The organism is Evansella sp. AB-rgal1 (genome assembly GCF_041820985.1).
GTDB lineage: Bacteria > Bacillota > Bacilli > Bacillales > Salisediminibacteriaceae > Evansella.
The window spans coordinates 1-211,094 of record NZ_JBGUAU010000006.1; the positions used below are offsets into that span (position 1 = coordinate 1).

The window sequence follows — 211,094 nt, forward strand, 5'->3', positions numbered from 1 at the left end:
TAACAATACCAGGTACAGGAACGTCAGCACCATCAACGACACAGCTAACACAGAATTCAACATATATTGTAGTGTCAGGAGATACCCTATCCGGAATTGCTTCAAGGAATGGAACAACGGTTAACGCAATAAGACAAGCAAACAATTTAACAAGTGATTTTTTACGTGTTGGACAAGTATTAACGATACCTTCTTCATCAGATAGTGTTTCAACAAACAATAATCAGACAGAAAATGTACAGCAAGAGGAATTATTATGGCTTGCCAAAATCATTCATAGTGAAGCAAGAGGGGAGACCTTATTAGGTCAAATTGCAGTAGGGGCAGTTATCATGAATAGAGTGGAAAGTAATTTATTCCCTAATACTGTGCAAGAGGTCATATTTCAAAATACAAATGGACTATTTCAGTTCACTCCTGCTTCCAATGGTACATTAAACTCAGCTACGCCAAATGAAACAAATTTTGATGCCGCAAGAAGGGCACTTCAGGGAGAAGATCCAACAAATGGTGCACTTTATTTTTATAACCCAAGTAAAACCAATGATCAGTGGGTGAGAAGTAGAACAGTATCAACTACAATTGAAAATCATGTCTTTGCATATTAAGAAGGAGTGTTTAAAGGTGAACGACCTTTAAACACTCCTTAAATCTTTCAAACAACATTAGGTAAAATTTTTGGTTGAATTGTATTATACAAACTATGCGATTCCTCTTGTGTAAGTGGAATTAGTGGTAATCGAACAGAACCTACATTCAGTCCTATCATTTCTAATGCCGCTTTTACAGGAGTTGGATTTGGTGCACTAAATAGAGCTTTCATCATAGGTAATAGTTCTCGATGTATTGAAGCTGCATATTTGTTATCACCATTTTCAAACGCAGTGATCATTTTTTTCATATCACTACCAATGATATGAGATGCTACAGAAACAACTCCGTGTCCACCAATGGATAAAAGAGGTAATGTTAAGCTATCATCTCCACTGTATACTAAGAAATCCTCTGGTGTGTTTTCAATAATAGTAGCGATTGATTCTAAATCACCACTAGCTTCTTTAATACATATAATATTTTCTATTTTAGATAAACGAATAACTGTTTCTTCATTAAGGTTTACAACACTTCGTCCAGGAATATTATATAACATAATAGGTAGATCAGTAGAGGTAGCAATTGCTTTAAAATGCTGATACATACCTTCTTGACAAGGTTTGTTGTAATAAGGAGTAACAAGCATTACGCCATCAACACCTGATTTTTGTGCAATTTCTGTCAACTGAATTGATTCTCTTGTATTATTAGAACCAGTACCAGCGATAACAGGTACACGACCATCCACAACCTTCACAACATATTGATATAATGCTGTTTTCTCCTCTTTTGTAAGTGTTGGAGATTCTCCTGTCGTACCACCAACAACAAGTCCGTCTGTTCCATTTGCTAGTAAGTAGTTTATTAGAGATTTCGTAGCTTGAAAATCAATTTCCCCATCCTGACCAAATGGTGTTACCATTGCAGTGATTAATTTACCAAAATTCATTATAAAAACCCCTCTATTCAACAGATTTTGTTCGTCATAAAGACGGCTCAAGTTCCTGAATAGAGCTAAATCCCGGAACCGTGTATAAAATAAAAAAGCAACAACGAAGGGTCTCGTTGTTGCTTGGAAATAACACGGTTATTCCAGCGTGAGATAGCCCTCCATATAGTCGTAAAAACTATATGACAGTTCTGCATCTATTTAATGACAGAACCAGCAACAAGCTCATGAGTAAGATTGCTGCTTCGGCAAAAACCCCTTTCCACATCTATCCACGGGTCTCACTCCCTAAAGATTGTGTACTGATGGTGTTTGCACCTCTACCCTCACTTCAAAGTAAATATTGAAGTAAAGAATTTGAACTTTTTTTAACCTTAACAAATATTATTTTTAATTGCAATACTTTCCCTAAAATCTGTGGGAAAAAATATGTATATTTCTATTCAGGTGTAACATTATTCATATCATTTTATTTTATGTCAATAATAAAAAGAGTGGATTAGTTAATCGAATGTATTTATTATGTCGAAAAGCAAGATAATTCTTTTATATAGATGTTTATATTAGACATTAACTCGTTCGATATGTTATATGTAGTCATTGTTATAATATTTGTGTTGAAGGGGGATTATTTCTTTGAATGTTAACTGGTTAGAATGGTTAGGGTATTTAGCATCTTTAATTGTATTAATATCATTATTAATGAGCTCGATTATTAAGCTTAGGTGGATAAACTTACTAGGTTCTAGCATTTTTGCAATATACGGATTTTTAATTGGTGCCTTACCAGTAGGTTTGATGAATTTAGGAATTGCTTTGATAAATGTTTATTATCTATCGAAAATTTATCAATCGAAAGAGTACTTTAAAATGTTACCTATCGATGATAATTCTCAATATTTTAATTACTTTTTGCAATTTTATAAAAATGAAATTGAAAAAGTAGCAGATAAAGAGCCTTCCAATAGTTATAATTATGAGATTAGTTTTTACATATTGCGTAATATGGTTCCAGCAGGAGTATTTTTAGCTACCAAATATGATGAAGATACACTTGAAGTGGAATTGGACTTTGTTATTCCAGAATATAGAGATTTTAAAATAGGCGCTTATATATTTGAGGATTGTAAATCGTTTTTTTTAACGAAAGGATATTCGAAGTGTATTAGTTTTTCTACTAAAGAAAAACATATAAAGTATTTGCAGAAAATAGGGTTTGAAGAGGTGACCCTAGAAGATGGTCAAAAAGGATATATAAAAAATGTAGATTAAAAAAATACGAGGGAAGAGGACTCTATTTAAACTTCCTCTTTCCTCGTTTAAAATTACGATTATTTCTTAATTAGAAAATTATTGGTCTTTATAAAGAAGTGAAAAAATGAATACATCATAATATTGATCATCTAATAGTTGATGTTCTCGGAGTCTACCTTCTTGACAGAATCCGTACTTTTTCATTAATTTGAGGGCACTTATATTTTGACAATTTGTACTTGCATAAATTTTATTCAGGTTCATTTTTACAAATCCATAATCTAATAATGCTTTTAATCCTTCTGTTGCTAACCCTTTACCCCAAAATTCACTAGCTAGATTTCCACCTATTTCAGCATGATTAGAAACTCTGTTCCAATTTTTATAGCCGCATGTACCAACAATCCGATTTGTTTCTTTTAATTCCACACCCCAATGAATAGAATGAGGATCCGTTGAAGAGTCACTTGCTTTTCTTATCAATTCTTCTGCAGCTTCTAAACTATTTATAGGATCACTTACATCTAGTTTTACAACATTAGGGTCTGAATACAAATAGTAAATATCAAATTTGTCTTCTAGTTTCAGTGAACGAAAAATGAGGTTCTTTGTTTGGAAATGGGGTAATCGAACGTTATTTTTCATTAGAAGGTAGCTCCTTAGATTTTCTAATAATATCTTCTACGTCGAAAACCAGCAATACCAATAAGAGGAATAGCTATTAATGCTCCCGCTGCTAATGGAAAGAAGAATAATCCAGGACCTTGACCTTGAGCAGAAGGTGCTGAAGCTTGACGAAGATATACATTTTCATGGTCTACCTTTTCAATTTTTCCTGCGTATTTCTTTCCGTGATGATCTGTTATTTCAACATCTTGACCCATGCACTCATTACATAAGTTGTAATAATATTGAACAGACATTTTCCCTCACCCTTTTAGTTTTAGATTACGAAACAATTCATTAAGATACTGTTCCTTATTTTTAGAGTATGTGAGAAATAGGGATTTGGAATAGTTAAGTAGCCTGATTTGAAGGAAGGATGCAGGAAAGGTAAAAGGAAAAAATAAGATTCTATGTATAAAAAATAGCCACAGAATTTCTTTAATGTGGCTTACTTTCTATTGGAGAAGTGTTTTGTTGTTGTAATTTCACTTGCTTTTTTGCACGGAACCGATTGCGTTTTCTTTTGTTTTCTAAGAGCTTTAATTCCTTATTTGTAACGGTATTCTTATGAAACTTTACTTTATCTTTATATTTTATAAGGAGTCTAGCTGTATTAATTGTATCATCAATACCACGATGAGCTTGACCGTGAGCATCTAATTCAGCTAATTGTAGTGCATTTTTTAACCCAAGCTGTCCCTTTGTATCATGTTCCAACGCTTTTCCAATTTGTGGTTGAATATCATTATAATTTTGAAACCAGTCCAAAGCTAATTTATTTCGAGAACACTGATCAAGGATATGTACTTTGTCGTCCTTTCCCCACGAACATAAGTAATACCCTTCTCCTAACCAATCCGCAAATTTCTTTATTCCAGAGTTAAAGGGTATCGCTTTCTTAACATCTTCTTCGGTCATCTTTATAAATTTTTTTGTACTTTTCGGGATATGCCCACTTTTTGGCAGCATATATATTTGTAATTCTTCAATAATAGTACCTTCATTTAAATCCACTTTGCATGCTCCAATTTCCACAATTTCAGCAAGTTGTCCTTTTTTAAATCTTTTAACTAATTCTAAATCATATACTACAGCTATCAAGAAAATCATTCCTTTCTAATCTCTATTGTAACCAATCTTTGATTACTAATAAACCATGAGATTGACCACCAACACTCATATAGAAGTAAATCTGTTACTACATTCAACATACTTTTTTCGATTAATAAGACGGGGAGACTAAACTAATTTACAGTGATGAAGTTAATAATCGATTAGGGGAATAAAAATGAGTGTGAGTATTAAAGAGATTAATGAATCGATCTGGAAAGAATGTATCTCACTACAAGGGAGAAACATTAGCATTAAGGACTCTGTTATTATCATGACGCGCAACGAAGAGGGTCCTAAACCAAATTTGTTTGGAAAATAGCTAATTGATACTATTCGTTTATAAAGTTTTCGGAATATTAACTATATTTTACATGGATACGTGTGCTATTATTTTACTAGTTTCATATATTACGGAGGTGTAAAATGTTACGAATGAAAATATCAAAAAAGTGGATTTCTCTGCTCCTTATCACCATTTTAGTTTTATCAACGTTTGGTTTTGGACAAGCAACCTATGCTAATCCTCATTTAGTTCCAGGACCAGCTAATCGAGTGGTTGATGTGACTATATCACCTAATGATATTGGACTATCTATAGGTGAAGAATTGCAACTAGATGCAACTGTAACGTATTCGAACAATCTGAAAAATTCTAAAGTTGTATGGTCTTCTGATGATACATCTGTTGTTACAGTTTCTAGGGATGGAGTATTACAGGCAATAAGACCTGGTGTTACTACCGTTTCTGCTACTGGATCTCGAGGAAGAACGCAACTAACAGAAAGGGTTCAAGTATTTGTATACGATGCTGAAAACAGTATTGAAAATGCACGAAATAAGATAGGTGAAACAGTAACAGTAAGAGGAATAGTCAATGTAGATAATTATCAACTTCAAGCAGGTAGATTAAATGTGTATATACAGGACCCCTCAGGAGGGATCCAGTTATTTAACTTTAGTCCGCAACAGTTTCCTGAGCTAAGTGAAGGAGATTATATAGAAGTATCAGGCGATGTTGGAATATATAATGGAGTTACACAAATAACAGTTTCTCATATTCAAGTTTTAGGTACTGATAAATCAATACTTGCGAAAGCAGTTAATATTGCGGATATAATGGATACGGAATTGGCAGAGTCACTACAGGGGCAATTAATTACTTTTGAGGGTTTTTTCCAAACTGTTCCTACTTACTACTTTGGTGGTGCTAACGTTTCCGCCGTTGATGAAGATTTTCAAACCATGGTTTTACGTGTTTGGGAATCAACAGGGATTTTTCTTGAAGATATTGAACCTAATAACTGGTTTGAAATAACTGGTGTAATGAGTAAATATAATAATGCGTTCCAAGTTTTACCTAGGAAGCAAGATGATATTGTCCTCTCTGAAGTTCAAAAGGACAGACCCACAACAAAGGATCGAGAGTTTGAAGTGACTGTTGATCGAGTGGTAGACGGAGATACAATTCGAATTCTAGAACCTGTTTTTGGTGCTACAAATGTTCGTTTCTTAAACATGGATACAGCAGAGACATATCATGCAGTACGAAATGATTTAGACCAACATCAAATGGATCATGGAATTCGTGCAGGAGAATATTTACGAAATTATTTAAGTGGTGGAGACCGAGTCATTGTTCGCCTTGGAGAAGAGCCTTTAGATGCTTATGGTCGTCTTCTTGCAGAGGTTATTACTTTAGATGGAGTAAATACCAATTTGGAGATGGTTCGCCAAGGGGAAGCTGTAACTTACTTTATTTATCCGTTCGAGCATGAAACAGTAGAAGTGTATGCGGAAGCAGCAAGAGAAGCTCGGGAAAATAAACGTGGAATATGGAGTTTGGATGATCCGTTGCTTGAGGAGCCATTTGTATTCCGAGCAAGAGAGCGAGGGGACAGTAGTTTATCGAGGTTTGTAGGTAATTATGACACGAAGGAATTTGTTGAGCCTAATCAATATGCCATTATTCCAGCAGAAAACAGAGTGTTTTTTAGTGAAAGTGAAGCTATACAACTAGGATATGAGAAAAAAGAGTTAAGTGATGAAGAATTAGCCTTTGTTGACAAAAATTATGTGAAGCTTAATGTATTAGCAAATCATAATATAACACGTCTAACAGGGGATTTAGTATTACCAGGAGAAGGATTATATGGCTCTATAGTCACTTGGGAGAGCAGTAATACGGATGTTGTAGGTCATGATGGGGTTATTAATAAGTCTCTTGAAGAAGCAACAACAGTTACGTTATCTGCTACCATTATATATGGAGATACACCACAAGTGTTAGAATTAGACGTTACTGTTCTTGAACCAATTATTACGATTGTGGAGTGGGATTTTGAAGATCAATCTCTTATCTCTAATGATGGTATTCCAGCGAATACTAACCGTACTATCTCAAGAGAAAGTTCCTTGAATCCATCTTATCCACAAGGAACTGGTGGTAGTGGAACGTATGCACTAAATACGAATAACTGGCATGATGGGGCGGGTTCGAAGTATTATATGATTGATTTTGAAACAATTGGATTCAGTAATATTAAGATTTCATCAAAACAGATGGGATCTAATACCGGGCCACGTGATTACCAACTTCAATATAGTTTAGATGGGGAAAACTGGTTGGATTTTGGAAATGAAATTATTGTTGCGAATAACTGGAATTCTGCAGTTGTTGAAGAAGTTGAACTTCCATCAGAAACTTTCAACCAAGATAACGTTTATGTTCGTTGGTTAATGACATCTAACACGAGTATTAATGGTGGAACTGTAGGCTCAGGTGGAACAAGTCGAATTGATGATATTGTTATCACAGGAAATCCATCCCCTTTATCAGATGAGGTTTCAGTGGAATTGGATACTAGAAACCTAGAAATTTTTTATCAAGGAGCTGACGATAATTCCAATGTAACGCAAGATGTATTACTTCCTGACACAGGAATTTACGGATCTATTATTACTTGGACTTCAAGTAATGAAGAGGTAATAACGACAGAAGGAGTTGTTACTTCTCAAGAAGAAGATGTTGTTGTTACGTTGACGGCCACGATAAATAAAGGTGATGCTTCGAATATAAAAGAATTTGAATTAACAGTTTTAGGTGAAGACTCTGTTCCGCCAGTTATTGTGGAACCTTTGATTGGTTATTGGAACTTTAATTCTAGTGGCTTCAGTAATGATTTAACTAGCGGAGGAACCTTAGAGTCAAATCAAGGAATAGCACTACTTAGAACAAACTTTACCAGTATTTCAGAGTTTGCTGGTACTACTATAAATGTTTTGGGTGATGACCAAAGTGGAGGTTCCTTATCACTTATTGGAAATGCTAATAATGGAAACTTTGTGGAGTTAGAATTCTCTTCCCTAGGATTAGAAGATATTATGATTAGCTTTGCTACTCGTGGAACTGGAACAGGGTTTGATGAACATCAATGGAAATACTCACTAGATGGAGAAAGCTATATTGAATTTGGAGAAAATACGGCGAGAAGAGAAACAAGTTTTCAGTTAAAAACATTGTCTCTTCCTAGTGAAGTAAACGATGTCGGACCTATATTTGTCAGGGTTTACTTAAACGGTGCAACTAGCACTTCCGGTAACAACCGAATTGATAATTTACAAATTAATGGAACGATAATCGAATAACCTAAAACAACCTAAGCCATCATTGGTTTAGGTTGTTTTTTATTTTCTTTTTGTTGTGAATGAAGTAAAAGATAAGGGAAGTCAAATGTAGGAGCTATAGTACTCTGATATATTGTATATAGTAGAAAAGTGAAGAAATTTTATTGTATGATTTTCCATATCAAGAATACAATTATTTTAATACACATGAAATTTTCCACAATCGAAGGAGGACTTTCACATGGAAGAGAAGGTATTGATTGTAGAAGGAAATAAGGACTTAAAACAAATCAAAAAAATTCTTGATGAGCCAGTAGATATTATTTGTACATATGGAACGTTAAGTGAAGAGAAATTAGAGAATTTGATCTACCCTATTGAGGATTTAGATGTTTACATATTTGTGGATGCGGATAGTTCTGGAGAGAAGATAAGAAAACAATTAAAAAGAGAATTACCTAATGCAACTCATTTATATACACGTAAAGGATTTCGCCAAGTGGAAACAACGCCATTAGCTCATCTTAGTGACATATTGAAAGAGTATTTTGAAGTGAAACATACACAATTTTTTTAATTTTTGTTATTACTTTTTGATCTGCTCGCTGATTGTAAAGATATTGTAAAATTTCGTCAAAATAAAGGGGTCAGACTAATGAAAATAGTATATTAATAGTAGAAATCTATTTAACTGAGGTGACTATATTGCAAAAAACAATTATTTTTGGACACAGGGGATCTGCAGGAACATATCCTGAAAATACTATGGAGTCATTTAAGGCTGCTTATGAAGCAGGTGCAGAAGGATTAGAGTTTGATATACATTTAACAAAGGATCTTGTTCCGGTAGTAATACATGATGAAACAATTAACAGAACAACCAATGGAGAAGGATGGATCAAAGATTTAACGTTAGAACAACTGAAAACATATGATGCTGGAAACTGGTTTGATAACTCTTTTAAAGGAGCTACAATTCCTACTTTAGACGAGCTACTTCAGTGGGTTTCAACCACTTCCTTATTATTAAATTTAGAATTGAAGAGCGGACTTGTTCGATATCCTAATGTAGAAAAGATAGTGCTAGAATATTTAACTAAATATGATGTAAAAGAACGTACTATTATTTCATCATTTAACCACTATAGTCTTGTAGAAATTAACAAATTAGATCCTGAAGCAGAAACGGCAATTTTATTTATGGAGGGTATTTACGAACCGTGGAATTATGCAAGGAGTATTGGTGCTAGCGGGTTACACTGTTATTTACCAGTAGCTGCACCGGATCTATTACAAGGTGCGCAGAAAGCAGGAATGCCAGTTCGTCCGTTTACAGTAAATGAAGAAAAACATATGTATGCATTGATAAAAGGTGGTTGTTCTGCAATTATTACGGATTATCCAGAAAAGGCAATCGCGATTCGAAATGAACTTAATAGTAAGTAACTAGAGGCAGGCACTGAAGTATGTGGGGGCTTTAACTCCACTCTCAGTGTCTCATTATACTGGAGGAGTCTCTTATGAGTAAAGACAAGCCATTTTCTTACGGAAAAATATTTGCAATTGGTAGCGGTTTCTTTGCGTTAATGCTTGTATGGACGTTTTACAATGCATACATGCCTCTCATCCTAGGCGATTACATTGAGAGTCGTGCTATCCGTGGAGCGATCATGGGTTTGGATAATTTACTTGCAGTGCTACTTATTCCTATTATTGGTGCCTGGTCTGATAATGTGGATACGAAAATCGGTAATAGGCTTCCTTTTATTGTAGTAGGAATGCCCATAGCTGCAATATTTTTTATATTATTGCCTTATGGTGCAGCCGTTAGCTTATGGATTCTTCTAGTTGTAGATATTATTTTCCTGCTAGCTATGACTATTTATCGCGCTCCAGTTATTTCCTTAATGCCAGATCATACTCCATTAGAGAAACGATCAACAGCAAATGGAATCATTAATTTAATGGGGGGAATTGGTGCCATTATTGCGTTATTTGGATTATCAACTTTATATGGTATAGATCGATCATACCCGTTTATTGTTGCTGGATTATTACTGTTATTCTCCTTTTTATTTTTATATTTTACGGTTGATCGTAGACCTCCATATGTCAGTAGTTCTAAAGAAAATCTAGAAGAGGTTCAAGCTACAAAATCCTTCACCAACAGTATTCAAAGGTTGAGACAACCTCAATTTAGAGGGCATCTGTTTATTTTAATTGCTATTTTTATTTATTTTATTGGATATGCAGGTATGGAAGCTCAATTTACAACGTATGCGGTAGAATATTTACAAATGGAAGAAAGTACAGCTGGTTTAACACTAGGATTTTTCAGTTTATCTTTTGTTATTTTCGCCATACCTGCCGGGCTGCTAGGGAGTAAGTTAGGGAAATCGCCTGTTATGCTTATTGGTCTAATTATCTTACCACTTATCTTTTTGTGTATTCCTTTTTTACCACATTTAAGCTCTATCTTACCTAATATAAATCAGGTGTTATTGCTTCAACTCGTTCTTTTTACTGGAGGAATTGCTTGGGCACTAATAAATGTTCAAGCGTATCCATTAGTGGCTGACTTAGGTGGGAAAAATAAAATTGGATTTTTTACAGGACTGTATTACTTATTCTCAATGGCTTCCTCCATTGTTGCGCCGGGTTTTTTAGGACTATTAATGGATTTGTTTAGTCATCCAGCCCTGTTCTTTGGTGCATCAGCTAGTTTCCTTCTAGCTTTTTACTTTCTAAGAAAAGGAAGCAATATTATTAAAAAAAGTAATTTACTTTCAATAGAAGAAGGAAATCAATACTAGATAGTTTACTACGTATAGACCGCGCGTATTTTCAGAATTGACTACATTATATTAAGTATGATGATGTTGAAAAAAGGGCTAAGTGTTCCTCACTCATAGCCCTTTTCCATTTCACTTACTAAGTAAGCATTTTTTTACAATTTGGACATAATGATTTGTCAAAGTCATGGGGAAGTGTAGTTTTACAATTTTTACAAACGTTTTTTGGTATTTCTTCTATCTTTTTTTGTCTTTCTTTTTCTTGGTTATTCTTTACGAAGTAAACAATAACAGGAATCATTATTATTAAGACTAAGAGCACGATCCAGCCTGACATAGAAACAACTCCTTTTTCACATTGGTTATAGAAATAGTTTTTCTAGATTTAAAATAAAGAAAGGCTTGAGAGAACACCCCCTTATTCTGTATTTATGAGAATGATCAGTTTGGTATGCAAGAATAATGATTATTACATAGTTTCCTTGGCAACGTTAAAATAAGAATAATGAATGTATTTAAAAAAGAATATAATTAAAGGGGAAGGGTAATGGATAATACTATCCAAAAAAAGTTAACAAATTTATTTAATTGTATCGAAATATATTCTGAGTATTCAATTAAACCTACAAAAATCAATAAGTTTAATTGGAATGGTAGTGTGCATGATTTTAAGGTTGTATATTACTTCAGGAAGTGGGGGGTACTTAGTGAAGGGGGAGTGTGGACGTAACAATGGAGGCAGATCATGCATACCGCGAATTACGGAGGTGCCCGTTTCCACGTTTGTACTACCAGATAACTTAAAAAGAAGAAAAAAATAACAAAGAGAAAGGGAGAGAGAATTAAGTATTATAAAAGTTAACAATAATTATATTATGTAAACTAAAATAAAGTTAAAAGGAGGGAGGTTGATATAAATTCCAGTCTCACTCCTTATATTGTTATTCGTCCTTTTCCCGTTGGTCCATCTTCTTCACAGCATCTTGTAGTTCCGTATTCGTAAGATGTGTGTAAATCATCGTTGTTTGTACAGATGTATGACCAAGTTGGCGACGAAGCTTTGGTATATCATTGTTTTCCATTTGGTAACGTGTAGCAAATGAATGACGTAATTTGTGAACTGATAATGCCGGTTTACCGAAAGCTGTTGCATATTTTTCTACTAGTTTTTCCACCGAACGGGCAGTTAGTCTGCGAGTTGTTCCTTTAGGACCCATTGGTGCAGCAACAAAGAGAGCTTTAAAGTTTTTCTCAAGTTGGTAACGCTCTGTACGAATAGCGATATATTCTTTTAAATCTAACATGGCTTGCTCACTAAAATATACGAATTGCTCTTTATTTCCTTTACGAATAACTCGAACAGTGAACTTTTTGAAATCAATATCATCCACATCTAATCCGATTACTTCCGATAGTCGGAGGCCAGAACCGAGAATGAGGGAGACAATTGCAGTATCACGTTCACAATTTTTTTGATGGAAATTATAGAGTTTTTTGTTTTCCTGGTTTTGAACACCATAATCATAAGCCACAAATTGACGGAAGAGTTCATATTCGTCACCACGTAAGATTTTTCCTTCCATACGATTTGCAATGGTTTCTTGATCTTCCTTAATGTTGTTTAATTCCATTTTTGCCATCACATTACGATATAAATAGGGCTCTAATTCAGAAGTTTCTGCAATATTTTGTAAATAGTGAAAAAGAGACTTTAAAGCGGAAAGTTTCCGATTTACAGTTAAATCTGAGTTATGAAGCTTAAATTCTAGGAAAGAAAGAAAATCCTCCACTTGCTGACGAGTGAGTTTTTCTAGAACCTCTAGAGGAACATCTTTACGAGTTCCTTTTACAAAGCCTTCCGCAATCAACCAGTCAAAAAAGATGATATAATCATGACAATAATTAAGTAACGATGCTGGTGATAGAATTCGTTTTCGTTTATCTATGTATTCAACAACATACCAAGGGAGGTTTTCAGATTTTTCTTCAATTCGTTCCATAAAACGTTTTTTGTTATCTTGGTCCAAAATTAACCAACTCCTTTGATATCATTTTAACATTATCAGTTTACTTCGTCAAAATGATATTTTACGTAATAATGTATCGATTAGAATGAAGTGATGTTGAGTGCCCCCTTTGAGCAACATTCTTCGGAAAACTGCTATTTTAGTTAAAAATAAAAACAAGTCGAATATCAAATCCATGTTTGATACTCGACTTTTAAGTTAATTATGATTCCTGGACCCATTTGTTGATTATGGCATCTGAATTTGTTTGTTTCGCTTTTTCAAGGAGATAATTCATATCAATGTTTTTCTCATAATGAATATGAAACATTCGTTCGGCCCAGTCATAATCATCTATATATTCAGGATGATCCTTATTACTTGCTATTGCCGATTCTAAGCGATGAATAATGATATCTTCAATTCCTATTACATAAATGCATTGGTTATTCGGTAATTGTAGTTGCAAAATTTTATCCAAACTTCCTTCTAAATAACTACTTGGAATCTCAATAGCAATTTCTAAGTCCTCGTGATACCAGATTCTATTTATTTTTTTGAAGTCTAATTCATTCGTTAGTAAATCATTGAATTGTTCCCATCCATCAGTGATTAGGTCAATATCATGAGTGGTATAATGACCCTTTGTATAGATTTCTACGGATAATCCTCCAACTATAATTGGTTTAATCCCCTTCGGTTCGAAGTATTCAGTAAGTAATGCAGAAAATTGAAGCATTTTATTAAACTTATTTTTTGTTTTTAACGTTGCAACTTCTCGTTTTAACTGTTCAAGTGTAATCATAGTACATTACCCTGTCTGAAAGATATTTGATTTTTCCTTCTCTCTCTGCTTTTTTCCAACTTGCAATTGCTAGCTTCGTTAGAGCTTCGGATTCTTCTTTGGAACGAGTTCTACCTCGGAGTTTTCGTGGTGTATGTTTAGAATTTTCACGTATACGACTCTCTACTTCCTTTTTTCTTTCATCAATTTGAGAAGTAAGTTCATCAAAGTTCATTTTCCGCATGTTACATACTCCTAACTCAAGAAATGCTATTTTCTTTATTTTACTTTAAATTGGAAAGTTATTCTAGGTTTCTAAACTGACTTAATAAATCATTCAAATATTTCTTTGTATTTATCTTCCTTATAGCCGGAAATTTCTTTCATTATCGTTGTTAATTGTTTATTTTCTTCATGCAGTTCATCAATATAATAATCTCCACGAATCCGTCCTTCGTGAAAAATAATAGCACGGTCGATCACATGCTCAATTTCTTCCACAAAATGGGAAGATAACAATATGGTTTCATCTGTTCGCAAGTTAGTAATCATCATTTTGATAAAATCACGTCTTGTAAACATATCCTTACCTAAAAACGGTTCATCTAGTAAAATGTACTTTGCTCCCTTTGAAAATCCAGCACAAATTTCCAACTTGGACTTTTGGCCTCGAGAGAATGTTTTAATCTTATAATGAGGGTTTATGTCAAAGTACTTTAGTAGTTTCTTATATTTTTCCATATCAAATTTCGGGAAAAAATCAGCTAGAAACTCTCCATATTGCGTAGGAGTTAGATTCGGTAAATAACTCCCCTCTTCTGTAATGAATGCAATGTTGTCATATTGCTGCTCTATTGGTTGTCCGTCAACAAGTATTTTTCCACGGCGAAGTTCACCAAGGCCCATAATTGCTTTAAGAAACGTAGATTTACCAGCTCCGTTTGCTCCTAATATGCCAACAATTTCCCCTGTGTTTATTTTAACTGATTCATTTGCTAATCCGACCTTTGAAGAACCGTAAATTTTGCACACGTTAGTAAGTTCGATCATTGCTTACCCTCCCTTCTATTCCTGTTAATCAAATGAGATATTCATAAAATTTCGGTAATCTCTGAAACTATAGCTAATTCCATGTGCATAGTTTGTTAAGGTGTCAATTTGTATTAAATCATCATTATTATCTGTAACAAGCTCGCCCTTGTATAGTAACTCGGAATCTTCAAAAACATAGATATAGAAATAAATTGGTTGAGTAACCTCAGGTGGAGAATAATTTTCATCTCCCGCTTCACGAACTGTTCGGGCAACATAAAGCTTATTATTTTTATAGATCATTTTTTCCACTGAATGAAAAGAATCAAATTTTTCATTCAGAAAGTCAGTACGAACAACATCAACTACCTCGACTCCATTTGAAAGGGAAAAACTTGCTATTGTATGGTTCGTATCACCTAAATTACTATCAAAGTTTAGCGTAATGATATCATCCTCTTCATTCTCATAAGCTTTGTAAGATGGATAGTGATTTTCAGATTCTCTGTCTTCTGAGAAAAACTGTTCCACATAGGCAGTACCGAGTTCCTCCCCAGAAGTAGAAACCCCTTTTATTAGAAGTTTATCACCTTCTTGCATCACGACAACAAGGTTGTCATTTACACTCTCTAATCCTAAAACGGATAACTTTGGTAAATCAGGATTCGTGTTTTGTTCAAATGAATATGTTGTAACTTTACGAGACTCAGGTAATTGAGTTCTCGGGATGTTTTCGGTTTCTACAAGAGCTAATTCGTATATAGAATTTTTACCTTTAAAGTCACTTGTATTAGGAACCATAAAGTAAATGTTTTCCCCAGTAGACGTTAATCCGTATTCTAAATGGTTTGTTGATGTTGAGCCTGGTGTAGTAGTATTCAGAGATGTATAGCCCATCCTTTGAATGCTTGAAAAACTTACTTTATCGTAGGAAATATCAAAAGTTCCTATAAAACCAGAATTGCTAATTCGGAACTCATACTCTATGCCATCTAATTCCAAAGGAATATACAAGCCTGGCATATAACGTCTTGGCTGAGTTTCAAATATAGAATAGTCAAAAATTTCTGTATAGCTGCTCACCTCATTTTTACTAATAGCAAAATGTGTACTATGATAACCGTCTTTAAGTTCACCTTGTATTGTGATGTTATCCAACGAAGAGCGATCTCCGTAATGATCAATGAATCTAAAAGTGATATCGTCTTTAGCGGTATACACTTGGGATAGTAGTAGACTTATGAGAGAGAATGTTGTAATGCTTACGATAATGATCATATGTCGTTTAATAAAATCCATAGAGTTAATACCACCTCTCTTACTTTATATTTATATTGGCAAGTGTTCTATTTTTGTTTAGTTGACCACGGTTCGTAATACTTGTAACGTTCCGATACATAAGCAGATCATCATTTATATCTGTCACAATTTCCCCTTTATATAGCAGTTTCGTTGGCTCATAAACATAAATAAAAAAAGAAATAGGAAGTCCATAATGGAATGATTGATCGTTATTGTGCTCTCTAGTAGTTAGAATTATATAAAGTTTATTATTTTTAAAAAGCATGTGTTCTATATGGTTATGAAAGTCACGTATTCCATCATCTATCTTAGGATTTACTATATTTATAGCTTTTGGACCATCTGAAAAGTCTATATTTGCTATTTGATGTTGGATTGGATAATATTCTTTTTGAAAACTCAATGTTACTATCTCATCATCTTCGTTCACAAAGATATCATATGGATAGGAAGTTGAATCGTCCTGAGATATGGAGATGAAAAAATCATCAAAATGTGCTTCGCCAAGTTCTAACCCATTCATTGTAAAACCTCTTATAACTAAATCGTTCTCTATTTTTATAATCAAAGCGAGTTTTTCTCCTACTGACTCTAAACCAAGTACACTCATATTGTTTTGATCTAAAGGATAGGTTGTAAGGACAGATGCTTCTTCTTTTTCATGTGTAGGCATGAACGAATGACCACCCTCGACAAAATGTAGTTCATAAATCCCATTAAATCCCGAATAATCTGCAGTGGTAGGAACTGTAAAATATATTTTGTCTTCTATAGATGTTAAACCAAACTCCAAAGCATTTGAAAAGCGATTTTGTGTTTGGTTAAATTCTGTTCTTACAAAAGCTAAGCCCACCTTTTCTCTCTCACGTATATTATGATAAATAATGTCAAAGTCATTTTCTCCATATACTTCATACTCTTTTTCTCCTAAAACAAGGGGTCCCCCAGGAATAAATTTATAATTATCATACCGACCGATTGGAGTGTTATATAATTCGGTTCGTGTGTTAATTTCATTCTCTTTAATCGAAAATAACTTACGATGGAGGTCATCTGTCAATTCACCGGTTATAGAAATGTCTTCAAGTATGGATCGGTCACCTTCTATATCTTTAAGATAAAACGTTCCGCTATTCTTGGCAGAGTATACATTTGATATTAGTATAATAAAAAGGAAAATGAAGATAGAAGTAATGAAAATGGTAAAGTACTTTTTTAAAGCTTGCATATCCCCTTCTCCTTTCTAAACAATTGATCCACTCTTAAGAATCTTGACACTTTTCCAAATGAAATAACCACTTAAGATGAACAGTAAACTACCTGTAATATAGAGATTGGAATAAACATAAATAGGGTCACTTAGTCGATAATTTAATATGTAGATAATGATACCAATAGAAAGAGTTATGAAGAAAAATCCAGCAAATCTTTTACTTCTTTCGCATAGCACCCCGTAAAGTGTTCCTGTTACTAAAGCCAAAAATATACTCACAGTTGAAAAAATACCATTTACCGTCATTGGAAAGATTGTTCGAAGAAATTCAGAACGAATGAAAGCAAGGAACAGACCATTTGTCATTACTGCTTCTCCATTCGTTATGTCGTCTATCCTTGAGACATAAATGCTATACCCCCAATATACACTCACTAACTTTGCTGTAAAAAATACTAGGAGGCAGATCATAAAAGCTATAAAATAACTAAAATAGAAAGCTTCTCTTTTAATCGGCAGTGTTAAATATGTGTATATACTTTTGCTTCCCCAATAATGGGAATAAATAGTTACGACAAAATAGCCAATTAATAATAGTAATAATAAAAGAAAAACAATAATTGCTCCTGAAGCTGCGTAAATATTTTCAAATCGTTCAATGACGCTGTGTGGATGTAAGTCTTTTAAGGATAAATGAAGAAGATAGATTGGCAGCAAAATAATACCAATACAAAGGCATAATGTTACCTTTATCATCCTTGTTACTTCATAGTTCACTAACCTGTAAAACCCTCTCATGGCAATAACCTCGCTTGTATTAGTCTCGTAATACACTGTAGATAAAAAATTATTTTTCTTCCCATAGTTCACTAATTAAATCGACAACCTTCTTAAAATCTAAATTTATGTCTTTCGCAGATGAAATGAAACCTTTCACCATCTCTCGTGTGAGTTCTTCTTCAATGTTGTGAAAAATCGTGTCATCTACGTAAATGATGCTTCCTTGATTTCCACTTGTATGCACAAAGCCTTCCTCCTCCATGATTTTGAATGCTTTCTGAACTGTATTTGGGTTAATGTTTAATTGTGCTGCTATTTCTCTTCTGGAAGGTAGTTTCTCTCCATTTACCGCCACCTTCAATAAAATTTGTCGTTTCACATAATAGGATATTTGTACATAAACAGGTTCCGTATTATTGAGTTCTAACTCGTAAAACGTAAACACACAAGTCTCACCTACCTTTTCCTCTTGAGTGTATTATATGTGTAATACACGATTCACGTCAATATAAATTTGTTTTATTTTCCTGTTTTTTTACTCATACCATGCAGTCGTAGGTCTGTCGATTGGATATCCGTGCTTTTCCCTATATCGCTTTCGTTCCTCTGTAAAATCAAACCACTGTTTCTCGCTTTCCGGGTGATTCGCATAATGTATAATACACATAATTTGATCCTCGACACACGGATCCGTCCAATATCCTTCCGCTACTTCCATTTGATGAAACACATCTGGCCAGTGTTTTTCTGCTAGTTGTTCTAACTGGTGATATCCCAGCACATCGACCAGTCTTGTTGCCATAACTTCCCCTATCGATGGAATTTGCTGAAAGGTTGCTAGTCCTTTTAGTTGTTTTGCTCTTAAGATTGTTGTATTTAATACGTTCGCTAATTCTTCCGTTGATTTAGTATGTATTTCACTTAACTTAATTTTATGTTTTCTTAGCATTGCTCTATCTTCCTTAGATAAAGGCAATTTAGGGTTTTTACTATGAGTCATTTTATCACCTATCTTTTCATTATTTTATAAAAAACAGTTCAGTCTTTTTAATTATCAAGTGCTTTCTTGGCTTTCTCAATAGCTTTTTTATTTTCATTTTTTATGTCGTTTAGCATTTTAGTCATTATTTTAGATGAATCAGACATACTCATTTTCTGAAACCTCCTTCTATTACTGATAGAGTTCTCCGTTAAATTTTATTAAGCTCTGTTAAGGAGATTTCCTTCGCAATTAGCTCATACGAACGAATGCGAGATTCATGACTGTTTGTTATAGTAATAATCATTATTTCATCCGCTCCATATTGACGTTGCATATCATGAAGTTTCTGTACGACCTCTTGTGGGTCACCAATCACCATGTTATTTTTCATATCTACGAACATTTGTTCTTGTTCGAGCGTAAGTTCATAATTATCTGTCTCACTATCTTTTGCAATCTGATTTTTCCGTAGAAAACTATGATAAGCTAATTCATCTGCAGCTTCCGTTGTTTCCCCACATATTGCAGAAACAGCTAAAATCGCCTCAGGTTTTTCCTCGGGCGTTCTACCTTGAAAGTTTTCTTTATAGGTTTTTATAATTTCCATACCGTCTTTCTCACTCATGAATTGTCCAAACGCATATGCCGTTCCGTTTTCAGCAGCAAGTACTGCACTTTTCTCACTTGTACCGAGCACCCATACTTTGGGGGAGACTTCAGGAACGGGAGTTGGTTTGATTTTAGAAAACATTTCTTCCGATGAAAAATCTTGATGGAGAAACTTGATTAGCTCTTTTAAGTCCTCAGGTAATTTTCGAACCTTCTCTAAAAAGTTACCAGAAAGAGCAATTGTCGCCTCTGCAGATCCTCCAGGTGCTCTACCAATTCCTAAATCAATTCGATTTGGAAATAAGGTCGCCAGCAAATTAAACGTTTCCGCAACCCGATAAGGACGGTAATGTGGCAGCAACACAGCTCCCGCTCCAAGTTGGATCTCCTTCGTATGTGCACCAATATAGCTAATCATCACTTCCGGTGCGGGACAAGCAAGAGCATTGATATCATGATGCTCCGCAATCCAATATCGTGAAAACCCAAGATCCTCGCCTAGCTTCGCCAACTTCAAGGACTCCTGAAGTGCCTGCGCAGCAGTTTTCCCAGGGAGAATTGGGGATTGGTCTAAAATACTAAGTTTCATCGTATTGAAATCCTTTCTCTATGAATTATATCGGTTACGATTGTGCATCCATATCAGCGATACCGCTCTTCCTTATAAGGATTCGCCGTCATAGAATAGCCAAGTTCTTCCCAAAATCCCTCTTCATCTTCCTTCATGAATTGAATACCCGTTGCCCATTTCGATCCCTTCCACAAGTAAAAGGAAGCTGGAGGAATAAACCGCAATGGATAGCCATGTTTTGGAGAAATATCAGACCACTCGTTATTATCATCCTTCCAGCGATAGACGAACAACGCATCATCCCCCATTAAATCCTTCAAAGGTAGATTTGCAGAGTAACCAAAAGGATCCCCGTTATAATATCCGTATATTTTGACATAGTTTACGTGAGGATGTAGTTCCACTTTTTTTATCAATTCACGCATGGCAATGCCCTCGAACGCTGTACCAAACTTAGACCACGTTGTCACACAATGCATATCAATCGAGGAAATGGTTTTCGGTAACTTCATCACTTCCGAGTAAGTCAACGTCTTCTCCGCTTCCACTTCGCCAAACAATTTAAAGGACCAACTAGCTTCGTCAAATTCATATACTTCTCCCTGATGCAAAACTGGCCATTTTTCCGTTTCAAACTGACCAGGAGGTAATTTATTTTCCATTTCCGCTCACCCCTTCTATGTAAAAACAAAGTTTGTTTGATTGTCTTGGTGAAAATGATACCTATTTCGTGATTTTTTAGCAAGAAAGTTGAAATGCTATTAGTAAAGAGCTGTTTATAGGGGGAAAACGAAGGGCAAAACATCGATTTGTTGGAAAAGATTTTACAAATCTTACAATTGAGGCATATATACTTACAATTGGGAGCAGGAATCTTACAATTTAATCACTAATTCTTACAATTTACCCTTGGAATCTTACAATTACAAAATTCGACACGAGGAACCACCACTCACCCTAAGTCATTTCATTTTGATCGACCTTCACTTCCTGTTAAAATAAAGACGAATTGTTATATAGTAACTTTTTGTAAGCTAGATACCCACCCAAACAAGCAAATCAAAGAAAGTAGTTGATTTATAATGCATATTAATAGACCAGCAAAATCCATAACTGAAATACCATTTTCCGTTCTGGACCTTGCTCCTATTGTGCAAGGAGGAACAGCATCACAATCATTCAAAAACTCCATCGAGCTCGCTCAGCTCACGGAAAAACTAGGGTTCCACCGTTACTGGCTGGCAGAGCACCACAACATGCCAGGAATCGCGAGCTCCGCGACTTCTGTAGTGATCGGCCATATAGCAGCACATACATCATCCATCCGAGTGGGGTCCGGTGGCATCATGCTTCCAAACCATTCCCCACTTGTGATTGCAGAACAATTTGGAACACTGGAAGCAATGTTTCCTAACCGAATTGATTTAGGACTTGGGCGTGCACCGGGAACAGATCAGCGAACAGCACATGCACTAAGAGGAGCAAACTATACAAATGGTGATGACTTTCCAGAACAACTAGAACAACTACAAGCGTATTTCGAAGGCTCTGAACAACTCCCAGTTCGAGCAATTCCAGGAGAACGAGCAAACGTGCCTATTTGGTTATTAGGCTCTAGTGGATTCAGTGCTCGTCTATCAGCACAACTCGGAATGCCATTTGCTTTTGCAAGTCATTTTTCACCGGAAAACACGATTCCAGCGCTTCAATTGTATTATGATAACTTCCAGCCATCGGAAGAGTACAAAGAACCTTATGCAATGGCAGCGGTTAATGTTATCGTAGCGGACACAGATGAAGAAGCAGACTATCTTGCAACATCCATTAAACAAACGTTTCTCAACTTATTTCGAAATACGCCTTCACAGCTACAGTCTCCTGTGAAAAACATGGAAGATTTAATGAGTACCTATGAAATGACACTGTTAGAAAAACAATTAGGCTCTTCCATTATTGGTAGTCCAACAACGGTGAAGAAAAAGCTCCAGGGCTTCCTTAATGAAACGAAAGTCGATGAGATCATGGTAAGTACCATGGTATATGACCATGATGCCCGGTTACGATCTCATGAACTAGTTGCAGGAATAACCGGAATTCAAAACAGATAGACGTTGTTTTCCCAAAACAAAAAGAAAAAGCTTCGCATCCATGTAACAAAAGGTGCGAAGCTTTCTTATTTATTTAGCTGAGATCACGTGTTCGTTCCAATCTTTATCTCGCACAAAAGGGCCAATGCTCATGCCTCCATCCACATAATACGAGGAACTACCATCATCAGAGAAGATGAATCGTGGCATGGAACGGAGCAAGGAATCCTCCACCCGCTCAATAATTTCTTCTGTCAAAGGGAAATACAGCAGCAAACTATTGTTCTCCACTTCCAAAGGCAAGGACAGCTGTTCCCCTTCATCGATCACTTTGTATCTTTCGTCGGTACTGAAATCCCAATCATTTAAATAGAGGACTTCCGCCTCTAAATATTCGTCTGACATTCCTGGGAACCAGTAATGAATATCCTCCAATACTGCATGGCTCGAGTCACCTTCTAAATGGAATATATATCCCTTCATCACACTGTGGTCATCGCTCAACACGGGAGAATACCCTTGCATTTCCCACGCATTAGGCGATTCAGAGCCTATAGGAACAATCGGCAGTATTTTGTATGTGTCCTGCAGTGGGAAAACGAAGTCCTTCCCACTGATGGTGAATTGAAATTCATCTAACTCATAAGAATCTTTTAAAGAATTCGTTAATGGATAATAGCTCATAAGAGATTCTTCGGCCATAGCCTCTGCGTTCACATACAATTCTATCTCTGTAGTAATGACTCTGTCATACCAATCACCGGCAGAATAAGACAACACATAACCGCCCTCCATGGTACTAATAATATCCCCGTCGGAATCGATCAACAAAATATCGTCTAGTGTAGGCGCTTTTTCCCAAGGATGTGCTTTTACCCATTGAACAGGCAATGAAAAAGGGATCGTTTTATCAGCTTTATCTACCTCTGCTATGGCCAAACCAGCTTGCTTTTCAACATATACCCCACTTGATAAAGGAGATTGTAAACTCCACCATAAAATTGACAAGCCAATGATAATGATCAATCCAATTGCTATTCCGAACCACCACTTTTTCATCCTATGTTCTCCTCCCAACAATAAGCCAATATCTCCCATAATATCATAAAATTCAGAAAAACAAGCAGTAAAAAAACAGCTACTATCATTACGATAATAACTGTTATTTGGTTCCATCCTATTTACTCACTAAGAAAGTTTCTTCGTAATTTGTAGCCAACTTAAAAACAATTAACCGTTCCCCAGTACTTGTACTTATATCTGTATGAAAGCTAATCACTTTTTCACCTGTGATCTCTTTCATCATCTCCCGTAACGTCTCAACACCAGTCTCCACTAAATCCGTCCGAGTCTTCTTAATTTGCGACTTGCCCTCTTTTGTTTTGCTAAGGGTATATTCCGCAGGAGTCAGCACTCCCTGTAGCGAAACGATAATCATATCACGCAAAATATCCGTCTTCACAGATACAGACCCACGGCCAAGATAATCCTTTTCCCACTGCGTTAACGTCTTACTAATCTCCGCTTCGATAAAACCTTTTGATTTACTCATCTATCGTCACCTTCATCTTTTACTATGAAAAAAGTGTAGCGGTTCTAACTCAACGTGTCAACTCTTATTCGTGTACTGGATTTTCCTTATAAACTGCTGCCTTCTCTGATTTCACAGGCACCACAACAAATCGAGCCAGCACCAACGCTAGTACACAGAACAACGCGGCAACAAAAAATGCTGAAGTAAACGGAAGCATCCCTACAATAAATGGACCAGCAAACGCAGAAATACCATACGCCTGATACATCAATCCATAATTACTCCCCATGTTTCGCGTTCCATAATAATCAGCCGTAATCGAAGGATACAAAGATAAAAACCCACCGAAACAAAATCCAATTACCGACACAGTCACTAGAAACATAGGATAATTCATCACACCAAGACTCATATAAAACAACGTAACAGCGGTCAATCCGTAAACAAACATCAACGTATTTTTTCGACCAAAACGATCCGAAATATTCCCTAACACAATCCGGCCACCCGCATTAAACAACGCAATCACCATCACCGCATTCGCAGCACGCTCCACCGTCAACGCAGCAACCTCTACACCAATATCCACCGCAAAACTGATTACCATAAGCCCAGCCATACTTCCGAATAAGAACATAAACCATAACAAGTAAAACGGTGTCGTTTTCACCATCTCTTTTGGAGAAAACTGAGCGTCATTACTCCTAATCAAGTTCTGTACTGATCCAGTTGCTGGTTCTGAAGCAGGAGGATTTCGCAGCAACTGTGCCCCTGCAACCACGCAAACAAAGTAGATTAACCCAATATAGAAAAAAGACTGAGAAACTCCAACGTTTGCAATAAATAGATTGATGATTGGTTTAAAAATAAGTCCACCTAATCCAAAACCTGCTACGGCAATACCACTAATAAGTCCTCTCTTATCAGGGAACCACTTCACACATGCGGAAAGAGGACAAACATACGTGAGCCCGATACCAATTCCACCAATCACTCCATAAAAGATGTATAGCTGTGTTAATGTTGTTGCTTGACTTGCTAATAATAAACCAATTCCAAGAAATACTCCCCCTGCGGTAGCAACCCAGCGAGGACCGATTCGATCCTGAAGCCTCCCAGCAAAGATCGTCACAAATGCAAACACCGCAATAGTAATAGAGAAAGTGAACACTACCCCTTCACGATCCCAACCGAATTTTTCAATAAGTGGCGTGTTAAACAAACTCCACGCATATACCGCTCCTAAGTTAATTTGAATAATAATTGCTCCTAGTACTACAAACCATCGATTCATATTGTCTACCTCCTTGAATTTGGAAATGGCAATTATAGAAAAAAAGAGACCAACGTAGGATGAATAACTGCTATTCATCCACGTTGGTCTCTATTGTACGCACTATAAAAAGTGATTACGTTAGCAACCAAATATATTATTGTAAGTTTTCCATGCAGAAGTTTTACGGACTTCCTTTCCCCCTGTTCAAAAGAACATTGGCAAAAGCTACCCAGACTTCTATGTATGATATTTAACTTAGTATACGGCATATTTTCTCACACTGTCAATGATTTTGTTTTTCATGTGAAATCTATAAGACATATTATATAATAGAGCGATAACGATGTAGAAAGATTGGTGACAAATCATGTTTAAATCTATTTGTGTATTCTGTGGCTCTAACTTTGGTGTAACGGAAATTTATAAACAGCAGGTGATTAAATTAGGAAAGATGTTAACTGAGAAGCAAATTGGCTTAGTGTATGGCGGAGGAAATGTGGGGTTAATGGGCGAACTTGCTCGGTCTGTATTAGAAGAGCAAGGAAAAGTAATTGGGATTATACCGAAGAAAATATATGAGAACGTAGAGCATGTAGAGTTAACAGATCTAGTTGTGGTGGATACAATGCATGAGCGAAAAGCAAAAATGTATGATGCAGCGGATGGATTTATCGCTCTTCCAGGAGGCATCGGTACGATTGAGGAGTTAACAGAAGCATTAACGTGGCAACAATTAGGATATCATCATAAACCAATTGGTGTGTTGAATATAAATGGATTTTTTGATCAACTCATCTCATTTTTCCAACATCAAGTAGATCAAGGGTTTATCAAGCAGGAATTCCTAGAGGGTTTGATAGTGTCTGATGATCCAAAGGAAATACTTAGCTTGATGGAAAAATTCACGCCAAGTAAAGAAAATAAGTGGATGTAAGTGTGAAAAAACAGGGTTACGAATGTTTGTTCGTTATCCTGTTTTTTTGTCTGCATCACATTCTTTTATCCGATTTGCTCTTGGTTTTCTTCATCCAATAATTGTTTTTCCAGAAGTAAGCGGTTATTTGGTAGTTCTTGTAGATTTTTCTTTTTTAGTAAATATAAAAAATTCTGAATCGGCATTGTTCCGTATCCTCTTGGACCATTATGATCCTTCAATCTGAATTGGACAGACTTTTCATTCTGGCGAAAAATGATCATCGTTTCTGCATGAAAAAAAATATCTTTGTATTGATTGGAAATAGCATATTCCATTCCATTATGATCGGGCATATTGATACTCCTTTACCAAGATTTATATTAGTATTCCAATTTTCTCTATATACATTCATGGTAACTAAGTTATCGAAAATGTCGCCACTGCGGCCTTTTGATATCAATTTTTCAATCAGCTTCAAGATTACCTCTAGAACGTTAAGTTCAGGTGCAATAAGATCTTTATCATTTCCTACAAATCAAAAAAACGCTCTACTCTATTGTAGAAACGCTATCGTAACTAATTATATCCTGAGGGAGAACCCTACCTCTTCTCCCTCACATTCACTCTGAGGAATCTGCGTTAATATTCATGTTTGTTAGATCGTTCGGAGATTATATCTTCAATGATTCTTGAATGGACTGTAGCCCACGCACGCTCCTTGAAATGAATATATACACTTATAAAAATCGCGATCAAAAAAGCGATTGCAAATGTAATCCAGACATAATTACTTGCTGCATCAAAGTAGGAATGGAGTTGCTTACTAAAAATAAACAGTATCCAAGGAACAGTTGTGACTAATATGGGAATTAACCCAGATCCATTTTTTTCTTTGATAATACGATAATGAATATTTTCTAATGTTGTCGTCGTTAAGGATCGATAAAAAAATCTGATATCCTTTATCTCCTGTAGTTCTTTTAACTCTTGGAGGTTATTCCCTTCTGTATGGTTTCTCCTTATTTTTAAGTAAAACTTATGAGCGTCACCTCGGAAAGAAATCATGTCTTCCCTCCTTCATATCAATTGTGCAACGTATAGCAAAATGTAAGACAAGAGGGTAAACCAGCAGTACTAATTGAATCTTTTTAGTTTATCGTGGAACGTGTGTTTTCTAATTTCCTATTATTGTTTGCAATGACTGTACAGGTATACGTTCAACATAATTTGGAAGTAATACAAACAGTTGTTTAAAGTTAATTATCAAATAAGAAAAGCGCAAGGCGCATTCTCAGGACCGAAATGCAAATGTTCTGGACGATAAAAAGTGCTTTTTACTTTTTAATCGGCCAGAACATTTGACACGAGGTCCTGGCGCCTGGAGCTAGACACCTTTCTAAGTTCAAAAATTTTATTAATTCTATCCTTCAAAAAAAAGGGGGTGAATACCTCCTTTTACATTTAAGATAGTGTTTTCGGTAGACGAACTGATAATGTAGTACCTTCGTTTACTTTACTTTCTATTTGCAAACTACCTTGATGGTTTTTAATAATTCGATTACATATCATCAATCCTAAACCAGTTCCTTTTTCTTTATTACTATAAAAAGGTTCTCCAAGTTTTTTCAAACGTTCTGGTGGGATCCCAATTCCTTTATCCATTATTTTTATTACTATCGTTCCATCTTCTTGTTCTGCAGTAATATAAATTTTCCCACCATTCGGCATCGCTTCAATAGCATTTTTAATAATATTAATAAACACTAATTTTAATTTATCTTCTTCCCCTTCCATATAGGGTTCAGGAAGATCACACTCCTGCACTAACTCTATGTTGTGTAAAAGTGCTTCTGCAGAAAGTAATGATACGGTACTTTCAATAACAGTCTGTACATTTATTTTCTCAATATTTGATACTTGTGGTTTCCCCAATATTAATAAATCGCTAATGGTTTGTTCAATACGATCCATTTCATCAATCATAACATGCAAGAATTCTTGTCCATGTCCTGATTTCATTAGTTGTGTAAATCCCTTTACAGTTGTCAATGGATTGCGAATCTCATGAGCAATTCCTGCAGCTAACTGACCAATTACCGAAAGCTTTTCTGAGCGGTACATAAGTTCCTCTGTTTTTTTATGCTCTGTGATATCGCGCAATACTATCTGGAAAGTTTCTCGATTACGATATACTCTTGGCAGAACTTTTACTTCTACTTGTTTAGTATCAAAATCGCATCGCAGAACTGTCACTTCCAATGTTTTATTGTTATGATCTACGAAGTAATTTCGTATTCGTTGTTCATCATCTTTACTGATGAATTCTACAATATTTTTCCCAATAATCTCTTCTTTTCTTGTTACTCCGAAAAGCTTTACTCCAGCTTGATTAAGATAAATCCAATATCCATCAAGTGTAATAATTCCTACAGTGTCTTGGAAGTTTTCCACTAATAACTCATATTTCGTTTTGTTTTCTTGTAATTCTAACTCGGCAATAATATTATGTGTAACATCCCTTGTGATGCATAAATATTCTATTGTATCGCCATTCCTATGCTTCTTACAGGAAGTTTCAAACCAAATGTATTCTCCACCTTTTTTTCTAACGCGGTAATTCGTTCTTGTTGAAGATACATCGTATTGAAACAACCGTTTGATTTTTTCTCTATCATCAGGATGGCAGATATTATGAAGTGATTTACCTAATAGTTCTGTTGAATCATAACCCAATAATTGTTTTACTGTTGGGGAAATATAACTAATCATACCTTGATCCGTATGACACGTATATAAATCAGTACAATGCTCCATGAACTTCTGGTAACACTCTGCATCACTTTGCCCTTTTGTATACTTGGATTCATCAATAAGCCTACTGATCATTCTGATAACTCCTTCTGGGAAATCTTCCTCTTATGTGAGAATAAGTTAGTAATATACAAGCAAAATCATTTAGTATTAGAAATTATATCCCCGATTTTTATTAAATTATTTCGACTATAGTACTTTCTATGAATGAATATTCAATTCCTGCTTGTTTGGAAAAATATTGTATAAGGCTTTTGGACTAAATTAAAAACTCCTACTATGAATTTAGTAGGAGTGTCTTCATTAATTCGTTTCTTTTTCCTTTTGACCCGTGTTTTTAGCTTTGCTATTAAGTGGTTGACATAAGCGATAATACGAAAAGAAACACACAATAATGACTAACTCCATTAGTAAACCAATTGATTGAGCAAGTGCTCCAATCGCACCATTCCAATGGGAAAAATATCCTATCGTTACAAATAATACAAGAACTGTAACGGCTAAGTTCGTCATTTGTGAGACGATCATAAATCGAGTTTGGTTTTTCAGCATCAGCATTCCATTGAAAAAGTCTAAATAAGGAAAAACAAGAGATAATAGCATAAATATTTTTAGACAATCTAAGCTTGCTACAATTAACCGATCATTCAGCCCCATAATGTTTGCCATAAACCAGGGACCTATTGGTGTGTACGTAAATATACCGAGAAGAATACATGGAAATAATCCAATTATAAAACTAAACTTCACCACTTTCTTCGGATTGTTTTCGAAGAAATTTAATACAATTTGATGAGTGTAGGAAAAAAAACTGATAACGAGCTGAGTAATACTTAGTGCAATGGCATAAGAAGCAATCGCTAATTCGATCATCGATGTTTTCCCCAAAAATATATTGATACTTGGACCGATTAAAACAGTGAAGAAAGAAGAAAGTACAAGTGGAGTATAAAATGTGAAAATTTGTTTTTTCTTTTTAATCTTATGCTCTTCTAGCTCAGATGGAAGGGTCTTAATAAGTCGTTTCCCTTCCCACAAACTTATCATTGCTTCAATTGCCATTCCTGTTAAGAAAATAATAGCTCCTGACCGACCTGTAATAGTGCCTTGAGAGATAAAGTACATAGACAATGCATACATGGCGGAGAGTCGTACAACCATTCCAATCGTTAACCATTTTGTTTTTCGATTATATATAATGACTCCTTGATACAGACATCGCGTCGCAGAAAAAATGGTTACAAAAATAAGTACTTGGTATATGTGCTTAACTTGAAATGCCATTTCATCACTTATTCCAAACACAGAAGCAATGATCCATGTACCTGTAGGGGTAAAAGCAATAAAAGCTGCTAATAAAAATAAACTCGTGACAACATAGAGAAATACATGAAACATCTGTTGAAAGGAGCGTTTATCGCGCACTAACGCCGAACAAGTTTGGCGAAGAAGAACTGCAACTCTTTCTGTGAAAACAAAAATACTCATAGCGATCGCATAGCTCGCTATGATAAACTCAGCATTGTTCGCACGAGCTAGCGTACTATTAATAATAACATGCGAGACTGTAACAAGGCTTGCTGATAATCCAAGAGGAATAAAAAAGAACAATAACGTTTTTATACGAAGTTGTTCACCTTCATCATTTCCCATTTCCCATCACCTTCATGTTTGTTAATTTTATGAACTACTTGTAATATAACAACGTTGTTATTGTATTACAAGATATATTTATAGAGATTTTATGTCATTGTATAGAAGAAGAGTCCTATTAAGTCTTTTTGTGTACCCTGAAAATACACGTATCAATAGCGTTTAACTTATCTAGTATTTCTAATGTTGTTGATTATTATTCCATTCGTTTCAGCCCATTCGTATATAGTTGAAAGTACTAAATACGCCTCAGCGTATTTTTGTTCTCCATCGTGCAAGTAATTATTCACTTCCCTACCTCCACCGAATTCTCCTCATACGTAATCCAATCACTCCAGCTACCTGCATATAGCTTCGGCTTCAATCCCAACTCTGTTAACGCGATGATATTTGCACATGCAGTTACACCGGAACCGCAATACACGATTAACTGCTTCCTATCATCTCGGTACTTTCCTAAGTCCTTCTCTAAGTCTTCTTTTGATTTCCACTCACCTGTCTTTGTCAACCGATGCTGCCAATCTTCATTTACAGCTCCAGGAATGTGACCTGCTACAGGATCGATGGGTTCAATTTTTCCAGTAAATCGTTCTTCTGCACGAGAATCAATCAGAAGTACATTTGGATCATTCAACGAATCCATTACTTCTTCCTTACTTTGAAGCATGTTGTATTGTATGTTTGGTACAAAATTAGTAGGTTCGCTTTCTACGACTTCCTTAGTAGTAGGGTACCCCTTCTTTTTCCAATGTGAAAATCCTTCGTTTAAAATAGCGACGTTGTCATGCCCTACATACTTTAGCATCCACCATAACCGTGCTGCCATTGCTCCACCTTGATCGTCATAAGCAATTACCTTTTTCGACGAATCGATACCAACCCTACTCAACAATTGTACAAATTTCTCTATGTTTGGTAGCGGGTGTCTACCGCCATGCTTACTGATGGTAGCGGAAAGATCTTTTTCTAAATCAAAATAGAGTGCCCCAGTTAGATGATCCTTGTTAAATTCTTCTAGACCTTTTGTAGGCTCACCAAGCTGAAAACGACAATCTACAATTACCACTGACTTATCTTCTACTCTATCTCTTAACTCTTCTGAAGTAACGATATTTTTGTATATCATTAGCATACTCCCCTCTCTTTTCCCTACCTAGAAGTTCGCTAATAATAGACCATTTCCTCTAAAATAATAATTGTTTATATAGACTAGACCCCCAATATTAAAAACGGGATGGATAAATAAATATTTCATCTAATGGGAATAATACCCTTAGGAGGTGCAATGTTTATGACAAATCCTTATTTATGCCCAAGCTGTAAAACAAATCGATCTCGTTTTAATATTATCGAACAAGTAGCAACACCAGTAAAATTAGATCCACAGTCAGGAGAGGTTGTCCAACAATTCACGAATGATAACCTAGATCCATTTCACGTTGCTTACAAAGGACCTGCACAAAAAATTCAATGTGGATCCTGTGGCTTAGTAGAAGATGAAAAAATGTTCGTTAGTTTCGCTTCCAGTAATAAACGCTAATTTACAGGGGCATTCTCCTCTCCAACACAGAAAGAATGCCCCCTATATGAAAAATTAATTAAACGTTTATTTAAAACAACACATATAGATATAATAAAAAATATGCCTTCCATCCCTCACTATATCTGACCATTTACACAACCAACACACTCCAAAACAATTTTTTTACAAAGAAAAAACACTAAAATCTAAAAACTTGAATAGACATGTAGTAAGAACTGAGGACCCGAAAGCGAACTTTTTCTGTGTCTTCGATAGAACATTCTATTTTAGTAAATCATCTTATGAAAAGAGAGGAAAGAATAGGTGTTTATATGAGGAACCTAAGAGCTCTTAACTACTCATTTGAAAATCTGCATGAAAAAAATATGACGTTTGAACAAGTGTTCGAAAGAATTGTTAAATTTATGAATCGTGATCCAAATGGCACATACCGACTCATGTTTGGTACGGACTCTCAAGTACATCCGAAATACACAAGGTTCGTTACTGGCATCGTCATCCAACAAGAAGGAAAAGGAGCATGGGCTTGTATTCGTAAGGTGAATATACCAAGACAAGTAAATAATCTTCAAGAGAAAATCTCATTAGAAACCTCGTTAACAGAAGAAGTTGCATCCATGTTTACAGATGAAAAAAAAGATCGGCTCATCAACATAGTTCTTCCTTATGTGTACAAAGGTGCCTCCTTTACCATCGAAGGTCATATTGATATTGGTGCAAAGAGTCGCAACAAAACGCGCATTTTCGTAAGAGAAATGGTATCACGCATTGAATCTATGGGTTTAGAACCAAAAATTAAGCCCGACTCGTTTGTAGCAAGCTCGTATGCAAATAGATACACAAAATAAGAAAAATACAGATCTATTCCCGTACAGCAAGTAACGGGATACGTCCTTTATATTTTTCAACCAAAACGGAATTATGACCATCTGCACCCTCTAAATTTCCACTTAAAAAAACTGGAGGCTCAAAACCGTTGCTAGTCATAATCTTTATTGCTTCTGCAAAGATACTATTTACTATCGTCGCTCCAACAACCGTCGACGTGGGTGCAAATGGAACCTCTATTTCATCATGGAACAAAACCGCATCACCAATCTCTGAATGATTATTAATCACTAGATCGACTACATCACCTAACCGCAGCCCCAGCTTATGACGAGGAGGCTGACTTTCTGAATATGTAATCGATGTAACACCAATAACATAAGCCCCTTTTTGTTTAGAAAACAAAGCAACATCCACTGGAACCGGGTTTCTTCCTGACGTAGATAAAACGATCATACAATCGGTTTCATGAATATCCTCACTTTGTATAAAAGAAGCAGCATAGTCATTTTGCCTCTCTAATTGGGAAGATCTGACTACGCCTTCATGGAGCATTAAAGGCTCATGAAAAATAGGCTTTATAGGAGCTAATCCCCCTGCTCGATAGAACACTTCCTCGGTTAAGATATGAGAATGACCACAGCCAAACAATTGGACAATCCCACCCCCTTGAATACTTTCCGCAATCTTCTCTGCAGCAAGTTCCATCTGTTTTTGTTCGTTTAATAAGACCATTTTAAGCTTTTCTTCTATCTTTTGAAAATACGTCGTTATCATAAATTCACCTCGTTTTTCAAAACTTAGTTTATTATAGTAGTTTCTACACTAAAGAAAGGTCTTCCTTCTCGAAAGGACTAAAGATGGCACAAATTGGTTCCTGACGTCTTTTTTCACACGTATCTTCTCTAAAAAAGACGTGACAACGTCATAACAGGTTCCGTTACCTATCGCAAAACTATCATTTACGTACCAAAATGTATGTGGAAATGTATATTAAATTGCGCTGTATTTAGCAGTGCTTTTTGTTTTAAAAAAATAACCCAGTTATACATGATTGGACCCACTCGGACTAATAAGAAAATCAGCAACATGGGTTGATATAATAGGGGGAGAAACTACCCTTATTTCCCCCTATCCAAGCTATATTCTGAAGCTTAAAAGGAAAATCTCCCCTTATTTTAAGTATCTTTGGTAATTCAAAAGGAAAAAACTTCGTATGTTGCAAAAATCAATCTTCACAATCATCCCCACTAGCTTTAAGTGCTTAATTTCACAATCTCTGGTTTCTCACTACTATCATTTTAACGTAAAAAACCATACTTCCTTTTGACAACAAGGGAAAAAGATAGTTGGGGTACATTGTCCAGTGCAAGTTTACATTTCAATCTACACTTTTGTATGTTACTTGAGTGTATAGAAATATATTGTAATATGGAAATGAAAGGACAAATGGCTTTATATCACAATAAAAAAGTGACTAGAAATTACAGAACAATTCAGTAGTCATTTTACGTTACATTTTTAATGTTTGCGATAGGTAACTTAACCCGTTACACAACGTCACACTCTCTTTTTTTCAAATCAATAGGCATCTCGCACCTTGAGGAAACTAAACATATATGAAAAATCAGCTCTCCTTTATTAAATAACGAAAGAGCACGAAACATATTGTTCGTGCTCTCACGCTGTGTGTGTATACCTGAGCTAATTGTTATTGTTACTCATGTTTTTCCCATAATAAATCTCGTCCATCTCAAGCTGTAGACGTTCTGTTATCTTGTTAATTTCATCATCCTCTAACTGATCTTTTTTCTTACCAAAAAGATAATTATTTAGATCAAAATCCTTCAACTTACATTTTGTATGAAAAATGTTTTCTTGATAAATGTTCACATCGATCATGTCGAACAATTGTTTCACTTCGTCGGGAATATAGTTTTGAATGGAGCTAATATCGTGATCAATAAATAACTTATGACCATTAATATCACGTGTAAAACCACGAACACGATAGTCCATCGTCATAATATCCGTATCAAAGGAATGGATTAAATAGTTAAGCGCTTTTAACGGAGAAATTTCTCCGCAAGTGGCAACATCAATATCTGCACGGAACGTACTAATGCCTTCGCTCGGATGATATTCAGGGTATGTATGAACAGTAATATGACTCTTATCTAAGCTCATGGTCACCGCTTCCGGTAAAGGACCTGGTGATTCCTCGAAACGCTCCGAAGGAACCTCCACAACGGGTCCTTCGGAAACTAACATAGTCACACTTGCCCCTTGTGGCACATAATCCTGCTTTGCCACATTTAGGACGTGTGCCCCAATAATATCCGCCACATTTTTCAGTATGTTTGTTAAACGATCGGCATTATACTGCTCATCAATATAAGCGATATAAGCTTCTCGATCTTTTTTCGTTTCTGTATAACAAATATCATACATATTAAAGCTGAGTGACTTCGTCAGGTTATTGAATTCATGTAATTGTACACGTTGCTCCGGTGTTAATGACAATGTGAATTTCCCCTTTACAACTTTTTATGATAAGCATAGTTACAGATAGTTCTCTGTTGTCCTACTTCTATTTATGTATGATACCCAATCATTTCCGGAAAAAAACAAGAATTGATATCGAAACTGATAACCATCTGGAATTTTAATATACTATTTGGAAGGTCTGCTAAAATATGGTTTAAATCAGTTAGTTAGTTTACATAATATTAATTATGAAAACTAAATATCTGATATTAATTTAAGAATATTAAAAAAATGGTTGAAATTATTTCTGGATCATGTATACTGAAATGGAAATGAATAGCAATAACTAGGGGGGTCCAATGAGTTGGGCTGAGAAAGAAACGCTACGAGGTTTCTTGACCCTTCGGACCTGATCTGGTTCATACCAGCGTGGGGAAGTTAGAATATGTAGTGTTTTTACATACACTTCGATCATATAAGCCGGGTCCAGCCTTATTTTTAAGGTTAGTTCCGGCTTTTTCTTATGATCATTTGAATGTCATCCCCTGCTGTGTTCTAGATCTCGTCCTTTTCACTACACAAAAAAAGGAGAGATTTTTTTATGTCCACATCATCACTTAACGAAGCAAACATTTCCATCATGTCTAGTTTTACCGGAAGCAAAAAGGTTTACGTTCAAGGCTCAAGATCAGATTTACAAGTACCAATGAGAGAAATAGCACTATCCCCTACAACAGGTAATTTTGGAGAAGAAGAAAATGCACCTGTTCGTGTATATGACACAAGCGGCCCTTACACAGATCCTGCATACAACATCAATATTCATGAAGGACTTCCCCCTCTTCGTCAGCAGTGGATTGAAGAGAGAAATGATGTTGAAGCATATGATGGTCGTGAGATTATGCCGGAAGACAATGGATATAAAGATCAACAAGATCCAAGAGCGAACCACAACGTTTTTCCAGGATTAAAACGGAAACCATTACGTGCGAAATCAGGACAAAACGTCACACAGCTGTATTATGCAAAAAAAGGAATCGTCACTCCTGAAATGGAGTTTATCGCAATACGCGAAAACTTAGATGCTGAATACGTTCGTGAGGAAGTGGCTAGAGGTCGTGCGATTATCCCCGCGAACATCAATCACCCAGAAATCGAACCAATGATTATCGGACGAAACTTCCATGTGAAAATAAATGCGAATATTGGGAATTCTGCTGTCTCCTCTTCTATTGAGGAAGAAGTAGAAAAAATGACGTGGGCTACTCGCTGGGGTGCAGACACAATCATGGATCTATCAACAGGGAAAAACATACATACAACGAGAGAATGGATTATTCGCAATTCCTCTGTTCCCGTGGGTACAGTGCCCATTTATCAAGCACTAGAAAAAGTGAATGGTGTAGCGGAAGACCTAACGTGGGAAGTGTATCGTGATACGCTTATTGAACAAGCGGAGCAAGGAGTGGACTATTTCACGATTCACGCTGGCGTTCTCTTACGTTATGTTCCATTAACAGCGAAACGACTAACTGGAATAGTGTCTCGTGGTGGATCTATTATGGCGCAATGGTGTCTATTCCACCATAAAGAAAACTTCTTATATACTCACTTTGAGGAAATCTGTGAAATTATGAAGCAATACGACATCTCCTTCTCTTTAGGAGATGGGTTACGTCCAGGTTCTATTGCAGATGCCAACGATGAAGCGCAATTTGCAGAGCTTGAAACACTTGGAGAGCTAACAAAAATTGCGTGGGAGCATGATGTTCAGGTAATGGTGGAAGGACCTGGTCACGTACCGATGCACTTAATTAAGGAAAACATGGATAAACAATTAGAAATCTGTAAAGAAGCTCCTTTCTATACCCTAGGACCATTAACAACGGATATAGCGCCTGGATATGATCATATTACTTCTGCCATTGGTGCTGCGATGATCGGTTGGTACGGAACGGCGATGCTGTGCTATGTAACACCGAAAGAGCATTTAGGTTTACCAAACAGAGACGATGTTCGTGAAGGCGTAATAACCTACAAAATTGCAGCACACGTAGCGGACCTTGCAAAAGGACATCCAGGGGCTCGTAAACGTGATGACGCACTCTCAAAAGCTCGTTTTGAATTCCGCTGGAGAGATCAATTTAACTTATCGTTAGATCCTGAGCGAGCAATTGAATATCACGATGAAACTCTACCAGCAGAAGGTGCAAAAACAGCCCACTTCTGTTCTATGTGTGGACCAAAGTTTTGCAGCATGAGAATCTCTCAAGATATCCGAAACTACGCTAAGGAAAATGAGCTCGATACAGAGGAAGCAATCGAAAAAGGAATGAAGGAAAAATCAAAAGAGTTTAAGCAAACAGGAGGAAATATATATCAATAATACGAGGAGGTTCTATTCATGAAAGCACAAATGCTGGAAGTGGAAATCAAGGAAGTAAAAGAATATCTTGCTTCTTTGGAAAAACAATTACAGGAACTCCAAGAAAACTGTGATCACCACTTTCAAGAAAACACATACTACGAAACATGTTTGAAGTGTAATAAGGTGAATTCTTTGTATTATTAATTGTTTCCAAAGGGATGGAAAAGCTCATTAGCTTTCCCATCCTTAATCATTTTTAAACGATCGTTTAAATTGCGGGGGCTTGTCATGCGGTTGCTGTTGGTCCATAAATTAATCAACACTAAGAACAAACAAACCAAGTCTTATTCAAATTAAGACTTGGTTCGTACCCTTACACTATTGTTTTCCTATTAAATTACTCATCCTCGACAATGTATATATTGCCATCTTCGCTATAAGAAACATTTACGTTACTTGGAACTTTCACAAAGAGAATAGTATCCCCAAAATGTGTTGTACTTGTCTCATGGTTATCATCCATCATACTCCCACCTGTGAACTGATTTATGGTAAACTCTCGGTCGAATTTAGCAAAGCTAATTTCTACTCTGTCTGGGTCAGTGATAAGTAGGCTATTATTTGCTTGACGAACAGTTGGTGGTTGTAATAGCTCCGTATATTCTATACCGCTCTGAAATGCTCTTGTTGTGTAAAAAGAAACATCAATCGTTTCATCGCTTGTTTCTTTTTGCTGAACTCGCACCAAATGATAACTACTCGTAAATATTTCTAGTTCTTCGTCTGAATATGGAAAGGACCACTCCCCCAGTTTTACTACTTTGTCACTTTCGTCCAACTCTTTTGGATCTTGAATATTATAGAATTCGTTAACATAGTTGTTTAATTCGGAAATAATTTCTGTATTATCTTCTGAGCTTACGGTTGATAACTGGGTTTGTAATATATAAAACAAGCCAGTTGATAGAATGAGTATCGAAATGTAAACAATAATGGTACTTTTTATTCTTTGACGATAGCCATTAAAGAATGGAGTTTTTCCTTTCGTGGAAAAGAAAATTACAATGATAATGACTGCTAATAATACTATGCTTATTCCCATTTACCTCACCTCCAGTTGATCTGATACAAGGATGGAAGCAATAAATAACGCAGTTGCAGTGACAACCACTTTCCCTGAAAACATGAGTAGTGATGTTTCCCCAATATAAAATTGGAATAGCTTTGTTATCATTCCATCCTGTCCAGGACTAGTGAATAAGAGTCCAAAGAAGACAACAGGAATGACAATCTTAAATATGCTATGAAGCTGAGAAAGTGTTCCCACGAAATAGCCAACAGATGTGAGCAACAATACGTAAAGGATTGCAGCGATCAGACCAATCAGTATTTCTCCCATGGAAATGAAGCTACTTATAATCTCTTCGGTTCCATAATAGAAAACGAGAGCTACTTTAAGAACATTACTAGAAAGCATCGAGGTTAATCCGCCGATAATACTCGCAGTAATAAGAAATGCGATGTTTGATAGATTACTTGTTAACCGATTCGTAACGAATGTAAAATCCGAATTCCGGTATGCTTGTGTCGTCATAGTAATACCGATTACGAGCCCCCACATCATCGTAAAGGCAATAACAAAGTTAGAGGAGTAAGTCTTTAAAGATAAAGATAAGTTACCAGAATGGTATCCCGAAGATCCTACCCCTAACAAAGATAAAAGTAATGCCACAATTTGAACAGCAATCATAGCTGTGAACGCGTTTAGATACGCGTTAAGTTTATATTTATATTGTCTCTTTGTTACTTCAATCTTATTATCCTCTGTTATAAACATCATCGATTCCTCCCTTCGTTTTGCTAGTGAGGTAGACACATAGATCTTCTGTTGCAACGGAACTCACTTCAATGCCAGCCTTTTTCATATTTTGGAGAACGGATTGGTTTATGTTTTTTTCAATAACAACGTAAGCACTGTTTCCAATGGAGCTTTCGTGTAATACTTCTGTATGTCTCGTAAACTGGTTAATTGTTTCTCGATTTCCTTGTAATCCTATTGCAAATTCCTTAATATCACTGATGGACTTATGCAATCTTATTTCTCCTTCTTTCATAAGCATGATATCTTCTAGAATATCTTCCACCTCATTTACTAGATGGCTAGATAAAATGATCGCTCTTGGAAATTCAATATAATCTTTTAAAAGAGCTCGGTAAAAGTCTTTTCTCACAGATGAATCCATACCTGAAGTTGGTTCGTCTAAGATGGTTAATGGGCACCTTGCTGCTAAGCCGATAATCATATTAAACGTACTTCTCATTCCTTTGGAGAGTCTACTATGATACTGCTTTTTCGAAAAACCAAAGTAATCGAACAACCGTTTTGCTAAATCCTCATCCCAGTTTTCATAAAACGTTCCTGCAAATTGGAGAATTTCTGCAATACTCAATGATTCAGGGTATGTCATGTGTTCGTCTACAAAAATAGTATTAGATGAAACTTTCAAATTGTTAAATGGATTTTCGCTGAACACTTTTAGTTCACCAGATGTTTGTTTATGAAACCCTGCAATCAGTTTTAACAATGTAGTTTTCCCCGCACCGTTACGTCCGATAAGTCCTGTAATCTTCTTTCCTTCTATAGCAAAAGTCAGATTGTCTACTGCTTTCCCCGTATTGTATTTCTTTGTAAGATGCTTTGCTGTTATTACATTCATGACTGCCCCTCCCCTTCTCGTATGACTGTTGTAATCATGGAAATCAATTCTTCTTCTGCAACACTTAATCTTGTGGCTTCGGAGACTAGGTCCTCGACCATTTGCTTCAACGTTTCGTTTTTCCGCTTCGTCATAATCATTTCTTTCGCATCTGTTGTCACAAACATCCCTAACCCCCGCTTTTTATAAAGGATTTTTTCATCGGCCAATATATTGAGACCTTTTGCTGCTGTCGCCGGATTAATGTTGAATATCTCAGCTAACTGGTATTGAGAATAGATTTTTTCGTCTGGCTTGAAGCTTTCTGACAGTATTTCTGTTTCCAGCCATTCCGCGATCTGGACATAAATTGGTTTATTATTTTCTGTATTCAAAATCACAACATGGACACCTCCTTATGAGGATAAGTTGAATTACTAACATAGTGCATTAGTGATGTAATGTACTGTGTAATTAGAATATAACTCGTGAGAAAAACTTTTGCAAGCTTTTTTTGGAAAAAAATAGTGTTAGGTTTTCGACAATATCACCGTGAGGGGTGAGTTGACTGAATAAACTCCTTCGTACTTTGTGATAAGCTAAAATAATTTATTTCGTGTAACAAAAAGAATGCCATTGAAAGGTGGTAAGAGCCTTTCAATGGCATTCTTTGAAAAAGGTTTATCTACTTATTACTTCTGCAGTAGTTCTTTCTACAATGAGCTTATATATCGTGAAAAATTCCTTCTCTATGATAGTATCTAATTCAAGATCTTCATTTGTACTAAGGTGGATCACCATTGGTTCTCCATTTGATATTTTGAAGGTAGCAAAATCCACTGGTCCATTTTCGTATTGTGAATAAAAAATCGGCATGTTTTGAACTGTATCAATAATCTGCACTGTATCGGGAAACTCTTCAAAATAGATCGTAAGTTCCTCGATCCACTCTTCATAGCTATTTGACTGTTGTAGTAAGTCATACTGGATGCTTTGTGGTGGGAGCAAGGAAGCACCGATGGAAATATTCATACTTAATTCTGGTTTAATGAAAAACTCTTCTTCATTATAGTGTGCTAGTTCCCAATCCCCTGGCTTTACAGAGTGGACCGTTCCTGATTCATTTTGAATTGGTTGAAAGTCATACTTTCTTGCATCATCTTGTAGTATTGTAAAACCAAATATGCCACCAACTAGAATAGCAATTACGATAAAAGGCAGTATTTGTTTCCAGAGTTGATTCGATGATTCCTTTTGCTTTTCCGTCATATGCATCTCCTTACATAGAGTTTTTTATTATTATAATTTTATCGTGTTCAAACTTGACTAATCAACGAAAAAGGTTTGGAGAGATGATTCACAAAAATAAAAGGACCACCTAAGCGGTCCAAAAGCAAATCAACTCTATTCTTCTACTAATTCTACTCTAACAGCGCTAGCTTGCATCGGGTATGATTCCATTAACGTACCAGTATGCGATACCTTCACTTTATCTCCCTTTTTAAAGAAGTCGAAATCTACTTTTTCTCCATCACCATCTACTAAAATTGCATCTTCTTCCATTGTAAATGAAATGGCGTTATTTCCATCCCATTCCTCTTGGTCTATGTCTACCGATTCTATCCCTTCCACAACTAACATGCTTCGCTCATCTTTTGAATAAATTAATCCTACGATATGTGGTTCTTCAACAGGTTCTGTACAATCAGAACCCGTATTCAAGTCATCCCCACTCCCGCTACCTACTCCACAAGCTGCCAAAAACGTAAGACTAATGAATAACATTCGTAAGAAACATCTTTTTTCCATTTTTTTCTCCCCTTTTTTTGCTAACCTTTCTGTATCTATAAGACGTTCTTTTTAAAAAAAGAGGTTCATTATCTTTATAAAAATTTTCTTCACTAAATGGAAAATGGCATGTATGATGAAATGGTAAATAATTCATAATTGTATCCTAATACAAAGGAGTGTGTATTCATGTCTACATTGTTTAATAGAATTGATACAGTGTTTTTACAAGTTACGGATATGGAGATATCCATTAAGTGGTATACCGAAGTTCTTGGTTTTCAGTTGCGATGGTATCACAAGGAAAGTGGATACGCAGCAATAAATATAGGGGAAACACCATTAACTTTAGTACACGCTAATGAAGTTACTCCAGGAACTCATGCCCCATTTAACTTTTATACGAGCGATATAAAGAAAGCATACGAAACTCTCGTCAATCTTGGTGTTGAGGTAGAAGATATTGAAGATCATGGAGATGTGATGTCATTTCATTTCAAAGATCCAGATAATAACCTACTTGGGGTATGTTATTTCGAAGAGTAATACGATTTTTCATAAAATATTAATTTAAAGTGGAGTAAGTAGAAGAAATTTCTATTCACTCTACTCTTTTTTTGTAACAATTTTTATAATAGTATAGGTATTATATAAACAAAACATTTTTCGACAATAATGAAACTTGTTCTTATATAATGCGTCTTATGTTGTGAGGTGATATTTTGAAAAAGGTACTATTCTTGTTGTTAGCTTCAGTAATAGTCATCTTTGCTAGCTGTAATACAGATAGTAACGGTGTTAATAATGTGAACGAATCCGTTGAAAGTCTTAACTTAACCACGGAAGTAGAAGTAATAGACGGAGATTTTGTTTATCGGCTCGTTACGGAGAAAGATGAATATGAAGAACACGGTGATGTGACTATTTATGCGGAATTAGAATATATTGGTGAAAAGGATAATATTACAATAAATCATGCTGCTTCTCCATTTTATTTTGATATTCATGAAATAACTCGCAATTATACAATTCACCATGCTGTGGATACTCCGTTGTTTAGCACTATCCTTCACAAAGGAGAACCTTATCGAGAAGTATATATAAAAGCTGGAGGATATTCAGAACATGATGAGGACGACTATATACAGTTTCTCATTGAATTCTGGGATTATGGTTTTCCTACAGGTGAATATGTTGTAGAAGGAGTTGCGGACTTCTTTACAGAAGATAATGAAAATGTAAACCATTTAATAGAAGGGAAAATAAGTTTTACAGTAGTAGAGTAGAAAAAAAGGCATTGGTATGCCTTTTTTCTATTTACTACTATTTTTTTATCTACCTTTCGTTACTTCCCTACTAGAAAATAAAATGACTTTATCCATTTTTGTTAATATTGTCTTAATTTTTCCTTCGACCTTTCTTTGTTCTTATTTAGTCGATATAAGAAAGTTGTTTCTGCCATGATAAATGCAACAAAAAGAGCCGCAAAAAAAGGTTGTGGGGATTCTAAGAAGATAAATAAAAAAATTGATAATACGAAGAAAATCAAGCCGATTAAGAGTGGCAGTGTTAACTTATGTTTCTTCAAAATCTCCACCCTTCCTTTCGTTTCTTTTTAACATCTATTATTATTTTATCATAAATTTCATCTTTAGGAGGTAATTGGGAATTGTATTTGCAAAAATTAAATGATAACTCGTACTTTCTTCCTATTCAATCTAAAAAGGATAAAGAAATTCTGTATCCTAATAACTCACTCTTCTCGTGAATAATCAGCTAGTCGCACAACGATATTATCAATTATAGATATGGCGTTACCCTGGAAGTAATTATTTAATATGATAGAAAACATTAATTCTTCTCCGTCTTTAGTCGTAACATAACCAGATAACGAAGATTTAGAAGTTAAACTTCCGGTTTTGCCACGAACATTTCCTTCGGCTGGTGTTCCTACCATCCGACTTCGTAACGTACCTCCGACTAGCCGATTGGTAATGCCTGCAATGGGAAAGGAATCATAAAATACATTAAACCATTCTTCGTCTTTAACATGATGTAATAGCTTCGTCATTTCTTCTGGTGGAATGGCATTTAAGTGTGACATACCGGATCCATCTCGAAGATGAATACCATCCATATTCAATCCTGCTTTCTGCAGATACGACTCTACTACTGTTAGACCTGCATCCCAACTGCCTTCATCATGTACTACTTTTCCCATCGTTTTCGTTAAAATTTCTCCGATGGAATTATTACTGAGCTTCATATAAGGATCAAATATATCCTCCAACGGAATTGAAATCCGATTAACTAATTCATCTGCTCCTGTTGGGGTTGTTCCTAGCCGAGCATGACCTTCTACCGTTATTCCATGATCTAATAACGCGTCGTAAAATAATTGTAAAACAAGCTCTGTTGGCTCCCATACAGAAATCCACTTTCTCCAAATGTTTCCATTTTTGGCCATTGTACCATGAAAATGCATGTTATTATTTCCGTGTTCTCTATCCCAATCAATATAGCTGTTTCCACCTGTTGCGACAGTCTCTACATTATTAATGATTGTAATATAATCGGAGTCTGGATATACCGTTATGCTAGCCTCTTCTCCTACATCCGTTCCAGGTCTGACCTCTACAATGACAGAACCTGCATCAAAATCTCGATCAGGAGATACAGATAATGCAGAAACCTGTGCTCCATACACACTACGCTGGTTTGCCCATGAAAGGTCAAGAGATAGTCTTACATCATCAAAATAGGTATCATCAGCAATCACATCACCTCGAATGGTTGTTATTCCAAGATCTGCAATTTCTTCAGCCAACTTTCGATAATCTTCTGGTAGCATTGTAGGGTCACCAGTTCCTTTTAAGTATAAATCTCCTTCCAATGTGTTACCTACCTGTTCCGAAACCGTATAAACTCCTGTATAAAAGGTGAAATCTCGTCCTAACGTATCAAGTGCAGCAGCACCAACAAGAAGTTTTTGACCTGATGCTGGTACAGCGCTTTTATCACCATTAAATGAATATACTTCTTCTCCTGTTTCTGCTCGAATATGTACTGCTGCTAGTGCATTTTCAAGTCTAGAGTCTTGTAAATAGGTATCCAGTTGTTCAGTTAATGTGTAATCCGTATTTACAGGAAGTTCTACTACTTGCAAATATTCTTCATCTATAGGATCGTCGATTAGGTTCTTTTCTTCTTTTAATTCATCTTCTTCAATAGATTCCCTATTCTCCTCCAAAGAAGCAACCTCTTTACTAGTCTTTGCTGTCATATAATAGACAGAACTTACGCTTAGAATTAATAATAGAAGAGCAAACCATAGCGGCACTTTTTTTCGAAAAAAAATTGAAATCACTTCCTCTTTTGTTAGAATAATCTATTATTTCATGTGTATTAACGATAACAAAAATATATGAATTTGTATAATGAAACCTAGTAGATAATATGTCTTCCCAAAGTACTTGTATGAATATCTACCAGAATTAAAAATCGTTTTTTTCCATTAGGAAGTGAGGAGCTTATCCTGTTTAAAGGTGTCAGAAAATTTATAATTCAGTAAATGATCAATAGGTGTTTTCTAATTTCGTTGTTTCGGCAACCGAATAATCTGATTGAGAAAATATCACTACAGCTTTTGGGAAATTTGATGTAAAACAAAAAAGGAACTCCTACTAAAGTCGTAGAAGTTCTCTTCTTAATATTTTATTGTTTCTTTGCTACCAACTTTTTCACACTACTGATTTGTACACATAAGCAAAGCACATCCATCGCTTTTTCTAATTCATCAAGAGATGGGAATGTTGGTGCAATACGGATGTTTCGATCACGCGGATCCTTGCCATAAGGGAACGTTGCTCCAGCACCCGTTAATTTTACTCCTGCTTCTCCAGCCATTCTTACAACATCTTTTGCACAACCATCTAATGTATTTAAGCTAATAAAATACCCACCATTTGGTTCGTGCCAGGATGCGATGTTTTTCTCTTTAAGCTCCGTCTCAAGCTTGTTTAATACCATATCAAATTTCGGTTTAATAATTTCTGCATGCTTACGCATATGTTCATGTAAGTTCTCCATATTTTTGAAGAAACGTACGTGACGTAGCTGATTTAATTTATCTGGACCGATTGTTTGCATCGAGAGTTGTTCTTTAATAAGACCTAAGTTTTGTTCGCTTGCAGCCATTACACCAATTCCAGAGCCAGCAAACGTAATTTTCGAGGTGGAGCTGAAAATAAAGACTCTATCTGGATTTCCGACTTCCTTACAAGTTGCCATAATATCCATTAATGTATCAGGAGAATCTGTTAAATGGTGTACGTTATATGCATTATCCCAGAAGATTCGGAAGTCATTTGCCTTTGTTTCCATTTTTGCAAGTCTGTCTACAACTTCATCAGAATATGTAATTCCGTCTGGATTGCTATATTTTGGTACACACCAGATTCCTTTAATAGATTCGTCTTCTTTCACCAGTCTCTCCACTTCATCGATATCCGGACCGTTTTCTTTCATATCGATGACAATCATTTCAATGTTGAAAAGTTCACAAATAGAGAAATGTCGGTCGTACCCTGGACTAGGGCATAAGAATTTTACTGATGGAAGCTTCCCCCAAGGAGTCTCACTTCCATACACTCCAAATGTCATGGCTCTAGCTATAGCATCGTACATCATATTTAAACTGGAGTTTCCACCAATTAAAATTTCCTTTGGACTTACTTCAAGCATATCTGCAAAAAACTGTTTCGCTTCAGTGATTCCATCCAATCCACCATAATTTCGTGCATCTGTACCAGATTCATCCTTTAAAAGGTCCTGAGATGAAACAACATCTAACATCTCATTCGATAAATCAAGCTGTTTTGGACTAGGTTTCCCTCGGGACATATCCAAATTTAAGCCTTGGCTTTTGAATGTCTCCAATTTACTTTGTAGTTGGTCTTGCAATTCATTCAATTCTGCTACTGTTAATGTAGTAAAATCACTCACATGAATACCTCCTAGTTTTTCATATTACTATAATAACGTATATTGAGTAGTAAATGTTAGTATATTATGGCAATCTTTTTACGTATTCAATATTACATCCTCGTAAAAAGAGAAAAACAGACCCCGAATTTTTCGAAGTCTGCTTTATGTTTTGTATATATTATACTTTTGTTACGTTGGTAGCTTGAGGGCCACGTTGTCCATCTTCAATGTCGAAAGAAACTTCTTGACCTTCATCTAATGATTTGAACCCGTCACCTTGAATCGCTGAGAAGTGAACGAATACATCCTCTCCACCTTCTCGCTCAATGAATCCAAATCCTTTTTCGCTATTAAACCATTTTACTTTACCACGTTCCATTTTCCTTTTTCCTCCTAGCATGTAACTACATGTTGTTTTGCAAAAATTGCTTGCCTAATTAATATTACCAATATAAAACAATTCTAAACATGTGATTAGTGTATATTTAAAACTATTTTAAATATTAAATGGGTTATTCCTTTATTAAAGACTCAATTAATGACATTGGTAAGCTTAATTTTTCCTTATTATCTTGAAATTCATTAACTTCTTCTGCATTTCTAGCATCTTTAATTTCATTTATTTCTTTATGAATTCTCTCCATTTTCCTGTCCAGTTCAGCTGCTGAATCTGCCGCATCCTTTAAGTCCTTTAGCAATCTACCTGGAACGTCTTTATTATATTTATAAAAAATTTTATGTTCTAGACTTGCCCAAAAATCCATGGCAATCGTACGAATTTGTACTTCTACGCATACTCTTTCTTCTCGATCCGACATATATACAGGGATTTCAACAATGACATGTAGACTTTGATATCCGTTAGGTTTAGGTTTTGCTATATAATCTTTTACTTCTTTTATTTGAATGTCTTTCTGAAACGTCAGCATATCATATAAACGATAAATATCACTTATAAACGGACAAGAGATTCGTATACCAGCTATATCGTTAATATTTTCTTTTATAGACTGGAAAGATAACTCGTGATTTTTACGATATACTTTTTTAACGATACTTTCTGGTGTTTTAATTCGAGACGAAACATGTTCAATGGGACTATATTCATGAATAAATTCAAACTCTTTCTTTAGAATGTCAATTTTCGTATTCATTTCATCTAATGCAAACTCATATGCCATAATAAATCGTGTAATTTCGTTTTTAAATTGCTTCAACTGCTTCATGTTAACGTTTTTTGTTAATTCCATATGTAAAACTCCTTAGAAATTTATTATACTCATCTACTATTTACGTTTTTTCTAGCAAAAAGGTTCACTTATTTATAGAAAAACATAATGTTATAAGGAAATTCAATAATAATTTGGTACCAGGATTATGAAATTATTTAAATTTTTAGTGCTTTAGCGCTTATTAGGAATGAGCGATGCCTACAAGTCTCCAGTAGGAAATATAGTAGAGGGGGCAGGCAGCAGTAAATGTAATTTAAACCAACAAAAGTTAGAATTACTAGGTAGTTTGACTACAATACCACTGATTCACGTATTTTGAGCTAGAAAACTCAAATTGGTTTCATATTTTATAAACAATGGTACTTACATATATAATAATCGTTTTTTGTTTCAGTAATATGAACACAAATGAAAGATTTCATGACAATTTTAAATCTGATATTTTAGTCATAAATGGAGGTTAACATGCCCAACATCTCAAAAGGACTAATCATTATAGTAGGTATTACCCTTATCGTTATCCTGTTCATTTATATGGCATTTTATTTCTTACAAGATAGGATTCTTTTTTTTCCCCAAGGAATAACGGATGGCCGGACATCAGAAATTCAAACAGAATATTCAAATGTAGAAGAAGTCACACTTCGTGTAGATGATGAGATTTCGTTACACGGTTGGTACATTAAAAACGAAAAAGAACCCTCTTCTCCCCTACTCATTTACTTTGGAGGGAATGCAGAAGAAGTTTCTCATTTAATGGATTCCGTAACAAATATCAGTACTCATTCTGTCGTCTTGATTAATTATCGAGGGTATGGAAAAAGTACTGGATCTCCTGGGGAAGCAGCTATGTTTTCAGATGCTTTAGCTATATACGACTATATGGCTGAAAAAACAGAAATCAATAAGGAAAGGATCTCTGTTATGGGTAGAAGCATGGGTACGGGTGTTGCAGTTTATTTAGCGGCAGAGAGAGAGATAGATCACGTAATTTTAGTTTCTCCATATGATAGCTTAGTAAATGTTGCAAGAGACCGTTATCCTTTCGTTCCAGTAAGCCTTTTATTGAAGCATCGTTTTGAGAATATTGATCGTGCTCCACAAATTGAATCTCCCCTTCTAATGTACATCGCATCTGAAGATACCTTAATTCCACCTGCTCATTCTGAACGCCTTGCTGAGCATTGGAAAGGTAACAACGAAGTGATTTACTTTGAAGGATATGATCATAATAATATACAAACAAGTAATCGATATTGGGATGGAATAATGGAGTTTTTAGAATAGTAACGGTGATATGGAGGTCTTTTATGAGATATTACACGAAATTCTTTCATCACATTTAACATCTTTGTGGAAAAATAATATTATGTGGTATCTTGTCTTTTCCTGCGCTTTCCCGGAAAATAAAATATAATGGATAAGAACGATGTGATATTATACATATTCAGTTTTACACAAGAAAGGGCGAATTGCTTTTGAAATATAAAATGATTGTACTTGATATGGATGACACACTATTGCTTGGTGATAATACGATTGGCTCTCATACAAAAAATGCGTTAATGAAGGCTCAAGAAATGGGAGTGAAAGTTGTTCTTGCATCAGGAAGGCCTGTGAAAGGAATGAAAAAATATGCAGAGGAATTACAACTAGATCATTTTGGAAGTTATATCATGTCCTATAATGGAGCGAAAATTATAAATTGTCGTACGAAAGAAGAGTTATTCAGCAGCATGTTACAACCTAAAACTGTTCACCATTTATACGAGCTAAGTAAACGTGAAAACGTTTGGCTTCACACATTTATTGATGATCGAATAATTACGGAAGAAAATAATAAATATACTTCTATTGAAAGTGAACTAAATAATTTACCGATTGAAGAAGTTAATAACTTGGTGGAAACAATAACAATACCAGTTGTAAAAGTTCTTATGTGTGAACATCCGGATAAATTAGTCGTTGTGGAAGAAAAATTGAAAAAAGAATTAGGAGATGAACTCTCCATTTTCCGTTCTAAACCTTACTTTCTTGAGTTTATTGAGCATGGAGTAACAAAGGGTTCAAGCCTAGCAAAGTTGTTAAAAGAAACAGGCATGTCGCCTCAGGAAGTCATTGCAGTTGGTGACAGCTATAATGATGCTACAATGATTGAACTTGCAGGCTTAGGGGTAGCTATGGGAAATGCTCCAGATGACATCAAACAGAAAGCAGATTATGTAACAGATACATTTGAAAATGAAGGGGTTGCCACGGTGATAGAGGAATTTCTCTTGAAAAAATAGTGAACGAGACATACAGAATTGGAAATCGTTATATAACTCTAAATTTGTATAGAGTGGTGCGATAATCCCTTTCTATTTGTATTCGTTTATTTTCGGATTACTGTAAAATCCTGTATACATATAGATAAGGCTGAGACAAAAGTGTTTCCATCCCTGAGAATTCTGAACAAAATGATACTTGCGTATAGTAAGTATTCACCACGGAAATATACTTCGCGGTCCGCGGGCGGCTGGTGAGCCGCCGAGTGCTTAAGCGCTCATGGGGTCTCACCCTTGCCTTTGATCCCGCCGGAGTCTTCGTATATTTCCTCCGCTAAGGTTACCTATCGTTCGTATTTTCATATTTACACTTTCGTTATGTTCCAGCCTCAAAAAGCTCAATTTAAGTCTTATCTAATACTTCGTGACAATGGCGGCACCGTGGTTCATACGATTCAGATGATCCTACCAGTATGATTGGATCATCATAGGTAACAGGTTGCCCCTTTATCAATCTTTGAGTTCTAGTAGCTGCTGAACCACAAGAAATACAAGTTGCTTGTAGCTTGTCTACCTTCTCCGCTATTGCCATTAGTAAAGGAATACAGCCAAATGGTTCTCCTCGGAAGTCTTGGTCAAGTCCTGCTACGATAACACGAATTCCTTTGTTTGCTACATGTTGAACAACATTAATAATATCGTTATCAAAAAATTGAACTTCATCAATAGCAACAACATCGACGTCTTTCTCTATTCGAATTAACATCGAACTTGCAAATTGCACTGGTTCAGCAAGTATTTTTGTACCATTATGGGAAACAACATCTGTTTCGCTATATCGTTGATCAAGCATAGGCTTAAAAACTTGAACTTTCAGTTTCTTATCATGCGCACCTTTTACACGACGGATTAATTCTTCTGATTTACCAGAAAACATACATCCACATAAAACTTCTATCCAACCATTTTTTATGGACCCACTCATGTATTGATTCACCTATTCCTTTCCTAATAAATATTTATATTCCATACCGAACACTTACTTAGGGGAAAATATTCTTATCCTTTGTTGCATATAATTAAGAAAATCTCAAGTAAAAAAGACACCATATCCTGTAGGTGAGCGATTTCGTGCCGATATTCTTTTTTCTAGTTCCATTCCATGCAAATGTTCTGATGATTAAAAATTCCACTCTTCACTTTTAAATCCACTCCACTTTTGACACTTTCCGGTAGCACGTGAACCTATAACTCGATAATAAACTTATACTCTTTATTACTTAAAAATTAAGATTTAAAATAAGAGGTGTTTCATGAAAATCCTATATATCTCTTCAGGTTATGGTCAAATCTATCAATCTTTTGACTTATCCATTACTAAAGCATTAAAACAATCAGGTAATGAAGTAAAACCTATTTCTCCTTTTGAAACAGATAGGATAATTAAAATAATAGATTCTTTCCAACCTGACGTTGCACTCATTTTAATTGGATTTAAATTACCTATACAGATAGTGCAGTTGTTGAGAAGCAAAGGGGTAATATTGGTGGTGTGGATGACGGAGGATCCATACTTTATCGATCATAGTCTAAAGCTTATACATCATTATGACTACGTTTTTTCAATTGATCTAGCTGCGTTACACGTGTATAAAGAAGCGGGACATAACCATGCATATCATTTACCTCTTGGAACGGACACGGATATCTTTTATCCAACTCCTTGTATAAAAGATTTTGAGTCTGATCTTTGCCTTGTTGGCTATCCGTATCCAAACCGATTAAGAATGATAAAACTACTTCTAAAAGAAACTGATTATTCTATTCATCTTGTAGGCAGTCAATGGAAAAAACAATTTTTCAAGACACAACATCCAAAGTTATCAATTCATCCTCACTGGATTACTCCCCAAAACGTTAATTTTATTTATAATAGTGCTAAAATTAATCTCAACACGCACCGTCCTTTCAATTTAAAACAAAATAAAAACAAAAAGGGGATCATGCCACTCAGTATTAACAACCGAACCTTTGATATTGCTAGCTGTCGTTCATTTCAATTAATAGAATGTAAAGAAGATTTATCACAGCATTTTAATATTGGAAAGGAGATAATTTGCTTTACCTCCATGAATGATCTTGTTGATAAGATTAATTATTATATAACTCATGAAAACAAACGTGAAGATATTGCAAAGGAAGGGCAAAATAAGGTTAAGTCACAACACACTTTTTTGCACAGAATGAATGAAATGATTGATACTATTTGTTTATAAATAGACCATTCTATAGAGGGAGGGTGCCCATATTCCGCATATTATCTGTCCACGTTCTGTGGGAACGGTGTAATGGCGACCGCCTGTCTCCCATCCAAATGCAAATGTTCGGGGCTTACTACTAAATGATTATTCCGGTTGCCATCTACGAAGTAAAATGTTTATTTACTTTTAAATCAAATAGGCTAATTGTCACGAGGTGATTGGTGCCTAGAGCTAGACAACGATTAGGAAATTTATACTTGCTTTAAAAAAAGCGCTGCGATTCTTTTTCACTAAAAAAGTCCATGTGTTATAGGGTAACAAAGTAATGTCCATTCCACATGCTGTCTCAGTGCGACAATTACTTAGATTTATTTGATTTAGATATTTTTGTTTCGAAGAAGATGCGGTTGGATAAACAATTAGATGAATTGCGATAAGAATTAGTTGTTATTTTTAAACTTTCCATTTGAATATGAGAATCATAGAATTTTATTTTTAATGTAAGGTAGACATTTTTTACGGAAATTCATCCCCCACTTACTGTTGGGCTACGCCCTTTACATCATTAAGTGGAGGATGAATTGTCGAAAGTAGATGAAATGGGAAGGCTACGAAGATAGCTTAGAGTCGACTTGTGCTAATATGGCTTCTTTATACAGCGGAATCATTTCGCTACTGTTCTCATCTTCCGTAAAAATCCTATTATCATATGCAAAGCACATCAAAAGTATTGATTAAATATTTCGAAATCTTATAATATTTAGATCTCTATTGTTTGCTTGAACATTAGTAATATTGGTTGCTGTAGTTAGTACTACTCGGACTTCATATGTGGTGGTTGGCGAAGGTGCTGGTGGAACAGATACAAAAGTATCAGCAAGTGGAAATCTTTGTGTTGCTACACTTGCACCACCTTGAGCTTGCCTTGACACTATTCTGGAATGAATTTGAGTTCCATCCCTATAAAGTCTAACTTCAAATTCAATATTATAATTATTCTGTGCTTGAGCATTAACATTAATTGCTTCATCAACTTTTAATAAGTCCCCTACTATTACAGGGACTGTTACAGAATTAACTGTAACTTCAACTCCAAGTGGTAAACTAATACTACCAGGAACTTGATCAAAAAACAGGTCAGTAGTCTGCGTTACTGGTCCTTGATCCCCTTGAGGCCCTTGTTCTCCTTGAGGTCCATCGTCCCCTTGAGGCCCTTGTTCTCCTTCAGGTCCTTGATCCCCTTGAGGTCCTTCGTCTCCTTCAGGACCTTGCTCTCCTTGAGGCCCTTGATCCCCTTGAGGTCCTTCATCTCCTTGCGGCCCAACGTCACCTTGTGGGCCCTGATCTCCTATTGGTCCTTGCTCTCCTTGAGGCCCTTGCTCTCCTTGAGGCCCATCGTTCCCTTGAGGCCCTTGTTCTCCTTCAGGTCCTTGATCCCCTTGAGGTCCTTGTTCTCCTTCAGGCCCATCGTCACCTTGAGGCCCCTGATCTCCTATTGGTCCTTGCTCTCCTTGAGGCCCTTGATCCCCTTGAGGTCCTTCATCTCCTTGCGGCCCATCGTCACCTTGTGGCCCCTGATCTCCTATTGGTCCTTGCTCTCCTTGAGGCCCTTGATCCCCTTGAGGTCCTTCATCTCCTTGCGGCCCATCGTCACCTTGTGGCCCATCGTTCCCTTGAGGCCCTTGTTCTCCTTCAGGTCCTTGATCCCCTTGAGGTCCTTGTTCTCCTTCAGGCCCTTGTTCTCCTTGAGGCCCATCGTTCCCTTGAGGCCCTTGTTCTCCTTCAGGTCCTTGATCCCCTTGAGGTCCTTGTTCTCCTTGAGGCCCCTGATCCCCTTGAGGCCCTTGCTCTCCTTGAAGCCCTTGCTCGCCTTGAGGACCTTGCTCGCCTTGAGGCCCATCGTCCCCTTGAGACCCTTGCTCGCCTTGAGGCCCATCGTCCCCTTGAGGTCCTTGATCTCCTTCAGGTCCTTGATCCCCTTGAGGTCCTTGTTCTCCTTCAGGCCCTTGATCCCCTTGAGGTCCTTCATCTCCTTGCGGCCCATCGTCACCTTGTGGGCCCTGATCTCCTATTGGTCCTTGCTCTCCTTGAGGCCCATCGTTCCCTTGAGGCCCTTGTTCTCCTTCAGGTCCTTGATCCCCTTGAGGTCCTTGTTCTCCTTGAGGCCCATCGTCCCCTTGAGACCCTTGCTCTCCTTGAGGCCCTTGCTCGCCTTGAGGCCCTTGCTCTCCTTGAGGCCCTTGCTCTCCTTGAGGCCCATCGTTCCCTTGAGGCCCTTGTTCTCCTTCAGGTCCTTGATCCCCTTGAGGTCCTTGTTCTCCTTCAGGCCCTTGATCCCCTTGAGGTCCTTCGTCTCCTTCAGGACCTTGCTCTCCTTGAGGCCCTTGATCCCCTTGAGGCCCATCGTTCCCTTGAGGCCCTTGTTCTCCTTGAGGCCCTTGATCTCCTTGAGACCCTTGATCTCCTTGAGGCCCTTGATCCCCTTGAGGTCCTTCGTCTCCTTCAGGTCCTTGATCCCCTTCAGGCCCCTGATCCCCTTGAGGACCTTGATCTCCTACTGGACCTTGTTCTCCTTGAGGTCCTTGCTCACCTTCTAGACCTTCTTCATATAATTCTGAGTAAACAAGTCGATGCGGAACCGTTAAAGCACCAGATATTGATTTTCCCCATACCGAAATTTCAATTTCTTCTTGTGCAGCACCACTTATTGTAAAGTTATATTCAAAGGCATTTACATTTGAAAAGTAATCTCTTGTAATCACTTGATTAGCTGCAATAGAAAATGTTTCATTCACATATAGAACTCGAGCACCATTTAAAATATATCCCTGAATAGTTACAACTGAAGAATCTACTTCACTATCATTAGTTATCTTGATTGTAACAAGACGAGAAGGTCTAACACCGTTTACTGGATTATTTTCTATTGGACCAGTAGATAAATTTCTCACATGCTTTCTTCCTTTCTAATACTCTAATAATTGATCTTAAATAACTCATAATAGTATCTTGTTATGTTGATAACAGTAACCCTTTTTCTCTACTAATACGTGAACTGTTACTACTCCCTACGTTATTCAAAAAGAATTAAAAATAATTCTAGATCCTCCGATACATGGCCGTGTATTATAACTAGTTGACTTGCAGCATTTTTTGGCTAATCAAAAAATGAGAGTTTATATTCATCGGTTCCTTTTGTTGTATTCTCAAATGCATATGCAGTAATGTTGGCTGGGCAAGTCTCTGTTATTGGATGATTAGTACTCACTGCAACAAATTGATTAACATATAAACTCTTTAACTATTTAATATATACCAATGGATTAGTACATTAGTTGAATTGACAGAGTCTTAATTTATGGTTTTTACATTTACTTGCTGAGTTGGCATATTTCCACTAACAGGGTTGTTTTTAATTAGTCCAAAATAATAGAGAAACGCAATAGTTTTACTTCTTTCTTCTTTTTGTTAGATAGAGTGTCTTACGCTCAATATCTTTTATCTTATTCCTCAAATCATATTTTGATTGAGTGGATGCCCTATGTACTAGTCTTTTTTATTTGGAAATTGCTTTATTTTATACAAAAATAATAAAACAACCTTGATTATGAGATCGTTATTTGTGTAGGTATAGATCTTTGTTTTACAAGGAGTATAAATTGGTTGGGTTGATACAACAATATAGCCTTAGAGAAAACTATTGATGCAGTTATCGGAGGATTAATCGATTCCGTGTTCATCCTGAGTTAAAGGTGATGTTTTGTCTCTTTATTGAGGGAACAAAGATTGAAAGAATGCCAATAAGGTTGTTTTATGAGATCTTATAAAGTATATGTTTTCGAGGATTGTACAGGATGTCCATTCCGATTTCAATGTACCAAAGCGAAAAATGGAAATAATGAAAAAATACAATTTAACAACTTCAAATTTTTGAAGGCTAATTTTTGGATCACTCGTATGGAGGTGAGAGGAAAGAGATTGTAACAACTGAATTAGACTTTGGATTATGGTGTTGATCTTGTACACCGCTAGAACGTGTCAGTCAACTATAGATAATGGAACTAATCAATAAAAAAGGTTCCAAACATCCGTTTATGATGTTCGGAACCTTTTTTATTTTGGGCTATTTGTGTTCCAACTTCTTTATTTTTACCATTCTTCAGTTACACGTAACACTGCAGATACGTTAGAGGTTCCAGAGAAAGTTCCAACTACTAAAGACACACTCTCCTCATCAGGCAATTCAAAGTCCAATAAATTTGCAACTGCCAAATCTCTATTTGCAGCTCCTGGAACACCTGAAGCAACCCCTTGAAAAACAACATCTCCACCTGTAATGGTTCCAGCAGTATTGTTTACGAGTAAAGCAGTTTCATTATCTGGAATGTCTGTTGTCGGTGTTGGAAAGTTAGTAAATGCTGTATTTACGGTTCCTCCTACAATAATTTGAAAATAGATATCTGATGCTGTAACAATATCTACACCTTCTAACGTCACACTTACGGAGTTCGGTCTCGCAGAACCTGTTGGAAATATAGCCTTCCTCTGAAATGATATAACTGGTACACCAGCTTCACCTACTAAAACAGTTCGCCTTTCTGAAGTGATTCTAAATTCAGGATTAAATTTACCAAGAATACTATATTGTCTTCCTCCTACAAATAGATTTCGAAGACCTTCCGTAGTACCATTATTTTCAATCTGTGCTCGTAGTGGTAAATTTGGATCTGTTAAACTTGTTTCATCTATTGGACGGAATCGGTGCACGGTCACAACTTCTTGTGCTAGTGTAGATGGATTTTGCACGACAACGTTAAACTCAATGACACCGTACCCATACCAAGTAAAATTTATATGAAAGATGTTACCTAATGCTAAGTTTAAGGTTAATCCACTCGTTCCTGTACCATCCAATTGATCTACATTCCAAGCCGATTGAGGGATGATTGTATCTGCACCCGCTCTTCTAATTGCAACAAATATTCCATCAGCTACACTTTGACCAAAGAAGGCTCCGTTCTCGTCATCTACCATACCCCAACGGAATACTTGGTTATTTGTAGGGGGAAGCGGTATTCGAACTCCAATACCAGCTTGACCTGCATATCCTGGCATATATCTGCCTCTTTCCACACTATCTAGTGTGGCACTATCTGTATCGGCAGTCGTTGTCTCTACTTGATATTCTACTGTTGTATTCGTTACCGTTCCAGCCCCTGTTGTTTCAACTAAGTCTCGTAAATTTGATAGACCGTATACCGAAGTCAATTCAATGACGGGAGTTCTTCTTGAGACCATAAGTTCATTGAATTGAGAACTAACATTAGGTCCGACATTATTAATTGAAACCATAAAAATCCTCCTTTCGTTCAAAATAGCATCTATTCTTTACCATTCTTCATTTACTCTGAATACTGCTGATACATCTGTTGATCCGGAGATTGTTCCGATTACTAATGACACTGGTTCAAGATCTGGAAGTTCAAAGCTTAATAGACTTGCTGTCGCTAACTCTCTGTTATTCCCTTGGGCTCCTGCTCCGACACCTTGGTAGACGACTTGACCGCCTGTTATCGTTGAAGCAGTATTGTTTACAAGTAAAGCTGTTTCATTATTAGGAATGTCAGTGTTCGTAGAAGGGAATTCTGTGAATGCGGTATTTAATGTTCCTCCCACTATTACTTGGAAATAGATATCTTCACCCGCAACAATATCTAAACCTTCTAACGTCACACTTACAGAGTTCGGTCTCGCAGAACCTGTTGGAAATATAGCCTTCCTCTGAAATGATATAACTGGTAGGCCTGCCGTTCCTACTGTAGCATTTCTCCTTTCTGAAGTGATTCTAAATTCAGGGTTAAATTTTCCTAGAATACTATACTGTCTTCCTCCTACAAATAGATCTCGAGGACCTTCCGTAGTACCATTATTTTCAATTTGAGCTCTTAGTGGTAAATTAGGATCTGCTAAACTTGTTTCATCTGTTGGACGGAATCGGTGCACGGTCACAACTTCTTGTGCTAGTGTAGATGGATTTTGCACGACAACGTTAAACTCAATGACACCGTACCCATACCAAGTAAAGTTTATTTGGAAGATGTTACCTAAAGCTAAATTTAGGGTTAATCCACTCGGTCCTGTACCATCCAATTGATCTACATTCCAGGCCGATTGAGGGATGAATGTATCTACACCCGCTCTTCTAATTGCAACAAATATTCCATCAGCTACACTTTGACCAAAGAAGGCTCCGTTCTCGTCATCTACCATACCCCAACGGAATACTTGGTTATTTGTAGGGGGAAGCGGTATTCGAACTCCAATACCAGCTTGACCTGCATATCCTGGCATATATCTGCCTCTTTCCACACTATCTAGTGTGGCACTATCTGTATCGGCAGTCGTTGTCTCTACTTGATATTCTACTGTTGTATTCGTTACCGTTCCAGCCCCTGTTGTTTGAACTATGTCTCGTAAATCTGATAGACCGTATACAGAGGTTAATTCAACAATTGGTGTCCTTTCTGCGGTATTCAATTCATCGAATTGGGAGTTAACTTCTGGACCAATACTTTCAATTATAACCTCATCGTTAATTGCTCCTTGTTCTCCTTGTGGTCCTTGATCTCCTTGAGGTCCTTGGTCCCCTTCAGGTCCTTGATCCCCTTGTGGCCCTTGTTCTCCTTCGGGGCCTTGTTCACCTTCAGGCCCTTGATCTCCTTCAGGTCCTTGATCTCCTTGAGGTCCTTGATCTCCTACTGGCCCTTGGTCCCCTTGAGGTCCTTGATCTCCTTGAGGTCCTTGATCCCCTTGAGGTCCTTGATCTCCTTCAGGCCCTTGTTCTCCTTGAGTTCCTTGAGGTCCATCGTTCCCTTGAGGTCCTTGTTCTCCTTGAGGCCCTTGTTCTCCTACTGGCCCTTGGTCCCCTTGAGGCCCTTGTTCTCCTTCTGGGCCTTGCTCTCCTTGAGTCCCTTGATCTCCTACTGGCCCTTGTTCTCCTTGAGGCCCTTCGTCCCCTTGAGGTCCTTGATCTCCTACTGGTCCTTGGTTCCCATCAGGTCCTTGATCTCCTTGAGGTCCTTGATCCCCTTCAGGTCCTTGATCCCCTTCAGGTCCTTGATCTCCTTGAGGTCCTTGATCCCCTTGAGTTCCTTGATCTCCTTCAGGCCCTTGTTCTCCTTGAGTTCCTTGAGGTCCATCGTTCCCTTGAGGTCCTTGTTCTCCTTGAGTCCCTTGATCTCCTACTGGCCCTTGGTCCCCTTGAGGTCCATCGTTCCCTTCAGGTCCTTGATCTCCTACTGGTCCTTGGTCCCCTTCAGGTCCTTGATCTCCTTGAGGTCCTTGATCCCCTTCAGGTCCTTGATCCCCTTCAGGTCCTTGATCCCCTTGAGTTCCTTGAGGTCCATCGTTCCCTTGAGGTCCTTGATCCCCTTGAGGTCCTTGATCCCCTTGAGGCCCTTGTTCTCCTACTGGGCCTTGTTCTCCTTGAGTTCCTTGAGGTCCATCGTTCCCTTGAGGTCCTTGTTCTCCTTGAGGCCCGTCGTTCCCTTGAGGTCCTTGATCTCCAACGCTTGCTCCTAACAGTTCCTCTGATACAAGACGGTGAGCAGTAACTAATTTCCCTGAAGGAGTTTTTCCCCAAACAGAGACTTCCGTTACTTCCTCTGCATCTCCTCCTGTTGTAAAATCAAACTCGAATCCATTTGCATTTGCAAAATAGGTTCTTGTCGTTACCTCATTAGGTGCTAGTGAAAAAAGTTCACTTACATATTGAGTTCGTGAACCATTTAATACAAAGCCCCTAATGAAAACAGTTGAAAAATTAATTGAACTTTGATTTTCAATTTTTACTGTTACTTGGGCGCTAGCACGTACCGCACCCACTTGATTATTTTCAATGGGTCCAGTCGAAAAAAATGCCATTAAGAGTTTACCTCCTTTACACTATATTTTTTGAACTACTTCATAAAATGTTGATTATTTTCTATGAGAAATTAGATTAATTAAATTGCTAGAAAATAATATATAGGAGAATGAAAAAGTAAAAGTTGTATAGTGAATAAAATGGATTAAAATCGAAATTGTACTTAATCTTTCCAATGTTATCGTTAGTAACTAAAGTTTTTATCCTAATAAAGTAAAAAAAGTGTATTAAATGTCAAGTTCCTCTGAAACAAGTCGATGTGCAGCTATTAATTGACCTGCTGCATTTTTACCCCAAAACGAAACGATGGTATCCTCTTCAGCGTCACCACCCGTTGTAATAATGAATTCAAATCCATCTAAGTTAGCAAAATAGTTTTTTGTCATTACCTGATTTGGTCCTACAGCAAATACTTCTTGAACGTACAAACTTCTTGTACCATTTAGTGCATACCCTTGAATGAATATAGTAGATGTATTTGAGGAATCGTTATTTGAGATTTTAACAGTTACTTGTTGAGTTGGCCTAACACCGCTAACAGGATTATTTTCAATAGGTCCCGATGAATAAATGGACATTAATTACTCCCTCCCTCCTTAATTAGAAATCTTAAAAATTCACTATTACATATAGTAAATATAGTTGTATGACTATTTTAGAAAGAAATAAATTTGGTCTACAGAAATCTACTAATGTTTGAGTGTCGTTTATTTTTTGATATCGAGATAGATTACCAAACTCAGACTGATTAAATCTATTAATTTCCAATCAATTATCGATATCTTGTTCCCATCGTATTCAATCACAGAATTATTGATTGAGTATGTGCCCTGCGCAGTAGTCTTTTTCTACGGCCTGTTAATCGTCAATTGTTGCTTATGATTTGAGTGATACCTTCAAAAGAACAATATCTATTAAATATTTTTATGGATTGTGAGAAAGCTACATATTTGTCCAAACCAACAGTCTTTAAATGAATAGCATATTATTATTGTTTGTTCCTTCTTATCATGTTTTATGGATAAGTGTCTTCTGTTTTTTAACTATGATTTTTAAAAGGTGTGGATGGAAAATGAAAAAAGAGTCTTTGCATCTGAAGTATTTAGACTATCGTAATTTTTGTGAAGTAAAGGATTTTAAAGAGTATAAGAAGGGAAAATTACGTGAAAATAGCTTATATGTTGTTATACCTCCAGAAAAAAACAACTTAACTCTCCCGGTTTTTACTCCGCAAGAAAAAATACATCTGCCCAATTTCTGCTCAACGAATGAAATTTATTTAGCTAGTATAAAAGATGGCTTATGTTTAAAAAATCAGGTAATTATTTATGACAACAAATATATACTACCTGATAGTTTCAGGCATTATCAGTATATCTCTCCACATAAGGGGTTAAGGTTTAATGAAGTTTCGAATAAATTTACTACAAAAGAAAGAATCAGTGAAACGAATTACCAACCAGGGGATAGTATTTTTTTAAGTGGAGAAATTTCACAAGGATATGGCCATTTTTTATTAGAGGTAGTTTCAAGATTATGGATTACTCAATATATGGATATAAGCCGATATAAATTTATTATGAATCCTAATGATAATAAGCGGTGGCAGCTTGATATTTTAAAATCATTAGGAATCTCAAAAAAGCAAATTTTATTCTTAAACGAACCCATAAGGTGTGAAAGACTTCATATTCCTGTTCAAGCGTTTGTTTTAAGAAAGTATACATCATCGTATGCCTATAACATCTGGACAAAAATTGGTGAATATTATAATAGAAGTGTTGGTCCTAAAAAAATTTATGTATCGAGATCAAAGTTAAATAATAAAAGACGACAGTTAGTAAATGAAAAAGAAGTAGAAAAAATATTTGCTTCCTTTGGATTTCGAATTGTTCATCCGCAGGAATTGAGTGTAGGGCAGCAGATAAATCTTTTTAAGAATGCCAATATAATTGCTGGTCCTTCTGGGTCTGGTATGTACAATAGTGTATTTCAAAGAAAATCAAGAAGAAAACTAGTACTTACAACTAGGAACTTTGTAAAAATGAGTGATATTTTAATCAACACTTCTACAAGTGGCCAACTAAACTATTTTTTTGGAGAAACGATAGAGAATCATAAGTCTATCCATGAAGCAAAATGGAGAATAAATATTTATAAGTTGAGGAAATTTTTGAAGTGCTATTTGTAGTTAATCTGGTATATGAAAGGAGTGAGTGATGTGAAACAAAATATAATTATTTATGGTGCTTCCGATAAGGGAAAAGAAGCATATAAATTTCTAGTTAGGACGTATAATGTTGTTTATTTTTGTGCCTATGATGAAAGTAAGGCTGGGAGCTTTGTAAAGGGTATAAAGGTATTGTCCACAAACCAGCTCTTAAAATATAGAGACTATAAAGTGATTATTGTTTCTCCGAATTATGATGAAATAGTATATGAATTGTTTTCATCAGGTATTTACAATATCGAGGTTTTTGATAAGAAGTATTATATAGAAAATTGGAAAACTCTGAGAGAAGTAAAACAAGGACCCCAATTTTTAGGAATTGGTGCACAGAAATCTGGTACTACTTGGTTATATGAGAATCTCCGAATTCACCCTGAACTTTATTTACCAAATATCAAAGAATTACATTATTTTAATAAATCGATTTCCCGAAATATAAATTATTGGAAATTTTTTGAAGGTAACAATAGGTTAAAAGGGGAAATTACACCAGCATATGGTATTCTATCCTACGAAAGGATTAAATATATTAAAAAAATATTACCTAATCTTAAAATTATTTTACTCTTAAGAAATCCTATCGATAGGGCTTGGTCCCATACAATAATGCATTTCACTAAATTTGAAAAAAGAAGTATAAATGAAGTGAGTGAAAGAGAAATCATTAACTTCATGAGATCCTATGATTGTATCATGAGATCAAATTACCTTCATATAATTAATAATTGGAAGTCAGTATATCCTGAGTCCCAAATCTTTATAGGTATGTATGAAGATATTGAAAGAAATCCCCAAAAATTGCTAAATGATATTTTTAAATTTCTCGGTGTGAAACAACAATATGATTTTACCAATTTTCCTTACGACAAAATAATTTTCAATGGGGAGTATGCTGGAATACCTTCACAGTATAAAAAAGAATTACATGCTTTATATAGTTTATTTCTTGAACAACTTAATAATTGTGGTATTAGTTTTACGTAAAGTAATTATTCCTATTACATTTTACTACAATGGTAGCCTCACAGAGTAATAGTTGAATAGGGAATGGTGTCTTGTCGTTCTGAAAATAGATTGTAGACAATACACCGTTGCCTAAAGAGAGAGATACTTTTTCAAGAATAAATTTTATCTTAGTAAGGACAAATTACTCAAAAACTTATAAAAAACACGTAAATTACTTCCACTAAGGATACTACATACATAAGATAATTGTACGAGGTTGGAAACATTGATTTTCAATTTTTCTGTTACACAAATAGCGAACTTTTGATGAAGATAGTAGAATCAACTATTTTACTATTTATTCGTTAAATTTGGTAATTTGTCAATTGAAAGGAAGTTATGAGATGCCATTGACTAGTATTATTATCTTAACGTTAAATAATTTAGCTATAACGAGAAAATGTCTACACAGTATATACAAATATACAAAACAACCTTATGAAATTATTATAATAGATAATGGATCCGATAAAAGTATGATTAAATATTTAAAGAAATTACAAGATATAAAGCTAATATGTAACGAAGAGAATCGAGGGTTTTCTGGTGGATGTAATCAAGGTTTAAAGGTAGCTAAAGGAAAACAGATACTACTACTTAATAACGATACAGTGGTCTCACATAATTGGTTGAAAAACCTAAGTAGTGCACTATACTCAGACAAAACAGTTGGCATGGTAGGACCTGTATCCAATGCAGCACTTCCTCAACAACTATATCATGCTAATTATTCCAATTTTATTGAATATCATCGCTTTGCATCAATGCACAATATTCACAATCCAAATAGATGGAAGTCAGTGGCAGTATTAAGTGGATTCTGTCTACTGTTCAAGAAAGAAGTATTGAAAAAAATAGGAATACTTGACGAACGTTTTACTTTAGGAACATACGAGGATATAGACTTTTCTTATCGTGCTTTTCGTAGTGGGTATAAAATGATTGTTGCTGGCGACACCTATGTACATCATGATGGAAATACATCATTTAAATCCAATAATATAAATATGAAGGACATATCTCATATAAATGAAAAAAAGTTTATAAAAAAATGGGGAATTGAGAAGCCTGAGGAATTACTTTATATAAATATTTAATACAATGTGTTAAGGAGAATAACGATATGGATATAAATAGGGATAGAGCTATCTGTGTTTCTGGGATGCACAGAAGCGGAACGTCTGCTATTACAAGATCAATTAATCTTCTTGGAGTTGAAATTGGTGATACAAATACATTGATGAAACCTCATATTCATAACCCCAAAGGATATTGGGAACAGAAAAAAATAACTCAACTAAATGATCAGATTTTAGATCTTATAGGACTTGCTTGGGACTCGGAAGAATTCATTAAAGGTAGATGGTGGGAGTCTAAAAGGATCCTTCCATATAAAGACGAGTTGAAAAAGATGATAAGGAAAGACTATGGATCTTATAAACTTTGGTTATGGAAAGACCCTAGAACATGCTTGTTGATGCCATTATGGCAAGAGGTTCTGAATGAGTTAAATATTGATATAAATTATATTATTTGTATTAGGAACCCGTTAGATATATATAAATCTTTAAATAGTAGAGATGGTTTTTCTTTAGAAAAATCAATTCGCATATGGTTTGTATATACCTTGTCCATTTTATATTGGACTATCAATAGTAAAAGGTCTGTAGTACATTATGAAGATATACTGAATGCTCCACTAAGTACAATACAATCAATAGCTAAGGCATTAAACTTACCAAAAGTAGATATAAATAATGCGAGTATGTTGAATAATTTTATACAACAAAAATTGAGGCACCACCAATCAACATATGAAAATTTTATGAATCATCAAAGGGTACCAAAATCTGTAAAAGACTTATACTCTACCATTATTAGTGATAGAAACATAAATAGTAAAGAATATAATAGATACATTTCACAGCTTTATTTGTCTCAATGAAGATATATAGTTATGCTTGAATTTATTTTACTTAATAATGAAAGGCTGCGTTATTATGAAAAATAAAATATTTTGTATTGGATTTAATAAAACTGGTACAACGTCACTAAAAAAAGCCTTTGATAATTTGGGATTTAACGTTGGTAATCAACATTATGCGGAACTTTTAATGAATGAGTATTTGAGTGGAAATTTTGATGCGATAATCAAATACTGTAAATCAGCACAAGTATTTCAAGATTTCCCTTTCAGTGTACCTAATACTTACAAGTACCTTGATGATGCATATCCTGACAGTAAGTTTATTTTAACAATACGTGATAGCCCTGAACAATGGTACAATTCACTTGTAAGATATCACTCTATACTATTTGGAAATGGAAAAGTACCAACCAAAGAGAATTTAATGGATACTAGATATGTATTTCCAGGTTGGATGTGGAAATATAACAGAATTTTTTATGGGTTACCTGAGAATGATCCTTATAATAAAGGAATCTTAATGAATCATTATCAAAAGTATATAGAAGGAGTAAAACAATACTTTAAAGATCGTCCAAACGATATATTAATTATCAACCTATCTGAAAAAGAAGCATATAAAAAGTTTTGTTCTTTCCTCAATATAAGTTCCCCTTTTAATGAATTTCCTTGGGAAAATAAAACCAAAATATAAAGTTATAACGATTTCATAGGAACTTTCAAAGAACCATTGTCTACTAAAAAACTACGCTTAAGCCAAGGAATTTATGCTTTCATCCCTTTTTTTAAAAAAGAAGCCTCAACCCTTTGTACAAAAGGAATGGAGGTTTCTTTACTTGATTAATTTAACTTTAAATCAGAACAATGAACAATGAGAACTTGTAAATGTAACCGAGTAGTGTGCTCTGTAGTTGACACTCCCCCATTCATACAATTGATGTATTGGAAACTAACTTTCACTAATTTCTATTCCCCTCTTTCTAACCCGTTATTTTTTAAGGATTTTTTCACTCACTCTAGATATTGAAACTCATATTACTTATCTAGTTCTATATATGTTCCCTCTCCTCACTCATTTTGAACTTTCATTCTGCAAATACTACTTTTAACAGAGTTCTAATTCTATGATAATAAGTATGATTATTTTTTGTTATATTATATGCTTTCTTCGCAACCTGCTTCCTTTCATCCTCATGTACTAAATAGTAATCTATCTTTTCAATTAATTCTAAAGGAGATGAATATGTTTCAATTTCCTTACCTAGTTGAAAATAACGACTTAATTCTTGGCGTATATCTGTTAGTTGAAATGCACTACACGCAGATATTTCAAATGTACGAGGGTTAATTGACAGACCTGGAAGCTTATTACTGTTTTTGCTGAAAAACGTACTATCATCAAAGGAGCGATGATGGTTAATCACAATTTTAGATTGATTTATAAGGCTGGCTGATTCTTCGGGAGATAATATTGTATGACGGACCTTCTCAGAAAGTAAATGATAGTTTTTCATTCGATTCCAATGATACCCGACGATAATAACATTTTTTTTTGCAAGTGAGTGGGCAATTTCATCGAACATAGAAAGTCTATTATTCCAAGCTGCTCCCATAAAACAAACGTCTATATTTTGATTATTATTGTGTTGATAATGAAAATATTTCGTATTACTTGCGAGAGGTAAATAATGTACGTGAGGGATTCCAAGTAATTGATACTGGGAAACACAACTAATCTCTTGAGTGAACACGTATTGATAATAGGGAGCTATTTTACAGGAGACATCTGAAAAATAAGGGTCATCAGTAAACCAAACTGCTGTTTTGATACCCATTTCTCTAATAGCTTTTACTTGATCTGTAGGAAATGTATCACCCAGTAGTACCAGCACTAAGTCTGGTTTGATTTGAGCTGCTAGAATTACAATGTTCTCCTCTTGTTTTGCTATATATACTTCACGAACTTGATTTTTTAGCTGGTCCATTATCCCTTCATTAATAACTTCGTAAGTTCCTCTATATATTTTAGGAACGTATAGTACACTTTTATCATACAAATACTTTTCAACACCCGTTCTATTTACATCATCAACAAAATTTTCCATCTTCGCTTATCTCCCATCTTCCTCCTCATACAACGATGGTAATTATATTAAAAAATTAGTTATTAATAATTTTGATTCTACATATCTTTGTAATTAAAATTGTTTTTTACTCTTATGGAATCTTTCGATTAACAAAATAACTATTATCGTGACCTATTTCTTAAATGTTGTTTAATATGCTCTCAATACGTTCATTTACATCTCCAAACTTCGGATGGTTCTTAATTCTTCCACGGTATGTGAGAAGTGCAGATTTATATAAATCGTTACATTCAAGAAATCCATCTTCTCGTGCAGCAATTAAGATGTCTAACCATTCCTTGAATGAACTTGCTCCTATTTTATTGCTCGTTTGATCGGGATGTAATCGAAAATAACTTAGTGCTTCTGGAATGTATACGGCCTTTCCTTTGGATAGAAGTGATAACCAAGATGCTAAATCATTGACAAGTGAATATTGGTTTCCTTTATATATTCCGAATGGTTCAGTAAGATCTTTCTTTCTAAATAAAACAGTCGTTGGTTCACCTATCACATTAAGTCCACGGGTTAATGCCACATTCCCAAACATCGTTCCATCCATGATTCTCGTTTCCTGATAAAGTCTTGCCGTAGCCCATATTGGTGGTATAATGTCTCCTTTATTATTAATCGTTTGTCGATACGACGTAACAAGTGTAATATTATCAAATTCGTTGAAATAATAGAGCATTTTTTCAATTTTCTCTTTATGAAATACATCATCATCCATTAAGTAATTAATATATTCTCCGTTCGCGTGGTCGAAGCATTTATGCCAATTTTTTAGAAACAAATTTTGTTCGTTTTTATAATACTGAATAAAAGAATATGATTCTAAATATGGCTCTAACATTTTTTGAACTCGATCATCTGTACTATCATCACAGATAATAATTTCGATATTAGAATAAGTTTGTTCTAAAACACTTTTAATGGCTATTTCTAAAGTATCGGGACGGTTATAAGCAGGAATAACTACGCTTACTAATGGGAGTTTCACTGTGAACCCCTCCTTCTGCAAAGAATTATATTAATTTTTTTTTAAATTTTGCTGGAACACCTGCGCACATAGTGTGCTCAGGTACATCTTTATTGACAAATGCTCCCCCGCCAATGATGGACCAAGAGCCAATTGTAGTTTTTTCACGAATAGAAGAACCAATACCAATATAAGCACCTTCTTGGATTGTTACATTTCCTGCGATTTGTACACCAGGTGAAACTGTCACATAATCTTTCACTTTTATATCATGACTAATATTTGCTCCTCGATTTATAATTACAAAATTCCCTATCTCCACATTTGTTGTGATAATCGTTCCTTCGCAAATAATATTACCAATTCCTATTCGATTTCGCTTTGAAAGGAACACAGAAGGATGTACTATTGAATCAGCAAACTCAAAACCAAGATTCTCTGTTTTTTCAACAAAACGTTTTTTTAAATATGGGTCACCCACACCTGCACATACAATCTTCACATGATTTTTTAACGAGATGATATCTGGTAAATCTCCTAAAACCGGAATGCCATCCACGACTTGCCCTTTAACATTAGGGCGTTCATCTAAAAATCCGGTCACTTCCATCCCGATTATTTCACAAAGATGAAGAACTTCTCGTCCATGGCCACCACAACCCCATATTACGAGTGGTTTCAAGTTTAACCCAACCCTTCCACAATTCTCTGAACATCATCCTGCGTCATTTCTTCCCATAAAGGAAGACTGAGGATTTGTCTTGAGATTTTTTCCGTAACTGTTAAAGGAGTGTGAGGATACTTCTTAAAAATGGACTGCTGATGACAGGGTGGCGAGAAATATGTTCTAGCTTCGATGTGTTTCGTTGCTAGTGACTGAATAACAGCATCATTTTTTATATCTAACGGACAGCAAATCGGCATAAACTGATAAGGAATTTCTCCTTTCGTTTTCTGTAATTTCCATTCTTTCTCCAAAAACGCCTTTTGGTCGAGTAATTCAAAGTACCAAGTGTAGATTTGTTTTCTTGATTTTACTTTTTGTGGAAATTCATCTAGCGTGGATAAAGCAATGGCTGCCGTGTATTCCGACATTTTCCCATTTATCCCCTGTATAGTAGCTTCTTTTGTAGACGAAAAACCAAAATTCTCAGCTTGGCGAACCTGGGAAATTAAGTTCTTATTGGCGCTATAAAGTAGCCCTCCTTCACCTACACCAAATGCTTTAGTTGCATGGAAGCTAAACACAATACATCCTGGGAACCCCTTCCCAAAATAATTGTTATTCTCATTGACTCCGAAGCTAGAAGCAGCATCTACTACTACTGGTATACCAGACTCATGAATGTCTTGGTAAAAATCGAGGTTTATGTTTGTACCAAAAGTAGCATATGGAACAATTGCAGCAACTTGGTCACCGAGAGTATGTACCAACTCGCGAACTTGATTTTCATCCATACACCAGTCGTCTGGTTTGATATCTACAAAATAAGGTTGTAAACCACACCATAATGCAGCTAAAGGTGTTGCAGCAAAGGTGAAACTCGGGAGTAAAACATACTTCCCAATTGGTCTTTTGCATTGTGAAATTGCGGCTATTAATCCGATTGTCGCATTATTAACCGTTGTAACCGCCCCATCGCATTCATAATACTCTTCCAACACTCTTTGTTCGAAGCGGGAATTAAGGGGGCCGAAATTACTATATATTCTAGACTCCTCTATTTCTGTTAAATAAGGAAGCAGTGTCTCCTTTTTAACAAGGTTAGGTCGTAAAAATGGTGTTTGTTTCATAACGGACGAGATTTCAGCTCCTTTCTTCATCAAAAGAATGGAAAGAAATAATAGACAAAAACCTATTATTCATTTTCCATGATGAACGTTTTACGTTGTTACTCATACACATATCTATATGAACTAAATGGAATAATGTGATGATGAAGTGCATGAGTTATAGGAATAGTGTTCGATACCTAAATTTAGTTCGAACAATTTGAAAGGAGAATAGCCATGTCTATCGATCAAACGCCATTATTGACAATCCATCTTTTTATTTCTAAACAAAATACAACAGAAGAGTTAGAAGCACTGATAAAAAGGTTAGCTGAAAGCCACCTCATAGTAAAAATGTATGGACCTGAAGATAAATTATTAGACAGTCATCCCAAAAAACCTCGTGTCTATGTATCAGTAGGAGAAGGCTGGGAAGAATTTAAAACACTAATCGCGTTACCATTACATGAGAAAAAGCGTTGGCTACATTTTGATTCCCTTGCTAAGATAGAACCTTTCCATCTATTTTACTGTTGGCTCAAACATACCGACCCACTTCCTAATAAAAAGACGATTCCATCTACCCGTTTTAATTCCAATACACCATTAGTATCTGTGTTTACAGCTAGCTATAAGACCAAGGAGAAAATTCAACGGCCTTATCAGTCTTTACTAAAGCAAACGTATCCGAACTGGGAGTGGGTAATAGTAGATGACTCTGGCGATGACGATGAGACATATAATAAATTCCTTCGCCCATTAGATGATTCCAGAGTACGAAGATACCGCCAAGATGCCCGGAATGGTTACATAGGGGCAATTAAGAGGTATGCTGCAAGTTTATGTACTGGAGAGATATTAGTGGAGTTAGATCATGATGATGAGCTCACTCCTAGATGTTTGGAGAAAATCGTTCATGCATTTCAAGAGCACCCCGAATGTGGGTTTGTTTATGGAGATTGTACGGAGGTGTACGCAGAGAGTAATCATGCTCATTGGTACGGTTGGGACTGTGGTTTCGGATACAGCACCTACTATAGGGTTTGGCTACATGAAATGAATCGATGGCAAAATGTGCAAACACATACTACGATTAATTGGAGTACAATTCGTCATTTAGTGGGATTACCAAATCACCCTCGAGCTTGGACAAAAGAATGTTATCACCTGTTGGGTGGTCATCGTGATGAGTTGCTTGTTGCAGATGATTATGACCTACTTGTTCGTACGTTTTTATGTACGAAGTATGTGGCTATTCCAGATTTACTCTACATCCAATACCGAAATGAAGGTGGAAATAATTCTACTTTCATCAGAAATAAACAGATACAGATTCTTGTTAAGCAACTAAATAAATATTACAGCGATAGAATAGATAATAGATTGAAGGAACTGGATTTACCTAATCAGTTACCATATAGTCGTGTCTGGGAAACTCCAGAAAATAGTCCGGCTAGAAAATCAGCACATATTATTAATGAAGATAATTCAAAAGTTTCCATCTTGTTTCCTATTCCCCACTCAGATGCTACAAAAGAACATGATCAATTATTCAAGACACTTCAAAAAGGTTTTGCATCTGGATTTAAAGAAATGGAAATTGTTATTGTAGGACATATTCCAGAATCCGTTGAAGCATTTGCAGCGAAGGCTCCTATGGGTGCAATACGATGGTGGCCAATGGAGCTAACTGACTCAATAGAAACATGTATCCAATACGCTAAGTTTTGTAGCTCATGTAAGGAAAAAATTGTTGTTATACCCTGACCTTCTAATTCATATTAAAAAAGCTGGTTTCTAAAACGGAACTGGCTTTTCTCTATTTAAGAAGTTGAAACAGTTAATTTATAAAGACATTCGTCAATAAGAAACTCGCAAGGCGCCTGGAGCTAGACAACTATTAAAGTTCAAAAAAGTTATACTTTCTTGACTTTTTAATCAAAACTAAGAACAGTTCCCCAAACCAAATCATCTCCAATTACATAAGATAATTGTACGAGTTTTTATGACAAAAGCCTTTTAAAAAAGATGGTGAAAGAATGCTGAAAGTAAGTTGTATACTAACAAGCTATAATAGACCAAATGGGATACGTGAAGCTGTAGAAAGTGTACTAACGCAGACATACCCCCATTGGGAGCTAATCATAGTGGATGATAATTCCAACGAAGTTACAAAACGGGTAGTAAGAAAGCTTGTTAAGAAGGATTCTCGAATAAAACTAATTCAATCTGGAGTTAGTGATGAGGATCGGAATAAGACTGTTCGCTATGCAACCTGCATTAATCTTGCTATACCCCACATTACAGGAGATTTAGTAACATATTTAACAGATGATGATATATATTACCCTCAAAGATTTAGGAAAATGGTGGCAGTTTTTAACAAAAATCCTCACATACATGTTGTTTATGGTCGGCAACGTGTAGTACGTATGAATAATAAAAAAATTGTTAAAATATCCGTTCGACCATCTTTTGGGATCACTAAACGTCCCATGAGTAAGGTTGATCACAATTCTTTTATGCACAGACGTAGTTGCTTTGATAAAGTGAACGGATGGAACGATGACCCTCAATATTGGGGATATGCAGATGCGGTTTTCTTTAAAGAATTAGTTAATTATTGGAGCTTTCACCCTATTCATTATATAACAGATGAACACAGGATCCATCCTAAAGGAATTCAAGCTAAAATGAGGAAAAATAGAAAACCATGGGAAGAAAAAGACGCTGAATAGTTTTTAGCTGATTCTTGCTAGTATTAAAATGTAAACGTAATTTCCTAATTTAATTTTAATAACCACCTAATTTTTTTGTCTTGTGAGTTACGTATTTAGTTTTCGCAACATACACTACCAAAAGATAACTTTAAATATTAGGGGGTTATAAAATTGAAAGGGATTATTTTAGCTGGGGGTAGTGGCACTAGATTGCACCCTTTAACTCGCTTTATCTCCAAACATCTACTACCTATTTATGATAAACCAATGATATACTATCCCCTTTCTACACTAATGCTAGCTGGTATAAAAGAAATTTTAATTATTTCTACTCCACGGGACACTCCACATTACAAAGAATTATTAGGAAATGGTACAAATTTAGGTATTTCTATTAATTATGAAGTACAACCATCACCAGAGGGAATTGCACAAGCCTTCATTATTGGAGAGAAATTTATTGGTAGCGACCAAGTAGCGCTAATATTAGGTGATAACATATTTTATGGTTATCAATGTCAAAAGCTCATAGCTGAGGCGGTTAATCAAAAAAAAGGTGCTACTGTATTTGGTTATTACGTAAGTGACCCAAAACGGTTTGGAGTCGTTGACTTTTCAGAGAATGGAACTGTTACCTCCATTGAGGAAAAACCTTCTCAACCAAAATCGAATTATGCAGTAACTGGACTATATTTTTATGATAATCAAGTAGTAAATATTTCAAAGAATATCAGAAAATCTGCTAGAGGTGAGTTGGAGATTACAGATGTTAACAAAGCTTATCTTGGCAAAGGAGAACTAACAGTTAAATTACTAGATCAAGATAACTTTTGGATCGACACTGGAACACACCAGTCCTTATTTATGGCTTCCCAGTTAATAAAAAATATAGAAGAAACTCAAAATAAAAAGATTGCTTGTATTGAAGAAATAGCATTTGAAAAAGAGTATATTTCAAGTGGAAAGTTATATGATTTAGCGACGCCGTTAATGAAAAATGACTATGGAAATCATCTTATGAAGGTGTTGGAAAAAAGAAGTAAGTAAGAGGTGAAAAATGAATATAATAGCTACGAAGCTTCAAGGTGTATATATATTAGAACCTGCTGTGTATGATGACAACCGTGGTTTTTTTATGGAAAGCTATAATAAGAAAGTACTAAAAGAACAAAGTATAGATGTGAGCTTTGTTCAAGATAACCATTCCCTATCCACAGAAGCAGGAGTATTACGTGGTTTGCATTATCAGCTAAACCCTAGAGCACAGTCAAAGCTTGTTCGTGTGTGTTCGGGTGCAATTATTGATATAATTGTTGATCTTCGCCAAAACTCTGAAACTTTTGGTCAGTGGATTAGTGTTATGTTAAGTGAACAAAATAAACATCAAGTTTTCATTCCAAAGGGATTTGCACATGGATTTTGCACTATAGAGCCAAATACTCAGGTATTATATAAAGTAGATGAATACTACGAACCTAAACATGATCGAGGAATCATTTGGAACGATCCCTCCATTGGTATTCAATGGCCTACATCAACACCGATTTTATCTGAGAAGGATAGCAAACTTCCCTTATTAAAAAATGCGGAAATGAACTTTCTAATAAAGGAGTAAAAACCGATGAAATTACTTATCACAGGTGGAGCAGGATTTATCGGAAGTAATTTTATTCATTATTATCTTGAAAAGTATCCAGATACAGAAATTATAAATTTTGATAAACTGACTTATGCTGGAAATTTGGAAAACTTGGCTTCCTTACAAGGTTTTGCAAATTACTCCTTTATGAAAGGTGATATTACAAACAAGGAACTATTAGAATATGTAGTCAATATGTACAATATCGATATTATCGTAAATTTTGCTGCTGAATCACACGTTGACAGAAGTATTAATAGTTCAAAAGAATTTGTTACATCGAATATAGTTGGTACTCAAGTAATTTTAGATGTTGCTAAAGATAACGATATTCGCCTCATACAAATTTCAACGGATGAAGTTTATGGCTCTCTTGGACCAAGTGGTTATTTTACAGAAGATACCCCTTTATCTCCAAATAGTCCTTATTCGGCCAGTAAAGCAAGTGCTGATCTATTGGTCAGGTCGTATCATGAGACATTCGGCTTACATGTAAATATTACTCGCTGTTCAAACAATTATGGACCTTACCAATTTCCTGAAAAATTAATACCGCTCATGATCATTAACGCTTTAAAAGGAAAGAAGTTGCCTGTTTTTGGAGATGGTAGAAATATCCGAGATTGGCTACATGTGAGAGATCATTGCTCAGCAATTGACTCGGTTATTCATAAAGGAAAACCAGGTGAAGTATATAATATCGGTGGGTCTAATGAGCGTACGAATATTGAAATAGTAGAACATATTGTTAAATCTTTAGGAGTTTCAAATAAATTAATTACTTTTGTTAGTGATCGATTAGGGCATGATTATAGATACGCGATCGACTCTAGAAAAATAAGAGAAGAACTAGGTTGGAAGCCCCAATATTCATTTAACGAAGGAATAGTTGAAACCATTTCGTGGTACAAAACAAACGAGAATTGGTGGGGTAAATTAGTAAATTCTCAGAAAAACTTTTAATTAGATCCTTCTGTAATACCTACTATATATTGAGGTTCTTAGGTTATACTAGACCATAATACTGAGGTGAGTTAGATATTTCTACAGTACTTGTTACAGGTGCAGATGGTCAACTTGGATCAGACATTGTTTTGTTATTAAATCAATTAGGTTATAAAGTGCACGGAATGGGAAAGACCAAATTAGATGTTACTAATATGGATGAGGTTACAAAAGTGGTTTCTTTCTTACAGCCTGAGATTATTATTCATTGTGCTGCCTTTACCAATGTAGACAAAGCCGAGTCAGAACAAGACTCTGCCTTTCTTGTTAATGGAATTGCTACACGTAATATTGCCATAGCGGGAGAATTACATCACTCGAAGCTTGTTTATGTTAGTACAGATTACGTATTTGATGGATTTTCTACTGAACCGTATCATGAATTTTCACCAGTAAACCCCATCAATATCTATGGGAAATCCAAATTAGCTGGCGAAATGATGGTGAGAGATTTTCATACAAAATTTTTTATCGTCCGAACTTCGTGGGTATTTGGTAAGAATGGTAATAACTTTGTGAAAACGATGCTGAAGCTTTCTAAAGAAAGAGAGAAATTAAAAGTTGTAAATGACCAAATAGGATGCCCAACCTATACAATAGATCTTGCTAAGTATATTATCCAGCTGATGGAAACATCAAAATATGGAATTTACCATATAACAAATTCAGGAAACTGTTCTTGGTTTGAGTTTGCTGAAGAAATCTTTCGAGAAACAAACACTCCTATCAAACTTGAACCTTGCAAGACAGAAGATTTCCCAAGACCAGCTAGTCGCCCAAACTATTCTGTAATGGACAATTTGTCTCTTCGCATTCATCACTTTGACCCTATGCCACATTGGAAGAATGCTTTATCACGCTTTTTGTTAGATGCCAACTGAAATTAATCGAACATACAAGGTAATATGGAAAATTTATTAAGAATAAAAGAATTAGTGACTTTATATTCCATGCACGAATCATTGAAATCACTAATTCTTTTGACCTCTATTTCTTCTACCTTAGTAGTAAAAGAATACTGATACATAGGTACTAGTAGTGTAGGTGGATATTATATTGACTTAATAAACGACTAACAAGTATAAGAAGGTGAATCAATAGGTTTTACACAACCTTTGATACACCTGAAACATGGAAAATACTTATACTATCCAAATACTTTCTTATATAATAATAAAAGTCTTTTACGAAAATATCCGATACCATAGAAACGTTGAGATGCCTTTCGATTGGATTGAGAAACAGTACTACGAAGTATAGGGTTACATAGTAACCTCGATACTTTATGCTCAAGACCACGAATATTTCCCTTTTTAACAAGGAAGCGATTATTATTTGTTCTATTCATTTGTTCAATAATCCCACCGGAGTGGTATGCAACAACTGGCTTTCCAAAAGCTAGACTTTCTAAACAAACTAAAGAAAATCCTTCATCAACTAAACTAGGAATCACCATTATATCAATAGCTTCATAAATTAAATGAACATCCTCTACAAAAGAAAGTACATGGAACTTTTCCTTATGTCCTAAACTTTCCATTAACTTTTGACACTCCTCATAGTAAGCTGTATCTACAAGTTTCCCTACTATCAAGAAATGAACGTCGTTAACTGTATTACACAAAGAATTAGCCATTTTAATATAATGATCAAACCCTTTAAGCGGGGAAACGTAAGCAGCCATGCAACATACTAACCTATCAGAGTCTTTCAACTTTAGCCTATTTCGTAACTTATGCCTATTACCTTTTCTATAGTTAAACTTCTTCTCTTTCATATCAAATGTAGGATTTAACTTATAGAGCTTTTTTGTAGTACTTTCCTTTTTGAATGGACCCAACACTGCATTAGAAATTCCCACTATAAAGTCAGAGTAACGATTTATTAATTGAACAGCATCTGATGTAAACTCATTAACTTGCATCACCTCACACAAAAACCAAACAACAGGAACTCCCGCTTTTTTCGCAGCCATTGCTGGCATAGGATTCACAGTTGTATTTGTTATAACTAAATCTGCTTTCTTTTTCTTTATCATACCAGTAAGTTTTTGTATCGAATTATCTGAAAGGAAACTCTTTTCCTCTTTTAGTAATTTATCATTTGGATTCCAGATAGACCACAGCATAGGATATGGAATAATTTTCACTTCTACACCTAATTGTTCTATTTTTGCAGTTAACATACTCTTAAGAGGAGATATTAAAATACAATGATATTGACCTCTACTTTCTTTAATAACCGTAAATAAGTAATTTTCTGCACCTGTTATATGCGAATCTCCACCATTATGTGCGAAGAACAAAATTGTTTTCTTTGTACCATTTCTAATCTTCACTAAAATTAATCCCCTCTCTTACAATATAAGCCGTGCACTACTAGGTGAGGTCTAATCTCTAGTTTTTCTGTTTCTATAAACTATGCTCCCCGTGGAGATTTTCTTTTTTCGATTTCTCCCTTTTTTTCCCCCGCTTTTATAATAAGTCCATTGAAACGAGTTTCCTTTAGGGAAACATAAACGTTCTTCGTTTGTCATTCGAACCGCCCATTCTTCTTTTATCTTAAGTTTGTTTAGAACAACCTTATCTATCTCATGTAAATAGTTGTTCTGGCTCAGAAAATAACGCTTTGAATCAGTAAACAATATATTATTCGGAAGTATCACTCCCTCATTGTTTAATAAGTTCGATATGATAGGTCCTTCTTCAAATTGATTAAGATAATCTATTTCAAGTTCAATAACTTCTTCCATGGAAAAATGATATTTATCAAAAGCATGTTGATTAAATATCAATCTCTTTTTATGTTCCTGAATATAATAAATTTCATTATTGTTACTCGCGCTTACTAAACGACCATTTGGAAACAAAGAAGGATTATCATAAATACATTGATCAATGTTTGGCCCCATTTTATACTTATACAGGTTTGGATCGGGGATTTCAGTAATCCTGCTTTTATCAAAGCGAAGTTTCGGAAAAAATTCTTCGTCTATTTTTCTTCTCATATTATTTTCTATTAAATACACATCAGATAAGTATCCCTTAACCAATACTCCATCTGGTAACTCTTTTGGTAGATATTCATTTAAATTTTGAAATGAATATGGCGATTTATAACTAATATCTAATATTGAATTTATAGGATAAAACGATGAAAATTGATTAAGTCGAGTCCAGAAGGCAGCATCTCCGTTATGCCAATATATTGGATCATCATCCCAATAACTGTCATATCGCTTGTAGATTGAGTCTGCTATTTTTCTTGTATGCATGACAGAACAATGGTCAACTACATTTGCCGCATTAGTTAATATTCCCTTCGTATATCTAGTTTTTTCTGAAACTACATTTGCATCATGATCAAGTGTAATCACCTTTTGACTTGAATACACAACATCTAATGTAGGATTTGACTCCATTTCTTGTATCATCATTTCTAATCTATTCGAAATATACGTTGTATCATCTGTTAAATAAGAGATATATTTTCCTTTTGTTTTTGGAATAGCCTCATTAATCAATGTAGCATATCGAGTTGTCATATATCGTTTATCATCATCGATATTACTATTAATCACAGTAATTCTTTCATCGTCTACATATGTTTTAATGATTTGCAATGTTGCATCGTCTGACGCATCGTCCATGATAAATAATTCCCAATCTTTTCGTGTTTGATTTATTACACTTTCAATTGCGTTCCCTATAGTATTCGGTTTGTTGTAGCTCGTTAAAATAATTGAAACAATTGGCTGTACCATTGAATCACCACCTTAAAAAAACTCCATTTAGTTTTAAAAATAGTTTAGTTTCATGTATTCGTTAGATCACCTTATTATCATATTAAAAAAGGGAGGAAAGTTTACACTTTATCGCTTTTTTTCTAAATACTTTCTTTTATCTACAAGCTTTCATAGTTGCGCATCTCTATATCCCCTTTAATCAATTCAAGTGTTGCATTATCATAAAAATCTCAATTATTAGGTAATGTAATGGTATTATTTAATTCTTTGTATTATTTTTTCCTATTGATCACCTATTGGGACCTTTTGCTACTTATATACATATAATCTAACTATATAATTATTGGAGGGTAGCAAATGAATATATTATTCTCATATTTTATTCCAAGTGGTGGTGTGGAAACATTGAACAGGCAACGCTTTTATGCATTGCATCCCTATAATATAAATTGCCATTTTTTATATTTACAAGAAGGTAAGGGTCTACAGAATAAGATACAAGCCCCAATATTTATTAGTAATGATGACAAGGAAATAAATCATATAATAAAAAAAGGCGATTATGATGCTATCATTGTTAACACTGATATAAATCTATTAAAAAAAATTAAAGAGAGTGGTTATGAAGGGTTAGTCATATATGAAAATCAAGGATTAGGAAAAAACAAAGAATACGCTGACTACTATATTAGAAATCATGTAGCACCGATACTAAACCAATATTGCGATGCACTATTATATCCTAAGACGGCCCATCTAAAGAGTGCATTCGAAAAAAATTTCCCGAATATTCAAAAGTATTGCTTTCAAAATAGCTTTGACACAAAAGATTTTCACTACAGAAAAATACCTAAACATCCCCATCCAATTATAGGGTGGGTAGGTCGATTAGAAAAAAATAAAAATTGGCGTGAATTTCTTACTATAGGTGCTACGTTAATGAAAGAGAATCACAACATTAAGCTATGGATGTTTGAAGACAGTACATTAGCAGAAAAAGAAGAGCGAATTGCTTTTGAAAAGATGATTCTTAAACTGAAACTGAAAGAAAAGCTAAAAGTCTTTTCCAATCAACCTCATCATAAAATGTCTATGTTTTTATCCGAAATTGGAGATTCTGGAGGGTTCCTATGTTCCACATCTAAAGTGGAAGGGTTTGGATATGCAGTTCTAGAAGCGATGGCTTGTAAATGTCCAGTTCTAACAACTGATTCGGATGGAGTGAGGAGTTTAATTAAGCACAACAAAACAGGGAAATTATACCCTATTAATCATATTTCAAAAGCAAGTGTTGAGGCGAAAGAATTAATGTTTAATTATGAATTAAGAGATAAAATTAGAAAAACTGGAGTTCAACATATAAAAAGACATTTTTCTCCTGAACAGTATGCAGAGAAATTTATAAGAATGATTAATGAATTAAAACAAAGAAATAAATAAGGTACTTCCTATTGGTTAAAACGTTGTGGTAGTAAATTTAGGTATGACCTAAGATGTTTCTTATTTACAAGAAAGTGTAATATAGTAAGAGGTGACCTAAAGATATCTTTTCTTTTAGCCACCCTCTTACTTTTTTGTTGTTAAGGAAACTATATTTTTTTGACCTATGGATAACTAGTTGTGTCATGTAAAGAAGTCCAGCTCCAGAGCCTACTCGCTCGAGGTCAAATAACCTACCAGATAAAAAAGTGTAAGATCGCACTTTTAATCTGGCAGAACATTTATTGGTCGCTCCTGATCTTATAGTTCTTAAGTCGTGATCAATTTTTTCTTCTTTTTTGAGGATTGATTCCGTTCTTAAAATTAGTTCTTTTCTCCCCTTTTCTTCCAACTTTTCTTACAAATAATTTTAACTTCCGAGTATAATATAGTTTCATCGTTTTCATTTCCTTTATACTTTTTCTTAAACTATTATCATTAGTTACTTTATTTTGCGATACTTGAAGTTCCATCATCAGATTATTCAATGTTCTTACATTAGAATAATCATCTCTTTTTCCATAAACAATTGTATGAGGAGTATGGACTAACTTAATTCCCTCTCTAATTGCCATTTCTTCCGTTAAATTAGAAAATATATGATAAGTAATTCTTGGATCAATAATTTGTCTCAAAACTTTCGTTGTATTTGGATCATCACTATAGTCAATGATTAATATATTATAATTACTGTAAGTCTGTTCTAATAAGTTCTCCAATTGTTTTACTGCTCTACCAATCTTTGAATCGACCGGAAAAATTATCGTTACTTTACATGGAATTTTTCTGCGCAATCTCGCTTGTTTCTTAGCTAGGTTATAGAAATATCTCCATTTTCTTTTTTCAACGGTGGAACTATTTAATTGAGTAGAGATACTTAATGGGGAGTTATATCTATAGTCCATTAATACATCTTCTATATGAGTAATATCACATACTTCACTTAGACGTAACCAATATTCATAATCTTCCACTTGCGGAAATTGATATCCGTCAATCATTTTCGCAAAATGTTTTTTATACATAAAAGAGACTCCAATAAAGCAACATTCTAAAAGCTGATCTTTACGTTTTTTTTGAAAATCTAAAAGTGTTTCAGTAGGAATTTCTTTTAAATAGTTACCTGCTGCATCAATATAACGAAAGCAACTATAGGATAATCCAACATTGGGTGACGATTTTTTTAACGTCTCTCTATGTTTTTCTACAAAGTTTGGATAATAAATATTATCACTAGAAACCCACGTTAAGAATTTCACTTCTTCTTTTGTCATTAAATAATCAAAACCTGTGTTTAGTGCACTAGCTACTCCTTGATTTCTCTCCTTAACTATTAATCGGACTCTAGGATCACCATTTGTAACTTCTTTCATCACATTTATTGTTTCACTCGGAGCTCCATCTGAGACAATTACAAAATGAAAATTTCTATAACTTTGATCCAGAACTGTACGCAATGCCATTGTTAGATAGGATGGATCTTGCCTATATACTGGCATTACAATTCCTACATCCCACACTGTAATTCACTCCCAATTTTATTTTTTATTATTTGAATGTTCTTTTCGGAAATATTGAAATACATCGTCTATCGATGTGGAGAATGGTATGGTTGTCGTCCAACCTAAATCTCTCAATTTTCTTGGGTTTATTTGCACAGGTTTTTCCTTTACTTTTTGATGACTTTTAACTTTGAACTGAACCTTTGATATACTTTTCATCGTTTCAATTACATCCATTAATAAATAACTTTGCCCAGAGGCAATTTCATATGTTTCTCCTGAAACTCCTTTTTGGAAGAGAGTATTATATCCTTTAATTACGTCTCTAACATCAATAAAATCTCGTTGTATATATGGATTATTAATCGCAATTTCTCTTGATATTTCTTCATTGTGTTCCATTCGCACTATTTGTCTAGCTATGATAGAGCAAACTCCATTTGAAGGACCTGGTCCAATGATGTTAGAAGGCTTTGCGATAACAACATCTACTCCATATAACTTATTCCAAGACTTTGCAACTAGCACTTGTAAAGATTTACTTAGACTATAGGGGTGAGTAAGAGTAGTTACATCATCTAGATCGAATTGAAGCGCTGATCCTACAACAATGATTTTGCTTGTTATACGTTCTTTACGCATTGCCTCAATTAAATAACTAGTTGTTAACATATTCGCTTGTATAGATTCTATTGGTTTTTCCCAGGAATCCGCTACATGATTTTGTCCCGCTAAATGTAGAACATACCTTGGCTTCGTTTTGTTAATAAGTTTTTCTACTTCAAATTGATCTGTCAAATCACAATACTCTGTTACAATATTATCATTAACAGAAAGCTTATTTCTTTTGACTGCAATTACTTCATAGCCTGCTTCTTCAAAATATTCGCAGGCATGATGACCTGTAAATCCACCTGCACCTGTTATGAGTATTCTCATTTGTAATCCAACCAGTCTTTTAACTCTACTAACATATCCTCATAACTTGGAACATGATATTGAAAGTCTGTTCTTGTGTTTCTTAACGTACGATTAATAACTACACTTTCATCAGGAATTATTTCAATATCCTCTTTTTCAAACACATCTTTCATTAACATTAATAAGTCATACTTTGATATTTTCTTCGGGGAGCATAAGTGATATAGTCCACTCGGATCCTCTTTAATTATTTCATCCATTGCCTTAGCAAGTTCTAGTGTTGTCACACCGTTCCATAAAGCTTTCTTATACCCTTTCACTTTTCCATTCTGCTTCATAAACCATTGAAATAACCCAATCCCATCCTCTTTTAGCTCTGGTCCTATGATGGAAGTTCGAATGGTTACATGTTTATCATTTATTATTTCTCCTTGTTGCTTTGATTTGGAATAAACCGAAACTCCATCGGTTATGTCCGTTTCTACGTAGTCTCCCTTATCTCCTAGAAATACACAGTCGGTGCTAATTTGAATCAGTTTCCCCCGATGTTGCTCCATTATTTCCTTTAATTGCTGAGGTAGTAAACTATTAACATGGAAGGCTAAAGTAGGATTGTTAGCAGCATGGTGATTTAATATTCCAGTACAATTTATGATTATTGTGGGTTTCAAGAATTTAACTAGTTCCTCTAGTTCTTGACGATTAGTCACATCTAAAAAGAATCCATTTTTATCATTAATATCTCTACAAGTATAAAATATTTCATACTCTTTTTTTCTCTGCAAATAGTTAGTAATGAAATGACCTGCCATCCCTTTGCCACCAAGAATTAGTATCCTCATTATATAAAACTTCCTTTTTCTAGCATCTTTTTAATTTCTCCCCTTGAAAGTAAATCGTTACTAGAATTATAATTTATTAGTTTTGCAGGCTTATAGGTAGAATAATGTTCTAGCAATCCATCAATATGAATGGTAGGTAATATAACAAAATACTCATCATCATAGGAAATAGTATGGTCACATTCGTATGATGAGAGAAGTAATTCATGAATTTTTTCTCCTGGACGAACTCCTAAAATGTCTATTTCTAAATTGGATACCCCTGCTGCTTCTGCAAGAACGTAAGCAAGATCAACAATTTTAAACGCAGGCATTTTCATAACAAATGTTTCTCCTCCCCTACTATCAGCGATGGCTTTAAACACAAGCTTCACAGCTTCTTCAATAGTGAGGAAAAACCTGGTCATATTGATATCGGTAATTCCGATTTTCTTTTTTTCCTTTATTTGTCTCTTGAATACGTGAATAACACTGCCGTTAGTTCCAAGTACATTCCCTCCGCGAATACAGACAAACTTAGTCTTTGCTTTCAACGTATTAGCGTGAATGATTAACTTTTCTCCCATGGCTTTAGTTAAGCCATAAAAGTTCGATGGATTTGATGCTTTATCTGTGGATATATAAATGACTTTTTTCACATCTGCTTTTATTGCGACATCGATTATATTCTGTGTTCCAATTACATTTGTTTTTAAGGCTTCAATTGGTTGGTCTTCACATACGGGAACATGTTTTAAAGCCGCTAGATGAAAGATAAAGTCAATATCAATACATGCATCTAATAATGATTCTTTCTCCTTAATATCACCAATAATAAATGAAAGGGTTGCATTGTTATAGAATTCTTGCTTCATTAAAAATTGATTTGATTCATTTCTCGAAAAGATCCGAATTTCTTTCGGCTTATAAGTCAACAGCTGTCTCACCAATTCATTCCCCCATGAGCCAGTACCTCCTGTAATTAGAATTACTTTATCCTTAAACACCATGAAAACCTCCCAAAATAATCTTAGCAACTTTGTCAGAAACGTCCTTTTCCTCATATCCATTTGGTAACAACCAGTTTTTTGGTTGATTGACCATTATCTGAACGGCACTTACAATCTGACTAGCATTAATGCCTGAAAGCATGTTACTACCACACTCAATCGTTTCTGGACGTTCAGTTGTTTTTCTGATAGTAACTGTTGGAATCCGAAAAATACAGCATTCTTCTTGAACTGTCCCGCTATCAGTTATTACACAATAGGCGTTCTTCTCCAGTTTAATAAAATCAAAAAATCCAAATGGCTCATGAAATTCAACCAATGGGTGTATGTTTATTGAATGCATTTCCTCGATGCGAGATTTCGTACGCGGATGTATGCTACAAATAATCCTTTTGTTGAATGAATCAGCTACAAAATTCATCCCTTTTATTATTTCTGCTAAACTATTTTTATTATCTACGTTCTCCGCCCTATGAACTGTTAGAAGAAAATAATCTTCATTATTAAGGTGTAATTTAGATGCTATTCTACTTTGTTCTATCTCTTTTTCATAATACTTAATAACTTCATAGATTGGATTTCCAGATATAAAGATTCTGTTTATGGGGACGCCTTCTCTTAATAAATTTTCTTTACTTCGTTGTGTATAAGGTAAGTTAAATGTGGAAATTGTATCAATTACACGGCGATTTAGCTCTTCTGGAACTTCTAAATCAAAGCATCTATTCCCAGCTTCCATATGAACGACTCGTATCCCCATTCTTTCAGCCAGCAAAGCACTTAGTCCACTATTTGTATCACCTAGCACAACAACTTTATCAGGTTTTTCGTCTATAAAAATCTCTTCCAATCTTTTATACATTATTGCTAGTTGCTCACCCAACGTTTGCTGTTTATTTATAAGTACATAGTCTGGCTTACGAAGATTTAATTGTTCAAAGAAAATATCACTTAGTGAAGCTGTGAAATTTTGTCCTGTATGCACTAATACATGATCAACATATTTATCTAACTTTTTTATAACTAAACTTAAGCGAATTATTTCTGGTCGCGTGCCTAAAATTGTCATCACCTTCATATTTGTTCTCCTTTCTTATTAACTTATAAAAAAGAGACACTACTTTTAAAATATGCAAACCGAGTTCCATTGCTATAGGCTGTTTCATGCTTATTTGAAATATAGATATTCGTTTGAAAGTAGCACACCTTCTATTATCATTGTTCATACCATAGAACATATTGTAATAAAAAAGGAAAGAGTGTGATAAAAATGAATAAAAACCAAATTTTAGTACACTTGCATATGCCAAAAACAGGTGGAACATCATTAAAGAATATAATAAAAAAAAATATAGACCCTCATCGTAATCTTGATGTTTATGTTGAACATGAAAAAAGAGAGAGAATAATGCGTACTATTCACTCTAATCAATTTGATTGTATCCAGGGGCATTTTCCCTATGGAATTCATAAATATATACCATGCCCATTTACGTATATAACAATGCTAAGAGATCCCATCGATCGAATAGTTTCAGAGTATTACTTTATAAAGAATAATAAAAAGCATGAGCTTCATCATGTTGTACAACACCTAAGTTTAGAGGAATACCAAAACCAACCTCAAAACAGAAATCTACAAACAAGACTTATATCAGGTCATATGTCTGATCCATTGACTATTGCCGATGTGAACAAAGCGAAAGAAAATATAGAGAAACATTTTTCGGTTGTAGGTATTACAGAAATGTTTGATGAATCATTATTATTAATGGAGAAAAAGTTTGGATGGAAAAACGTGAAAAATCGAAAACAAAACGCTACAAAAAAAAGACCTGCTCTCACAAGTCTTTCACCTAAGACACTAACTTTAATTAAAAGAAATAATAACCTGGATAATATACTTTATCAATTTGCTAAGAGAGATTTGTTAGTTAAGTTGAAATATCTTCATAGTAATTCCAAAACAAGGGTTTCTACTTCGCCTCATAAAATAAACAAAAACCGAAATGGATAATCTACTCCACTTCGGTTTTTTACTGTAGGATTCATCTTCTCTTTGATTTTTAAACTTTTATTCTTTTTTTGTCTGACTTTCCATTGTGAACTTTTTTTGAATTTGTTTTTCAGAAGATTTTTTTCTACTTAATTGGTACGAGGATCTTGCTTTGATATCACTTTTAGGATGTAATCGATTCAAAGGATTTTTTCCCTTTTGAGTTAAGCTAGCACCATTTGATTCCACCTGAAACTTATTCACTTTATTTTCCATACTAAACGAATTATTTTTAATTGCCTCTTTATTTGGATAAGCCTCTACTTGAGCGTCGAATAAGCTTTTTAGGTTGCTAAAACTTGATGGTTGTTTATTTCTTTGGTCTCGCTTCTGCTCATATTCCCTATTTTCATCCCTATTTTGTGCTATTGTAGTATCCTCTGTTGTTTCTATGAAGTTACTAGATTCAAGTAATTTCTCTTGGTTAGAACTCTCATTAGTTTCTTCTAAAAGCTGATGTTCTGAACGTATTTCACTTGTCATCGCTTTATCATTTTCCAATAAATACGATATATCTTCTTTTACCTGTTTCATAGAACTATTTAGAGTATCTAATTCACATTTAAATTTATCAAGTTCAAGCTTACTATTGTCTAACTCTAGTTTTTCTTTCATAAGCTGAACTTCTTCTGTTAATAAAGATACTTGTTTTTTCAAATCATTGTATTCCTTCTTTGTAAATAAGTATTCTTCTAACACATCGCCACCTTTTACTGCTTCTAATATTTGTCTATAAGATAATAGCTTATCTTTTAACATATCCATACTTACAGGTTTGCTTAAATTATCCAGATTCATTTCATCATCACTCCCTATTTTTATTTTAGTTTCAAATATAAAATTCGTGATCACTATGTCTAGAATATACAAACATAGATGATAGGTCTTAACCTAGATTTCAAAATTATCCCGAATGATGTAACCAACTATTTTATCTCGTCATATGATACAAGTGAAAAGAAAAAATATTTTTATATGGAGGTGTTTGCACTATGCAAGCTGACAAATTAAAGGGCGGCCAAGAGCTTCTCTGTATCAATACTACAAAAGTATATGATTGGATTATTAATGAGGCTGAATTTGATATAACGTTAGATGATGTAGATCTACCAAATGATTTAGACTGTGATGATATTGATTCAGTTACTTGTGAAGTTGAACCTACTGACTATACTGTATTGAGTAGAGAAGATCGACCTTTCGTCATTGATGGAACACAAGTTACACTTCAGCAAGTTTTGATCCAAAAATCGTTCGATGTTACTGTTATAGTAACAACAAACGGGCAAGAGGTGGAAGCTGGAACATTCCCTTTTAGCCGTTGTGAAAAAGTAATACTATGTGCTCCAGAAGGTACAGATATTACTATTGACTATACAGATGTCGATTGCTTCGTATGTGTATTTAATTGTGACGATGCTACTCCAGGAGCAAGTCTAGACTTAGGAATTACTGTTCGACTTTGTCAAAGCATTCAATCAACATTCCCAGTAACGGTTGAATTGTTTGCCGATTTCTGTGAGCCTAGAGAAAGTATACAACCAATTGTATCAGGATGCCCAGAGCCTATTCGCCCACCACAATGTCCTGTACTTTTCCCTACCAATAGTAATGAATAATAATTATTACTATGCATACAGATAATGAGAGGAAATATTTCCTCTCATTATTTTTTTATGGGGTGGAACAATGGAAAAAGTTCAATATGAAGAGGTAAGAAAAAAAATCAAACAATTAAATAATGAAACTTCTTCCTATTTATTGGAAATAAAAAGATTATTACAAACAAGAAAGCAAAAATACGAGTTGAAATTAATAAGTTATTTTAGCTTTTCGTTAAATTTTGCTCATGAAAAAGATCAAGAAAGTCTAATTATTGGTACTTATCATATTCATAACCTAGGGAGTAAATTACTATCAAATCCGTATATATGTATTAAGCTTGGATCAGATTCACCTTTCTCCTTTTCTGGAAAATATATAAATAAGGCTTCCCAATCGATAAAAACAAATAATTCTTGGGAAAGAATAAATGATCAACAAAACAAATTCGAATATTGGCTAAGGCCAACAGATAAAAAAGCAATTGAACCTGGTGAAGTTATTTCGTTTTCCAACTTCCAACTGAGTTGGAGTTATAGAGAATCATATTCTGGTAGTGTCTTAGGTTTTACTTATACAGATGAAATGAAAGATGGTTTACCTGCAGTTAATCAGATTTATATTAATGGTTCTTAAGGCGAGGAGGACAAAATGAAAAAAACTCATCCAAAAGAAAAAGAATTATTATATAAACAAGTATCTCGTCATTACTTACAAAGTTTACTAGTACATTTAAAAGAAAATAGGCAGGAAAATAAAAGTTTTATATATTTAGAAAATGACACATTACATACACTCTTATTATTATTATTGAAAAGGACTAATCTAGAATATGACAACTTGGAGAGTAGAACTTTTCGTGAACATGAAGAAGTACCAAAAGAACTTCTTGATGAACTTACGAATGCCATTAATATTAACAAAAAATATTTTGAGGAAATTATCGAGCACATAAAGAAGGTTAGTTATTAATTAACTACCTTTGAAATATTTATGTAGTATGATCTTCGTTGTGTAGATCACTTACTTTACAAATATTAATAGTATTAAAACGGGGGGGGGGCGGACATCATCGTAAATAAAAGTATGAAATCAGTAGATTCTTTACAACTTCAACAAAAAATCATTTATTATAAAGCAGAATTAGCTAAGTACCAAAATAAAGTCAGTATGTATGAAAATGATTACCACTATTCTCAGCTAAAACAATTAAAAGAGGAAAACCTGGAATTATTAAAAGAAAAAAGTGCATTGCAACAGGAAATTAATACAATCCATGAGCATTACCAAAAAGAAATAGAAAACATCAAAGTGGATGATCTTCATGCTACTAAAGATCATCTGGATAGTAATGAATTAGTGGAACAATTAAAGGATAAAGATGACATAATCTCACAGATGCAGGAAGAAATGGAAAGATTACAGATGAAATATAAGTCATTACAAGCAAACTACGATAAGTTATTTAACGAAAACATAACAAGTGACTTTGCTCATCAAAGCAAAGAAACTAGCTTTCAAGAATTGGAGATTCTGACTAAATTAGATAATCATTTTAAGAATCTTATTGAATTATCTTTAAATAATGATAAAGAAACAAATCCAAAATTTGACCTTATTGATGAATTAGAAATGAGAATTGAAGAGATTACAACAGAGATTAATCAATTACAAAATGAAATTGATTCAACCAACACAAATGAAGAAAACTCATAAAAATTCAGTCTGTTTATTTAACCATTATTCTGAGTAGGGCATTTCTTTTTCTTAACGGTATATTGCCCTACTCATTAATGTAAGAACCAAGAACTTTCAAATCTTAGCGAGGAAAAAATTAGTTGGTCTACATTTTCTTATTCTTCTCTTTTAAGCCCTCTTAAACAGCAGCCTTTAGATTTTACTTTAACTTTTTTAACTTCTTTTTTGGAAACCACCACTTCACTAACTACTTTAGTTTGTCGTTTAACATTTCTATTGATAACAATAGGTTGATACTCTTTCATGTCATCACTCCTTTACCATAATATTAAATTCATATATAATTTTCCTTTAAATAGCATATTCAAAGAACTTTCATTTTGTTTAGACTTTTAGGTATTCCCTACTACATCAACTTGTGACATCTTACTATTCAATCTTTGCTTGAATAAACGATGCTGCGCCAGCAATAGCAAGCAATAATAATACTAGATTTAATCCTGGAATATATTGATAAATCAACACAACGACTAGTGAAGCCCAAATTCCAACACACCAATGGCAGCTAAGTAACATTCCTATCCAATAGTGCAGGCCCCCACGCCTAATTTCAACCGTTTCCAGTAAATCTCCCTCATCATTCTTTTCATAAGTTATCTTTAAAAAAGGATTGCGTATAAAAGTAGTTATTTCATCAAATACAATCAACCTTGTAAGGCGAAAAGTGGCTAAAATTAAAATGATTAACTCCATCCAAGTAATATCACTCATTTTCATTCTCCTCATCTAAAAAGTAATATTTTTCTTTCTTTTCTTTTGCTTCACCAACGTGCCCTCTTTATCATACGATACAATAAAATTTTTGAGACTTTTTTAAGAAAGAATAGGTTATTCTTTTCTTTATTCACTTGGCACTTTATTAATTGGAAAATGGGTAATGCTCCAAACATATCAAAGAAAAAAATGAAGGTGTGGCTTCAGTAATAGAGGAAATTATCTTAAAGAGGAATTAATAAGGTCCGTGGAATATGATAGAATATGTTTCATGCAAATCGAATTTACTGAAATAACCGAATTGAAGGAAGAAGGTTTGAATACCTGAACATATAAGAGTTTTAAAATAACATTTTAAAAAATTATTGCTTTAAGTGTAGCTATCTCCTCATGTCCTGAAAACCGACTTTCTCACTGTTTATGTGAAAACGAAACTCACATCCACAAGTAAAAAAACCCCTCCTCCCTTTAATCGTTTCACTTCACTCCAAAATATTCAATTATTATTTGGGCACGAAAACATAAAACATTCTCATCCATACAGAATACGATAATCATAGAGGGTGTGGTGATGGTGACAAAACATAATCCAGGAGATGAGAGAACTCTCGAAACCATTAGCAGAATACATCGTAATCTCGCCATTATTACCGCAATATTATTATTAACTGGCCAAATATCCATTATGGGGGTTTTTGTAACTCCACGGGGATTTCGAGTTACGATGGCAGGACCCATTACTGGGTTAAGCAGAATTGAAAGTAAAACAGGTAACATATTTGTAAATGTGGGTATATCAGTAATAAATATCCTTATTGCAAAAATGTTATTAATGGAGCAATTTTCCATAACAGGGAGTGCCCTTACTCCTCAAGGTTTTACAATCAATGCAGGCGGACCAATATTAGGTGTACCAAGGGTCAAAGCTAAAATACCTAAAATAGATGGTCTATTTAATGACCTTGATAATATCCATCAATTAACTTGCACATTCCTTGGTGTAGATCCTAAGGTTACAAGAAAGAAGAAAACGAGGTGATAATGTGCCCTTGAATGAAATTCCTGCAATAAAAGGATCTAAGACAACCTCATTTATAATTGGAATGTCAATTATTATCTTCATATACTTCTTTACCGATTTCAAAGACGAACCTTAATGAATTGTCATTAAGGTTTTTCTAATGATTTCCAACAAATAAAAATTTCATAATATTTTCTGTTTATAATACCTTTACTTTATAGTAAATTTGATAGTATACGATTTTTCGTTACATACGCTAATAATAAGTATGCATTTTTCACTATACAGGAAGGACGTAATTACTTTGACTTATAAAATGATTGTTCTCGACTTAGATGATACTTTACTAAAAAATGACCATACGATTTCTCCAAAGACAAAACAAGCCTTAATGGAAGCACAACAAAAAGGTGTAAAAGTTGTCTTAGCATCAGGTAGAGCCACATACGCTATGGAGAAATATAGAAAAGAGTTACAACTACTTGAAAACGAAAGTTACATCTTATCATATAATGGTGCAAAAATTATCAATTGCAAAACAAACGAAGAGCTCTTTAGTAGCGGTCTAGTTCCGGATATCGTTCGTAATCTTTACGATGTGAGCTGTCGTGAAAATGTTTATATTCATACTTATGTAGGTGACTCAATTGTTACAGCAAAACCAAATCAATATAACGAAAAAGAAAGTAGAATAACGGGTCTTCCCCTTATTCATGAAGAAAACTTTGTACAAGCAATACAAGAACCTGTTGTAAAAGTAGTAATGATGGAAGATCCTGAAAAACTGGTTCTAGTTGAACAAACGTTAAAAGAGGAACTATCAGAGCATCTTAGCATCACAAGAACAAAACCATATTTCTTAGAATTTATTGAATATGGAGTCACAAAAGGCTCCAGCATCAGCAAACTCATTGATTTACTAGGCATTAAACGTGAAGAGGTCATCGCTATTGGTGACAGTTACAACGATCTAGAAATGATTGAATTTGCTGGACTTGGAGTGGCAATGGGAAATGCACCTGACGAAATTAAGCAGAAAGCGGATTTTGTTACAGAATCAAATGAAAATGAAGGTGTAGCTTATGTAATTGATAGGTTCATCCTAAAGAAACACTCCTATTATAATTGATTCTCCCCTTCCCTTCTATCCAATTTGATGCACTCCTGCCCATAACTTTTCATAGGTTATGGGTATAGGAGGCGATTTTTGTGAATGTATCAGGTTATACCATGTTTCATGTTTTTTATAACCAACAGATTTTTATTCAACCTTCCACTACTGTTCCATTTATGTTCATACATGTTTATATAGATGAACAACTTGTTCGAACCTACAAACACAATCAAGATATCAGCATCCCAATACACAACATCCCATCTGGTACTCACACACTTTCGGTTTCAGGTGAATACGTACTTTACAATCAACCTTATAAAGCGAATGCTACCTATCAATTCACCATTAATCAACGTAGAGAAACAGAGAAACGGCAGAATAGTGATTACCAGGCTGGTGACATTTTAGTGGCTAGTGATAACAAGTTTGGTATTCCTAATGGCTATATGGGTCATGCCGTTCTCATTATTGATGAAGATTTTATGCTTGAATCAAATAACATAACCAAATATAGTATGAAAAAGATTAGGATTAAGAGTTTTTTTGATGAGCATCAGTGGTATGCGCATTATCGACCTATCGACCCAACTATCGGAAAGGATGCGGTTAGATGGGGATTGGATTATTGTAACAAGTACGAAGACAGCTTAAAGAAAGGAAACAATCGACCGAAATTTTCTTTCATTCCTTCCGATTTAAAAAGTCTTTGGGATCGAATATATTGTTCGAAATTGATTTGGTCTTGTTACTATTACGGTGCGGAATATGAATTTGCAAATAGTGGATTATGGTTCACTCCACAAAACTTAGATGAAGAACTGAGAAGTGATGAAAACTTTAATCTCATCTACAAACACCCAAGACATTCTTTTAAGATAAAAATATAGCAAAACATCTTTCTAACCAAAGGTGATTTTTTCAAATCAGATTATTCGAACTTGAAAAATAGTTATGATATTATGTGATTATTCTTTTTTATGAAAGTAGGTATTTTAATGAAAATAGAGGTTTGGTCGGACTATGCTTGTCCTTTTTGTTATATAGGGAAACGTCGTTTAGAAAAGGCATTTGACCAGTTTCCTAATAAAGAAAACATTGAGGTGGAGTTCAAGGCATTTGAGCTTGATCCTAATGCGAGTAAAGAAACATCATTATTTATTCATGAGCTTATCTCACAAAAATACGGTATTTCTCTTGAAGAAGCCACAAAGATGAATAATAATATTGTCCAACAAGCTGCAATGGATGGATTGGAATTTAATTTTGATTCATTAAAGCCTTCCAATACATTTGATGCTCATCGACTTGCGAAGTTTGCTGAATCAAAAGGAAAAGCAGCGGAAATAACAGAAAGTTTGCTTCAGGCATACTTTACTGAAGGAAAAAATTTGAGTGACCACACTACTCTAGTTGAATTAGCTGTACAGATTGGCATAGATAAAGAAGAAGCAATCCAGTTTTTGCAGTTGGAGACATTTGGTACTGATGTTCGTAGAGATGAAGAGGAAGCAAGAGACATTGGTGTACAAGGAGTTCCGTTCTTTGTATTCAATCAAAAATATGCAATCTCTGGTGCACAATCAGTAGAAGTTTTTCTTGACACTTTGAATAAGGTTTGGGAAGAAGAATCGAATAAACCATCTCTACAACACCTCTCCCCTTCAACTAACGACGGGGTTTGTACGGACGATTCTTGTGAAATATCTACAAACAATAAGTAGTAAGTAAAAAGGAGTGCAGTGTGCACTCCTTTTTACTTACAAATACTCAATTGCTCCTGCAATATCATAATCAGATTTATCAATTGAAGTTTCCTCATTAAGCAAAAGTTTTCCAACCTCTGACCCCAAAAAAGGACCGACAGTTAGACCAGACGCTCCTAACCCATTCGCAGCATAGAGTCCTTTTACGTTTGGAATTTTTCCGAAAACCGGTAAAAACCCAGGTGTAACTGGTCGGAAGCCAACGCGAGTCTCAACAAATGTTGCATCACATAAACCTGGCGCGACTTTCAAAGCTTTGTCTAATATTTCGTGTACACCACCAATGGTGATTCGATTATCAAATCCCATATCATCTTCATGTGTTGCCCCTATCACTATTTTTCCATCTCCAATGGACAGCAAGTACTGATTATTTGGTGGCATCACTACTGGCCATTCATTTGTTTGAACGTCATCTATTTTTAAATGTACTATTTGAGCTTTCTGCGGTTTAACTAAAAACGATATTCCTAGTGGTTTAAGAATCTCGTTCGCCCATGCGCCTGCGGTTATGATAACACGATAAGAGGGGATATGTTCCCCATCCACCTTGACACCTACCACTTCATTCCCGTCTACAACAAGTGACGCACCACCCTGAATAAATGTTGCGCCATGTTTTACAGCAGCAGAAATAAGTGCCTGTCTTAGTGCTCTTCCATTCACTCGTGCTCCACCACTAACATAAACAGAACCGAATTCTTCACTTAATAGTGGGAATTTTTCTTTCGTTTTCTCCGCAGATAAAGTGACGATGTTGCCAATTTCAAGCGCATCTTCTCTTCGTTTGAGTGCTCGTCCCTCCATTTTTGCCAGCTTATTCGCATCGGTATGTAAGCTTATGGCTCCAACTTGTTTATAACCTGTATTACGTTCCCCGTCTTCTTCCAACTGTTTAATTAAGGTTGGGTAAAAACGAGCTCCATTTTTCGCTAGTGTGTACCATGCTTTGTTTCTTCGTTGACTTAGCCATGGACAAATTATCCCCGCAGCAGCATCTGTAGCTTGACCGAGATCCTTTCTATCAATGATTGTCACTTTGACTCCAGCTTTTGCAAGGTAATATGCTACGGTGGCTCCCAGTATTCCTGCTCCAACGACCGTATAATTCTTCATGGAATCCTTCCATTTCTTTATGATTTGTCTTTAATGTATTCCCCGTGTTTGAACGTAATTATTAAGAAAACGAGGAAGCTTACCATTAATATTGTTCCACCTAATATAAAATAAATAAGAGAGAATATTTCAGGAGACCATGCTGGTTGGGAATAATACATCCACATACCAGATGTTAATCCAATACTTCCTAGAAAAGCACTCCATACATGTAGGTTTGCAAGCTTAGAGTCTTTTGGAATTTTAAATACTGCATAAAAGATGGCGAAAGCAAATAGAGATAGCCAACCAACGGCAAGTATATGAGCATGGATTGTTCGTAATATATACCCACCTGAACCAGCCATGTGCCCACCCATAAACGCTCCAATAACCCCATAAATTGCAGCAATTTGAATTAAAAATCTTGCTCGATTCAACGAATTCACCTCATTTTTCATAAATAATATAATATAAAGCTAACATAGCTTGTTTGTGAAAAGAAACATATATGCACACTTTGTTTGTAAATTTGAGAATTTGGATGAAACTGTATACTATATTTTTCACATAACTTCAACTTCTCTTACGAAAAATATATGTGGAAAGGAGTTGTAAGGAATGAGTGAGTATCGTGGCGAAAATAATAAAAATAAGCATTATCCTCAAACTCCAAAAAAGGATATTGCAAAAAGCGATCAGGATTTAGAGGTTGCGAAAGAAATGGACGAAATGTATGAACTAAAATCTCGAATTGGATATTCCCCAACGAAAGTTGTACGAAAAGATAAATAAATTAATAAAAAGAGGTCAGTATCTAGTCTGCCATTCTTTGACTAGATACTGATCAATTATTTTAAAATGATATAAACCCGATATCATCAAGCATGATTTTCCCCGGGCCATTTTTAAAATGAAATGTTATTTTTGAAATATTCGTTGGATCTAAGTCAGCATCTAAAGTTTCAAGAGGTATTTCAAATGTATGAAAAACCGGTTCAGATGATTCACTATACTTTCCATCTCGGAATATATCTTCGAACCATTGAATGATAGTATATTGGGTAGAAATGTTTGGTGTAATAGGAACTTCATCTTCTAGAGAGATGGTATCTCCATCAACCAATTCTACTTCCACTTCCATTACCTTTGTTGGCAATTCTTCTACTTCCATCTCATCTAGAATGTCTCTCTCCATATTAGCGATGGAAACTACTAAGCTATTTGGAATATCTTCAACATTTTCTTCCCAAAAAGAGTCAGATAAATGAATAATATATCTTCCTGATTTTGTCCATTCAAGTACGACTCCATCGGTATTTTTACGATTTCCACCACGATCTTCAGCTGCAGATATTTTCCAAGTGGTAAAGCCTTCTGTTTCTACAACAATATCATTAGGAAATGTATCTTTATTACGGTTTCGATCAAATTCTGTGACTGGAACGAACATCCCATTTTCAAACCTACTTAAGTATTGCGTGGATGGAAGCCAAAGTTGTCCGTAACGGTAATCACGGAAAAGTGAAAGATAATCATCGTTACCATAAAGTGCGGTTTCCAAGAATGCAGCTATATATACTTTTGCAATTTGTCTTTGCTCTTCTGGAGATAATATATTACTGCGACTAAGGAACAACCCTCCTGGTAGACTCATATCCGATCTACCCCAATCTGTATTAAACTGGCTATGGTTTGCACCTGCTATATATAAAGATGCCTTAAATCGATCTGATCCAGGTTTAAAATTAGTGCGATTATATTGACGTTCTCCACGGAAATTATTAACATCTCCATCTTCTGCTCCATGTAAAACTAAGTAGTACGTATCGTTCAAACTCGGGAACTGATTATCAATGCTTCTATCGGTGGGTGCTATTCCTACGACTGCTTGAATTTTTACTTCTTCTAATCCTTGCAACGATTCATCTTCGGCAAACCAAGCTTTGTAGTCTGCGGCCATTGCTGCTGCTTGCCCTCCTCTTGAGTGGCCCATTAAAGCTATTTGATTTAAATCTACTTTCCCGAAAAATGGATTATCATCGATTCTATGAAACTCTTTAATTAGTAAAATATGTTGAAGCAGGTTCCAAGCTCTCATCTCGTAATTTCTTTGTGCGCTTCCTGTCCAATTAGAATAGTTTAGATAGTTTTGGTCGATAGATATGGTAATGAACCCTCTGCTAGCTAGAAGTTCCCCTAAATACTCATATCCTTCATCAGAAAAGTATTCCATTGTATGATTCCCGTGCACTATTAAAACCAGAGGAAATGGACCTTCGCCTTCTGGCATCCAAACACGCCCGTTTAAGGGCAGCTCTGTTTGATCAAACCCCCAGAATATTTCTCTTTCCCGTTTCCATGTTCGGATATAATTCGAAGCATCAACAGAATTGGAAATAAGATCAGCATATTGACCAAATTCGTCACGGTGTAAATCGAGACCACTTCCGTAGGTAAAATAAGTAACAGGATAAGACCCTGGTTGTGCAGGGTTATCAATATCTAACGGGATAATATCATCTATTCCGTATTCTGAAAATACAACAGTAGCTGGGTTACTTGTAAATGGCCAATACAATTGTAAGACCAATAAACATGCTGGTACAAAAATGGCTATCGCTTTTAAATGTAATCTTATTTTTTTGTTAGCCAAAAACAGTAGAAATAATCCAATCAATAAAACTATCAGTGTATAACTAATTGCTACGATGATAGAAAATTGTAACCCAAGATTTGCTGTGTTAAGAACAAAATATGTTACATATCCCGTATAAAGAAAACTTCCCATAAAGAAACGTGGAACTGGTATATACATTAGGGAAAGTAAAAAGCTAAAGGTTGCAGTTACTAGTGTAAACATCATTATGTTTGCAGTAAAATAAATCACTATATCCGATTGAGTACCTAATCCTGTAGGACTACCTAAACCCCCAGTGACGACACTCACACTAGATCCCACAAACAAAGTGGCACTGATGATAATCCAAAATCGACTATCGTATTGATGTATACTCAATGTACGAGTCTTAAACCATAGGAAAACTAACTTTACATAATATAGAAAGCTAGATTTAATGGACATGTATAATACTCCCCTTATTCATTATATAGCTTTGGTTTTGTTAGATATTTGTTTTATAAACCCCTATTACCATTTTTACTATAACATGTTTTGTTCGTCTACTATTATAATGAAACAAACTAGAAAAAATTGCAAAATATAAATATGGTATACTTTAGGTGAGAAATAATTTTAAAAGAAGGTGAAAAAATGGGTGAATGCAAATTAGATCATAGCATGCATGATGTTAAAACAAAACTAGAACAACAAGCTCCTTACTTATCTCCAAGTTTACTGAAAGATGTACAAAGATTTTTAATGAGTGACGTAACACAACATAATTTAAATGAGGTGTTTCACTTATTAAAGAAATTTGACTTATCTTCTAAAGAAGAACAAAGTGAAAGAAGCAACCGTATGCAACAACTTATAAATAGTGATAATGTGCCAAAAGGTTAATTCTTACCTTTTGGCATTTTTTATACGTTAGAGTACGTTTATAAATGTGGGGTTTACTAATCCACCGGGTTATCCCTACATGATGCGTGAAGAAAGTTTGTGCAGGAAAGCTTTTGATTAAGTATATAATTAGAAATTTGATTTTACATTCTAGATTTAAAGAATTTATTAATCGCTAATTAAAAGTTGAAACAATTTTGATCCTATTGTAAATGTGATAATAAAAACCAAATTTAATTAAAATAGTCCAACATCTATACCCCTATATTAAAGTTGAATAAAGTATTAGATAATCTATTTTAGGAAGGATGAATTGAATGCCTATCTTATCCACCGGACCAATAGAAAATAATCTTGTAAATGGCGTCCGCCCTTCGCAACAGGTCACTATTAAAATCGATAATCGAAATTCTGCTAATTTTTCAATTGTTTCCATTCTGGGTTTTAGTCTAAATGCATCAAGAACATTATATGTACAAGAAGTTTTTAGTGTTGCACCTAACCAAGTGATAACAGAGGATTATCTTGCAAATTTTAACGGTTTTGAGTTTATTTTTACAATAGAGGAGAGTATGGAGGATCAAACTCAAATTTCTGTTTGGGGGAAGCGTTCAGATGGAGAATTGGTAACTGCACACCGTCTGGTACCTTCTGAATTGCTAGAAACACCTTTAGAGTCAGCGATAGATATGCCTTTCTCCGATGGTTTCGAATCTTATCCATTAGGTGATGTGAGAGTCAATAATACGCCTTGGGCTGGGGATGCAAACGGTTTTGGATTTGTGGAAAACATTGACGCACTATCTATACGTCCTAGTACTCCTTCAGCTATTTTCGGAAATCAACTGTTACGATTTGATAACCCCTATGCTCCATTTAGTCCTCCTTCTCAAACTATTAACCAAGTAAGCCGACTGTTTAATAGCACTGATATAGGAACAGATTTCCCAACGCCTATAACGTTAAGCTTTAATATTCGAACTATCCAAACGGAAAGTTTAACACCTGGAGATCATGCAGAAGTGGACATTGGACTCCCACGTGCCGGTCGTTTTTTATTGACAACCGATACAGGTGGAACTTTACATGCAGCATTATTACCTGATGATTTCACATTACCTTTCTTTGTTTCAGACCCATTAGTTTTTGGGCAATGGTATCGCATCTCATACCAACTCGACGTCTTAAATAACCGTTACAACTATATTGAAATTGACGGAGTCCGTTATGATAATGCAGGACAGGGTTGGCAAGCTAGTGTAGGCAGATTTGCAGGTGAAATTCAGCATGTTTTAATTATTCAGGGAAGCGAACACGCTGATCAACAAGGTGTATATATCGATAATATATCGATAGAAGCACTAATACGACCTTAGAATAATGAGGTTTCTAATTAAAAGTTAGTAGTTTTCGATCTATAAAAGAAGTTAAATAAAATATTTTTTTAATCTATATAGGGTAAGAAGACTCCCTCTTCATAAGATCAGTATTTTGTGCTCCGATGAAAAGCTACATGAAATATCAATAGTAGTACGTCTAGACATAATAGTCATTCAAGCGGAAGGAAAGGTTATTGAACATATTCAACATGGTTATACAAGATATTCATATAACCTTTCTTTGTCCAAAGGCGAATCCGAACTACTAATTGAAATATGTACCTTGTCGTTTCATTGATGGTTCGGAATTCTCCCTATTCCCTGTGCAAATTGTATGAACGTCTACTATTATGTTCGTCACCTAAATCCTTTTACAAACATATAAAAGTAATATGTCATTAGAGTTCTTCTACATCTTCTTTTTTATTGCTTATTATTAAATAAGGAGTTTTAGTGGCAAGGATATAAATTTTCAAAACTTTGATGCTCGATTTTATTATGAATAGTAGTTTTCTTAAGGCTGTAATCGTACATTGAATTAGTTGATAAGAGCGATCACCCGCTTTTTAGTGACACAATAGAAGATAAGGAGATGTTATATTTGTTTAAGACTGGAAAAAAATATACAGGCTGCTGTCCAATTTATCCGAAAGCAAAATTAAGAAAGAAGAAAAAATGCATCTGTCCTCCTGGACCACAGGGCCCTGCTGGACCTATGGGTGACACTGGGCCTCAAGGAGTGCAGGGCCCCATTGGACCTATGGGCGACTCTGGCCCTCAAGGAGTACAAGGTCCCATTGGACCTATGGGCGACTCTGGCCCTCAAGGAGTACAAGGCCCCATTGGACCTATGGGTGACACTGGGCCTCAAGGAGCACAAGGCCCCACTGGACCTCAAGGAGTACAGGGACCGATCGGACCTGCGGGTGGAATATTAGAGTTTGCGGACTTCTTTGCATTGATGCCCCCTGATAATGCCGCGACAGTTGCCGTAGGTGGAGATGTAGACTTCCCACAAGATGGACCTTCTAGTGGATTGATTACTCGTACTGGACCCGATACATTTAACTTAGCTACAGTTGGCACTTATCAGGTCTTGTTTCAGGTAAGTGTAACGGAACCTGGTCAACTGGTTTTAACACTCAACGACAATGAACTACCATATACGGTGGTCGGTCGAGCAACCGGTACTTCTCAGATAGTAGGGATGGCTCTTGTCGAAACGTCAGTCATTAATTCAATACTCACAGTAAGAAATCCAGCTAGCAGCAGCACAGCATTGACCATTACTCCCCTCGCTGGAGGAACAGAGCCTGTGTCAGCACACCTTGTGATCACGAGACTCCAATAGGCGTCGAATAGTATCTAAATGCCTCATTACTTTGAACTGCCTCTGCTGAAGCACTAGGCATCAAAAGTGAGGAATGTATAAATCAATACAACCAAGAAGAACGCTCCAATTAGATCTGAGCGTTTTTCTTGGTTGTATTGATATGTCTTTAAGCTTCTCTCCTATTCCTAGAATTACAAATTCCAGTATTAGTTTGTTCAATCAATAAAAACTTAAATACTATTTACAGTTCTGGATATCTCTAGTGGAAATAGACTCATTCTTGACTCAAGTACGTTTTGTGAAGTACGAACCAAGTAGCGATTACTTTCAATATAGTATGAACATATGGAAATCTCGTAATCAAAAAAGGAGTCGTAGACATGGTAAGCAACAAAAAGAGTATCATCTTTACGAAATGGTATCTAGAGTGTTTTAATTTGGGCAAAATCTTTTACAGGATAAAGAACGAAATCATTAACCAACTCATACTTAATTATATAACATAATATGTATGGAGTGTTCTTATGTCTTTTGCAGCAATAATTGTTAGCCTTGTTTTAATAATTATGTTCATAAGTCTTATCAAAGAGTATCTTGCTCCCGAGATAACAGTTTTTCTTGCATTATCAATTCTCGTTCTTTTAGGTGTAATTCCTTTAAACAAGGCTTTTGAAGGATTTTCAAATCCCGCGGTCCATACCGTTGCCTTATTAATGGTTATTGCTTATGCAGCACAAAAAAGTGGAGTCGTTCCAAACTTTATTAACAAAATATTAGGTGTAAACAAGAAAATTTCCGTTGTTTTATTTAAATTAATGGTACCTGTTTCAATGTTATCTGCTTTTATGAACAATACGCCGATCGTGGCAATGCTCACTCCCATTGTCCATAAATGGGGAATACAACATAGAATTTCCCCTTCCAAACTATTAATCCCTTTATCATATGCAGCTATTATTGGAGGTACCGTTACATTAATAGGAACATCCACAAACTTACTTGTACATGGTTTATTACAACAAACAGGTCATCCGGGATTTTCCATGTTTCAACTTTCCTTAATAGGGATTCCACTCTTAATTATCAGTATTTTATATATGATCTTTTATGGTCATAAACAATTACCCAATAACAAGGACTTGGTAGATAGCTATCAGTCCACAAGTAACAAATATACAATTGAAGTAAAGGTAACAAATGAATCTTCTTGGATTGGAAAAACCGTTAAACAAGTAAACCTTCGAGCATTACATGATGTATTTTTAATTCAAATTATTCGCGATAGTCATGCGATCACCCCTGCTTCCAATTATGAAGTGATCCAGACTAATGATGTTCTAATTTTTTCAGGAAATATAGACAGCATCTTAAAATTAAATTTAATAAAAGGGCTAAAACTCAACACTCCAAACGAAGACTTTCATTCTGCTTATAAACATTTGGAAAGGAATTTAGTTGAAGTTGTTATCTCTCACTCTTCTCCTTTGGTCAATAAAAAAATTAAAGATACTAACTTTAGAGCTCAATACAATTCAGTTATTGTTGCTATCCGAAAAAAGACTCGGCAAATTACAACGGGAATTGGGAATGTTGTAATCAAACCTGGAGACACCTTGCTTCTCTTAACAGGAAAAGACTTTATAAAGTCTTGGTCAAATTCTCGTCATTTTTATTTAGTATCAGCGGTCGAAACAAGCGAAAGTTCACAACCTGAAAAAGCCAAAATCATTATTCCTACTATAATAGGTGTGATTTCTTTAGCTTCCCTGCAACTATTACCTATACTACAATCTGCACTAATTGGAATCATCATTCTCACTCTTTCCAAGTCTATTACAGCTTCAGAAGCTAAAAAGGCAATAGATTGGGGGATGCTGATTCTGATTGCTTCAGCTATAGGAGTTGCAAATGCTGTGGAAATCGCAGGCTTACCAATACTTTTAACTAATCTATTTAACTTTGAAAAACCTGTAAATATTATGTATCTTTGTTTCCTTATCTACCTCGCAACCTTAATCATGACAGAAATAATTAGTAATATAGCTGCAGCAGCTCTTATGTTTCCTATTGCGATCTCTATAGCCTCACAATCTGGGCACAACCCTGAATTATTTGCCATTATTATTGCGATTGCAGCATCATGCAGCTTTATAACACCAATAGGTTATCAAACGAATTTATTAGTATATGGACCAGGAGGATATAAATTTTCAGATTTTTTTAAAGTCGGGCTACCTCTTAGTCTTTTATGTATGTTTATAACTGTTTTCCTAGCTGTACTTTTTTGGGGATAATTAAAGGAAGTGAAATCATGAATGAAAATATTAAATGGAACGAAACTGTCGTTACAAAGCATGACCGAGAACAATTAAAGAATCACAATGGTATGATTTTATGGTTTACAGGACTTTCTGGATCAGGAAAGTCAACAATAGCGAATCTATTAGAAAAGGATTTACATGATCAAACGGTTCACACGTATTTACTTGATGGTGATAACGTTCGTCATGGCATAAATAAGAATCTTGGGTTTAGTTCACAAGACCGAAAAGAAAATATTCGCCGTATTGCTGAAATAGGAAAACTATTTGTTGATGCTGGCATTGTTGTACTTGTCGCGGCAATTTCTCCTTTTAAAGAAGATCGTGCCGCAGCTAGAGATCTCTTCACGCATGGTGATTTTGTAGAAATATATGTAAAGTGTTCATTGGAAGAATGTGAAAAACGTGATCCTAAAGGGTTATACAAAAAAGCACGTAAAGGAGAAATAAAGGAATTCACTGGAGTGACACATCCTTACGAAGAACCAGTTAATCCTGAAATCATTATTGATACCACCAAACAAAATAGTGAACAGTCAGTTAACGAAATCACATCATTTCTTAAAGAACGATTAAAAAAATAATTCGATTCAACACATGATATTTTAAACTGATGAAGATCGTATAGAAAGGAGCAAGAGCCATGTCTTTAACTGAACCTCACGGTGGTCAATTAATCAATCGTGTCGATTATACCTTTGATTATTCAGCCATTAATAAGGAAATTGAGTTAGATAACATTGCATTATCTGACTTAGAGTTAATTGCAACAGGAGCCTACAGCCCTTTATCTGGATTTATGAATCAAGTAGATTATCTTTCAGTTTTGAAGAATATGAGGTTAGCAAATAATCTCATATGGAGTATTCCTATCACTTTACCAGTCGATGAAGATGTTGCAAAGTCTTTGAAGTTGGGGGAGAAAATAAAACTTTCTAAGAATCAAACTGTATATGGAATCCTTGAATTAGAAGAAAAATATAGACCTGATAAAGAAAAAGAGGCCCAAAATGTGTATCAAACAACCGACCTCACTCATCCGGGAGTAAAAAAGCTATTCGAACGACCTAGTGTATACCTTGCCGGTTCAATCATACTGGTCAAACACCCAAAAAAACTAACATATCAACAATTTTACCTTAGTCCTACAGACACTAGAGAAGAGTTTCACAAAAGAGGTTGGAAGACAGTTGTTGGCTTTCAAACTCGTAATCCCGTACACCGTGCACACGAATACATTCAAAAATCCGCTTTAGAAATTGTTGATGGATTATTTCTAAACCCTCTTGTTGGCGAAACAAAATCTGATGACATACATGCCGATGTTCGAATGGAAAGTTATCAAGTTCTGTTAAAACATTATTATCCCAAGGATCGAGTATTTTTAGCCGTATTTTCCGCTGCCATGAGATATGCTGGGCCAAAAGAAGCTATTTTTCATGCGATTGTTCGTAAAAATTATGGCTGTACACATTTCATCGTAGGAAGAGATCATGCAGGAGTTGGCGACTTTTACGGAACATACGATGCTCAGAAAATCTTTGATAGCTTTTCAGAGGATGAACTTGGTATTATCCCACTTTTTTTTGAACATAGCTTCTATTGTAAAAAATGTGGTAATATGGCCTCTACCAAGACGTGTCCCCATGAAAAAGAAGATCGATTAATATTATCCGGTACTAAAGTTCGTGACATGTTAAGAAAAGGAGAAATTCCCCCTTCAGAGTTTAGTAGACCTGAAGTTATTGAAATATTAATTCGTGGGATGAAGGAATAAATCTCAGCATTAAAATAAAATAATTAGAAGCCACCTTTACTATATTCCAAGGACGTGTATTCTCCTTTCTTAAAGGTGGCTAGTGATAGGAAGACTAACCTCTTTTTGGACAAACTCTAAAATTAAAAACTGTATATAATTGATTCTTTCTCGTTGCACTACGATAACAGACTATTTCTCTAATTTATACCCACCTATCTCTCATTTGCTTTTCCCCATTCATTTTATTCAAAATTACTTAGTACATAAATTATATTTTTGTCGGATTTCAACAACTCAAGTTTTCTTTCGATTATGAAGTTAGGTATAGAAACAATTAAATGCTAATCCAAATGTTTGTCCAATCGTTAATTAGAAATACTCATACAATAGAAAAGAAGCATCTACCATATTCTTCTTTTAATCATCACTAGTTAATTATTTATCTTTTATTTATTCTTAATTAAATTTCAGAGGGAGTGATATATTAAATGGCTATTTTATCAACCGGTCCAATTGAAAACAATCCTGTCAGTGGTCTTAGACCTACTCGACAGGTGACGATTAAAATTAGTAATAATAGTGCCGTTGATTCTTCTACTGTAACCATTCAAGGATTTGCTTTAAACGGTTCTAGAACTTTGTATGTTAGTGAACAAGTCTCAGTTGCACCAAACCAAGTCATTACGAGAACTTATTTTGGCAATCTCAATGCTTTTGAGTATTTTTTTACAACAAGTGGTCCCGCTGAAGAGGAGACTGACATTTCTGTATGGGGGAAAAATGCCGCTGGAGAGCCTGTAGCGGTCCATCGTCTTGTATCTTCGGAACTTATGAACGGGGATGATTCTTTTGAATGGGGAGAAGAAACCATTATATGGGCAGACTCAAGTGCTACGGGTCCAGGAAATGGTACACCTTCTGATCCATATAATTCATTACAAGCTGCTATTACCGCAGCAACTACCAGTCCATTTGCAGTTACTTTCGGTATGAGAGCCCGATTAATTATTCTTATCGCAGCAAATTCTGCATTTGACGAAGATATTGTCATACCTCCCGCTAGACATGTACAGCTTCTGGGTCTTGGACCTTGGGTGCTAGGAAACGCACAAGGAGCAAACTTTTCATCCACAACGCCAAGGAATGTAACTATCCAGACTAATCAAGCAGCTGAAAACATCTACTTTAATCAAGGTCCAGCCTTTGTGGCTAGACCAGTCACTGTTATCGGGACCTTTGATAACGGAACATCTGTAAGTACCCATACAAACTACACAAATGGAGCGACTATAAGTGGAAACATTACATTTCAAAATGTCGCTGTTGGTGATCCATTCACAACCATTGAATTCCAACTATTAAACACCCATGTTGTAGGTAGTATCATTCAATCTGGGCATCAGGGACAAATTAACACGTATGTCTACAATAGCAGGTTGTCAGGTAGCGTGATTCACAATGGTTTACGACTACAGCGTTTGGTAGACAGTCGTACCGATGGTGATTTAACTATTGCTGTATATTCTCATATATCAAATTCGTTGATTCTTGGAAATGTCACAGTGACAGCTGTTTCATTCGATGTACCTCCTACAGGCATTTTTAGTAGTCAATTTGCTAATATAACCTGGACTGGGCCACTTAGATTGGACACGGCGTCCAACTTCTATTTTGTCGATAGTGGTTCCACCTTAGTTGGTACCAAAACAATATTGTTTAGTCTTGCCTAATTGTCATTTGAACGATATTCTTTCGAGCTAGTCCTCTTAATATGCGAGGTTGGAACACAGATATACCGTACTTGACAGTTCCCTCTTCTCCATTTTTCAATCTATTAATCTATTCTTCCTTTCTACCATAAGGAAGAATAGAGATACATAAAATACATGAATGCAAACTAGACTTAATTTTTAATAATGGTAAAGTAATATTTGAACAAAAGTCACCAAATGCAATAGCATATAAATAATGAAAATGTGTTTAAAGGGCAATTCTTACATTTTTGCATATTTTATTTTTTTATAGTGATAAAATGTTAAGTATTCATTACTATTTTATTATATTTGATTTTTTAGATAATGTTTTTATTCTTTCGTCCTAGGACACGATAATAATGGACATTTAAATTAAAGGAGAATTATATATGTCTTTCGATGCTTTTATTATGGGAATTGCTTTTATTCTCATCCACTTATTTGCGAATGAACTTATACCTGATAACAAAATAAAACGGGTAAAATGGTTTTCTTTCTCCGGTGGACTTGCTGTATCGTATGTATTTGTATATGTGCTACCAACATTACATAAAGAGCAGATTTTAGTAAAAGAATACCGAGATTACTTCACAATGGAGTCGGAAATTTATTTTGTAGGATTATTAGGAGTTCTTATATTTTATGGGATTCAGAAGGTGGTAAGGAAAGCTCAGCGAAAAGGTAAGGAAAGGAAAGCTCGGAATTTATTTTATTTACAAATTATCTTTTTTGGTTTTTATAATATGTTAGTGACCTATACGGTTATTTCCCATAATGTATCAGGAATTCAAGCTGTTTTTTACGGACTAGCCGTTGGTCTACACTTTGTAGCTGTGGCCCATGATTTATGGATTGAATATGCTGATTTATACAACAAAATTGCAAGATATGTTCTTGTTTCAGGGATAATAGGTGGCTGGGTTTTTGGCATGTTAGTTGAGCTCTCTCCTCTTATTCAATCATTTATTTTCGCATTTATATCTGGAGCTATGATTTTAAATGTACTAAAATATGAATTACCACCGGATGAAGAAGCACATTTCCCCACATTTGCGATTGGAGTAATTTCATACACTGCGATTACGATGTCGTTGAAATTCTTTTTTCAATGGTAGATTTTCTTAATGGGAGTTGAATTGGATGTTCGATCCAACAGTTTATGATAATTTAAAAGTAGTTTTCGAAGGAGAAATGTACAATCTTGATTTTGCTAAGAAAATCAGTGTAACGAACCGGAAGGATGTTGTGGATTTGGCTAACATGTCTCGAAGGTTTGCTATGGAATTTCGAATTCATAATGCTTCTCTTCCATATCCTAATTGTGAAGTTCTTCTAAAAACTTCGATGGCTGATCTAGCATCAGAATTGCTAGAAGGTGATGAACAAAAAGCAGGTTGTGAAATCGAGATCTTGTTTTTAGTATCAATTAAGGATGTGGAAAAGGATTGCTTTCAAATTGAGAGTTTTTTGAATCAGCTTTGGGACGGACGACCTCTTATCGAACAAACCATTTCCTTTACTTATGGAGTTGAGGGGTTGATAAACACTGTTCGTTTGCGTTTTAATCGCAAAATAAATGAAGATCAAATTGATGATGTACCAACTCTCCTTGTATATAGTATGGAATCATTACACTATTTTCAAGAAAAGTTCAACTCATAAAAATTTCATTCTTTTGTAGAATAAAAAATATGCTCCGCTTTTATTTCTTCTGTGATTGTTAGAACCCCGAATGAAAAGTAAGGCAACTTTCTTTTTTGTGTCGCAGAACCTGGGTTAAATAGAAGTGTTTTCTTATAGTATTGAAGGTGTGGTATGTGGGAGTGTCCGAAAATAATACAGTCTACATCCTCCTTTGAGAATGCTTCTATTGCTCGATGTATTGTCGTTTTCTTCTCTCCATGACCGTGAACGATTCCGATGGAAAAACCGTTTACTTGGATGCTTTTTTTCTCGGGCATACATTTTTTTATGCCTTCTCCATCCACGTTTCCATACACCCCTTCCACTGGTGCATACGTACTTAACTTTTCATGAACCTCTATTGTTTGCCAATCTCCTGCATGAATTATTTTTTCTGCCGTTTTAAGCTCTTCTATTAATCTGGATGGTATATGAAATTCAGGTTTTGAGATATGGGTATCAGAAAGCACAACTATCTTCATTTTACTAATTCTCCCTTTCTATTGTGTGGGGCAAAAGCTTATACTAATAGTTATTTATAACATAAATATATGAAAGACCATGTAATTTGCCAAACTTTATATTATGTGGAAATCATACCATTTAAAGGAGAGAAGCAATATGTTTGGACCTACAGGTTTAGGAGCTTTAGGAACTATTGGAGCATTGGGAACCATGATGACCCCAGGTGGATTTTTGCCAGGCTTAGGAATGCTTGGTACAGGGGCAGGCGCAGGTGGTGCTGGATTATTAGGTGGACTTGCAGCACTAAGTGCTGGATTAGCCGGTACTGGGACAACTGGAACTCAAGGTGGAGGTGCAGCACCTGGAGCTTGGGGTACAGGTCCTCATTCTGGATATGCAGTTCCAACGCGACCATATAGCCACACAGTTCCCTACCCATCATTTCCACAAGGAAATTGGCATTCTCAAGTTCCTACACAATGGGAGCATAGACCTCGTCCACCACATTGGGGAGGAATGAGATAACTATTTTGGAGTAGGAAAGAATGCTCTACCAGGTATGCGCGTGGGCATTCTTTTTTCCGGATCACTATCCATTGATAGAGACTATTAAAAATTACTGATACTCCCGAACTGGTAGCTACAACCTAAGGTATCTTATCCCCTCTTGCTGCCACATACAACGTATACCACTCTTCTCGAGTCATGATTTCCGATTGTCGTACCGCATCTTCACAATTTTTGATACGCTCAGGGTTGGCAGTACCAATTACTGGCTGAATCATTGCTGGATGACGCATTAACCATCCAAGAACAATTGCTTCTGCTGTGGTTTCCTTTTCGCGAGCCATCTTCTCTACTACTTCTTTCGTATGTAATACAGCTTCACAAGGATTCACTAATGAACCACCTGTAAACATCCCCTTTGCTAATGGGCCCCAAGCCTGGATTTGTATATCTTCCATACGACAATACTCCATGATCCCATCTGCAAAATTCACACCCGCTCCTGCCTTTTGATTTACGAGTACACCTTGTTCAACCCAATCAATCCGTTTCAAACTCATTTCCAATTGATTCACTACGATTGGATGGGAACTATACTTTTGTATAAGTTTCATTTGTGCAGCAGTCATGTTGGAGACTCCAAAATGACGTACTTTTCCAGCCTCGTATAACACATCAAATGCAATTGCAACCTCTTCTGGCTCCATAAGTGGATCTGGACGATGCAATAAAAGAACATCTAAGTACTCCACTCCAAGTCTTTCGAGAGTTCCATCTACTGATTGTAATATATGTTCTTTGGAAAAATCATACCGTTGAGGTGCATTTTCCTCTGGAAAACGTATACCACATTTGCTCTGCAACACGATCTTTTCTCGTAAATCAGTACGCTCTCGTAGAACTTTTCCAAACACTGTTTCGGATTTCCCCATTTTGTAAATATCAGCATGATCAAACATGGTAATTCCAGTTGATAACGCAGCCTCCATTGCTTTTTCTGCCTGGATAATATCATCCTTTGTTATGGAGTCATGATTCCAACCCCCACCTAAGCCCATACAACCGTAAACTACGCGACTTGTGGAGATTTCCCGTTTTTGTAGCGGCATCATTTTCATTGTCGTTGCTCCTTCTTTTATATATGATAGGAAAAACACGAAAGGAAATCTAATCGTGTTTTATCTGTAACATCTATGTTAGTTATGGCTAGTATTATAGTATATTACACAGTGAAATAAAAAATTTATTCTGTAGAAGTTACCATTTTCTTTTTCTCCAAAGAAGTGTCAGGTTTTATCTCTTCTTCCTGAGGATATGTTTTTGTAATAAAGAAAGACATTCCTAATCCAACAAGAGACATTCCTGTGATGATCATAAATGCAGTATTAGCCCCAAATATATCAGGATTTGCCACATTAGTATTTGAAGCAGCTTGTGATGATGTGGTCATGACAGTAACAAGCATTGCTGTTCCAATAGATGCCCCTACTTGTCGCATCGTGTTCGTCATTGCTGCACCATGTGGGATCAATCGTTTCGGTAATTGGTTTAATCCAGCAGTTGTTAAAGGCATCATTACCATGGACAACCCAAACATACGGATTGCAAACCATACAGTGATATAGAAAAATGACGTGTTTTCATTCAATATAGATAGACCAAATGATGAAACCGTTAATATTGAAAATCCAGTAATAGCAAGCCACTTTGCTCCCACTTTATCAAAGATACGTCCTGTGATTGGGGACATGAACCCTGAAACTAATGCTCCAGGAAGCAATGCCAATCCCGCTTCCATAGGGGTGAACGACCTCATATTTTGCATGTATAGCGGTATGAGTGTTTCTGAACCGATTAAACCTAAAAATGTAATGGTTCCTAGTATCGACGTTATTGTAAATATATTAAATTTAAACACTCGAAACTCTAGCATAGGACGAATCATGCGGAGCTGCCTACATATAAATAACAGAAGTGATCCAACACCGATTACTAACGAAGCGATAGTAATGGTGCTCCCCCATCCATAATTTCCAGCAGAAGTAAATCCATATAAGAGACCTCCAAATCCAAAGGAGGAGAAAATGATCGACGGTACATCTACCTTTGGATTTTTTAATTCTGTAACGTTTTTTAATGTGAAATAGGATATAACAATATTTCCAAGAGCAATGGGTAATATGATGTAGAATAATACTCTCCAAGAATAATTTACAATGAGAAATCCTGATAGTGCAGGTCCAATTGCCGGTGCAAACGATATAACTAACCCGACGAGCCCCATTGCAGCTCCTCGTTTGTTTACTGGAAAAATCATGAGGAAAACGGTTTGCATAAGTGGAAGTAATATCCCAGCACCTGCAGACTGAATAACCCTTCCTACCAATAAAATCTCAAAATTTGGTGCTACTGCACCCACTATTGTTCCAAGGGAAAATATTATCATAGCCGTTAAATATAGTTGCCTAGTTGTAAACTTCTCTATAAAAAATGCACTAATTGGGATCATGATTCCGTTCACTAACATAAATACAGTTGTTAGCCACTGAGCTGAATTTGCAGTAATATTCATCTCACTCATAATAGGTGGAATGGCCGTGATCATCAATGTTTGATTTAAAATTGCGATAAAAGTTCCTGATAGGAGAAGAGCTACAATTGTAGAACGGTTATAATGTTGCAAATTCATTTTTCCTTCCCCTCCATTCTTTTTGAGTGTATTATGTAAATCGGTGTTGTTTCTTTATTTCGATGTAACTGTATTTTTGTTTTTGGGTATTTCGATGTTTCGGAAATCGAGATATGTAATAATGTATAGCATACATCAGATAGATGGAAATGTCTTAATTTTTTATAATACATATTCGATATTTTTTTAAGTAAAACATAGGTCACACAAAGGATCTGAGATCACAGCGCGGATCGAGCAGTTCTCAGGATAAAACGATACTCAACTACTTAATATAAAAAAATAAAAAAGCCATGATATCATGACTTTTGTTTTTGAATCGACTTTACTAACTCTTCCAATTCAGGAGTAAGACCTTTGATTGCTTTATCTCCAATTACCGTTACGGGTACTCCAAGAAACCCATACCCCTCCACTGTTTTTTGATACTCCTTGCTAGAAAGCACATCTCTTACTTCAAACTCTATATTTTCTTTTGTTAACATTTGCTTTACCAGATCACATTCAATACAATTCGCGGTTGAATAAACAATTGCCTTCGTTGCCACCTCTAAATCACCTCTAAAATAAAATAAATTCAACGTAGTTTCATACTACACGCTAAGAAGATATGGCGCAACGGAAATGCTTTTTATTTCAAATGAAGGGTGTTTGATGAAATCTAGATTTTGGGTTTTGAGTTTCATAAATCTTAGGCTTAATTACATCATTTGCTTTTTGCTTCTAATTACCTTTTTTAATCCAAAACTTAAACACACCTTCATCTTCCTCGTGTCCTAACAGTTCGTGACCTCCGGAAGAAGCCCAAGCAGTAAGGTCGCTCTTAGCACCTTTATCTGTTGTGTGAATCTCTATTACCTTCCCCGCTTCCATTTTATCCATTTCCTTCTTTGTTCTTACAATTGGCATTGGGCATGCTAAGCCTTTAGCATCTAATACTTTATCAACATTTACATTCATCTATAAAACCTCCTCAAAATTGTCGGGGATCTGGTCCCGCACAATATTGTGACATTTCCATACATTTTGCGAAATTTGTGCGGGACCAGACCCGTGGCTAATTTGTGTCTTAGCGTACGGCACATCGGTTTGGTCCGATTTCCATTTCTCGTTGTTCTTCTTCGCTTGGGGTGATTTTCCCCATGTTCGTTTTACGAATTTCTTGATATGCGTTCGGTTGTGGTGGTAAGTTTTCTGTTACTAGTTTTCTAAATTCTTCTCCGTTTTCTATTTTCAGGCCATGATTTTCTTCATATAAGGTTCCTAATTTCTCATAGACACTTCCGTCTTCGTTTAGCTCATCAATAATCATAAAGTGTGCCGGAAGTACTAGTAATTCATTCGAGAGCTCTCTATATCGGTTATAAAGTGTTTCTCGTAAATCAGCAACCCAATCTTGTGCTAATCCAGCTAAATCTGGTCTTCCAATAGAATCGATAAATAGAATGTCCCCTGATAACAAATATTTTTCATCAATAACAAAAGAGGTAGATCCAATTGTGTGACCCGGTGAATACAATGGAAGAATGTTTATCACTGTGTTTCCAATCACTACATTTTTGCCGTCCAATAATGGTTCGTAAGCAAATTGTACTTCCTCTGCATCTTTAGGGGGTAACCAGTAAGTCGCACCAGTTTTTTCGGCAATTTGTCTCCCACCAGAGATATGGTCAGCATGTAGATGTGTATCAAATACGTGAGTGATCTTTACTCCAAGCTCTTTAGCAAATTCAACGTAAACATCCGTCATTCTGGTTGCATCAATAATTGCTGCTTCTCCATTTGAAATAGCCATATAAGATAAACAACCTTTTCCTATACGCACAAATTGATACATTTCTCCACCATCAGCTAACTCTCCTACCTTCACAGGCTCTAAATATTCACTCCAAGTTTTCATTCCACCTTGTAAGTAAAATACATCGAAACCTTCCTCAGACAACATTTCTGCAACCATGATAGAAGAACCTTCCTTCGCACATACAACGACAATTTCCTTAACCGAAGGAATTTGATCCATCACTTCATCCACACCATCTAATAAATCAAAATATGGAACATTTACATAGAAGAAATTTTCTCCTTCTATTTTCCAATCTATAAAATCCTTTTCATTCCGAACATCTAATATGAAAACCTCTTTTTTATTTACTACTCTCTCTGTCATTTCCTTTGCAGTTAGTGGATATACAGCCATCCTCTAATACCCCCTGTAGTATGTTATTTGGTAAAAAAATATACTTTTTTTATTACTACAATGATGATCCTACATTACTTCCCGTTGTTCCTGACCATTTACTCATCCCTGGAACCACATTTGTTACATTAGTAAAGCCATTTTCAGTCAATTTTTGAGCTGCCAAGTCACTACGATACCCTGTTCGACATACAACATAAACCGCTCCATTTTTGTTTAGATCCCCAAAATTTTTTTCCAATACACCAATAGGAATATTTTTAGAACCAGGTATATGATTAAATGAATATTCTGCTTCCTCGCGTACATCGATAATAATAATATCTTCGTTTGAATCAAGCTTTTGTTGTAATTCTTTGTTTGAAGTTACAACCGAGTGTTTTGTTTCTTCTCGTGTTTCTTCAACATCGCTAGCCTTTCTTAGATAATGTTTCAAAACATCTCCCTCTTCCACTGTACCTATATAATGATGTCCAACCCTTTCGGACCATGTTCTTAAATCGGCAGTAGATCCTTTATCTGTAGCTTGAACCTCTAATACTTGGCCAGGTAATAAATCATTCATCACTTTCTTCGTTTTCACAATTGGCATTGGGCATGCTAAGCCTTTAGCATCTAACATATTATCTGTTTTTATCATGAATCTAGACCTCCTATTTTAGTGATACGGACTCTTCCCATAGCATCATTCCGCCAACCATATTCGTTACATCATATCCTAAGAATTGTAGAAAAAGTGTTGCTTGAGCGCTTCTTGCCCCACTTCGACATACAATAATATGTGGTAATAACATATCAATTTCTTGTAATCTAGCTTCAATTTCTCCTAACGGAATATTTATAGAACTAGGGATTTTTCCCTCAGCAACTTCAAACGGCTCACGTACATCAATGATTGAAATATTCTTATTATCTAGCAATCTCTTTTTTACTTCGACCGTAGTAATTTCTTTCATAACCTATACCTCCACATGTATTTAATGACTCCAAGCAGCCATTCCGCCTCTAATATTGGTGATCTTGGTAAACCCTTGTTTTTTCAAAATTTTTGTTGCTTTATTGCTCCGCATTCCACTTTGACAAATGACTACGATTTCTTTATCTTGATTAAGCTCCGTGTGGCGAGTAGTTAATTCGTTTAATGGAATATTTGAAAAGCCTTTAATGTGGTTATTACGGAACTCCATCGGTGTTCGTACATCTATAAATTGATATGTGTTTTTCTCTTCTAACAACTGTTTTAATTTGGTTGTATTACTTTGTTTTATTCCTTTCGTCGGAACAAATCGTTGATAGATAAACCAGAATAATACAGCAACAAGTAGTATGTTAAATATAATATCCATGTGCTATCACCTTTCTATTAAATAAATAAATTTACATTCCCTTCGGAAGCATCCCCTAAATAGGCTGCTACTCCAGCATACTCAATTTTATCAAGTAGTTCTTTCTCTTGTAATCCTAGTAAATCCATTGTCATTGTACACGCAACAAGCTTTACATCTTGTTCTTTAGCCATCTCAATTAATTGTGGTAACGTCATTGCATTATGCTTTTTCATCACATGCTTAATCATTTTTGGGCCCATTCCTGCGAAGTTCATTTTCGAGAGTCCCATTTTATCTGCGCCTCTTGGCATCATTTTGCCAAACATCTTTTCTAAGAGCCCTTTTTTTACTTCTACTGGGTTATCCTTACGTAAAGCATTCAATCCCCAAAACGTATGAAAAATGGTTACTTCATGATCGTAAGCTGCTGCACCATTGGCGATAATGTAAGCTGCCATAGCTTTATCATAATCTCCACTAAATAATACAATGGTTGTTTTCTTCTTTTCTGACATCATTGTCACACTCCTTTAATGTTCTATTACATATACCCGTATAGGTAATGTTAATTTCAAAAAAATATATAGCTACTACATCTATTGGTTTTCAAGAGTATCATTTTATACCCCTACAGGTATAATAACAGCTATTAAAAAAGGTGTCAACACCTTTTTATTAGATAACGTTCATCATATAAAATCGTTAGATACTTCATTGACTTTCCATTGCCAATGTAGTTCAATTATCTACTCTTTACTAATAAATTGACAGCTTCTTGTATCAACTGTTCCGTTTCTTCCCCTTTTTCGATTTGTTCACGAACACACTGCTCTAAATTGGTACTTACTACTAATCCCAGTGTGCGATCTAATGCATTTCTAGCAGCAGACATTTGAACCACAATATCTTTACAATCTTGTTCTTCTTCCATCATACGAAGAATCGCCTTCACTTGTCCTTCCACTCTTTTAATACGATTTTTCATTTGATCATTATATTTCATGACAACATCTCCTAACCGTAATTTGTTCTCTCATATCAAACTTATTTGTATCAACTATAATAAGATATCCAATAACTTCAAACCCTTTTTTTCGTAAAAATCGAATACTCACATTTTTGCCAACGTTATTTGAAGTAACTACAATGAGTTGTTTTCCTATAATGTCGTTTGAATAACGTTTTAAATATGGTAGGGGTATATTTATTTTTCTATTCATTTCAAGTTTATAGGAAATATTATAATCTCTAACATCTAAAACAGTTACAGTAGAGTCATAACTATCTAATATATCATCACTACATTGAGTTAATCCCAATACAGGTATATAACTTTTATAAAGTAAACTTATGATAGCAATGAAAAGTACAATAGATAACATTGCCATTAAAGTCGTCATTTACAACCTACTTTCAAGATATTAATTATTTATTTCTCCATCCCAATCGAGCATACCACCTCTGACGTTCACTAGGTTCTCATATCCCAAATCCTTCAATAGGTTCGCGGCCTGCAGACTCCGACTTCCACTACGACAAATAATAACCACTGTTTTACCATTTGGTACTTGCTCGTACGAACTTTCTAAAACACTTAATGGTATATTCACCATTTGTTTTATATGTGCCTCATTATACTCGTGGACTTCTCTGACGTCCATAAAAAAGTAGTCATGGTTGTCGTCTTCGTTTTGTAACAATCTTTCTAGCTCTTTTGTATCTATCTCAGTTATCGTAGTTCCTGATGAATTTTGACAACCAAAAAGAAGAACGAGTAACATAATCGGAAGGATATATAGTATTTCTCTCATGTCTCTCTGCCTCCTAACATGTCCTATAATATACCCCGAATGGTACTTTTGCAACTATCTACTTCAGTTATTTACTCATCGATCCATTCTATTTCACCGGTTTCTACATGAAATAAGCACCCGATAATTGGTTTCCATCCTTGCTCTCCCTCATTCTTTCGTTTGTAATAATGCTTGATCGATAGACAGGGCGGAATATAAATTATCCTGCCACTTTGCTTTTTTCAATAAGTCTCTCACTGGTCCTTTTACACCAGAAAATAAGAACGAAATTTGATTTTCATGTGTTTTCATTATTTCTTCTAGAGAGTGGATTGCTACGGCATCAATAGAATTTACTCCAGTGAAGTCTAGAATCACCCATTTTGTATTTGGTTTATCTAGTAATCTTTCTTGAAGTTTTTCTTCTAAGAACGTTGTATTTGCAAAGAATAGATCCGAATCGATACGGAATATTAATATTGTAGGATCGGTCTTTGCGTGTGGATACCTTTTTATATTTCTGTATACTTCCTGCTCGGTTAAATAACCTAATTCAGCTACATGAGGATATGCACTTTTCCAAATATAGATTAGTAACGAAAATAGAACTCCTATGATAATACCTTGCTCAATCCCTAGAAGTAATGTTCCAGCAAAGGTGATAACCCATGTCCAACCGTCTAGTGGCCGAATATGAAACAAGTGCTTTGCTTCCTTTATATCAATAAGACTATAGACTGCTACCATAATGATGGCTGCTAATATTGCGTTTGGTAAGTAATAAAAGAAACCGGTAAAAAACAGTAATGTAGCAATGATGATGAAAGCTGTGATGAGTGTAGCTAGTTGAGTTTTTGCTCCAGATTGATAGTTCACTGCTGATCGTGAAAATCCACCCGTAATAGGATAACCTGAAAAGAAAGATCCCCCTATATTTGCTAACCCTAGACCTACTAATTCTTTATTTGGAACTATTTTATATTTTTCTTTCGCAGCTATTGCTTTGGCCATTGCAATTGATTCCATAAAACCGATTAATGAGATGGTGATTGCAATAGGTAATAATGTTAGGACGCTTTCTACTGATATAGTTGGTATGCTAAAAGATGGTAATCCTTGAGGAACATCTCCAACAATTTTTACTCCATGATGATCTAATTGTAAAGTAGCTGTTAATAGAATACTAACCCCAACAATAAATAATGGTGCTGGAATTTTTGGTATTAATTTCTTTATGACAATGAGTAGTGCGATACTTGTAATCCCAATGAGAAATGTAACAATGTGGACCTCTGAAAACCTTGTATATACTTCAAATATAAGTTTCAGTACATCTTTGTCTCCTTGTAGTGGAACTCCTAGTAGGTGCTTTAATTGACTCAATCCGATAATTATTGCTGCAGCGGAAGTAAACCCACTTATGACAGAATGTGATAAGAAATTAACTAAAAAACCTAATCGAAAGATTCCCATGAAAAACTGAATCAGACCAATCATAAGCATCAGTAACAGTACTAAGGAGATGTATTCATTTGTACCAGGTTCGGCGATGGTTGATACCCCTGCTAACACTAGTAACGATACCATAGCAACTGGTCCTACTGCTAATTGGCGAGATGTTCCAAACAATGCATAAATGATAAGAGGCACTGTTGCGGCATACAAGCCAATGACAGGAGGAATTCCAGCTAACATTGCATATGCCATCCCTTGGGGTATTAACATAATAGCAACAATTAATCCAGCGGAGATATCTCCTCGTAAATCATCTTTATTATAATTTTTAATCCAGTCTATTGCTGGTATAGAGCTTTTCATATATTTACTTGCCCCCTTACTTGTCACATCGGAAGGAATTATCAATATACCCATACCGGTATTTTTATTATAAAAATAACTTTTCTTTTCGTCAATAAAAAGATTTTAGCACCCAAAAAATAGAGACACATAAAATACACAAAATACCCCCTATCCTATTTTGTTAGAATGAGATATACTAACGGTATACCCTGTTGGGTATATTTAGAGACGTTATATGAAATAGGAGGATATATCATCATGACAAAGAAAATAATTATTGTTGGTGGTGTGGCAGGTGGTGCTACTGCAGCAGCAAGATTAAGAAGATTAGATGAAAAATCAGAAATTATTATGTTTGAACGAGGAGAGTTTGTTTCCTTTGCTAATTGTGGTCTACCTTACTATATCGGTGGTACGATCAATAAACGGGAAAAGTTATTAGTTCAAACTGTAGAGGCTATGAGTAAAAAATATAACTTAGATATTCGTAATTTTAGTGAAGTGGTAAAAATTGATCGTGATAAGAAATCTGTTCTCATTCGAAATGTGGTAAGTAATGAACATTATGAAGAAACGTATGATGTTCTACTTTTATCTCCCGGAGCAAAGCCAATTGTTCCACCTATTGAAGGCTTGGAAGAAGTAGAGAACTTATTTACTTTGCGAAATGTTCCAGATACAGACAGGATTAAAAGCTTTATTACAGAAGAGAAGCCAAAAAATGCAATCGTTATAGGTGGAGGTTTTATCGGTTTAGAAATGGTAGAGAACTTAACGGAAATTGGTATAGACGTTACTTTAATAGAGATGGCTAGCCAAGTTTTAGCTCCACTTGACTATGAAATGGCAGCGATCGTTCATAAGGAATTAATTACAAAAGGTGTAAATTTGGTTTTGGAAGATGGAGTTGCTTCTATTAAAAATAAAGGTAAATCGGTTACTTTATCAAGTGGAAAAGAACTTTCTACTGATATGATTATTCTATCTATTGGAGTTACACCTGAAAATGAGTTAGCAAAAAGTGCTGGTTTACCAGTAGGAAAACGTGGTGGAATACTTGTTAATGAATTTTTACAAACTAGTGACCCTACTATTTTCGCTGTTGGGGATGCTATTGAAGTAACAGACCTTATCTCTCACCAACCAGCAATGATTCCTCTTGCCGGGCCAGCTAACAGACAAGCCCGAATAGTAGCTGATAATATGTATGGAAAAAATAAGAAGTATTCTGGCACACTTGGCACTGCAGTTGTAAAAGTATTTGATTTAACAATAGCGACGACAGGAAATAATGAAAAAAATCTAAAGCAAAAAGGTGTGGAATATAAGATAGTACACATTCATCCTGGATCACATGCAGGTTACTATCCTGGAGCGAACCCAATACATCTAAAGCTGTTGTTTAACCCTCATGATGGAACTATTTTAGGCGCACAAGCTGTTGGACGTAATGGAGTGGAAAAAAGAATTGATGTTATTGCCACTGCGATTAAAGGCAACTTATCAGTCATTGATCTAACAGAATTAGAGCTATCTTACGCACCACCGTTCTCATCTGCAAAGGACCCAGTAAACATGGCAGGATATGTTGCTTCCAATATTCTTGATGAATCTCTAAAAACAATACAGTGGTATGAAATAGATGACATCGTTAAACAAGGGGGCATACTCATCGATGTTAGGGAACCTTCTGAACTAAAAGGTGGATATATAGAGGGTGCTATAAATATTTCTCTAGGCGATGTAAGAGAACGACTTCATGAACTTCCTACAGATAAAACCATTTATATAAATTGTCAAGTTGGGTTACGAGGTTATTTAGCTACAAGAATACTACTTGAAAATGGTTTTAATGCTGTAAATCTTGATGGAGGTTGGAAAACATATTCATATGCGAAGATGCTGTGTAAATAGTAATTAATAAAATGGAGAAGGAGTTGGTTCACCCAACTCTCTGCTCTCTAAGTTTATTTTTTTATTTGTTTTTTAAGCGTAGATAGTACAACCAAGTTTTCGCCACATTAGATCCAAATATGAGAATTAACAAAGCAAATAAGATAACGTTAATACCATTAATAGTATATATGTCTATATCTCTTCTTATCATCATGTCTATACTACTGTACAGTATATACACATACATGAGGACTAGAGGAAGAAATAAGAGAGAATAAGAGGAAGCAATTTTTTTTGCTTGCTTTAATCTAGTACTTTGATCCGAATATATTTCTGGCTTTTCATCCCCTTTTGTATACTCTTGTGACCAAATCGTCCATTTTTGCATGGAGTATTTTGTTGAAAATACATGCTTCCACCCTACATCTTCATGAATGGAGAAAGAACTTTCCTTTGCAAAATTTTGATATTCTGTACAATAACTCATCATTCTCGGCTTCCCTTTTTGAAAGTAAAAAACGGTTCCTAATCTATTTACACCATAAAGATTATATCCTTGTTCCTCCATATCCTCGAGCCATTTTTCTAATTTATCGGGGGAGTACATCCAATTGAGTTTCCTCTTTTTTATAAGTGTATTCGTTTGTTGCTGAAGTCTTCTTTTTTCTTCTCTTGAAACTATCATTCCCATACTAGTCCTATTGGTATCAAGTACATCATTTGGAACATTCATTTCGTTTATAAGCTGTTTGTTTGTTTTGCCTATTTTCCATATGGAATAGATTGAAATAACAATTAAAGCGATATATAAACCAAACAAAGTGTAGGTGACTGCCCATAAAGGACTTTCAACCACTTCTATCCCTTCACTACTAATATAAGCTGGGATAAGAAACATGCTATTTATGAAAGCGATCATAATAAAGTAAGCTAATAATCCACAATAAATGTAATAATTAATTCGATTTCTTTTAATAATATTCTCTCGGACAGATGACGTTTTTATTTCTTTTCTAGGCTTTTTATTAGATATAACAAACCATGATTTACTTTGAAAGACTTTATCCCATCCATCTTCTATAAGTGCCTTTGGGAGTTGAGATGATTGATATTTATCAAAACAGATTTCATATGTAAACGTATCAGGATCTCCATATTGAAAGTAAAATTGTCGTGTATGCCGTTTCAAACCTGTGAAATGATATCCTTGTTCAGACATTGAGGAAAGCCATTCTTCTGTTTTTATCACATCATAACTCCAAAATGGCCGAAACACTTTCTTGATCATTCAAACTCCCCCTCATACTTTAATGCGTTACTATGCAATTCTTTCAGTCTTTGAATCTCCGTTTTCATCAATGTGTTTCCAAGTGAAGTTATTTCATAAACAGTTTTTCGGTCTTCATCAGCATACACCGTGATAATACCGTCCTTTTGCATTTTCGTTAATGTTCCATATACGGTGCCTGATCCCAAACGAAGTCGAGAATTTGTTATTTCTTCTACATGCTTTACAATACCGTACCCATGTCTGGGCTTTGTTAAGGACAACAAAATATAAAAAGCAGTTTCTGACATTGGTATGTATTTTTTCAACACTTTTTCTATATCCAAAACAAATCTCCTCGTCTCTCTTTAATTTTATATATTATGTCACACCATAACATATATCACACCATGACTATATCACGTCGTGACTCATTTAGCAAATATAAAATTGTACAAAAATAAAAAAAGAGTGGTCGTAATGACCACCCTTTTCTAAGAGTAAATACCGGCTATATGGGGTAAAGTCGATGTTTATCTGCTACAAACACCTCATTTAATTTCGTTTTTCTTCCTAAGAAATGTGATCGTTCAACTACTTGTTCAACGGAAACACCCCTTTAGGTTGTATGACGAATCCCTTTGCTGTATCACTCTTATGTGAAGAAGAAGCAACTTCCTCTTCAAAAATTATTATGCTCAGGTTCTGCACAAAAAATACATTTTTATTTTGGCAAATGATAGGGATTTTTAACCAAATATTATCTTACTTAGATAGCTCTTCTTTTTTTCTTTCTTTTCCTTATAGCGACTAGAAACCATAAAATAAATAACCCCACGAAACCTGCTACAAAATAGGTAAAATACTCATACTTCGTAACTAATACGAATGTATCCATAAATTTATTAAAATAAGGTGTTTTTAGAGAAAATAGTTCTTTATCCTGTTCTTTCTCTTCATTTATATTGGTTTTTTCTTTTTTAGTTTTAGTATCGTTTTCATCATCCAATAGGTCCACATCTGTATCCAACACGTTCTCCTCGGATAGTTCTTCTCCTGTTATAGGTTTGAGTAATGCTGTTATTGCTAAATCAGCAAGTTGCTGTTGTCCAGCAGCATTAGGATGAATATCTCCTGTAATTATATAGGACGCTTGGTTACGTGAAAAAACAGAATATGCATCGACAACTTCTACACTATTATGAGGAGAATGATAATTTGAAATTATATTGTTGTTAAGATCCTTTATCATCTCATCGGCAATAAAGTACACTAGCTCCCAAAGAAATGATTCATCAGAAATAACTGGATTATATATTGTATATAATATGATTGATGCTGAGGAGTCGCTTTGAACAATATTCATAATTTGCTTCAAATTTTTTGAAAATACATCCGTGGCTTCTTGTATATCCTTTTCCATTTTTTCGGGATCAAATAAACTAGGATTTCTTAGAATATCCTCAAGCTTTAGAGCTTGTAAAAAGTCATTGCTACCAATGAATAATGTTATTACATTTGCTGTACTGATTGCTTCTTTATACGTTTCATCAAACAACAAAGCTTGTAAAAGATCCCCTGAGGTCCAACCAGGTACACCGAGATTTTGGACATGATAACGATCCTTATTAATTAAGTAGGGAAAAGCTTCTGATTCTGGATTGGCTAAATTGTACCCTGAGGTAATGGAATCTCCAAGTGAAACAAGTACTCCTTTAGAATTATCCAGTTCAGCAAGAGAAGTACCAGGGAATAACATCAAAAGTCCTAGTAATAGAACCGTGAATCTTCTTTTTAGCTCCATTTTTTTCACACCTTTTTTAGTGCCATTGTTAAGATGGATTACTAAAATCGCGATCATGAAAAGAATAGCTAGATGAAACCATTTTCCTGTATTCCTCTAGGTCACTCGCACGATTAGGTTTTGCAAAAAGAGTACCCTTTTTTCCTAAAACTTTTTCTATTTGTTTAATTTTGATACCTTCCGAGTTCCATTTTTCAATACAAGAGTTCTGTAATTTGTGAAGAGGAAAAGATTCCCTGATAAGTCCATTAAGAATGTCACTTTGATCCATTTTTGTATATCTTTCTGTTACGAACAATGCGTTATTAAAGTTATATTCGTTTAATTTACGCTCAAAAACTAAAATTGCTTTCATATTTCCTATTTTCTCTGCAATGCCATCAAGCTCTTCTTCTAGTACTTCCACTTTGTCATTATGTGTATCTTCGTTTAACATTTCTATTTCTTGAATTTTTTCTTCTATACTTACTTGTTGCATTAGATGACTTTCTATTTCAGCGATTTTTTCTGAGAGATCCTTTTCCAAAAAATATTTATAATTCTTATCAGCATATAATTCCGAAATACTACTTGACCTAATACCCATATGAAACATTACTAGCTGGGTAAAAGTGGCCTTGTCAAATTGCTTCCTAAAACCTATATACTGATGTAACAGTTTTGCTATTGATCCTAAAATTGGGATATCTCTGTCATTAATAGTAACTCTATCTTCATAAATATCCTCCATACTTACAGAAGTTAAATCATCTATGTCTATTCCTGTTTCTAATACAAGACGGAACAACAAATAATCTTGCCACTTAACTCTAAGATCACTGTAGGAGTTATTGTGTAACTCATAAATCTCTGGTTTCCTACTTAATATTAGATTGTTGGTTGTCTCCTTTATACGTTCGTACAACAGTTCCTCTGTATGATAAATGTCATCTTCTTCCTCTACCATAGAGACATCTATCTTATCCTCTATTTTTATGGATATTTTTTCCTTGATTATATTCATTTGTTTATAATGGGCAAAAGTATAGATAACGTATACGTTTTTTTTGATGTATGTTTCACTTTTCCCCTTCTCCTGAAGGTATTGTATATATGAATTGATACTTTCAACAGTAAAAGAAATATTATCATTGGTGTGTAAAGTTATATATTGAAAAAAACGTTTCAGCGAGTATAACCAAGTTCTATCCGCTTCCACTTTTGGCTTATCAAGCATAACTTTAAAAAATATATCAATTTCATGATCATTTGTATTAGTTTGATCTTTTTCTATCACTGATACATCCCTCCTGCCTTTTCTTTTCTATTCTACATTTCAACAAGAATGATAAATATCCTTCAAAAAAAAAGATCATGAACCTTTTAGGACATGATCTCTTTCATTCTAAATATTAAAATAATGTACTTACAGACTCATTCTTTTGTACTTTAATAATTGCTTTTGCTAATAGAGGAGCAATAGATAACGTAGTAATTTTATTAGTACGTTTTTCCATAGGTAAATGAATAGTATTGGTTGTAACAAGTTCTTTTATTGCAGATTCCTCAATCCAATTTATTGCTGGATCAGATAGTACAGGGTGTGTACAACATGCATATACTTCTTTTGCACCATAATCCATTAGTACATTTGAAGCTGTAGTCACTGTTCTTGCAGTATCAACCATGTCATCTATAATTATAGCTGTTTTTCCCTTTACATCTCCTCGAATTTCCATTCGACTAGGTACATATGATTTTGGGCGACGGTTTCTATCAATAAATGCGATTGGGGCATTAAGTACATTACCCAATTGATGAGCTCTAATCACTCCATTATTCTCAGGCGCTACAACTACAATATCCTCAAAGTTCTTATCTAAAAAGTATTTGGATAAAATCGGAAATGCAACTAACTGATCTACTGGAACATTAAAAAAACCTTGTACTTGTGGTGCATGTAAATCAACTGTTATGAGTCTCGTGATGCCTGCCTTTTCTAACAAGTTTGCAATGAGCTTTGCAGTAATAGGTTCTCTGGAACGGGCCTTTCTGTCTTGGCGTGAGTATCCGAAATATGGTATAACACAATTAATTGACTTTGCTGATGCTCGCTTAAGGGAGTCAACCATGATTAATAATTCCATTAAATAATCATTACCAGGGTTGTTCGTTGATTGAATTAAGTATACGTCCTGTCCACGTACACTTTCTTCCACATTCATTTGTATTTCACCATCACTAAACTTCTTAATAGTGCTCTTCCCCATATCAATTCCAATATGCTGAACTATTTCTTCTGCTAGCGGAAGATTGGAATTCAAACTAAATATTTTCATATTAGATGTAGTATTTTTATCTATTATCATAATGTACCTCCATTAAAACAATATCATGTCCAAAGTTAACATGGATTATATTATTATAGCAATAATAGTCTATTTACGACAATCTTTGCTAAAAATAATAATAATAATGAACTTCATAACATATAGTTTCATTATCCAATATCAAAAAAATATAGAGATTTAGAAACATATCCACCAGTGTTGGAGAACAAAATGGAAATAGCAATGAAACCAATTGTTGTAAAAAACATTGTATCTAAAAACAAAATCAAATTGTGTAGATATATAACATAGATAATCGTACATTGAATAATAATCGATAGTCTTAACATACTACAGTTGGAAATCAGAATAAAACAGTATATTCTAAATGATAGATTCTATGTAAGTGGGTTGGAGTTGGAATGATTAGAAAAAGGAGAAGTGGGGTTAATTATAGGGAAAGCGTTTATTGTTGGCATGTTTGTGAATATGATTTTCGTAGGTATCATTCTATATTTCATCACCTATATAACTATAAAAAAGTTTCGTCATGAATTGCTTCGATTCATATATAAAATGTGGAAAAGGAAGAAAAGCGCAAGGTGCCCTCTCAGGACCGAAATGCAAATGTTCTGGACGAACGAAAAGCTTTACCCGCTTGCATATCTGCGAAGAAAAATGTTCTTTCAGTTGAAAAGTGTTTTCTACTTTTCTAACTGGAAGGTTATTTTTCACAGCAGATAGCGGATGAAGCTAGACAACACGAAAAGCGGAATCCGCTTGCACATCTGCGAAGAAAAATGTTCTTTCAGTTGAAAAGTGCTTTCTACTTTTCTAACTGGAAGGTTATTTTTCACAGCAGATAGCGGATGAAGCTAGACAAAAAAAGTGCTTTTTACTTTTTAATCGGCCAGGTTATTTGACACGAGGTCATGGCGCTTGGAGCTAGACACATTTCTAAGTTCAAAAAAATTTTATTAATTCTTATCTTTTTAAAAAGGGATAATTCAAATCGACTAAAAATTATTGAATTATCCTCTTTCTATCCTTTATTAATTCTTTAAAACATCTCTTCCTTCTGCTCTAACAGATGTTTCCATTCAATTCCCCCCTTCGTAAACATTTAATTTGTTAAGGGAATCATTCCATAACAAGGATTTCCCTTGAAAACATCTTTCCTTTTTTTACAACACAGCGGTCCTTTATTTCAAGTCCGCCTTGTTTGCAAAGACTATCCATTGGTTCTAATGTAATTACAACTACTTTTTTAGCGAATTGTCTAACACTTTGCATCATTTCTTGTTTTTCACTATCTGAGATTACAGAACATAAATTATAGGGCATATCAACAATAGCTATATCATACTGTCCTGTTACTTCACGTAAATCCTTTATGGTGACTTCTGTACTATATCCAAAATGAGTAACATTTTCTCTAGCACCAATAACAGCAAGAGGATTAATGTCACTTCCTACGATATTTATACTCATAGAAAGTGCTTCCACCAACACAGTACCAATACCACAACAAGGATCAATGACAGTAACGTTTTTTCCATCAGGTACAGCAATGTTAACCACTGCCCTTGCAACTCTTGTATTTAATGCTGTGGAATAATTTCTTGGTTTCTTTTGGTGTTGAAACCAAATAGACTCACTTTTAACATATTTACCGAAATACCAACGATCTTTCCATACTAAAATTCCGTAAAACTGATCTGGATTTGTTAAATCGGCATTGCCGTTTAGACTGAGCCCCACTTCTCGTTCTATTTCTTTTTGATTTGCGGTGCTTATTTTTGACTCGTTCACAACAACAAATTTCACTTTAAATGTTCCTATGATTGAAAAAACTGCTAATTGAGATAATACCTCTTGTAAGTTCCCACCTTCCAAAAGAACTTCTATCCTTTCTTTCATAAAAGGACTTCTATTTGGATGTACACCAATAGTACTTTCTAATACAGAATTAGAACTGTGATTTTGAAAAAAAGAGCGCATCTCTAACTGACATAAATCTTTTTCTTCCTCAGTGTAGGAAAACGTGTAAATAAATTTTGATTTCAATTTCTTTTTCATTCCCTGTTTTATATATTTTTATATACATTTTTACACTCAAATATAACAAAACTATAGACAATCTGATATGATTATATTTTGACCAAAAAGATAAAATAAAGAAAGAATTATAAATGTAGAGGAGAAATACCATGAAAAAAACAACAAACCTCCCCTTTTCTACTTCAAAAACGGAGAACTTTTTTGACAAACTTGGAGAATTTATTGGGGATGTGTTTTATGACATATTACCAGAGCAAGGTTACGAGCTACGAGACGAGCAGATATTTATGGCATTTCAAGTAGAACAAGCTTTTAAAAATAAGAACATTATTTTTGCTGAAGCTGGTGTTGGGACAGGAAAAACATTTGTTTATTTATTATATGCTATATGCTACGCACGATATATGAGGAAACCTGCAATTATTAGTTGCGCAGATGAAACGTTAATTGAGCAGCTTGTAAAAAAAGGTGGAGATATCGAGAAACTTGAAAAAGCCCTTGATTTACATATAGATGTTAGACTAGCAAAATCTCGCGACCAATATATTTGTGTGAAAAAAGTGGATCAAATGGATACAAAAGAAAATGAATATGAACGTTTGTATGATACAATTCCTTCTTTTGTTTTTAATTCTAGTACTTCAATGAATGAATTTACCCCTTATGGAGACCGAAAAGAATTTTCTTGGCTAACCAATGACTCGTGGAAAAATGTTGCTTGGGATCCGATTATGCAATGCTCAACATGTGATTGGAGACATCGTTGTGGACAGTCACTGCATCGTCAATATTACCGTGAAGCAGTTGATCTAATCGTATGTTCTCATGATTTTTACATGGAGCATGTTTGGACAAAAGAATCAAGAAAACGAGAAGGACAATTATCTCTATTACCAGAAGCAAGCTGTGTGGTGTTTGATGAAGGGCATCTCCTTGAATTTTCTGCACAAAAAGGGTTAACATACCGCTTTCATTCAGAAACATTGAAATCAATATTAACAAATTACTTAAGCCAAGATGTACGAGAAGAATCACTTTATTTAATTGAAGACATACTAGTTCATCATGAAGAATGGTTCGAGTTACTGGAGAAATCAGCAACTTCTGTTGAAGGATCGAATCGACATATTGTTCCTTCAACCCCCGAGATAATATCCATAGCCGGTATATTGCATAAAAAAGTATCCGATTTGTTAGATCAACTAGTATTTGACTCAGAGTTATTTGTTATGGAAGATTACCACTTAAAGATTATTGAAGAGTATCTTGAATTTTTTTCCTATGGACTATCCATATTACTAAAAGATGATCAAGGAATTTATTGGTTAGAACAGGACAAAACAGAAACAAGTTTTGTCATTATGCCACGACTAGTGGAAGATGTGTTAAGAAAGGAAGTATTCTCTCAACCTATCCCGTTTCTATTTTCATCTGCAACCATGTCAAGAGGTGGAGATTTTTCATATATTGCTTCAAGTCTAGGAATAGAAGATTACACTTCCTTTACCGTCTCATCACCTTTCTCTTATGAAGAAAAAATGATTCTTCAAGGATATGCTCAAATAACAGAAAAAGAAAAATGGATTGAATTTGGAAATTCATTAAGGGAATCAAATGGTAAAACCCTTATTTTATTTTCCTCTTCAGAAGAAATGGACCGTTTTAGATTATGGTCGTCAAAAGAGGAATGGCCATTTCCTATATTATATGAAGGTGACGAGGAAATAAGTAAGTTAGTTACTGAATTTCAATTTGAAGAAGCTAGTGTTCTTTGTTCCTTTCATTTATGGGAAGGTCTTGATATTCCTGGCCCTTCCTTGTCAAAAGTGATTATATCATCCCTACCATTCCCACCAAGGGATCCAGTATTTGACTCAAAAAGAAAACATAGTAAAGACCCTATTTGGGAAGTAGATGTTCCTTATATGCTTCTTCGGTTACGTCAAGGGATTGGACGACTTATCCGAACTGCAAATGATGAGGGAATTGTACAACTATGGTTTACCTCTGAGGAAAAAGAAACATATGAACATTCTATAAATGAAATTGTTCCTACGGAAATAACATGGATTAACTTATAAAAAACTTATTATTAACGCTACTTAAAAAGAGATTGAAGTATCTTTTTAAGTAGCTTTTTCTATTAAAATAACAACATGTTTCTATTTATTTAATTAGAAAAACTATTAATTTTTCTACAAGGACAATGAAAAAATGTTGAAATTCGCTTGTTACAATTTTTCACTTTCTTCAACCCACTGTTTACTTATAAGAATTTATAACATATAAAAAAATAGATATTATTTAAACATACTGGATCATTTACACAATATTAATGAAAAATTTTACATTTATTTATTTTATTTATCGAATTTTATGTTATTATTGAGTAAATACCCCTAAATTTTACAAAAAACGAATTTTTTTTCGGTATTATATGGTTATTGTTTTGACAATATGGAATAATACATATAATGTATAAATATCCTATCTGTAGTAACTGTAAAAACGTTGTTTTTACAAATACATAAATATGATATATTAATAGAAAGAGTTCACAATAACTGAAGATTTGGGGTTGAATCTATGGAAACACAATATTCAGACGAAATTTTCCGTTCATGTAGTGATATTGATCATATAATTAGAGATTTCGAGGACGATAGTTATCTAGCAAGAGTATCTTTAGAATACGCTGTTAGTAATAGCAACACAAAGTTATTGGAATATCTTATCGATAAACTATCTAACAGTGATGATGTGATTAGTCAAGAGTGGGCAACTATCTATCAAATCGATAATTTAGTTTGCAAACATGAAATGAGTTTAATAGAATCTATTGATAAATTAACTCACCTTCAATGTCAATCTGCTGAAATGTCTGTGCTAAGGAAAATTTTTCAATTGTATAACTATCACGATTTAAAAGCATTCCAAATGATAGAGATCCTTAGTGAGTTAATTAATGCCGAAATCAAAATGCTAAATGACGGTTATATGAAAGATTCTTTACAATCTCGGTTAGACTTGGCAATGCAAAGTGTTCATATTCACCTGAACCAATTAGAAAAATCTCGAATGTATGGAGAAAACTTAAGAGAGAAGGCTCCTACCCCTATTATGAAAGCAATCGCCTATAAAAATTTGGGGCTTTCTTACTTATTTGAGAATTATGATAAATCTATAAAAAATCTTGAACTATCAGTTGATCTATTGAATGAAACTGATAATGTTAATGAACAAAAAAATATTAAAAGGTCTCTTAACTTTTTACATATCTATTGGAATAAACTTGACAAAGTAGAATGGTCAAATATTCAATTAATTGATGATATCCTAATATATGCATATTGTCTAATAAAAAAAGGTGATAAAGAATCAGCTTCAAAACTCTTAGAAGAAAATAAAGGGAAATTAGATAGCGATTTTCAATTAGGCTATCATTATTATTATAGTGGGCTCGCAAAAAATGATGAAAAAGAATTCTACAAAGCAGTTGAGTATTTCAGTAAATCTGGGGATCAATTTGTTAGACAATTACCTTTGTTAGCTTTAAAAGACTTGGGCGTAGACACTTCGTTGCTTTCAGCATTAAGTGTTTAGCTATATATGTATGATTAATAAATTATATGAGGAGTGAATCTTATGAAAAAATTTCTTATCGGATTAATGTTTGCAACAGCATTTGTAGTCGCGGTACCTGCAATTAATGATGTAGCTGACGAAGTATTAGATGTACAAGAAGTTGCATACATTGATACTAGCTTTAGAGTAAGAAGTGTAGTAGGTTCAGACTTTACATTTTAATAACACAAAAGAGAGTGTGTGAAAGGTTCTATCCCTTTCACACACTCTCTTTCCTTTATTCTAAACTTATTCCTTTGCTTTATGAACTTTTAACTGCTTTCCTTTAATAGTCATATTTCTCATCTCTTTTAAAACATAATTACCTTTACCGTTTAGTATATCAACATACGTTGTAGTTTCCTGAATAGAAATTATGCCTATGTCCTCACCTGTTACTCCATCTATACTTGTAATTGTACCTACGAAGTCTACGGCGCGAAGTTTCTTTTTCTTACCACCATTAAAATAAAGCTTCATAATGTCTTTATTAACTAAATCAGCTTTCATCACTTTTCTTTTAGATACTTCTTTCATTTTTTCTTTAAATAATGTGTGAGCTTTAGCTACTGTCTCTTTTGATGGTGGATCTTCAAATGTTATATTGATTCCTATATAGTTTTCAAATGATGATATACTTTGTTTTTCTTTTGGAGTAATTAGTGAGATAGCTTTACCATATTTACCCGCACGTCCTGTTCTTCCGGTTCTATGTACATAGTTTTCTTCCTTGAATGGGAAATCATAATTAATGATTAGGTTTATATTTTCCACATCGATCCCTCTTGCTGCTAAATCTGTAGCAACAAGATAACGAAAACTACCCCTTTTATAGTCTTCCATGATAGATAGCCTATCCTTTTGAATGAGACCACCGTGAATTTTGTTACACGAATAATTTGATTTCCTTAGTTCCTTATACACATCATCCACTTTATCTTGTGTGTTGCAAAAAACAATACAACTATCGGGGTTTTCCACAATTGTTATATCCTTTAAAAGTAAAACCTTCTCTTTTTCATTACAATGAATGAAGGAATGACTAATCAAATTAATTTGGTGTTCTTTTGCTTCAATCACTACCTTTTTGGGATTTTTTAAATATGTATGACATAGATTCTCAATTTCATCAGTATACGTTGCAGAATATACTGAGGTTACTCTGTCCTTCGGTAATGTTTGAATTATACTCTCTACTTGATCAATAAATCCTCTATTAAGCATTTCATCAGCTTCATCAATGACAGTGTACTTTATTTTATCCAAGGGAAATGTTCCTTTTTCTATATGATCCAATACTCTACCTGGAGTTCCAACAACAACATGCGTTTTCTGCTTTAATGCTAACTTCTGTTTTTCAAAAGGTTGTTTTCCATAAATAGAAATAACATTTAATCGTTTAAAACGACCAATACTAATCAATTCCTCTTTTACTTGTTCTGCTAATTCTCTGGTAGGAGTCAGTATCAGTGCTTGTACTTTATTTTCTTCCCAGTCAATTAGTTCGCAAATAGGAATCCCAAATGAAGCTGTTTTTCCACTTCCAGTTCTAGACTTAACAATTAAGTCTATTTTTTTCAATGCTAGTGGAATTACTTTCTGTTGTACTTCTGTAGGATCCGTATAATGTAGAACTTCTAGTGATTGTTTTATGTCTTCACTTAAATTATATTCGTTAAATTTTTTCATGTGATCCCCTTTTCTTATTATCACTATTGATTGTAATACTTGTTTGAAATGTAATGAAACTTCTATCTATTTTATCATTCTAACCAATTGATTGTTATATAATAGTGTCTACACTGAAAATACGGGTTATCAAGTGGAGTTAAACTATCGAGTAGTAACAACTTTGTTGGTTGTATTCCATTCCCTTCAGTCCAGCCCTTTACGCGGGGAGTTCGCAATTCAAAAAGCATGTAATAGGGTTAAGGTTATACCTATTACATGCTTTTTTTCAAGGCTGTTTTATCATTTTTTTCTTCTGTTTCCTCTTGTTTGAATAAATATATTTCAACCAACTTTCCTGACATTGATGCGAGGAATTGTTGGAAGAGTATTGCTAATACAACTGGAAATGCAACTGTAGGAGGGAAGTATGTGATTGCTAATGCCGCCCCTGCCCCATTATTCCTCATTCCGCTATTATACATAATACTAATTGCAGTTCTTTTGTCCCAATTAAATAAGAAAGTTATTAACAAACCTATCGTATATGCACTACATGAGATTAATAGGACAGTTATTGCAATAGCAACTACTCTCCCATCAATATTTATAAAATAAGGAGAAACAACCGCACCATTTATGATAATAACAAAAATTAATGCGATTTTTGAGAATGGTGCTAACATAGTCGCTGTCTGCTTTGCTCTCTCTTTCAGAAGTTTCGTTATATATATTGCTAACAGTGATGGAGCAACAATCATTAAGAATAAACTTTGCATTAATCCGAATGTATCCATCGATATGTTCGCACCTAATAATAGATTGAGGATGAAAGGAACCGTCAATGGTGAAATAATGGTATTAATAAGAACAATGGAAAGAGTTAGAGCCCGATCACCTTGGTAAATAGAGACCCACATTAATGACACAACCCCTGTGGGAATTGTAAACGCTAATACTAATCCTGTAATAGTATATATATCTCCGTTAAAAAAGATAAAACCTACAAGAAAAGCCACCAAGGGCATTATCACTTGAATAATAAGCAGACACATTACTATTTTTAATGGCTTTGCTATCGACTCTTTAATTTCATTTATATTTAGACCTATACAGCTTGCAAAACTAATGAATGCAAATATCCATGTTACTAAAAATGCATAAGAATGAAGAAAAGATAATATTGTTACTCCTAATATAACAGAAGTAGGTGTAATGAAAGGCATCCACTTTTGTAAAAAAGCATTTAAACGCTGAAGCATAAATTCTCCTCCTTTAGGAGATTGTATTGTAACCCCTAATACCAACGTTGTTATAAATTGCTAATCTTAACTCTTCTTATTTTATCACAACCAATAGTTAACGTCAGTGAACATATTTACAAACATATGAAATAAAAAGACCAACTCGAAAGATAAAAATCTACATCGAGTTAGCCCTTTTTTTACACAACTAATTCTTTTGTAAAATATCATTCTCTAAAATGGCTTGAAGACTTTTCATATCCTTACGTAATTCTGTTAGTTGCTCCACAAAGTTTGCTTGTTCGTTTATGATGTTCTGTTCAAACTCTAAATGTTGCTCGCGAATTTTAAACAAGAGGTTATTATTTGCTTTATCATTGTCGATTAGTATATTACTCTTTTCCTCAGCTTCTCTTTGCTTTATCATCATTTTATTTGAAATACTGTGGATTTCCGTTTCATACTCTTTTTGTAGTGACTCAATTCGTTCATACAGACCTTCTAATAAAAGTATTAGTAATTCATGTTCATTCTTTACATTTGCTTGATTCGTTTCTTGAGTATCCTTTAAATAATTAATACTTTCTTGTAAGCTCTGTAATTGCTTTTCTACCCTTTCTTTTTGATCGCTTTGTAAATTATGAAGTTTATCATGAAGCTGGTTTACACCCTTTAAACTACTTTGACTATGATTACTAATTTCATTCATCACTTTTTGAAGATACTCCGTGGAAGAATGTAATTCCCTTACATTTGCAACAATTTCTTTATTTGTTACTTTTAGCTTATTAACCGATTCTAGCAATTTATTATTATAAAAATATTGTTGGTTATCATCTTTAATTTTCTTTCTTCTCTGAAACAAACCTGGAACAGCTTTAAAAAAGATATTATTTTTCATATTAATTACCTCACCATTTTGGATTTTTCTCTTTTCTAATTAGACGCACTATTACTATATGTACTTAGCAGGGCTAGTGACATAAAAAATCGAAGGACTGGTACAAAAGTCTAGTGTATATAACTATGAATCATCAACGATCTTTGGTACCACCAATTTATGAAAGTTCTGTTCACGTATATGAAGCGTACGAAGCTTTCCTTCATGCACAGCAACATCACTCTCTCAAGAAAAAGTGGAATGTTGATTTCACAACGAAGAACTAGAACAAATAATTCAACCTAATACTTTAAGAAAAGTGCAAGGCGCCCTCTCAGGACTGAAATGCAAATGTTCTGGACGATAAAAAGTGCTTTTTACTTTTTAATCGGCCAGGTTATTTGACACGAGGTCCTGGCGACTGGAGCTAGACACCTTTCTAAGTTCAAAAAATTTTTATAAATTCTTATCCTTTTAAAAACCATTGTAAATGGGCGTCGATACTCTGCTTTCTCTTTGAATGATAAGATAAAGGATCAATTTATGGCTTATCTATAAAAAAATAAAACAATAAGCAAAAAAACCACTGAAAAAGTTATTACTTTCAACTTTTTCAGTGGTTTTATTATTTTTGATAAGGAATAGTTAATAATTCTGGAACAGTGACAAATTCAATACCACCTTGTTGTAACGTTGTAATTATTTCCTGTAAAGATTGAATCGTGTTAGTTCGATCCCCTTCCCACTCTGCTCCATCATGCATTAATATAATCGATCCTGGTGTTGTATTACTTAATACGTTAAACGCAATTTCTTCTGGGGAATCCTCCTGCCAGTCTAAAGAATCTACGGACCATCCTACTATTGTATAATCCATATCACGAAGTTTTTCTACCAATTCATTATACAAGAACCCATATGGAGCTCTAAATAACTTTGTTCGATACCCAATCAAACTTTCAAGAAAATCCTCGGTTTTTTGTACTTCTCTTTCTAAGGTTGCAACCTCCCCCTGCTCTACCAAGTTTGGGTGCCAAAATGTATGATTTCCAATTATATGTCCTTCTTCCACTATTCTTTGAACCAAGTCAGGATGAGCTTCTGCTCTTGCCCCCATAATAAAGAAAGTAGCTTTTACACCATATTCGTTAAGCACATCTAATAATTGCGGTGTAAATCGAGGGTCTGGACCATCATCAAAAGTTAAGGCTACTTGGTTTACTGTTGCTGGACCTTGAAGAACAACTGTCTCTGGATACCGCTGCTGTAGAACAATATTTGACACAGGATTACGAGGTCTTTCTACTTTCTCGGGACCACCTTCTGGATCTGGTAGTTCTTGTTGACGATCCTTATCTCGATCATTGTTCCACCACCATTCTTGATGTATGTCTCCAATAGATAATTCATTTGCACTGACATTCATAAATAAACTTGAAATAGCAAAGAAAAATATACCTAACAAAACCAACTTCATAGAATGTTCTTTCATACTGTTAGCTCCCTTTTTATGTTATGTAATTATTTTTAATCAAATTAGGAAAATTATTCATATTTAAAATTTGTGGTGTGTTGAGTTTCTTCTAATATTGTAGGAGTAAATAATGATATAGAGATTTTCTCTTCTAGTTCTTCACAGCTTAAACCTGTAGAATATGAACGGATTTCTTGCTCAATCTTTCTTAAATCTTCTTTCAACCCCTCATCATCATAACTAGATAATGTATCTTTTAACATGGATCGTGTTTCCAATAAAACGAACAAGTTTTCTAGCTTTTCAACATAAGATAATGTATCTTTCATTCTTTACACCTCCCTTATAATGTTCATATTGTACCCAGTTATCATTTCTAAGTATGCAAAAAAAGTGCTGCGCCTTATAATGTTTCTCTAGACGCAGCAGTTTCTTACTCCTTAGTCTTTTTTTCTTCTGATCTAATATTTGAATCAAGGTTCATTTCAACTTGACCATGGTGTGGAGTGTTATGAAGAATATCATTCATGTCTTTTTTCTCTTTTTTCTTTTTATTCAAGATTACCTTACTCCTTTACTTGTATTAATCTTTAGTCCTAGGTCCTGTTTTAGAACGGTTATGAATATTTCTCTTATATTCTTCATGCACAACCGGTAAACTTTCCTTCGGAGTATGATTATTTGTTAATGCGGCATTTTTTTGACCATGTCTTTTTCTCATTCCACATACCTCCTTTTCTCTTTTATTTTTCCTAGTCATTGTTTATGTAACCAGGAAAAAACTGTTATAGGTGAGTAAATTTTAATTTGAATAATTTGAATTTTACGTACTATTGAAAGGAGCGGTGATATGGAGTTTCAATCAAAAGAAGAATTATTTGATCAATAGATCAAGATATTTTATGTGCTTGTTAATATTAATGCTATGTACTCCAATTGAGATATTGGATTAAACAAAATAAAGTATATTCCTTTAAATCGAAAGGGTAATTCAAGCAAGTTAAGCATTGAACTACCCTTCTGTATTTTGTATTACTTAGTATTTTTTTTCTTTGCAGCTTCATGACCTTGACTAATTACTTCCCCTGCATCTTTATCGTCTGGGGATTGACCTAATGGATTGACACTGCGTGCTGCAGGTACAGCAGGATTTTGACTTGATGTTGATCGATGTTTTCCCACAAATTTCACCTCCTAACATTACTTTGGATTAGCCAAATAAACTCCTCTTTATTGATAGCCATCAAAATAGTAACTCATAGACCTCATTTAACTCTTTTGCTCTTTTCTCGTCTTGCTCTTGCTTTGCATATTCAATCTCATCTTTCATAATGGTATCTAATAATGAGATTTCTCTTGTTGTAAGTTCACGAATAAAATCCTCTTTCGTTTTGTAATCACTGTTATCCAACTTATTAAACATACGCTCACATAATTCATCTTTTTCCGTATAATTCGATAACGATTCTCGTAAGTAAACTAATGAGTTATCCAAATCATCACCCTCTTTTTATTAGGAGTCAATCCATATAACATAGAATGTGATGATTGAAGCAATAATATGAGTCAGTTTTCTTATCAAAATAAAATACAGTATGAAACACAAAATTTACAAGTTTTTATGATAAGGGGAAGAAAAAAAGTAAAGAAAAAAAGTAAAGAAAAAAAGACCCTATTGGATCTTTATCAATTATAATTATAAAAATATATTGTTATCGAAAACCATCAACCCAACCAATACGAATTGCCTTTACTATTGCATCTGTTCGATCGCTGGCATCAATCTTTTTTAATATCACACTTATTGTAGTACTAACAGTCGATTGGGCAAAAAATAAGAGTTCCGCAATTTTACTGTTACTATGTCCATCTAATAATAGTTGTAGAATGTCCTGTTCTTTTTTCGTTAGCTGTTCATTCACTTTTTCTTTATTTAACACTAATTTTTTTAAAGGTTTGTCTCTCTTGTTTAAACGATCTATTTCCATTACAAGATCATAATGGAATTTCGGTTCAAGAAAAACTCCTTTTGTAAGTAATGAAGAAATGACTGTTATAGTGTTATTTTGCAATGTTTCTAAAGTTACAACTCCACAAATTTGTAATGATAAGAATCGAAATAAATTTCTATCAAGTTTGTTAACACTTACAAGAAGTATTCGTGATTCGTTTACATTTAATGATTGTAAGTGATAACGTAGCTTGTCATATTCCTGATTTGAGAAATCATTTAACACATAAAAAATCCAATCTTCACCACTTTTATTGACGGTAGGTATATTGTGTTTAATATGAACCTCTTCAAAAAAATGTGTAACCTCATTTTTAATTTGTGATGAGATATAATTTTGTTGATCTAGATAAATAATAATCTTCGCTTTTGTATGAGTCTTTATAGTCTTTGAACTTATCATCATCTTGATTTCCCCCTATATTTGACATTCGAAAAAGTTGGTTTATCACAAGATTTAAATGGGAAGAGGCAGTTTTTTATACTTTTAACATCTAAAGTATAAAAAAATAGCCCTTTTTTACACAGAAAAAAGGGCTATTACATAAGTAATAAATCTAGTGCAACCGGCTGCCGTTCTATCGTTAGATTAGGCCCTTGGCTTTGCGTCCTTATTTTTCAATAAGTTTGCCCTTTTACAAATATTTAATTCTATCGGACTAAAACTAATGTCCTACTTTATTCTATTTTAATCTATTATTTTACATAATTCAACAAGATTTCTCCTTTTTGTTAAACATATTTGTTTTTCTCTTTTGTCTCACCCTTGTACCAACCATATAAAATTAAGTAAACAGAAAAGGTATACCTTTAAAGGTATACCTTTTTCTCTCCCGTTTTTATTCACTTATGGCTTTATCCTTTTCTTTTTCCTTATATTCTTCTTTTGTGCTTTCTATAACTTCTTTTTCTTTTTCTCGTTCTATCTCTACTACTTTCGGTTTATGAACATTATTTTTATTTGTACCTTTCATTAAACTTCTACCGTAGAAATGTGCATTTTCGTCAATAACAATAGATTTCATTTCTGCAGAGCCGTTTAAAGTTCCTGATTCAAAAATATGAATCTTATTTTCAACTTTAGCATTCCCTTTCATCGTCCCTGCAATATACAGATTTCTAGCAATTATTGATTTTTCCACGTATCCTTCTTTCCCAATTGTAACATCACCAGCTGATTTAATATCACCATAGACCTTTCCATCAATTCTTATGCTGGATTCTATATTTAGAGAGCCTTCCACAGATGTTCCTTCACCAATTAATGTTGAAATTTCATTTACTTTTCTATCATTCTTTTGTTTAGAAAACATATTAGTACCAGCTTTCGCTGGTAAACACCTCCTTATATATTAGGATATGTTCCTTTCTTTTTATCCTAAGTTCTAGTAAGAACATATTGCAAAATTTCTATATGGTATCGTTCATTTATTTTCATGAAATGTCATATAAGTATATGGATTTACATAATTTCCATTACGCTTAATTTCATAATGAAGATGTACACCTGTACTGCGCCCAGTCGTTCCCATCCCACCAATAATTTCTCCTTTTTTTACTTCGTCTCCTACAGAAACAGCAATACTATTTAGATGAGCATATATCGTTTCATATGTTCCCCCATGTTGAATTGTTATCGCTCTCCCTAATGGTCCGTCCCATCCTGCAGTTAATACAATACCGTCAGCAGTAGCGTAAATTGGAGAGTTCAACGGTCCTGCAATATCAATTCCTGAATGAAAAGAAGTTGCTCCTGAAAAAGGATCGTTTCTGTTTCCAAATCTAGATGTTATTCTTCCACCCGAAGTAGGCATTAACGTTGGAATTTTCTTTAGTTCTTCTTCATACTCAAGTAAACGAGAAACTGTTTGCTCAAATTCTTCGATAATTCTTGGTAACTCTTCTCTCATCGCCATTAGCCTTGCAGAAATATCATCATTACTGTCAAAATACTCACTAAATTCAATTCCACCACTACCATCAATACCGCCTGGTATATCCAATTCTAGTTCGGACAATTGTTCTTCATATGCCTTAAACAATTCGATAGAACGTTGAACTTCATGGGCCTCCTCTTGCAGACTTCTGTATTCTTCTTGAATTCTTTCCATTTCATATTGAACTGCTTCCACTTTTAAATCTCTTTTTTCAATTTCTTCATAAAGAGCTAATTGTTGTAAGTCTTTTTGTTCAAACTTATTATTTATAGATTCAGTTATATGAAAAATCACTGCACCTACAATCAATAGGAAAGAGAATAATGCTATTTTTGTGTATTTTGTAATTTTCATTTTTTTTATAGGTGATTTAGCCCCAGAAAAGAGAATAACATTCCATGTTTTCGTATGATGTCTTTTCAATGTTATTTCCCAATGAGTAAAAATTGGGAAGTTCCCTCCTCTCGAAGTATATTAACTAGTCTTGTTTAATGATTGCTTCACAATTTGATGGGTAAAAACAGCAGTTCCTGTTACTAAAACTCCTTGAATAAACGACTCAATACTGAACCCCATTATCAAACCAGCCAACGTTATTCCAATAACCAATAAAATATAGGGAATAGTCCAGTTTGCTACTCGGGGTGTATTTTTTATAATTTTCCCTATAATTATTAGTACAGGAACAAGAATCAATGCTTCTTCTACTACATAGTGATGGAAATCCAAACTATCACTCCTCATTCTGTTCCTTTTCTATTAAATGCTGATTTACATTTATCTATACCTTAAATCTATGAAGATATCAAAAACAACTTGCCTATATTTTTATTTTTTTTATAAAATTGACCATTTAGTACTATTATGATGAAAATTCCTAAACAACTTCGTAAAGCATTTCTTGTTTTCTTCATTTCTTTACTCTTGTATATAGAAACTTTACAGGTTAATTATAAAAAATCTCATATAATAAGCTAAAAAATTCATACTCTTAGAATCTATGTTAAAATCATAAATATTATAAAAGATTTTCTAAGGAGATCGAAATGACTGAAAACCATTCAATAATACGTTTGTTAGGTGTTATTTGTTATATTACTGTAATTCTGTATTTGCTTAATCTTTTTTGGTATTCGCCGCTAATTACCATTACATATAGTATGTTAGGTGCAGTGTTATTAGTATGTTCTTTATTTTTTTTACGATCCATTAATCGATATATTGTAGTAACATTAATTCTAGTAGGTATCGTTTGTTTTTACGTAGAAGAAGTTAGTATATTAGAAGCATTCCTTGGTTTTGGAGAAAATATCAATTTACTTGCTTTATTTTTATTAGTTCCGTTAATAGGTACATTTATGTCTACAGCCGGCTATTTAACTGCATTAAAACAGAAAGTACAGGAACGAGAACGGAGCGGTGGGGAGCATCCATATCGTCTTAGCTTCTTTATGACGAGTACAATTGGATTGTTGTTAAATCTTGGGTCTATGGCTTTAGTTAAACGTATTGCTGATGAAAGCTTTACTTCCTTTCGAGAACAAAAACTTACATTAACAATAATGCGTGGCTTCGCATCATGTATGTTCTGGTCTCCTTATTTCGTGAACGTAGCACTTGTGCTCGTTTTATTTGATCTTTCCTGGCTTGATATTGGAGTATATGGTTTCATTCTGACAATTATATATTTTCTGGTTTGTTGGCTAATGTATAATAGAATTTCTTTTCCAGATGATCCTATCGTTCATAAAAATACCGATACGGAACCATCTAGATCAATAACAACCTTGAAACCCTTTTACTTATTCATTATTGTGCTGGTTAGTTTATCCTTTCTCCTTGATTATTTATTACATGTGAACATGATAACCGTTGTTTCCTCATTAGCAATTATCTTACCTATATTTTGGGCTTTAGGAACGAAAAATATAGTATTTTTTATTCAAGATGCTAATAAACAAGTTCTATCATCTTTTTTACGATTAAAAAATGAACTTGCTGTTTTTATTAGTGCAGGTTTTTTCGGAATGGCTATATCTTACACAAATGTAGGCGATTTTCTATCTACATTGCTATTTCAAGCTTCTTTCGGCTTTGTTTATATATTAACTATTCTATTAGTTATTATTGCTGTGTTGCTAGCTCTAATTGGCATACACCCAGTAATTATAGTTATCGGTATCGGAAGTGCCTTGTCACCAGAAAAATTTGGAGTAAGTGCCGAATATTTTGCTCTTCTCTTACTTGTTGCATGGTCTACTGCAACACTTCTTTCCCCCTTTTCAGGGCAAGTTCTCATGGCAGCTCAATTAATGAAAAAAGATCCAATTTTGATTGTAAAAAACAACTATCAATTTGTTTTACTTTTAATAGTGATTTTAACTACCACGATTTACAGTTTTTATTTATTCGGTTTCCTATAAATAAAAAGGAGACACTAAAAGTGTCTCCTTTTCTAAATAGATAGAAAGTATAACATTTTTGCACTTAGAAAGTTGTCTAGCTCTAGGCGCTTTTCTTATTATACTTTTAGCATGTTAAAAACTTGTTCTACATCCTTGTCGCCACGACCAGATAAATTAACAATAATGACATCGTCCTTTGTCAATTGCTTAGCTAATTTCACTGCATGAGCAACAGCGTGTGAACTTTCTAGGGCAGGAATAATACCTTCTACTTTAGAAAGAAGTTGGAAAGCTTCCAAAGCTTCCTTACCAGTAATTGTTACATATTCTGCTCGCCCAGATTGTTTTAAGTAACTATGCTCTGGTCCAATCCCAGGATAATCTAATCCAGCTGAAATAGAATAGGTTGGCTTAGGGTTCCCTTGATCGTCAAGCAAAGTTAAACATTTGAAACCATGAATGACAGCAGGCACTCCTTCGGTTAAGGTCGGTGCTTCCGCTGGCTCCACCCCAATCAATTTTACACTTTCTTCCTCAAGATAATGAGCAAATGCTCCAATTGCATTACTACCACCACCAGCACAAGCAACTACTGCCGTTGGTAGCTTCCCTTCTTTTTCTAGAATTTGTCGTTTAGACTCTTCACTTATGATAGACTGAAAATGCTTGACCATTGTTGGAAAAGGATGTGGTCCAACGGCTGATCCTAATAAATAAAATGTTGTTTGATAATTTTCAACAAGATCGTTCAATGCAGCGTCAACCGCATCCTTCAAGCGACCTTGCCCTTTATCTACAGAAACAACTTTTGCACCTAGCAATTCCATTCTAAATACATTCAATGCTTGACGTTCCGTATCCAATTTCCCCATATAAATGATACATTCCATATCAAACATTGCACATGCCGTTGCAGTAGCTACACCGTGCTGACCTGCTCCAGTTTCCGCAATCACTCGCTTTGCCCCCATACGTTTCGCTAGGAGAATTTGACCGATAACATTATTTATTTTGTGAGCTCCTGTATGATTTAAGTCTTCTCGTTTTAGATAGATTTTAACTCCACCCAAATTTCTTGTTAAATTTTGAGCTAACGTTAATGGATTTTCTCTTCCTACATATTCTTTTAAATAATACTTATACTCTTCAATAAATTCTGGATCATTTTTATAATGATCAAACTGTTCCGCTAGAAGGTTTAACACTTGTTTTAATTCATCAGGAACAAAACTACCACCAAATTCACCAAAATACCCTTTTTTCTCATCTACTTTCAAACTCATCTCTACTTCACTCCTCTAACCTCAGCTAAATTTTAAAAATTATGTTTTTTATTGTAACATTATCTAAGTATTTTTTCTATTATTTCTTACATTTTAGCCTGTTAAAAACGTTGTTGATGATTTGTACTCCTGATTACTCGCTTTCCAAGGACGAACTACAAATATTTTTAAACGTATCGCTTTTTTTAAAATATAATGAAGGGTAATTTTCATGATATAATAAAAATAGGGTGATAATAATGGATAATAAAAGTATAGAAGAAGAGATTATAAAGAAATACCAGCAGGATGAAAAAATGATGGTACTTGTATTTGCACAATGGTGTGTGAACAATGACTTAAACCCTGTATCCTTATATGAAAAAGCACATCCTAGTCAAAAAGATAATACGTTACTAACGGAAGCAATCCACTTAACAGTATCAAAAGAAGAGGCAGGTTTAATTTCTGATGACACATTACTTGGAGTTTTATCCTTATATGGAAATGACGAACTTGCATTTGTCGTTAGTAAAGAAATGGTAAAAAAAAGATAAAAAGAAATCGGGTTTAAACCCGATTTCTTTTTATCTTTGAATAAACATCTGTGTCCAATGATGGCCATTTGGATCATAACCAACACCAATATGTGTGTAATTACCATTTAAAATGTTTTGCCTATGTCCGGCACTATTCATCCATGATTCTACAACTTGCTCTGCTGTTTGTTGACCTTGAGCTATATTTTCAGCCGCAGCGTTATAGGATACACCAAAATCACGAATCATATCAAATGGAGAGCCATAGGTTGGACTAGTATGGGAAAAATAACTATTTTCACGCATATCATTAGATTTCGTTCTTGCTACTTGTCCTAATTCACCATCAAATTGTAAATCCTGCAATCCATTATTTCGTCTTTCTTGATTTGTTAACTCAATTACTCTCTGCTCCATTGCAGTAATATCATCTTGACCTGGTTCACTTTCATCTGTTTCTTCTGCTTTGCTTTGATTCATATCTGCTTGTTGTTGCTGTTCTTGTGTAGCCCCTTCGTTCTGTGGAAGTTCATTTTGATCTTGTTGATTTTCTTTATTCCAATTTTTCTTACTTTGATTAATTTGAACATTTTTGTTTTGCTGATTCACATCAATTTTGTATTCAAATTTTGCTTCTTGAATTTGCACTGCTTTAGTATGGGGAAAATTATCACTTGATAGTGTCGTACTATCACTCGATATGGTATCCTCATTATTGACCGATCCTTGATCTACATCCATTACTTGGTCGCCTTTTTCATTTAAACCAATATACCTGTCATCAATGGTTTCTTCCACATCAGTATTACAGCCAATTAAGACAAGAAAACAAAGTGTAAATAAGTGAAGATAACTTAATTTTCTAATCATAATGTTCTCACCTCCTACATATATTTTTTTCTGAATCCCTTATATTATTAATGTAAATTTTAAAGGAAATGGTTAAATATACAAAAAAAGAGTCTGGAACAAAAAGTGTTTTCAGCAAAGAGAAATCCGAACGAAATGATTCTTGGTATACTATTCGCTGCAGAAATATACTTCGCTATGGTTACCTATCGTTCGTCTTTTCAATGTTACACTTTCGTTATGTCCCAGCCCTCTTTTAATCAAAAATCTATATGTATAGATTATTTAACCTTTACTTGAAGAAGTCCTAAGCTATTTAGTATAACAAGTATGTGGCTCCCATATCTGCAAATATCGCAATCCATCGGGTTAACAACCTTGAGGAGTACTAACAATAATACAATGGATTTAATCGCCTTGAACATACTCCGCATAAAGGATTATCTTCTGTATCTCCTAGATTGTCCTAAATAACGACTTATCTAATATTATATAAATTCCGAGCAACTAATAATCCACATCAATCCCCATAACACATTTCAGTTGTGGCAACTTTATGTTATAGGAGGATGAATGATAAAAGTTAGATTTTTAATTTTTTACGTATAACTCTTTCTATTATAAAGGAAGGAATAATATTTTTAATTACAGAGACAAATCTTACACCTTTCCCTATTGGATAACGCAGTCTTGGTTTGTTCTTACTACATATAGATGTTATTAGTGAAATTACTAAAGATGGATCTTCAGATTGCTGTGCTGCTTCTTTAGCGTGTTCAAATATTTTTTTTATGAATGAATCATATTCCGATGTAACTAAGCTTCCATCTATAGTATTAAAACTTTTGGACCAAATATTTGTGTTGAATGACCCAGCTTCGACTATACTCACATATATATTAAAAGGAAGTAATTCATACCGTAACGATTCACTATAACCTTCTAACGCAAATTTAGAAGCTGCGTATGCTCCCAGTCCAGGTAAACCAATTATTCCACTAATACTTCCTATATTTATAATCTTCCCTTTCTTTTGTTCCCTCATTAGAGGAAGGAATGCATTTGTTATTGAGACGACACTAAAGAAATTCGTTTCAAATTGCATCTTCCATTTTTCAAGTGAAAGTAACTCCGAAATCCCACCTAAACATTCCCCTGCGTTATTAATTAAAATATCAATTCGACCATACTTTACTTTAATTAAAGATACTATATCTGCTATTTGTTCTTGTTTTGTAACATCAAGTTGCAAAACCTTTATATTATCTTCAATTCCCATTTCTCTTGCAAGCTCCATTAATAGGCTTTGATTATGTATATCTCGCATTGTAGCAATCACAAAAAAATTTTTATTCGCTAGTTTCAAAGTGGCTAATAGACCAAAACCACTACTACACCCTGTTATAAATACAATTTCTTGTCGCAAGTAAATACCTCTTTTCCATTCTGGCTTTTTTCTACATATAAATTTATATTTCATGAAAAAATAATAGATAAAGTAATCCAATATTAATAACTTCTTCCATAAACATATCATGAGAATCATATGTAGGAAATACGTATTAGTAGGTCTTATTATTTTTTTCATGCTAAAATAGATGAAAGTTATTTTTTTACAATAATAAAAGGAGTGAATGAATTGAGTACATATAGTACAAGACAAGAGGTTCCAGAGTATGAAAAATGGGATCTAGGGGATATTTATGATTCTTTACATGATTGGGAAAAAGATTTTAAAAAGTGTGAAGACATAGTTATCGAGTTAAAACAATATGACGGTACGATATTAGACGGAACTATACTTTACGAGTTTTTATCAAAACAAGAGAAGTTAAATTTCATTTTCAAAAAGGTATATGTATATGGCATGCTCCATGTTGATATTGATACACGAGACACTTCTTCTCAGTCCTTATTAGACAAAGCAGCACAATTAAGTGTAAAAATAAGTTCCGCAACTTCATTTTTTATGCCATTTTTATTAAGTCTAGATGAAGCAATCCTAAATAAATATATTGATTCCAACGAGAAGCTTAAGTATTTTGAGAAAGACTTATTTGAATCGTTTCGCTATAAAGCTCATGTTTTATCAAAGGAGAAAGAAGAAGTCATTTCTCAAATGGGAGAAGCTTTATCTTCACCTAGCAAAACATTCGGAATGTTAAATAATGCAGATATAAAGTTTGGTGAAGTGACAAATGAGAATGGAGAAAAAGTAGAATTAACGCGTGGTATGTATGCAAAACTTATTGAAGATGAAGATCGGACAAAAAGGAAAGAAGCATATAAAGCTTATTATAAGCCATATGTACATTTGAATAACTCAATTGCATCTACTCTTTCTGCTGCGATTAAAAATAATGTACTGTTATCAAAAATGCGTAATTATCCATCAGCTCTAGAAAAATCCTTGTTTACTGATAATGTTTCTAAAGATGTATATGATAATCTGATTCAAGCAACGAAGGATAACATTTCTTCCTATCATAAATATACCGCTTTACGAAAGGATTTATTAGGTTTGGAGGAATTACGTCAATATGACTTAAATGTTCCGTTGGTATCTGGAGTAAAACAGGAAATGCCGTATGATGAGGCTTATGATACCATGCTAAAAGCTTTGACACCTCTTGGAAATGATTATGTTGAGACATTAAAAACGTTTAAAGAAAAGCGTTTTGTTGATGTTAGAGAAACTCCTGGAAAACGATCTGGGGCGTATAATTTAGGATTGTATGGTGTACATCCTTTTGTTTTATTAAACCATCATGACGATTTGGATAGTCTATTTACTTTAGCTCATGAAATGGGTCATGCGATGCATAGTTATTATTCTAATGAGTATCAACCACAGATTTCTGCAGGATATACAATTTTTGTTGCGGAAGTTGCATCTACCGTAAACGAAGTATTACTAATTAACTATTTATTAGAAACTACCCAAGATGATAATATTCGTAAGCATCTAGTGAATCATTTTATTGATAAGTTCAAAGGAACTTTCTTTACACAAGTAATGTTTGCTGATTTTGAGAAAAGAACACACGAAATGGCTGAAAAAGGTGAACCGCTAACAGCAGAAAGTTTCAATAAGACATATGAATCGTTATTCCGTGAGTATACTGGTGATGATGTTGTTTTTGATGATGAAGTAAAATATGGTTGGTCTAGAATCCCACACTTTTATCGTCCATTTTATGTCTATAAATACGCTACTGGATTTGCATCTGCAATGTTAATAGCAAATAAATTATTAGAAGGAGATAAAGATACGTTACAAGCTTATCTTGAATTCTTAAAGAGCGGAAGTTCCGAATACCCATTAGACTTATTAAAGAAAACAGGCGTAGACTTAACAACTCCTGAACCGATCGAAAGTGCATTAACTTCATTTAATGAACTGGTGGATCAATTCTCGAAAATGTAATATAAAGAGTCAAAAGGTGTAATTCCTTTTGACTCTTTTTGGAATTGTTCTATTAGCTTTTTCTTGATAGCTCTTGGATGCTCTTAGCTAACAACAAACATCTTTCTGTTAACGACTTAATTTCTAGATATTCGTCTTCACTATGAGCATTACCACCAACTGGTCCTAATCCATCTATTGTGGGAATACCTAATGCTGAAGTAAATGCAGCATCTGATCCTCCCCCTGTAGCTACTCCATCAATTCTTTCTAATCCAATATTACTAGCTATTTTCTTTATTACATTAGCTAGTTCTATTGATTCCGCACTTTTTTCCATAGGAGGTCGTGTTAACCCGCCTTTTAATTCTAATTCTGTACCTTCTACATCTGGAGCTGTACAAATATCTTTGATATCATTTGTTAATTCCTCCGCTTGCTTTAATGTATTCACTCGTATTTCAATTTGAGCTTCTGCGTGAGGAGCGATGGTATTAAGGGTTGTTCCCCCTTTAATTAATCCAACATTCACATTAATACCTTTTTCATAATCTGATAGTTGATGTAGCTTCGTAATCTTATGAGCTAATTCTTCAATTGCACTGGCACCTTTTTCCGGTTCAATTCCAGAGTGTGCTCCGATTCCTGTAACTTTTAAAGTAAACTTACCTCCACCTCTTCTACTAGTAACAAGCTTTCCATTCGCTCTCGATGGTTCCATAATTAAAGCATATTTTTTATTTGCAGCGTATTTCTCTATAATCTTCCTTGAGCTTGGAGAACCAACTTCTTCATCACTATTAAAAATTATTTGAATATTTTTTAAACTAAAGTCCTCATAAAATCGTAATGCTGAGATAGCAAAGTAAAGTGTAACAAGACTTCCTTTCATGTCAATAACCCCAGGTCCATACGCACGATTATTGTCGTGAGTAAAAGGACGTTTCGACGCCGTGCCTTTTGAGAAAACAGTGTCTAGGTGAGCAACGATGATAATCTCAGGATTAACAGCATCTCTATGTTTAACTACCATATGATTACCGAATTCATTTTCGTGTATAGAGACTATATCAAATCCTAGTTCTATATATTTTGAGCAAAAATACGTACCAATCTTATCAATACCGACTTTATTGTAGGATCCACTATCTATGTTAACGAGATACTCAAGCATCTCTAACATTTCTTTTTGTTTTTGGTCAATATACTTTTTCATTTTCTCAACCCAATCCTTGATTCTAATATACTTATAGTTTACCAAATATAATATTCAAAGGAACAATGTACTTTTTAGTAATTTTTATTTACTTCACTACATATTGTTTTATATGGAAATTGGACAAGGAGTGATTGGCAATGAAAGATTGGATAAGTAGCTTTGAAGTAACACTATTAAGTATGGTCGCTCTCCGACTGATGTCAGGAACTTTCGAGATAACTGCAGCTTTATTGATGATGAAGTTTAATAATATTGAACGCGCACTTCAGATCAATGCAATACTGGCTATTGTAGGTCCAATTACGTTAATATTAACAATGACAATAGGGCTCGTTGGAATTGCAGACAAATTACCAGTAACTAAATTACTTATTGTTGGTTTAGGAGTTTTTCTTATTTTATTTGGGTTAAAAAAATAGTGATTTAGACTAATTCCTATTTATTCTTCTATATGCCTTCTATATATTAAAGTAGCCTTATATAATGCGTTATTGAACTTTTAATTATACAATGAATTCCTTCAATACTAAACTCCCCCTCAGCTACTTTGTTTGGTAAATTTGGGCGAGCTTTTCATGCCACAATTTATAATCCAACTTATGAAACCACCTCCCCCTCTTTATAATCATTAGGTTTTCCCTAAAAAATATATGCAAAAATAATGATAAGGCAGTATGTGATTCCTTTTTCAGACCAATAATTGTTACTAGAACATTTTATAGTTTGAGGAAGTGTTAAGTTGGAAAATAGATTAATCATCAATGAAGCTTATTGGTTGCGAGCACTCTCTTGTCTTGCAGTTGTTATCACACATGCTGTCAACACAACTCTTGCTAATTATGAAGCAACAGCAACTCAATTTGAACAATATATATTAATTTTTATACGATTTATGGCCTTTTTCGGTACTCCAACCTTTGTATTTATCTCAGAATTAATTTTAGCTCGTGCGTACCCAAATGGAGTACCAAAACATTTTTTTCAAAAGCGAATAAAATTTTTACTCATGCCTTTTATTTCAATGGCTATTATCTTTGCATTTATTACTACCGAAACACTACAAGGTGCTATATATCAAGCATTCTTAAACATTTTTTTAGCAGGATATTATGGATACTTTATTTTAATTATTTTTCAATTTTATCTATTACACGTAATATTACATAACAAATTGCAACGATGGTCACCAAAACTTATAATTAGTATTTCTTTTCTGATAAACGTATTATATTTAGGTTTTTTTCACTATACTGATCCGATACAATTACTACCTTTTGCTGAGCAAATATGGAAGAAAGGTCACTGGTTACCTTTTCTCGGTTGGATTTTTTATTTTACATTAGGTTTTTATTGTGGAAAAAATTACGAGGTTTTTAAAGCAAAATTATATAAGTTCAGAAAGGTTTTACCAATATTTCCAATAATAACCCTTTTCATCATCATACTTTCAGTTCGAACAGATTTATTGACGGTAGTTTCTTCAAAACGAATGGACATGATTCTTTACACTACAAGCATTATATTTGTTACTGTATACATTTCTTCAACATTAAATAAAGTTCCTAGAGTCATCCTATTTATTAGTAAACATTCTTTTCATATATATTTAATCCATAAAATATTTCTATATTATTTAGAGCCAATACACTTTTTACATCCATTTGTTTATTTTACAGTTGCAGTTGTTTACTCTGTTATCGGTTCTCTAATCGTTTCAAAACTATTCAGTAGGTTTAGATTATCCACGTATATCATTGGTAAGACTTTACCTGTACCTTTAAAAAACAAAAACAGAAAAAGTTGGCAGAAACCATTAGTTCCGAAGAAAAACACTCCAACGTAAAAAATGTATCATTCATAATAAAAGCGCAAGGCGCCCTCTCAGGACCGAAATGCAAATATTCTGAACTATAAAAAGCACATTTTGTTTTAATCGGACAGGTTATTTGACACGAGGAGATGACGCCTGGAGCTAGACAATTTTCTAATTCCAAAAATTTTATGCTTTCTTACCTTTAAACAAAAGCACAGAAAAAGATCGCTTGATACTTTTTCTGTGCTTCATCTACTTAATACATAATTTTGTTTGATATTTCCTAATTAAGTGATCCATTGTTATTTCTTCCGTATTGATTACATGCCAATCCGCTTGTTTTACTCCTTGATGGTTTCCAACCCCTACTGAAAACATAGATGCTCTTTTTATCGCTTTTATACCAGCTTCACTATCTTCTATTACAATACATTTATGGTGTGAAATCCCAAGATAATCAGCAGCTTTCATAAAAATTTCAGGATTAGGTTTCAATTCTTTTATTTTTCTAATATCAACAATATGATCAAATAAGTGGATGATCTCTAAGTTCTCAAGCGTAGTGCGTGCGTTCGAACTCGAAGAAGCAACTGCTATCTTTATGTTCTCTTTTTTTAAGGACATCAAAAAAGAATACATCCCAGGTAAAATATCTTCTTTTGTTAATGTAGAGATCAATTGTTGAAAATACAGATTTTTACGTATTCCTAATTGCTCTTTCTCCAACGATGAGTAATGTTTATTAGTTTGATTTACAAGTGCTTCTATTAAAACAGCTCTATTTTGTCCTTGATATTTTTGATTCATCTCTTCAGTAAAAGGAAGGCCTTCTTCATCAGCAACTTGTTTCGTAGCGTGAAAATGAAATTTTACTGTGTCTGCTAAAACTCCGTCTAAATCAAAAATAACCGCATGAAATGGTTGCTTCATATTTATCATTTATCCCCTTTCACGGTACTTCCACTTTTGCAGGGATAGTCACTCTTACCTTCACTTAATTATTTAAGTAAGTTTTTCCATCTTTCTGTTTAATTTTATCCTCTTTCATGAGTTTTCCTAACGCGCGCTTGAAAGCTGCTTTGCTTATTTTAAATATATCCCGAATTTCATCTGGATCACTTTTATCATGAAACGGCATAACACCGTTATTTCCCTCTAAATATGTGAGAATCAACGTTGCGTCATCATCTATTCCTTCTTGTTTTAATGGGCGTAAAGAAATATTGATTGTACCATCATCCTTCACCTCGATTATTCGCCCTTTTATCCATTGACCTAAACGAGGTTCTTCCTTTCTTTCTGAATGATGAATAAAACCTCGAAAACCTTCTTCCGTAATAACGAAAGAACCTACTTTTGTAGATCTATAAACACGACCACTTGTCTCATGATGTACAATTGATTTTTGGGCAATGTCTCTCTCTTGTTCAATTATTTCTTCTGTAACAGGCTTAGCTAGTAGGCGGCCTTTTTTATCCACTTCTAATGTTACAAACAATTCATCACCCTTTTGTGGCCAAACTCCTTCTAAAAGAGGAAGATCATCTTTTGAGACTAAAATCTCTTTTTGTATACCAATATCTACAAAGACTCCTAAGTGTTTTACGGACTCCACTACCTCTGCCCAATCGTAGGTATTGATTTGGATATCTGGTATGCTCATGGTAGCAATAAGTTGCCCTTTTTTATCTTGGTATAAGAATACTTCGAGCTCTTGATCTACATCTAAATCCCCGTCTGCTTCGTTATTGTGGAGTAATATCTCTTTGCTTTCCTTAAACAATACATAGCCTGACTCAATTTTTCTCAAAACTTTCATTGTATGTACTGTTCCTGCGTGTAAAGTCATAATTAGCCTACTTTCAATATCATAATTTATTATATAAGGTTTTCCTTATTATACCTTAACCAAACACAATATTAAACTTTTCAACAGCAATACAATGGTTCTAACTAAAATATCTCCATTAGTCTTCTATGGAGCAAGTGTTCTCTTACTTAACTGTCTACCCTAAAACCACATAATCTCATTTTATTTGATATGAAGTGATTCATATCACCTCATTTCCCCCTAACAATCATTACAATTAGGTTATGTTCATGAAACATATCTGAGTTACATTTAACCATTAGGGAGGAATAAGTATGAGGATAAGAATGATATTTATTTTGTTATCTACGATTTTGTTTTTAACAGGATGTGGAGGTGGGAATGAAGGTAGTACAAATAGTGATAGTACTGATACTAACACTGTAACAATCGTAGCTTCCGATTGGAAATTTGATAAGGACGAATATAAAGTTCCTGCAGGGAAAGTTACGATAAAATTAAGCAATGAACAAGGTTACCACGGAATAAAGATAGATGGAACAGATGTAGATATTAGTGGTGATGGTTCCTTTACTACTACACTCGAACCAGGAGAATATAGAATATGGTGTAGTATTATGTGCGGTACAGGTCATGACGATATGATCTCGTATCTTATCGTAGAGTAAAAATGTGAGGCTGGAACACTACTAACATGTTAAGATGAGAATCCAAACGTCTTTCTACTTTACATTGTTCGGATTTTCCAGAAAAAAGAACAATTTTGTTCCAGCCCCATTTTTGTTATATAAAAGTTATTTAAATTTTACAGAGTCACCAGTATGTATTTCTCCATTTGTTAGTACTTTTCCAAACGCTCCACCACGCCAATCAGAAAACATGGCGTCTTTCAAGCCTGGTAATGCTTCATCCATTCTTTCGCAAGGTTTTGTTTCACCACAAATTTCAATTTCGCAGTCACCAATTTGCAGAATTTTCCCGCGACTATTTTTAAGATCTATCCCTTTAATCATTAAATTTGCCCTTCTTGTAGCAGGATCAAGGTCTGCATCAAGTGATCTCATTAACTCTGTCCATATTTCTTCCTGGATAATTGTTACTTGTCTTTTTCCACCTTGGTCCGCATTTGTAGCTATTCCTTTGTTTTCAACTAACGTAACTTTATTAGTTGCATCCATCGGCCCACGTTTCATACGTTTTATCCAAATTGATTTAACTTGTCCATCCATGAATAATTCCTTCTTTCAATTTTTACTCCTATTAAAAGACAAATGGAAAATCATCTTTATTATCAAATAGGATTCTTATTAATATATCCTCTATTTCTTCTGTTATCTATACTATATTAGCATGGGGAATACATGAAAATAAAGCACATAACTATAAAAGAAAATCACTGAATAAAAAAACATGTACCAAAACTAGTACATGTTTTCATATAATAATTATTTGTTCACAACCTTGTATTCCTTATGATTTAAAACTGTTCTTGCAAGGGTTCCATCCTTTTGCTGCATATTTAATTCTACTGCAACAGAATTATTATATACAGCAATTACTTTTGCTTGCTCTCCTTTTAAATCCCCTTTTGTTACTTGAATAACATCATCTACATTTACTACAACTGCTTCATTTTCTGACATTCTCTTCACTCCTCTTAATTAATATTTACTTATGTAAAAAAATCATTCACCTAAATAGGATTGATAAATTTTTGCATAAAAACATTCAAGTTTCTATCTTGGTACATACAATAATAGTGGTTAATGGAAGGGAGTGATTTCTAGTGAATAATTACGACTCCTTTGGGTTGCTACATTCACAACATTCCACCATCCTTGGTTTTTTATTTCGACCAATACAACCTTCAACAAATGTAAGTAATAAAGTTGGATTGTGGGGTCAATTAAGTTAAAATGACCCCTATTTCTTTTTGTACTTTTTAGAATTAATACGGGATTAAATACTGCCGAATAGCTACTTAGAAATACTCTAATAATTAAAATAACATACTTGCTGATCATTTTGGTTAGATTATTGAAACTTATTTTTTCTACTTTCAATTTATTGATACATATCCCTAGATCGCCTATTTTTGGCAATATGACATCGGTCACAAATAGCAAACGCGAAGTGTATAGCCAATTTTTTCCCGCAGTGTCTGCATTTCTTTGTCATTTTCTTTACTTCTGTTTGTAAAAACTCGTGCACTCCATCACTGATCTCTTCTCTTATTCGTTCCCAATATATTGCCTCTGTTCTTCTATCTAACCTGTATAGAAACAATAGATGAAGTCCAATGGATCGATATGACAGCTCAAGATCTTCTAAGTTCTTCGACTGAATAAAAGGTTCAGGAAATTCCACTCTTCGAACAATTGCATACATCGTCGACTCCCATTGTTCAATAAGTTTTGGCTCTTTTTTTGAAAAAGGTAAATGTAGAAATCCATATAAGTCCATCATAGAAAATCGAACTTCTATTTCTGTGCCTTTAATTACATCATATAATTCTCGTTCTTCAGCAAGGGAAGCTTTTTTCGTGCCTTTTGGACTTTCAAATTTATCCCACAACTCAAAGAACGTTCCTAAATCGCGATAATATTTCTGAAATCGTTCAAATATGGCATTTGTAGGAGCAATAGCAAAAATATAAATCTGTCGGTCTTCTTGTTGAAGTAGATCTCTCATTAATTTAATATCGGACGTAAAAGCAACTTTACCTATATTATATATTCCTTGTCTACCTGCTCTTCCAGCAATTTGTTTCACTTCTTGCGATGTTAACCTTCTTCTTCTATTACCATCAAATTTTTGATTTTCTAGAAATACGATCCTTTGTATTGGTAAATTTAGCCCCATTCCAATTGCATCAGTTGATACAATAACATTCGTTTCCCCTGAAGTAAAGCGCTGAATTTGTTTTTTTCTTGTCTCAGGTGGCATACTTCCATAAATCATACTAACACGGTGACCATTATTTTCTAAAGAAGATGCAGTTTCCAATACCTTTTTTCTCGAAAAGCAGACAAGGGCATCCCCTTTTTTCGTTTGCTTTATATTAAATTCTTTTCTTTCCACTTTTAACGGTATATCTCTGGAGTATTCATGAATAATTACTTCTGAATCACCTAGAAGTTGAAGAATCATTTCCTTGACGTTCTTACTACCAATGATATGAACCTCATTTGCTTTTGCTTTTGTAATTGCTTTATACCATGAGTATCCTCTATCTTTATCAGAAATCATTTGCGCTTCATCAATAACAATAACATCATAGAATTCTTTTTCATAAAACATTTCAACAGTACACGAAATATGATGGGCACCTTCCGCTTCTTTTTCTTCTTCACCTGTTTTTAAAGAACATGGTATGTTTTCTTCATTTAGTTTATCATAAACCTCTAATGCTAGAAGCCGAAGAGGTGCTAAATACATGCCACTTTTGGCATTCATCATCGATTGAAGTGCATTATGGGTTTTTCCTGTATTTGTTTCTCCAATATGTAAAACATATTTAATATTTCTACCTAACGGCAAGCTATATTCCCGTCCAAAAATATCCTCTAGCATCCTTATTTCCGCTTCTTTCTTACGGATTACCTGTAATTCATGTTCTACCTCGATCTTTTGTCTATCGTTGATGTCTTCATTATACTGTTGTTTATGGACAATTGTATCAAATCGTAATTCAGAAAGTTTAAGTAAATGAACGATATACTCATCAAATAAATTACTCTTTAAATTCCTTTCAGTTTCATATAACAGCTCTTGAGCATACTCATGAAACAGTGGAAAAGTAATAGCTTCTTGAAAGACAGACATATATTCTTTTATTATATTATCTGGTAGTTGTTGAAATAATATTTCACTAATCTCTTCTTCTAGATACGATATCAATATCTGATTATATACATCTTCATATGTTTCATATTCCCAATACATTGTTTTATAAACGTTCCCTGTTAGTTCATATGAGAAATCAGAAAATAGTTTATAATCATCACTATGAAAACGTCCAATTTGCTTTAATTTATCTCCGTACTTTTCCGAGTACTCTATGTCATACTTTTCATTTTGAATATCTCTTGATAACTGATCTGCTATTCTTTTTCTCACATTTACATAGTAGTCTAAATAGTTGTTATCTAGTTGTTGTTCTACAAATTGAAATATTTTTTCATACACTATCCGTTTCTCGTTTTCTCTTTTTTCTTCCCCTTCCTTTTTCAAATAACTGACTCTAGCTTTCTCATATAGTTCCTGCCACTTTTTCTCATCCTGTAAAAATCTCTCGTCGAGCCAATCCTTTACAGAAAACGGGTTATAAAATCTCATTTCATTTCTAAATAACGTATTTAATTCTTTTCTTGATATATGTTCGATGTCTAAACCAAGATCCGTTAAATAAACTTTCTTTTCTTTTTTGGAAATATCATTTGTCGCTTTATTGATCCAAATATTAGTCCAAATTTGATCTATATATTCTTTTCTGTCCATAAGATAATTTGAATAAGAAGGCAATGTTTCTTTATTACCTAAATAATTTACTACATCATCCATTACCTTTTGCTTTGTTTGCTCTAATGCTTTTGGGTATATTTCAGCTAGCTTACTCATATATACTCCTTTCAAAGAATCAACTATGATTTTGATGAATCACTCTGACTCTCACCATCTCGATTACCTTGTTTTTCCTCCGTTTTAGTTTGTTCTTTGTCATACTGTTCGTCTTTTGGATTTTGCTGTCCGCTATCCTCTGTCTCATCCTTACACTGGTTGTTTTTCTCCATGTTATTAATTGTATCATTCTTCATTGTTTTGCTCTTTACAATAATAAACATAAACAACAAAATCATCAATTGAAACAATAAGCCTAAAGTACTCCAAGTGTATATATTAAACTCAAAGTGGTCTGCTTTATCTGTAAATAAAGTAATGGATAGTATTCCCGCTATAATACTTAGAGGTATCTTTGTGAATTTTGTTTTTACGCCTGAAATCAAGGAGAGACTTCTGTTTAACCCATAGATAAGTAACGAAAATTTTGCAAATAACGTTGGGAAATACAATGCAACTAGAATAAAATCCAGTCGATCCAAAAAGTCTGTTAAACGAATTTGCTGAACCAATGTATAAGATGGGTATGCTGAATAACGAACAATTTCTGGTCCTAATACAGCTATTTGTGAAAATATTATTACGAAAAGAAGAAAAACTCCTGATAAACTTCCATATAAAATAGAACTTTTCATTTTATTTATAGGTTCAATAAATCCAATAATTAAAAATAGAACGACGATTTCACCAACCCAGTTTAAGCCAATAAAAGTAGATTGTAAAATAGAAGGTATCATCTCTAACCCAATAATAGGTTCAAAGTTTTCGACTTCAAACTGTGAAATTAAGGAGATAGGAACAAATAATATGACACCAATAAAAAGAAAATAGTATAGCTCTGTAAAACGAGCAATTACTTCTACGCCCCCCCATGTTATATAAAGACTTGTTAATATAATTAACATGGTAATAATATAAAGAGGGGTCAGAGGGAGCAAGGTAACTTCAATAAATCCAGAGACAAACCTTAAATCCCGTAACAATAGATGAAAAATATAAATAAACAGTAATAAAGCTAATATCTTTACCTTCCAATTAGTTTGTTCTGTTGTTAATTTTTCTTTAATAGAGTCCGTGCTTTTTGCTAAAAAAAAGCTAAAGTATATGATGACGAACACATACAATGATAATAGAATAGGAACCAGCCAGGTATTTTGTAATGCTAAATCAATAAGAGATTGAGGAAGAGCAACTATACTACTTGTGACAATGATATTTCCAGCTAGGAATGCTCCTTGTCTAGGAGAGATTGTCATTTTCATTGACTTATTATCCTTTTCGTAAACCTTCCAAAGAAGTAATACAGGAAGGTTGTATAACCTGAGATTACATGATCAAACAATAGTGAAAAGGAGCAAATTAAGGCTATCATCGATGTAGTCACGTACAACATTTTCACTTTTTTATCTTGATTCATCTCCTTGTGACCTAAATAATAGCCGCCTATAAGAAGTAACATAATAAATAAAATTTTTAGCATACATACATCACTCCCTTATTCCAATCCCCTCGGTTACTAAACCAGGTAGTTCCACAGAACTAGATACGTCAACTTCATAGGTTAAAGTTGGTAATAATTCTCTCCAATTACTTTTCCATATATTCCATTTTTTTCTTTCCTTTCTATGCATGAACCGACCTAATCCAAACGAATCTATTCCCTCTGATAATGTTGTATCTAAAATATCTTCTACTTCTTGTTTTACAGTCTCGGCTACCTTTTCATTTATTTCCTGAAACACAGATTGTTCTTTCAGATTTAAATCTGTTTCATTTTCTAAAATAACACCACCTATATTCACCTTAAAGTAGAAAACAGGTAGATCATTTTTCAAAGTATATGAAATATCACATACATCTTTGATGATTTGAATGGATATGTGTTCTCCCTCCTTCATTTCAAACGTAAACGTTTTTCCGTTCTTCTTTTCGAATATCCAATCCACACCAGATGTTTGTTTTTCATTCGTTTTGATGATCATTTTATCATCTTTAAAAATAGCAAGTTTGCTCATCTCAATTTGCTTTGAAACAAGTTCTGAGTCTGGGCTTTCGTTTTCTATAAGTGTTATAACAGGAAGGATAGGGTCATTTCCATCTTGTTGATAATCAGTTAAAAACTCTCGAAGCATTGTATCAAAAGCATTTTTACCAATTTCCCTGATCGATTCTGCTGATATACTTTCTAATTGAGGATTGGTGGCAATCACATTTAACGCATCGCCTTCTGACACAAAAACTTGTGTTGTTAATCTAGATTCTCTCGTACGAGTAAGTACATCTAATGTCTCTCCTAAACCACTTCGTGCTAGATCTTCACTAAACACCGCAACCCGTCGATGTCCAACAGCAATTCTTCTTGACATATGCTTTTGAATATTCTCTATAGCTTCCCGAATATTTCTTCCTTTTGCAGCATCTACATAATAGGATGCTCCACCTGATGTACCTCCTCCACCACCTGAACTACCTGCTCCGCCCATTTCTCCAGGTAACGGGAGTACTATCCCAGCTTTATATGTTTTATCATCTACTTTGTCATAACTTGTTCCCATAACAATGGCAACGTCGTTTATTTCTAATCGATCCCAACATCCTATGAGTGGTATTATTAGTAAGATTGTAAGACATATTATTAGCAGTTTCTTCATGGAATCACACCTGAGTAGTTGTTATTTGTTTTGATCTGGTGAAGGGTATAAATTGTTTTTTTGTCTTTTTACATTGCTTTTTACAAATTCACTTGGACGACGATTATACATCCAAAGAGGTAACCTCATAAATACATCTCTCAATTCCGATAATTTTAATGGGGCTAATGGTGCAAAGTATGGTGTTCCAAATGAACGTAATTGACATAAATGTGCAGTAATTACCATTGTTCCAATTACAATTCCAAACAGACCAAATACGGAAGCAAGAACCATTAGTGGAAAACGTACGAGACGAACAGAAATAGCAAGACTGAATTTCGGAATCGTAAACGATGCAATTCCTGTTAATGACACGATAATAACCATAGGTGCAGAAACAATCCCCGCTTCCACAGCAGCAGAACCTATCACTAGTGCACCAAGAATACTCACTGCTTGTCCGATTGTTTTCGGTAATCGAACTCCAGCTTCTCGTAATGCTTCAAATGAAATTTCCATAATAAATGCTTCTACAACGGCAGGGAATGGGATTGCTTCCCGACTAGCTGCAATACTTAAAAGTAAATTTGTTGGAATCATTTCCTGATGATATGTTGTTACAGCAATATATAGAGCAGGTAACAATAATGCGATCCCTAAAAAAATGAGGCGAATACTTCGTAAAAAGATAGCAACATGGAAACGATCATAATAATCTTCACTTGCTTGAAATTGTTGCCAAAACGTTGCTGGCAATAGTATCACAAACGGAGTACCATCTACTACAATGCCAATTCTTCCTTCCAATAAGTTTGCAGCAACAGTATCTGGTCTTTCTGTAATTTGAACTTGTGGAAACACACTCCAAGGATCATCTTCAATTAATTCTTCAATGTAGCCCGATTCAAGAATACCGTCTATTTTTATACGATCAAGTCGATTATTTATTTCCTGTACTATTTTTTCATCAGCAATTCCATCTAAATACATTACCGCTACACCAGTTTGTGTCTTATCACCAATTATTTTTGAAACCATTTTCAAATCAGTAGTACGTATTTTTCGTCTGATTAAAGATGTATTTACTCTAAGGCTTTCCACAAACCCCTCTCTAGGTCCACGGATCGCAGTTTCTGATTCAGGTTCTGTGATTCCTCTAGTTTGAAATTCTTTTGCATCAAAAATAAGTAGTTTTTCTTTACCATCTATGACAAGTACGGTATTTCCTTCTAAAACAGCTGTAACAGCTTTGTCTAACGTATTTTCTTCAACCGTCTGAGATATGGACAATGTTTTTTCTTCAATATCATGGATCGTCGACACATTTTCTTCTTGCTTAATAAGATCCAATATCACATGTTGTTGAATATCAGTTGTATTAACTAAACCGTCTATAAAAATTAGACAAGCTCTTTTCCCGTCCATTTGAATATTTCGATATAATACATCAGAGCAGTCAGAAAATGCATTTTTAAAAAACGATAAATTGTCTCCTATTTTGCGATATACTAAAGTCACTCGTTCTATTTTTCCCATATAACAAAAACTCCAATATGTAGCAATATTTTTCTTATTTTGACCATTCATGGCTGTTTTATCCTAAAGACAAAAAAAGAGTACCAAAAAGTTTTTTCATAACCTTCTGATACTCCTGCTCATTAAATTAAGAAATTAAATAAATCTTGATCTTTATTAATCTCAATAAACGTAAATCCTTTTTTGTTCATCCTTGCAATGAGTGGTTCATAGTCTTGTTTATATTTTAATTCTATACCTACAAGGACAGGACCTTTGTCTCGATTATTCTTTTTCGTATATTCAAAACGTGTAATATCATCTTTCTCTCCAAGTACATCACTCATGAATTCCCGTAACGCTCCAGCTCTTTGAGGGAAATTTACAATAAAATAATGTTTGTATCCTTCATAAATTAGCGAACGTTCTTTCATTTCTTGCATACGATCTATATCATTATTGCCACCACTTATGATACAAACAATATTTTTACCTTTTATTTCATCTTTATAAAAGTCTAATGCTGCTACAGACAAAGCTCCTGCAGGCTCAGCAACTATGGCATTCTCATTGTACAACCCGAGAAGTGTTGTACAAACTTTACCTTCTGGTATAAGCACTACATCATCTATTACTTCCTTGGCTATTTCAAATGTTATTTTACCAACTTGTTTTACTGCCGCACCATCAACAAACTTATCAATTGTACTTAACGTTACTACTTTATTTTGATCTAAAGACTCTTTCATTGCGGGGGCACCACTAGGCTCCACACCAATAATTTTTGTTGTTGGACTAATATTCTTAATGTAAGATCCAACACCGGAAATTAACCCACCTCCGCCTATCCCCATAAAAATATGCGAGACAGGTTCATCAATACTCTCTAACACTTCCATACCAATTGTGCCTTGCCCTGCAATTGTTAGATAATCATCAAACGGATGGATAAAAGCCATATTATTCTTTTCACAAAACTCCATTGCCTCGTAATATGAGTCATCAAACGTATCTCCGGTTAGAAAAACTTCTATAAAAGGTCCTCCAAAAAATTCAACTCGAGATACCTTTTGACGTGGAGTGGTTGTGGGCATAAATATTCTTCCCTTTACTCCTAAAGCTTTACATGAGTAAGCTACACCTTGTGCATGATTTCCAGCACTAGCACAAACTACTCCATGTTGTAACTCTTCGTTTGATAAACTTTGCATTAAATTGTACGCACCTCTTATTTTAAAGGAACGAACTACTTGCAAATCCTCACGCTTTAAAAAAACATTACATTGGTAACGCTCTGACAAAATCTCATCCTTTTGCAGAGGGGTATTGACTACGATATCTTTTAATACTTGATGAGCTATTATAATATCTTTAATAGAAATCTTATTTTCAGTCATATTCATACCTTTTAAAATCCTTCCTAACTTTGACCTGCTAAATGAATAGATAAAAATATACTAACATAAACATACATATTTAAAAACACGAAATTTTATTAATATTTTATTTTTTTATCTAATTCAAATGCATGGTTTGCTTTATTTAGTTTATTTTTACTTAACATTGCTCTTTTTTTAAGGAGCAGTCAAGTTACTTGCAACCTCTCCCAGATAAGAGAAAACACTAATTGAGGAATGGTACAATCAATAGACGTATGGTCCATGTTCTCCCACCAAGTTACAAAATCAAAATAAAAAGGATATATCAATTAAGGACTAACCTTTTGACATACCCTTCTCTTACCTTCTCTTACCTTGTCTTACCTGTTCTAATAAAGACCAACTTTTAGAAATTCTTCCCTATATTTATCTGTTAACATTTTTTTCTCCCCTTCAGGTAGAAAAGATGCCTGTAAGCCATTTAGTATAAAGTTACTTATGTCTTTCAACGTAAATTTATATTTTTCCATTATTATCTTATATTCTTTCACAAGATTCGTATTAGAAACCGTTAAATTATCCGTATTAATTGTTATATTGATCCCTTTTTCATAATATTCTTTTAGGGGATAATCCGACCAACTTTTTGAAGCCTTCGTTTGAATGTTACTAATGGGGCACATTTCTAACGGGATTTTTTGATCACGGATAAAGTCATAAATTTTTTGATTTTCACGAAGTCTTACTCCATGTCCAATTCGATTGGCACATAGTTTTGTAACAGCATCGTATATATTCTCGGGCCCACCTGCTTCTCCAGCGTGAATTGTAACTGGAATACCTTTTTTATTCGCATATTGAAAAACTTCAAGATGTAGATATGCAGGATATTCCGCTTCGTCTCCTGCTAAGTCCACTGCCACAAGCCCTTTATGAAGAAAATGGGATGCTACTTCAATAACCTCCATATTTTGTTTTATAGAATGATGCCTCATACAACATGCAATTACACGTGCTTTCACATCGAAAGTCTCGTTACCTCTTTTTAACCCTCGAATAACAGCTTGAAGTACTTCGTCAATCCGTAAGCCTTTCTCTCTATGTTGTTGTGGGGCAAAACGGACTTCTATATACTTACAATTTTGAGCACTAGCTTGCTCAACGATTTCAAAAGCAACTCGTTCTAAGGCTCTTTCTGAGTGAAGAAGCTTGGAAACAAGTTCAAACTTACTTAAATATTCTCGTAAGCTAATACACGACCCATGGATTCCTAAAAGATTACGAAGATCGGTTATATTGTTTGAAGGTAAGGAAACATCTTCTTCAATACTAAGATCAAGAACAGTTTCCGGTTTAATACTACCATCTAAATGAACATGTAAATCCACTTTCGGCAATCTCTCTAGAATAGAAATTGAATCTCCCAACATAAACACCCCTTTCAATATAAACGGCAACTCCCTACAGAAACAAAGATTGACGAAGCGAATGGTATACAAACCAACAATATTAGGAATATTAGATAAGTTAACCACCAATTGAGATTACGTATTTTAAGGTAAGATAATAATAAATAAGAAATTATAAATTTTTTCTATATTACTATCAAATGAACTATTTATCAACTTTATTGTTAGTTTTTTTAGCAAACAAAAAAACAGAGCTTACATTAGCATTCTCTGTTTTTTTACATATCACTAAATTATGAAGTTGCACTACTCTTTTTCCTTAACTCTTTCGGAATATAAATACAGAATGGCTCACTTTCCATATAATCCCCAGTCATAGCAAACGCTCTTGATCTAGAACCACCACACACCTCATTATATTCACACACACCACATTTCCCCTTATAACTACTTGGGTTTCGTAAAGATTGAAAAATGGGAGAATCCCTATAGATGTCAGGTAAAGGAGTTTCCTTTACGTTACCAGTTTTAATAGGAAGTAAACCACTAGGATAAACATCACCAATATGAGAAATAAAGACAAAACCATTACCATCATTTACGCCTTTTGGAGCACGTCCGAGACCACCTATTTTCCCTGTAGAACCATTTTTTAATGCATCTCTATATTGAATGTTACTCCCTTTGCTTTCTGCCTGCTTCTCTCGCATCTTATTTTGGATCACTACTCTACGATAATGTTGTGCTCCAGTTGTTTTTATATCAAAGGAGACTCGCTTAGATAAATCGTAAAGCCACTGAAATACTTTTTCATGCTCGAGTGCAGTAATCATATCCTTTTCTTGCCCACGCCCCGTTGGAACAAGGAAAAACACGCTCCACAATACACAGTTTAGCTTTTCCACTAATTCTGCCATCTCGTCTAAGTGCTCGTAGTTATATCTTGATATGACAGTATTAATTTGAATTGGCATCTCTAGTTCATGCAAGTAGTTGATCGCATTCATGGTAAGGTCAAAAGATCCACTAGTTCCACGGAAATGATCGTGGATCTCTGCATTTGGCCCATCAATACTAAATGCCCAGCGACTTAGCCCAATATCTTTTGCTTTTTTCATTGCTTCCCTTGTGACATTCGGAGTAGCTGATGGGGTCATAGATACGCGGATTCCTTTTTTGATTGCATATGATGCAATATCAAAAACGTCCTCACGCATGAGAGGGTCTCCACCAGTAAAAACTAGCATTGGATTATTCATAGAATGAATATCATCAATTAACTTTTTTCCCTGATCAAATGTTAATTCAGAGGGATCACGTCGATATTGTGCTTCAGCACGACAATGTAAACATTTTAACTCACAAGCTCTAGTTAATTCCCATATTACTATAAAAGGATTCTCATCGTAATTTTGCGGAAACATATACTACCACTCCTAGATAACAATATTAGTATAGGTTCAGCATATCCAAAATACGAACATATTGTAGTGAGGAAAATCACAAACAGTGAATAGTACTGAATTGTTCACATTTTAAAAGTCATCAACTAATTTCTTCATTACTAGAAAATTGGCTGTAATATAACTCTGCATAGAAACCGTTTTTCTCAATCAGCTGTTCATGAGTACCTTTTTCCACAATATCTCCTTTATTCATTACCAAAATAAGATCGGCATCACGAATGGTAGATAGACGATGTGCAATAACAAAGCTTGTTCGTCCATTCATTAGTTCTTTCATTGCTTTTTGAATATTCATTTCTGTACGTGTATCAACACTACTAGTAGCTTCGTCTAACAGTAATATTTTTGGATCTCTTAAAAGAGCTCTGGCGATAGTAATTAGCTGTCTCTGACCTTGAGAGATATTAGTAGCATCTTCGCTTAATACTGTGTCGTATCCTTTTGGTAACGTCCGAATAAAATCATCTGCATAGGCATTATGAGCAGCTTTAATAATTTCAGTTTCCGTAGCACCTTCACGTCCATATGCAATATTCTCGCGTATGGTTCCATTAAACAACCAAGTATCTTGTAAAACCATTGCAAACATACTTCGGACTTCTTCTCTCGAAAGGTCCTTTATGCTTTTATTATCAATTCGAATATCGCCTTTGTTCGTTTCGTAAAAACGTAGAAGTAAGTTAATAATAGTTGTTTTCCCTGCACCAGTTGGACCTACAATTGCTACCGTTTGACCGTGTTCTACTTCAATGTTCATATCATTAATTACTGGGGAATTTTCTTCATATCCAAAATGTACATGCTCAAATGAGACACGACCTCGTAAATTTGCTAGGTTCACGTCTGACACTTCTTCTCTCTTTTCTTCGTCCTCATCAAGAAGAGCAAACACTCTTTCTGCTGACGCTAATGCTGCTTGAATCATATTCGCAACACTTGCTACTTGTACCATTGGTTGAGATAACTGTTGTGAATACTGTATAAATGCTTGTACATCCCCGATTCGTATACTTCCATTTAAAACAAGAAGTCCACCAGCAATACTAACAAATACATATCCGATATTACTTATAAACGTCATTAACGGCATCATAATTCCTGAAATAAACTGAGCTTTCCAACCAGCTTTATATAAACGATCATTTATGGAATCAAATTCTTTGATTGCATCCTGTTCTTGGCCAAACGCTTTTACAACTTGATGGCCAGTAAACATCTCTTCAATATGACCATTAATACTTCCAAGCTCTTTTTGTTGACTCTTGAAATGCTTTTGAGAAAACTGAGCTACTGTTCTTACAACAATAACACTCAATGGAATCGTTATACACACGACTAGCGTTAATAATGGACTAATAACAAGCATCATAATAATAATACCTATCACAGTAATCACAGAAGTAATTACCTGAGTAAGTGCCTGCTGTAAGGATGTATTAATGTTATCTATATCATTCACTGCTCTACTTAACACATCACCATGTTTATGCTTGTCAAAATACTGTATTGGCAATCTTGTTAATTTTTCATTCACTTCTTGGCGCATTTCAGCAATAGTTCGTTGAGAAACTCCTGCCATAATATACTGTTGTATAAAGGCAAAAAATGTAGAGGCACAATACAATATGATTAAAACAATTAATAATTTCCCTATAAATGGAAAGTCCACTCCAGTTCCTTCCATAAAACTATCAAAAAGAGACGAAGTTGCATCACCAAGAAGTTTTGGACTAATGACATTAAACAGTGTAGAAAAGACTGCTGCAATGGCTACGATTATTAATGGCAGTCTTCTTGGTTTAAGATAGCTTAATAATCGCTTTAACGTAACTTTAAAATTCTTTGGCTTTTCTACCTGAAACATAGGACCTTTCCCGGCTCCGGCTCCACTATTATTCGATATACGAGAGGATTTCTTTTTCGATGTCATGCACTCTCATCCCCCGTTCTCTGAGATGCTACAATTTCTTGATAAACAGTGTTATTCTTTAACAGTTCTTCATGAGGACCAATTCCCGCAATTTTCCCTTCATTTAAAACAATAATTTGATCAACATTCATCACAGTATTTATTCGTTGTGCAACCAGAATAATAGTTGCATCTTTCGTTTTTTGTTTTAGCGCTTTCCTTAAATTTGCATCCGTTTTATAATCGAGTGCAGAAAAGCTGTCATCAAAGACATAAATTTCAGGGTTTCGAACGAGCGCTCTTGCGATAGACAATCTCTGCTTTTGTCCACCAGATAAATTTGCGCCTCCTTGATCTATAAACGTAGAAACACCATCTTCTTTTTCGTTTACAAATTCTATTGCTTGGGCTGTTTCCAAAGCTGCAATGATATCTTCTTCAGTAGCTTCTTTTTTTCCAAAACGAATATTTTCCTCAATCGTTCCACTAAATAGAGAAGCTTTTTGTGGTACATACCCTAGCTTTTTTCTTACATCCTTTTGAGTCATATGTCGAATATCTATTCCGTTTAACATGATAGAACCTGCTTCTATGTCATAAAACCTTGGTATAAGTTGTACTAACGTTGTTTTACCGGCACCAGTACTTCCTATTATTGCTGTCGTTTGTCCTGGCTTTGCATGGAAGGATATGTTTTCAATAGCAGGTTTCTCAGCCCCTTTATATCGGAAAGTGACATTCTTAAACTCAAGATGCCCTTGTAAACCAGTCTCTATTGCCTCTTGTATTGGATCTTTCATATCCGGGTTAATCATCAAAATCTCATTCACACGTTTTGCCGATGCTTGTGCCCTTGGGATTAAAATAAAAGCATAGGAAAGCATGATAAGCGACATTAATATCATCATGGCATATTGTAAAAATGCCATTAAGTTCCCTACTTCCATAAGCCCGTTATCAATTCTAATAGCTCCAAACCAAACAATAGCTATATTAGTGAAATTCATAATAATAAGCATAAGCGGGAAGAGAATAGCCATTATTTTGTTTACTTTAATTCCTGTATCCCGAAATTGTTCATTAGCAACATTAAATCTCTGCTTCTCGTACTTTACTCGGTTAAATGCCCTAACCACACGGGTTCCAATGAGTGATTCACGAAGTAATAAATTTAATCGATCCGTTCTTTTTTGTAGTTCTCCGAATAACGGAATAGCTTTTCTACTTATAAAAAATATCGTTCCAGCTAACACAGGTAATGCTGCTAGAAAAACAAGGGAAAGCGCAGGATCACGGGAAACAGCTAAAATAATTCCGCCAATAAGCATCAATGGTGCTCTTGTGACGATTCGTAAAATCATATTTAAAACGTCTTGAATTTGCTTAACATCATTTGTTGTTCTCGTTATTAAGGATGCAGGACCAATTTGCTCATATTCCTGTAGCGAAAAGTTTTCAACGTTAACAAACAACTTTCGACGAACATCTTTTCCAAATCCTAGTGCAACACGTGAAGCTAAAAAGGTTACTAAAATAGTAAGAAGCACAGCAAGAATGGAACATACGATCATCCATCCTCCAGTTTGTAATATAAAAGACATATCATTCGTTACGATACCTATATCGACTACATCTGCCATTAGTGTTGGTAAATATAGTTCTAATAACGTGGCAGATAGAGTTAAAATAACAATTAAAATAACATGTAAAGTGTATGGCTTTACATATTTAATCATATGTAACATAAAATTACCCTTTCTTTTTAACTTTGTATTAGTATTCTTGAATTATTTTTTATCATTATTAAGACATTAAATAAATAATAAGCTCAAAGTAAAGCCTTCGCAAACATCTATCGGTCTATTCTCTCTTCTTTATCATGCGCCTTTCCTTCTATTTTTGTATATTAGCCTTGTAAAAAGAATACCTGTTTAACATTTAAATTTCGACAAAATCTAGAGATTTCCTCCAAACCAGCTAAAAATGAACGATATTTCTCCCACGTTCTCACTAACCACAGACATATAACATATCATGCAGTTTAAATAATGTGATAAAAAAGTAATGATAATAAAATTTTTATGAAATGTACAAGGACAGAAAAACTCCTACGGAACACGAAAGCAGTAAAATCCATGTAAGCTGATAAATAAATCCATGGTTTCCTAGTGCAATAACTTATATTGTTATTTTACAAACATTACTTACATTAAAAATTAGGAGGAATTAAGCTTGGAATCTGACTCAATTGTAAAAAGTCATTTACTAAAACATAAATGGCAATACTTGTTCGGTATGATGCTTTTGTCCATCTCTAGTGTCCTTCAGCTCCAAATCCCCACCTATTTAGAGCGTTTTACAGATAGTGTTCAAGAATCCACATTAACTAATCCCCTCCTTTATGAACTATCTATTAGTGTAGTTCTTGTTGGGTTAGGTGTAGCGACTTTTCGATCATGTAGTAGAATTTATATCTTTCGTTTATCTCGATTATTAGAGAAAAAGGTTCGAATGCGTTTATTTAAACATTGGGTAAAACTCCCTGCACAATACTATAATAAACAACGTATCGGAGACTTAATGTCTCATGCTATTAACGATGTAAATGTAATTAGAGAAGTAGCAATGGGGGGGATTTTTTTAACTATTGAAGTTGTTATTTTAATTGCTGTTGCTGTCACTATGATGGGAACTACAATTAATGCATGGTTAACACTCGTCGTCATCTTACCACTTCCAGGATTAACATTTCTAGCCTATAAATTCCGGTTTAAGATACAAGATCGTTCTACAAAAGTGCAAGAAGCGATAAGTAATCTTACTAGTACTACTCAAGAGTTTTGCTCTGGTATTCGTGTAGTAAAATCTTATAATCAAGAGAAGCAAGAGTTAAATAAGTTCAAGAATGATAATTATCAAAATGTAAAAGCAAACCAACAGTTAATATTAACGAACTCTCTTTTTACATCTGCTAGTATTGCAATAGTAGGTTTAAGCTATTTATTGTCTATCTTTTTTGGCGGATTACTCGTTATGAACAATACAATTTCTTTAGGTCAATTTGTAGCTTTCAATACATACCTATCCTTACTTATAGCTCCTGTTGAAAACTTAGGAAAAGTTATTAATATTCTGCAACGTGGTTGGGCATCCAATATACGGTTACGGAAGATATTCGCTATTGAATCGGAAGTCAAAGATGAAGAAAATGTCATCGATACAGAAATTAAGGGAAGTATCCGTTTCAATAATTTATCGTTCCGTTATCCAGGAAGTGAAGAAAAAACGTTAAAGAATATAAATGTAAATATACCTAACGGCTCAAGTCTAGCAATTGTTGGTAAGGTCGGTAGTGGTAAAACAACACTTATTAACCTCTTACTTAGAATATATAATCCCCCAAAGGGAACTGTTTTTATAGATGGATACGACATCTTTCAACTACCACTCGAGCGTTTACGGAAATCGGTTGGGATAGTACCACAAGAGAACTTCCTCTTTTCTTCTACAATTGGAGAAAATATAGCTTTCGATCCAGCACCTTACGATGATATGGAAGTGACAGAAGCTGCAAAGTTAGCACAAGTATATAGCAATATTATTGAATTCCCTAAGAAATTTGATACACCATTAGGAGAACGAGGTATTTCTTTGTCAGGTGGTCAAAGGCAACGTATCAGTATTGCTAGATCTTTTATAAAAGATGCTTCTATTCTAATTTTTGATGATAGTTTATCTGCGGTTGACGCTCAGACGGAAGAAAAAATATTATCAGGAATGAAAGAAAAGATGAAGAATACGACAACCATTATTGTTAGTCATCGAATTTCGTCCATAAAGCATTGTGATCAGATAATTGTAATGGATGAAGGAGAGATTGTAGAACAAGGAACACACGAAACGCTTGTTAACAATAAAGGTATATACAATAGTATGTATGAAAAACAAACGTTTGGATACGAAACCTCTGCTAGAAAAGTAGGCCAATTTTCACTTGTCAAGAGTGGGAGGAAATAAATGAATATTCATGAGGAGAAGGAAATTGTTAACGTTGTAGACCGCCATTTACTTCGTAAGCTTTTAGCTTATGCAAAGCCTTATTGGAAAAAAATCTTTCTTTCTTTTGTTTTAGCATCTTTATTTGTGGTAGCAAATTTATCTCAACCATACTTAATAAAAGTAGCGATCGATGATTATTTAACAGTTCAATCTTCAATACAAGAAAGTTTACAAGGATTTATTTTTATCGGTATATTATTTTCACTTACTATCTTTTTTACAGCAAGTCTTACTTACATCCAAGATAGACTTTTGCAGTTTACAGGCCAATCTATTATTTTTGATATTCGACAAAAGTTATTTCATCATTTATCGCGAATGCATATGCAATTTTTTGATCGAAATCCAGTTGGGAGATTAGTAACACGCGTTACTCATGATACGGAAGCCTTAAATCAACTTTATTCCCAAGTAATCGTAAATTTAGTAAAAGAAGTGCTAATTTTAGTTGGGATTGTTATTATTCTCCTCCATTTGAGTGTGGAATTAACGTTACTGAGCTTTATGGTTATGCCTATTCTCCTGGTATTAGTTTTTGTTTATAAAAAACTTATTCGAAATGCTCATCGGTATTCACGACTCCTTCTCTCTAAGCTAAATTCAAATTTAGCAGAAAATTTATCAGGTATGAAAATTATTCAATTGTTCACTAGAGAATCGAAACAAATTGAACAGTTTGATTCTCTAAATAATGAACATTATCGTGCTGGGATGCGTGCAACCATAGTAAATTCCATTTTCAATCCTGCCATTGGATTTCTGGGAAATATAGCTTTAGCAGTGATTATTTGGTATGGAGGAGTAGGTCTCTTAGATAGTTCTTTAACATTTGGGGTGGTATATGCATTCACTCACTATATTCGTCAATTTTTTCAGCCTATCATGGCTCTTGCGGATAGATACAATCAAATACAGACGGCAATGGCATCTGCGGAACGAATTTTTGACATGATGGAAGAAAACCCACTTATTCAAAATGACCCAAAAGCAAAATATTTCCCAAACAATGTAGATGGAAAAATAGAATTTCAGCATGTTTTCTTTTCTTATCAAGACGAGGAATGGGTATTAAAAGATATTAACTTCCAGATTAAACCTGGTGAAACTGTAGGGTTTGTCGGAGCTACTGGAGCAGGTAAAAGTTCCATTATTAATCTAATCAATCGTTTTTACGATATACAGAAAGGAAAAATTTATATAGATGGCCAAGACATAAAAAAATTTAAAATAGATGATGTTAGAACGAAAATTGGTATTATTCAACAAGACCCTTTTATTTTTACAGGAGATGTGTTTCATAATATTCGTTTACACAATCAAGATTTATCCAACGATAAAATTATTGAGTTAACAAAATCAATTGGACTACATGATTTTGTTATTGGCTTACCGGATGGCTATGAAACTCTGTTAGGTGAACAAGGTGTTATATTATCTAGTGGACAAAAGCAACTTCTATCTTTCTTACGTGCAATAGCCTTCAATCCAGACGTACTTATCTTGGATGAGGCTACAGCAAATATTGATACAGAAACGGAGCAACTAGTTCAGCAAGCATTAAACCGAATCTCCATTGGTAGAACAACGATCATAGTTGCCCATCGTCTATCTACAATTAAACATGCAGACAATATTATCGTTATGCATAAAGGTGAAATACGCGAAAAGGGAACACATAAAGAACTAGTTAAACAAAAAGGCATTTATAATCGTTTATACGAATTACAAAATAAGCAACGGTATAGCAATGATATGTTTACAACTACGTAACTAGTTTTTTTCAGGGAGTTTCCTCTTTGTACGATGTCGTTTCGCAAATTCTGTTGGGGAAACTCCTACTACTTTTTTGAAGGTCCTACTAAAATAAAATTCATCATGATAACCCACACTTTGAGCAATAGCTTTTAAACGAAAGTCAGATAACACAATTAATTCCTTGGCTCGGTCCATTCGTACATGACGTAAGTAATCCATCGGGCTATAGCCAATAATCTTTTTGAATAACCTAGAATAATGACTTTCACTCATCCCAGCTAGTTGTGACAAATAGTTCAATGTTATCTTTTCTTGATAGTGACTACTTAAAAAATCTACTGTAGAATCAATAGAGTTTGTAGTATCACCAGTTATTTTTTGTGCTTTAAAATCTTGAATAATCGTTAAAAGCAGCTCTGTAAAAAGAAGCTTCTTTTTCATCATTACAATCGAACCACGATGTTTTTTTAATTCGTATATTTGTTCTAGTAAGTTCATTACCTGTGGTGGATTTTGTAGGTTGTACATACCTAATAAAGGGAATTCACTTTCAATTTCACTTGCAAATGTCCACTGTTCTTTGTATAAATAAGCTGATGCATAAGTAAATCGGACAAAGTAATATTCTAAACTATCATCTGTGTCTGAAACTCGTTCACAATTCATATTCGGTTTCAAGAAAAAGATTTTCCCTGCTTCTGCAGGATAACTAGTTCCATCAATGTATAACTCCCCTTTTCCTTTCGTTATAAACCATAAGGAATGAAAGGATTGTTCCCACGAGTAATGTTCATTTTCTTTACATTTTTTATAGCCAACTAGTAATATGGAATATACTAATTCGTTTAGTTTGGACAATACTTCGCCTGGTTTCATCATAAAAACTCTCCTTTCTTGATTTGGCCTTTTCATGGTGTCTACCTTGAAAATACGTGTATCAGATTATCTAGTAATTCTAACTTTGTTGGTTTGTATTCCATTCGCTTCAGTCCACTCCTTTCCGTGGGGAGTTGCCGAGCCTCCTCGAAGAATTCCGCCTAAGTACATGCCCGCATCCTGTGGGCAACGGCGTCATGTCGCCATCCTGCCTCCGTTCTGCGGTGTCTCGCCTCTACTCTACTTGCCACTGGAGTTCGTGGACTTGCGCTCATTCCATATACACTTGTTGTTACTAAAGCATCTATTAACGTATTTTCATCCGCCATGGTGTAATTTTTTTACATTCAGGGATGTCTACTATTTTGCAATTTATCATTATCTATTTACTATACTAGATCAATCTAAGAATCTTGGAATATAATGGACTCTTTCTTTTTGGGCGCATCTACTATATAATGTCTTGATGGAAAGGAGGAACGATATGACTGTAAAACAATATATCTTTTTTGATTTTGAAATGTTGTGTTCAAACTACGGTATGCCTATCGACAAAATGGAAGCTATTCGTCTTGGTGCTGTGAAATATGATTTGGAATCGGAAACAATTGAATATTTTGATCAATATATTAAACCATTAAATAAAAAGCCTTTATCCTCATTTTGTAAAGAATTAACTGGAATTACAGATAAAGATCTAAAGAATGCAAACGATTTTTCTTTTGTTTTCCAAGAGTTTTTAAAATGGATTGGTGGAGTAAAACGCTCACGTTTTTTTTCTTGGTCGTCTAGTGATCTTACTAGATTAAAAATTGATGCTAACAACCACAATATTCCCTTAACAACAATTAAAAAGATGGAAAAACGATATATTGATTTTCAAGCTATTTTTACAAAAAGAGTCTCGAAAAATAATCCATCCGTAGAAAATGCACTTCAGTTATATGGACTTTCTTTTATTGGTGAGCAACATAATCCTATGTATGATGCATATAACACTCTTCGAATTTATTTACATTTTTTACATGAACCTGAAAAAACAGAAAAAATTATGCTTAAACAGTTTATTATGGAGGAAGTTCCTTCTAATAGATCGGAAATTAACAAAACAATAAAAGATTGTTTTCAAAATGATATGTTATGTTTTCTTGATCAATTTAACGAGATGTACCGGATGAAAGATGCTATGAAAATGATAAAACAAACGAGAAGAATGGTTAAAAAATATGAAAATATTCTTATTAACCGTTCAGGTTTATTTTGGAAAGAAAATGTGGATTCAATTCAACTCTTACTAGAATTTTACCATGAATTACTCGTTGCGTATGATGAACACTTTCATCATTCGTCAAAAATAATGATTTTAGATGAATCAATCGTGTTACCAATTAAGCACGTCTTACAGAAGAGAGGCTAGTAGTCCTCCTTCATACATATATGAGTATATAAAAAGAACATTACAAAAAAGAGGTTCCCTCATAAGTGGGAAAACCTCATAGTTATATTATTAAAAGTTAAAATTGTCTGGATCTGGACCTAATCGTTCATTTTTATTTAACCCATTAATGCGATCCATTTCGTCATTTGTTAACTCAAAGTCAAAAATATTTGCATTTTGAATAATCCGTTCTTCCTTTACTGATTTTGGGATTGTTACTATTTCGTTCTGTAAATCCCAGCGTAAAATCACTTGTGCAGAAGACTTTCCATGTTTTTTAGCAATTTCCACTAATGTTTCATCAGTTAATAGTTCTCCTTGCTTTAGTGGAGACCAAGCTTCAAGTTGAATTCCTTTCTGTTTACAAAACGAATGTAACTCCTTTTGTGTAAGATGTGGATGATATTCTACTTGATTTACCATTGGAACAATTTCCGCATCCTCTAATAAGTCTTCTAAATGATGAGCATGAAAATTACTTACACCAATTGCTTTTACACGACCATCTTTATATAATTTTTCTAGTGCCCTCCAAGTATCTTTGTACTTCCCTTTTACTGGCCAATGCACTAAGTACAAATCTAGATACTCTAAATCCAATTTTTTCATTGTTTCTTCAAACGCAGCTAACGTTGTTTCATAACCTTGATCTGCATTCCAAACCTTCGATGTAACAAACAATTCTTCTCTGCTAGCTTCACATTCTTTAATTCCTTGACCTACACCTTCTTCGTTTCGATAAATAGCAGCTGTGTCAATGCTGCGGTACCCTGCTTTAACCGCAGATTTTATAGCTTTCACAGCTTCAGAGCCATCTTGTACTTTAAATACTCCCAAACCAAACCATGGCATTTTTACTCCATTATGTAATGTTGTTGTATCTTGCAAGCTTTTCACCATTTTAAATTCCTCCATATAAAATAATGACTACTTGTATATTTTTACATAGAATATTTCTGTTAAGCAAGGTTGGAGCCTTAAACCCATTGGATAATTTCTTGTTTGTCTTTTCTTGTCTTTGGTCTAGGTTCTTTCGCACGATAACCAAAAGCTACCATAACAGCTACATCTAAGTGGCCCTCTTCTAACAAACCTTCTTCTTCTAAAATGTTATGAACAGAATCGTATTCATATCCTTCTATAGGACAAGAATCGATACCGATAAACGCAGCTGCAGTCATCATATTAGCCAGGGCAATATAAGTTTGTTTTATTGACCAATCTAAAATTGTTCTATCTGAATCTAACAATTGCTGATCGCTCTCTTGAAAAGCTTTATATCTTTCTTGGATTTTTCCCATTAACTCTTCTGGAAATTTCTTCACATTAATCATTTGGTTCTTTATATAATCAGAATCATACTTTACATCTTTTATCGTTCTTGCAAGAATTACTATGAAATGACTCGCTGTAAGAAGTTGACCTTGCGCTCCCCATGAGACATTTCTGAGTTTATTTCGAAGCTCCTGATCATGAATAACAAGGAACTTCCATGGCTCAAGACCAATGGAACTTGGTGATAATCTACCCGTTTCTAAAATAAATTCAAAATCTTCATCTTTTATTTTTTTATTTGGATCAAATTCTTTTGTAGCATGACGAAAACGAAATGCTGCTAATAATTCTTGTTGCTTATTTCTAATAGTCATTTTAATACTCCTCTTTATGTGAAATTATTCACATTAATATTGTCATAATTCATTCGTAATATCAACTAAAAATCTCGCCACTAACTTTTTTCAAAGCTACCCATTGTTTTATTTGTAATTCATAATCTATTGTTAGATCAAATCGTGCTGGGGTTTCAACTGATGAGAAAAATTCCATGACGCTCACGCTTGTTAACCAATCCCCTGCTTGAAAAGAGTGTTGTTGATTTTCCCATACATTTACTAACTTAGGGCTAAATAACTTTGCAGATTCTTCTTTGTTTGCAGTGAAATAGGTACAATAATCCTCCCTTGAACCAGAATGAATAATTGATTTTGCAAATTTATTACAGCCATCATATATGATTGGAATACCGAAAAGAATGGCATAGAGTTTTTTTCCTACTTTAATCCGTTCCTCCACAGAAGTAAAATTATTTACGTTCATTCCCGCTAAACTAATTCTATTTTTTCTATAATAAGGAAAAAGTACCTTTGTTAGGTGAAAATATTCTTGCAGCTCAAATTTCCAAGATGTAAATACGCTTTTTTGAAAAAAACTGTTTTCCATAACTCTTTTCTCTAAATAATGTTGTTCATTAATAATTAATCCTACCGTCAATAACTGTGAGTTTTTTGTGTTGTAAAATTTCTCCCATATCGGAATCATAAATCGTGACACACCAAAAGCTGGAAGAAGATAAAAAAAACTTTTCCCTTGTTTTATACTTTCCTTATATAATAACAATTGAGTGTAAGCATCATGAAAGATAGCAGCATTTGCTTTTTCAAGCATTAAAAAAAAATGTATTTTTTCTTTTACATTAAGAAAATTACTTATTACCTCACCCTTTAAATCAGTCATATTATAACCACCATTTCTTGAGACCATATGTGCTAAAAAAGCCCAATGAATTTCATCATGGTCCATATAAAATTCCAAATAGGCAGCAGTTCTCGTAATATTGTTACTATTTCGCTCAATAGTAAGGGATTTTATCTTCTCTATAACTAGTTTTTCTTCCGGATAAATAGGAAGTGCCGAAGAAATATTTTCTATTTGAGTCTTAATATCACTTTCAATTGAATGCAATGTAGTTGTACTAATTGATAATTCACCCCATTTTCTTGGAGTAAATTTTTGAAATACATGCTCATCGTACATTTTCTTTGAAAAATTTAAAAAAGATTTGGAGTATTTCAGGGTATTATTGATAAATCCTCTATCCTCCCTAAAAATCATAAGGTAATTACACCTCCTTTGGAAATGTTACCCTCACATATTCTCTTTAAAAAAACTAACTATAAATAATGTTTGGGGCATAAGTTTTCAAACAAAAAAGGAGGGCTTTTAAAGATGAATATGTTTGGGATGAACAAAAAAAATAACAACAAAAATGGGCTTATGATATCGTTAGTTGGTTTAGGTATAGGGGCAGCTGCCTATAGCATGATGAAAGGTAGAAATACCAACAATATGAATAATATGATGGAACCAATTAAAAATGTCATGGATCAAATGAAAAATAACGACAACCACCATTAATATTAGTACCTCCAACAATAGGATGTCTCAATAAAACATTTGAGACATCCTCAAATTATTGTCACTAAAGAAAGATCTCCTTCTAATAAATATGAATATATGTCACACCTATTCCTTTGATAACTGAACCGATTATAACAAAATTCTTGGAGTAAAAAGATGATAAGAGAAAGACAAGATGAGGAACCTACATTAGCCCCAGGTATTTACAATGAGGAGGAGTTAAGTGAACGTGCAACAGAGGAAGAAATAAAAAATGAAGAATACACAAGGGTTACTCATTACGATATGATGAAGACCCGCGAGTATAAACGACATATGAAAGAGGATATCTCAAAATAAACCATTTACTTTTGAGATATCCTTTAATTTATAAAATTTGTTTTACTAATATTTTATTTAATTGATCATATTCCTTTTCTATTACCTTTTTCTCCTTCTCATCTAACATTGCTTCAAAACGTGTTTTTTCGTTACTAATAGCCGTTAGTAGCTTATCTTTCAACGTTGATTGTAACAATACAAAACTTTCACTAAGCTTTTCTATCATTTGCATAGAGAGTTCTTCGATTTGGTTGGTTGCAGATTCTAATATTTCTACAATTATTTCCTCTTTTATTTCTTTTACTGTCCTATTCTCAAAAAGATCTTTCTTTGATTTAACTTTATTTTTGTAGTTGTCTATCGATATTAAAAATGAAACATTCGTAACATCAACTGATATTACTGGTATATCAATGTTTCGATCATAACTTATGAAAGGTAATGATTTTTTTATTTCTTTCGCTTCCGTTTCTATCCACACTGCTATTGTTTTTCTCATATTCTCTTCTAATCGAATACACGTCGCATCAAATTCTTGTTTGAAGAACTGTTCTCCTTGTATTTTCCATTCATTTATACCACTTTTAAACTGTTCAAACAGCTCCTTTTTACTATTACTAGTTAAAGTAGCAACATTAATTGCACTAGAGAAGTAATCATTAAAAACAAACTTCATTCTTTCCACTAAGTATGTTAGCATTTGTTCGAATTCTCTTTGGGAGTCTCTCTTTACAAAGGAAAGAGATAAATCTCCTACCTTTTTCGATTCAGCAGCTACTGTAGAAATTAATTTTTCGTGTTTCTTCGTTTGTTCTTCTGTAGCCTCATTCATAAAAGAAATACTGTCTTGTAATTTCTCTACGTACTCTTTCATTTGTTGTGTAAGAAGAACAGCACTTAGTTCTTTGAGTTCCATTATGGTTTGCTCATAAAACGTTTTTTCAAAGTAAGAGAAGGACGAATCCGTTGTGTTGTTATTTACTTGTTTCTCTTCTAAGCCTTGTTTACTTGATAAGTGAAATAAGCGAGGGTTAGTCACTCCATTTTTTTGTAGTTGGTCATACACATGCTTTTTAACCCCTCTTAATTCCCCTTCACTGTTTGCCAAGTCTGCGGCATTAATTATAAAATATAATTTATCATTTTGAAAACTTTCATTTACTTTCCCCATCTGTTGCAGAAAATACTGATCTGCTTTTGAAAAAGCATGATTATAATATGTTAAATAAAAGATAGCATCTGAAGAACGTAACTGTTGAAATGCAACATTCGTATGACGTCCATGAATTGAATTTACACCTGGAGTATCTACTAATACGACCCCTTTTTCTGTAATCGGACAATCATAATAAATATTTATCTTTTCTATTAAACATGCTTTCGTTTCTTCAACTAAGTCCCTTAGTTCTTGAATGGATACAGTAAACGTTTTTCCAAGGATCCAGTTGGTTTCATCTAAGCTCTGTTTCAAGGTAAGCAAATATTGTACGTTTGTTTTTTGTATACTTGATCTATATTTCTTTACATCTGGTTTATATTTATTTATATTATCCATTGTGACTGATTCGTCTATTTGATTTGCAACAGAAATAATTTCCTTATTTAATAAATCAGCAGCTTTGACTGTTACTACCACAGTTCCGTGTGAATATGTTTCTGTAGATTTTTCTACCGTATTTATTGTTGCGGTAGTAGGGTTAGGTGAAACTGGTAAGATGTTTTCACCTAATAATGCATTGGCAAAACTAGATTTCCCTGCACTAAATGCACCAAATAATGAAATAACAAAAGATTTCTCTTTGTAGCGCTTCATTCGTTGGATGAATTGATTTCTTTCTTCAGAAAGTATGGAACTTCCTTTATTTTCATAAAGGATAGCTTCATATTTTTTTAGTAAACTTACTATTTCTTCTTCATTAAAAGTAGCTTTCTTCTTCTTTTCTTGTATGGTGAAATCCGTTTGTATTACACTTTCTGATTCTACTACTACATCATTTAGTACACTATTCTTTGTGTCTACATAATCCTTCTTCTCCGTAACTTTTAACTGTTCCTCAAAATATTGATCAGGAGGGTATTGAGAGATAATAATATCTAAATCATCTCGGAACTTTTTATATTTAGATGAGACATTTTGCATTTCTTCCCTATACTTCTCCACAATGTTTAAGGTTTCTAATTTCTCTTCCATTTTCTTTATTTGCTTATCAACATAAGATCTCATCCCATTTATTTGAATTGTTACTATCTTCGATGCTTTTTTCCGAATATCCTTAGCAATACTTTCTGTAATTTCTTTTGTAAACGTAAAAACATAATCCCTACTTGCAAAATTCGCGTTTACTCGTGTTTTTAACCAATCTGCAGTTACTTCAAAAGTCATATTTGTAATAGCTTGTTCCAATTCCGTTTTATTGGATAGTTCCGATCGATCTATTTTGTTAAAAAATGATTGAACATGAAAAAGGAGTTGTGTATTCACTTTTTGTTGAAGTTCGTGAATAAGACTGTGTAAACGTTTTTCCTGCTCTTCTTCTGTTTTTTTCTTTGTAAAAAGTAATCCAACTTTAAAATTTGGTTGAATACTTTCCAACCAATTTCTTGTTAATTCAGTCGTAGTATAAGGAAATAAAGTAACATTTTTAAATAAACTGCCTAACTCCCTCTCAAAGGATTGACGAATTTCGCTTTCGTAATTTTGGAGATTATTATAATTGACTAAAAGTTCTTGTTGCTTTTGTAATAATGTTGCATCAATGTTATTTTCTTTCATATTTAATTCAATTTGTTCAATCTCATCACGTTCATCAACGTACATTCGATTTTTCACCGTTATATAAAAGCCTTTTTCTAGTTGTAATTGAGAAGGTTCTAATAAATCTTTCCCATTATAAAGTAACGCTTTTAATTCTCGTTCAAATCGACTATATTCATTTAATGGATGATTACTGTTTTTCATAGAAGTGAAAAATACTTTTTGAAAATGAATGTCCCATTGATGAAAAAGATGAACCATAGACTCTTTGAACTTTGGTAAAGTAATTTCTTCTTCATTATGTTTATCTACTTGATTTACTATTATATAAATTGGTTTTTTCTCACTAGATAATTGTTTCAAAAAGTATAAGTTTGTTTCAGACTGCACATGGTTATAATCCATAACATAGACAATGACATCTGTTGAGTATAGTTGCTCTACTGTCATCATTTCATGAGATTCATCTGTGGAATCTACACCTGGTGTATCTAACATGCAGCTGTTTCCTAAAAATGATAAAGGTGCAGTGATTGTAAGGTTGGAAATTTCTTCTCCATTCATTCCCCACTTTCTTACCTTATCCCAAGGTATTTCCCCGCTCCACGAATGTTCTCCATCACTTTTCTTAATTGATAAACCAAGATTTCCGTTTTTAATCTTAATAATATTAGCACTTGTTGGTACAGGGCTTGTAGGCAATATACTTGCACCTAACAAATTATTAATTATTGTTGATTTTCCCGAAGAAAAATGACCAGTAAAAGCTATTTCAAAGGAGGTTTTCTCCTTTTTCTCTTCTATTTTTTTGAATCGAAACATCTCTTCCTCTGTAAAAGGTATATCTTGTTGTTTCTGTTCTTTTTCTTTTACACTTTTCATCGTCTACACCATCCTTGAGCCTGATACTTTCTACTATAACAAATGTGTAAATAGTTAGAAAAGTAAATTGTTTTGTTTAATAAGCTTTCGATACGTTTTTCTTCGTTATGATACTCGTTTTTAACCTCATTAATAAAAAAGTGGCTAGTAGTGTTCCAACTACAGTAATGGAACTTCCAGTAAAATATGCTATCTGTGGTGTATATTTATCCATTAACCAACCTCCTCCTGCACTACCAATTAATCCACCAATTCCCATTGTAGCTGCGATGAAAATAAGTTGACCTGTGGCACTCGCTTCTTTTGGGATAATTTTTGTTATATAGGAAAATGCTGCTACAAATAAAATGGGAAACGTTATTCCTTGCATTAACTGCAAGTATGTAAGTATTTCAGAATTGTCGAAAAATCCGTATAAAAACCATCGAACACAATATAAAATACTTGCAATACTTACTAATAACATTTCATGGTACTTTTTAATCAGCACCCCTGTTAAAGCAAATACTGGAACAGAGGAAAAGGTAGCTAACATCCACGCCTTCCCTATTTGAGCTTCATTGGCACCTAAGTTGCTTAAATAAATGGAAAATAAACTATCATTCATTTTGTGTGAAATAAATATTATGAAACAAATGAAAACAAAGCTAATATATCGTTTATTTTTTAGTAACTGTTGTATGGATATGTAAGAAAATCGTGTAGGTTTTTTAACATGGTTATGGTTGTCTTCTTGAAGGGAGAACACTATGGGTATTGCTAATAAGATAAAAGCAGCGTATATATAACCAACATATTGGATTCCAATTAAACCAATTAGTGTTCCAACTGCTATTGCTGCGGTTCCAGTACCAATATCACCAAATGCCCTCATCGCTCCATAGTTTTTATTATTTTTTAATGCGAACTGCATGGTAAAGCTTTCTGTTAAAGGACCAGATGCCCTACTAAAAAACATAAATAGTATAAACCAAAATAATAGTGCATGATATGTTTGTACAGAAAAGAACGCAAAACTAATTAGTAGGGAAAGAGTAATAATGATGAATAAAACCTTTCTTTTGGATTGGGTTTTGTCACTTATGAAACCAAACATTGGTTGACTAACAATGGATACCACTGAACCCATTGCTACAATGAAACCGATTTGACTTGTACTCAATCCTAATTCTTGTAAGTACAAAGGAACGAACATGAGTATAACAGCGAAGGATGAAAATAAAACGAAATAGAAAAAGCAAATTCTAAACATAGCAACTCCTTAATGGGATGTTATTCTTGTATTTTACTTTTTTCACGTTTGGACTTTCTTTGAACAATAAAAATTGTGGCTGTAGCTAACATGGCACCTCCCAGCGTAATGAAACTCCCTAAGTAATAGGTTGCTTGTGGAGAAAAGTGTTCCATGTACCAGCCGCCTCCTGCGCTCCCAAATAAACCACCTAACCCCATTGTGGAAGCAATAAATAAAAGCTGACCTGTTCCTAGTAGCTCTTTTGGAATAAGCTTCGTTACGTAAGAAAATGCTGATACAAAAAGAATTGGGAATGTTACTCCTTGCATCATTTGTAAATAGATTAGTACAACAGGTTCGTCCCAGTATCCATATAAAAACCAACGTAATGCATATAGAAATCCTGCCATACTAATCAGGATTATCTCAGGGCACCTTTTTATCAAATACCCTGTTAAAGCAAATGCTGGAACAGATGAAAAAGTTGCCACCATCCATGCTCTACCAATCTCAGCTTCCCGAGCACCTAATTCACTTAAATAGATGGAAAATAAACTATCATTCATTTTATGAGTAATTAATAGAAGAAAACTTATAAATAACATCCATATATATTTCTTATTTCCCATTAATTTTTTCACGGAACTAATTGTTATTGGTTCTTTCGATTCCACTTGTATAGGATCTTGTAATAAAAACACCAGTGGTATAGCTATCATCATAATGGATGCATACATCCATCCTAAATAATGAATCCCAATAACGCCTAGTAACGTTCCTAAGACAAGAGAGGATGTTCCAGTACCAATGGCACCAAAAGATCTCATTACTCCATAATTTTTATTGTTCTCCGCTGCAAAACGGATTGCGATACTCTCAGTCAAAGGACCACACGATGTCATAAAAAACATAAAACATGTAAAGATAATTAATATCGTAAAAAAAGTATTAACTGAATATAAGAAGAAACTCATAATCAAGGAACCCATCATAACTATTAGTAATACTTTTTTTATTGAATGAAGTTTATCACTTATATACCCCCATATAGGTTGGCCTATAACAGAAACGACGGATCCCATCGCTACAATTATTCCAACTTGACTTGTGCTAAGACCTAAATGTTGTAGATAAAGTGGAAAAAACATTATCACTACAGCAAAAGAAAAAAACAACGTAAAATAAAATGTACTAATCCGAACCATATACACACCTCAAACCACTCTGTATTTATATTTCACTCTAACATAACAACGTTATTATTTAATGTGAAACGCATTTTACTAATACTTTTTTTCCAATTTAGAGTTAATACTATTTTGTAAGTGATTGCATAAAATAATATATAAATTAGTAAAAAAAAACAGTTTCCTTTTTATACATTTTCGAGTATTATACAAAAAGTGAGTAAAATAATTTACTTCAAAAACAACATAACTTAACTTAAATAATCAATGATTATTTATGGGAAGGCAAATGGTGCGCCACCAGTATTACTGGTTCTAGTGGGTTCGATTCCCACCCCGAAATTTTTGAAATTTAAAAATTTCGAGGGTGGATTGAGTCTATTCGTCTGTCCTCATTTGGAGGGATAGTAATGCTGAAAAAACGTGATCTTCATGAATCGCATGCTCTTTACGATTTAATGGTGCACCCTGATGTCTTCCCTTTTGTGCGTCAAAAGGCAAATTCTTATGAAGAATTTATGTTTATAACAAAACAAACAATAGAAGCAGAAGACCGTGGTGAACTTGTTTCCCGTACTATTCTTGATGAATGGGGAGCACCAATCGGTACGATCAATTTGTTTGATATAGAAGATAATGCGGGTTTTTTAGGAACATGGATAGGGAAGCCGTTCCATGGAAAAGGCTACAACAATATTGCAAAAGGAGCGTTCTTTAACGAGCTTTTTTACGAGTTAAACATGGAGAGAATCTTTATGAAAATTCGCAAAGAAAACATCCGATCAAACAAAGCTGCAGAGAAATTACCTTATGTATCATTAGCAAACGAATCGTTCAAACCACTATTCTCTGAAATAAATAGTGGTAAGTATGAGTATAACTTGTTCGAAATATCAAAGGACCAGTATACACTCCATACTATGCGTGTTGGTCAAATTGCAGAAGAAGCACAACATTTAAAAGAAGCTTAAACAGTCAAAAACGAATGGAGAACAACCAACAAAGTTAGAAATACTAGATAAGTTAACCACTAATTGTAATTACGTATTTTCACGTTAGAACCATTATAAAAAGACCAAGGTAAATGAAATAAAACCTTGGTCTTATATTTATATGAATAGATCACTTTTTTTCATGTAACACAGACTTCACAGCGGCTTCAATTTCCTCATATCCCGTGCACCTACATATATTCGATTTCAACCAGTTCTTAATCATGCCGTTATCTGCATCTGGATGATTTTGTATAAGAGAATGACTATTCATGATAAAACCAGGAGTACAATAACCGCATTGAAAAGCAAAATGTTCAACAAAAGCCCTTTGAATTGGTGTATCTTTTAATCCTTCAATTGTAGTGATCTCTTTATCAATCGCTTCAATGGCAAGCATGAGACATGATTTCATAGGAATATTATCAATGGTAACAGTACATGCACCACAATCTCCGTTTAAACATCCAGGCTTAGACCCTGTTAAACCCAATTTTTCTCTTAAAACATAGAGAAGTGTTTCAGAAGGACGGATAGTCACTTGTTGCTCTTCCCCATTTACATGGAGAATAACAGATTGTAACGACATTATGACACCTCCAATGCTTGTAAAATATCGTGTAATACGTTACTTAACACAAATAATCTATATTTATCTGATGCTTCTGTATCTGATAAAATTGGTTCTGGTAATTTCGTCATAGCTAATTTAATTCGTTGATCTATGGAAACAGATCGATTGTTTAATGTTTCTTCCATTTCTCTAGAACGAAAAGGAAACGGGCATAATCCACTGATAGCAACTCGTACGTTGCTATTTATTTTTAATGCGGATGCAGTGATAACAGGGTACCCAGACTCCCATTGTTTTTGCCGTTTGATTGTAATGTGTGGTGCTGTTACATATTTTTTCTCTGTTACAACCTGAACTAATAAATCTCCCTCTTTTTTCTTTAACTCTTCATTGAAAATTTCATTGATGTTATATGCTTGAATTCCATCTTCCTCTGCAATAAATACCACACTATCAGCTAACAAAAAAGGTAAAACAGCTTCTCGATAGAATATATCCCCACATATATTTCCACCTAATGTGATTTTTGTTCTAGAAGTATGATCACCAACTTCACTACTTACTTTTGATAATAAAGGGAAAATATCACTACCTTCTATTTCTGCTAATGTTATGGCAGATCCCAAGTATAAATTGTCATGTTCAAAGTCCATCGTACAACATTCTGGAATACTTTTAATATCGATTACTGAATCCGCATATAAATAATTTAATCTACCAAGGGTAATAATTTCTGTTCCACCAGAAAAATACATGGGAGATTTCCCTGTTCGTTTTAACACTTTAAATTGATTTACTGCTTCCTCCATCGATGAAGGCTTATAATAATCAAAATCGAAAGCAAGCATTATAACCCCTCCTTTCTTCTCCAAATATATTCGGGGGTTAACGGCAAATGTTGAAGAGAAACTCCAGAGGCAATGGATAAACAATTAGCCAATGCTGCTGGCATACCTAAAAGTCCTTGCTCCCCTACACCCCTTGCTCCAAAAGGAGAATCTAAATGGGGAGTTTCAATAAAATCAACTATATATTCTGGATGCTCCCCATAATGTACAGGTCGATATGTACGCAATTGAGGGTTTAACACCCTTGCCTGTTCATCAAAAACAAAGCCTTCTCTTGCTCCAAATGCTAATCCCATACTCATTGCACCAGTTACTTGCCCTCTCGCGCCTTTATAATTAAGAACTTTTCCAATATCTAAAACTGAGACAGCTTTTATCACTTTATACGTGTAATCTCGAGTGTTAAATTCTACTTCCACAGCTTGAGCACCTACCGCCCATTCTGGACCGGGTTTTCCGGCACCAGTTTCTGGATCTAAATGGGTCATATTTCGTTGAATATACGTTCCCCTACCAATAATTTGACCTCCAATTGCATTCCCGTTCGGATAAACATATCCGTAAGCTATCTCTCGAAAATGCACTCCTAACTCGGGTTCTTCACGTAAAAAAACGCGACTATTGGCGACAACTAAATCATCTACATCAGCCCTTAATACTACAGATGCAATTTCTTTTAATTGGCATAGTGCATCATCCGCAGCAGCTAATACTGCTCTACCAGCTAAAAACGTTCCTCTACTTGCAACTGTCTTCCAGTGTTCAGGTGTTGATTGTGTGTCTACTCTCATCTGCACATGAATATTCTTTATATCCATTTCCATTTTTTCAGCTACCATTTGGGCCAGAACTGTCTTTGTACCTGTACCTATTTCTACGACACCTGAGATTAGATTAATACTCCCGTCTTCGTTAAAAGTTAAAATGGCACCAGAACTTGAATCAGTTGGAATTGTAGAGTTTTTCCAAACACAACAAACACCTTTTGCACGAATAATATGATCGCTTACTTTAACTACCTTCTCCTTGTCCCAATCAATTATTTTCCGTAATCGTTCTATACAAGCTGGAACATCTCCCACTGTACTTCGATTAAGCTTTACTTGGGTAGGTGTTCTATCCCCTGGTAATATGGCATTTTTCATACGCAGGTCAAGTGGATCCATTTCTAATTTATTTGACAACATATCCATTGCTCTCTCAAAAGCAAATAATACTTCTGTATGTGCAAACCCTCGGTATGGAGCTGGATAAGGATGGTTAGTGTAAACACTATAAGAATCACACCAAATATTTTCAATACAATAAGGACCCGTGCAATCAACTGCACCTGCACGGCTTAAGTGAACAGCTTTGTCTGAGTATGCACCACTATCAAACAAATACGTAATTTCCGCTACTTTTAAACAACCATCTGAAGTACTTCCAAGTTTAATTTTGGCTTCTAGACCTACATGACCTGGAGAGGTAATCATATCTTCTTCACGAGAATTTACCATCTTAACTGGTCTTCCATCAACTGCTTTCGAAGCTAAATAAGCAAGTATTTCTAATTGAACAGATGCCTTTCCTCCATATCCTCCACCTACGAGCGGTGTGTTTACAACCACTTTTCCTACATCAATATCAAAATACGTACTAATTAACTTTTTTATCATGAAGGGGGCTTGAGATGAAGATTGTATATATACATATCCGTTTGGACGGATTTCTGCAGTTACGGCTCTTGTTTCCATAGCAATGTGATCTGATGGGGGAAATCCAAAAGTTGCCTCCAGCGTAACTTCACTTTCACTCCAGCCCTTTTCTTTTTGACCTTTTCTTATTTTCACATGATTTGCGATGTTAGATTTAGGAATAGGATTTACCCCTTCTTCTTTCTCATATTTACTAACATCATTGTGAAGAAGAGGAGCATTTTCTTCCAAAGCTTCACTAGGAGAATTAACAACTGGCAAGGGATCATATTCTATTTTAATTAAACTTGCTGCTTGCTTTGCTACCTTTGGATTATCTGCGACTACTAACGCAACAACCTCACCATGAAAACGTACTTTATCAACAGCGATCGGTGGTCGATCACGAATTTCTTCCCCCGTTAGAGGAAATTCTTCTCCAGCCAAAATTGCTCGAACCCCACGAACAGATCTAGCTTCTTTAGTATCTATAGACTTTATTTTTGCATGTGCAAAAGTAGAGATTACCGTTTTTGCATGGAACAAAGATCTTGAAGAATAATCTGCTGTATATTTCGCTCTTCCTGTCACCTTGTCATAAGATTCCTGTCGTATTACACTTTTTCCAATTATACTCAAATAACTCCCCTCCCGTACGATGCTCTTAAAAATATATTAAGGAACTAGGGCAATTAACCCTTTTTTCTCGAAATTTTTAAAAATGATAGAAATATCTTAACTAACAAGAAAATACATAAAACTCCTTCAATCTTCTAACAATAAATGAAGGAATTTAGAGCGGAGGATGGAAATGAAGACAAATGCGAAAGAGAAACAAGAAAAGCCACTAAAATGGTGGCAATTATCTTTACTTGGTATTGCCTGTACAATTGGTACAGGTTTCTTTCTTGGATCAAGCATTGCTATTTCTATGGCTGGCCCCTCTGTCATTTTCTCCTTTATATTAGCTGCCTTAGGAACTTATTTTGTTTATGAAGCACTTGCTAAAATGACGATTGCCAATCCTCAAAAAGGTTCCTTCCGAACATATGCGAAAAAAGCGTATGGTCGATGGGCGGGTTTTAGTTGTGGTTGGGTGTATTGGGCTTCTGAGATGTTAATCATTGGAAGTCAAATGACTGCACTTTCCATCTTTACACGTTTTTGGTTTCCTGGAATACCGCTATGGATATTTGCCAGTGTATATGCCTTATTGGGTTTTGTTGTTATATTAACTGGTACTAAAGGTTTTGACCGGATTGAAAATTTATTAGCAGTGTTAAAAATTGCTGCAATTTTGATGTTTATTATTTTGGCGACTTTAGCACTTTTTGGAATATTTGGTGGGAATAAAGAAGTGTCTTTCCCAACTACCTTTGATTCCTTTTTTCCTAATGGTTTTAGAGGAATTTTACCTTCTTTCATCTATGGTTTTTATGGATTCGCTGGAATTGAAATTATAGGTCTACTAGCAATTCGTCTGGAAAAAATGGAAGAAGCAACAAAAGCAGGTAAGGTGATGTTATTTACCTTAGCCATCATTTATGTATCTTCTATTGGACTAGCATTAATTATGGTTCCTTGGAAAGACTTCACAACAAGTGAAAGTCCTTTTGTTCAAGCGTTAAGCGAGTATGCCTTACCATTTGTGCCTCATGTGTTTAATGGTGTTTTTATTATCGCTGGATTCTCTACAATGGTTGCATCGTTATTTGCTGTTATTCGAATCTTAGTTACATTAGGTGAAGATCGTGATGCACCAGCTGTTTTAGCTAAAAAAATAAAAAAGGTCATTGCATTACCTGCTATTGCCGTCACACTTCTCGGTGTAATAATCTCTGTAATTTTGTCTCTTCTTTTACCAGGAAATATTTATGAATACTTTACTACTGCAGCAGGATTGATGCTTCTGTATAACTGGTTCTTTATTCTTGGGTCTTATGGTAGACTCCACGAAATGACTACACTTGATAATGTAAAGCGTGCCTTTGGTTTCTTATTGGTCTTACTAGCCATAAGTGGCACATTATTTCATGGAACGAGTAGACCTGGATTTTACGTTAGTATTATATTTATTGTTGTGATAGCTATCGTCACATTGTTTATGCGTCATTTTTGGAAGAAAAATCCACCAGATCCAAAAGAGGAAGCTCCTGATTCCATATTTACGAAAATAAAACTTTAGCAGCCTGAATACCAAAATATACGCCAAAGCCGATCAATGATAAACCTGACAAAAAAGAAATAATTTTCAATAATTTAGTAGTTAAAAATTTTCGCATAGTGCTTGCTAAGCTCGCCATCGTGATATCCCATACAGTAATACCTATAAATATGGCGGTAACGTAAAGGATCACTTCTGTTGTTCCAAAGGACGTTACCGTTTTTGCTAATATCGAACCGAAAATTCCTAACCAAAAAAGAATTGTTATTGGATTAAATAAGGACATAAAGAATCCTGCTAAGAAAGATTTGAGATGAGATTCTTCTTTGGATCTCGTCTCATCCATAGAAATATTGCTGGCTCCAGATAAGCTTTCAATTCCAGTATAAACAAGCACAAAGAATCCAAATAGCCATAAAAATGATTGAATAAATGGTATTTCAATTAAGTGATATACCCCTACAAATACAAGAAACATATATATAGCATCTGCTACCGTAGCTCCTAACCCCACGAGCCACGCATGGAGAAATCCATTTTTAATACCTCGATCAATTTGTGCTGCATTAACAGGCCCAATTGGAGCGGCTAAAGATAATCCTAAAAAAATATATGTGAAAAAAACACTCATATAACATCCCCCAAAGACATTTTTATGGACAAGAAATTGCTTGTACATATCTATTCTCTAATCAGGAAATTTACTACAAAAAAATATACGACTCAAAAGATTTTTTTGAGTCGCATACGAAAATGTTAAAATTTATTAGCTAGCAGTTGCGATTGTTTCGGCGATTTTGATTGTTATAATCTTGTGCAGAATTTTCATTGCCTAATTCAGTATTTAAATTATCTACATTTAATTCGTTATTATTGTTGTTATTGTTTCTGTTGTTATTATTGTTGTGAGCTTGACGGTTATTGTTGTTTGCCATAGTATCATTCGCCCCTTCATTCTTATTTGTTCAACTGAACTTTTATAGTATTACCTGAGCAAAAGGAAAAAATGGAGGGATATATTGTTATTGTATTGGTTCCAAATGGCTAACATATTTTACAATCGTAACAATACATTATAAAAGGACAACCCAAAATCAATAAAGAGGTGCATTATAATGAATGATGCAAGAATTACTTTTACATACATATCTTTAAGGAAAAACTGTGAAAAAGTTTGTTGAGCAATATACAAATATAAGTATTGCGGCAATTATTCAAGGAATAGCTATGGCACTTTTTCTTTTTCCAAACTCAATTCCTTCAGGTGGAGCTGGTGGACTTGCTGTTTTACTTAATTATTGGTTTAGTATTCCTTTGAGTCTTGCTTTATGGTTTGTCAATTTTTCTATGTTGGTAATAGCTATTTATTGGTTGGGGAACGCGAGTGCACTCGGTACTATGTATGGAATTTCAATCACCTCATTAACAATATTTTTCTTTGAATCCAAATTATACGAACTCTCGTCTCCTTTTACTATTTGGATTGACTTCATTATTGGTTCTATTATTTTAGGAATAGGGGTAGGCATATTGCTTCGACACGATGTTTCCAATGGTGGGATGGGTGTTTTAGCATTAATATATTCGAAATACAGGGATGTTCCTCCTGGAAAGCCATTGTTACTAATCAATGGTTGCATTTTTATATTAACTGGCTCCATTATCGATTGGAGGATAGTTATTCTTGCAATAATTTCTCAGTGGATTTCTACTAGAGTAGTTGATATTATCCATCAAATTAAAATAACAACAGCAGCATCAGATAATTTACCTACTATGGCATGGTACAAAAAGTAAAAAACTATTGAATAAATATGGTGTAATTTATTGAAGAAAGAGCATTTTTTTCTCAAATTAAATTTATCACGGTTATTTGATTCAAAGCATAATATTCGGGTTTGCATGGTTATACTCCAATTATTTTTCCAATAACTTCCCTCAATAAAAGCTAACTTAACTATTCACATATATAATTTTTCTTTTTTACTCTTTTTCCATTTCCATCTCTACTTTTTTTCCGCCAATGGATAAATACGTATAAACTTCTAGCTCAGGTTTAATTTTCATTAACCCTTGTAAATACGGTTTTACTAAATCCTTAAAATCTTCTGATACACCCTCTTCTTCTAGTGATCCGTATACATACATTTTTTTCTTGTTCTCTTCTAATAAAAACGCTAAGTAACCAACTGCTTTATTATGGTCCGTTACAATATTTAACACTTGTGCATCATCCTTTAAAAATTCTGGGGAAAAATATATTTGCAATTTCAACATCTCCAATCTTTATTCTGTAGTTAACTGAAATTTCTTAAACAACGTAGTAGTATTCTCGTCCTTTTCTTGAGAACTTTCCTTTGCATGAATCAATAGTAGGCAAAGTAATCCCACTAATAAAGTTAAACCTGCAGTTGAATAAAATATCCCTTTTCTTGACCATTCCATCAGCCATCCATATACAGGAGGCCCCATTGCCACCCCTAGAAATCGAACAGAGCCGTATAAAGAAGTTACAAAGCCTCTTCTTGCTTTTCCTACCGACCCAGTTATCAAACTATTCAAGCAAGGCAATACCAATCCAGTGCCAATACTGCTAACTACTAAAACCGAAATAAATGGAATAAGCTGTGTGAAGAAAACAAGTGTGGCAAATGATGCTGTCATAAGGAAAAATCCTATTACAATGCACGTTTTCATCTTCTTTAAGTTTTTTCCTATTTTGCTTCCAGTTATGTAAGAGGTAGTCATCATACATAAAAGCGGGATAGCTAAAATAACTCCTTTTAAAACCCCAACAGTGTCATATCTTGTTTCCAGAATATCTGACAAGTAAAACAAGATGCCGAACAATGTAAATAAACATGTAGCACCTGCCAAGTAAGCTGTGAATAACCACCTTCCTTCCTGATGAAATACAGAAAATAATCCTTTTACGTATTTACCTATAGGTGGTGCTTCTTTTTTCTTCTTCTTCTCTTTAATAAAGAAAATACAAAGTACTATTGAAATAATACAAAACACAGGAAATCCTAAAAAAGGTCCATACCAAATTAACAGTGCTAAAAGAGATCCAACGATAGGAGATAGAACTTTCCCAAAGCCATTTGAAGCTTCCACTAAACCTAAGACTTTACTTTGTTCCCCACCTTTAAATAGATCTCCCGTTAGTGCCATTGCAATTGGAGCAGTTCCTGCTGCACCAATGCCTTGGAATGCTCGTCCAACAATAATCCAAATGTATGGAGAAGTGAACAAAGCTGCGGCAACGCCTGCCAATAAACCTCCAATACCGTAAAGAAACAGTGCTGGAACAATGATGACCTTTCTTGAGAATCGGTCAGATAGGTACCCAAATATTGGGATAAATAGTGCTGCAGCCACAGAAAAAATGGTGATCGTTAGGCTTACCTGAAATGGACTTATATTTAATTCAGACTGCATTCTAGGTAAGATTGGTATTAACATTGAATTACCAAGTGTCATAATGAGGGGGATCGAACTTATAGCTAATATATCAAGCCCTTTATTTACTTTTGTGGCCAAATGAAAAGCACTTCCTTCATTTATATATTCTTAACTATTATTAAGATGGCGATACTTTTTTGATTACATACATACTAAATATCGGCAAAATTTTAAACTAGTTGGTAGAATAAAAAACCGTTGATGAAATAAGGGCTATCTTCTTCAACGGTTTTAGTATTTCTATAATAAAAATGATAATGCAATGAGAACTACAGAGAATTGAAATAACATTTCTAACCAATCTTGTGACTTCCTATTAAGTAAATGAACAAAGCGAACTCCACAACGTATTGCAATAAAAACCCAAGCTAATGTAATTAGTACACTTGGAATCATTTTACACTCCTCCCTTTTTATGAACCACAAAAAAAGAAGCAATTTTCGTCATTGCTCCTTACAATTCTATTCGCGGATTATTAATATTGAACTTATTTCTTAGGATTAAAATGTCTCCCCTAAAAAAAATAGGTCTTCTCAATTAGTGGTCAACTTATCTAGTATTGCTAACTTTGTAGGTAATTATTCCATTCGTTTCAGCCTATTTCATCGAAAGTTTATTATACTAATCCACTTCATAACGTATTTTCATTCGTCAGGATGTAATTTTTCACTTGCATGGAGGTTTCTCTATTTTTTAAACCAGACATGAATGATTTCGTTGTCTTTTACTTCATACATTGCGATTGCATACACTTCTTTTCCATTTGCTCTTCCTGTTACATACTCATGGTCGATAACGATATTTCCATCTGCAATTCTTGCTAATAATTTCGCATGATTATTAGGATTACTTTCAAAAAGGGTAGAATATACTTCTTTCATTTTCGTTTTTCCAGTATAAATAATCTTATTTGATGGAAATTCCATTACTTTTACATCTTCACTATAACATGATAAAAATTCTTCTAATTGTTGATTATTATACGCATCTAACTGTTTCTGTGCTAAAGTTACAGCTATAGTTTCCATACCTTTATGCCTCCAGATATTATTCGTTTATTGTCGGTAATAATATTTCTAGCTTAGTTCCTTTTTTTACTTCACTTTCAATTTGGAGTTTACCATGATGGGATTCGATTATTCGTTTAGATATCATTAAACCTAAGCCTGTGCCGTCTCTCTTCGTTGAGAAAAAAGGATCTCCTAATTTTTCTATTATAGATGGCGAAATACCAATTCCTGTATCCTGTACTATTATTGACAAGGTATTGTGATTTTTCATTTTAACCGAAACAGTGATTTCCCCTCCATCAGGCATTGCTTCCATTGCATTTTTTACAAGGTTAATAAATACTTGCTTTAAATGGTTTTTTTCACAACTCACGGGAGGTAGCTTCTTTTGGAAATCTTTATGTACCACTATAGATTTCGTTTCACATTGTACTTCATATAGAGAAAGAACTTCTTCAAAGATTGTGGGGATTTGCTGTGATTTATAGTCAACTGCTTGTGGCTTACCTAATACTAATAACTCACTCATAATAGAGTCTATTCTTTTTAACTCGGAAAGCATAATATCATATTTGTCAGTTTCATTATCATTTTTCTTTCGTAAAAACTGAATGTAACCTGAAACAACGGTTAATGGATTGCGAATTTCATGTGCAATTCCTGCTGCCATTTCTCCCAATAGGGATAGTTTTTCAGCATTTAACAGCTTTTCTTCTGTTCGTTTTTTTTCTGTAATATCTCTAATCACTCCTGAGATTGCAATTACCTCTCCTGCCAAATCTCTAATTGGTGATAAAGAAACTTCCACATCTATGAAATCCCCGTTCTTTCTCCGATGTTTAGTAACAATTGTATCAATTTTTTTACCTTCTTTCACTTTACCTAAACGTTCTTCTGTTATTTTCCTGTTTTCTATTGGAATGATAGGAGCAATTCCGTTCTCAATTTCTATTTCTTTCCAGCCATAAAGCTTTTCAAAGGCAGGATTTACTGTTTTTACATTCCCCTGTAAATCAATTACTATAATAGCTTCACCTGTTTGATGGAAGAACGAATAAAGATATTCCTGTTGAGAATGAAGTTCATGCTTCGCTTTTTGTTCTTTCTCCTCTACTTTTTTCCATAGAGAGTTTGTAAATCTTAATTGAAAAAAGAAAAATAACATCATTAATAAAGAAAACAAAATAAAATAAGCAATGTCAAAGGGATAATCCACATTCATAAAAATAGATTCGAAATGAAACACAAAGAAGTAAACTAACAATACTTTTGTAATTAGTCCACCTACAATAATTGCAATATAGCTTTGATATATAGAACATAATATAAGTCCTAATAAAATGAAAATATAATTTACTAAATATGGGTATTGAATTAATAGGTAAAATATATATGAAAAGTATCCAAGGATCATAATATACATCGTTAATATTGGATTTTGGCTTCTTTTATAAATAATTAATAGAAATAACACAATTACTAAACCGACTGGTGGCCAAATAGTAGAAAATTGTGGATCCATAACAAAATATACTACAGTCATTAAAATGTAGAATAATGCTAATAATTTAATTAATAATCTATTTCTTTTATATATTAAATTACGTTTCACTTATACAATACCCCTATCCACTACACCATAAAAAACTTAACAGATATTATCAATCTGTTAAGTTTTCTTTTACTATTTTATTCTTTCTTTATTTATACGTCAAACATATACATATTTCCTCTATTTTTGACTCCTTTCTTCAGTAGTTAGAAACCGAAACTCTACTTTCCTCGTTTGACTATTCCAGATTAACCTAGCATCAAAGGCTTTTTGTTCTTTCTGAAAACCTTTAATTATATTTGTTTCCCCGTCAGTTAGTAATTTTCTTACATTTGCTTCTGATACCTTTTTTCCTAGAAGTTCTTTGGAAATGGTAAAATTACATTTTGTACTTTGATAATTAGAACAACCATAAAAATTTCCTTTATTAATAATTGATCCAGTACATAATTTACATTGCCCTAACATAGTATCTCGTTTCTTTCTAGAATATGCTCCTTTTTTTCCAGTTCCTATTTTCTCAACATCAACATTATCAAAGGACCATTGTTGAGACTGTTTTATTGCATCCTCTAATAAACTAGCAGTTAGTTTTTTCGCTTGTTCCATAAATACTTTTGGGGATGCTTTTCCTTCTCCTATTTCGTGTAAACGTTGTTCCCATTTTGCTGTCATTTCCGCAGATGCCAGTAAACTGTTGCCAATTGCATCAATCAACAATTTACCTTTTTCTGTAGGATAAACTTGATTCTTCACTACCTGAATATATTTTCTATCTTTTAGTAAACCGATAATTCCAGCGCGAGTTGCCTCGGTTCCTAGTCCTTCTGTTCTCTTTAAAACTTTGATGAGCTCATCATCCTGTAACGACTTACCAGCAGTCTTCATTACTGTAATTAATTCACCCTCTGAATAACGTTTCGGGGGTTGTGTCTTCCCATCTTTTAACGTAACATTTTCAACAACACCTGCTACTCCATCGGATAATAGTGGTAACTGTTGCTCCTCACCTTTTTCTTTCTTTCCTTGTGGTTCTTCAAAAAGTACTTTTCGCCATCCCTCTTGAACTAGCTGTTTTCCTTTTGAGATAAATGTAGCTCGGTTACCTACTAATGTATGTAACGTAGTATAATCAAATATTGCCTTGTCATAGTGAGCTGCGATAAGCCTTTCAACAATCAGAGAATATATTCTTTCTTCCTCATTAGAAAGCTTGTTTGGATCTACTACTTGTTCTGTAGGGATAATTGCATAGTGATCGGACACCTTCTTTTCATTAACATATCTCTTATTATGAAGAATGGAAGAAATGGGTAAAGGGAAATAACGACCAAACTGTTCAAATTTACTAAGTTTCTGTAATATGTCAGGAAACATGTTTGCTTCCTCTTTCGTAATGAAATTAGAATCTGACCTAGGGTAAGAGATAATCCCTTTTACATATAACTTCTGGGCAATATCCAATGTTTTCTGAGGGGGAAATTGGTACCGTTTATTTGCTGTTAACTGTAGGCTAGAAAGGTTAAATAAAAATGGAGGATTAAATTCTTTTCGTTCTTTTTCTGATGAATGGAGAATAGCATCTTTCCCACGACAGAACTGAGCAATTCTTTCTGCCATTTCTTTATCCTTAATCCGAGTCTCGTTTTCCTTATGCCAAGTACCATCGTATTTTTTCCCATCCATTTGAAAGGTTGCTTTCACTTCCCAAAATGGCTCTGATATAAAATCACTTATTTCACTTTCTCGTTTTACAATTAAGGCCAAGGTAGGGGTCTGTACTCTTCCTGTAGAAAATACATCAGAAATACCTTTTTGTTGAAGTAACAGTGTATATGCTCTTGAAGCGTTCATTCCAACAAGCCAATCTGCAAACGAGCGACTTAACGCTTCATTGTATATACTTCTAGTCTCTTTTTCATCTAGAAGGTTTTGAAAACCATTTAAAACTGCATTTGCAGTGAGAGAGGATATCCATAATCGTTTCATCGGTTTAGTGTTTTTACATAAAGATAATATAACTCTAACAATAGCTTCCCCTTCTCTACCTGCATCCCCTGCAATAATGATTTCTGTTATATTTCGATCATGAACGTAACCTTTTATAATATTATATTGCTTCCATTTTGATTTCACTACCCGATGTTGAAATCGCTCTGGAATAATAGGTAAAGTAGCTAATGACCATTTTTTCCAACTTGCGTTATATGTATCCGGGGGAACTAGTTCACATAGATGACCTATAGCCCAAGTGCAAATTGCACCATTTGGAAAATGCGGATTTGATGATATTTCTATGTACCCTGATTTTTTCGTATGAGGAAAAGGGGCTGCAAGCTTTGCTCCTTGGTCAGGTTTTTCAGCAATAATTAGTTTCATAAAATACACCCTCTACTCCCTTAATTTACAGAACACTTGTTTCTATTATAATATATCTATCTCAAAAATTATAGTAGAAATAAATGATAATGTGAACTTTTAATGATACTTTAGAAAACTGCCCACAGCATAGAAGACACCGTGAAGAATGAACGGTTGTTGCACTTGTGCCTTGAGTGGAAAGGAGTGGACTGTAGCGAATGGAATAGAAACCTGCAAAGTTAGTCATACTAAAAAAGTTTGACTACCATGAACCCACGTATTTTCAGGGTAGACTTCCATGAAAGTGACCATTTCACCATGGCGGATGAAAATACATTATTAGATGATTGCGTAACATCAACTTTCTATGGAATGAGCGAATGCCCACGGAACTCCAGTGGGAAGCAGAGCAGAGGCGAGACACCGTAGCAGACGAAGTCGTGAAGGTGGCTCGGCAGCTCCCCACAGGAAAGGGAGTGGGCAGTAGCGAATGGAATAGAAACCAACAATATTAGGAATACTAGATAAGTTAACCACCAATTGAGCAACGTATTTTCAGGGTAGACTTCATTTTCTATTTATCATTCTTTTATTATCAATTATAATAACAATAACGAAGGAGGTCTCATTATGCTTGAACAAATCTTCCATCCATCAGAACTACGCGTAGATGCACTATTTCTTTCTTACGCACACATCTTCATTTTACTTTTATTTGGAGTATGCGTTATATGGATGTACCTCCATCGACAAAAGTCCTACATGATCAAAGTGAGGTGGGTATTATTAGCAATTCTTTTACTGTCCGAAATTTTGTTACTAATATGGACAATATCAAATAATATGTGGACTGTTAGAAGTAATCTCCCATTGAATTTATGTACAATTAGCATTTATTTGAGTGCATTTATGTTAATCACTCGTTCGTATAGAGTCTTTGAAATTATTTATTTTTTCGGTATCGGGGGAGCTTTACAAGCATTATTAACTCCTGATCTATTTTATACGTTTCCACATTTTCGATTTGTTCATTTTTTCATAGCTCATATTGCAATAATTTTAGCTATCCTCTATATGATCTGGGTTTACAAAATGACTCCTACATGGAAGTCTATCGTAAAATCCTTTATTACATTAAACATCATCGCATTTTTTGTTTTTCTCGTTAATATTCAAACTGGAGCTAACTATATGTTTCTTGCCAGAAAACCAAAAGGACCGAGCATACTAGATTGGCTTGGCCCTTACCCTTGGTATATTTTATCATTAGAAGTTCTTACACTAACAATGTTTATTCTCCTATATCTACCTTTCTATATCAAAAAGAAAAGGTTGTGATGTTCTAAGTACTTATTTTTCATTATCTAGATATGTTTTTAATTCATCCACTTTCTCCTTTTCAATTTGTTCTTTACTATATCGAGCCTTTGCATAAGTCGTAGCCAACATTGTATTTCGTTCATCTTTTTTGTCAAGTTCCTTCATTGTTTCCATAGGAGTGTTACTTTCCCTGAACTTATACCCTTTTTTCATTTGCTTTAGTATATAGTGCCTATACAAAAATCTAGCTCTTTCAGCATTTGATTTTAAATCTTTCCACTTCGGTTCACGTTTGAAGGTTTCTGTAAACCAATCCTTCAGTCGTTCTTCGTATCCGTGACGAAATTGCTTCCAATCAAATGCACTTTCTTTTTCGTCCACATACGCTAAAAGGTCTTCTTCCTTCTCACTATTAAATAAATTTAACATCTTCCCTAACCAAATTCGTAATGCTCTAAGCCATCCTCTAATTTTCTTGAAGAAGATATAGAGTAAGATAATTGACCCTGCAACTAAAAGAATAATAAGAATGACAGAGAAGATTCGCTCTAAAATAACGGCAATGATAGACGGATCACCTGGTTCCTCCATGAAATCTGGTGGAACTATTTCCGCAGGCTCGATTGATGTAATATTTTCTGGTGGCTCATTTTCAAATAATTGAACAAACCATATGAGAATATTACGAATTGCTTCTTTTAATTGGTCGATTATCTCCTGAACATAGCGATAATTTGCGATGATGATTATGAAGATAACCGTTAAACCAATAAATATGCGGTTATGCCATGTCATCGTCTTGTTAATTAATCCGTTCTTTTTTTCCGTCAATGTAGCACTTTTTAATTGACGGCTATTTGAGACAAATAAAGTGAAAACTACTGTTAACAATCCTGTCCATGTAATGTAATCACTATATGGCTGTAATATTTCACTATTTCGAAAGAAAAAGAAAATGATAAAATAACTAAGTAAACTAATCCATAGATAAGAAACAGGAAATACTGTTTCCCAAGAATTCTCTACGTAGTTTATTCCACGAATCACCATGAATATGGCAAAGAGAAAAAAGATGCTGGTTGCGATTATACCGTCTATTAATAGATAAGCTACTATAGCACTTGAAAACAAATTGAAAAGAACATATACCCATTTTTTTGAATTCTTAATAAAAACCCTTAAACATATTCCAATCAAAAACATTACTGGTAATACGGTAATTAAAACGAAAAGTTGTGATTCCATAGAAAAGATTCCAATCATAAAAATCAAAGGAAACAAACATAAATATTCTAACAAACCGTAAATCCACTTTTTGACTACCTCTTCCCAATAATGATTAATCATGGTTATCACCTATTTCATCCGTAACAGTATCATTTAATAATAAAACTTCAATGGAATTGCCATTACTCTCAAGCTCACGAATTTGTTGTTCCATTGTTTCTGTTACATAGACCGTTATAATTAATATATCTGTATCTTTTCTATTAAATGAAATATCCTCACCTAAAAAAGAGTTAAAATTCATACTGCGATCCATTTTCACTTTTGCCATCGTCTGAAAAATATACTGAAGCTGGTCCTGTCCGCTCCCTGGTTCCACTCGAACAGAGTGCTTAATTCGTTTGACCTCTTCATCTGGCTCAATGATGTAAGAATTACATCCAAAACCTGTGCCTATCCCTTGTTCAATGGAATGTTGAGCAATAGATGCAGCATATGAAATAGCTTTTTCAATAATTGCTTCATCTTTAATTGGCATCCAAATATCTTCCGTCAAATCAAAATTTACATATATCATTAAATGATGATCTGAAGTATAATCCATTTTACTTACTTGTAATGAATTGGTTCGCGCTGTTGCATTCCAGTTCACAGATTTCATAGGATCTCCAGTAGAATATTCTCTTACCCCAGCAATAATAAATGGATCTTCCATAATCCATCTTCGAACGGTAATATCACCTTGCCAACTCGTGGAAGGCAGAGGAATATCTTCAATTGGAACTAGTTGAGGATATATATAAATATCCGCAGAAACATCAATTTCTTGTTTTTTTATCACTAGTCCAAATGGATCACCACTCGACATAGTCACAAAATTTTGCCAATAATGACCTCTTTTCTCCGCGGTAATATAATGTCGTCTCGTGACTTTTTGATATGGCATTAAACTGAACAAACTTCTATGAAATTGATTATCCACTATCTCTAATGTTGATTGTTGTTTGAATTGGAGATGAGAACTAAACTTCGATTCTAGTCTAAGCCACGGTACTGGAAGAACTTTTTGATTAACAATCTCTTCTATCATTTCTACCGTCTCTCCTTCAAACACGGCCTCTTGACTAAAGTAGCGAGTATACTTTATATTCCGTAAAGCTAGTTTATCGAAAATCGTTCTTTGAAAGAGAATAATTAAAACGGTAAAAATAATGAACCATTGAATACCCATTACCTTTCAAATCCTTTAACTAATTGATCCTCAGTTGGAACAGTGATTTCTTCAACGATCTTGTTTAATACAATGTCAGATTGATTCTCCCTCGTTCTTGCTGATTGACTTAACAAAATTCGATGACTTAATACTGGTTTCACCATTGACTTTACATCATCTGGTGTAACATAACTTCTTCCTTGTAACGCCGCATAAACCTGGACTGCTTTTAACAATGCCTGACTACCTCGAGGACTAACTCCTAATTTCACGAGTGGGTGACTTCTGGTTTTTTCTATAATGGAAAGCATATAGGAAAACATTTCATCACTTACAAATACAGTGGAATACATATTCTGAGCAAGAATAATTTCCTCTACAGTGACTACTGGTTGTAGGTCTTCAATGGGATTTCTTTCTTTAAAGCGCTTTAAGATTTCTATACCTTCTTCGGTCGTAGGATAACCTAGATTAATTTTTAATAAAAAACGGTCTAATTGAGCCTCTGGCAGTGGAAAAGTTCCTTGGTTTTCTACAGGGTTTTGAGTCGCTATTACCATAAACGGTCTATCTAATTGTCTTGTAACACCATCTATAGTTACTTGCCTTTCTTCCATGCATTCTAATAAAACCGATTGTGTTCTTGGAGTGGCACGATTAATTTCATCCGCTAGGATCATGTTCGCAAAAATTGGACCATGCCGAAACTCAAATTCTCCTCGCTTTTGATTATAAAAATTGATACCGCTTACATCGGTAGGGAGTAGATCTGGTGTAAATTGAATTCTTTTGAAGCTGGAATCTACCGATTTTGCCATAGACTTTGCAAGTAACGTTTTGCCTGTACCTGGTACATCTTCTAAAAGTACATGCCCGGAGGAAATTAGTGCTACGAATAATTGGTCAATAATATCGTCTTTTCCGATAATGACTTTTCCCACATTTTCTTTAACTTTTTGTGCAATCTCTTGTAATTTAACAACTTCTGTCATATAACTGTATCTCCCTTACTAGTTGACTCTGTTCGTTCAAAGTCATTTTTTTATTATTCTTCTTTTAACATTTCTACATCTTTTATGTATGTCCTTTCACCATTTTTAATTTCACATTTTTTTACACATGAAATAAGAAAAGCGAAATCATTTGCCATCTGCGAAGTAAAAATGTCCTTTCAATTAAAAGTGATTTTTACTTTCGCGACTGGTAGGTTTCTTTTACAGCGGATAGAACTTAGAGTTAGACAACTTTTAAAGACCAAAAATTGAAACTTATATTTAAAAAAAGATATCTTAAAAGTAGGTCTTACCTTTTAAGATATCCTTTTCTTTCATTTGTTTTGAATATAGTAACTAATTGCATTATTTATTGCTGGCTAAGTATGAGTAAACATCTTTCAAAGTTGTTAACCCCTGTTTTTCTAGTATTTCCGTACTTTTTGTCCATACCTTCGCTGTTGCAATAGCATCGTGTAGGGCATGATGCCTTTGTTCATTTTCCACACAAAAATAATTACAACATTCATCTAAAGTTATTAGTTTTTCTTTACGCTCTATAATCTTTGTTAAGAACATTGTGTCTACTATTCGATGTTCAAAATGTGTCCGTAAAACAGACCATGACATATGCTCCATGAAACTGCGTTCATGATTGGCATGGTGCGCAACAAGAGTATTTCCCTGAATATATTTATAAAAGTCTATTAATACATTTTCTATTGAAGGAGCGTTAAGTAATTCCTCTTTTGTAATTCCTGTTAGCTCTTCAATTTCAGTTGAAGGTCCTTCCTCACTATAGATTAGGGAATAGAATGTTTCGTCTTTTTTAATTTTATTTCCATTTATTTTTATTGCACCAATAGATAGGATTCGATCACCTTTGCTTGCATAAAAACCAGTTGTTTCTAAATCAAAAACCACTACATCCAATTCAGAAAAAGGTACATCAAGCACATCATCTCTTTTTATCGACCTTTGTAGCTGTCTTAAATAAGCAATTTGCCCAGCATCAGATTGACTTAGTATGGAAGTATATGAATTTGAATTAAGCCTACCTGATAATTGTTTGATAAATTGAATCATTGGATTCATGATATCATTAACTCCTTTGACTTACTAAAGCTTTCGTTTCTCTAAAAAGCTCGTATCCTTTAACCATACATTGTTTAAGTTCTCTTTTTTCACTTTTCGATAAGTTTTTTACAGTAATATGATGAACCTCGTCATATGCACTTGCACTTTCTAAAAGTAGCAAACGAATATGCAACAGTCTATTAAAATAGTGTTGATACTCCCTTAAATGTACATAATTAGACGGTAGGCTACGAAATCTTGATAGTGTCGAAGGTAGAAAGATTTTTTCTTTTAATGCTAACAATCGAAGTGCATTAATATATGGAAAAAAAGCTTTTTCCTTCACATGAATTTTTCCAGCATGTTCCCCGTAACTGTCTGTAAGTATTTGACCCAATACCCCTATTCCCTTTTTCACATACCCAACATTATCAACTAAACGTTCGTATAACATTTTATCTTCTTCAATATGTTGGAAGGATAACTCTTTTAATCTATTTAAAAAATCAACTTCTCCATATAATACTCGAGAATCAAAAAAGATAGAAAAATTTCTTAAAGATTGCCAACTTTTCTCTTGCAACCAATTTGCTATTTGTAATTGCCAGTCATTCCTAGATTTACACCAAAGTGTGTTCGATGCCATCACATTTCCATCACAACGTTCATAGCCACAAATAGCAAACCCTTCTACAATTTCTGAACCAAGAGCTAAGAAATATGCTTCTTCATTTTTTCCCCCTTCAAAAATAATGCCGTGATCTTGATCACTAAATAACGCCTGTTCAAATCTACCTGCACTTCCCATTAGAAAGAAAGCAAAGTGAGTAGGAGGAGGGCCCCACTCACTTGATACTTTTTCTATTGAGATAGTTATAATCTGTTTCATTATATCGTCGTGCAATGTATTCAATTTGATGTGATCCGTTGAAACAGACGGAAGAACTTCTTCTCTCCACTTTTTAATTTGCTTATAACTATTCATTATCTATCAGTCATTTCGTTTTAGATTGTTGAAGA

General features: G+C 34.4%; 203 protein-coding genes, 1 pseudogene and 3 riboswitches. Of the genes and pseudogenes, 72 read left to right on the forward strand and 132 right to left on the reverse strand.

Annotated elements, in window-relative coordinates:
- On the forward strand, positions 1-608 hold a 608-nt coding region (locus ACERII_RS06120; protein WP_373640837.1), incomplete at its 5' end, for a cell wall hydrolase.
- Between the two features lie 47 nt (positions 609-655).
- Here the strand turns inward: ACERII_RS06120 and dapA are convergent.
- Positions 656-1,543, reverse strand: a complete 888-nt coding sequence (gene dapA, locus ACERII_RS06125) for a 4-hydroxy-tetrahydrodipicolinate synthase (RefSeq protein WP_373640838.1) — start codon at positions 1,541-1,543, stop codon at positions 656-658.
- Between the two features lie 146 nt (positions 1,544-1,689).
- Positions 1,690-1,874, reverse strand: a riboswitch (Lysine riboswitch).
- Positions 1,875-2,179: 305 nt separating this feature from the next.
- On the opposite strand from dapA, the gene ACERII_RS06130 reads away from it, so the two are divergent.
- The gene (locus tag ACERII_RS06130; protein WP_373640839.1) at positions 2,180-2,815 is read left to right on the forward strand and encodes a hypothetical protein; all 636 of its coding nucleotides are present in this window, start codon (positions 2,180-2,182) and stop codon (positions 2,813-2,815) included.
- Between the two features lie 78 nt (positions 2,816-2,893).
- On the opposite strand, the gene ACERII_RS06135 is transcribed toward ACERII_RS06130, so the two are convergent.
- The 3 genes from ACERII_RS06135 to ACERII_RS06145 all read right to left on the reverse strand — a co-directional run bounded on the left by ACERII_RS06135 (position 2,894) and on the right by ACERII_RS06145 (position 4,564).
- Positions 2,894-3,442, reverse strand: a complete 549-nt coding sequence (locus ACERII_RS06135; protein WP_373640841.1) for a GNAT family N-acetyltransferase — start codon at positions 3,440-3,442, stop codon at positions 2,894-2,896.
- A gap of 23 nt (positions 3,443-3,465) precedes the next feature.
- Entirely contained in the window at positions 3,466-3,720 is a 255-nt protein-coding gene (locus tag ACERII_RS06140) for a hypothetical protein (RefSeq protein WP_373640842.1), read from the reverse strand.
- Between the two features lie 181 nt (positions 3,721-3,901).
- Positions 3,902-4,564, reverse strand: a complete 663-nt coding sequence (locus ACERII_RS06145; protein WP_373640844.1) for a 3'-5' exonuclease — start codon at positions 4,562-4,564, stop codon at positions 3,902-3,904.
- A gap of 187 nt (positions 4,565-4,751) precedes the next feature.
- Here ACERII_RS06145 and ACERII_RS06150 point away from each other — a divergent pair, with 187 nt between their 5' ends.
- The 5 genes from ACERII_RS06150 to ACERII_RS06170 all read left to right on the forward strand — a co-directional run bounded on the left by ACERII_RS06150 (position 4,752) and on the right by ACERII_RS06170 (position 11,013).
- On the forward strand, positions 4,752-4,895 hold the full coding sequence (locus tag ACERII_RS06150; protein WP_373640845.1) for a hypothetical protein: 144 nt from the start codon (positions 4,752-4,754) through the stop codon (positions 4,893-4,895).
- Positions 4,896-4,999: 104 nt separating this feature from the next.
- Positions 5,000-8,221, forward strand: a complete 3,222-nt coding sequence (locus tag ACERII_RS06155; protein ID WP_373640846.1) for an immunoglobulin-like domain-containing protein — start codon at positions 5,000-5,002, stop codon at positions 8,219-8,221.
- A gap of 220 nt (positions 8,222-8,441) precedes the next feature.
- The gene (locus tag ACERII_RS06160) at positions 8,442-8,777 is read left to right on the forward strand and encodes a toprim domain-containing protein (RefSeq protein WP_373640847.1); all 336 of its coding nucleotides are present in this window, start codon (positions 8,442-8,444) and stop codon (positions 8,775-8,777) included.
- Between the two features lie 119 nt (positions 8,778-8,896).
- Positions 8,897-9,646: a glycerophosphodiester phosphodiesterase gene (locus ACERII_RS06165; RefSeq protein WP_373640849.1), complete on the forward strand. Its 750-nt coding sequence runs from the start codon at positions 8,897-8,899 to the stop codon at positions 9,644-9,646.
- A 74-nt stretch (positions 9,647-9,720) separates the two neighbouring features.
- Positions 9,721-11,013 (forward strand): MFS transporter, encoded by a 1,293-nt coding sequence (locus ACERII_RS06170; protein WP_373640850.1) that lies wholly within the window; start codon positions 9,721-9,723, stop codon positions 11,011-11,013.
- Positions 11,014-11,933: 920 nt separating this feature from the next.
- On the opposite strand, the gene xerS is transcribed toward ACERII_RS06170, so the two are convergent.
- The 11 genes from xerS to ACERII_RS06225 form a co-directional block, all read right to left on the reverse strand.
- A complete protein-coding gene (gene xerS / locus ACERII_RS06175; protein WP_373640852.1) occupies positions 11,934-13,019 on the reverse strand; it encodes a tyrosine recombinase XerS in 1,086 nt (361 codons plus the stop codon).
- A 202-nt stretch (positions 13,020-13,221) separates the two neighbouring features.
- Positions 13,222-13,803: a hypothetical protein gene (locus ACERII_RS06180; RefSeq protein WP_373640853.1), complete on the reverse strand. Its 582-nt coding sequence runs from the start codon at positions 13,801-13,803 to the stop codon at positions 13,222-13,224.
- Positions 13,790-14,026, reverse strand: coding sequence for a hypothetical protein (locus ACERII_RS06185; RefSeq protein WP_373640855.1), 237 nt, complete (start codon positions 14,024-14,026; stop codon positions 13,790-13,792). The genes ACERII_RS06180 and ACERII_RS06185 overlap by 14 nt, the downstream gene beginning before the upstream one ends.
- An 89-nt stretch (positions 14,027-14,115) precedes the next feature.
- Positions 14,116-14,832, reverse strand: a complete 717-nt coding sequence (locus ACERII_RS06190) for an ATP-binding cassette domain-containing protein (RefSeq protein WP_373640856.1) — start codon at positions 14,830-14,832, stop codon at positions 14,116-14,118.
- A gap of 24 nt (positions 14,833-14,856) precedes the next feature.
- Positions 14,857-16,113, reverse strand: a complete 1,257-nt coding sequence (locus ACERII_RS06195; RefSeq protein WP_373640857.1) for a hypothetical protein — start codon at positions 16,111-16,113, stop codon at positions 14,857-14,859.
- Positions 16,114-16,132: 19 nt separating this feature from the next.
- The gene (locus ACERII_RS06200) at positions 16,133-17,344 is read right to left on the reverse strand and encodes a hypothetical protein (RefSeq protein WP_373640859.1); all 1,212 of its coding nucleotides are present in this window, start codon (positions 17,342-17,344) and stop codon (positions 16,133-16,135) included.
- Between the two features lie 15 nt (positions 17,345-17,359).
- On the reverse strand, positions 17,360-18,127 hold the full coding sequence (locus tag ACERII_RS06205; protein WP_373640860.1) for a hypothetical protein: 768 nt from the start codon (positions 18,125-18,127) through the stop codon (positions 17,360-17,362).
- 49 nt (positions 18,128-18,176) lie between these two features.
- Complete coding sequence (locus tag ACERII_RS06210; protein ID WP_373640862.1) at positions 18,177-18,554, reverse strand: GntR family transcriptional regulator; 378 nt, start codon at positions 18,552-18,554, stop codon at positions 18,177-18,179.
- A gap of 90 nt (positions 18,555-18,644) precedes the next feature.
- Complete coding sequence (locus ACERII_RS06215) at positions 18,645-19,058, reverse strand: helix-hairpin-helix domain-containing protein (protein WP_373640863.1); 414 nt, start codon at positions 19,056-19,058, stop codon at positions 18,645-18,647.
- Positions 19,059-19,299: 241 nt separating this feature from the next.
- Positions 19,300-20,289: an LLM class flavin-dependent oxidoreductase gene (locus tag ACERII_RS06220; RefSeq protein WP_373640864.1), complete on the reverse strand. Its 990-nt coding sequence runs from the start codon at positions 20,287-20,289 to the stop codon at positions 19,300-19,302.
- A gap of 53 nt (positions 20,290-20,342) precedes the next feature.
- The gene (locus ACERII_RS06225; protein ID WP_373640865.1) at positions 20,343-20,933 is read right to left on the reverse strand and encodes a molybdopterin-dependent oxidoreductase; all 591 of its coding nucleotides are present in this window, start codon (positions 20,931-20,933) and stop codon (positions 20,343-20,345) included.
- Positions 20,934-21,353: 420 nt separating this feature from the next.
- On the opposite strand from ACERII_RS06225, the gene ACERII_RS06230 reads away from it, so the two are divergent.
- Positions 21,354-22,379: an LLM class flavin-dependent oxidoreductase gene (locus tag ACERII_RS06230; protein ID WP_373640866.1), complete on the forward strand. Its 1,026-nt coding sequence runs from the start codon at positions 21,354-21,356 to the stop codon at positions 22,377-22,379.
- 69 nt (positions 22,380-22,448) lie between these two features.
- Here the strand turns inward: ACERII_RS06230 and ACERII_RS06235 are convergent, their stop codons facing one another.
- From ACERII_RS06235 to ACERII_RS06245, 3 genes are all read right to left on the reverse strand, one after another.
- Positions 22,449-23,534, reverse strand: a complete 1,086-nt coding sequence (locus tag ACERII_RS06235; RefSeq protein ID WP_373640867.1) for a hypothetical protein — start codon at positions 23,532-23,534, stop codon at positions 22,449-22,451.
- Between the two features lies 1 nt (position 23,535).
- On the reverse strand, positions 23,536-23,910 hold the full coding sequence (locus ACERII_RS06240) for a Na-translocating system protein MpsC family protein (RefSeq protein WP_373640869.1): 375 nt from the start codon (positions 23,908-23,910) through the stop codon (positions 23,536-23,538).
- A 64-nt stretch (positions 23,911-23,974) separates the two neighbouring features.
- The gene (locus ACERII_RS06245) at positions 23,975-25,186 is read right to left on the reverse strand and encodes an L-lactate MFS transporter (protein ID WP_373640871.1); all 1,212 of its coding nucleotides are present in this window, start codon (positions 25,184-25,186) and stop codon (positions 23,975-23,977) included.
- Positions 25,187-25,535: 349 nt separating this feature from the next.
- On the opposite strand from ACERII_RS06245, the gene ACERII_RS06250 reads away from it, so the two are divergent.
- Positions 25,536-26,102, forward strand: coding sequence for an LOG family protein (locus tag ACERII_RS06250; RefSeq protein WP_373640873.1), 567 nt, complete (start codon positions 25,536-25,538; stop codon positions 26,100-26,102).
- 65 nt (positions 26,103-26,167) lie between these two features.
- On the opposite strand, the gene ACERII_RS06255 is transcribed toward ACERII_RS06250, so the two are convergent.
- From ACERII_RS06255 to ACERII_RS06280, 6 genes are all read right to left on the reverse strand, one after another.
- Positions 26,168-26,437 carry a hypothetical protein gene (locus ACERII_RS06255; RefSeq protein ID WP_373640875.1) on the reverse strand — a complete coding sequence of 90 codons (270 nt, stop codon included), beginning with the start codon at positions 26,435-26,437 and terminating at the stop codon, positions 26,168-26,170.
- A gap of 286 nt (positions 26,438-26,723) precedes the next feature.
- Positions 26,724-27,149, reverse strand: coding sequence for a hypothetical protein (locus ACERII_RS06260; protein WP_373640877.1), 426 nt, complete (start codon positions 27,147-27,149; stop codon positions 26,724-26,726).
- A gap of 396 nt (positions 27,150-27,545) precedes the next feature.
- The gene (locus ACERII_RS06265) at positions 27,546-28,970 is read right to left on the reverse strand and encodes a PAS domain-containing sensor histidine kinase (protein WP_373640878.1); all 1,425 of its coding nucleotides are present in this window, start codon (positions 28,968-28,970) and stop codon (positions 27,546-27,548) included.
- Between the two features lie 228 nt (positions 28,971-29,198).
- Positions 29,199-30,548, reverse strand: a complete 1,350-nt coding sequence (locus ACERII_RS06270) for a multi antimicrobial extrusion protein MatE (protein WP_373640880.1) — start codon at positions 30,546-30,548, stop codon at positions 29,199-29,201.
- 167 nt (positions 30,549-30,715) lie between these two features.
- A complete protein-coding gene (locus ACERII_RS06275) occupies positions 30,716-30,838 on the reverse strand; it encodes a hypothetical protein (protein WP_373640882.1) in 123 nt (40 codons plus the stop codon).
- Positions 30,835-31,674, reverse strand: a complete 840-nt coding sequence (locus ACERII_RS06280; protein ID WP_373640883.1) for a sulfurtransferase — start codon at positions 31,672-31,674, stop codon at positions 30,835-30,837. Before ACERII_RS06280 ends, ACERII_RS06275 begins: the two co-directional genes overlap by 4 nt.
- A gap of 165 nt (positions 31,675-31,839) precedes the next feature.
- Here ACERII_RS06280 and ACERII_RS06285 point away from each other — a divergent pair, with 165 nt between their 5' ends.
- Together ACERII_RS06285 and ACERII_RS06290 are read left to right on the forward strand one after the other, a co-directional pair.
- The gene (locus ACERII_RS06285; protein WP_373640884.1) at positions 31,840-32,088 is read left to right on the forward strand and encodes a DNA alkylation repair protein; all 249 of its coding nucleotides are present in this window, start codon (positions 31,840-31,842) and stop codon (positions 32,086-32,088) included.
- A gap of 314 nt (positions 32,089-32,402) precedes the next feature.
- Positions 32,403-32,939, forward strand: a complete 537-nt coding sequence (locus ACERII_RS06290; RefSeq protein WP_373640886.1) for a ribonuclease H-like YkuK family protein — start codon at positions 32,403-32,405, stop codon at positions 32,937-32,939.
- A gap of 13 nt (positions 32,940-32,952) precedes the next feature.
- Here the strand turns inward: ACERII_RS06290 and ACERII_RS06295 are convergent, their stop codons facing one another.
- Together ACERII_RS06295 and speD are read right to left on the reverse strand one after the other, a co-directional pair.
- On the reverse strand, positions 32,953-33,696 hold the full coding sequence (locus ACERII_RS06295; RefSeq protein ID WP_373640888.1) for an SIS domain-containing protein: 744 nt from the start codon (positions 33,694-33,696) through the stop codon (positions 32,953-32,955).
- A 927-nt stretch (positions 33,697-34,623) separates the two neighbouring features.
- Positions 34,624-35,442 carry an adenosylmethionine decarboxylase gene (gene speD / locus ACERII_RS06300; protein ID WP_373640890.1) on the reverse strand — a complete coding sequence of 273 codons (819 nt, stop codon included), beginning with the start codon at positions 35,440-35,442 and terminating at the stop codon, positions 34,624-34,626.
- Positions 35,443-35,744: 302 nt separating this feature from the next.
- A riboswitch (TPP riboswitch) is annotated at positions 35,745-35,859 on the forward strand.
- A 148-nt stretch (positions 35,860-36,007) separates the two neighbouring features.
- Between speD and thiC the strand changes: the two genes are divergently transcribed.
- Positions 36,008-37,792, forward strand: a complete 1,785-nt coding sequence (gene thiC / locus ACERII_RS06305) for a phosphomethylpyrimidine synthase ThiC (protein WP_373640891.1) — start codon at positions 36,008-36,010, stop codon at positions 37,790-37,792.
- Positions 37,793-37,810: 18 nt separating this feature from the next.
- Positions 37,811-37,978 (forward strand): serine protease, encoded by a 168-nt coding sequence (locus tag ACERII_RS06310; RefSeq protein ID WP_373640893.1) that lies wholly within the window; start codon positions 37,811-37,813, stop codon positions 37,976-37,978.
- Positions 37,979-38,171: 193 nt separating this feature from the next.
- On the opposite strand, the gene ACERII_RS06315 is transcribed toward ACERII_RS06310, so the two are convergent.
- The 6 genes from ACERII_RS06315 to ACERII_RS06340 all read right to left on the reverse strand — a co-directional run bounded on the left by ACERII_RS06315 (position 38,172) and on the right by ACERII_RS06340 (position 42,279).
- Positions 38,172-38,876 carry a hypothetical protein gene (locus tag ACERII_RS06315; protein WP_373640894.1) on the reverse strand — a complete coding sequence of 235 codons (705 nt, stop codon included), beginning with the start codon at positions 38,874-38,876 and terminating at the stop codon, positions 38,172-38,174.
- Complete coding sequence (locus ACERII_RS06320; protein WP_373640895.1) at positions 38,877-39,611, reverse strand: hypothetical protein; 735 nt, start codon at positions 39,609-39,611, stop codon at positions 38,877-38,879. It abuts the gene before it with no gap.
- Positions 39,592-40,491: an ABC transporter ATP-binding protein gene (locus ACERII_RS06325; protein ID WP_373640897.1), complete on the reverse strand. Its 900-nt coding sequence runs from the start codon at positions 40,489-40,491 to the stop codon at positions 39,592-39,594. The genes ACERII_RS06320 and ACERII_RS06325 overlap by 20 nt, the downstream gene beginning before the upstream one ends.
- Entirely contained in the window at positions 40,488-40,871 is a 384-nt protein-coding gene (locus ACERII_RS06330; protein ID WP_373640899.1) for a GntR family transcriptional regulator, read from the reverse strand. The genes ACERII_RS06325 and ACERII_RS06330 overlap by 4 nt, the downstream gene beginning before the upstream one ends.
- A 280-nt stretch (positions 40,872-41,151) precedes the next feature.
- The gene (locus tag ACERII_RS06335; protein WP_373640900.1) at positions 41,152-41,739 is read right to left on the reverse strand and encodes a hypothetical protein; all 588 of its coding nucleotides are present in this window, start codon (positions 41,737-41,739) and stop codon (positions 41,152-41,154) included.
- A gap of 135 nt (positions 41,740-41,874) precedes the next feature.
- Positions 41,875-42,279 carry a DUF3221 domain-containing protein gene (locus tag ACERII_RS06340; RefSeq protein WP_373640901.1) on the reverse strand — a complete coding sequence of 135 codons (405 nt, stop codon included), beginning with the start codon at positions 42,277-42,279 and terminating at the stop codon, positions 41,875-41,877.
- Positions 42,280-42,447: 168 nt separating this feature from the next.
- Between ACERII_RS06340 and ACERII_RS06345 the strand changes: the two genes are divergently transcribed.
- Complete coding sequence (locus tag ACERII_RS06345; RefSeq protein ID WP_373640902.1) at positions 42,448-42,804, forward strand: VOC family protein; 357 nt, start codon at positions 42,448-42,450, stop codon at positions 42,802-42,804.
- 176 nt (positions 42,805-42,980) lie between these two features.
- Complete coding sequence (locus tag ACERII_RS06350; protein WP_373640904.1) at positions 42,981-43,544, forward strand: hypothetical protein; 564 nt, start codon at positions 42,981-42,983, stop codon at positions 43,542-43,544.
- 101 nt (positions 43,545-43,645) lie between these two features.
- Here ACERII_RS06350 and ACERII_RS06355 read toward each other — a convergent pair whose 3' ends face one another.
- The 5 genes from ACERII_RS06355 to ACERII_RS06375 all read right to left on the reverse strand — a co-directional run bounded on the left by ACERII_RS06355 (position 43,646) and on the right by ACERII_RS06375 (position 48,494).
- Positions 43,646-43,846, reverse strand: a complete 201-nt coding sequence (locus ACERII_RS06355; RefSeq protein WP_373640906.1) for a hypothetical protein — start codon at positions 43,844-43,846, stop codon at positions 43,646-43,648.
- Positions 43,847-44,011: 165 nt separating this feature from the next.
- Complete coding sequence (gene dacB, locus ACERII_RS06360) at positions 44,012-45,508, reverse strand: D-alanyl-D-alanine carboxypeptidase/D-alanyl-D-alanine endopeptidase (RefSeq protein WP_373640908.1); 1,497 nt, start codon at positions 45,506-45,508, stop codon at positions 44,012-44,014.
- 464 nt (positions 45,509-45,972) lie between these two features.
- The gene (locus ACERII_RS06365) at positions 45,973-47,262 is read right to left on the reverse strand and encodes an aspartate aminotransferase type Ic (RefSeq protein WP_373640909.1); all 1,290 of its coding nucleotides are present in this window, start codon (positions 47,260-47,262) and stop codon (positions 45,973-45,975) included.
- Positions 47,263-47,422: 160 nt separating this feature from the next.
- Positions 47,423-47,623 (reverse strand): cold-shock protein, encoded by a 201-nt coding sequence (locus ACERII_RS06370; protein WP_373640910.1) that lies wholly within the window; start codon positions 47,621-47,623, stop codon positions 47,423-47,425.
- 133 nt (positions 47,624-47,756) lie between these two features.
- Positions 47,757-48,494 (reverse strand): GTP pyrophosphokinase, encoded by a 738-nt coding sequence (locus ACERII_RS06375; protein ID WP_373640911.1) that lies wholly within the window; start codon positions 48,492-48,494, stop codon positions 47,757-47,759.
- Positions 48,495-48,941: 447 nt separating this feature from the next.
- Between ACERII_RS06375 and ACERII_RS06380 the strand changes: the two genes are divergently transcribed.
- Together ACERII_RS06380 and ACERII_RS06385 are read left to right on the forward strand one after the other, a co-directional pair.
- Positions 48,942-49,763, forward strand: a complete 822-nt coding sequence (locus ACERII_RS06380; protein WP_373640913.1) for an alpha/beta hydrolase — start codon at positions 48,942-48,944, stop codon at positions 49,761-49,763.
- 191 nt (positions 49,764-49,954) lie between these two features.
- Positions 49,955-50,764, forward strand: a complete 810-nt coding sequence (locus tag ACERII_RS06385; RefSeq protein WP_373640914.1) for a Cof-type HAD-IIB family hydrolase — start codon at positions 49,955-49,957, stop codon at positions 50,762-50,764.
- Between the two features lie 382 nt (positions 50,765-51,146).
- On the opposite strand, the gene ACERII_RS06390 is transcribed toward ACERII_RS06385, so the two are convergent.
- Positions 51,147-51,728 (reverse strand): thymidine kinase, encoded by a 582-nt coding sequence (locus tag ACERII_RS06390; RefSeq protein ID WP_373640916.1) that lies wholly within the window; start codon positions 51,726-51,728, stop codon positions 51,147-51,149.
- A gap of 328 nt (positions 51,729-52,056) precedes the next feature.
- Between ACERII_RS06390 and ACERII_RS06395 the strand changes: the two genes are divergently transcribed.
- On the forward strand, positions 52,057-53,019 hold the full coding sequence (locus ACERII_RS06395; protein WP_373640917.1) for a CgeB family protein: 963 nt from the start codon (positions 52,057-52,059) through the stop codon (positions 53,017-53,019).
- 719 nt (positions 53,020-53,738) lie between these two features.
- On the opposite strand, the gene ACERII_RS06400 is transcribed toward ACERII_RS06395, so the two are convergent.
- Positions 53,739-55,955 (reverse strand): collagen-like domain-containing protein, encoded by a 2,217-nt coding sequence (locus ACERII_RS06400; RefSeq protein WP_373640919.1) that lies wholly within the window; start codon positions 55,953-55,955, stop codon positions 53,739-53,741.
- 859 nt (positions 55,956-56,814) lie between these two features.
- Here ACERII_RS06400 and ACERII_RS06405 point away from each other — a divergent pair.
- Positions 56,815-56,922, forward strand: a pseudogene (locus ACERII_RS06405) (transposase); the annotation flags it as partial.
- Positions 56,923-57,153: 231 nt separating this feature from the next.
- Here the strand turns inward: ACERII_RS06405 and ACERII_RS06410 are convergent.
- From ACERII_RS06410 to ACERII_RS06420, 3 genes are all read right to left on the reverse strand, one after another.
- Positions 57,154-58,356, reverse strand: a complete 1,203-nt coding sequence (locus ACERII_RS06410; RefSeq protein WP_373640920.1) for a hypothetical protein — start codon at positions 58,354-58,356, stop codon at positions 57,154-57,156.
- 36 nt (positions 58,357-58,392) lie between these two features.
- Complete coding sequence (locus ACERII_RS06415; protein WP_373640922.1) at positions 58,393-60,927, reverse strand: collagen-like domain-containing protein; 2,535 nt, start codon at positions 60,925-60,927, stop codon at positions 58,393-58,395.
- Between the two features lie 228 nt (positions 60,928-61,155).
- Positions 61,156-61,506 (reverse strand): hypothetical protein, encoded by a 351-nt coding sequence (locus ACERII_RS06420; protein WP_373640924.1) that lies wholly within the window; start codon positions 61,504-61,506, stop codon positions 61,156-61,158.
- Positions 61,507-62,000: 494 nt separating this feature from the next.
- Here ACERII_RS06420 and ACERII_RS06425 point away from each other — a divergent pair, with 494 nt between their 5' ends.
- The 5 genes from ACERII_RS06425 (at position 62,001) to ACERII_RS06445 (ending at position 66,784) form a co-directional block, all read left to right on the forward strand.
- A complete protein-coding gene (locus ACERII_RS06425) occupies positions 62,001-63,119 on the forward strand; it encodes a glycosyltransferase family 61 protein (protein ID WP_373640926.1) in 1,119 nt (372 codons plus the stop codon).
- A gap of 30 nt (positions 63,120-63,149) precedes the next feature.
- Positions 63,150-64,142: a sulfotransferase domain-containing protein gene (locus ACERII_RS06430; RefSeq protein ID WP_373640928.1), complete on the forward strand. Its 993-nt coding sequence runs from the start codon at positions 63,150-63,152 to the stop codon at positions 64,140-64,142.
- Positions 64,143-64,507: 365 nt separating this feature from the next.
- Positions 64,508-65,260: a glycosyltransferase family 2 protein gene (locus ACERII_RS06435; RefSeq protein ID WP_373640930.1), complete on the forward strand. Its 753-nt coding sequence runs from the start codon at positions 64,508-64,510 to the stop codon at positions 65,258-65,260.
- 26 nt (positions 65,261-65,286) lie between these two features.
- A complete protein-coding gene (locus ACERII_RS06440; protein ID WP_373640931.1) occupies positions 65,287-66,108 on the forward strand; it encodes a sulfotransferase family protein in 822 nt (273 codons plus the stop codon).
- A 55-nt stretch (positions 66,109-66,163) separates the two neighbouring features.
- Positions 66,164-66,784: a sulfotransferase gene (locus tag ACERII_RS06445; protein WP_373640933.1), complete on the forward strand. Its 621-nt coding sequence runs from the start codon at positions 66,164-66,166 to the stop codon at positions 66,782-66,784.
- Between the two features lie 391 nt (positions 66,785-67,175).
- Here ACERII_RS06445 and ACERII_RS06450 read toward each other — a convergent pair whose 3' ends face one another.
- From ACERII_RS06450 to ACERII_RS06465, 4 genes are all read right to left on the reverse strand, one after another.
- Positions 67,176-68,195 (reverse strand): CgeB family protein, encoded by a 1,020-nt coding sequence (locus ACERII_RS06450; RefSeq protein ID WP_373640935.1) that lies wholly within the window; start codon positions 68,193-68,195, stop codon positions 67,176-67,178.
- Positions 68,196-68,355: 160 nt separating this feature from the next.
- On the reverse strand, positions 68,356-69,216 hold the full coding sequence (locus ACERII_RS06455; RefSeq protein WP_373640936.1) for a glycosyltransferase family 2 protein: 861 nt from the start codon (positions 69,214-69,216) through the stop codon (positions 68,356-68,358).
- A gap of 25 nt (positions 69,217-69,241) precedes the next feature.
- Positions 69,242-69,877, reverse strand: a complete 636-nt coding sequence (locus tag ACERII_RS06460) for an acetyltransferase (RefSeq protein ID WP_373640938.1) — start codon at positions 69,875-69,877, stop codon at positions 69,242-69,244.
- 2 nt (positions 69,878-69,879) lie between these two features.
- On the reverse strand, positions 69,880-70,989 hold the full coding sequence (locus ACERII_RS06465; RefSeq protein WP_373640940.1) for a DegT/DnrJ/EryC1/StrS family aminotransferase: 1,110 nt from the start codon (positions 70,987-70,989) through the stop codon (positions 69,880-69,882).
- A gap of 216 nt (positions 70,990-71,205) precedes the next feature.
- Between ACERII_RS06465 and ACERII_RS06470 the strand changes: the two genes are divergently transcribed.
- From ACERII_RS06470 to rfbD, 6 genes are all read left to right on the forward strand, one after another.
- Complete coding sequence (locus tag ACERII_RS06470; RefSeq protein WP_373640942.1) at positions 71,206-72,735, forward strand: glycosyltransferase; 1,530 nt, start codon at positions 71,206-71,208, stop codon at positions 72,733-72,735.
- 272 nt (positions 72,736-73,007) lie between these two features.
- Positions 73,008-73,706: a glycosyltransferase family 2 protein gene (locus ACERII_RS06475; protein WP_373640943.1), complete on the forward strand. Its 699-nt coding sequence runs from the start codon at positions 73,008-73,010 to the stop codon at positions 73,704-73,706.
- Positions 73,707-73,859: 153 nt separating this feature from the next.
- Positions 73,860-74,735 (forward strand): glucose-1-phosphate thymidylyltransferase RfbA, encoded by an 876-nt coding sequence (gene rfbA / locus ACERII_RS06480; protein WP_373640944.1) that lies wholly within the window; start codon positions 73,860-73,862, stop codon positions 74,733-74,735.
- Positions 74,736-74,745: 10 nt separating this feature from the next.
- Complete coding sequence (rfbC, locus tag ACERII_RS06485; protein ID WP_373640946.1) at positions 74,746-75,303, forward strand: dTDP-4-dehydrorhamnose 3,5-epimerase; 558 nt, start codon at positions 74,746-74,748, stop codon at positions 75,301-75,303.
- Between the two features lie 6 nt (positions 75,304-75,309).
- On the forward strand, positions 75,310-76,290 hold the full coding sequence (gene rfbB / locus ACERII_RS06490) for a dTDP-glucose 4,6-dehydratase (protein ID WP_373640947.1): 981 nt from the start codon (positions 75,310-75,312) through the stop codon (positions 76,288-76,290).
- 77 nt (positions 76,291-76,367) lie between these two features.
- Complete coding sequence (rfbD, locus tag ACERII_RS06495; protein ID WP_373641134.1) at positions 76,368-77,213, forward strand: dTDP-4-dehydrorhamnose reductase; 846 nt, start codon at positions 76,368-76,370, stop codon at positions 77,211-77,213.
- 266 nt (positions 77,214-77,479) lie between these two features.
- On the opposite strand, the gene ACERII_RS06500 is transcribed toward rfbD, so the two are convergent.
- Positions 77,480-78,670, reverse strand: coding sequence for a glycosyltransferase family 4 protein (locus ACERII_RS06500; RefSeq protein ID WP_373640949.1), 1,191 nt, complete (start codon positions 78,668-78,670; stop codon positions 77,480-77,482).
- 51 nt (positions 78,671-78,721) lie between these two features.
- Positions 78,722-80,095: a glycosyltransferase family 2 protein gene (locus ACERII_RS06505; protein WP_373640950.1), complete on the reverse strand. Its 1,374-nt coding sequence runs from the start codon at positions 80,093-80,095 to the stop codon at positions 78,722-78,724.
- Positions 80,096-80,434: 339 nt separating this feature from the next.
- On the opposite strand from ACERII_RS06505, the gene ACERII_RS06510 reads away from it, so the two are divergent.
- A complete protein-coding gene (locus ACERII_RS06510; protein WP_373640952.1) occupies positions 80,435-81,517 on the forward strand; it encodes a glycosyltransferase family 4 protein in 1,083 nt (360 codons plus the stop codon).
- 320 nt (positions 81,518-81,837) lie between these two features.
- Here the strand turns inward: ACERII_RS06510 and ACERII_RS06515 are convergent, their stop codons facing one another.
- Genes ACERII_RS06515 through wecB form a run of 5 tightly spaced genes read right to left on the reverse strand, consistent with a single transcriptional unit; the run spans position 81,838 to position 86,888 of the window.
- On the reverse strand, positions 81,838-83,076 hold the full coding sequence (locus ACERII_RS06515; protein WP_373640953.1) for a glycosyltransferase: 1,239 nt from the start codon (positions 83,074-83,076) through the stop codon (positions 81,838-81,840).
- A gap of 18 nt (positions 83,077-83,094) precedes the next feature.
- Positions 83,095-83,997, reverse strand: coding sequence for an NAD-dependent epimerase/dehydratase family protein (locus ACERII_RS06520; protein WP_373640955.1), 903 nt, complete (start codon positions 83,995-83,997; stop codon positions 83,095-83,097).
- Positions 83,994-84,821 (reverse strand): dTDP-4-dehydrorhamnose reductase family protein, encoded by an 828-nt coding sequence (locus tag ACERII_RS06525; protein ID WP_373640957.1) that lies wholly within the window; start codon positions 84,819-84,821, stop codon positions 83,994-83,996. Before ACERII_RS06525 ends, ACERII_RS06520 begins: the two co-directional genes overlap by 4 nt.
- A complete protein-coding gene (locus tag ACERII_RS06530) occupies positions 84,821-85,810 on the reverse strand; it encodes a polysaccharide biosynthesis protein (protein ID WP_373640959.1) in 990 nt (329 codons plus the stop codon). Before ACERII_RS06530 ends, ACERII_RS06525 begins: the two co-directional genes overlap by 1 nt.
- On the reverse strand, positions 85,800-86,888 hold the full coding sequence (wecB, locus tag ACERII_RS06535; protein ID WP_373640961.1) for a non-hydrolyzing UDP-N-acetylglucosamine 2-epimerase: 1,089 nt from the start codon (positions 86,886-86,888) through the stop codon (positions 85,800-85,802). Before wecB ends, ACERII_RS06530 begins: the two co-directional genes overlap by 11 nt.
- 192 nt (positions 86,889-87,080) lie before the next feature.
- Between wecB and ACERII_RS06540 the strand changes: the two genes are divergently transcribed.
- The gene (locus ACERII_RS06540; protein WP_373640962.1) at positions 87,081-87,827 is read left to right on the forward strand and encodes a sulfotransferase family 2 domain-containing protein; all 747 of its coding nucleotides are present in this window, start codon (positions 87,081-87,083) and stop codon (positions 87,825-87,827) included.
- A 57-nt stretch (positions 87,828-87,884) separates the two neighbouring features.
- On the opposite strand, the gene ACERII_RS06545 is transcribed toward ACERII_RS06540, so the two are convergent.
- Positions 87,885-88,664, reverse strand: a complete 780-nt coding sequence (locus ACERII_RS06545) for a hypothetical protein (RefSeq protein WP_373640964.1) — start codon at positions 88,662-88,664, stop codon at positions 87,885-87,887.
- Between the two features lie 194 nt (positions 88,665-88,858).
- On the opposite strand from ACERII_RS06545, the gene ACERII_RS06550 reads away from it, so the two are divergent.
- The 4 genes from ACERII_RS06550 to ACERII_RS06565 all read left to right on the forward strand — a co-directional run bounded on the left by ACERII_RS06550 (position 88,859) and on the right by ACERII_RS06565 (position 91,184).
- A complete protein-coding gene (locus ACERII_RS06550) occupies positions 88,859-89,485 on the forward strand; it encodes a BMQ_0737 family morphogenetic spore coat protein (protein WP_373640966.1) in 627 nt (208 codons plus the stop codon).
- A gap of 70 nt (positions 89,486-89,555) precedes the next feature.
- Positions 89,556-90,104, forward strand: a complete 549-nt coding sequence (locus ACERII_RS06555) for a hypothetical protein (protein WP_373640968.1) — start codon at positions 89,556-89,558, stop codon at positions 90,102-90,104.
- A gap of 15 nt (positions 90,105-90,119) precedes the next feature.
- On the forward strand, positions 90,120-90,440 hold the full coding sequence (locus ACERII_RS06560; protein ID WP_373640970.1) for a hypothetical protein: 321 nt from the start codon (positions 90,120-90,122) through the stop codon (positions 90,438-90,440).
- A 114-nt stretch (positions 90,441-90,554) separates the two neighbouring features.
- On the forward strand, positions 90,555-91,184 hold the full coding sequence (locus ACERII_RS06565) for a hypothetical protein (RefSeq protein WP_373640972.1): 630 nt from the start codon (positions 90,555-90,557) through the stop codon (positions 91,182-91,184).
- A gap of 137 nt (positions 91,185-91,321) precedes the next feature.
- On the opposite strand, the gene ACERII_RS06570 is transcribed toward ACERII_RS06565, so the two are convergent.
- Together ACERII_RS06570 and ACERII_RS06575 are read right to left on the reverse strand one after the other, a co-directional pair.
- A complete protein-coding gene (locus ACERII_RS06570) occupies positions 91,322-91,471 on the reverse strand; it encodes a hypothetical protein (RefSeq protein ID WP_373640974.1) in 150 nt (49 codons plus the stop codon).
- A 124-nt stretch (positions 91,472-91,595) separates the two neighbouring features.
- The gene (locus tag ACERII_RS06575) at positions 91,596-91,937 is read right to left on the reverse strand and encodes a DUF1360 domain-containing protein (RefSeq protein WP_373640976.1); all 342 of its coding nucleotides are present in this window, start codon (positions 91,935-91,937) and stop codon (positions 91,596-91,598) included.
- Between the two features lie 577 nt (positions 91,938-92,514).
- On the opposite strand from ACERII_RS06575, the gene ACERII_RS06580 reads away from it, so the two are divergent.
- From ACERII_RS06580 to ACERII_RS06595, 4 genes are all read left to right on the forward strand, one after another.
- On the forward strand, positions 92,515-92,979 hold the full coding sequence (locus ACERII_RS06580; protein WP_373640977.1) for a hypothetical protein: 465 nt from the start codon (positions 92,515-92,517) through the stop codon (positions 92,977-92,979).
- Positions 92,980-93,265: 286 nt separating this feature from the next.
- Complete coding sequence (locus ACERII_RS06585; protein ID WP_373640979.1) at positions 93,266-94,090, forward strand: Cof-type HAD-IIB family hydrolase; 825 nt, start codon at positions 93,266-93,268, stop codon at positions 94,088-94,090.
- 80 nt (positions 94,091-94,170) lie between these two features.
- A complete protein-coding gene (locus ACERII_RS06590; protein WP_373640981.1) occupies positions 94,171-94,965 on the forward strand; it encodes a hypothetical protein in 795 nt (264 codons plus the stop codon).
- A gap of 108 nt (positions 94,966-95,073) precedes the next feature.
- Complete coding sequence (locus ACERII_RS06595) at positions 95,074-95,799, forward strand: DsbA family oxidoreductase (RefSeq protein WP_373640983.1); 726 nt, start codon at positions 95,074-95,076, stop codon at positions 95,797-95,799.
- A gap of 36 nt (positions 95,800-95,835) precedes the next feature.
- On the opposite strand, the gene ACERII_RS06600 is transcribed toward ACERII_RS06595, so the two are convergent.
- Both ACERII_RS06600 and ACERII_RS06605 read right to left on the reverse strand, forming a co-directional pair.
- The gene (locus ACERII_RS06600) at positions 95,836-96,957 is read right to left on the reverse strand and encodes an NAD(P)/FAD-dependent oxidoreductase (RefSeq protein ID WP_373640984.1); all 1,122 of its coding nucleotides are present in this window, start codon (positions 96,955-96,957) and stop codon (positions 95,836-95,838) included.
- Positions 96,958-96,974: 17 nt separating this feature from the next.
- Positions 96,975-97,376, reverse strand: a complete 402-nt coding sequence (locus ACERII_RS06605) for a hypothetical protein (protein ID WP_373640985.1) — start codon at positions 97,374-97,376, stop codon at positions 96,975-96,977.
- A 181-nt stretch (positions 97,377-97,557) separates the two neighbouring features.
- On the opposite strand from ACERII_RS06605, the gene ACERII_RS06610 reads away from it, so the two are divergent.
- Positions 97,558-97,731, forward strand: a complete 174-nt coding sequence (locus ACERII_RS06610) for a YfhD family protein (RefSeq protein ID WP_373640986.1) — start codon at positions 97,558-97,560, stop codon at positions 97,729-97,731.
- A gap of 61 nt (positions 97,732-97,792) precedes the next feature.
- On the opposite strand, the gene ACERII_RS06615 is transcribed toward ACERII_RS06610, so the two are convergent.
- Positions 97,793-100,021 carry an alpha/beta hydrolase family protein gene (locus ACERII_RS06615; RefSeq protein WP_373640987.1) on the reverse strand — a complete coding sequence of 743 codons (2,229 nt, stop codon included), beginning with the start codon at positions 100,019-100,021 and terminating at the stop codon, positions 97,793-97,795.
- Positions 100,022-100,210: 189 nt separating this feature from the next.
- On the opposite strand from ACERII_RS06615, the gene ACERII_RS06620 reads away from it, so the two are divergent.
- The 9 genes from ACERII_RS06620 to ACERII_RS06660 all read left to right on the forward strand — a co-directional run bounded on the left by ACERII_RS06620 (position 100,211) and on the right by ACERII_RS06660 (position 110,667).
- Positions 100,211-100,459 carry a hypothetical protein gene (locus ACERII_RS06620; protein WP_373640988.1) on the forward strand — a complete coding sequence of 83 codons (249 nt, stop codon included), beginning with the start codon at positions 100,211-100,213 and terminating at the stop codon, positions 100,457-100,459.
- Positions 100,460-100,776: 317 nt separating this feature from the next.
- Positions 100,777-101,835 carry a hypothetical protein gene (locus tag ACERII_RS06625; protein ID WP_373640989.1) on the forward strand — a complete coding sequence of 353 codons (1,059 nt, stop codon included), beginning with the start codon at positions 100,777-100,779 and terminating at the stop codon, positions 101,833-101,835.
- A 604-nt stretch (positions 101,836-102,439) separates the two neighbouring features.
- Complete coding sequence (locus ACERII_RS06630) at positions 102,440-103,189, forward strand: collagen-like protein (protein WP_373640991.1); 750 nt, start codon at positions 102,440-102,442, stop codon at positions 103,187-103,189.
- A gap of 506 nt (positions 103,190-103,695) precedes the next feature.
- Complete coding sequence (locus ACERII_RS06635) at positions 103,696-105,465, forward strand: SLC13 family permease (protein ID WP_373640992.1); 1,770 nt, start codon at positions 103,696-103,698, stop codon at positions 105,463-105,465.
- A gap of 17 nt (positions 105,466-105,482) precedes the next feature.
- Complete coding sequence (cysC, locus tag ACERII_RS06640; protein WP_373640994.1) at positions 105,483-106,076, forward strand: adenylyl-sulfate kinase; 594 nt, start codon at positions 105,483-105,485, stop codon at positions 106,074-106,076.
- Positions 106,077-106,135: 59 nt separating this feature from the next.
- Entirely contained in the window at positions 106,136-107,269 is a 1,134-nt protein-coding gene (gene sat, locus ACERII_RS06645; protein WP_373640995.1) for a sulfate adenylyltransferase, read from the forward strand.
- 470 nt (positions 107,270-107,739) lie between these two features.
- Complete coding sequence (locus tag ACERII_RS06650) at positions 107,740-108,981, forward strand: hypothetical protein (protein ID WP_373640997.1); 1,242 nt, start codon at positions 107,740-107,742, stop codon at positions 108,979-108,981.
- 413 nt (positions 108,982-109,394) lie between these two features.
- On the forward strand, positions 109,395-110,120 hold the full coding sequence (locus ACERII_RS06655) for a hypothetical protein (protein WP_373640998.1): 726 nt from the start codon (positions 109,395-109,397) through the stop codon (positions 110,118-110,120).
- Between the two features lie 25 nt (positions 110,121-110,145).
- Positions 110,146-110,667 (forward strand): hypothetical protein, encoded by a 522-nt coding sequence (locus ACERII_RS06660; RefSeq protein ID WP_373641000.1) that lies wholly within the window; start codon positions 110,146-110,148, stop codon positions 110,665-110,667.
- A gap of 5 nt (positions 110,668-110,672) precedes the next feature.
- On the opposite strand, the gene ACERII_RS06665 is transcribed toward ACERII_RS06660, so the two are convergent.
- Positions 110,673-111,170, reverse strand: coding sequence for a metallophosphoesterase family protein (locus ACERII_RS06665; RefSeq protein WP_373641001.1), 498 nt, complete (start codon positions 111,168-111,170; stop codon positions 110,673-110,675).
- A 139-nt stretch (positions 111,171-111,309) separates the two neighbouring features.
- On the opposite strand from ACERII_RS06665, the gene ACERII_RS06670 reads away from it, so the two are divergent.
- On the forward strand, positions 111,310-111,678 hold the full coding sequence (locus ACERII_RS06670) for a hypothetical protein (RefSeq protein ID WP_373641003.1): 369 nt from the start codon (positions 111,310-111,312) through the stop codon (positions 111,676-111,678).
- Between the two features lie 122 nt (positions 111,679-111,800).
- Here ACERII_RS06670 and ACERII_RS06675 read toward each other — a convergent pair whose 3' ends face one another.
- The 13 genes from ACERII_RS06675 to ACERII_RS06735 all read right to left on the reverse strand — a co-directional run bounded on the left by ACERII_RS06675 (position 111,801) and on the right by ACERII_RS06735 (position 121,485).
- Positions 111,801-112,778: an aldo/keto reductase gene (locus ACERII_RS06675; protein WP_373641005.1), complete on the reverse strand. Its 978-nt coding sequence runs from the start codon at positions 112,776-112,778 to the stop codon at positions 111,801-111,803.
- Positions 112,779-112,903: 125 nt separating this feature from the next.
- Positions 112,904-114,349, reverse strand: a complete 1,446-nt coding sequence (locus ACERII_RS06680; protein WP_373641007.1) for an MDR family MFS transporter — start codon at positions 114,347-114,349, stop codon at positions 112,904-112,906.
- A 299-nt stretch (positions 114,350-114,648) separates the two neighbouring features.
- Positions 114,649-114,897 carry a glutaredoxin family protein gene (locus tag ACERII_RS06685; protein WP_373641009.1) on the reverse strand — a complete coding sequence of 83 codons (249 nt, stop codon included), beginning with the start codon at positions 114,895-114,897 and terminating at the stop codon, positions 114,649-114,651.
- Between the two features lie 175 nt (positions 114,898-115,072).
- Positions 115,073-115,309, reverse strand: coding sequence for a sulfurtransferase TusA family protein (locus ACERII_RS06690; RefSeq protein ID WP_373641011.1), 237 nt, complete (start codon positions 115,307-115,309; stop codon positions 115,073-115,075).
- Between the two features lie 109 nt (positions 115,310-115,418).
- Positions 115,419-116,546 carry an MBL fold metallo-hydrolase gene (locus ACERII_RS06695; protein ID WP_373641012.1) on the reverse strand — a complete coding sequence of 376 codons (1,128 nt, stop codon included), beginning with the start codon at positions 116,544-116,546 and terminating at the stop codon, positions 115,419-115,421.
- A gap of 55 nt (positions 116,547-116,601) precedes the next feature.
- Positions 116,602-117,186 (reverse strand): sulfurtransferase TusA family protein, encoded by a 585-nt coding sequence (locus ACERII_RS06700; protein WP_373641013.1) that lies wholly within the window; start codon positions 117,184-117,186, stop codon positions 116,602-116,604.
- A 13-nt stretch (positions 117,187-117,199) separates the two neighbouring features.
- A complete protein-coding gene (locus ACERII_RS06705) occupies positions 117,200-117,502 on the reverse strand; it encodes a rhodanese-like domain-containing protein (RefSeq protein WP_373641015.1) in 303 nt (100 codons plus the stop codon).
- Positions 117,503-117,523: 21 nt separating this feature from the next.
- Complete coding sequence (locus tag ACERII_RS06710; RefSeq protein ID WP_373641016.1) at positions 117,524-117,892, reverse strand: rhodanese-like domain-containing protein; 369 nt, start codon at positions 117,890-117,892, stop codon at positions 117,524-117,526.
- 17 nt (positions 117,893-117,909) lie between these two features.
- Positions 117,910-118,389 (reverse strand): DsrE/DsrF/DrsH-like family protein, encoded by a 480-nt coding sequence (locus tag ACERII_RS06715; RefSeq protein WP_373641018.1) that lies wholly within the window; start codon positions 118,387-118,389, stop codon positions 117,910-117,912.
- A 227-nt stretch (positions 118,390-118,616) separates the two neighbouring features.
- The gene (locus ACERII_RS06720; protein WP_373641019.1) at positions 118,617-118,877 is read right to left on the reverse strand and encodes a metal-sensitive transcriptional regulator; all 261 of its coding nucleotides are present in this window, start codon (positions 118,875-118,877) and stop codon (positions 118,617-118,619) included.
- On the reverse strand, positions 118,867-119,274 hold the full coding sequence (locus ACERII_RS06725) for a rhodanese-like domain-containing protein (RefSeq protein ID WP_373641020.1): 408 nt from the start codon (positions 119,272-119,274) through the stop codon (positions 118,867-118,869). Before ACERII_RS06725 ends, ACERII_RS06720 begins: the two co-directional genes overlap by 11 nt.
- A gap of 21 nt (positions 119,275-119,295) precedes the next feature.
- Positions 119,296-119,685, reverse strand: coding sequence for a rhodanese-like domain-containing protein (locus ACERII_RS06730; RefSeq protein ID WP_373641021.1), 390 nt, complete (start codon positions 119,683-119,685; stop codon positions 119,296-119,298).
- Between the two features lie 150 nt (positions 119,686-119,835).
- The gene (locus ACERII_RS06735; protein ID WP_373641022.1) at positions 119,836-121,485 is read right to left on the reverse strand and encodes a SulP family inorganic anion transporter; all 1,650 of its coding nucleotides are present in this window, start codon (positions 121,483-121,485) and stop codon (positions 119,836-119,838) included.
- Between the two features lie 240 nt (positions 121,486-121,725).
- Between ACERII_RS06735 and ACERII_RS06740 the strand changes: the two genes are divergently transcribed.
- Positions 121,726-123,381, forward strand: coding sequence for a CoA-disulfide reductase (locus ACERII_RS06740; RefSeq protein ID WP_373641023.1), 1,656 nt, complete (start codon positions 121,726-121,728; stop codon positions 123,379-123,381).
- 61 nt (positions 123,382-123,442) lie between these two features.
- On the opposite strand, the gene ACERII_RS06745 is transcribed toward ACERII_RS06740, so the two are convergent.
- From ACERII_RS06745 to ACERII_RS06770, 6 genes are all read right to left on the reverse strand, one after another.
- Complete coding sequence (locus ACERII_RS06745; RefSeq protein ID WP_373641024.1) at positions 123,443-124,651, reverse strand: DUF2812 domain-containing protein; 1,209 nt, start codon at positions 124,649-124,651, stop codon at positions 123,443-123,445.
- The gene (locus tag ACERII_RS06750; RefSeq protein WP_373641026.1) at positions 124,648-124,977 is read right to left on the reverse strand and encodes a PadR family transcriptional regulator; all 330 of its coding nucleotides are present in this window, start codon (positions 124,975-124,977) and stop codon (positions 124,648-124,650) included. Before ACERII_RS06750 ends, ACERII_RS06745 begins: the two co-directional genes overlap by 4 nt.
- A gap of 422 nt (positions 124,978-125,399) precedes the next feature.
- Positions 125,400-126,434 carry a GDSL-type esterase/lipase family protein gene (locus tag ACERII_RS06755; RefSeq protein WP_373641027.1) on the reverse strand — a complete coding sequence of 345 codons (1,035 nt, stop codon included), beginning with the start codon at positions 126,432-126,434 and terminating at the stop codon, positions 125,400-125,402.
- A 28-nt stretch (positions 126,435-126,462) separates the two neighbouring features.
- Entirely contained in the window at positions 126,463-127,710 is a 1,248-nt protein-coding gene (locus ACERII_RS06760) for a hypothetical protein (protein ID WP_373641028.1), read from the reverse strand.
- 115 nt (positions 127,711-127,825) lie between these two features.
- The gene (locus tag ACERII_RS06765; protein WP_373641029.1) at positions 127,826-128,782 is read right to left on the reverse strand and encodes a ribose-phosphate diphosphokinase; all 957 of its coding nucleotides are present in this window, start codon (positions 128,780-128,782) and stop codon (positions 127,826-127,828) included.
- A gap of 1,101 nt (positions 128,783-129,883) precedes the next feature.
- The gene (locus tag ACERII_RS06770) at positions 129,884-130,810 is read right to left on the reverse strand and encodes a TRM11 family SAM-dependent methyltransferase (protein ID WP_373641031.1); all 927 of its coding nucleotides are present in this window, start codon (positions 130,808-130,810) and stop codon (positions 129,884-129,886) included.
- A 143-nt stretch (positions 130,811-130,953) separates the two neighbouring features.
- Between ACERII_RS06770 and ACERII_RS06775 the strand changes: the two genes are divergently transcribed.
- From ACERII_RS06775 to ACERII_RS06785, 3 genes are all read left to right on the forward strand, one after another.
- Positions 130,954-132,885 carry an ATP-dependent DNA helicase gene (locus ACERII_RS06775; RefSeq protein ID WP_373641032.1) on the forward strand — a complete coding sequence of 644 codons (1,932 nt, stop codon included), beginning with the start codon at positions 130,954-130,956 and terminating at the stop codon, positions 132,883-132,885.
- Between the two features lie 505 nt (positions 132,886-133,390).
- On the forward strand, positions 133,391-134,407 hold the full coding sequence (locus tag ACERII_RS06780) for an AimR family lysis-lysogeny pheromone receptor (protein WP_373641034.1): 1,017 nt from the start codon (positions 133,391-133,393) through the stop codon (positions 134,405-134,407).
- A 42-nt stretch (positions 134,408-134,449) separates the two neighbouring features.
- Complete coding sequence (locus ACERII_RS06785; RefSeq protein WP_373641035.1) at positions 134,450-134,611, forward strand: hypothetical protein; 162 nt, start codon at positions 134,450-134,452, stop codon at positions 134,609-134,611.
- Between the two features lie 66 nt (positions 134,612-134,677).
- On the opposite strand, the gene ACERII_RS06790 is transcribed toward ACERII_RS06785, so the two are convergent.
- The 13 genes from ACERII_RS06790 to ACERII_RS06850 all read right to left on the reverse strand — a co-directional run bounded on the left by ACERII_RS06790 (position 134,678) and on the right by ACERII_RS06850 (position 144,371).
- Positions 134,678-136,117 (reverse strand): DEAD/DEAH box helicase, encoded by a 1,440-nt coding sequence (locus tag ACERII_RS06790; protein WP_373641037.1) that lies wholly within the window; start codon positions 136,115-136,117, stop codon positions 134,678-134,680.
- Positions 136,118-136,371: 254 nt separating this feature from the next.
- Positions 136,372-137,358: a bile acid:sodium symporter family protein gene (locus tag ACERII_RS06795; RefSeq protein WP_373641039.1), complete on the reverse strand. Its 987-nt coding sequence runs from the start codon at positions 137,356-137,358 to the stop codon at positions 136,372-136,374.
- A gap of 190 nt (positions 137,359-137,548) precedes the next feature.
- Positions 137,549-138,241, reverse strand: coding sequence for a hypothetical protein (locus ACERII_RS06800; protein WP_373641041.1), 693 nt, complete (start codon positions 138,239-138,241; stop codon positions 137,549-137,551).
- 604 nt (positions 138,242-138,845) lie between these two features.
- Positions 138,846-139,712, reverse strand: a complete 867-nt coding sequence (locus tag ACERII_RS06805) for a polysaccharide deacetylase family protein (protein ID WP_373641042.1) — start codon at positions 139,710-139,712, stop codon at positions 138,846-138,848.
- A gap of 53 nt (positions 139,713-139,765) precedes the next feature.
- Positions 139,766-140,023 (reverse strand): hypothetical protein, encoded by a 258-nt coding sequence (locus ACERII_RS06810; protein WP_373641043.1) that lies wholly within the window; start codon positions 140,021-140,023, stop codon positions 139,766-139,768.
- A 104-nt stretch (positions 140,024-140,127) separates the two neighbouring features.
- On the reverse strand, positions 140,128-140,253 hold the full coding sequence (locus tag ACERII_RS06815; RefSeq protein ID WP_373641045.1) for a hypothetical protein: 126 nt from the start codon (positions 140,251-140,253) through the stop codon (positions 140,128-140,130).
- A 24-nt stretch (positions 140,254-140,277) separates the two neighbouring features.
- Positions 140,278-140,415, reverse strand: coding sequence for a hypothetical protein (locus ACERII_RS06820; protein WP_373641046.1), 138 nt, complete (start codon positions 140,413-140,415; stop codon positions 140,278-140,280).
- Between the two features lie 311 nt (positions 140,416-140,726).
- On the reverse strand, positions 140,727-140,876 hold the full coding sequence (locus tag ACERII_RS06825) for a hypothetical protein (protein ID WP_373641047.1): 150 nt from the start codon (positions 140,874-140,876) through the stop codon (positions 140,727-140,729).
- 61 nt (positions 140,877-140,937) lie between these two features.
- Positions 140,938-141,189 (reverse strand): sporulation protein, encoded by a 252-nt coding sequence (locus ACERII_RS06830; RefSeq protein WP_373641048.1) that lies wholly within the window; start codon positions 141,187-141,189, stop codon positions 140,938-140,940.
- A gap of 217 nt (positions 141,190-141,406) precedes the next feature.
- Complete coding sequence (locus ACERII_RS06835; RefSeq protein WP_373641050.1) at positions 141,407-142,111, reverse strand: response regulator transcription factor; 705 nt, start codon at positions 142,109-142,111, stop codon at positions 141,407-141,409.
- Positions 142,112-142,263: 152 nt separating this feature from the next.
- A riboswitch (cyclic di-GMP riboswitch) is annotated at positions 142,264-142,347 on the reverse strand.
- A gap of 197 nt (positions 142,348-142,544) precedes the next feature.
- Positions 142,545-143,018: a bactofilin family protein gene (locus tag ACERII_RS06840; protein WP_373641052.1), complete on the reverse strand. Its 474-nt coding sequence runs from the start codon at positions 143,016-143,018 to the stop codon at positions 142,545-142,547.
- Between the two features lie 111 nt (positions 143,019-143,129).
- Positions 143,130-144,065: a M23 family metallopeptidase gene (locus tag ACERII_RS06845; RefSeq protein ID WP_373641053.1), complete on the reverse strand. Its 936-nt coding sequence runs from the start codon at positions 144,063-144,065 to the stop codon at positions 143,130-143,132.
- Positions 144,066-144,116: 51 nt separating this feature from the next.
- Positions 144,117-144,371, reverse strand: a complete 255-nt coding sequence (locus tag ACERII_RS06850) for a phage holin family protein (protein WP_373641054.1) — start codon at positions 144,369-144,371, stop codon at positions 144,117-144,119.
- A 317-nt stretch (positions 144,372-144,688) separates the two neighbouring features.
- Here ACERII_RS06850 and ACERII_RS06855 point away from each other — a divergent pair, with 317 nt between their 5' ends.
- Entirely contained in the window at positions 144,689-146,065 is a 1,377-nt protein-coding gene (locus ACERII_RS06855) for a hypothetical protein (RefSeq protein WP_373641055.1), read from the forward strand.
- 98 nt (positions 146,066-146,163) lie between these two features.
- Here ACERII_RS06855 and trpB read toward each other — a convergent pair whose 3' ends face one another.
- Entirely contained in the window at positions 146,164-147,330 is a 1,167-nt protein-coding gene (trpB, locus tag ACERII_RS06860; protein ID WP_373641057.1) for a tryptophan synthase subunit beta, read from the reverse strand.
- Positions 147,331-147,569: 239 nt separating this feature from the next.
- Here trpB and ACERII_RS06865 point away from each other — a divergent pair, with 239 nt between their 5' ends.
- Positions 147,570-147,866 (forward strand): hypothetical protein, encoded by a 297-nt coding sequence (locus ACERII_RS06865; protein WP_373641059.1) that lies wholly within the window; start codon positions 147,570-147,572, stop codon positions 147,864-147,866.
- A gap of 30 nt (positions 147,867-147,896) precedes the next feature.
- On the opposite strand, the gene ACERII_RS06870 is transcribed toward ACERII_RS06865, so the two are convergent.
- Together ACERII_RS06870 and ACERII_RS06875 are read right to left on the reverse strand one after the other, a co-directional pair.
- Positions 147,897-148,718 (reverse strand): CAP domain-containing protein, encoded by an 822-nt coding sequence (locus ACERII_RS06870; RefSeq protein WP_373641061.1) that lies wholly within the window; start codon positions 148,716-148,718, stop codon positions 147,897-147,899.
- 562 nt (positions 148,719-149,280) lie between these two features.
- Complete coding sequence (locus tag ACERII_RS06875; RefSeq protein ID WP_373641062.1) at positions 149,281-150,123, reverse strand: SDR family oxidoreductase; 843 nt, start codon at positions 150,121-150,123, stop codon at positions 149,281-149,283.
- Positions 150,124-150,336: 213 nt separating this feature from the next.
- On the opposite strand from ACERII_RS06875, the gene pepF reads away from it, so the two are divergent.
- Positions 150,337-152,124, forward strand: a complete 1,788-nt coding sequence (gene pepF / locus ACERII_RS06880; protein WP_373641064.1) for an oligoendopeptidase F — start codon at positions 150,337-150,339, stop codon at positions 152,122-152,124.
- Positions 152,125-152,176: 52 nt separating this feature from the next.
- Here pepF and ACERII_RS06885 read toward each other — a convergent pair whose 3' ends face one another.
- Positions 152,177-153,319 carry a M20 family metallopeptidase gene (locus tag ACERII_RS06885; protein WP_373641066.1) on the reverse strand — a complete coding sequence of 381 codons (1,143 nt, stop codon included), beginning with the start codon at positions 153,317-153,319 and terminating at the stop codon, positions 152,177-152,179.
- Between the two features lie 140 nt (positions 153,320-153,459).
- Here ACERII_RS06885 and ACERII_RS06890 point away from each other — a divergent pair, with 140 nt between their 5' ends.
- Entirely contained in the window at positions 153,460-153,741 is a 282-nt protein-coding gene (locus tag ACERII_RS06890) for a YqhV family protein (protein WP_373641067.1), read from the forward strand.
- 320 nt (positions 153,742-154,061) lie between these two features.
- On the forward strand, positions 154,062-155,165 hold the full coding sequence (locus ACERII_RS06895) for an acyltransferase family protein (RefSeq protein ID WP_373641068.1): 1,104 nt from the start codon (positions 154,062-154,064) through the stop codon (positions 155,163-155,165).
- A 222-nt stretch (positions 155,166-155,387) separates the two neighbouring features.
- Here the strand turns inward: ACERII_RS06895 and pgmB are convergent, their stop codons facing one another.
- Complete coding sequence (pgmB, locus tag ACERII_RS06900) at positions 155,388-156,065, reverse strand: beta-phosphoglucomutase (protein WP_373641069.1); 678 nt, start codon at positions 156,063-156,065, stop codon at positions 155,388-155,390.
- 64 nt (positions 156,066-156,129) lie between these two features.
- Positions 156,130-156,984, reverse strand: a complete 855-nt coding sequence (locus ACERII_RS06905; RefSeq protein WP_373641071.1) for a CvfB family protein — start codon at positions 156,982-156,984, stop codon at positions 156,130-156,132.
- Between the two features lie 296 nt (positions 156,985-157,280).
- Between ACERII_RS06905 and ACERII_RS06910 the strand changes: the two genes are divergently transcribed.
- Entirely contained in the window at positions 157,281-157,634 is a 354-nt protein-coding gene (locus ACERII_RS06910) for a cupredoxin domain-containing protein (RefSeq protein ID WP_373641073.1), read from the forward strand.
- A 126-nt stretch (positions 157,635-157,760) separates the two neighbouring features.
- On the opposite strand, the gene ACERII_RS06915 is transcribed toward ACERII_RS06910, so the two are convergent.
- Together ACERII_RS06915 and ACERII_RS06920 are read right to left on the reverse strand one after the other, a co-directional pair.
- Positions 157,761-158,195, reverse strand: coding sequence for an MOSC domain-containing protein (locus ACERII_RS06915; protein ID WP_373641074.1), 435 nt, complete (start codon positions 158,193-158,195; stop codon positions 157,761-157,763).
- 216 nt (positions 158,196-158,411) lie between these two features.
- Positions 158,412-158,609, reverse strand: coding sequence for a DUF2187 family protein (locus ACERII_RS06920; protein WP_373641076.1), 198 nt, complete (start codon positions 158,607-158,609; stop codon positions 158,412-158,414).
- 143 nt (positions 158,610-158,752) lie between these two features.
- Between ACERII_RS06920 and ACERII_RS06925 the strand changes: the two genes are divergently transcribed.
- Positions 158,753-158,881 carry a hypothetical protein gene (locus tag ACERII_RS06925; protein ID WP_373641077.1) on the forward strand — a complete coding sequence of 43 codons (129 nt, stop codon included), beginning with the start codon at positions 158,753-158,755 and terminating at the stop codon, positions 158,879-158,881.
- Between the two features lie 149 nt (positions 158,882-159,030).
- Here ACERII_RS06925 and ACERII_RS06930 read toward each other — a convergent pair whose 3' ends face one another.
- The 10 genes from ACERII_RS06930 to ACERII_RS06975 form a co-directional block, all read right to left on the reverse strand.
- On the reverse strand, positions 159,031-161,586 hold the full coding sequence (locus ACERII_RS06930; protein WP_373641079.1) for a helicase-related protein: 2,556 nt from the start codon (positions 161,584-161,586) through the stop codon (positions 159,031-159,033).
- A gap of 23 nt (positions 161,587-161,609) precedes the next feature.
- Complete coding sequence (locus ACERII_RS06935) at positions 161,610-162,848, reverse strand: GerAB/ArcD/ProY family transporter (RefSeq protein ID WP_373641080.1); 1,239 nt, start codon at positions 162,846-162,848, stop codon at positions 161,610-161,612.
- Positions 162,845-163,066: a hypothetical protein gene (locus ACERII_RS06940; protein ID WP_373641081.1), complete on the reverse strand. Its 222-nt coding sequence runs from the start codon at positions 163,064-163,066 to the stop codon at positions 162,845-162,847. Before ACERII_RS06940 ends, ACERII_RS06935 begins: the two co-directional genes overlap by 4 nt.
- Before the next feature lie 7 nt (positions 163,067-163,073).
- Positions 163,074-164,237: a Ger(x)C family spore germination protein gene (locus ACERII_RS06945; protein ID WP_373641083.1), complete on the reverse strand. Its 1,164-nt coding sequence runs from the start codon at positions 164,235-164,237 to the stop codon at positions 163,074-163,076.
- Between the two features lie 21 nt (positions 164,238-164,258).
- Positions 164,259-165,806 (reverse strand): spore germination protein, encoded by a 1,548-nt coding sequence (locus tag ACERII_RS06950; RefSeq protein WP_373641084.1) that lies wholly within the window; start codon positions 165,804-165,806, stop codon positions 164,259-164,261.
- A 71-nt stretch (positions 165,807-165,877) separates the two neighbouring features.
- Entirely contained in the window at positions 165,878-167,137 is a 1,260-nt protein-coding gene (gene ilvA / locus ACERII_RS06955; RefSeq protein ID WP_373641085.1) for a threonine ammonia-lyase IlvA, read from the reverse strand.
- 365 nt (positions 167,138-167,502) lie between these two features.
- Complete coding sequence (gene add / locus ACERII_RS06960; protein ID WP_373641087.1) at positions 167,503-168,540, reverse strand: adenosine deaminase; 1,038 nt, start codon at positions 168,538-168,540, stop codon at positions 167,503-167,505.
- A 275-nt stretch (positions 168,541-168,815) separates the two neighbouring features.
- On the reverse strand, positions 168,816-169,946 hold the full coding sequence (locus ACERII_RS06965) for a TIGR04053 family radical SAM/SPASM domain-containing protein (RefSeq protein ID WP_373641088.1): 1,131 nt from the start codon (positions 169,944-169,946) through the stop codon (positions 168,816-168,818).
- 121 nt (positions 169,947-170,067) lie between these two features.
- Positions 170,068-171,852 carry an ABC transporter ATP-binding protein gene (locus ACERII_RS06970; protein ID WP_373641135.1) on the reverse strand — a complete coding sequence of 595 codons (1,785 nt, stop codon included), beginning with the start codon at positions 171,850-171,852 and terminating at the stop codon, positions 170,068-170,070.
- Between the two features lie 62 nt (positions 171,853-171,914).
- Positions 171,915-173,642, reverse strand: a complete 1,728-nt coding sequence (locus ACERII_RS06975; protein ID WP_373641089.1) for an ABC transporter ATP-binding protein — start codon at positions 173,640-173,642, stop codon at positions 171,915-171,917.
- Positions 173,643-174,129: 487 nt separating this feature from the next.
- Here ACERII_RS06975 and ACERII_RS06980 point away from each other — a divergent pair, with 487 nt between their 5' ends.
- Both ACERII_RS06980 and ACERII_RS06985 read left to right on the forward strand, forming a co-directional pair.
- Positions 174,130-175,914: an ABC transporter ATP-binding protein gene (locus ACERII_RS06980; RefSeq protein WP_373641090.1), complete on the forward strand. Its 1,785-nt coding sequence runs from the start codon at positions 174,130-174,132 to the stop codon at positions 175,912-175,914.
- The gene (locus ACERII_RS06985; protein ID WP_373641092.1) at positions 175,915-177,726 is read left to right on the forward strand and encodes an ABC transporter ATP-binding protein; all 1,812 of its coding nucleotides are present in this window, start codon (positions 175,915-175,917) and stop codon (positions 177,724-177,726) included.
- Here the strand turns inward: ACERII_RS06985 and ACERII_RS06990 are convergent, their stop codons facing one another.
- A complete protein-coding gene (locus ACERII_RS06990) occupies positions 177,727-178,590 on the reverse strand; it encodes an AraC family transcriptional regulator (RefSeq protein ID WP_373641093.1) in 864 nt (287 codons plus the stop codon).
- Between the two features lie 481 nt (positions 178,591-179,071).
- On the opposite strand from ACERII_RS06990, the gene ACERII_RS06995 reads away from it, so the two are divergent.
- Positions 179,072-180,004, forward strand: a complete 933-nt coding sequence (locus ACERII_RS06995) for a 3'-5' exonuclease (protein ID WP_373641094.1) — start codon at positions 179,072-179,074, stop codon at positions 180,002-180,004.
- A 90-nt stretch (positions 180,005-180,094) separates the two neighbouring features.
- Here the strand turns inward: ACERII_RS06995 and ACERII_RS07000 are convergent, their stop codons facing one another.
- The 3 genes from ACERII_RS07000 to ACERII_RS07010 all read right to left on the reverse strand — a co-directional run bounded on the left by ACERII_RS07000 (position 180,095) and on the right by ACERII_RS07010 (position 182,917).
- Positions 180,095-180,925: an aldo/keto reductase gene (locus tag ACERII_RS07000; RefSeq protein ID WP_373641095.1), complete on the reverse strand. Its 831-nt coding sequence runs from the start codon at positions 180,923-180,925 to the stop codon at positions 180,095-180,097.
- A 77-nt stretch (positions 180,926-181,002) separates the two neighbouring features.
- Positions 181,003-181,668: an NAD(P)H-dependent oxidoreductase gene (locus ACERII_RS07005; protein WP_373641136.1), complete on the reverse strand. Its 666-nt coding sequence runs from the start codon at positions 181,666-181,668 to the stop codon at positions 181,003-181,005.
- Between the two features lie 67 nt (positions 181,669-181,735).
- Positions 181,736-182,917: a DUF2515 family protein gene (locus ACERII_RS07010; protein ID WP_373641097.1), complete on the reverse strand. Its 1,182-nt coding sequence runs from the start codon at positions 182,915-182,917 to the stop codon at positions 181,736-181,738.
- A gap of 114 nt (positions 182,918-183,031) precedes the next feature.
- Here ACERII_RS07010 and ACERII_RS07015 point away from each other — a divergent pair, with 114 nt between their 5' ends.
- Together ACERII_RS07015 and ACERII_RS07020 are read left to right on the forward strand one after the other, a co-directional pair.
- A complete protein-coding gene (locus ACERII_RS07015) occupies positions 183,032-183,220 on the forward strand; it encodes a hypothetical protein (RefSeq protein ID WP_373641098.1) in 189 nt (62 codons plus the stop codon).
- A gap of 159 nt (positions 183,221-183,379) precedes the next feature.
- The gene (locus ACERII_RS07020; RefSeq protein WP_373641100.1) at positions 183,380-183,562 is read left to right on the forward strand and encodes a hypothetical protein; all 183 of its coding nucleotides are present in this window, start codon (positions 183,380-183,382) and stop codon (positions 183,560-183,562) included.
- Between the two features lie 28 nt (positions 183,563-183,590).
- On the opposite strand, the gene ACERII_RS07025 is transcribed toward ACERII_RS07020, so the two are convergent.
- From ACERII_RS07025 to ACERII_RS07035, 3 genes are all read right to left on the reverse strand, one after another.
- Complete coding sequence (locus ACERII_RS07025; protein WP_373641102.1) at positions 183,591-187,181, reverse strand: dynamin family protein; 3,591 nt, start codon at positions 187,179-187,181, stop codon at positions 183,591-183,593.
- Between the two features lie 76 nt (positions 187,182-187,257).
- The gene (locus ACERII_RS07030) at positions 187,258-188,433 is read right to left on the reverse strand and encodes an MFS transporter (protein WP_373641103.1); all 1,176 of its coding nucleotides are present in this window, start codon (positions 188,431-188,433) and stop codon (positions 187,258-187,260) included.
- A gap of 20 nt (positions 188,434-188,453) precedes the next feature.
- The gene (locus ACERII_RS07035; RefSeq protein ID WP_373641104.1) at positions 188,454-189,620 is read right to left on the reverse strand and encodes an MFS transporter; all 1,167 of its coding nucleotides are present in this window, start codon (positions 189,618-189,620) and stop codon (positions 188,454-188,456) included.
- A gap of 392 nt (positions 189,621-190,012) precedes the next feature.
- Between ACERII_RS07035 and ACERII_RS07040 the strand changes: the two genes are divergently transcribed.
- The gene (locus ACERII_RS07040; protein WP_373641105.1) at positions 190,013-190,573 is read left to right on the forward strand and encodes a GNAT family N-acetyltransferase; all 561 of its coding nucleotides are present in this window, start codon (positions 190,013-190,015) and stop codon (positions 190,571-190,573) included.
- A gap of 151 nt (positions 190,574-190,724) precedes the next feature.
- Here ACERII_RS07040 and ACERII_RS07045 read toward each other — a convergent pair whose 3' ends face one another.
- Genes ACERII_RS07045 through ACERII_RS07055 form a run of 3 tightly spaced genes read right to left on the reverse strand, consistent with a single transcriptional unit; the run spans position 190,725 to position 194,331 of the window.
- Positions 190,725-191,183: a (2Fe-2S)-binding protein gene (locus ACERII_RS07045; RefSeq protein ID WP_373641106.1), complete on the reverse strand. Its 459-nt coding sequence runs from the start codon at positions 191,181-191,183 to the stop codon at positions 190,725-190,727.
- Positions 191,183-192,016 (reverse strand): FAD binding domain-containing protein, encoded by an 834-nt coding sequence (locus tag ACERII_RS07050; RefSeq protein ID WP_373641108.1) that lies wholly within the window; start codon positions 192,014-192,016, stop codon positions 191,183-191,185. Before ACERII_RS07050 ends, ACERII_RS07045 begins: the two co-directional genes overlap by 1 nt.
- Positions 192,016-194,331: a xanthine dehydrogenase family protein molybdopterin-binding subunit gene (locus ACERII_RS07055; protein WP_373641110.1), complete on the reverse strand. Its 2,316-nt coding sequence runs from the start codon at positions 194,329-194,331 to the stop codon at positions 192,016-192,018. Before ACERII_RS07055 ends, ACERII_RS07050 begins: the two co-directional genes overlap by 1 nt.
- Before the next feature lie 166 nt (positions 194,332-194,497).
- Between ACERII_RS07055 and ACERII_RS07060 the strand changes: the two genes are divergently transcribed.
- Positions 194,498-195,877: an amino acid permease gene (locus tag ACERII_RS07060; protein WP_373641112.1), complete on the forward strand. Its 1,380-nt coding sequence runs from the start codon at positions 194,498-194,500 to the stop codon at positions 195,875-195,877.
- Here ACERII_RS07060 and ACERII_RS07065 read toward each other — a convergent pair.
- Entirely contained in the window at positions 195,858-196,487 is a 630-nt protein-coding gene (locus ACERII_RS07065) for a LysE family transporter (RefSeq protein WP_373641114.1), read from the reverse strand. The genes ACERII_RS07060 and ACERII_RS07065 overlap by 20 nt on opposite strands.
- A gap of 533 nt (positions 196,488-197,020) precedes the next feature.
- On the opposite strand from ACERII_RS07065, the gene ACERII_RS07070 reads away from it, so the two are divergent.
- A complete protein-coding gene (locus tag ACERII_RS07070) occupies positions 197,021-197,653 on the forward strand; it encodes a YitT family protein (RefSeq protein ID WP_373641116.1) in 633 nt (210 codons plus the stop codon).
- Positions 197,654-197,839: 186 nt separating this feature from the next.
- Here the strand turns inward: ACERII_RS07070 and ACERII_RS07075 are convergent, their stop codons facing one another.
- The 6 genes from ACERII_RS07075 to ACERII_RS07100 all read right to left on the reverse strand — a co-directional run bounded on the left by ACERII_RS07075 (position 197,840) and on the right by ACERII_RS07100 (position 204,263).
- Entirely contained in the window at positions 197,840-198,133 is a 294-nt protein-coding gene (locus ACERII_RS07075; protein WP_373641117.1) for a hypothetical protein, read from the reverse strand.
- Positions 198,134-198,142: 9 nt separating this feature from the next.
- Positions 198,143-199,339, reverse strand: coding sequence for an MFS transporter (locus ACERII_RS07080; protein ID WP_373641138.1), 1,197 nt, complete (start codon positions 199,337-199,339; stop codon positions 198,143-198,145).
- Between the two features lie 222 nt (positions 199,340-199,561).
- A complete protein-coding gene (locus tag ACERII_RS07085) occupies positions 199,562-199,717 on the reverse strand; it encodes a hypothetical protein (RefSeq protein WP_373641118.1) in 156 nt (51 codons plus the stop codon).
- A gap of 291 nt (positions 199,718-200,008) precedes the next feature.
- Positions 200,009-200,350: a nuclear transport factor 2 family protein gene (locus tag ACERII_RS07090; RefSeq protein ID WP_373641120.1), complete on the reverse strand. Its 342-nt coding sequence runs from the start codon at positions 200,348-200,350 to the stop codon at positions 200,009-200,011.
- Positions 200,351-200,369: 19 nt separating this feature from the next.
- Positions 200,370-201,944: an ATP-binding protein gene (locus ACERII_RS07095; RefSeq protein ID WP_373641121.1), complete on the reverse strand. Its 1,575-nt coding sequence runs from the start codon at positions 201,942-201,944 to the stop codon at positions 200,370-200,372.
- A 120-nt stretch (positions 201,945-202,064) separates the two neighbouring features.
- Positions 202,065-204,263 carry a DNA topoisomerase III gene (locus ACERII_RS07100; protein ID WP_373641123.1) on the reverse strand — a complete coding sequence of 733 codons (2,199 nt, stop codon included), beginning with the start codon at positions 204,261-204,263 and terminating at the stop codon, positions 202,065-202,067.
- Positions 204,264-204,625: 362 nt separating this feature from the next.
- On the opposite strand from ACERII_RS07100, the gene ACERII_RS07105 reads away from it, so the two are divergent.
- Together ACERII_RS07105 and ACERII_RS07110 are read left to right on the forward strand one after the other, a co-directional pair.
- Complete coding sequence (locus tag ACERII_RS07105) at positions 204,626-204,760, forward strand: hypothetical protein (RefSeq protein WP_373641124.1); 135 nt, start codon at positions 204,626-204,628, stop codon at positions 204,758-204,760.
- A gap of 115 nt (positions 204,761-204,875) precedes the next feature.
- Positions 204,876-205,583, forward strand: coding sequence for a YwaF family protein (locus tag ACERII_RS07110; RefSeq protein WP_373641126.1), 708 nt, complete (start codon positions 204,876-204,878; stop codon positions 205,581-205,583).
- 12 nt (positions 205,584-205,595) lie between these two features.
- On the opposite strand, the gene ACERII_RS07115 is transcribed toward ACERII_RS07110, so the two are convergent.
- The 5 genes from ACERII_RS07115 to ACERII_RS07135 form a co-directional block, all read right to left on the reverse strand.
- The gene (locus tag ACERII_RS07115; RefSeq protein ID WP_373641128.1) at positions 205,596-206,912 is read right to left on the reverse strand and encodes a hypothetical protein; all 1,317 of its coding nucleotides are present in this window, start codon (positions 206,910-206,912) and stop codon (positions 205,596-205,598) included.
- A complete protein-coding gene (locus ACERII_RS07120) occupies positions 206,905-208,023 on the reverse strand; it encodes a DUF58 domain-containing protein (protein ID WP_373641129.1) in 1,119 nt (372 codons plus the stop codon). Before ACERII_RS07120 ends, ACERII_RS07115 begins: the two co-directional genes overlap by 8 nt.
- The gene (locus ACERII_RS07125; protein WP_373641130.1) at positions 208,023-208,997 is read right to left on the reverse strand and encodes an AAA family ATPase; all 975 of its coding nucleotides are present in this window, start codon (positions 208,995-208,997) and stop codon (positions 208,023-208,025) included. Before ACERII_RS07125 ends, ACERII_RS07120 begins: the two co-directional genes overlap by 1 nt.
- Positions 208,998-209,363: 366 nt before the next feature.
- Positions 209,364-210,092 (reverse strand): exonuclease domain-containing protein, encoded by a 729-nt coding sequence (locus tag ACERII_RS07130; RefSeq protein ID WP_373641132.1) that lies wholly within the window; start codon positions 210,090-210,092, stop codon positions 209,364-209,366.
- 7 nt (positions 210,093-210,099) lie between these two features.
- Positions 210,100-211,059, reverse strand: a complete 960-nt coding sequence (locus ACERII_RS07135; RefSeq protein ID WP_373641133.1) for a DUF294 nucleotidyltransferase-like domain-containing protein — start codon at positions 211,057-211,059, stop codon at positions 210,100-210,102.
- Positions 211,060-211,094 lie beyond the last annotated feature (35 nt).

Coding starts and splice junctions, on each gene's coding strand:
- ACERII_RS06990 (WP_373641093.1), bottom strand. CDS start 178,590: ATGATGAAACCAGGCGAAGTATTGTCCAAACTAAACGAATTAGTATAT.
- ACERII_RS06740 (WP_373641023.1), top strand. CDS start 121,726: ATGACAAAGAAAATAATTATTGTTGGTGGTGTGGCAGGTGGTGCTACT.
- ACERII_RS06325 (WP_373640897.1), bottom strand. CDS start 40,491: ATGAATGTAATAACAGCAAAGCATCTTACAAAGAAATACAATACGGGG.
- ACERII_RS06150 (WP_373640845.1), top strand. CDS start 4,752: ATGAGTGTGAGTATTAAAGAGATTAATGAATCGATCTGGAAAGAATGT.
- ACERII_RS07065 (WP_373641114.1), bottom strand. CDS start 196,487: ATGAGTGTTTTTTTCACATATATTTTTTTAGGATTATCTTTAGCCGCT.
- ACERII_RS06425 (WP_373640926.1), top strand. CDS start 62,001: ATGAAAAAAGAGTCTTTGCATCTGAAGTATTTAGACTATCGTAATTTT.
- ACERII_RS06320 (WP_373640895.1), bottom strand. CDS start 39,611: ATGTTTATAACAGAGGATAATAAGATTGAAGTAACAAAGAGACAATAT.
- ACERII_RS07110 (WP_373641126.1), top strand. CDS start 204,876: ATGCTTGAACAAATCTTCCATCCATCAGAACTACGCGTAGATGCACTA.
- ACERII_RS06800 (WP_373641041.1), bottom strand. CDS start 138,241: ATGAAAAATAATATCTTTTTTAAAGCTGTTCCAGGTTTGTTTCAGAGA.
- dapA (WP_373640838.1), bottom strand. CDS start 1,543: ATGAATTTTGGTAAATTAATCACTGCAATGGTAACACCATTTGGTCAG.
- ACERII_RS06710 (WP_373641016.1), bottom strand. CDS start 117,892: ATGGATATTATATTTAACATACTACTTGTTGCTGTATTATTCTGGTTT.
- ACERII_RS06670 (WP_373641003.1), top strand. CDS start 111,310: ATGTTTGGACCTACAGGTTTAGGAGCTTTAGGAACTATTGGAGCATTG.
- ACERII_RS06140 (WP_373640842.1), bottom strand. CDS start 3,720: ATGTCTGTTCAATATTATTACAACTTATGTAATGAGTGCATGGGTCAA.
- ACERII_RS06975 (WP_373641089.1), bottom strand. CDS start 173,642: ATGTTACATATGATTAAATATGTAAAGCCATACACTTTACATGTTATT.
- ACERII_RS06700 (WP_373641013.1), bottom strand. CDS start 117,186: ATGATAAAAACAGATAATATGTTAGATGCTAAAGGCTTAGCATGCCCA.
- ACERII_RS06170 (WP_373640850.1), top strand. CDS start 9,721: ATGAGTAAAGACAAGCCATTTTCTTACGGAAAAATATTTGCAATTGGT.
- ACERII_RS06790 (WP_373641037.1), bottom strand. CDS start 136,117: ATGAAAAAATTTAACGAATATAATTTAAGTGAAGACATAAAACAATCA.
- ACERII_RS07100 (WP_373641123.1), bottom strand. CDS start 204,263: ATGAAACTAATTATTGCTGAAAAACCTGACCAAGGAGCAAAGCTTGCA.
- ACERII_RS06625 (WP_373640989.1), top strand. CDS start 100,777: ATGCCTATCTTATCCACCGGACCAATAGAAAATAATCTTGTAAATGGC.
- ACERII_RS06200 (WP_373640859.1), bottom strand. CDS start 17,344: ATGCAAGCTTTAAAAAAGTACTTTACCATTTTCATTACTTCTATCTTC.
- ACERII_RS06940 (WP_373641081.1), bottom strand. CDS start 163,066: ATGCTAAAAATTTTATTTATTATGTTACTTCTTATAGGCGGCTATTAT.
- ACERII_RS07045 (WP_373641106.1), bottom strand. CDS start 191,183: ATGTCGTTACAATCTGTTATTCTCCATGTAAATGGGGAAGAGCAACAA.
- ACERII_RS06725 (WP_373641020.1), bottom strand. CDS start 119,274: ATGACGACTTTAATGGCAATGTTATCTATTGTACTTTTCATTGCTATC.
- ACERII_RS06935 (WP_373641080.1), bottom strand. CDS start 162,848: ATGAAAATGACAATCTCTCCTAGACAAGGAGCATTCCTAGCTGGAAAT.
- ACERII_RS06180 (WP_373640853.1), bottom strand. CDS start 13,803: ATGATTACACTTGAACAGTTAAAACGAGAAGTTGCAACGTTAAAAACA.
- ACERII_RS06945 (WP_373641083.1), bottom strand. CDS start 164,237: ATGAAGAAACTGCTAATAATATGTCTTACAATCTTACTAATAATACCA.
- ACERII_RS06690 (WP_373641011.1), bottom strand. CDS start 115,309: ATGAATGTAAATGTTGATAAAGTATTAGATGCTAAAGGCTTAGCATGC.
- ACERII_RS06445 (WP_373640933.1), top strand. CDS start 66,164: ATGAAAAATAAAATATTTTGTATTGGATTTAATAAAACTGGTACAACG.
- ACERII_RS06215 (WP_373640863.1), bottom strand. CDS start 19,058: ATGCTAAGAAAACATAAAATTAAGTTAAGTGAAATACATACTAAATCA.
- ACERII_RS06220 (WP_373640864.1), bottom strand. CDS start 20,289: ATGAAACTTAGTATTTTAGACCAATCCCCAATTCTCCCTGGGAAAACT.
- ACERII_RS06315 (WP_373640894.1), bottom strand. CDS start 38,876: ATGGGAATAAGCATAGTATTATTAGCAGTCATTATCATTGTAATTTTC.
- ACERII_RS06820 (WP_373641046.1), bottom strand. CDS start 140,415: ATGAGAAAAAGACATGGTCAAAAAAATGCCGCATTAACAAATAATCAT.
- ACERII_RS06810 (WP_373641043.1), bottom strand. CDS start 140,023: ATGAAAGATACATTATCTTATGTTGAAAAGCTAGAAAACTTGTTCGTT.
- ACERII_RS06160 (WP_373640847.1), top strand. CDS start 8,442: ATGGAAGAGAAGGTATTGATTGTAGAAGGAAATAAGGACTTAAAACAA.
- rfbB (WP_373640947.1), top strand. CDS start 75,310: ATGAAATTACTTATCACAGGTGGAGCAGGATTTATCGGAAGTAATTTT.
- ACERII_RS06390 (WP_373640916.1), bottom strand. CDS start 51,728: ATGAGTGGGTCCATAAAAAATGGTTGGATAGAAGTTTTATGTGGATGT.
- ACERII_RS06675 (WP_373641005.1), bottom strand. CDS start 112,778: ATGAAAATGATGCCGCTACAAAAACGGGAAATCTCCACAAGTCGCGTA.
- ACERII_RS06795 (WP_373641039.1), bottom strand. CDS start 137,358: ATGCTTCAGCGTTTAAATGCTTTTTTACAAAAGTGGATGCCTTTCATT.
- ACERII_RS06805 (WP_373641042.1), bottom strand. CDS start 139,712: ATGAAAGAACATTCTATGAAGTTGGTTTTGTTAGGTATATTTTTCTTT.
- ACERII_RS07060 (WP_373641112.1), top strand. CDS start 194,498: ATGGAAATGAAGACAAATGCGAAAGAGAAACAAGAAAAGCCACTAAAA.
- ACERII_RS06420 (WP_373640924.1), bottom strand. CDS start 61,506: ATGTCCATTTATTCATCGGGACCTATTGAAAATAATCCTGTTAGCGGT.
- ACERII_RS06965 (WP_373641088.1), bottom strand. CDS start 169,946: ATGTTTCCGCAAAATTACGATGAGAATCCTTTTATAGTAATATGGGAA.
- ACERII_RS07030 (WP_373641103.1), bottom strand. CDS start 188,433: ATGTTTAGAATTTGCTTTTTCTATTTCGTTTTATTTTCATCCTTCGCT.
- wecB (WP_373640961.1), bottom strand. CDS start 86,888: ATGAAGGTGATGACAATTTTAGGCACGCGACCAGAAATAATTCGCTTA.
- ACERII_RS06865 (WP_373641059.1), top strand. CDS start 147,570: ATGGATAATAAAAGTATAGAAGAAGAGATTATAAAGAAATACCAGCAG.
- ACERII_RS06370 (WP_373640910.1), bottom strand. CDS start 47,623: ATGGAACGTGGTAAAGTAAAATGGTTTAATAGCGAAAAAGGATTTGGA.
- ACERII_RS06340 (WP_373640901.1), bottom strand. CDS start 42,279: ATGGAAAAAAGATGTTTCTTACGAATGTTATTCATTAGTCTTACGTTT.
- ACERII_RS06680 (WP_373641007.1), bottom strand. CDS start 114,349: ATGAATTTGCAACATTATAACCGTTCTACAATTGTAGCTCTTCTCCTA.
- ACERII_RS07080 (WP_373641138.1), bottom strand. CDS start 199,339: ATGACACTTGGTAATTCAATGTTAATACCAATCTTACCTAGAATGCAG.
- ACERII_RS06235 (WP_373640867.1), bottom strand. CDS start 23,534: ATGGAACCAAATAACAGTTATTATCGTAATGATAGTAGCTGTTTTTTT.
- ACERII_RS06270 (WP_373640880.1), bottom strand. CDS start 30,548: ATGGGAAATGATGAAGGTGAACAACTTCGTATAAAAACGTTATTGTTC.
- ilvA (WP_373641085.1), bottom strand. CDS start 167,137: ATGAATATGACTGAAAATAAGATTTCTATTAAAGATATTATAATAGCT.
- ACERII_RS06540 (WP_373640962.1), top strand. CDS start 87,081: ATGAATAAAAACCAAATTTTAGTACACTTGCATATGCCAAAAACAGGT.
- ACERII_RS07020 (WP_373641100.1), top strand. CDS start 183,380: ATGATAAGAGAAAGACAAGATGAGGAACCTACATTAGCCCCAGGTATT.
- ACERII_RS06970 (WP_373641135.1), bottom strand. CDS start 171,852: ATGTTTCAGGTAGAAAAGCCAAAGAATTTTAAAGTTACGTTAAAGCGA.
- ACERII_RS06775 (WP_373641032.1), top strand. CDS start 130,954: ATGAAAAAAACAACAAACCTCCCCTTTTCTACTTCAAAAACGGAGAAC.
- ACERII_RS07130 (WP_373641132.1), bottom strand. CDS start 210,092: ATGAATCCAATGATTCAATTTATCAAACAATTATCAGGTAGGCTTAAT.
- ACERII_RS07025 (WP_373641102.1), bottom strand. CDS start 187,181: ATGAAAAGTGTAAAAGAAAAAGAACAGAAACAACAAGATATACCTTTT.
- ACERII_RS06655 (WP_373640998.1), top strand. CDS start 109,395: ATGTCTTTCGATGCTTTTATTATGGGAATTGCTTTTATTCTCATCCAC.
- ACERII_RS06440 (WP_373640931.1), top strand. CDS start 65,287: ATGGATATAAATAGGGATAGAGCTATCTGTGTTTCTGGGATGCACAGA.
- ACERII_RS06930 (WP_373641079.1), bottom strand. CDS start 161,586: ATGAGTAAGCTAGCTGAAATATACCCAAAAGCATTAGAGCAAACAAAG.
- ACERII_RS06765 (WP_373641029.1), bottom strand. CDS start 128,782: ATGATAATAGATAAAAATACTACATCTAATATGAAAATATTTAGTTTG.
- ACERII_RS06240 (WP_373640869.1), bottom strand. CDS start 23,910: ATGAGTAAATCAAAAGGTTTTATCGAAGCGGAGATTAGTAAGACGTTA.
- ACERII_RS06715 (WP_373641018.1), bottom strand. CDS start 118,389: ATGTCAGAAAAGAAGAAAACAACCATTGTATTATTTAGTGGAGATTAT.
- ACERII_RS06730 (WP_373641021.1), bottom strand. CDS start 119,685: ATGAGAGAAATACTATATATCCTTCCGATTATGTTACTCGTTCTTCTT.
- ACERII_RS06610 (WP_373640986.1), top strand. CDS start 97,558: ATGAGTGAGTATCGTGGCGAAAATAATAAAAATAAGCATTATCCTCAA.
- ACERII_RS06650 (WP_373640997.1), top strand. CDS start 107,740: ATGGCTATTTTATCAACCGGTCCAATTGAAAACAATCCTGTCAGTGGT.
- ACERII_RS07085 (WP_373641118.1), bottom strand. CDS start 199,717: ATGATTCCAAGTGTACTAATTACATTAGCTTGGGTTTTTATTGCAATA.
- ACERII_RS06195 (WP_373640857.1), bottom strand. CDS start 16,113: ATGGATTTTATTAAACGACATATGATCATTATCGTAAGCATTACAACA.
- ACERII_RS06745 (WP_373641024.1), bottom strand. CDS start 124,651: ATGATCAAGAAAGTGTTTCGGCCATTTTGGAGTTATGATGTGATAAAA.
- ACERII_RS07120 (WP_373641129.1), bottom strand. CDS start 208,023: ATGGGTATTCAATGGTTCATTATTTTTACCGTTTTAATTATTCTCTTT.
- cysC (WP_373640994.1), top strand. CDS start 105,483: ATGAATGAAAATATTAAATGGAACGAAACTGTCGTTACAAAGCATGAC.
- ACERII_RS07000 (WP_373641095.1), bottom strand. CDS start 180,925: ATGGTGAAAAGCTTGCAAGATACAACAACATTACATAATGGAGTAAAA.
- ACERII_RS06335 (WP_373640900.1), bottom strand. CDS start 41,739: ATGACGGAAAAGCAAAAGGAATCATCGAATCAACTCTGGAAACAAATA.
- ACERII_RS07125 (WP_373641130.1), bottom strand. CDS start 208,997: ATGACAGAAGTTGTTAAATTACAAGAGATTGCACAAAAAGTTAAAGAA.
- ACERII_RS06435 (WP_373640930.1), top strand. CDS start 64,508: ATGCCATTGACTAGTATTATTATCTTAACGTTAAATAATTTAGCTATA.
- pgmB (WP_373641069.1), bottom strand. CDS start 156,065: ATGAAGCAACCATTTCATGCGGTTATTTTTGATTTAGACGGAGTTTTA.
- ACERII_RS07040 (WP_373641105.1), top strand. CDS start 190,013: ATGCTGAAAAAACGTGATCTTCATGAATCGCATGCTCTTTACGATTTA.
- ACERII_RS06345 (WP_373640902.1), top strand. CDS start 42,448: ATGTCTACATTGTTTAATAGAATTGATACAGTGTTTTTACAAGTTACG.
- ACERII_RS06225 (WP_373640865.1), bottom strand. CDS start 20,933: ATGGAAAATAAATTACCTCCTGGTCAGTTTGAAACGGAAAAATGGCCA.
- ACERII_RS06615 (WP_373640987.1), bottom strand. CDS start 100,021: ATGTCCATTAAATCTAGCTTTCTATATTATGTAAAGTTAGTTTTCCTA.
- ACERII_RS07015 (WP_373641098.1), top strand. CDS start 183,032: ATGAATATGTTTGGGATGAACAAAAAAAATAACAACAAAAATGGGCTT.
- ACERII_RS07035 (WP_373641104.1), bottom strand. CDS start 189,620: ATGGTTCGGATTAGTACATTTTATTTTACGTTGTTTTTTTCTTTTGCT.
- ACERII_RS06735 (WP_373641022.1), bottom strand. CDS start 121,485: ATGAAAAGCTCTATACCAGCAATAGACTGGATTAAAAATTATAATAAA.
- ACERII_RS06525 (WP_373640957.1), bottom strand. CDS start 84,821: ATGAGGATACTAATTCTTGGTGGCAAAGGGATGGCAGGTCATTTCATT.
- ACERII_RS06190 (WP_373640856.1), bottom strand. CDS start 14,832: ATGATCGAACTTACTAACGTGTGCAAAATTTACGGTTCTTCAAAGGTC.
- ACERII_RS06135 (WP_373640841.1), bottom strand. CDS start 3,442: ATGAAAAATAACGTTCGATTACCCCATTTCCAAACAAAGAACCTCATT.
- ACERII_RS07050 (WP_373641108.1), bottom strand. CDS start 192,016: ATGCTTGCTTTCGATTTTGATTATTATAAGCCTTCATCGATGGAGGAA.
- ACERII_RS07135 (WP_373641133.1), bottom strand. CDS start 211,059: ATGAATAGTTATAAGCAAATTAAAAAGTGGAGAGAAGAAGTTCTTCCG.
- ACERII_RS06575 (WP_373640976.1), bottom strand. CDS start 91,937: ATGAGTGATATTACTTGGATGGAGTTAATCATTTTAATTTTAGCCACT.
- ACERII_RS06915 (WP_373641074.1), bottom strand. CDS start 158,195: ATGGATGGACAAGTTAAATCAATTTGGATAAAACGTATGAAACGTGGG.
- ACERII_RS06250 (WP_373640873.1), top strand. CDS start 25,536: ATGTTTAAATCTATTTGTGTATTCTGTGGCTCTAACTTTGGTGTAACG.
- ACERII_RS06375 (WP_373640911.1), bottom strand. CDS start 48,494: ATGGAATTAACAAAAAACGTTAACATGAAGCAGTTGAAGCAATTTAAA.
- ACERII_RS06155 (WP_373640846.1), top strand. CDS start 5,000: ATGTTACGAATGAAAATATCAAAAAAGTGGATTTCTCTGCTCCTTATC.
- ACERII_RS06450 (WP_373640935.1), bottom strand. CDS start 68,195: ATGGAAAATTTTGTTGATGATGTAAATAGAACGGGTGTTGAAAAGTAT.
- ACERII_RS06475 (WP_373640943.1), top strand. CDS start 73,008: ATGCTGAAAGTAAGTTGTATACTAACAAGCTATAATAGACCAAATGGG.
- ACERII_RS06995 (WP_373641094.1), top strand. CDS start 179,072: ATGACTGTAAAACAATATATCTTTTTTGATTTTGAAATGTTGTGTTCA.
- ACERII_RS06530 (WP_373640959.1), bottom strand. CDS start 85,810: ATGGTGTTTAAGGATAAAGTAATTCTAATTACAGGAGGTACTGGCTCA.
- ACERII_RS06595 (WP_373640983.1), top strand. CDS start 95,074: ATGAAAATAGAGGTTTGGTCGGACTATGCTTGTCCTTTTTGTTATATA.
- ACERII_RS06185 (WP_373640855.1), bottom strand. CDS start 14,026: ATGCGGAAAATGAACTTTGATGAACTTACTTCTCAAATTGATGAAAGA.
- ACERII_RS07115 (WP_373641128.1), bottom strand. CDS start 206,912: ATGATTAATCATTATTGGGAAGAGGTAGTCAAAAAGTGGATTTACGGT.
- ACERII_RS06285 (WP_373640884.1), top strand. CDS start 31,840: ATGACAAATCCTTATTTATGCCCAAGCTGTAAAACAAATCGATCTCGT.
- ACERII_RS06985 (WP_373641092.1), top strand. CDS start 175,915: ATGAATATTCATGAGGAGAAGGAAATTGTTAACGTTGTAGACCGCCAT.
- ACERII_RS06560 (WP_373640970.1), top strand. CDS start 90,120: ATGAAAAAAACTCATCCAAAAGAAAAAGAATTATTATATAAACAAGTA.
- trpB (WP_373641057.1), bottom strand. CDS start 147,330: ATGAGTTTGAAAGTAGATGAGAAAAAAGGGTATTTTGGTGAATTTGGT.
- ACERII_RS07090 (WP_373641120.1), bottom strand. CDS start 200,350: ATGGAAACTATAGCTGTAACTTTAGCACAGAAACAGTTAGATGCGTAT.
- ACERII_RS06550 (WP_373640966.1), top strand. CDS start 88,859: ATGCAAGCTGACAAATTAAAGGGCGGCCAAGAGCTTCTCTGTATCAAT.
- sat (WP_373640995.1), top strand. CDS start 106,136: ATGTCTTTAACTGAACCTCACGGTGGTCAATTAATCAATCGTGTCGAT.
- ACERII_RS06695 (WP_373641012.1), bottom strand. CDS start 116,546: ATGGCTGTATATCCACTAACTGCAAAGGAAATGACAGAGAGAGTAGTA.
- ACERII_RS06520 (WP_373640955.1), bottom strand. CDS start 83,997: ATGAGAATACTCATAACAGGTGCAGGTGGATTTACAGGTCATCATGCC.
- ACERII_RS06205 (WP_373640860.1), bottom strand. CDS start 18,127: ATGAGAGGGTTTTACAGGTTAGTGAACTATGAAGTAACAAGGATGATA.
- ACERII_RS06720 (WP_373641019.1), bottom strand. CDS start 118,877: ATGAAATATAATGATCAAATGAAAAATCGTATTAAAAGAGTGGAAGGA.
- ACERII_RS06255 (WP_373640875.1), bottom strand. CDS start 26,437: ATGCCCGATCATAATGGAATGGAATATGCTATTTCCAATCAATACAAA.
- ACERII_RS06835 (WP_373641050.1), bottom strand. CDS start 142,111: ATGATGATAAGTTCAAAGACTATAAAGACTCATACAAAAGCGAAGATT.
- thiC (WP_373640891.1), top strand. CDS start 36,008: ATGTCCACATCATCACTTAACGAAGCAAACATTTCCATCATGTCTAGT.
- ACERII_RS06885 (WP_373641066.1), bottom strand. CDS start 153,319: ATGAAAAAGTATATTGACCAAAAACAAAAAGAAATGTTAGAGATGCTT.
- ACERII_RS06635 (WP_373640992.1), top strand. CDS start 103,696: ATGTCTTTTGCAGCAATAATTGTTAGCCTTGTTTTAATAATTATGTTC.
- ACERII_RS06230 (WP_373640866.1), top strand. CDS start 21,354: ATGCATATTAATAGACCAGCAAAATCCATAACTGAAATACCATTTTCC.
- ACERII_RS06855 (WP_373641055.1), top strand. CDS start 144,689: ATGACTGAAAACCATTCAATAATACGTTTGTTAGGTGTTATTTGTTAT.
- ACERII_RS06260 (WP_373640877.1), bottom strand. CDS start 27,149: ATGATTTCTTTCCGAGGTGACGCTCATAAGTTTTACTTAAAAATAAGG.
- ACERII_RS06380 (WP_373640913.1), top strand. CDS start 48,942: ATGCCCAACATCTCAAAAGGACTAATCATTATAGTAGGTATTACCCTT.
- ACERII_RS06280 (WP_373640883.1), bottom strand. CDS start 31,674: ATGATATACAAAAATATCGTTACTTCAGAAGAGTTAAGAGATAGAGTA.
- ACERII_RS06510 (WP_373640952.1), top strand. CDS start 80,435: ATGAATATATTATTCTCATATTTTATTCCAAGTGGTGGTGTGGAAACA.
- ACERII_RS06465 (WP_373640940.1), bottom strand. CDS start 70,989: ATGAAACAAACACCATTTTTACGACCTAACCTTGTTAAAAAGGAGACA.
- ACERII_RS06780 (WP_373641034.1), top strand. CDS start 133,391: ATGGAAACACAATATTCAGACGAAATTTTCCGTTCATGTAGTGATATT.
- ACERII_RS06620 (WP_373640988.1), top strand. CDS start 100,211: ATGGGTGAATGCAAATTAGATCATAGCATGCATGATGTTAAAACAAAA.
- ACERII_RS06665 (WP_373641001.1), bottom strand. CDS start 111,170: ATGAAGATAGTTGTGCTTTCTGATACCCATATCTCAAAACCTGAATTT.
- ACERII_RS06890 (WP_373641067.1), top strand. CDS start 153,460: ATGAAAGATTGGATAAGTAGCTTTGAAGTAACACTATTAAGTATGGTC.
- ACERII_RS06870 (WP_373641061.1), bottom strand. CDS start 148,718: ATGATTAGAAAATTAAGTTATCTTCACTTATTTACACTTTGTTTTCTT.
- ACERII_RS06755 (WP_373641027.1), bottom strand. CDS start 126,434: ATGGAGCTAAAAAGAAGATTCACGGTTCTATTACTAGGACTTTTGATG.
- rfbC (WP_373640946.1), top strand. CDS start 74,746: ATGAATATAATAGCTACGAAGCTTCAAGGTGTATATATATTAGAACCT.
- ACERII_RS06310 (WP_373640893.1), top strand. CDS start 37,811: ATGAAAGCACAAATGCTGGAAGTGGAAATCAAGGAAGTAAAAGAATAT.
- ACERII_RS06920 (WP_373641076.1), bottom strand. CDS start 158,609: ATGTCAGAAAATGAAGCAGTTGTAGTAAATGTAGATGATGTTATTCAA.
- ACERII_RS06600 (WP_373640984.1), bottom strand. CDS start 96,957: ATGAAGAATTATACGGTCGTTGGAGCAGGAATACTGGGAGCCACCGTA.
- ACERII_RS06660 (WP_373641000.1), top strand. CDS start 110,146: ATGTTCGATCCAACAGTTTATGATAATTTAAAAGTAGTTTTCGAAGGA.
- ACERII_RS06395 (WP_373640917.1), top strand. CDS start 52,057: ATGAAAATCCTATATATCTCTTCAGGTTATGGTCAAATCTATCAATCT.
- ACERII_RS06570 (WP_373640974.1), bottom strand. CDS start 91,471: ATGAAAGAGTATCAACCTATTGTTATCAATAGAAATGTTAAACGACAA.
- ACERII_RS06290 (WP_373640886.1), top strand. CDS start 32,403: ATGAGGAACCTAAGAGCTCTTAACTACTCATTTGAAAATCTGCATGAA.
- ACERII_RS06410 (WP_373640920.1), bottom strand. CDS start 58,356: ATGGTTTCAATTAATAATGTCGGACCTAATGTTAGTTCTCAATTCAAT.
- ACERII_RS06905 (WP_373641071.1), bottom strand. CDS start 156,984: ATGACTTTACACGCAGGAACAGTACATACAATGAAAGTTTTGAGAAAA.
- ACERII_RS07105 (WP_373641124.1), top strand. CDS start 204,626: ATGCCCACGGAACTCCAGTGGGAAGCAGAGCAGAGGCGAGACACCGTA.
- ACERII_RS06555 (WP_373640968.1), top strand. CDS start 89,556: ATGGAAAAAGTTCAATATGAAGAGGTAAGAAAAAAAATCAAACAATTA.
- ACERII_RS06265 (WP_373640878.1), bottom strand. CDS start 28,970: ATGATCAGTAGGCTTATTGATGAATCCAAGTATACAAAAGGGCAAAGT.
- ACERII_RS07010 (WP_373641097.1), bottom strand. CDS start 182,917: ATGATTTTTAGGGAGGATAGAGGATTTATCAATAATACCCTGAAATAC.
- ACERII_RS06545 (WP_373640964.1), bottom strand. CDS start 88,664: ATGAATCTGGATAATTTAAGCAAACCTGTAAGTATGGATATGTTAAAA.
- ACERII_RS06505 (WP_373640950.1), bottom strand. CDS start 80,095: ATGGTACAGCCAATTGTTTCAATTATTTTAACGAGCTACAACAAACCG.
- ACERII_RS06910 (WP_373641073.1), top strand. CDS start 157,281: ATGAGGATAAGAATGATATTTATTTTGTTATCTACGATTTTGTTTTTA.
- ACERII_RS06295 (WP_373640888.1), bottom strand. CDS start 33,696: ATGATAACGACGTATTTTCAAAAGATAGAAGAAAAGCTTAAAATGGTC.
- ACERII_RS06785 (WP_373641035.1), top strand. CDS start 134,450: ATGAAAAAATTTCTTATCGGATTAATGTTTGCAACAGCATTTGTAGTC.
- ACERII_RS06840 (WP_373641052.1), bottom strand. CDS start 143,018: ATGTTTTCTAAACAAAAGAATGATAGAAAAGTAAATGAAATTTCAACA.
- ACERII_RS06245 (WP_373640871.1), bottom strand. CDS start 25,186: ATGAATCGATGGTTTGTAGTACTAGGAGCAATTATTATTCAAATTAAC.
- ACERII_RS06950 (WP_373641084.1), bottom strand. CDS start 165,806: ATGAATGGTCAAAATAAGAAAAATATTGCTACATATTGGAGTTTTTGT.
- ACERII_RS06415 (WP_373640922.1), bottom strand. CDS start 60,927: ATGGCATTTTTTTCGACTGGACCCATTGAAAATAATCAAGTGGGTGCG.
- ACERII_RS06470 (WP_373640942.1), top strand. CDS start 71,206: ATGTCTATCGATCAAACGCCATTATTGACAATCCATCTTTTTATTTCT.
- ACERII_RS06705 (WP_373641015.1), bottom strand. CDS start 117,502: ATGAAAGAAATTACTACGGTCGAAGTAAAAAAGAGATTGCTAGATAAT.
- ACERII_RS07075 (WP_373641117.1), bottom strand. CDS start 198,133: ATGTTGAAATTGCAAATATATTTTTCCCCAGAATTTTTAAAGGATGAT.
- ACERII_RS06565 (WP_373640972.1), top strand. CDS start 90,555: ATGAAATCAGTAGATTCTTTACAACTTCAACAAAAAATCATTTATTAT.